General features: G+C 70.4%; 158 protein-coding genes and 4 tRNA genes (1 of these 162 cut by a window edge). 46 read left to right on the top strand and 116 right to left on the bottom strand.

What is annotated here, in order from left to right; all coding sequences use genetic code 11:
- Nucleotides 1–198: hypothetical protein (locus tag FYX01_RS26055; protein WP_190394211.1), on the top strand; the 198-nt coding region annotated here is incomplete at its 5' end.
- Between the two features lie 185 nt (nucleotides 199–383).
- Here FYX01_RS26055 and pcrA read toward each other — a convergent pair.
- Nucleotides 384–2732, bottom strand: coding sequence for a DNA helicase PcrA (gene pcrA, locus FYX01_RS06895; protein WP_150238654.1), 2349 nt, complete (start codon nucleotides 2730–2732; stop codon nucleotides 384–386).
- A gap of 178 nt (nucleotides 2733–2910) precedes the next feature.
- Between pcrA and FYX01_RS06890 the strand changes: the two genes are divergently transcribed.
- Nucleotides 2911–3840, top strand: coding sequence for a nucleoside hydrolase (locus FYX01_RS06890; protein ID WP_150238735.1), 930 nt, complete (start codon nucleotides 2911–2913; stop codon nucleotides 3838–3840).
- Nucleotides 3841–4017: 177 nt separating this feature from the next.
- Here the strand turns inward: FYX01_RS06890 and FYX01_RS06885 are convergent, their stop codons facing one another.
- Nucleotides 4018–4689, bottom strand: a complete 672-nt coding sequence (locus tag FYX01_RS06885) for a response regulator (protein WP_150238652.1) — start codon at nucleotides 4687–4689, stop codon at nucleotides 4018–4020.
- A gap of 219 nt (nucleotides 4690–4908) precedes the next feature.
- Here FYX01_RS06885 and FYX01_RS06880 point away from each other — a divergent pair, with 219 nt between their 5' ends.
- Together FYX01_RS06880 and FYX01_RS06875 are read left to right on the top strand one after the other, a co-directional pair.
- A complete protein-coding gene (locus tag FYX01_RS06880; protein WP_150238650.1) occupies nucleotides 4909–5385 on the top strand; it encodes a DUF2975 domain-containing protein in 477 nt (158 codons plus the stop codon).
- Nucleotides 5385–5606 carry a helix-turn-helix domain-containing protein gene (locus tag FYX01_RS06875; protein ID WP_150238648.1) on the top strand — a complete coding sequence of 74 codons (222 nt, stop codon included), beginning with the start codon at nucleotides 5385–5387 and terminating at the stop codon, nucleotides 5604–5606. Before FYX01_RS06880 ends, FYX01_RS06875 begins: the two co-directional genes overlap by 1 nt.
- A gap of 201 nt (nucleotides 5607–5807) precedes the next feature.
- On the opposite strand, the gene FYX01_RS06870 is transcribed toward FYX01_RS06875, so the two are convergent.
- A complete protein-coding gene (locus FYX01_RS06870) occupies nucleotides 5808–7007 on the bottom strand; it encodes an ATP-binding protein (RefSeq protein WP_150238646.1) in 1200 nt (399 codons plus the stop codon).
- Between the two features lie 235 nt (nucleotides 7008–7242).
- Between FYX01_RS06870 and FYX01_RS06865 the strand changes: the two genes are divergently transcribed.
- Nucleotides 7243–8658 (top strand): PspC domain-containing protein, encoded by a 1416-nt coding sequence (locus tag FYX01_RS06865; protein ID WP_150238644.1) that lies wholly within the window; start codon nucleotides 7243–7245, stop codon nucleotides 8656–8658.
- Nucleotides 8645–8869: a hypothetical protein gene (locus FYX01_RS06860; protein WP_150238643.1), complete on the top strand. Its 225-nt coding sequence runs from the start codon at nucleotides 8645–8647 to the stop codon at nucleotides 8867–8869. Before FYX01_RS06865 ends, FYX01_RS06860 begins: the two co-directional genes overlap by 14 nt.
- A 16-nt stretch (nucleotides 8870–8885) precedes the next feature.
- On the opposite strand, the gene rsmA is transcribed toward FYX01_RS06860, so the two are convergent.
- A complete protein-coding gene (gene rsmA / locus FYX01_RS06855; RefSeq protein ID WP_150238640.1) occupies nucleotides 8886–9773 on the bottom strand; it encodes a 16S rRNA (adenine(1518)-N(6)/adenine(1519)-N(6))-dimethyltransferase RsmA in 888 nt (295 codons plus the stop codon).
- A gap of 147 nt (nucleotides 9774–9920) precedes the next feature.
- On the opposite strand from rsmA, the gene FYX01_RS06850 reads away from it, so the two are divergent.
- The 3 genes from FYX01_RS06850 (at nucleotide 9921) to FYX01_RS06840 (ending at nucleotide 14461) form a co-directional block, all read left to right on the top strand.
- Complete coding sequence (locus tag FYX01_RS06850) at nucleotides 9921–11015, top strand: CaiB/BaiF CoA transferase family protein (protein ID WP_150238638.1); 1095 nt, start codon at nucleotides 9921–9923, stop codon at nucleotides 11013–11015.
- Nucleotides 11016–11182: 167 nt separating this feature from the next.
- On the top strand, nucleotides 11183–13534 hold the full coding sequence (locus FYX01_RS06845; RefSeq protein WP_150238636.1) for a hypothetical protein: 2352 nt from the start codon (nucleotides 11183–11185) through the stop codon (nucleotides 13532–13534).
- A 573-nt stretch (nucleotides 13535–14107) separates the two neighbouring features.
- Nucleotides 14108–14461 (top strand): STAS domain-containing protein, encoded by a 354-nt coding sequence (locus tag FYX01_RS06840; protein WP_150238733.1) that lies wholly within the window; start codon nucleotides 14108–14110, stop codon nucleotides 14459–14461.
- Nucleotides 14462–14608: 147 nt separating this feature from the next.
- Here FYX01_RS06840 and FYX01_RS06835 read toward each other — a convergent pair whose 3' ends face one another.
- Nucleotides 14609–15304 carry a M50 family metallopeptidase gene (locus FYX01_RS06835; protein ID WP_150238634.1) on the bottom strand — a complete coding sequence of 232 codons (696 nt, stop codon included), beginning with the start codon at nucleotides 15302–15304 and terminating at the stop codon, nucleotides 14609–14611.
- A gap of 269 nt (nucleotides 15305–15573) precedes the next feature.
- Between FYX01_RS06835 and FYX01_RS26050 the strand changes: the two genes are divergently transcribed.
- Nucleotides 15574–15912, top strand: coding sequence for a hypothetical protein (locus FYX01_RS26050; RefSeq protein WP_190394210.1), 339 nt, complete (start codon nucleotides 15574–15576; stop codon nucleotides 15910–15912).
- Nucleotides 15913–16146: 234 nt separating this feature from the next.
- Here the strand turns inward: FYX01_RS26050 and FYX01_RS06820 are convergent, their stop codons facing one another.
- From FYX01_RS06820 to ectA, 11 genes are all read right to left on the bottom strand, one after another.
- The gene (locus tag FYX01_RS06820) at nucleotides 16147–16590 is read right to left on the bottom strand and encodes an SRPBCC family protein (RefSeq protein ID WP_150238632.1); all 444 of its coding nucleotides are present in this window, start codon (nucleotides 16588–16590) and stop codon (nucleotides 16147–16149) included.
- Between the two features lie 54 nt (nucleotides 16591–16644).
- Nucleotides 16645–17655, bottom strand: a complete 1011-nt coding sequence (locus tag FYX01_RS06815; protein ID WP_394350438.1) for an NUDIX hydrolase — start codon at nucleotides 17653–17655, stop codon at nucleotides 16645–16647.
- Between the two features lie 5 nt (nucleotides 17656–17660).
- On the bottom strand, nucleotides 17661–19772 hold the full coding sequence (locus FYX01_RS06810) for an RNA degradosome polyphosphate kinase (protein ID WP_150238628.1): 2112 nt from the start codon (nucleotides 19770–19772) through the stop codon (nucleotides 17661–17663).
- Nucleotides 19773–19959: 187 nt separating this feature from the next.
- Entirely contained in the window at nucleotides 19960–20892 is a 933-nt protein-coding gene (locus tag FYX01_RS06805) for a CPBP family intramembrane glutamic endopeptidase (protein WP_190394209.1), read from the bottom strand.
- Between the two features lie 194 nt (nucleotides 20893–21086).
- Nucleotides 21087–21923 carry an ectoine/hydroxyectoine ABC transporter ATP-binding protein EhuA gene (ehuA, locus tag FYX01_RS06800; protein WP_150238626.1) on the bottom strand — a complete coding sequence of 279 codons (837 nt, stop codon included), beginning with the start codon at nucleotides 21921–21923 and terminating at the stop codon, nucleotides 21087–21089.
- Nucleotides 21910–22548: an ectoine/hydroxyectoine ABC transporter permease subunit EhuD gene (gene ehuD, locus FYX01_RS06795; RefSeq protein ID WP_150238623.1), complete on the bottom strand. Its 639-nt coding sequence runs from the start codon at nucleotides 22546–22548 to the stop codon at nucleotides 21910–21912. The genes ehuA and ehuD overlap by 14 nt, the downstream gene beginning before the upstream one ends.
- Nucleotides 22545–23273, bottom strand: coding sequence for an ectoine/hydroxyectoine ABC transporter permease subunit EhuC (ehuC, locus tag FYX01_RS06790; protein ID WP_150238621.1), 729 nt, complete (start codon nucleotides 23271–23273; stop codon nucleotides 22545–22547). Before ehuC ends, ehuD begins: the two co-directional genes overlap by 4 nt.
- A 7-nt stretch (nucleotides 23274–23280) precedes the next feature.
- Nucleotides 23281–24132, bottom strand: a complete 852-nt coding sequence (gene ehuB, locus FYX01_RS06785) for an ectoine/hydroxyectoine ABC transporter substrate-binding protein EhuB (RefSeq protein ID WP_150238727.1) — start codon at nucleotides 24130–24132, stop codon at nucleotides 23281–23283.
- 600 nt (nucleotides 24133–24732) lie between these two features.
- Complete coding sequence (locus FYX01_RS06780; RefSeq protein ID WP_150238619.1) at nucleotides 24733–25140, bottom strand: ectoine synthase; 408 nt, start codon at nucleotides 25138–25140, stop codon at nucleotides 24733–24735.
- Nucleotides 25141–25267: 127 nt separating this feature from the next.
- Entirely contained in the window at nucleotides 25268–26533 is a 1266-nt protein-coding gene (gene ectB, locus FYX01_RS06775; RefSeq protein WP_150238617.1) for a diaminobutyrate--2-oxoglutarate transaminase, read from the bottom strand.
- 87 nt (nucleotides 26534–26620) lie between these two features.
- Nucleotides 26621–27121 carry a diaminobutyrate acetyltransferase gene (gene ectA / locus FYX01_RS06770; protein WP_150238615.1) on the bottom strand — a complete coding sequence of 167 codons (501 nt, stop codon included), beginning with the start codon at nucleotides 27119–27121 and terminating at the stop codon, nucleotides 26621–26623.
- Nucleotides 27122–27961: 840 nt separating this feature from the next.
- Here ectA and FYX01_RS06765 point away from each other — a divergent pair.
- From FYX01_RS06765 to FYX01_RS26040, 3 genes are all read left to right on the top strand, one after another.
- On the top strand, nucleotides 27962–28231 hold the full coding sequence (locus tag FYX01_RS06765) for a WhiB family transcriptional regulator (protein ID WP_150238613.1): 270 nt from the start codon (nucleotides 27962–27964) through the stop codon (nucleotides 28229–28231).
- A 209-nt stretch (nucleotides 28232–28440) separates the two neighbouring features.
- A complete protein-coding gene (locus FYX01_RS26045) occupies nucleotides 28441–29037 on the top strand; it encodes a copper resistance protein (protein ID WP_190394208.1) in 597 nt (198 codons plus the stop codon).
- Nucleotides 29038–29045: 8 nt separating this feature from the next.
- Nucleotides 29046–29735, top strand: a complete 690-nt coding sequence (locus tag FYX01_RS26040) for a copper resistance CopC family protein (protein ID WP_190394207.1) — start codon at nucleotides 29046–29048, stop codon at nucleotides 29733–29735.
- A gap of 261 nt (nucleotides 29736–29996) precedes the next feature.
- Here the strand turns inward: FYX01_RS26040 and FYX01_RS06755 are convergent, their stop codons facing one another.
- Entirely contained in the window at nucleotides 29997–30758 is a 762-nt protein-coding gene (locus FYX01_RS06755) for a PP2C family protein-serine/threonine phosphatase (protein ID WP_150238611.1), read from the bottom strand.
- An 825-nt stretch (nucleotides 30759–31583) separates the two neighbouring features.
- On the opposite strand from FYX01_RS06755, the gene FYX01_RS06750 reads away from it, so the two are divergent.
- Nucleotides 31584–32861 carry a glycosyltransferase gene (locus FYX01_RS06750; RefSeq protein ID WP_150238609.1) on the top strand — a complete coding sequence of 426 codons (1278 nt, stop codon included), beginning with the start codon at nucleotides 31584–31586 and terminating at the stop codon, nucleotides 32859–32861.
- A gap of 128 nt (nucleotides 32862–32989) precedes the next feature.
- Complete coding sequence (locus FYX01_RS06745; protein ID WP_150238607.1) at nucleotides 32990–33964, top strand: anti-sigma factor RsbA family regulatory protein; 975 nt, start codon at nucleotides 32990–32992, stop codon at nucleotides 33962–33964.
- Here FYX01_RS06745 and FYX01_RS06740 read toward each other — a convergent pair.
- Nucleotides 33954–34301 carry an STAS domain-containing protein gene (locus FYX01_RS06740; RefSeq protein ID WP_150238605.1) on the bottom strand — a complete coding sequence of 116 codons (348 nt, stop codon included), beginning with the start codon at nucleotides 34299–34301 and terminating at the stop codon, nucleotides 33954–33956. The genes FYX01_RS06745 and FYX01_RS06740 overlap by 11 nt on opposite strands.
- Nucleotides 34302–34397: 96 nt before the next feature.
- Entirely contained in the window at nucleotides 34398–35168 is a 771-nt protein-coding gene (locus tag FYX01_RS06735) for a GAF and ANTAR domain-containing protein (RefSeq protein ID WP_150238603.1), read from the bottom strand.
- Nucleotides 35169–35279: 111 nt separating this feature from the next.
- On the opposite strand from FYX01_RS06735, the gene FYX01_RS06730 reads away from it, so the two are divergent.
- Nucleotides 35280–36449 (top strand): GAF domain-containing protein, encoded by a 1170-nt coding sequence (locus FYX01_RS06730; protein WP_150238601.1) that lies wholly within the window; start codon nucleotides 35280–35282, stop codon nucleotides 36447–36449.
- 186 nt (nucleotides 36450–36635) lie between these two features.
- On the opposite strand, the gene FYX01_RS06725 is transcribed toward FYX01_RS06730, so the two are convergent.
- Both FYX01_RS06725 and FYX01_RS06720 read right to left on the bottom strand, forming a co-directional pair.
- On the bottom strand, nucleotides 36636–37274 hold the full coding sequence (locus FYX01_RS06725; protein WP_150238600.1) for a response regulator: 639 nt from the start codon (nucleotides 37272–37274) through the stop codon (nucleotides 36636–36638).
- Nucleotides 37275–37280: 6 nt separating this feature from the next.
- Nucleotides 37281–41705, bottom strand: a complete 4425-nt coding sequence (locus FYX01_RS06720) for a HAMP domain-containing protein (protein ID WP_150238598.1) — start codon at nucleotides 41703–41705, stop codon at nucleotides 37281–37283.
- Between the two features lie 419 nt (nucleotides 41706–42124).
- Here FYX01_RS06720 and FYX01_RS06715 point away from each other — a divergent pair, with 419 nt between their 5' ends.
- On the top strand, nucleotides 42125–44293 hold the full coding sequence (locus FYX01_RS06715) for a SpoIIE family protein phosphatase (RefSeq protein WP_150238725.1): 2169 nt from the start codon (nucleotides 42125–42127) through the stop codon (nucleotides 44291–44293).
- 34 nt (nucleotides 44294–44327) lie between these two features.
- Here FYX01_RS06715 and FYX01_RS06710 read toward each other — a convergent pair whose 3' ends face one another.
- Nucleotides 44328–44933: a response regulator transcription factor gene (locus FYX01_RS06710; RefSeq protein ID WP_150238596.1), complete on the bottom strand. Its 606-nt coding sequence runs from the start codon at nucleotides 44931–44933 to the stop codon at nucleotides 44328–44330.
- Nucleotides 44934–45173: 240 nt separating this feature from the next.
- Between FYX01_RS06710 and FYX01_RS06705 the strand changes: the two genes are divergently transcribed.
- Nucleotides 45174–46889: a S1C family serine protease gene (locus tag FYX01_RS06705; protein WP_150238594.1), complete on the top strand. Its 1716-nt coding sequence runs from the start codon at nucleotides 45174–45176 to the stop codon at nucleotides 46887–46889.
- Nucleotides 46890–46983: 94 nt separating this feature from the next.
- Here FYX01_RS06705 and FYX01_RS06700 read toward each other — a convergent pair whose 3' ends face one another.
- From FYX01_RS06700 to FYX01_RS06690, 3 genes are all read right to left on the bottom strand, one after another.
- Nucleotides 46984–48507, bottom strand: a complete 1524-nt coding sequence (locus FYX01_RS06700) for a sensor histidine kinase (RefSeq protein WP_150238593.1) — start codon at nucleotides 48505–48507, stop codon at nucleotides 46984–46986.
- Nucleotides 48504–49202, bottom strand: coding sequence for a response regulator transcription factor (locus tag FYX01_RS06695; protein WP_150238723.1), 699 nt, complete (start codon nucleotides 49200–49202; stop codon nucleotides 48504–48506). Before FYX01_RS06695 ends, FYX01_RS06700 begins: the two co-directional genes overlap by 4 nt.
- Nucleotides 49203–49285: 83 nt before the next feature.
- On the bottom strand, nucleotides 49286–50233 hold the full coding sequence (locus FYX01_RS06690; RefSeq protein WP_150238591.1) for an HpcH/HpaI aldolase/citrate lyase family protein: 948 nt from the start codon (nucleotides 50231–50233) through the stop codon (nucleotides 49286–49288).
- 180 nt (nucleotides 50234–50413) lie between these two features.
- Here FYX01_RS06690 and FYX01_RS06685 point away from each other — a divergent pair, with 180 nt between their 5' ends.
- Nucleotides 50414–52756 (top strand): molybdopterin-dependent oxidoreductase, encoded by a 2343-nt coding sequence (locus FYX01_RS06685; protein WP_150238589.1) that lies wholly within the window; start codon nucleotides 50414–50416, stop codon nucleotides 52754–52756.
- 34 nt (nucleotides 52757–52790) lie between these two features.
- On the opposite strand, the gene FYX01_RS06680 is transcribed toward FYX01_RS06685, so the two are convergent.
- The 4 genes from FYX01_RS06680 to FYX01_RS06665 form a co-directional block, all read right to left on the bottom strand.
- Entirely contained in the window at nucleotides 52791–54986 is a 2196-nt protein-coding gene (locus FYX01_RS06680) for a PrsW family intramembrane metalloprotease (protein WP_150238587.1), read from the bottom strand.
- Nucleotides 54987–55190: 204 nt separating this feature from the next.
- A complete protein-coding gene (locus FYX01_RS06675; protein ID WP_150238585.1) occupies nucleotides 55191–55817 on the bottom strand; it encodes a DUF6518 family protein in 627 nt (208 codons plus the stop codon).
- A 63-nt stretch (nucleotides 55818–55880) separates the two neighbouring features.
- Nucleotides 55881–57176 carry a methyltransferase family protein gene (locus FYX01_RS06670; RefSeq protein ID WP_150238583.1) on the bottom strand — a complete coding sequence of 432 codons (1296 nt, stop codon included), beginning with the start codon at nucleotides 57174–57176 and terminating at the stop codon, nucleotides 55881–55883.
- Nucleotides 57176–58120 carry an SRPBCC family protein gene (locus FYX01_RS06665; RefSeq protein WP_150238581.1) on the bottom strand — a complete coding sequence of 315 codons (945 nt, stop codon included), beginning with the start codon at nucleotides 58118–58120 and terminating at the stop codon, nucleotides 57176–57178. The genes FYX01_RS06670 and FYX01_RS06665 overlap by 1 nt, the downstream gene beginning before the upstream one ends.
- A 91-nt stretch (nucleotides 58121–58211) precedes the next feature.
- Between FYX01_RS06665 and FYX01_RS06660 the strand changes: the two genes are divergently transcribed.
- Together FYX01_RS06660 and FYX01_RS06655 are read left to right on the top strand one after the other, a co-directional pair.
- Nucleotides 58212–58877, top strand: a complete 666-nt coding sequence (locus FYX01_RS06660; RefSeq protein ID WP_150238579.1) for a TetR/AcrR family transcriptional regulator — start codon at nucleotides 58212–58214, stop codon at nucleotides 58875–58877.
- Complete coding sequence (locus FYX01_RS06655) at nucleotides 58874–59362, top strand: NUDIX domain-containing protein (RefSeq protein WP_150238577.1); 489 nt, start codon at nucleotides 58874–58876, stop codon at nucleotides 59360–59362. Before FYX01_RS06660 ends, FYX01_RS06655 begins: the two co-directional genes overlap by 4 nt.
- Nucleotides 59363–59385: 23 nt before the next feature.
- Here the strand turns inward: FYX01_RS06655 and FYX01_RS06650 are convergent, their stop codons facing one another.
- Nucleotides 59386–60324, bottom strand: coding sequence for a hypothetical protein (locus tag FYX01_RS06650; protein WP_150238575.1), 939 nt, complete (start codon nucleotides 60322–60324; stop codon nucleotides 59386–59388).
- Nucleotides 60325–60456: 132 nt separating this feature from the next.
- Nucleotides 60457–61950: an NAD(P)H-hydrate dehydratase gene (locus FYX01_RS06645; protein ID WP_150238573.1), complete on the bottom strand. Its 1494-nt coding sequence runs from the start codon at nucleotides 61948–61950 to the stop codon at nucleotides 60457–60459.
- Nucleotides 61951–62102: 152 nt separating this feature from the next.
- On the opposite strand from FYX01_RS06645, the gene FYX01_RS06640 reads away from it, so the two are divergent.
- Nucleotides 62103–62939, top strand: a complete 837-nt coding sequence (locus FYX01_RS06640) for a peptidoglycan recognition protein family protein (protein ID WP_150238571.1) — start codon at nucleotides 62103–62105, stop codon at nucleotides 62937–62939.
- Between the two features lie 64 nt (nucleotides 62940–63003).
- Here the strand turns inward: FYX01_RS06640 and FYX01_RS06635 are convergent, their stop codons facing one another.
- Nucleotides 63004–63546, bottom strand: coding sequence for a DUF4352 domain-containing protein (locus FYX01_RS06635; protein ID WP_223830332.1), 543 nt, complete (start codon nucleotides 63544–63546; stop codon nucleotides 63004–63006).
- A 555-nt stretch (nucleotides 63547–64101) separates the two neighbouring features.
- On the opposite strand from FYX01_RS06635, the gene FYX01_RS06630 reads away from it, so the two are divergent.
- The 8 genes from FYX01_RS06630 to FYX01_RS06595 all read left to right on the top strand — a co-directional run bounded on the left by FYX01_RS06630 (nucleotide 64102) and on the right by FYX01_RS06595 (nucleotide 69601).
- Entirely contained in the window at nucleotides 64102–64464 is a 363-nt protein-coding gene (locus FYX01_RS06630; RefSeq protein ID WP_150238567.1) for a hypothetical protein, read from the top strand.
- On the top strand, nucleotides 64457–64894 hold the full coding sequence (locus tag FYX01_RS06625) for a hypothetical protein (RefSeq protein ID WP_150238565.1): 438 nt from the start codon (nucleotides 64457–64459) through the stop codon (nucleotides 64892–64894). Before FYX01_RS06630 ends, FYX01_RS06625 begins: the two co-directional genes overlap by 8 nt.
- A 28-nt stretch (nucleotides 64895–64922) precedes the next feature.
- Entirely contained in the window at nucleotides 64923–65774 is an 852-nt protein-coding gene (locus FYX01_RS06620) for a sulfurtransferase (protein WP_150238563.1), read from the top strand.
- A gap of 262 nt (nucleotides 65775–66036) precedes the next feature.
- Nucleotides 66037–66642: a DUF4178 domain-containing protein gene (locus tag FYX01_RS06615; RefSeq protein WP_150238561.1), complete on the top strand. Its 606-nt coding sequence runs from the start codon at nucleotides 66037–66039 to the stop codon at nucleotides 66640–66642.
- 7 nt (nucleotides 66643–66649) lie between these two features.
- Nucleotides 66650–67183: a DUF2617 family protein gene (locus tag FYX01_RS06610; RefSeq protein ID WP_150238559.1), complete on the top strand. Its 534-nt coding sequence runs from the start codon at nucleotides 66650–66652 to the stop codon at nucleotides 67181–67183.
- Nucleotides 67180–67485, top strand: coding sequence for a hypothetical protein (locus tag FYX01_RS06605; protein WP_150238557.1), 306 nt, complete (start codon nucleotides 67180–67182; stop codon nucleotides 67483–67485). The genes FYX01_RS06610 and FYX01_RS06605 overlap by 4 nt, the downstream gene beginning before the upstream one ends.
- 54 nt (nucleotides 67486–67539) lie before the next feature.
- Entirely contained in the window at nucleotides 67540–67968 is a 429-nt protein-coding gene (locus FYX01_RS06600) for a DUF350 domain-containing protein (RefSeq protein WP_150238554.1), read from the top strand.
- 67 nt (nucleotides 67969–68035) lie between these two features.
- Nucleotides 68036–69601, top strand: a complete 1566-nt coding sequence (locus FYX01_RS06595; RefSeq protein ID WP_150238553.1) for a polyamine aminopropyltransferase — start codon at nucleotides 68036–68038, stop codon at nucleotides 69599–69601.
- A gap of 384 nt (nucleotides 69602–69985) precedes the next feature.
- On the opposite strand, the gene FYX01_RS06590 is transcribed toward FYX01_RS06595, so the two are convergent.
- From FYX01_RS06590 to FYX01_RS06565, 6 genes are all read right to left on the bottom strand, one after another.
- The gene (locus FYX01_RS06590; protein WP_150238551.1) at nucleotides 69986–71410 is read right to left on the bottom strand and encodes an NAD(P)/FAD-dependent oxidoreductase; all 1425 of its coding nucleotides are present in this window, start codon (nucleotides 71408–71410) and stop codon (nucleotides 69986–69988) included.
- Between the two features lie 40 nt (nucleotides 71411–71450).
- On the bottom strand, nucleotides 71451–72251 hold the full coding sequence (locus FYX01_RS06585; protein WP_150238721.1) for an ABC transporter permease: 801 nt from the start codon (nucleotides 72249–72251) through the stop codon (nucleotides 71451–71453).
- A 65-nt stretch (nucleotides 72252–72316) separates the two neighbouring features.
- Nucleotides 72317–73171, bottom strand: a complete 855-nt coding sequence (locus tag FYX01_RS06580; RefSeq protein WP_150238549.1) for an ABC transporter permease — start codon at nucleotides 73169–73171, stop codon at nucleotides 72317–72319.
- A gap of 10 nt (nucleotides 73172–73181) precedes the next feature.
- Nucleotides 73182–74447, bottom strand: coding sequence for a polyamine ABC transporter substrate-binding protein (locus tag FYX01_RS06575; RefSeq protein ID WP_190394206.1), 1266 nt, complete (start codon nucleotides 74445–74447; stop codon nucleotides 73182–73184).
- Nucleotides 74448–74642: 195 nt separating this feature from the next.
- Nucleotides 74643–75797 (bottom strand): ABC transporter ATP-binding protein, encoded by a 1155-nt coding sequence (locus tag FYX01_RS06570; protein ID WP_150238547.1) that lies wholly within the window; start codon nucleotides 75795–75797, stop codon nucleotides 74643–74645.
- Between the two features lie 74 nt (nucleotides 75798–75871).
- Nucleotides 75872–77320 carry a gamma-aminobutyraldehyde dehydrogenase gene (locus FYX01_RS06565; protein ID WP_150238545.1) on the bottom strand — a complete coding sequence of 483 codons (1449 nt, stop codon included), beginning with the start codon at nucleotides 77318–77320 and terminating at the stop codon, nucleotides 75872–75874.
- Between the two features lie 232 nt (nucleotides 77321–77552).
- Here FYX01_RS06565 and FYX01_RS06560 point away from each other — a divergent pair, with 232 nt between their 5' ends.
- Entirely contained in the window at nucleotides 77553–78929 is a 1377-nt protein-coding gene (locus tag FYX01_RS06560) for an aspartate aminotransferase family protein (protein WP_150238544.1), read from the top strand.
- Nucleotides 78930–79163: 234 nt separating this feature from the next.
- Here the strand turns inward: FYX01_RS06560 and FYX01_RS06555 are convergent, their stop codons facing one another.
- From FYX01_RS06555 to FYX01_RS06540, 4 genes are all read right to left on the bottom strand, one after another.
- Nucleotides 79164–79568 (bottom strand): flavodoxin family protein, encoded by a 405-nt coding sequence (locus tag FYX01_RS06555; protein WP_223830339.1) that lies wholly within the window; start codon nucleotides 79566–79568, stop codon nucleotides 79164–79166.
- Nucleotides 79457–80281, bottom strand: coding sequence for a methyltransferase family protein (locus FYX01_RS06550; protein ID WP_223830331.1), 825 nt, complete (start codon nucleotides 80279–80281; stop codon nucleotides 79457–79459). Before FYX01_RS06550 ends, FYX01_RS06555 begins: the two co-directional genes overlap by 112 nt.
- A gap of 62 nt (nucleotides 80282–80343) precedes the next feature.
- Nucleotides 80344–81066: a cation diffusion facilitator family transporter gene (locus FYX01_RS06545; protein ID WP_150238540.1), complete on the bottom strand. Its 723-nt coding sequence runs from the start codon at nucleotides 81064–81066 to the stop codon at nucleotides 80344–80346.
- Nucleotides 81066–81401 (bottom strand): ArsR/SmtB family transcription factor, encoded by a 336-nt coding sequence (locus FYX01_RS06540; protein WP_150238538.1) that lies wholly within the window; start codon nucleotides 81399–81401, stop codon nucleotides 81066–81068. Before FYX01_RS06540 ends, FYX01_RS06545 begins: the two co-directional genes overlap by 1 nt.
- A 170-nt stretch (nucleotides 81402–81571) precedes the next feature.
- On the opposite strand from FYX01_RS06540, the gene FYX01_RS06535 reads away from it, so the two are divergent.
- From FYX01_RS06535 to FYX01_RS06525, 3 genes are all read left to right on the top strand, one after another.
- Complete coding sequence (locus FYX01_RS06535; RefSeq protein WP_150238535.1) at nucleotides 81572–82273, top strand: DUF4352 domain-containing protein; 702 nt, start codon at nucleotides 81572–81574, stop codon at nucleotides 82271–82273.
- A 611-nt stretch (nucleotides 82274–82884) separates the two neighbouring features.
- On the top strand, nucleotides 82885–84942 hold the full coding sequence (locus FYX01_RS06530; protein WP_223830330.1) for an acyltransferase family protein: 2058 nt from the start codon (nucleotides 82885–82887) through the stop codon (nucleotides 84940–84942).
- Between the two features lie 215 nt (nucleotides 84943–85157).
- The gene (locus FYX01_RS06525; RefSeq protein ID WP_223830329.1) at nucleotides 85158–86837 is read left to right on the top strand and encodes a stealth conserved region 3 domain-containing protein; all 1680 of its coding nucleotides are present in this window, start codon (nucleotides 85158–85160) and stop codon (nucleotides 86835–86837) included.
- Between the two features lie 96 nt (nucleotides 86838–86933).
- Here the strand turns inward: FYX01_RS06525 and FYX01_RS06520 are convergent, their stop codons facing one another.
- The 9 genes from FYX01_RS06520 to FYX01_RS06480 form a co-directional block, all read right to left on the bottom strand.
- On the bottom strand, nucleotides 86934–88496 hold the full coding sequence (locus FYX01_RS06520) for a phosphodiester glycosidase family protein (protein ID WP_150238533.1): 1563 nt from the start codon (nucleotides 88494–88496) through the stop codon (nucleotides 86934–86936).
- 560 nt (nucleotides 88497–89056) lie between these two features.
- Nucleotides 89057–89821, bottom strand: coding sequence for a crotonase/enoyl-CoA hydratase family protein (locus tag FYX01_RS06515; RefSeq protein ID WP_150238531.1), 765 nt, complete (start codon nucleotides 89819–89821; stop codon nucleotides 89057–89059).
- Between the two features lie 9 nt (nucleotides 89822–89830).
- Entirely contained in the window at nucleotides 89831–90604 is a 774-nt protein-coding gene (locus FYX01_RS06510; RefSeq protein ID WP_150238529.1) for an SDR family NAD(P)-dependent oxidoreductase, read from the bottom strand.
- Nucleotides 90605–90706: 102 nt separating this feature from the next.
- Nucleotides 90707–91249, bottom strand: coding sequence for a hypothetical protein (locus tag FYX01_RS06505; protein ID WP_150238527.1), 543 nt, complete (start codon nucleotides 91247–91249; stop codon nucleotides 90707–90709).
- 222 nt (nucleotides 91250–91471) lie between these two features.
- Nucleotides 91472–92500 carry an ROK family glucokinase gene (locus FYX01_RS06500; RefSeq protein WP_150238525.1) on the bottom strand — a complete coding sequence of 343 codons (1029 nt, stop codon included), beginning with the start codon at nucleotides 92498–92500 and terminating at the stop codon, nucleotides 91472–91474.
- A 175-nt stretch (nucleotides 92501–92675) separates the two neighbouring features.
- A complete protein-coding gene (gene glmM / locus FYX01_RS06495) occupies nucleotides 92676–94016 on the bottom strand; it encodes a phosphoglucosamine mutase (protein ID WP_150238523.1) in 1341 nt (446 codons plus the stop codon).
- A gap of 160 nt (nucleotides 94017–94176) precedes the next feature.
- Nucleotides 94177–94686 (bottom strand): 30S ribosomal protein S9, encoded by a 510-nt coding sequence (gene rpsI / locus FYX01_RS06490; RefSeq protein WP_150238521.1) that lies wholly within the window; start codon nucleotides 94684–94686, stop codon nucleotides 94177–94179.
- A 38-nt stretch (nucleotides 94687–94724) separates the two neighbouring features.
- Nucleotides 94725–95174: a 50S ribosomal protein L13 gene (gene rplM / locus FYX01_RS06485; protein ID WP_150238519.1), complete on the bottom strand. Its 450-nt coding sequence runs from the start codon at nucleotides 95172–95174 to the stop codon at nucleotides 94725–94727.
- A gap of 703 nt (nucleotides 95175–95877) precedes the next feature.
- The gene (locus FYX01_RS06480; RefSeq protein ID WP_150238517.1) at nucleotides 95878–96129 is read right to left on the bottom strand and encodes a hypothetical protein; all 252 of its coding nucleotides are present in this window, start codon (nucleotides 96127–96129) and stop codon (nucleotides 95878–95880) included.
- Nucleotides 96130–96423: 294 nt separating this feature from the next.
- On the opposite strand from FYX01_RS06480, the gene FYX01_RS06475 reads away from it, so the two are divergent.
- Entirely contained in the window at nucleotides 96424–97347 is a 924-nt protein-coding gene (locus FYX01_RS06475; RefSeq protein WP_150238515.1) for a flagellar basal body-associated FliL family protein, read from the top strand.
- Nucleotides 97348–97645: 298 nt separating this feature from the next.
- Here the strand turns inward: FYX01_RS06475 and truA are convergent, their stop codons facing one another.
- From truA to rplJ, 41 genes are all read right to left on the bottom strand, one after another.
- A complete protein-coding gene (gene truA / locus FYX01_RS06470) occupies nucleotides 97646–98479 on the bottom strand; it encodes a tRNA pseudouridine(38-40) synthase TruA (protein WP_150238513.1) in 834 nt (277 codons plus the stop codon).
- Nucleotides 98480–98576: 97 nt separating this feature from the next.
- The gene (gene rplQ, locus FYX01_RS06465) at nucleotides 98577–99119 is read right to left on the bottom strand and encodes a 50S ribosomal protein L17 (protein WP_150238511.1); all 543 of its coding nucleotides are present in this window, start codon (nucleotides 99117–99119) and stop codon (nucleotides 98577–98579) included.
- 70 nt (nucleotides 99120–99189) lie between these two features.
- Nucleotides 99190–100212, bottom strand: coding sequence for a DNA-directed RNA polymerase subunit alpha (locus tag FYX01_RS06460; protein ID WP_150238509.1), 1023 nt, complete (start codon nucleotides 100210–100212; stop codon nucleotides 99190–99192).
- Between the two features lie 182 nt (nucleotides 100213–100394).
- On the bottom strand, nucleotides 100395–100799 hold the full coding sequence (gene rpsK, locus FYX01_RS06455) for a 30S ribosomal protein S11 (RefSeq protein WP_013156138.1): 405 nt from the start codon (nucleotides 100797–100799) through the stop codon (nucleotides 100395–100397).
- 68 nt (nucleotides 100800–100867) lie between these two features.
- The gene (gene rpsM, locus FYX01_RS06450; RefSeq protein WP_150238507.1) at nucleotides 100868–101248 is read right to left on the bottom strand and encodes a 30S ribosomal protein S13; all 381 of its coding nucleotides are present in this window, start codon (nucleotides 101246–101248) and stop codon (nucleotides 100868–100870) included.
- 217 nt (nucleotides 101249–101465) lie between these two features.
- Nucleotides 101466–101579, bottom strand: a complete 114-nt coding sequence (gene rpmJ, locus FYX01_RS06445; protein ID WP_013156136.1) for a 50S ribosomal protein L36 — start codon at nucleotides 101577–101579, stop codon at nucleotides 101466–101468.
- 45 nt (nucleotides 101580–101624) lie between these two features.
- Nucleotides 101625–101846 (bottom strand): translation initiation factor IF-1, encoded by a 222-nt coding sequence (gene infA, locus FYX01_RS06440; RefSeq protein ID WP_013156135.1) that lies wholly within the window; start codon nucleotides 101844–101846, stop codon nucleotides 101625–101627.
- A 322-nt stretch (nucleotides 101847–102168) separates the two neighbouring features.
- Nucleotides 102169–102624, bottom strand: a complete 456-nt coding sequence (locus FYX01_RS06435) for a DUF1707 domain-containing protein (protein ID WP_150238505.1) — start codon at nucleotides 102622–102624, stop codon at nucleotides 102169–102171.
- A gap of 66 nt (nucleotides 102625–102690) precedes the next feature.
- Nucleotides 102691–103515, bottom strand: a complete 825-nt coding sequence (gene map, locus FYX01_RS06430; RefSeq protein WP_150238503.1) for a type I methionyl aminopeptidase — start codon at nucleotides 103513–103515, stop codon at nucleotides 102691–102693.
- A complete protein-coding gene (locus FYX01_RS06425) occupies nucleotides 103515–104177 on the bottom strand; it encodes an adenylate kinase (RefSeq protein WP_190394205.1) in 663 nt (220 codons plus the stop codon). The genes map and FYX01_RS06425 overlap by 1 nt, the downstream gene beginning before the upstream one ends.
- Nucleotides 104178–105491, bottom strand: a complete 1314-nt coding sequence (secY, locus tag FYX01_RS06420; RefSeq protein ID WP_150238501.1) for a preprotein translocase subunit SecY — start codon at nucleotides 105489–105491, stop codon at nucleotides 104178–104180.
- A gap of 282 nt (nucleotides 105492–105773) precedes the next feature.
- Nucleotides 105774–106238 (bottom strand): 50S ribosomal protein L15, encoded by a 465-nt coding sequence (rplO, locus tag FYX01_RS06415; protein ID WP_150238499.1) that lies wholly within the window; start codon nucleotides 106236–106238, stop codon nucleotides 105774–105776.
- A complete protein-coding gene (gene rpmD / locus FYX01_RS06410) occupies nucleotides 106235–106420 on the bottom strand; it encodes a 50S ribosomal protein L30 (protein WP_150238497.1) in 186 nt (61 codons plus the stop codon). The genes rplO and rpmD overlap by 4 nt, the downstream gene beginning before the upstream one ends.
- Nucleotides 106421–106422: 2 nt before the next feature.
- Complete coding sequence (gene rpsE / locus FYX01_RS06405; protein ID WP_150238495.1) at nucleotides 106423–107025, bottom strand: 30S ribosomal protein S5; 603 nt, start codon at nucleotides 107023–107025, stop codon at nucleotides 106423–106425.
- A gap of 49 nt (nucleotides 107026–107074) precedes the next feature.
- Nucleotides 107075–107458, bottom strand: coding sequence for a 50S ribosomal protein L18 (gene rplR, locus FYX01_RS06400; protein WP_150238493.1), 384 nt, complete (start codon nucleotides 107456–107458; stop codon nucleotides 107075–107077).
- Between the two features lie 2 nt (nucleotides 107459–107460).
- Entirely contained in the window at nucleotides 107461–107997 is a 537-nt protein-coding gene (gene rplF, locus FYX01_RS06395) for a 50S ribosomal protein L6 (protein WP_150238491.1), read from the bottom strand.
- Between the two features lie 16 nt (nucleotides 107998–108013).
- Entirely contained in the window at nucleotides 108014–108412 is a 399-nt protein-coding gene (rpsH, locus tag FYX01_RS06390) for a 30S ribosomal protein S8 (protein WP_150238488.1), read from the bottom strand.
- Nucleotides 108413–108687: 275 nt separating this feature from the next.
- Complete coding sequence (locus FYX01_RS06385; protein WP_150238487.1) at nucleotides 108688–108873, bottom strand: type Z 30S ribosomal protein S14; 186 nt, start codon at nucleotides 108871–108873, stop codon at nucleotides 108688–108690.
- Nucleotides 108874–108886: 13 nt separating this feature from the next.
- Complete coding sequence (gene rplE / locus FYX01_RS06380; RefSeq protein ID WP_150238485.1) at nucleotides 108887–109462, bottom strand: 50S ribosomal protein L5; 576 nt, start codon at nucleotides 109460–109462, stop codon at nucleotides 108887–108889.
- Nucleotides 109462–109767, bottom strand: a complete 306-nt coding sequence (rplX, locus tag FYX01_RS06375; RefSeq protein WP_150238483.1) for a 50S ribosomal protein L24 — start codon at nucleotides 109765–109767, stop codon at nucleotides 109462–109464. The genes rplE and rplX overlap by 1 nt, the downstream gene beginning before the upstream one ends.
- 3 nt (nucleotides 109768–109770) lie before the next feature.
- On the bottom strand, nucleotides 109771–110139 hold the full coding sequence (gene rplN, locus FYX01_RS06370; protein WP_017573367.1) for a 50S ribosomal protein L14: 369 nt from the start codon (nucleotides 110137–110139) through the stop codon (nucleotides 109771–109773).
- A gap of 104 nt (nucleotides 110140–110243) precedes the next feature.
- Nucleotides 110244–110516 (bottom strand): 30S ribosomal protein S17, encoded by a 273-nt coding sequence (rpsQ, locus tag FYX01_RS06365; protein ID WP_150238481.1) that lies wholly within the window; start codon nucleotides 110514–110516, stop codon nucleotides 110244–110246.
- Complete coding sequence (gene rpmC, locus FYX01_RS06360) at nucleotides 110513–110767, bottom strand: 50S ribosomal protein L29 (protein ID WP_150238479.1); 255 nt, start codon at nucleotides 110765–110767, stop codon at nucleotides 110513–110515. Before rpmC ends, rpsQ begins: the two co-directional genes overlap by 4 nt.
- Nucleotides 110767–111180: a 50S ribosomal protein L16 gene (gene rplP / locus FYX01_RS06355; RefSeq protein WP_077693169.1), complete on the bottom strand. Its 414-nt coding sequence runs from the start codon at nucleotides 111178–111180 to the stop codon at nucleotides 110767–110769. The genes rpmC and rplP overlap by 1 nt, the downstream gene beginning before the upstream one ends.
- Nucleotides 111181–111182: 2 nt before the next feature.
- Nucleotides 111183–111989 carry a 30S ribosomal protein S3 gene (rpsC, locus tag FYX01_RS06350; protein ID WP_150238476.1) on the bottom strand — a complete coding sequence of 269 codons (807 nt, stop codon included), beginning with the start codon at nucleotides 111987–111989 and terminating at the stop codon, nucleotides 111183–111185.
- Nucleotides 111989–112357, bottom strand: coding sequence for a 50S ribosomal protein L22 (gene rplV, locus FYX01_RS06345; RefSeq protein ID WP_077693167.1), 369 nt, complete (start codon nucleotides 112355–112357; stop codon nucleotides 111989–111991). The genes rpsC and rplV overlap by 1 nt, the downstream gene beginning before the upstream one ends.
- A 72-nt stretch (nucleotides 112358–112429) precedes the next feature.
- Complete coding sequence (gene rpsS / locus FYX01_RS06340) at nucleotides 112430–112708, bottom strand: 30S ribosomal protein S19 (protein WP_073700518.1); 279 nt, start codon at nucleotides 112706–112708, stop codon at nucleotides 112430–112432.
- Between the two features lie 12 nt (nucleotides 112709–112720).
- Entirely contained in the window at nucleotides 112721–113560 is an 840-nt protein-coding gene (gene rplB, locus FYX01_RS06335) for a 50S ribosomal protein L2 (protein ID WP_150238474.1), read from the bottom strand.
- Nucleotides 113561–113617: 57 nt separating this feature from the next.
- Nucleotides 113618–113908, bottom strand: coding sequence for a 50S ribosomal protein L23 (gene rplW / locus FYX01_RS06330; protein WP_077693165.1), 291 nt, complete (start codon nucleotides 113906–113908; stop codon nucleotides 113618–113620).
- Nucleotides 113905–114576: a 50S ribosomal protein L4 gene (rplD, locus tag FYX01_RS06325; RefSeq protein ID WP_150238472.1), complete on the bottom strand. Its 672-nt coding sequence runs from the start codon at nucleotides 114574–114576 to the stop codon at nucleotides 113905–113907. Before rplD ends, rplW begins: the two co-directional genes overlap by 4 nt.
- Before the next feature lie 3 nt (nucleotides 114577–114579).
- Nucleotides 114580–115230 carry a 50S ribosomal protein L3 gene (gene rplC / locus FYX01_RS06320; protein WP_150238471.1) on the bottom strand — a complete coding sequence of 217 codons (651 nt, stop codon included), beginning with the start codon at nucleotides 115228–115230 and terminating at the stop codon, nucleotides 114580–114582.
- A 12-nt stretch (nucleotides 115231–115242) separates the two neighbouring features.
- Nucleotides 115243–115551 carry a 30S ribosomal protein S10 gene (gene rpsJ / locus FYX01_RS06315; protein WP_013156110.1) on the bottom strand — a complete coding sequence of 103 codons (309 nt, stop codon included), beginning with the start codon at nucleotides 115549–115551 and terminating at the stop codon, nucleotides 115243–115245.
- 258 nt (nucleotides 115552–115809) lie between these two features.
- Nucleotides 115810–117003 (bottom strand): elongation factor Tu, encoded by a 1194-nt coding sequence (gene tuf, locus FYX01_RS06310; protein ID WP_150238468.1) that lies wholly within the window; start codon nucleotides 117001–117003, stop codon nucleotides 115810–115812.
- Nucleotides 117004–117084: 81 nt separating this feature from the next.
- The gene (gene fusA / locus FYX01_RS06305; protein WP_150238466.1) at nucleotides 117085–119199 is read right to left on the bottom strand and encodes an elongation factor G; all 2115 of its coding nucleotides are present in this window, start codon (nucleotides 119197–119199) and stop codon (nucleotides 117085–117087) included.
- A 38-nt stretch (nucleotides 119200–119237) separates the two neighbouring features.
- Nucleotides 119238–119708, bottom strand: coding sequence for a 30S ribosomal protein S7 (rpsG, locus tag FYX01_RS06300; RefSeq protein WP_077693160.1), 471 nt, complete (start codon nucleotides 119706–119708; stop codon nucleotides 119238–119240).
- 2 nt (nucleotides 119709–119710) lie between these two features.
- The gene (gene rpsL / locus FYX01_RS06295) at nucleotides 119711–120082 is read right to left on the bottom strand and encodes a 30S ribosomal protein S12 (protein ID WP_040274940.1); all 372 of its coding nucleotides are present in this window, start codon (nucleotides 120080–120082) and stop codon (nucleotides 119711–119713) included.
- 462 nt (nucleotides 120083–120544) lie between these two features.
- On the bottom strand, nucleotides 120545–122809 hold the full coding sequence (locus tag FYX01_RS06290; RefSeq protein ID WP_150238464.1) for a hypothetical protein: 2265 nt from the start codon (nucleotides 122807–122809) through the stop codon (nucleotides 120545–120547).
- Nucleotides 122810–122942: 133 nt separating this feature from the next.
- Complete coding sequence (locus FYX01_RS06285) at nucleotides 122943–126821, bottom strand: DNA-directed RNA polymerase subunit beta' (protein WP_150238462.1); 3879 nt, start codon at nucleotides 126819–126821, stop codon at nucleotides 122943–122945.
- A 34-nt stretch (nucleotides 126822–126855) separates the two neighbouring features.
- On the bottom strand, nucleotides 126856–130323 hold the full coding sequence (gene rpoB / locus FYX01_RS06280) for a DNA-directed RNA polymerase subunit beta (protein ID WP_150238461.1): 3468 nt from the start codon (nucleotides 130321–130323) through the stop codon (nucleotides 126856–126858).
- A gap of 762 nt (nucleotides 130324–131085) precedes the next feature.
- Complete coding sequence (rplL, locus tag FYX01_RS06275) at nucleotides 131086–131469, bottom strand: 50S ribosomal protein L7/L12 (RefSeq protein ID WP_150238459.1); 384 nt, start codon at nucleotides 131467–131469, stop codon at nucleotides 131086–131088.
- A 100-nt stretch (nucleotides 131470–131569) separates the two neighbouring features.
- Nucleotides 131570–132097: a 50S ribosomal protein L10 gene (gene rplJ / locus FYX01_RS06270; RefSeq protein ID WP_150238457.1), complete on the bottom strand. Its 528-nt coding sequence runs from the start codon at nucleotides 132095–132097 to the stop codon at nucleotides 131570–131572.
- Nucleotides 132098–132554: 457 nt separating this feature from the next.
- Between rplJ and FYX01_RS06265 the strand changes: the two genes are divergently transcribed.
- A complete protein-coding gene (locus tag FYX01_RS06265) occupies nucleotides 132555–133394 on the top strand; it encodes an SCO4651 family lipoprotein (RefSeq protein WP_223830328.1) in 840 nt (279 codons plus the stop codon).
- A gap of 184 nt (nucleotides 133395–133578) precedes the next feature.
- On the opposite strand, the gene rplA is transcribed toward FYX01_RS06265, so the two are convergent.
- The 5 genes from rplA to FYX01_RS06240 form a co-directional block, all read right to left on the bottom strand.
- The gene (rplA, locus tag FYX01_RS06260; RefSeq protein WP_150238455.1) at nucleotides 133579–134256 is read right to left on the bottom strand and encodes a 50S ribosomal protein L1; all 678 of its coding nucleotides are present in this window, start codon (nucleotides 134254–134256) and stop codon (nucleotides 133579–133581) included.
- Nucleotides 134257–134376: 120 nt separating this feature from the next.
- Complete coding sequence (gene rplK, locus FYX01_RS06255) at nucleotides 134377–134805, bottom strand: 50S ribosomal protein L11 (protein WP_150238453.1); 429 nt, start codon at nucleotides 134803–134805, stop codon at nucleotides 134377–134379.
- A 295-nt stretch (nucleotides 134806–135100) separates the two neighbouring features.
- Nucleotides 135101–135931 carry a transcription termination/antitermination protein NusG gene (gene nusG, locus FYX01_RS06250; RefSeq protein ID WP_150238451.1) on the bottom strand — a complete coding sequence of 277 codons (831 nt, stop codon included), beginning with the start codon at nucleotides 135929–135931 and terminating at the stop codon, nucleotides 135101–135103.
- A 170-nt stretch (nucleotides 135932–136101) separates the two neighbouring features.
- Nucleotides 136102–136365, bottom strand: coding sequence for a preprotein translocase subunit SecE (gene secE, locus FYX01_RS06245; protein ID WP_150238449.1), 264 nt, complete (start codon nucleotides 136363–136365; stop codon nucleotides 136102–136104).
- A gap of 100 nt (nucleotides 136366–136465) precedes the next feature.
- Nucleotides 136466–136538 (bottom strand) — tRNA-Trp (locus FYX01_RS06240).
- A 217-nt stretch (nucleotides 136539–136755) separates the two neighbouring features.
- On the opposite strand from FYX01_RS06240, the gene FYX01_RS06235 reads away from it, so the two are divergent.
- Together FYX01_RS06235 and FYX01_RS06230 are read left to right on the top strand one after the other, a co-directional pair.
- Nucleotides 136756–137964: a pyridoxal phosphate-dependent aminotransferase gene (locus tag FYX01_RS06235; RefSeq protein WP_150238446.1), complete on the top strand. Its 1209-nt coding sequence runs from the start codon at nucleotides 136756–136758 to the stop codon at nucleotides 137962–137964.
- Nucleotides 137965–138097: 133 nt separating this feature from the next.
- Nucleotides 138098–139138 (top strand): adenosine deaminase, encoded by a 1041-nt coding sequence (locus FYX01_RS06230; RefSeq protein WP_150238445.1) that lies wholly within the window; start codon nucleotides 138098–138100, stop codon nucleotides 139136–139138.
- Nucleotides 139139–139147: 9 nt separating this feature from the next.
- On the opposite strand, the gene FYX01_RS06225 is transcribed toward FYX01_RS06230, so the two are convergent.
- The 17 genes from FYX01_RS06225 to FYX01_RS06145 form a co-directional block, all read right to left on the bottom strand.
- Nucleotides 139148–139741 carry a TMEM165/GDT1 family protein gene (locus FYX01_RS06225; protein ID WP_150238443.1) on the bottom strand — a complete coding sequence of 198 codons (594 nt, stop codon included), beginning with the start codon at nucleotides 139739–139741 and terminating at the stop codon, nucleotides 139148–139150.
- Nucleotides 139742–140053: 312 nt separating this feature from the next.
- Complete coding sequence (locus tag FYX01_RS06220) at nucleotides 140054–141118, bottom strand: UDP-N-acetylmuramate dehydrogenase (protein ID WP_150238441.1); 1065 nt, start codon at nucleotides 141116–141118, stop codon at nucleotides 140054–140056.
- Nucleotides 141119–141121: 3 nt separating this feature from the next.
- Nucleotides 141122–141550 (bottom strand): MaoC family dehydratase, encoded by a 429-nt coding sequence (locus FYX01_RS06215; RefSeq protein ID WP_150238439.1) that lies wholly within the window; start codon nucleotides 141548–141550, stop codon nucleotides 141122–141124.
- The gene (locus FYX01_RS06210; RefSeq protein ID WP_150238437.1) at nucleotides 141547–141996 is read right to left on the bottom strand and encodes a MaoC family dehydratase N-terminal domain-containing protein; all 450 of its coding nucleotides are present in this window, start codon (nucleotides 141994–141996) and stop codon (nucleotides 141547–141549) included. Before FYX01_RS06210 ends, FYX01_RS06215 begins: the two co-directional genes overlap by 4 nt.
- Before the next feature lie 140 nt (nucleotides 141997–142136).
- Complete coding sequence (rpmG, locus tag FYX01_RS06205) at nucleotides 142137–142301, bottom strand: 50S ribosomal protein L33 (protein ID WP_077693140.1); 165 nt, start codon at nucleotides 142299–142301, stop codon at nucleotides 142137–142139.
- A 79-nt stretch (nucleotides 142302–142380) separates the two neighbouring features.
- Nucleotides 142381–142456 (bottom strand) — tRNA-Met (locus FYX01_RS06200).
- A 98-nt stretch (nucleotides 142457–142554) separates the two neighbouring features.
- Nucleotides 142555–142630 (bottom strand) — tRNA-Thr (locus tag FYX01_RS06195).
- A gap of 163 nt (nucleotides 142631–142793) precedes the next feature.
- Nucleotides 142794–144836 carry an AAA family ATPase gene (locus tag FYX01_RS06190; protein ID WP_394350437.1) on the bottom strand — a complete coding sequence of 681 codons (2043 nt, stop codon included), beginning with the start codon at nucleotides 144834–144836 and terminating at the stop codon, nucleotides 142794–142796.
- A 105-nt stretch (nucleotides 144837–144941) separates the two neighbouring features.
- Nucleotides 144942–149681 carry an SbcC/MukB-like Walker B domain-containing protein gene (locus FYX01_RS06185; protein ID WP_150238435.1) on the bottom strand — a complete coding sequence of 1580 codons (4740 nt, stop codon included), beginning with the start codon at nucleotides 149679–149681 and terminating at the stop codon, nucleotides 144942–144944.
- Nucleotides 149623–151014, bottom strand: a complete 1392-nt coding sequence (locus FYX01_RS06180; protein WP_150238433.1) for a TIGR02678 family protein — start codon at nucleotides 151012–151014, stop codon at nucleotides 149623–149625. The genes FYX01_RS06185 and FYX01_RS06180 overlap by 59 nt, the downstream gene beginning before the upstream one ends.
- Nucleotides 151014–152024: a DUF2397 family protein gene (locus FYX01_RS06175; RefSeq protein WP_150238431.1), complete on the bottom strand. Its 1011-nt coding sequence runs from the start codon at nucleotides 152022–152024 to the stop codon at nucleotides 151014–151016. The genes FYX01_RS06180 and FYX01_RS06175 overlap by 1 nt, the downstream gene beginning before the upstream one ends.
- A gap of 201 nt (nucleotides 152025–152225) precedes the next feature.
- Nucleotides 152226–152795 carry a hypothetical protein gene (locus tag FYX01_RS06170; protein ID WP_150238429.1) on the bottom strand — a complete coding sequence of 190 codons (570 nt, stop codon included), beginning with the start codon at nucleotides 152793–152795 and terminating at the stop codon, nucleotides 152226–152228.
- Nucleotides 152796–153063: 268 nt separating this feature from the next.
- A complete protein-coding gene (locus tag FYX01_RS06165; RefSeq protein WP_150238427.1) occupies nucleotides 153064–153327 on the bottom strand; it encodes a hypothetical protein in 264 nt (87 codons plus the stop codon).
- An 8-nt stretch (nucleotides 153328–153335) separates the two neighbouring features.
- A complete protein-coding gene (locus FYX01_RS06160) occupies nucleotides 153336–153590 on the bottom strand; it encodes a hypothetical protein (RefSeq protein WP_150238425.1) in 255 nt (84 codons plus the stop codon).
- A 12-nt stretch (nucleotides 153591–153602) separates the two neighbouring features.
- Nucleotides 153603–153854 carry a hypothetical protein gene (locus FYX01_RS06155; RefSeq protein WP_150238423.1) on the bottom strand — a complete coding sequence of 84 codons (252 nt, stop codon included), beginning with the start codon at nucleotides 153852–153854 and terminating at the stop codon, nucleotides 153603–153605.
- A 56-nt stretch (nucleotides 153855–153910) separates the two neighbouring features.
- On the bottom strand, nucleotides 153911–154162 hold the full coding sequence (locus tag FYX01_RS06150) for a hypothetical protein (protein ID WP_150238421.1): 252 nt from the start codon (nucleotides 154160–154162) through the stop codon (nucleotides 153911–153913).
- 618 nt (nucleotides 154163–154780) lie between these two features.
- A tRNA-Tyr gene (locus FYX01_RS06145) sits at nucleotides 154781–154862 on the bottom strand.
- Between the two features lie 233 nt (nucleotides 154863–155095).
- Here FYX01_RS06145 and FYX01_RS06140 point away from each other — a divergent pair.
- Entirely contained in the window at nucleotides 155096–155593 is a 498-nt protein-coding gene (locus FYX01_RS06140; RefSeq protein WP_150238419.1) for a YajQ family cyclic di-GMP-binding protein, read from the top strand.
- Nucleotides 155594–155643: 50 nt separating this feature from the next.
- Here the strand turns inward: FYX01_RS06140 and FYX01_RS06135 are convergent, their stop codons facing one another.
- Nucleotides 155644–156507 (bottom strand): M48 family metalloprotease, encoded by an 864-nt coding sequence (locus FYX01_RS06135; protein WP_150238417.1) that lies wholly within the window; start codon nucleotides 156505–156507, stop codon nucleotides 155644–155646.
- 540 nt (nucleotides 156508–157047) lie between these two features.
- On the opposite strand from FYX01_RS06135, the gene FYX01_RS06130 reads away from it, so the two are divergent.
- The 6 genes from FYX01_RS06130 (at nucleotide 157048) to FYX01_RS06105 (ending at nucleotide 162394) form a co-directional block, all read left to right on the top strand.
- Complete coding sequence (locus FYX01_RS06130; protein ID WP_150238415.1) at nucleotides 157048–158898, top strand: 2-oxoacid:acceptor oxidoreductase subunit alpha; 1851 nt, start codon at nucleotides 157048–157050, stop codon at nucleotides 158896–158898.
- Complete coding sequence (locus FYX01_RS06125; RefSeq protein ID WP_190394204.1) at nucleotides 158891–160000, top strand: 2-oxoacid:ferredoxin oxidoreductase subunit beta; 1110 nt, start codon at nucleotides 158891–158893, stop codon at nucleotides 159998–160000. Before FYX01_RS06130 ends, FYX01_RS06125 begins: the two co-directional genes overlap by 8 nt.
- 114 nt (nucleotides 160001–160114) lie before the next feature.
- Entirely contained in the window at nucleotides 160115–160780 is a 666-nt protein-coding gene (locus tag FYX01_RS06120) for an SDR family oxidoreductase (protein ID WP_150238413.1), read from the top strand.
- Between the two features lie 177 nt (nucleotides 160781–160957).
- Nucleotides 160958–161488 (top strand): hypothetical protein, encoded by a 531-nt coding sequence (locus tag FYX01_RS06115; protein WP_150238411.1) that lies wholly within the window; start codon nucleotides 160958–160960, stop codon nucleotides 161486–161488.
- 384 nt (nucleotides 161489–161872) lie between these two features.
- Nucleotides 161873–162085: a hypothetical protein gene (locus FYX01_RS06110; protein WP_150238409.1), complete on the top strand. Its 213-nt coding sequence runs from the start codon at nucleotides 161873–161875 to the stop codon at nucleotides 162083–162085.
- 96 nt (nucleotides 162086–162181) lie between these two features.
- The gene (locus FYX01_RS06105) at nucleotides 162182–162394 is read left to right on the top strand and encodes a hypothetical protein (protein ID WP_150238407.1); all 213 of its coding nucleotides are present in this window, start codon (nucleotides 162182–162184) and stop codon (nucleotides 162392–162394) included.
- A gap of 90 nt (nucleotides 162395–162484) precedes the next feature.
- Here the strand turns inward: FYX01_RS06105 and FYX01_RS06100 are convergent, their stop codons facing one another.
- Nucleotides 162485–163021, bottom strand: coding sequence for a GNAT family N-acetyltransferase (locus tag FYX01_RS06100; protein WP_150238405.1), 537 nt, complete (start codon nucleotides 163019–163021; stop codon nucleotides 162485–162487).
- A gap of 148 nt (nucleotides 163022–163169) precedes the next feature.
- Between FYX01_RS06100 and sigJ the strand changes: the two genes are divergently transcribed.
- A protein-coding gene (gene sigJ / locus FYX01_RS06095) for an RNA polymerase sigma factor SigJ (RefSeq protein ID WP_150238403.1) crosses the window boundary here: on the top strand, nucleotides 163170–163629 show its 5' portion. The gene runs 446 nt beyond the window's last position; only the first 460 of its 906 coding nucleotides appear in the window; the start codon lies at nucleotides 163170–163172; its stop codon lies off the right edge, out of view.

Below are 163629 nucleotides of genomic sequence, written 5' to 3'. Positions count from 1 at the left end.
TTTCCGTGGAAGGCGCTGTTGCGTTTCCGCTTTGTTGTGTCTTCACTTTATCAGGTGTTCCGCACCCCGCCAAACCGGCGGTTTGTGGTGTTCCTGATCGGGGTAAAGCCCGTCCGCTTCCGCATTTCTGTGGAAGCGCCTCCCGAAGCCTACCGGCTCAGAGCACTGCTCGAACCAGTCAGTCAGGGGAAGGAGTGAACCGGCCCGTCCGCGGGAATCCGCGTCCGTCTCGCTCGGTCTTCCCCAACTCTACCCCCGCACCGGAGTGCTTGGGACACCTTTGCCGAACCTTGCCGGTGTCGTGGCTTACGCGACCCGCCCCGAACAGGACGGACCACGATGCAACCACCGCACAACCGGCATAAAGCCGACATCGGGGCTGCTCAGAGCTTTTCGATCGGGGCGTACTTGACGAGGAAGTCCTTCTCACCGATGTCCGCGCCGAAGTCGATCCGGGCCTTGGTCTTGTCACCGGCGCCCTCGACCAGCTGTACGCGCCCCATGCCGAAGGAGTCGTGGTTGACCAGGTCTCCCACACTCAGCGTCGGAGCCTCCTTGGCCGCCCTGTTCCCGCCTCGCGAGCGCGGGCCCCCACCGCTGCCGAAGGTGCCACCGAAGCCCCCGCCTCCCCCGAAGCCGCCGCCGATGCTGCGGCTGGGCGGAGCGGCCAGAGTGGACTCGGCGCGGCGCCAGTCCACCAGGGACGAGGGGACCTCGTCCAGGAAGCGGGAGGCCGGGTTGTAGGTCGGGGTCCCCCAGGCGCTGCGCACCGCGGCGCGGCTGACGTACAGCAGCCGCTGGGCCCGGGTCAGGCCCACGTAGGCCAGGCGGCGCTCCTCCTCCAGCTGCGTCTTGTCGCCGAGCGTGCGGGTGTGCGGGAATATCCCGTCCTCCATGCCGGTGAGGAACACCGCGGGGAACTCCAGTCCCTTGGCGGCGTGCAGGGTCATCAGTGTGACCACCCCGCCCTCGTCGTCCGAGTCGGGGATCTGGTCGGTGTCCGCGACCAGGGAGATCCGCTCCAGGAAGTCGACCAGTGTGGGCGCGCCCGGATCGACCGCCCCCGCGGCGCCGTCCCCGTCCTGGTCCTCGTCCGGAGGCTCCTCCTCCAGGAGCGCGGCGAAGGTGTGCTCGAACTCGCGGGCGAGGTCGACGAACTCCTCCAGGTTCTCCACCCGGCTCTCGTCCTGGAGGTCCTTGGACTCGGCCAGCTCGGACAGGTACCCGGTCTTGCTCAGTACCGCCTCGACGGTCTCCGCCGGCGTGCTCCCGGGGGCCGTCTCCGCGAGCTCGTCCATCAGTGCGTTGAAGTTGCGCACCGCCTTGACAGAGCGGGTCGCCATCCCCGGGACCTCGTCCACGCGGCGCAGCGCCCGGGCGAAGGAGACGCGCTCGCGGGCGGCGAACAGTTCCACCGCCTCCTCCGCGCGCGCGCCGATCCCGCGCTTGGGCACGTTGAGGATGCGCCGCAGGCTGACGGTGTCCTCGGGGTTGGCCAGGACGCGCAGGTAGGCGAGGATGTCGCGGATCTCCTTGCGCTCGTAGAAGCGCACGCCGCCGACGATCTTGTACGGCAGCCCGGTCCGGATGAACACGTCCTCGAACACGCGGGACTGGGCGTTGGTCCGGTAGAACACCGCCACCTGGCTGGGCTTGAGTGTCCCGTCCTCGGTGAGCCTGTCGATCTCCCCGGCCACGAACCCGGCCTCGTCGTGCTCGTTGTCGGCCACGTAGCCGGTGATGGCCGGCCCCTCGCCCTGTTCCGACCACAGGCTCTTGGCCGGTCGGCCCTCGTTGCGGTCGATGACCGCGTTGGCCGCGGACAGGATGGTCTGGGTGGAGCGGTAGTTCTGCTCCAGCAGGATGGTGCGCGCCTTGGGGAAGTCGCGCTCGAACTCCAGGATGTTGCGGATGGTGGCGCCGCGGAACGCGTAGATGGACTGGTCCGCGTCGCCGACCACGCACAGCTCGGCGGGCGGCACCACGCTGGTGTCGGAGTCCTCGGCCGCGCCCACCAGCTCGCGGATGAACGCGTACTGGGCGTGGTTGGTGTCCTGGTACTCGTCGACCATGACGTGCCGGAAGCGGCGCCGGTAGTACTCGGCGATGTCCGGGAACATCTGGAACAGGTTGACGGTGAGCATGATGAGGTCGTCGAAGTCCATGGCGCCCGCCTCGTGCAGGCGGCGCTGGTAGAGCTGGTAGGCCTCGGCGAGCTTCTTCTCCTGCTCGTTCTGGGCCTGCCCGGAGAACGTCTCGTAGTCGACCAGTTCGTTCTTGAGGTTGGACACCTGGAAGGAGAAGGACTTGGGCGGGAACCGCTTGGGGTCCAGGTCCATCTCCTTGCACACCAGCTGCATCAGGCGTGCGGAGTCGGCGGAGTCGTAGATGGTGAAGCTGCTCGGGTAGCCGAGCCGGGACGCCTCCCTGCGCAGGATGCGCACACACGCCGAGTGGAAGGTCATGGTCCACATGCTGTTGGCGGCGCGTACGCCCAGCAGCGCCTGGATGCGTTCGCGCATCTCCGCGGCTGCCTTGTTGGTGAAGGTGATGGCGAGGATCTCACCGGGGCGCACGCCGCGTTCGGCCATGAGGTGGGCGATGCGGTGGGTGAGGACACGGGTCTTCCCGGACCCGGCACCCGCCACGATCAGGAGCGGAACACCGCTGTGGGTGACGGCGTCGCGCTGGGGACCGTTCAGACCTTCGAGAAGCTGTTCTTGGGAGGACACGGCATCCAGGTTACGGCCGCCCGGTGACGGCACCGTCCCGTCCACAGGACGGTCCGCCGGGTTGGCCGGGAGCGGGCCGGTTCCACGGTCGAAAACGCCCTGATCGGCGGCTTACGCTGTTTCGGTACGGGTCCCCGTCAGGGGGCCGTCTCGTGTTTCCCTGGGAGTCTCCTTGACCATGCGTGTGTTCGTCGACTGCGATCCGGGAATCGACGACGCCGTCGCGCTCGCCTACCTGGCCGCCCGGCCCGAGGTGGAGATCATCGGCGTCGGAGCGGTGTTCGGCAACAGCGGGGTGGACGTCACGGCGGGCAACGCGCTGCGGCTGCTGGAGCTGTACGGCCGCCCGGACACGCCGGTGGCGGTGGGCGCCGCGCGTCCGCTGGTGCAGCCCCCGCGCCTGGCCGCACACGTGCACGGCGGCAACGGCCTGGGGGAGGTGGAGCTGCCCGAACCCGCGGGCAAGCCGGTCACGGAGACCGCGGCCGAGCTACTGGTGCACCTGGTCCGGGAGAACCCGGGTGAGGTCGACGTGCTGGCGGTGGGCCCGCTGACGAACCTGGCGATCGCCCTGGGCCTGGAGCCGGAGCTGCCCCGGCTGGTGCGTCGCCTGGTGGTGATGGGCGGCGCCGTGCGCGTCCCGGGCAACGTGTCCTCGCACGCCGAGGCCAACATCAGCAACGACCCCGAGGCGGCGGAGGCCGTGTTCGCGGCCGGGTTCGACCTGGACCTGGTGGCGCTGGACATCACCATGAAGACGGTGGCCACCACGGAGTGGCTGGAGGAGCTGAAGACGGTCCCGGGCGAGCGCGCCGAGCGCACGTCGGCGTTCCTGGACTTCTACGCGGACTTCTACGCGGGGCTCTTCGGGGTTCGCCAGTGCGCGATGCACGACCCGTTGGCGGCGGCTGTGCTGGTGGACCCGGACCTGGTGACGGAGGCGTTCGAGGCGCCGCTGCGGGTGGAGCTGACCGGTGCGCTCACCCGGGGGATGACCGTGGCAGACCTGCGCCCGCGCCCCAAGGGCGACGACCGCCGCCCCACGCGCGTGGTCACGGGGGTGGCCGAGGCCGAGTTCCTCGGGCGGATGCTCGACTCGCTGCGCTGAGCGGCCCGGACCAGGTCGAACCAGGGCGACGCGGACCGGGGCGGGTCGTCCACAGGTCCCGGTGGGGGCTGGCGGCGCGCCCCGCCCGGTGGTCCCATGGATATGGGGGGTTCCCGGACCTCCCCGGCCTCGTCGTGCCCGCGGCGCCCGCCCCGGGAGCAGACGGCGCCCGGGGTGTCAGACGAGTCTGCGGGCGGTGGCCCAGCGGCTCAGCTCGTGGCGGTTCGACAGCTGGAGCTTGCGCAGCACCGACGACACGTGGGTCTCCACGGTCTTGACGGAGATGAACAGCTCCTTGGCGACCTCCTTGTACGCGTAGCCGCGCGCGATGTGCCGCAGGACCTCGCGTTCGCGCTGGGTGAGCCGGTCGAGCTCGGGGTCCACCGGCGGTGCGTCGGTGGCGGAGAACGCGTCCAGCACGAATCCGGCCAGGCGCGGGGAGAACACCGCGTCGCCGTCGGCCACCCGCACGATGGCGGCGGCCAGTTCCCTGCCGGAGATGGTCTTGGTGACGTAGCCGCGGGCGCCGCCGCGCACCACGCCGATGACGTCCTCGGCGGCGTCGGAGACCGACAGGGCCAGGAAGCGGATCTGCGGGTGCCGGGGCAGGACGCGGCGCAGCACCTCCACGCCCCCGCCGCCGGGCAGGTGGACGTCCAGGAGGACGAGGTCGGGCTGCTTCTCCCCGATGACGTGCACCGCGCTGTCGACGTCCCCGGCCTCGCCGACGACGTTCACGGCGTCTCCCAGCTCACCGCGCACACCGCTGCGGAACAACCGGTGGTCGTCCACGATCACGACGCGGGGAATCGCGCCACCGTCACTGAAGCCCGTGCTCTCGTCTGCCACACCGTGGACTCTACCCACGTCCGCGGCGACGGGGACACCCGCACGTCCAGGTGTCCGCATCCGGCCGGACCTCCGGTGCCGTTGTCGGCCGGTCCTTCCGGGGCCGGTGCGCGCGGTACCGCGTTCCGTACCGGAGTCCCACCTCTCCAGTGGGCCAACCTCTTGTCATATATATCGAAAGTCGATAGATTCCCATCGTGATTCGATCGAAGGAGAACCATGGGAAAACTGACAGTGCTCGCACTGCGCATCGTGCTCGTGATGCTGTTCGCCGGCTCGGTGTTCCTGCAGGCGGTGATGGTGCCGCTGTTGGCCGTCGACCTCGGTGAGATCGACCCGGACCTAGCGTTCCCGCGCGCCCCGGTGCTCGTGACCGTGGTCCTGGGCATCGTGACGGCCCAGGTCGTCCTGGTCTGCGTGTGGCGGCTGGTGACGATGGTGCGACGCGGAACCGTGTTCTCCCACGCCGCCTTCCGGTACGTGCACATCGTGATCGGCGCGTTCGTGGCGGCCGCCTTCCTGACGTTCGCGCTCGCGGTCGTGCTGGCGCCGGGCGAGGCCGTCCCCCCGGGCATCGTCCTGCTGATATGCGGGATCGTCGTGGCGATCCTGGGGGTCGCGCTCGTCGTGCTCGTGCTGCGGATGCTGCTCGCCCAGGCGGTGCGGATGCAGGCCGAGCTGAAAGAGGTGATCTGATGCCGATCCGCGTCGACATCGACGTGATGTTGGCCAGGCGGAAGATGTCCGTGGGCGAGCTCGCGGACCGCGTCGGGATCACGCCCGCCAACCTGGCGGTGCTCAAGAACGGCCGCGCCAAGGCGGTGCGCTTCACGACGCTCGCCGCGCTCTGCGAGGCGCTCGACTGCCAGCCGGGAGACCTGCTGCGCTGGGAGGCACAGGAGGCCGCGGACCTGTGAGGCCAGAGGCGCACCGGCGACGTCTGCGGTCGGCGCGCCAGGGAGTGTCCTTCAGAGGGCTTCCGGGTCGGCGGGCGGCCGTCCAGGCGATCTCTCGCGAGGCGACGTGCGAGGTTCAGCCTGGTCGTGCTTCACGAGCGCGGAGGCGTAGCGAGAGGCAGCCCGGCGGACGCGGGCCCGGAGCGATGCAGAAGACACGGCCTAAGCCTCCGAGGTACGGGGCATGCGCAGCTGCACCTCGGTGCCCTCCCCCGGGCTGGTGCGGATGCGCGCCGAGCCGCCGTGCCGCTCCATGCGGCCCAGGATGGAGCCGCGCACGCCCATCCGGTCCTCGGGGATGTCGTCCATGTCGAATCCGGTGCCGCGGTCGCGGACGAACACCAGCACCTCCTCCTGGTCGACCTCTCCGAACACGGAGATGTCCTCGGTGCGCGCGTACTTGGAGGCGTTGACCATGGCCTCGCGTGCGGCGCGCAGCATCGCGGTCAGCGCGTCCTCCATGGGGCAGTCGCCCACGCACACCACCTCGATGGGGACGCCGTGCTCCTCCTCGACCTCGGCGGCGACGCGTTCGAGCGCGGGAGAGACGGTGGTGTCGGCGTCGGCGGGACGCTGGTAGAGCCAGCTGCGCAGGGCGCGCTCCTGGACGCGGGCGAGGCGTTGTACCTCGCGGGGGTCCTCGGCCCGGCGCTGGATGAGGGTCAGGGTGTGCAGGACGGAGTCGTGGATGTGGGCGGCCAGTTCGGCCCGCTCGGCGTTGCGGATGCGCTCGCGGCGCTCCTGGTCGCGTTCGCGTATCAGGCCGATGATCCACGGGGCGACGATGAGCGCGATGCCCGCGAGCACGGTGAAGGCGAAGGTCAGGCCCGCGCGGGCGTTCTGGAGTTGCTCCTGGAAGACGAGGAAGCCGATGACGCCGACGACGACGAGCAGGATGCCCGCACCGGCGCGCATGACGCCCTTGGCTCCCGCCCCGCCGACCGTGGAGGTCATCCACTCGTCGCGTTGGGAGGGGTTGGCGTGCTGCCAGAGGATGACGCCGCCGAGGGTGCCGAAGACCACGAACCACAGCAGCGGGTCGAAGACGCCGCCGAAGAGCAGGAACAGCACGCCGAGCCCGACGCCGAGGCCGACGTAGGCGACGACCTGGGACAGGTCGCGGCCCTTGCGGCGGCTGTCCGCCTCGCCGTGTTCCTTCTCCTCGGGGTCGGTGGGGACGAAGAAGTACAGGGCGACGTAGACGGCCACGCCGATGCCGCCCACGGCCAGCGCCATGAGGGCGAGGCGGACGACCACGGGGTCGAGTCCGAGGTGCCGGGCCAGCCCGGCGGCGACACCGCCGAGAAGCCTGCCCTCCACCACGCGGGTGAGCCGCGGGGTGTCCGTGGCTGGTACTGCCACCGCCTGATCACCGCTTTCATCCGTTTTAGTCAGTTTTCGTCCGTGTGGCGCGGGAGGTACCCCAGCCGTGCTCACAGGTCCTGTGGTGTCCAGGATGCCCTCCCCGGACGCGTGCGGGCATCGGGGATGCGCCCCTGGTCCTGTCCCGGCCCCGGTCAGGGTGGCTTCAGGGTCGTCCCGGATGTGCTGGTGGGCGGTTACGGGTGACGATGGGCATACGAGGAAGGTGCGGTGAGTGACCATGACCGAAGACCCGACGCCCGGTCCCGGAGGCGGGGCCTCCTCAGCGTCCGGCGCACCGGGGACCGGGTTCCCCGAGCGCGAGCTGCGCAAGGGGGACGACGACCGGGTCCTCGCCGGTGTGTGCGCCGGCCTGGGCCGGTACACGGGGACCGACCCCGTGGTGTGGCGGACGGCCTTCGTGCTGACCACGTTCGCCGGGGCGGCCGGCCTGCTGCTCTACATCGCCGCGTGGATGCTGATGCGCGACGCCCAGGGCGGCCCGGCGACGTTCGAGCAGATGCTGAACCGGAGCATCCCTCCCCGGGTGGTGCCCAAGCTGCTCGCGGTCGGGCTGGCGGTCGCGACGGCGCTCAGCCTGGTCGGCGGGTTCGGCTGGTCGACGCTGGTACTGGCGGTGCCGCTCGTGCTGGGACTGCTGGCCGCGCGCAGCCGGGGTGTGGACCTGCGGGTCGCGTTCGCAGGGCTGCGCGAGGACCTGGGGTCGAAGGAGCCCCCGCCGACGGCGCCGTCCCCCGGGCCGACGCCGACCTACTACAACCCGGCCCAGCCGTGGGCGTCCGCGCCGCACGGACCGGTGGACCTGGCCGTGGTGGCGGAGCGCTCCTCGGCCGGCGCCCGCGGGGACGAGGACGAGGAGGACGGCGGCGACAGGGCCGGGGGGCTCTCCGGACGCGGTTCCGGGGAGCCGGAACAGGCCTGCCGGAAGGGGGCGCCCCTGGCCTCGCTCGCCCTGTGGACGATCGTGGCCGGTGGCGTGCTGGTCCCCCTCCTCGTGTTCGGCGGGCCGTCCTCGCTGTGGAGCACGCAAACGGTCGACCTGCTGTTCGGGCCGGAGACCGGGGTGTTCTTCCTCGCCGGGGCCCTCGCGGTGATCGGCGTGTACGCGCTGGTGGGTGCCTGGTTCGGCAGTCCGCGGGGACTGATGTCACTGGGGCTGGTGGTCGCGTTGACGCTGGCGCTGGCGTCGGTGACCGATCTGACCCGGATCCGGATCGGAGGTGAGATCTGGCGGCCGACCACGGTGGCCGAGGCCGAGGGCGGTGACCACCGGTTCACCCTCGGTTCGGGGGAGCTGGACCTGACGGGACTGACGGACCTCTCCCCTGGCGGGACCGTCGACGTCTCCCTGCGGGTGGATGTGGGCCACACAAGGCTGGTCCTGCCCGAGGACGCACGCGTCGCCGTGACCTCACGGGTCGGGCTGGGCGTGGTGGACCTCGGCGGGGAGGAACAGGACGACGACATGGTCGGGTACTCCCTGACCTACGACGAGGTCCACGAGCCCGCCGCGGACGCCGCAGTGGAGGGGGGGCGGTCGGAGGACGGCGACGAGGCCGGACCACCGCTGATCAACGTACGCACCGACTCACTGTTCGGTGTTGTGGAGGTGGAGCATGGCGAAGCGTAGGACTGACTGGGGTTCGCTGGTCGCGGGCGTGTTGTTCCTCGGCCTGGCGGTCGCGTTCGTCATGCGTGGCACGGGTGACTGGGAGTTCAACATCGTGTGGGTGCTGCTGGCGCTGGCCCTGGGACTGGGAGCGGCCGGGGTGGCCCGTGCACTCACCCGGCCCCGGGGGGATCGGCAGCCGTCGGACCGCACGTCCGAATCCGGGGGGTGACCCCGAGGAACGGCCGTCACTCCCCCGGTGTCGGACGGTGTTCGGCGATGGCCGCGAACGCCGCCACGTCCAGCGACTCCCCGCGTGCGGAGGGATCGACACCGGCCGCGCGCAGGGCGGCCTCGGCCGCGGGCGCGGAACCGGCCCATCCGGCCAGGGCGGCGCGCAGGGTCTTGCGGCGCTGCGCGAAGGCCGCGTCGATCACCCGGAAGACGTCCTTCCGGCTGGCCTTCGTGTCGGGCTGCGGGCGGCGGATGAGCTCGACCAGGCCGGAGTCGACGTTGGGGGCGGGCCAGAACACGTTCCGGCCGACCGACCCCGCACGGCGCGCCCGGGCGTACCAGGCGACCTTGGCCGAGGGCACGCCGTAGATACGCCCGCCCGGGGCGGCGGTGATCCGGTCGGCGACCTCGGCCTGCACCATGACCAGCACCCGCCGCAGGCCGGGCAGCAGTTCGAGCAGGTGCAGAAGGACCGGCACGGACACGTTGTAGGGCAGGTTGGCCACCAGCGCCGTGGGCTCGGGACCGGGTACCTCGGCGATGCGCATGGCGTCGCCCGGGACGACGGTGAGTCGGTCGGCGAGGTCGGGCGCGTGGTCGGCGACGGTGCTCGGGAGCGCGGCGGCCAGCGCCGGATCGAGCTCGATCGCGGTCACGTGGCGCACGTGCGGAAGCAGTGCCAGGGTGAGCGAGCCGAGCCCCGGTCCGACCTCGACCACGACGTCGGTGTCGGTGACCCCCGCGACCCGGACGATGCGGCGCACGGTGCCGTGGTCGATGACGAAGTTCTGGCCCAGGGTCTTGGTGGGCCGGATTCCGAACCGCTCGGCGAGGGCCCGCACGTCGGCGGGGGTCAACAGGCGGGAGCGGTCGTCGGGCGCGGGTGTCTGTGTCACCCCCACATCCTGCCAGCTCCCGCCCACCGGCCCGCCTCGGGCCGGCTCGGACCGAACACGCCCTGGCGTGGCGGAGCCCCACCCCGCACAATGAACCGAACGCCGTTCTACTCTGTGGTCCGTACACGTCCACCGCCTCCTTGGAGACCGCCCATGGGCCCCCTCAACGGAATCCGCGTCGTCGAGTTCACCGGGATCGGCCCGGCGCCGATGGCCGGGATGCTCCTCGCCGACCTGGGCGCCAGCGTCATCCGCCTCGACCGGCCGGTGGCCGCCGACGCGATGAACACCGGTGCGAGCGGCCCGCACATGAGCGAGGGGCGCACCGTCCTGCCCGCCGACCTCAAGTCCGACGAGGGCCGTGCGCTCGCCCGTGATCTGCTCTCGCGTGCCGACGTACTCCTGGAGGGTTTCCGCCCCGGGGTCATGGAGCGCCTCGGCCTGGGCCCCGACACCTGTCTCGAACTCAACCCGCGCCTGGTCTACGCGCGGGTCACCGGCTGGGGCCAGGACGGCCCGCTGGCCCGCGCCGCCGGACACGACATGAACTACATCTCCGTGAACGGCGCCCTGCACACCATCGGGCGGGCGGACGGCCCGCCGGTTCCCCCGATCAACCTCCTCGGCGACTTCGCCGGGGGCACCATGTTCGCGGTCACCGGCATCCTCAGCGCCCTGGTCGAGCGGCAGTCCTCCGGCCGCGGCCAGGTCGTGGACGCCGCGATGGTGGACGGCAGCGCCCTGCTGATGTCGATGGTGCACGAGGACCGCTCGCGCGGCTCCTGGAACGACGAGCGCGGCACGAACTACCTGGACACCGGCGCCCCCTGGTACGACGTGTACGAGTGCGCGGACGGCCGCCACGTGTCGGTCGGCTGCATCGAGCCCCAGTTCTACGCCGCCTTCCTGGAGGGCGCCGGCCTGGCCGGGGAGGACCTGCCCGACCAGTGGGACCGGTCCGGCTGGCCCCGGCTGCGCGAGCGCTTCGCCGAGGTCCTGCGCACCCGCACCCGTGACGAGTGGGGCGAGGTGTTCGACGGCGTCGACGCGTGTGTGATGCCGGTGCTGTCCCTGGAGGAGGCCCCCGACCACCCGCACGTGCGCGCCCGCGGCTCGCTCGTGCGCGACGGTGACCGGGTGGTTCCCGGACCGGCGCCCCGCTTCGACCGCACCCCGGGCGGGGTGACCCGGGGCCGGAGGCAGCCCGACGCCGACGAGACCCTCCGGGAATGGGGTCTCGACCGCTGACCGGCCCCGGACCCGTACGCGCCCGGGCGTGCGGATCCCCCTACCCGGGGCGGAGAATGGCTAGGGTGAGCGACCGGAACGTGTTCCATGGGCGTCACCCGCCGCACAGCGGGGCAGGGGTCCGCCGAACACGCCCGAGAGGCTGAGCGCGCGACGGGGGGTCCGCCATGCCACGACGGCTCGTCACACCGGGGGCGCGCTGGGGGGCGCGCCTGTGCGCCCTGCTGCTGTCCGCGGCGGTGCTGTCGTGTGCCGCACTCGCCGCGCCCTCCGCGGCCGGCACGCCCTCCGCAGGCGGCGGTTCCGACGTTGCCCGCTCCGACCAGCCCGGTCCCGGATCCCTCACCCGGCGCAGCGGCCCCGTGGTGATCGTGGGGGTGCCGGGCCTGCTGTGGGAGGACGTCACCCCCGCGAACACCCCGACCCTGTGGGAGATGGCCGAGGAGGGCTCCGTCGGCAACATGTCGATCCGCACCGCCACCTCCCGCACCTGCCCCACCGACGGATGGCTGTCGGTGTCGGCCGGGCAGCGCGCCCTGTCCATCCGGGAGCGCTTCACGGTGTGCGAGGCCGCGCCGGAGCCCGAGCGCGACGGCTCGGGCGCGGTCATCCCCGGGTTCGGCTCCTACGTGCGGCAGAACGAGCGGTCCCCCTTCGGCGCGCCCGTGGGCCTGCTCGGGCAGACGGTGCGCGACGCGGGCGGGACCACGCTCGCCGTGGGCCACGGCGCCGCCCTGGGCGTGGCCGACGACTCCGGTCGGGTGGACCACTACGTCGACGGGGTGCGCGACCTGACCACCGAGCGCCTGGATGGGGTCTCCCTGGCCGCGGTGGAACTGGCCGAGCTCACCCGGCTCTACCCGGTCTACCCGGACCCGCTGACGCCCGGCCAGGAGGGCGGGGAGAGGGACGGCGAGGAGGAGCCGGAGGACGGGGAGGACGAGGAACCGCCCGAACCCGATCCCGACGACGTCCCGGAGTGGGAGCGCGACAAGGCGCTGGCCGCGGTGGACCACCGGCTGCGGGCCCTGGAGGGCGTACTGCCGGCCGGCTCGGCCCTGATGGTCGTCGGAGTGTCCATGGACACCGGCCCCTCACAGCTGACGGTGGCCCTGTCCGGCGAGATCACCGAGGACGGGTTCACCGGGGCGGAGTCGTTCCTGGCCTCGGAGTCGACCCGGCGCGCCGGGCTGGTGGTGCTCACCGACACCACGCCGACCCTGCTGACCTCCCTGGGGATGCGGGCGACCGAGCCGACCAGCGGCCGGCCCTGGCACCTGACCGGACGACCGCCGACGACCGACAAGGCGGTGGGTCGGCTGGTGGAGTTCAACACCGCCGCGATCGTGGTGGGCGCCGCCATCCCGGGTTTCTTCAGCGGGCTGGTCGCCTTCCAGCTGCTCATCTACGCGGCGGCCGCCTACGCCCTGCACCGGTACTCGAACCGGCAGCGCGGCAAACGCGCGCGCGTGCTGACCCTGACGCGGATCGTGGCGCTGGCCGGTGCCGCCTTCCCGGTGGCCAGCTACCTGGCCAACCTCGTCCCGTGGTGGACCTCGTCCATACCGCCGCTGGCGCTGCTGGCCTGTGTCCTGTCCGCGGACGCCCTGGTGGTGGCACTGGCCATGGCGGGGCCGTGGCGGCACACGATCCTCGGACCGATGACGGTCGTGGCGGGAACGACCACGGTGGTGCTCTTCCTCGACCTGTGCTTCGGGGCGTACCTGCAGATGAACTCGCCCACGGGCTACTCCCCGATCGTGGCGGGCCGGTTCTACGGGATCGGCAACATCGCCTTCGCCACGTTCGCGACCGGCATGCTGATGGCGGTGGCCGGGATCTCCCACGCACTGATCTCCCGGGGACGGCGCGGCACCGCCGTGGTGACGACCCTGGCCATCGGGTCGGCGACGGTGCTGATCGTCGGCTGGCCGGGGCTGGGCACCGACTTCGGCGGGGTGATCGCGCTGGTTCCGGGCCTGGCGGTGACGACGATGATGATCGCCGGGGTACGCGTCACCCTGTTCCGCCTGGCCGTGGTGGGCGCGACCGCGGTGACGGCGATCGCGCTGCTGGCGTGGCTGGACTACCTGAGGCCTCCACAGGCACGCAGCCACTTCGGGGCGTTCGCGGGCCAGGTGGTCAGCGGCGAGGCGGCCGCGGTGGTGTCCCGCAAGCTCAGCGCGATGCTGGGTACGCTGGGCAACTGGCAGCTGACCCTGTTGGCGGCGTGCGCGCTGGTGTTCCTGTTCGTGGTGCTCCAACGGCCGATCCACTGGCGGTTCGGCGCCCTGCAGGGCGCCTACGAGTACGCGCCGACACTCCGGGCGGGACTGACCGGTTCCCTGCTGACCGCTCTGGTGGGTTTCGCGGTCAACGACTCGGGGGTCGCGATCCCGGCGATCGCGCTGACGGTGGCGGTGCCGTTGACGCTGTCGGCGTGTGTGTGGGCCCTCCAGCGACAGAACGGGGACCGAACTCCAGACCCCGAACCAGCCGAGAACGCCCAGCAGGTGTGATGTACACCTCGCCGAGCACAGGGGGAGCAAAGCGCGCGAGCACGACCTTGCGTCGCTCACGTCACGAAACGGCCACGGCCCTATGGTAAAGTCCGTGGTCGGGCGACCCTCGTAGAGGAGACCCGGCGCCCCGAACGGGTGCCAGGCCGATCGTCCGGAACACTGGAGCGGCCCCGGCATCACCGCTCCGGCCACCGCCCCGAGCCACAGGCGGGAATGCCCGCCCCCGCGGGCGGGTTTGGTCAGTTGCGGAGGGCAGGGAGTGGCCCGACGCGACGTCCACCGGCCCACCGCTGTCCCCGCCGTCTCCGCGGCAGGACAGGGCACGTCCAGGAACTCCCGAGCCAGGTCCGCACGTTCTCCGGACAGCCGTCCTCGTTGTGGGATTCCAGCGGATCCGGGCGAGAAGGGCGTTTCATCCCCGGCCCGGGGCACCACGCAAGGAAATCGATGAACCATCAGCTTGGCCACCGCGGTAACGCGAAGAACGCACCGGTCGGCGCCCGCTCGTGGAGCGGTGCGCGACCGGACGCGCCGACCCGTCGGGCACGTCCCGAATACGCCGGAGTCGCCATGCCCGACCTGACCATCTCCTCCACCCTGCACGACACCGGACGGGTTCTGGTGTTGAACGGGGAGATCGATATGGCCACCGAACACCGCTTCCAGGAGGCGGTGACCGAGGCCCTCACCACCCAGCCCTTCGGCCGCGTGGTCCTGGACTGCTCCGACCTCCGGTTCATCGACTCCAGCGGCCTGCGCGTCCTGATCCGCGCGCACAAGGCGGCCAAGGAGCAGAAGGCGCTCCTGGCGATCGCCTCGCCCATCCAGAGGGTGCTACAGATCCTGCGGGTCACCTCGCTCGACACGCGCATCCCCGTCTTCACGACGGTCTCCGAGGCCCTCACCGCACCGCACTCCGGCTGACGCCGGGCCCGCGGCGCCCGAGGACCACAGCACCTCCGTGGCCGCGGCACAGTGCGTCCACGACGCACCTTCGGGGCGTGCCTCTGACGGCGGCGCCCCCTTTCGCGTGCCCGGGGGTCGCCGTGGCCCCCAGAGGAGTCGTGGCCCTCAGAAGAGCAGCAGCCACACGCCCAGCGCGGTCACCGCGACGTTCACCAGGAGGAAGACCGCCACCCACAGGGCGCCGGGCAGGCCGGTGAGCCGCGCCAACTGGTCGGCGTCGGAGTGCGGCGACGGGTTGCGCCTCCGCTGCGCCTGGAGCTCGAGGACCGGCCGCACGCCCGCGAAGAGCAGGAACCAGATGAACAGGTAGGCGAAGGCCGCCTGGACCTCCGCGGGGGTGAACCAGCTGACTCCGAACACCACTGCGCCGGTCCCCACCACCGACAGCACCCCGTAGATGTTGCGGATCATCAGCAGCATGGCGGCGAGCACGACGATGCTCAGCCACAGCAGGGCGGTGATGCGGTCCGACATCAGCATGAGGATGCCGAGGAGGCCGATGACCGACGGGGCGACGTAGCCCGCGAAGACGGTCAGGACCATACCGACACCGGTCGGCCTGCCCCGGGAGACGGTGACCCCCGAGGTGTCCGAGTGCAGCCGGATACCGGTGAGCTGGCGGCCGCTGAGCAGGGCGACGAGAGCGTGTCCGCCCTCGTGGGCGATGGTGACGACGTTGCGTCCGATCCGCCAGGGCGGACCGAGCACCACCGAGGCCAGGGCCAGGGCGGCCGCGGTGACGATGATCCACCGCTCCGGCTCGGGTTGGACGGACAGTACTTCCCGCCAGACGTCACCCAAGGTTGTTCCCACCGCTGCCCCCGACTCCTGGTTCGACCGGACCGTGCGCGGGTCCCACCGGTTCGCGTCACGGCTGTCGGGAGACGCGCAGAACAGGGACCCTTGCTGAACTTTAGGGCATTCGGGCGAGCACCGCGTTTTCCGCCCGGAGAGGGTCCGGGCTCCGAAACCAATCCGCCCCTCCCGTGTCGATGGACTGGCCAAACGGGACGCGCCGACCTACATTCATCACTGTCAGTTATTAGCAGCTACTGAGAGCAAGGATTATCGTGAAGCGCATCGCTGGACTCGCCCTCATGACCATGGCCGCCGGTGCCGTCATCGGCTCGGCCTCCCCCGCCGTCGCGGGCGAGGAGCACGACGGATACCACGGCCACCACCTCAGCTTCGGCTGGCACGGGTCCGACGACGACAACGGCCACTGGAACGGGTACGGCCACGACCACGACGATGACCACGACCACGACCACGATGACGATGGCAAGGACAACGGCCACCACCACGGCGACGATGGCGAGGAGAACGGCTGGGGCCACGACCACAAGGGCAAGCACAAGGACCACGACGAGGACGAGGACGAGGAAGAGGACGAGGACAACGGCTACTAGTAGCCCGTCCGCTCCGGCCCGCGCCTCCGCCTGAGCCCGGAGGGCCCGGTCCGGAAGGCCCTGGGGACGCCGCCCGCGGAACGGACACGTTCCCGCCGGCCCGCACCGGCGACGCGGGCCTCCCACGCGAGGAGATGCGCGGCGTCCCTCGGCGACATGGACCCGCTCCTGTCACAACAGCGCCGCCCACGGCCCCCGGCCGCGGGCGGCGCCCCTGTCCGCCCCGGGGAACGGTCAGTCCCCGGCGGACTCCGCGACGGCCTTGAGCCGCTCCAGGGTCAGCTCGATGCTCCGCCCGTTCCCGGCCGGCATCCCCATCAGGACGTAGAACGCCGGAAGGCCCCGGGAGTAGTCGAAGGTCTCGGTGACCCGGGTACCTCCCTCCGGCAGTTCCCGCAGCTCGTACCGCCAGCGGTGCGGGCCGAAGTGCCGCCAGGCGATGAGACGGTCCTCCTCGTACTCCACCACGCGGTTGGTGATCCGGTAGCCGACGCCGAACATCTTCATGTCCATACCGAACTCGCTGCCCCGCTCCAGCCGTTCCGGGCCGAAGAGGTTGGCACGCACGGTCCCCGAACCGTCGAGCTCGGAGTGCCGCGCCGGTGCCGCGATGATGTCGAAGATCCGTGTGGCGGGAGCGTCCACCACGACGCTCCGCGCAACCTTGTGTCTGGCCATGACCGCATCATGTCACCCGGTGCGGTGCCCGCGTCAGGCGCCCCGATCCTCCCCTCAGGTACGGACCGCGTGCCGCTCCACCGCCGCCAGCCCGCCGCCCGAGGAGTCCACGTGCACCACCCAGAAGGAGCCCTTCCGCAGCTTCAGCTGCTGGGTGAACGGCGCGTCCAGCTGGGTGAGCGCCTCGGCCATCAGGTGCGGCACCAGTTCGCCGTGCGTACACATCACCGTCCCCCGCCCCTCGGCCAGGATGTGCGCGAACGCCTTCCTGGCGTCCTCCACGCCGTGGGCGGACTCCCCGCCCTCCGGGGAGGGGTCGGTGGAGGCCTGGTGGACCGTGAACGCCCGCTCGGTGCGCGTCGGTGCGTCGAACTCCACCGTGTACGGCAGCACCGACTCGGCGCACCGCGCCGCCGCCGACGTCACCACCCGGAGCCTGCCGTAGGCGCCCAGCAACCGGGACAGGACCAGGGCGTCGGCGCGGCCGGCCTCGTCCAGCGGGCGCAGCAGGTCGTCTCCGCGCCAGGTGTCCTTCTTCCCCGCCGAGAGGTGCCGCAGCAGGATGACGGGGAAGGTGGTGGCGGGCCCGGCCAGGAAGTCGTCGAGCACCTGCACGTCGTGGTCGTAGGTGAGCCGTTCGCGGGCCTCCTCCGCGCGCACCCACTCGACCAGCTCGACCTCCTCGTTGGGCGGGTAGTCGATCCCCGAGCCGGGGTCGGCGGGCGTGGCCGCCCACCACTCGACCTGCTTGGGCCATCCGTCCTTGAGGTAGCGCTGCGGTGGGAGCCTGCGGCCCAGCACGGGGGTCAGGCCGGTCTCCTCCCGGACCTCGCGGACCGCGCCGACGATGGTGTGCTCACTGCTCTTGATCTTGCCCTTGGGCAGGGTCCAGTCTCCGCGGTCGGGCCTGCGGATGAGGACGATCTCGGTGCCGCCCGCGCCCTCGCGCCACAGCAGGGCGCCGGCCGCGCGGATGGGTTCGAGGTAGCCCCCGACCGCCGTCCGGCGCAGGACGTCGCCGCCCACGCCGTTGACGGAGCCCTCGACGTCTCCCTCTTCTCCCATGGTGTTCATCCGCCTTCCATCACCCGCAGGTGTCGATCTCCGCGCAGGCTGTCCTGCAGGTCGACGAGTGGCCGGCCGTCGGAACCGTGGGTGGCGCGGGTCCAGGTTCCGCCGGGCTCCAGTCGCCAGGACGAGGTGGTGTCGGCCATCGCCAGGTCCATGAGGCGCACCAGGCGGCCGCACTGTTCGGGGTCGGCCACGCGCACCAGCGCCTCGACCCGGCGGTCCAGGTTACGGGGCATCAGGTCCGCGCTGCCGATCCACACTCGGGGCCGCCAGCCGCCCGAGAAGACGAAGATGCGTGAGTGCTCAAGGAAGCGGCCGAGGATGCTGCGGACCCGGATGTTCTCGGAGAGCCCGGGGACCCCGGCGCGCAGGACACAGCTGCCGCGTACCCACAGGTCGACGTTCACCCCGGCCTGCGAGGCCCGGTAGAGGGCGTCGATGATCTCCTGGTCGACCAGGGAGTTGACCTTGATGCGGATGCGTGCGGGCTCGCCCTTGCGGCGGTTGTCGATCTCGGCGGCGATCTGTTCGATCAGCCCCTCGCGCAGAGCGGCGGGGGCGACGAGCAGGCGCCGGTAGTGCTTCCTTCGGGAGAACCCGGTGAGGCTGTTGAACAGGTCGTTGACGTCCTCCCCCACCTCGGGGTCGGCGCTGAACAGGCCGAGGTCCTCGTACATGCGGGCGGTACTCGGGTTGTAGTTGCCGGTGCCCACGTGGCAGTAGCGACGCAGCAGCCCGTCGTCGTCCTGGCGGATGACCATGGAGAGCTTGCAGTGGGTCTTGAGACCGACGACGCCGTAGACGACGTGGCAGCCCGCCTCCTCCAGTTTGCGCGCCCACTGGATGTTGTTCTGCTCGTCGAAGCGGGCCTTGATCTCGACCAGGACCACGACCTCTTTTCCCTCGCGTGCGGCCTCGATGAGGGACTCCACGATAGGCGAGTCCCCGCTGGTGCGGTACAGGGTCTGCTTGATCGCCATCACCCGGGGATCGGTGGCGGCCAGGGCCAGGAAGCGCTCGGTCGTGGTGGCGAAGGACTCGTAGGGGTGGTGGACGAGGACCTCGCGCTCGCGGACGGCGGCGAACAGGTCTCCGGGGGCCAGGTCGTGCGGCTCGGCGGGGACCATGGGCGGGTAGCGCAGTTCGGGCCGGTCGGCGTCGGCGATCTGGGACAGCCCGGCGAGGTTGAGCGGTCCGGGGACCGGGTAGATCTCGCCCTCCTCGGCGCCGAGCGCCCGGGTGAGGATGGTGAGCGCACCGTCGCTGATGTCCTGTTCGACCTCCAGGCGCACGAGCGGGCCGAAACGGCGGCGCAGCAGTTCGTCCTCCAGGGAGGTGACGAGGTCGTCGGTCTCGTCCTCGTCGACCTCCAGGTCGGCGTTGCGGGTGACGCGGAACGCGTGGTGCTCCAGGATCCGCATGCCCTCGAAGAGCTGGGGCAGGTGGGCGGCGACGATGTCCTCCACGGGGACGAACCGGCCGCTGCCCCCGCCGCCGGACTCGATGAAGCGGGGCAGGGAGCTGGGTATCTTGACGCGGGCGAACATGCTGCGGCCGTCGCGCGGATCGTGAACGGCGACCGCGAGGTTGAGCGAGCGGCCGGAGACGTAGGGGAAGGGGTGCGCGGAGTCGACCGCGAAGGGGGTCACCAGCGGATAGACCGAACGCCGGAAGTAGCCCCGCAGGTCCTCGCGCTCGTCGGTCTCCAGGTCGCTCCAGCGCACGACGCGGATCCCGACCCCGCGCAGGGCGGGCGCGACGCTGTCCTGGAAGCAGGCGGCCTGGCGGAGCATGAGCTCGTGGGTGAACCGGGAGATGCGTTCGAGCAGCGCGCGGGGGCGGTGCCCGCTGGAGGAGGCGACGGACAGGCCGGTGGCCAGGCGCCGCTTGAGCCCCGCGACGCGGACCATGAAGAACTCGTCCAGGTTGCTGGAGAAGATCGCCAGGAACCGCGCCCGCTCCAGGAGGGGGACGTCCTCGTCCTCGGCGAGTTCGAGGACCCGCTCGTTGAAGCGGAGCCATCCCTCCTCGCGGTCCATGAACCTGTCGGGGGGAAGGACGGGGGACTTGCTGGCGGCACCCTCTGGCGTCGGCGCTGATTCCGTGCTCACAGTGAGCAGACTCCCCCTTTTCCATGACCTCCCGGTGACACCCCCGTGAGGGGAGGACGACCACGACGCGACCGCTGTGGGCCTTTTCTTCGTTCTTCCGGTGGGGCACCCGCGTCGGGCCTCTCCCCGCGTGTACCCGGCAGGCGGAACAGGCGGGTTCCGGGGAGGCCTGACACCGGCCGGGCCCTCAGCCGATACCGATCTGAAGGTCGGGCGGCATGATCATCAGGAACATGCCGACACGCATGAACACCTGGAGCCAGGTGTTGCGGAAGCACGTCCACAGATAGCCGTAGAGCAGGCTGGCCGTGGCGTAGGTCAGCAGGGCGAGTCCGGTGTTGTACACCAGGTCGTTCCCCGGCAGCTGGGAGACCGCGTCGTAGGGCTGGATGACCGCGTAGGTGACCGCGAAGACCACCGAGGTCGCCACGATTCCGCCCCAGCGGCCCATCTGGATCTCCAGTCGGCTCTGCATCATCCCGCGGAAGAAGATCTCCTCGCACACGGCGATCACGGTGAAGGCGAGTACGAAGCCCAGCAGGGAGAAGGACGGTCCCGGCAGCCCGATGTAGGGGATGAGCAGGTAGCCGAGGAGGCCCAGGGCGATCCCCACGGGGATCAGCCCGATCCAGCGCCAGGGTTCGGACACCCTCAGCGCGATCGCGGGCATGTCGGTTCCCTTGCCGTCCACGGTGACCCCTGAGCGGTCCATGAGCAGCAGCGGCAGGGTGAACAGGAACAGGAGTCTGGACACCAGGGAGGCGGACATGGCCAGGTCCGCGCCGATCTGCGCCCCGTAGGCGCGAAAGATCAGGGACAGCGCCGCCATGGACAGCACGAAGCAGACGAGGAGCAGTGCCAGCCAGGCCATCTCGCGGTTGAGGGGGTGGCCCTCCATCGCCCGGACGACCCTGCGGTCCAGCTGCTCGCGGGCGCCGAAGGCCCTGACCCCGGCCCAGGCCAGGATCCCGCCGATCAGCATCGGGGACCAGGAGACCAGGAGGAGGACCGCGGAGTCGCCCAGGACGTCGGCGCGCAGCACGGGGTGCGAGAGCATCGGTACCGCGATGAGCAGGACGGCGAGCAGCGCCCACCAGACGAGTCCCCATCCTCGCACCATGGTCACAAGAGTCCCCCCTGTCTCAGAACTCTCATTCTGCCCAAGGGGAAACTAAAAGCTACTTAATGACTACGGTATGTCGTCACTCGTCTCGGCATGCCCGGTCCGGACATGACTCGCCCGGTCCGGACACGGCTCGGGGCCGCTCCCGGATCCGGGAGCGGCCCCGTGGTGGTCGGCGTGTGCGCCGGGCCTCAGAAGTCGTTGTCCAGGACCGAGCGCAGGAAGGACTTGGTGCGGTCCTCCCGGGGGTCGCCGAAGATCTGCTCCGGCGGGCCCTCCTCGGCGATCCGGCCCTGGTCGAACATGAGCACCCGGTGCGACACGTCCCGCGCGAAGCTCATCTCGTGGGTCACGCACAGCATCGTGATGTCCGTGGTCTCGGCGACCTCGCGCAGCACGTCCAGGACCCCGGCCACCAGTTCCGGGTCCAGGGCGGAGGTGACCTCGTCCAGCAGCAGGATCTCCGGCTGCATGGCCAGCGCGCGGGCGATCGCCACGCGCTGCTGCTGCCCGCCGGAGAGCTGGGTCGGGTGGGCGTCGATCTTCTCGCCGAGCCCGACCAGGTCCAGCAGCTCCTCCGCCCGGGTGTTGGCCTCGTCCTTCGGGGTGCCCAGCACGTGCACGGGCGCCTCGATGATGTTCTGCCGCACGGTCATGTTCGGGAACAGGTTGAACTGCTGGAAGACCATGCCGATGCGCTTGCGGCGCGCGCGCAGGTAACCCTCGCTCGCGTGGACCAGCCCCTGGCCCCGGCGCATGTGGCTGAACGGCTCGCCACCCACCCAGATGACGCCCTCGGTGATCTTCTCCAGGGTCATCAGCAGGCGCAGGATGGTGGTCTTGCCCGAACCGCTCGGGCCGATGAGGGTGACCCGCTCGCCGGGGGCGACGGAGAAGTTCAGGTCGTCGAGCACGGTGAGGTCGCCGAAGCGCTTCACCACGTCGTCGAAGACGATCAGGGACTGGTCCTGGGATCCGTCTCCGACACCCTGGGGTTCTTCGTTCACGGTGGTATCAGACGGCGGCATAGCGTCGCTCCAGTCGTCGGAGAAGGATGGCGGACGGGATGCTCACGAGGAGGAACAGGAATCCCACCACGGTGTAGACCTCGACGACGCGGAAGCTCGCGCTGCCGATCCGCTGGGCCTCGGTGAGCAGCTCGCTCACACCGATCGCGATGAGCAGCGGCGTGTCCTTGAACGTCGCGATGAGGTAGTTGCCCAGGGCGGGGATGACCTTGCGGATGGCCTGCGGCAGCACGATGGCGCCCCAGGTGCGGCGGGCGGGCAGGCTCAGTGCCCGGGCCGCCTCCCACTGCCCCTTGGCCACGCCCTCGATTCCCGAACGGTAGACCTCGGCGGTGTAGGCCGCGTAGTGCACGCCGATGACGAGGATGCCCACGGTCATCGGGCTGATGTGGGCCGGAGTCAGGAGGAAGACGAACACCACCTGGATGACCAGCGGTGTCGTACGGATGAACTCCGTGGCCACGTGCAGGACGGTGCCGAAGAACGGCGCCCTGCGGGCGATGGCGATCAGCAGTCCCAGGACCAGCGCGATCAGGTAGCCGAGGAGGGTGATCTGGACGGTCGTCCCCAGGGCGCCCAGCAGGTCGGGCAGGATCTGGAGGGTCCACTGGAAGTCCCACATCAGATGCCCCCCGCTTGGGTCGTACCGGCCGACGCGGGCTTGAAGGGAAGCCTCATGCCCCCGCCGCGCGGCGGGGTGCGGCCCAGTTTCCGATTGGCACGGCGTTCGAGCAGTCGCATGCCGAAGATGAGGACCTGCGCGATCAGGTAGTAGAGGACGAAGGCGCCGATGAAGGCGATCACCGTCTCACCCGTGGACTCGCGCATGTTCTGCGCGATGGCCGTCAGGTCGGCCACACCGATGAGGTAGACCACCGCGGTGGCCTTCATCAGCTCGATGACGAGGTTGCCGAACGTGGGCAGCATCTGGGCCCACGCCTGGGGCAGCACGACGAGGCGCATCCGCTGGAACCAGGAGAGGTTCAGCGCGACCGTGGCCTCGACTTGTGCCTTGGGCACGGCGTTGATGGACGACCGCACGACCTCGGCTCCGTAGGCCCCCACGTTGAGGCCGAGGGCGAGGATCGCGGCGAACATGTCGTCCAGTCGGAATCCGCTCAGCTGCGGCAGGGCGAACGCCATCCAGAACATCAGCACCAGGGCGGCGATGCCCCGGAACACCTCCACGTAGACCGTGGAGATGGCCCGGGGCAACCAGTGCCTGATCGTCCCCATGATCCCGAAGAACATGGCCAGGACGAAGGCCAGGGCACAGCCGCCGATGGTGAGTTGGATGGTGACCCATGCGCCGTCGAGGTAGAGCGGTAGTCGCTGGATCAGGAAGTCCACTGCGGGTTCATCCCTCGCAGAGTTCGGCGGTGGTCATGTCGTCGGGCAGGTCGGCCTCGGTGAAGCCCCACTCCTCGCCCAGCTCCAGGAGGCGTCCGCTCTCCTTGAACTCGGCGATCACGCGGTTGATCTCCTCCAGCAGCGTGGTGTCCTCCTGCCGGACGCACAGGCCGCCCCAGCCCTTCTCCTCCTGGCCGTCGATCTCGGGGAAGAAGGGCTCGGTGACCTCGAAGGGGCCGCCCCGGTCCTTGAGGAGGTACTCGTGGGACACGCTCAGCATGGACATCGCGGCGACGCGCCCCGCCTCCAGCAGCTCGTAGCCGGCGGTCTGGTTGGGAATGAGCTCCTGCTGGTCCTCGGGCACCTCGAAGTAGTTGGCGTAGGTCTGCTCGACCGAGCCGTTGAGGACCGCGAGCTTGAGGTCGGGGTTGTCGACGAAGTCCGTGAAGTGCTGGATGCCCTCCGGGTTGCCCTCCGCCACCATGAAGGCCTCGGGGGAGGTGGCGGTGGGTTCGCTGAAGGCGACCTGCGCGCAGCGCTCGGGGGTGATGAACATACCGGCGGCGATGACGTCGAAGCGGTTCGCCTTCAGGCCCGGGATCAGTCCGTCCCAGTTCACGGAGGAGGCCTGGATCTCGGGGATGCCCAGCTCCTCGAAGACGGCCTTGGCCACGGCGGGGGACTGCCCGGCGGGGTTGCCGGAGTCGTCGACGAAACCGAAGGGGATCTCGTTGGCGAGGCCGACCGCCACGAAGCCCTGCTCGCGCAGGCGCTCCAGGGTCGAGGTGCCCTCGCTCTCCTCTCCCCCTCCGCCGTCGACCCGGCTGCAGGCGGCGAGGCCGACGGTGGCCAGCCCCACTCCGCCCAGGCGGAGTGCGTCTCGGCGGCCCCAGGTTCCTCGGCTGACAGCTGGTACCTGCTTCTTCACGACTGCTCCTCGAAAGACTTGGGGGAGCGGCGCGCTCGCCCGGCGGGGACGACTGCGCCGCGTGTGCGGATGGTGGAACGCCCGGTGTGGGCGGGTCGCGGCCCGCCGTATCGCGGCTGCGGCCGCCGTCCGGTGCAGGGCACGGCGGCCTGGTACGGGGTTCTCGCCCGAGCATGCTCAGCCTCCCCCAAGCATGCTCCGCAGTAACGAGACCCGATTAGTCCGTTATGCACTGGTTATTCATGTGCAGCCCCCGGGTGATCGGCTCTTCGCCCTGCTCAGGGCGGGTCACCTGTGCTTTGTGACCCTGAGTCCGGCCCCCCGTCACCCTGAGACGCCTCCCCCGTGAACACACCGTGGGCGGGGTCTCGCGACCCCGCCCACGGTGTGTTCGTCCTTCTCGCCTCGCCCGCCCGTCGGAAGGCCCGGACAGGGACGCCCGCGGCGTGATCCCCTGCCGCCCGGACGCTCCGAGGACGGGAACCAACCCCCCGGCGGCTCCCGGTGCGGACCCGGGCCTGAGGCCTGGTCCTAGGCTCCGGCTGTGTCGTCGTCCTCGACGATGAGCGGGTAGACGCCGTTCTCGTCGTGGACCTCACGCCCGGTGACGGGCGGGTTGAACACGCACAGCACGCGGAAGTCCGTCTTGGGACGGACGGTGTGCTTCTCGTGACCGTTGAGGAGGTAGAGGGTGCCCGGGGTGATGATGTGCTTCTCCCCCGTCTCATCGTTGGTCACCTCGGCCTCGCCCTCGATGCAGTGCACGAGTTCGATGTGGTTGGCGTACCACATGCTGGTCTCCGTACCCGCGTACAGGACGGTCTCGTGGAAGGAGAAGCCGACCTTCTCCTTCGCGAGAACGACCCGGCGGCTGCGCCAGGTCTCCGTCTTGATGTCAGCGTCGGTGTCGTTGACATCGTCCAGGCTGCGAACGATCACTGGTGTCTCCTTACGCGCTCTGCGGCGCCTTTCGGTGGTGGTGCGACGCGGCGCGGGGCCGGACGACGTCCCGAGGGTCGCCGTCCGGCCCCGCACCGCGTGGTGTGGAACTCCGCAGAGGAAGTTCCTAGGCGGGCTGTGCCACCTTGACCGCGGCACGGACCGCGTCAGCCATGATGTCAAGGCCCGCCGTGAGCTCCTCCTCGCTCGCCGTCAGCGGCGGCAGGAGTTTGGCGACCTCGTCCTCGGGACCGGAGGTCTCCAGGAGCAGGCCGCGGTCGAAGGACTCGGCGGCGACCTTCTTGGCGATGCCGTCCTGCTCGAAGGCCAGGCCCCGGGCCATGCCGCGGCCGCGCACGTGCGCGCCGAAATCGGCGTGCTCGGCGGCCATCTCGGCCAGGCGCGCGGCGATCATGTCGCCCTTGGCCTTGACCGAGTCGGCGAACGAGGAGTCGCTCCAGTAGCGGCGCAGCGCCTCGGAGCCGGTGACCATGGCCGGGTTGAACCCGCGGAAGGTGCCGTTGTGCTCGCCCGGCTCCCACACGTCCAGCTCGCGCTTGAACAGGGTGAGGGCCATGGGCAGGCCGTAACCGCTGATGGACTTGGACAGGGTGACGATGTCCGGGGTGATCCCGGCTTCCTCGAAGCTGAAGAAGTCCCCGGTACGACCGCAGCCCATCTGGATGTCGTCGACGATCAGCAGGATCTCGTACTCGCGGCACAGCTCCGAGAGGTCGCGCAGCCACTGGGCGCTGGCGGCGTTGATGCCGCCCTCACCCTGGATCGTCTCGACGATGACGGCGGCGGGCTTGTCCAGGCCGCTGCCGCTGTCGTCCAGCAGGCTGCGCAGCCACAGGAAGTCCGGCGTCTTGCCGTCCATGTAGTTGTCGAACGGCATCGTGGCGACGTGGCCCAACGGCACGCCCGCGCCACCGCGCTTCATCGAGTTGCCGGTGACGGCCAGGGCGCCCAGGGTCATGCCGTGGAAGCCGTTGGTGAAGTTGACGATGGTCTCGCGGCCGGTGTACTTGCGGGCCAGCTTCAGCGCGGCCTCGACCGCGTTGTTGCCCGCGGGGCCGGGGAACTGGACCTTGTAGTCCAGGTTCCGGGGTTTGAGGATGATCTCCTCGAAGGTTTTCAGGAACTCGCGTTTGGCCACGCTGTAGGCGTCGAGGCTGTGGACGATCTTGTCGTCGGTCAGGTACTCGATGAGCGGGGTCTTCAGCTCCGGGTTGTTGTGCCCGTAGTTGAGCGAACCCGCTCCTGCGAAGAAGTCCAGGTAGGGCTTGCCGGTCTCGTCGTAGACATGGCTTCCGACGGCCCTGTCGAACACGACCGGCCAGTTCCGGCAGTATCCGCGGACTTCGGACTCCAGGCGCTGGAAGGTATCCATGGTGTGTTCCTTGGTTCCTTTCCCCAGGTTCGTGGGCTCATGGCTTGGACGATGGGGTGGGTGGGTGGATCCGGTGCGGATGGTCGGTCACACTTCCGGCTCGGGATTGAGGGGGCCGATGCGTACGAGGTCCTCGGGATCGTGCGGAGTGTCGTCGTCCGCAGGGAAGTGTTCCCCGCCGAAGAGCGGACTCCACACGGCTTCGGTCCCCCTGTCCCGAGCAAACGAGGCGAACAGGGCTCGGGAGGCGGTGTTGTCGGCGGTGACGGTCGCTTCGAGGTAGCGCAGGCCACGCTCGGTGATCCGGTCGCCGATGAAGTCGAGCATCCGGCGGGCCAGCCGCTGTCCGCGGAACGCGGAGTCCACGGCCACCTGCCAGAGGAAGTACGTGTCGGGACTGTCGGGCCGCACGAAGCCGGTGACGTAGGCCGCGACACGGCCCTCGTCATCGCGGGCGACGACGCTGGTCGCGGCGAAGTCCCGGCACCAGAGCGTGTAGGCGTACGGGGAGTTGACATCCATGCCCGTCTCCCCCGCCAGCCGCCACATGTGCGGTCCGTCCTCCGGGGACGGGTGCGACAGGCGCACGCCTCCACGGCCCGCGGCTCCTGGTGTCTCGGAGCCCGTGGCCCCGGCGTCAGTGCGGTCGCGTGCTTGGAGGTTCGTTCGTTGATGTGGCACGTCGATCGAACTTAGCGAACGAATACCAACGAGATTTCAGGGAGGTTCCACGTAGATGTTTCAACACACTTTCATCGGGTAGGACTCGTTCATTTAACGGCGCTTACATACCCTGACCAGGGCCTTCACCCGAAGCCCCGGAACGGTCCGCCAACGCGTTCAGGCCCTGCCCAGCAGGGGATTTCGCGTCGTGGTCGTGAGCGGATCACGCGGGGCGCCGGCGCGGATCGCACCGCGGCCGTCATATGAGGTCAACAACCCTCAGGGCCAAACATAGGCCCTCAACAGGCAATATTAAGCGTGCGTTAAGTCACATTGATTCGGTGGAAACCTCGCGACATAACACCCCGGGGGCCGCGTCGTACGCCACACGGCACGCTCCGCCCCCCTGGGAGGCCCTCCGCAACGCCGGCGGGCGGGAGGGTCCGGCGGGTCGACACGCCGGGGAACGCCGCCGGTGCGCGTGCGTCGGCGCGCGGCCGCGACGGCGCGGCGGCCACGGCGGCCACGGCGGCCACGGCGGGACACAGTGGATCCGCTACCCGGAACGGTCTTGAGAAATCACGGATTTTCCAGCAGACTTCACGTAGTACTACACAAGGTCGTACTACACTTGGTCGCATCGCTGCGCCGCGACTCCCCGGGCCGACCGTCCGTGGGCGGCGGGGCGGAGGAGTTCCCGACCCCGCCGTGAGAGCACGGTGCGGGTCACCGACCACGGATCACAGCCACGGATCGGAGGCGCCCGTGAACCGCCTGTACCACGAGAGCGAGGACTGGGTCGAGCAGGGAAACTGCCGCTCGTACGACCCGGAGATCTTCTTCCCGGTGAGCAGCACCGGGATCGGGCGCGCCGACACCGAGCAGGCCATCGCCGTCTGCCGCGGCTGCACCGTTCGCCAGGAGTGCCTGCGGTGGGCCCTGCGGGCCGGAGAGGCTCACGGAGTCTGGGGGGGCACCACCCCGGAGCAGCGCCGCTACATGCGGCGCGAGCTGGTTCCGGCCGGCCAGAGCTGATCAGGAGCGCCCCAGGGACCGCCGGTGGCGCGGGGCCGCGTCCGGCGGCCCCCTTCCCCGCCTCCCGCACTCCGTCCGGCCCCGCCCCGGGGGAGACGCCGTGACACGGACGGATGCCGGACCGGTCCGCCGGGCCGGTGCTCGCCGCACGCGGCCACCGGCCCGCTGCTCCCTTGCGGCCCCGTGGGGCACGGCCTAGGTTCTTTCTCGTGCGACCCGCTCACGGCACGCTCCGCCTCCTACGCACGGCACTCCTCGCCGCTGCGTGCACGGGGCTTGCCTGGAGCGGCCACAACGTGTGGGCCGCGTCCCCGGCCTCCCTCGGCGGGTTCGCGGCCGCGACCGCGGTCCTGTTCCCCCTGCTGTGGCACTTCACCCGCACGATGCGCGGCTTCGGCGACATCCTCGTCGTCATGGCCTCCGTCCAGGTCCTCCTGCACCTGATCCTCCAGGGATCGGCCGCACCCCTCCCCGGGATGACCGGCACCGGTGCGGGCCACGCCGGACACGGCCTGTCCGCCCACGCCCTCGGCCTCGCACCGGGCATGCTGTTCGCGCACCTGTGGGCCGCCCTGCTGGCCTCCGCGCTGCTCGCCCACGGCGAGGCGGCCCTGTGGTTCCTGACCGCCCTGCTCCGCCGCGCGCTGCCGTCGCTGCGCGTCCCCGACCTCGCGTTCACCACACCCGTACGGGTCCCGTGCGCCGCCGTCCCGGCGGTGCCCTCCTCCGTCATGCTCTCGGCACACGGCCCCCGCGGCCCTCCCGGACGCCTCCGCGTAAACCGGCCGGACCGCACCGAACTCTGAGAGAAGACATGACCACCGATCACAGCATCCCCGCCCACGACGACGCGGGCCCCTCCCGTGTGCTGCCGCGTGTGGCCGCCGCCCTGCTGGCACCGCTCGCCGCCGCCCTGGTACTGGCCCCCTCCCCCGCCCTGGCCCACGACGCCCTGACCGGCTCCAGCCCCGAGGACGGCCAGACCCTGGACAGCGTCCCCGAGGAGGTCGTGCTGACCTTCAGCAACGCTCCGATGGAGGGCGGCAGCGGCAGTGCCGTCGTCGTCACGGGGCCGGACGAGGAGACCACCTACGAGGAGGGCGAGCCCGCCTTCGACGGCACGGACGTGTCCGTGGGGCTGAGCACGCTGGACCAGGCCGGTGAGTACACGATCGGCTTCCGTGTGGTCTCCTCCGACGGGCACCCGATCCAGGACACCCTGACGTTCTCGGTGACCGAGGAGGCCGTCGCGGCGGCGGCCCCGGAGTCCGTGCCCGAGGAGACCGCGCCCGATGAGGCCGAGGAGGCCGGGACCGAGGAGGAGGCCGCCGGCGAGCCGGCCGAGGAGGCGCCCGCCGACGAGGCCCCGGCCTCGGAGGGGGTGTCGCCCGTCGCCCTGGCGCTGCTGGCCGTCGTCGCCGTCGGCGGTATCGCCGCGGTCGTGCTCGTGGCCGTGCGCATGCGCAAGCGCCCCGGTGCGGGCGGGGGCGCCGACCAGAAGTAGGCGAGGCCCGTCGGCGGCCGGTGACGGCCGAGGGGCCCGTACACCGTTCCCGGGTTCGGAGACGGTGCACGGGCCCCTCCTGTGTGTCCGGCGTCCCGGCGGCGGAGAGCGGGAGGCACGGGAACGGACCGGGAGAACCGGGGCAAGCGTGGGGGAAGGTGTGAGAGCGGTGGAAGCCGTGCAGGGGGCGGGGGGTGTGGAAGTGGTGGGAGGCGTGGGGTGGAGGTGGAGGGAGGGCGCGTTCGTCGAGGGTGGGGAGGGTCAGACGCGGCGGGCCAGCAGAATGCTGATGTTGTCCTTGCCGCCCGCCCCCATGGCGGCCTGCCACAGGGCGTGCACGGCGGCCTCGTCACTGCCCGCCTCGGCGATCATCCGCTCCATCTCCTCGGTCAGGACCAGATCGGACAGGCCGTCGCTGCACATGAGCCAGGCGCTGGGGTCGGCCGCGTCGTCCCGGCCCACGTGCGGAACCATCGTCCCGCCCGAGCTGCCGCCCAGGGACTGGGTGATGAAGTTCGTGGTGACCGGTCGACCGTCCTCGGACGGTGGCAGGGCCGGTGAGTCGTCCTCGGAGAGCTGCCTCAGGCGGCGCCCCTCCAGACGGTAGGTACGGGAGTCGCCGACGTTGAACCAGAAGTTGCCGTCGTTGTTGAGCAGGACGCCCGCGACCGTGGTCCCCATCCCGGAGAACTCGGTGTGCTGCGTGGCATGGTCCTTGATCTCCTCGTCGATGTTGCTCAGTAGCTGGGCGATCTCCTCGACGCCGCCCAGGCGCGGCCCCATCTCGGCCATGCGGTGCACGGCGTGCTCCGAGGCGATCTCTCCCGCGGCCTGGCCGCCGATCCCGTCGGCGACCGCCAGGATGACGGGCTCACCCACCGGGAGCACGCAGCGCACCGGCGAGGTCATGTTCGCACTGGCGACGGTCAGGGCACCCATGACGACGGCGTCCTCGTTGGCGGGACGGATAGCGCCCCGGTGCGTGAGGGCCGTGACAATGACTTCCCCACCAGCGACACCCATACGCCCTTCCTCCCGTTTCATCGGCCGTGGCCGGTTGCCCGGCGTCCAGCGCCAGACCTTGGTCGAGTCCCGTTCAACGTCTGGATCCTGTCACCGTACCGAGCCACCGCCGGACTGGGTCAAAATCCGCGTACATCATGGCGGAAAACACCCGGATACGCAGTTCCCTCCGGGAGTCCCACCGCCAGAAGTGTCGTGGCGGACGGATCCGCGGTGCACGTTGTGCCGCCTGGTGTTCCGGTCCGACAGTAGCGGCGGCGCGGCGGACCCGACAGGGGCCGTGCGCCGACAGGGCGAAGTCGCAGCCCACAGGGAGCGGAACGAGGTTACGGTCTGCACCGAACCCCCTCTTTGGCCGTGGTTCGGGATCGTCCACGCGTTGTCGAGGACGGGACCGTCTGGCAGAATGGTGTCCGTTGGGTGTCTAAGACGCAGACACACACGACCCGCCCCGTGCGCCGTTCTCCGGCTGTCCACGGTGGCTGATGTCTTCCTCGACCGGTCGTTTGGTGTGATCCCCGTGCGTCTGCCCTTCTCTCCCTCCCCCTCGCTCCACCGCCGCCGTATCCGCTACGCGCCCACGGCTCGCAGTGCTGCCGAGCGGCCTCCACCAGCGGGTCGACCCACGGCACCCCGTGCCTCCTCCCCCTGACCACACCTCCCCTCTCAAGCGTCACGTGTCGCGCACCGCTCCCAGGACTCCGAGGAGCCGGCGCACCGACCCCAGTCCCGCCCGGGGGAGATTCCGATTCCCCGCTCCGGAGTCACCTCGGGCCCGCCTACGACGGACACCAGACGAAATCCGTGTCCAAGGAGCGCAGCCCAGTGAAGATCTCCATGATCGCCGAACACGCCAACCCCCTCCCCGCCCACAGGGGGGAGCCAGCCTGCCCCGCGAGCCTGCACGTGTGCGCGCTGTCCCGGCAGCTCGCCAAGCGCGGGCACCGTGTGACGGTCTACGCCCGCCGCAGCGCCCCCGACCAGCCCGACGGCCGTACCCGCATGGCGCGCGGCGTCTCCGTCATCTACCTGGACGCCGGCCCGGCCCAGCCGATGCCCGCCGACAGGCACGCCGAGCACACCGGCGCCTTCGGCACCGCGCTCGCCTCCGCCCTGGACGAGGACACGCCCGACGTCCTGCACGCCATCGGCTGGACCAGCGGTCTGGCCGCCCTGCACGCCCAGGCGCGCAGCGAGAGCGACCAGAGCGACACCCCCCTCATCCAGACCTTCCACTCCCTCAACGCCAGCGAGCAGCGCGGCGGCCTCGCCCACCAGCCCGAGCGCGCCCGCATGGAGACGGTCCTGGCCTCCCGCGCCGACCATGTCCTGGTCAACTCCACCGACCAGCAGGGCGAGCTGGCACGCCTGGGCGTGCCCCGCCACAGCGTGAGCGTGGTGCCCTTCGGCGTGGACCCCGAGCACTTCAGCGTGGAGGGCAGCGCCTCCACCGATCACTGGAACTCCCGGCGCGAGGAGCGCGCACGCCTGGTCTCGGTCACCTCCCTGACCGAGTCCGGCGGCGCCGACCGCCTCGTGGAGGCCATGCTCCGCCTTCCCGAGGCCGAACTGCTGCTCGTCTCCACCGCCGAGGGCCTGGACGTGGCCCTCGACGAGGACGCCCGCCGGATCGAACTCCTCACCAAGGAGGCCGGGGTGAACGACCGCGTCCACCTGACCGGCCCGATCGAGCGCAAGGAGCTTCCCCGCCTGCTGCGGTCGGCGGACGTGTACGTGTCCGCCGCCTCCTACGACCCCTACGGAGGGGCCGTGCTGGAGGCCATGGCCTGCGGCCTGCCCGTGGTGGCCACCGCCACGGGCGCGATTCCCGGGGCCGTCCTGCACCGCACCAGCGGCGTGCTGATGCGCTTCGGCCATCCCGACGAGGTGGCGCGCTCGGTGCGCGCGGTCCTCAACACGCCCACCATGAGCACCGCCTACGGCATCGCCGCGGTGGATCGGGCCCGCTCCCGGTTCACGTGGCAGAGGATCGCCGTCGAGACGGAGCTCGCCTACAAGCGGTCCCACCCGCAGCAGTCCGAGCGCGAGGACGCGGACGAGGACGAGGTGGACGGCCTGCTGCTGTCCGGAACCTCCCGCTGACCCGTGCCCGCCCCCGCCCCGCGCCCGGTCCGATCCCCCGGAGTCCTTCCCGGGGGACGGGACCGGGTACACAGACCACGGCGCTCGGGCGCCGGACGACCGGTCCCGAGCGCGGACACCACGAACCGATGACCTTCGAACACCAGGGCCTGCTCTTCCACCGCGAGCAGCAGTTCCACGAGGTGGCCCAGGAGCGGTTGCGGTCGGCCGTACGCGAGAACGCCCACGCGGTGCTCGCGGTCACCGGAGAGCGAGCCGCGGCACTCACCAGCGCGCTGTCACCGAACGAGCGCGAACGGGTGCGCGTCATCGACCGGGACGGGCTCTACGACGCTCCCGGGCGCACCCTGGCGGCCCTGCACCGCCTGGCGCTCACCCACGAGCCCGTGCCGGTGGTCGTCGTGGCCGAGCCCCCGCTGCCCGCGGCCTCAGGAACGGAGCTACGCGAGTGGCACCGACTGGAGTCGGTGCTGTGCACGGCGCTCGCTCCGCAGCGGATACGGCTGCTGTGCGCCCACGACGCCCGGAGCCTGACCCCCCGGACGCGGTCCGCGGTGCTCGCCACCCACCCGGTGCTCACGGGGCCGCGGGGGGCCCGGAACAACCCCGCCTACCTGGGTACGGCGGCGTTCGGCGCCAGGCCGGTCGCCCCGGAACCGCTTCCGGTCACCGGCCCCGTCCACCGGTTGGAGATCGGGCTGTCCCTGCCGAGGCTGCGCGGTGAGCTGGTGGCGCTCGGCGCGGACGTGGGGTTCCCGTCCGACCGGATCGACAGTCTGGTGGTGGCGGTGAACGAACTTGCCGCCAACGTGCTGGAACACGGCGCCGGCAAGGGCACCGTGCAGGTCTGGCGCGCCCCCGGACGCTGGGTGTGCGACGTGTTCGACGAGCGCGGGGGGCTCTACGACCCACTGGCCGGATACCGTCCGGCCGACGGCGTGCGCCCGCGCGGGTACGGGCTGTGGATCACCCGGCAGACCTGCGACTTCCTGGAGATCAGCGGGAGCGGCGAGGGGTCGCTGGTACGGCTGCACTTCGTGGACCCGGCCCGTGAGGCCTCCTCCGTGGAGGAGGCGGGGACGCGGACCCCGCTCAGACCCTGAGGGAGTCCACCGCGGCGCCGGTGCTCTCCGTGATCGGGATGACCTGGTCGATCCCCGCGATCACGAACAGGCGGTTGACCTGCTGCTGGGGTTCGGCGACCACCAGGCCCACGCCCAGGTCGCGGGCCTGCCGGTAGGCGGTGACGAGCACCCCGATGCAGCGGGAGTCGCAGAAGCCGACCTTGGCGAGGTCGACCACCACGCCCCGGGGCGGATCGGCGGCCAGGACGCCGTCGAGTGCGGCGGCCAGTGCGGGAGAGGTCACCGCGTCCATCTCCCCCACGGGGGTGACGACGACGACGCCATCCTCGCGAAGGATCGAGATGTCTGACGTCACGGTCGTTTCTCCTTGTCGTTCCGGGACGGACCCGAGCCCTCATCATCGCGCTTTTCGATCACGCTCGGGACTCATCGTCCGGTGTCGCCCGGTCGCTCACCGGCCGTCCGTACCGGCGCGGCGCGTCCGCGGCTGCGCTCCGGTGTTCTCCTCCACGAGGTCGCGGGCCACCTCGACCACCCTCTTGCGATTGCGCTGGGCGACCTCGCGCAGCGCGGTGAAGGCGGTGTCCGCGTCGCAGCCCCGGGCGTGCATGATGATGCCCTTGGCCTGGTCGATCACCGTACGCGCCGACATGGCCCGACGCATGTGGGCGGTCTCCCTGGCCGCGTCGGCCTGGCGCCCGGCGCTGTGGAGCGACACGGCGGCGTGTTCGGCGAGCAGGGCCGTCAGGGGCTCGACGACGTCCTCGTCGAAGGCGTCCGCGCGGCCGGAGTGCACCCCGAAGGTGATCACCCGGTCGTCGCCCCCGCCGGGCATCGGGCTGGGCAGGGTGACGGAGGAGCGGTCGCCGCACTGGACCGCCATGCTGGTGTAGCGGGGCCACCGGTGGGGCTCGCGCAGGATGTCGCCCACCCGCACCTGGCGCATCTCGCGGACGGCCTCCACCGTGGGGCCCTGGTCACTGGTGTACTGGTGCTCGAAGGCGGCGGACAGGTCGGCGTGGGAGGCGCCGTAGTCGGTGACGACGTGCCGGGTGGATCCGTCGGGTCCCCCGACCTCGCGCCAGACCACGACGAGCGCGGCCGAGCAGCCGGGCACACCCAGGGCCGTGACCCTGCTCATCTGGTCGAGGGCGCGTTCCAGGGTGGCGCCGTCCTCCTGCCCCAGCGCGCCGATGTCGCGGGCCAGGCGCTCGATCCACACGATTCGGCCTCCTTCCGCGTCCGGGTTCCCGCTAACCGTAACCTTGGGGGATCCGCTGGCGGACATCCGCTAGCTTCGGAAAGAACGCCATCCACGACGGGAGACCTGCGCGTGTCGGAGAACCTCGCGGGGTTGCAGCGTGAGACCACCGCACTGAGCGAACGCGTCGCCGGCCTGCGCAACACGCACGCCATGTATCCCGACGACGCCCGGAGCACCGCGGAGGCCGCCCTGGCCGAACTGGAGTACGCCGAGCGCCTGCTGGGCGACGCCGGTGCCCAGCTGGCGCGGGCCCACTCCCGTCCGGTGCCGCGCCGCCACAACGACGACAGCGACCGGACCCTGCTGCGTGCGATGTTCCAGGAGCTGAGCGTCCCCGTCGTGCTGCTGGACCACGAGGGCTACATCCGGCGGATCAACAACGCCGGGGCCGCCCGGCTGGGCAGCGCGCCGGGCTATCTCACCGGCAAGCCCTTCGCCCACTTCGTGGACCTGCGCAAGCGCGCGGCGATGCAGTCCTGGCTGGCGGCGGTGCTGCGCGGAGACGGCAGCGCCGCGCTGGAGTCGCGGCTGGCACAGCGCGGCTGGGCCGAGGACGTGCACCTGACCCTGACCCGCCTGGAGCTGCCCACCGAGCCCAACCCCCTGGTGCTCGTGGCGATGTCGCCGCCGATGAGCGGCGTCGAGGAGGAGGGCCCCGCCCCGCTGGAGCCGGAGGTGGAGGACCAGGTGGTGGTGCTGGCCGCCCGCAGGCTGGACGTGCTGACCCGGATGACGCGGCTGCTGCTGCGCTCGGCCGGGCCGGGGGGCGCAGGGGAGCCGCTCGCGCTGGCCGATGCCGCCGACCTGCTCGCCGACTCCTACGCCGACTGGGTGATCGTGGACGTGTGCGACCTGCCCACCGGGCCCGACGCGGCCCGGCGCGCCGTGGTCGCCGGCCCCGCCGACGTGTCCGGGGAGCACAGGGAGGCGGTGGCCTCAGCGGCGCCCGGCGCCTCCGACATCCCCGGCGAGGTGCTGGGCCGTGGCCAGTCGCTGCTGTTCCCGCTGATCGAGGACGACGCCGTGCTGGGCCACACCGCGTCGGGGGCACCGCTGCTCGCGATGCTCGGCGCGGGTTCGCTGCTGTCGGTCCCCCTGCGCGGCAGCCGGGGCGTACGGGGTGCGCTCACCCTGATCCGCCGCAGCAACCGGGGCAGCTTCCGCCTGGCCGACCTGGGCCTGATCGAGGAGATCGGCGAGCACATCGGCCTGGCGCTGCCGCCCCGTCCGTCGGTCTGAGCTGTGTCTTCTCTGGGGCTCCGCTCCGTTTCGCCCCGTGTTCGTGCGCCCTGTAGGCGGGAACCCTCGGCACCTTCCGTGCGATGGCTCGTTCCTCGCGATCGCACGTCCGGCACCCCCAGAACCCCGCCGGCGCCCGAACGGCACCCCCGTGGGTCCCGCCCCCGTCCGCCACGGTCCGGGTGGTCACTGGGGGCCGTGCAGGGTGTCCACCAGGGTGGTCAGCCGGGACACCGAGCTGTCCATGCGGCGCACACCGTCCACCAGCGGCTGGTCCACGTCCTGGTAGCCGGCCACGATGTGCTCACGCAGCTGGGTCAGGTCGGCCTGCACCTGACGGGCGCGCTGCGCCAGCTGCTCGGCCAGGACCTTGCCGGGCTCCCCGGTCTCCTGCCCCAGGTCACGCTGGAGGGTGCGGGCCTGCTCGCGCATCTGCGCCTTGAGCTGGTGCAGCTCCACGAACACCTCGACCTTGGAGCGCAGCACCCAGGGGTCGAACGGCTTGAGCAGGAAGTCCACCGCGCGCGAGGCGTAGCCGCGGAAGACCTGGTGCCGGTCGATCTCCTGGGCGGTCAGGAAGATGATCGGCACGTCCTTGGTCTTCTCGCGCTGCTTGATGTGCGCGGCGGTCTCGAAGCCGTCCATTCCCGGCATGACCACGTCGAGCAGGATGACCGCGAAGTCCGTGCCCAGAAGGTGCTTGAGCGCCTCCTCACCCGAGTTGGCCCTGACCAGGTTCTGGTCCAGGGAGGTGAGTGCGGCCTCCAGCGCGATCAGGTTCTCGTCGCGGTCGTCGACGAGAAGGATGTTGGCCTTCTGGGTCACTTCGGGTTACTCCAGGTCCTCGTTCGGGGTGCTGGTGCCAGTGTCCCCGTTCTGGTCGTTGTCGTCTCCGGTGCGCTCGTCCGTCGCGCCATTGTGCCTGTCCGGCGTCGCCTCCGGCGCACCGGCCCCGGCCGATCCGGCGTCGTCGGCCGCGGCACCGGCGATGGTCTCCTCGCGGCCGGCGGTGAGCCAGCGCCGCATGACGTCGAGCAGGTGGTCCAGGTCGACCGGCTTGGTCACGTAGTCCGTGGCCCCCGCCGCGAGGCTGCGCTCGCGGTCCCCCTGCATCGCCTTGGCGGTGAGCGAGATGATCGGCAGATCGGCGAACTGCGGCATCTCCCGGATCCGCTGGGTGGTCTGGTTGCCGTCCAGCTCGGGCATCATCACGTCCATCAGGACGAGCGAGATGTCCTCGTTGGCCTCCAGCATGGAGATTCCGGTGTGCCCGTTGTCAGCGTAGAGGACCTCGAGGCCCTGCGCCTCCAGAGCGCTGGTGAGCGCGAAGACGTTGCGCACGTCGTCGTCGACGATGAGCACGCGCTGACCGCTCAGGATCGCCTGCCGCTCGGGGTCGGTGCGCGGCTCGCCCTCGGCGGCCTCCTCGGGCTCCCCTCCCCCGGCCGCCCCCGGGGAGGTCTCGGGCGTCTTGAGCACCGGGACCGTGGGCAGCGGCTCGTTGGTGATGTCGGTGAGGGCGGCCACGGCGGCGTCGAAGTCCTCGTCCGGCATGGAGAAGTCGTCGTCGAGCGCGGAGGTGTCGGTGTCCGCGCCGCGTCCGGTGCCGAGCATCGGCACCGAGTCCACACCGCCCAGGGACGCGGCCTCCTCGGCCCGCTCCACGGCGTCCTCGGGCAGGCGCACCGGTAGCAGCAGCGTGAAGGTGGAACCCTGGTTGGCCACGCTCTGCACCCGGATCTCGCCGCCCAGCAGGCGGGCGAAGTTCCGGCTGATGGACAGGCCGAGGCCGGTCCCGCCGAAACGCCGGGAAGTGCCGCCGTCGCCCTGGTGGAAGGCCTCGAAGATGACCTGGAGCTTGTCCTCGGCGATCCCTATGCCGGTGTCGGCGACGGTGAAGGCGATGACCTCCTCGTTCTCCACGAACATCTCCAGGTCGGTCTCCTCCAGCGCCCACGCGGGCTCGATGATCAGCCGGACCTCGCCCTGCGGGGTGAACTTGACCGCGTTGGAGAGCAGGTTGCGCAGTATCTGCTGGAGCCGCTGCTCGTCGGTCCACAGCGTGCCGGGGATGTCCGGCGACACGTCCACCGCGAAGGCCAGCCCCTGTTCACCGGTGACCGGGCGGAAGGTGGCCTCGACGTAGTCGACCAGTTGGGCGATGGACACCTCGCTGGGCTGGACCTCGGCGCGACCGGCCTCCACCTTGGACAGGTCGAGGATCTCGTCGATGAGCAGCAGCAGGTCGCTGCCCGCCTTGTGGATGGTCTGGGCGAACTCGACCTGTTTCGGGGACAGGTTCTGCTCGGCGTTGTCGGCGAGCAGGCGGGCCAGGATCAGCAGGCTGTTGAGCGGCGTGCGCAGCTCGTGCGACATGTTCGCCAGGAACTCCGACTTGTACTTGGAGGAGACCTGGAGCTGGTGGGCGCGCTCCTCCAGGGCGTTCCTGGAGCGCTGGATCTGCTGGTTCTGGAGCTCGATCGCCCTGTTCTGGTTGGCGAGCTGGGTCGCCTTCTGGCGGAGCTCGGCGTTCTTGCCGCGCAGCTCCTCCTGCTGGCGCTGGAGCTCGTTGGACCGCTCCCTGAGCTGGCTGGTGAGCTGCTGGGACTGTTCGAGCAGGTCCTCGGTGCGGTTGTTCGCCAGGATGGTGTTGATCGTGGTTCCGAGCAGGGCCACCAGCTGGCGCAGGAAGTTCTTGTGGATCTCGCGGAACTCGTCGTAGGAGGCGAACTCGATGGCGCCCAGCGAGCGCTCCTCGGAGACGATCGGCAGGATGTACAGGTTGCGCGGCGAGGCCTCGCCCAGCCCCGACTCGACCTTGACGTAGCCGGACGGGATGTTGCCGACCTGCTGCTCCACCTGCTGGGCCAGGGCCTCACCGACCAGTCCGACGCCCCTGCGGACGCGGCGCCGCTCCTCGCCGGGGTCGAAGCCGAAGCCCGCGTAGAACAGGAAGTTCTCCTGGTCGTCCTGGTCCTCGGGCAGGTAGCAGGCACCGTGCTGGGCGCCTATGAGCGGCGTCACCTCGGTCATGATGAGGCGGGCCAGCTCCTTGAGGTCGCGGTGTCCCTGGATGTGGCCGGAGATACGGGCCACGTTGGACTTGAGCCAGTCGGCGTCGCGCTGGGTGGCGGTGGTCTCGCGCAGGTTGGACACCATCAGGTTGATGTTGTCCTTGAGCTGTTCCATCTCGCCGCGGGCGTCGACCTGGATGTTGCGGGTCAGGTCGCCCTTGGCGACGGCGTTGGCGACCTCGGCGATCGCCCGCACCTGTGTGGTGAGGTTGCCCGCCAGGCCGTTCACGCTGTCGGTGAGCTGCTTCCACGTGCCCGAGACACCCTCGACCTTGGCCTGTCCGCCCAGCTGGCCCTGGCTACCCACCTCGTGGGCCACACGGGTCACCTCCGTGGCGAACGCCGAGAGCTGGTCCACCATCGTGTTGACCGTCGTCTTGAGCTCCAGGATCTCGCCCTGGGCGTTGACGTCGATCTTCTTGGTGAGGTCACCCGCGGCGACGGCGGTCGTGACCTCGGAGATGTTGCGCACCTGGGTGGTGAGGTTGTGCGACATCGAGTTGACGTTCTCGGTGAGGTCGTTCCAGATACCGGAGACGCCCTTGACGTCGGCACGGCCGCCCAGCTTGCCCTCCGTACCGACCTCACGGGCCACACGCGTGACCTCGTCGGCGAAGGCGGACAACTGGTCCACCATGACGTTGATGGTGTCCTTCAGCTCCAGGATCTCGCCCTTGGCGTTGACCGTGACCTTCTTGGTCAGGTCCCCCGCGGCCACCGCGCGCGTGACCATGGAGATCTGCCGCACCTGGTAGGTCAGGTTGTTGGCCATGGAGTTGACGTTGTCGGTCAGGTCCTTCCAGACCCCGGACACGTCGCGCACGTGGGCCTGTCCGGCCAGCTTGCCCTCGGTACCCACCTCACGGGCCACACGGGTCACCTCGCCGGCGAAGGAGTCCAGCTGGTCCACCATCTTGTTGATGGTGTCCTTCAGGTCGAGCATCTCGCCCTGGGCGTCCACGGTGATCTTCTTGGTGAGGTCACCGGTGGCGACCGCCGTCGTCACCTGGGAGATGTTGCGGACCTGGTAGGTGAGGCTGTTGGCCATGGAGTTGACGTTGTCGGTCAGGTCCTTCCAGATGCCCGACACGCCCTTGACGTTGGCGCGACCGCCCAGCTTGCCCTCCGTACCGACCTCACGCGCCACACGCGTGACCTCGTCGGCGAAGGAGTCGAGCTGGTCGACCATGGTGTTCACGGTGTTCTTCAGGGCGAGCATCTCGCCCTGCACGTCGACCTGGACCTTCTGGGTCAGGTCGCCCCGGGCCACGGCGGTCGTCACCTGGGAGATGTCGCGCACCTGGTTGGTGAGGTTGTCCGCCATGGAGTTGACGTTCTCGGTGAGGTCCTTCCAGATACCCCGCACGCCGCGCACGTTGGCGCGACCGCCGAGCTTGCCCTCGGTACCCACCTCGCGGGCCACCCGGGTGACCTCGTCGGCGAAGGTGGACAGCTGGTCCACCATCGTGTTGACGGTGTCCTTCAGGTCGAGCATCTCGCCCTGCACGTCGACCGTGATCTTGCGGCTCAGGTCACCCCGGGCCACGGCCGTGGTCACCTCGGAGATGTCGCGCATCTGGTCGGTGAGGCGGGAGGACATCTGGTTGACCGACTCGGTGACCTCGCGCCAGGCGCCGGAGACGCCCACGACCTGCGCGGTGCCGCCGAGCTTGCCCTCGGTACCCACCTCGCGGGCCACCCGGGTGACCTCCTCGGTGAAGCCGCTCATCTGGTCGGCCATCCGGTTGACGGTGGTGGCCAGGCGCAGCAGGTCGCCCTTGAGCTCTCCGCGGCGGCCGTCGGTGGAGGCGCGGCGGCTGAGCTGTCCCTCGGCGACCGAGTCGAGGACGCGGGCGACGTCGGTCACGGGTTCGGCGACCTCGTCGAGCAGGACGTTGAGCGCCTGGGCGCTCTCGCCCCAGGCGCCGCGGGAGGGGTTGACGTTGACGCGCTCGTTGAGCCTTCCCTCGTTGCGTACGACGTCACCGACGCGCTGGAGCTCGTCGCTGAGCTGCTCGCTGTGGTCGACCACCTCGTTGAAGACGGAGGCGATCTCCCGCATGGTCCCGCCGCCGCGTTTGCGGAGGCGGACACTGAAGTCGCCGTCGCGCATGCGGTACAGGGCACGCAGAATCTCGTCGAGCTGGTCGTCGGCCGCCAGTTCCTTGACCGCCTCGGGCATCGAACCCCCTCCTCAGCCTGATCTGCCACCTCGACATCCCGTCCGGGCACCCGTCCGGGCGGCCCGGCCGCCGCGTGGGCGGCGGGCCGTGTCCACGGACGGCACGCATGGACGGGGGGCACGCGGCGGTACCGCGTACCCTGGTGACACCCCGTCACGCTACCTGCGTGAAGTACCACCCGAAAGAAGCGGATGTGTCGGTGACTTACACTAACCGGCCGAGCCGACCTGCACAGGTGGGTTCCCGATGTTGTCCTTCCGGAGGCGGCTCCGGGGGGCGGCCCTCTCCTCGTCAGGACTTCCGAATGACGCTTCGGGCGGTACCGCCCGCCACGGCACGCGTATCGTGGCACTGACCATCACCCCCACGCACGCACCCAGTGACGAAGGACACCGACGGCTTGCCAGCACAAGACGCGTTGAAGGTCGCTCGACGAGAGTTCCCTCCCGCCCCGGAGACCGCGGCGGCGGCCCGCGAGTTCGTTCACGACACCCTTCTGTCGTGGGGTGTGCCCGACCCTGCCGACGATGTGATCCTGCTTGTCAGCGAGCTGGTGACCAATGCCGTCATCCACGCGAGGTCATCTCTGGACGTGACCGTGCGCCGGGGCGAGGGGTCGACGGAGGTGATGGTGACCGACTCCGTGCCCGAACGGGCCGTACCGCAGGCGGGACCGCTGTCGGTGGAGGCCTCGGCGTCCCGGGACAACGGGCGCGGCGGCGGCCTGGGGCTGGCCCTGGCGTCGGCGATCGCGTCCAGCTGGGGTGTGAGCTACGGGCGCAACGACAAGGCCGTGTGGTTCCGGATCGAGGACACCACCGAGGAGCACCCGTCACTGGAGTCACCTCCGGTACGTAAGGGCCCCTCTCGTCCCACGCGTCCTGCGCCGTGGTCGGCGCTGGACTCCGCCCTGGGCTCGCGGCTGAGACTGCCGCAGCTGCTGGAGCGCACCGTGGAGTACGCGACCACGGTGCTGGGCGGGGACGCGGCCTACATCACCCTGGCCACGTCCGACGAGACGATGTGGGAGGTGCGCTCCGCGGTCGGGCTGACCCCGGGCGGTGCACCGTGGCGGTCGCTGCGGGTGCGCACCGAGGAGATCTTCCCGTCCGCGGCGCCGGAGCCGAACGCGGTGATCAACGACGACCTGATGATCGCCCGTACCGGCCGGGGGCGGCTGCTGCGCGCGGGGATGCGCTCGCTGGTGACGGCACCGCTGATCGTGGACGGACGGGTCACCGGCCTGCTGGGGGTGGCCTCCAAACGGGCCCGGCACTTCGGACCGGCGGCGGCCAGGCGGCTCCAGGAGGGCGCGGACCTGATCGCGCTGCCGGTGGAGCGCGCACGCCTGGCGGAGGTGGAGCTGAGCAGGCGCGCCTCGCTGAGCTTCCTGGCCGAGGCCAGCGACCTGTTGGCGGGCACCCTGGACGAGCGGATGACGGGCGCCCTGGCGGCGCAGCTGATCACCTCGCGGCTGGGGCGGTGGTGCGCCATCGAGACCATCAACGAGATGGGTGCGTCCCAGCTGATGCACGTGGTGCACAGCGACGAGAACTACAACGACATCCTGCGGGCGCTGCTGACGGGGCTGCCGCCGCACGAGCAGCGGGAGCCGCAGCCGCTGTGGTCCCCGGCCGAGCTGGCCAAGGAGGGACTGGACGAGCAGCTGATCCGGGAGCTGGCGAGCGGCCCGGCGATCAGCATCCCGCTGGTGGCGCACGGGCGCGCGCTGGGCCGGATGACGATCGGCAAGAACGAGTCGGACGACTTCACCCGCGACGAGGTCGACGTCGCCGACGACCTGAGCCGCCGGGTGGCCTCGGCCATGGAGAACGCGCGTCTGCACGAGAAGCAGTCCGCGATGAGCGACGCCCTGCAGCGCAGCCTCCTTCCCGCGAAGGAGAAGGAGCCCGTGATCCCGAACGTGGACCACGCGGTGTTCTACCGTCCGGCGGACGAGCGGAACGTGGTCGGCGGGGACTTCTACGACGTGTTCGCGGCGAACGGGCGGTGGTGCTTCGCGATCGGCGACGTGTGCGGGACGGGTCCGGAGGCGGCGGCCGTGACCGGCCTGGCACGGCACACGCTGCGGGCGCTGGCCAAGGAGGGGTTCGCGCCGTCGCACATCATGCAGCGGCTGAACATGGCGATCCTGGACGAGAACACCTCCACCCGGTTCCTGACGATGCTGTACGGGGAGATGATCCCGGCCACGGACGGCGGGGGCGGGATGCGGCTGCGGATGGTCTCCGCCGGGCACCCGCTGCCGATGCGGCTGAACCAGAAGGGCGAGGTGGCGTCGTTCGCTGCGTCCCAGCCGCTGCTGGGCGCGTTCGAGGACGTGGGGTTCACGACCGAGAACGTGGACATCCGCCCGGGCGAGGTGATGCTGGCGGTGACCGACGGCGTGACCGAGCGGCGCAACAACGGCGACATGCTCGGCGACGAGGGGCTGACGGAGATCTTCTCCGGCTGCGCCGGGCTGACCGCCCAGGCGGTGATCAGCCGTATCGACCGGGAGCTGGAGGAGTACGCCCCTGGCGGGCGCAGTGACGACACCGCGATGCTGGTGCTGCGCTTCCTCTGATGGGCCGGCCGGAGGGCCCGCGCCCCGGAGGGCTTCAGAGCCAGCCCATGTCCTGGGCCGTGCGGATGGCGGACATCCGGTTGTCGGCGCCGGTCTTGCCGATGGCGTTGGAGAGGTAGTTGCGCACGGTGCCCTCGGTCAGGTGGAGGGCGGCCGCGATCCGGGTCACGGTGGCGCCGTCGGAGGCGGCGCGCAGCACCTCGGTCTCACGGTCGGTGAGGGGGCTCTCGCCTCCGGCCATGGCGGCGGCGGCGAGGTCGGTGTCGATGTAGCGGCCGCCCTCGTGGACACGGCGGACGGCTCCGGCGAGCTGGTCGACGGGGGCGTCCTTGGCCAGGAAGCCGCGCGCGCCGGCGGAGAGGGCGCGGCGCAGGTAACCGGGACGGCCGAAGCTGGTGAGGATGACGACGCCGCAGTCGGGGGCGCTCCTCCCGAGCTGGGCGGCGACCTCCAGGCCTGTGGCTCCGGGCATCTCGATGTCCAGGACGGCGACGGCGGCGCCGTACCGCAGGACGGCGTCGGCCACCTCGTCGCCACGCCCGACCTCGGCGACGATCTCCAGGTCCTCCTCCAGGCCGAGGAGGGCGGCGATGGCCCCTCGGACCAGGTGTTCGTCATCAGCAAGAACGATTTTGATCAAGGTCGGCTCTTCTCCGGCGTCTCGCTTGAGAGTCAGCGCGGTATCGTTTCGGACATTGCAGTGCATACAGTGCCTACGGAAGCCCGCACCGGAGGAACGGACCGATGGAGCCCGGGCCCGATCCAACAGTGCGCAAAGGGGACTCGAAACCCTGGTGTATCGGGCTCTCACCCTGTTCTAACCCATGCGCCGCATGATGGATCCCGTCACTGAACATCGTCCCGCCAGTCGGAGGATGCGTTGAACGCCAACGAACCGAGTGCAGGTACCGAGCCCGGTGCGGCGTCCGGGAGCCAGCATCCCGCCGGGCCCGCTGACCAGCCGGTGGCCTCCAACCCGTATGAGGAGTACTCCTCCACCGGCGATGGGGCCCGAACCCGCGACGGGGAGCCCGAGGAGGCCGGGCCCCAGCCGCCCGCCGACGCTCCCGGGGCCCCGCGGTCCGGTGAGCGGACCGGACCCCAGCGGTCCGGGGAACAGCCGGAGTTCCGACGTGCGGAGCCCGCCCCGGGAACCGGCCCCGGCTTCTCGCCGTCCGGGCACCCGCCGCGGTGGGCCACCGGGCCCAACGACCCGGAGCGGTCCTCCTACACCTTCCCGCCGCACGGGCCCGGCGGCCAGACCGGCGGCCAGTACGACCAGTTCGCCGCCCAGCACGGCGGCCACACCCCTCCGGGGCAGGGCGGCGGCCCCCACGGGCCGGGCGCCCCCGGCGAGCACCACCAGGGGCAGTACCCCTACGGTGGCGGCGGCGCGTTCGGGACGGGCGGTCACGGCGGGTACGGCGGGTACGGCGGCCATGGCGGCCAGCCTCCGTTCGGCGGTCCGCCGCACGGCTCGGCGCACGGGCCCGAGAGGAGGCGCGGTCCCGCCGGCATCATCGCCATCGCCGCGATCACCGCCCTGATCACGAGCCTGCTCGTGGGGCCGGCGACGGCCCTGGGCACCGCCTATCTGCTCCCCAACGGCCTGAGCGGACCGGTCAGCTCGCTCAGCGGGGAGCCGGAGGGCACGCAGACCCAGGGCGCCGTCGGCGAGGTCGCCGACACGATCCTGCCGAGTGTGGTGTCCATCCAGACGCCCACCGGCGGCGGCAGCGGTGTGATCATCTCCTCCGACGGCCAGATCCTGACCAACGCGCACGTGGCGGAGGCCGCCCAGAGCGGTCCGATGGAGGTGCTGTTCAACGACGGGACCTCCGCGCGCGCCGAGATCCTGGGCTCGGACCCGGTCTCCGACATCGCGGTGCTCAAGGCGGAGGGGCGCAACGATCTCCAACCGGCCGAACTCGGCGACTCCGAGGAGGTCGGGGTGGGCGCCCAGGTGGTCGCGATCGGCTCCCCGCTGGGCCTGACGGGCACGGTGACCACGGGTGTGGTCAGCGCGCTGAACCGGCCGGTGAACACCGGCACGGCCGAGAGCGCCAACGGACAGACCTCCACGGTGATCAGCGCGATCCAGACGGACGCGGCGATCAACCCCGGCAACTCCGGCGGTCCGCTGGTGAACATGAACGGCGAGGTGATCGGCATCAACACCGCGATCGCGGGCATCTCGCAGGACAGCGGTTCGGTGGGCCTGGGCTTCGCCATCCCGATCAACCAGGTGCGCCCGATCGCTGAGCAGCTCATCGAGGACGGCACCGCGAGCTACCCGGCCATCGAGGCGACCATCACCAACTCGCCTGTGGGCGGTGCCGAGATCGTGGACGTGACCAGCGGCGGCGCGGCCGCCGAGGCCGGTGTCCAGACCGGTGACGTGGTGGTGTCCGTGGACGGCGAGGAGGTGTCCACGCCGGACGAGCTGATCGCGCAGATCCGGGTCCGCCAGCCCGGCGATGAGGTGACGCTCGGGGTGCTGCCCGGCGGCACCGGCCCCGAGGAGGAGGTCACGGTGGCACTCGGGGAGCAGAGCTCCGACGCGGCCCAGACCGAGACCGGGAACGAGGGGGACTGAGCGGGCGCCGTCACCGGTTCTCCCGCCTAGGGGCGGTCCCGGACCCGAGGGTCCGGGACCGCCCCTCCCTCCGTTTCGGGGCCGCGGCCGGGGCTCACCCCGTACCCGTCGGCCCCTCCCCGTCCGACGGCGTGAACACGGGCAGTTGGAAGCCGATGACGGCGCCGCCGCCCTCACGGTTACGGGCGAAGACCCGGCCGCCGTGGGCGTGCGCGATCTCCCTGACCATGGACAGTCCGAGTCCGGAGCCGGGCAGGCCGCGGGCGACGGTGGCGCGGTAGAAGCGTTCGAAGACGTGGTCGAGCTCGGCCGGGGCGATGCCGGGTCCCCGGTCCATGACCTCCACGGCCCCGCCGCGCACCCGGATCTCGATGGGCGCGGTTCCCTCGGGGTCGAACTTGGCGGAGTTCTCGACCGGGTTGGCGACGGCGCGCTCCAGGGAGCCGGGACGGCCCCACACGACGCTGTCGTCGGCGTCCACGACGATGTCCCGTCCGGTGCGGCGGTGGGTGCGCCTGGCGACCCTCTCCGCGACCTCGGCCAGGGAGACGGCGCTCATCGGCTCGTCCTCGTGGTCCCCGGTGGCCAGGCCGACCAGCTCGTTGACCAGGGCGGTCAGCTCGCGTGTCTCGCCGCGCAGGTCCTCGATGAGGCTGTCGCGCGCGTCCGGGCTGAGCCGGTCCACCCTGCCGAGCACCTGCACGTTGGTGTACAGGCTGGTCAGCGGGGTGCGGAGTTCGTGTGCCGCGTCCTGGACGAGGCGGCGCTGATCGTCCTTGGAACGGGCGAGGCGGGCGAGCATGGCGTTGAACGCGCTGCTGAGGCGGCCGACCTCGTCCCGTCCGGCCTCCTCCAGGCCCTCCCGGCCCTCGCCGCTGCGTCCGGAGTCGACCGGATCGAGCCGGCCGGTGGAGCTGACGTACTCGGCCGCGTCGGTGAGGCGCACCAGACGGCCGGTGGTGCGGTGGCCCACCAGCCAGCCCACGGCGGCCGCGCACAGGGCGACGAACAGGCCCACCCACAGGATCTGGGTGGCGAGCCGGTCGAGCATCAGCTCGGTGGGTGAGAGCGCCTGCAGGAGTTGGAGGGCCCCGCTCCCGTCTCCGGCCGAGACCGTGGCCAGCCGGTACTGCTGGCCGTCGATGGTCTGCTCGCGCATCTCGACGATCCCGGGTCCGTCCTCCGCCGCGATCTCCAGGTCCCGTTCCGAGGGCTGGAAGAAGATGACCTCGGACGGGTCGGCGACGGTGACCGTCCTGCTGCCGTCGGGGCCGAGGAACTGCAGCTGGAGGTTGTGTCCGGACAGGAGCGGCCCTGACCCGGAGGGGGCGCCTCCCTGGTCGTGGAGGCTGACGAGTTTGTCGGACAGGTCGGCGACGGTGTTCTCGAACTCCCTCTCGACGTCGGCGCGGATGAGCGCGGCGGCGGTGGTGTAGGCGAGGGCGCCGACCAGGGTGATGACGACGGTGGCGACCAGCGCGAAGATCACCGCGAAACGGGTGCCCAGCCGCCAGTCGCGCGGGCGCACCAGCACGCCCCGCCACCACGGGCCGGTACCGCGGCCGGACGGATCGGCGTGACCGGACGGTCCGGTGTGGCCGGGGTACACGGGGGTCATCCCTGCGGGCGGAGCGTGTAGCCGACTCCGCGCACGGTCTGGATGAGCGGTGGCCCCCCGTCCTCCAGCTTCCGGCGCAGGTAGCTGATGTAGACGGCGAGGTTCTTGGACTCGGGACCGAAGTCGTAGCCCCAGATGCGGTCGTAGATGGTGGAGTGGTCCAGCACGATCCCGGCGTTGCGGACCAGGAGTTCGAGGAGGTCGAACTCGGTCTTGGACAGCTCGACCTCGCGCCCGCCGCGCCAGACCCGGCGGGCGCGCGGGTCCAGGCGCAGCTCGCCGACCCGCAGCGGCCCCTCGTCGTCGGCGTCCTCGGAAGCGGGCGCCGCGCGACGCAGCAGGGCGCGCAGCCGGGCGAGGAGTTCGTCGAGCTCGAAGGGCTTGGCGAGGTAGTCGTCGGCCCCGGCGTCGAGCCCGGCCACCCGGTCGGGCGTCTCCACGCGCGCGGTGAGCATGAGGATGGGTGTGCGGTCGTGCTCGGCGCGCAGCACCCGGGCCACGCCGAGCCCGTCCACGCCCGGCATCATCACGTCGAGGACGAGCAGGTCGACGGGTTCGGCGTGCACGGCGGCCAGGGCCTGGACCCCGTCCGGGACCGTCCGTACCTCGTAGCCCTCCAGTTGGAGCGCGCGTTGCAGTGAGTCCCTGATCGCGCGGTCGTCGTCGGCGACCAGGACCGTGGCGGTGGCTTCCATGGCGCTCATGGTTCCGTATCAGGGTGAGAAAGCGGTAAGAGACCGGCGGCGTGCGCGTCGGATCCGCGCCGGTCGGGCGCCGGTCAGGCGCCGGGATCGAACTCGCGGGTGCGCCTGAGCCCGGCCGCACGGCCCTTGCCCGCGACCACGAGCGCCATCTTGCGGGAGGCCTCGTCGAGCATCTCCCCGCCGAGCATGACGGCGCCGCGCCGGTCCACGGTGGTGGCGTGCGCGTAGGCGTCCAGGATCAGCTCGGCGTGGTCGTAGTCCTCCTGGGTGGGCGCGAACACCTCGTTGGCGGCCTCCACCTGGAGCGGGTGCAGGACCCACTTGCCGTCGAAGCCGAGGGCGGCGGTGCGCGCGGCGGACCGGCGGAAGGCGTCCACGTCGCGGATCTGGAGGTAGGGGCCGTCGATGGCCTGCAGGCCGTTGGCGCGGGCGGCCGTGAGGATGCGCATGAGCACGTAGTGGTAGGCGTCACCGGTGTCGTAGCCGGGCGGCTGCTCGCCGACGACCAGGCTCTTCATGTTGAGGGAGGCCATGAAGTCGGCGGGCCCGTAGACGAGGGCCTCCAGGCGGGGCGAGGCGGCGGCGATCTCGTGGACGGCGACCAGGCCGCGGGCGTCCTCGATCTGCGCCTCGATGCCGATCCGGCCGACCCGCAGCCCGGCGGCACGCTCGATCTGGGTGAGGAGGGTGTCGAGCCACTGCACGTCACGGGCACCGGTGACCTTGGGCAGGACCAGGGCGTCGAGTTCGGCCCCGGCGCCCTCGACGACGGCGATGACGTCACGGTAGGCCCACTCCGTGGTGACGTCGTTCACCCGGACCGTGCGGACCCTGTCGCCCCAGCCGCCGTCGTTGAGGGCCCGGACCACGGTCCTGCGGGCGTCCCCCTTCTCCAGGGGCGCGACCGCGTCCTCCAGGTCGAGGAAGAAGGCGTCCACGTCCAGTCCCCGGGCCTTGTCCACGAACCGGGGGTTGGACCCCGGTACCGCGAGCACCGATCGCCGTGACCTGAGTTCACCCATCGCCGTTGTCCCCCGCTCCGCTCGACCACGTGTGTGGTTGTGCCTGGATGACTGTGGTTGTGCGGCTGCCGCCGGACCGTGGCCGGGCCGCCGCCGCGCGGACCATCATCGCACCGGGTGGTGCATAAAGTGGGACTCGGGCCCCGGCGGGGCCCGAGGAACACCAGGAGGTACACCAGCATGTCCGCCACGTCGTCGCATCCGACCAGCGCCCACTGGGGCAGCTACCAGGTGCTCGTCAGGGATGACCGCGTGGTCGGGGTGAGCCCGGACCCGGACGACCCGGCGTCCTCCCCGGTGATCGCCAACACCCCCGCCGCCCAGCACCACGCCTCGCGGGTGGCGCGCCCGGCGGTGCGGCGGCGCTGGCTGGAGCACGGCCCGGGCCCGGACCCGCTCCGGGGCGACCCGGACGACGCCTACGTCGAGGTGGAGTGGTCCACGGCCCTGGACCTGCTCGCCGGGGAGCTGGACCGGGTGCGCCGCGCCCACGGGAACGCGGCGGTCTACGGAGGCTCCTACGGATGGGGCAGCGCGGGGCGGATCCACCACGCGCAGAGCCAGCTGCACCGGTTCCTCAACACGATCGGGGGGTACACGCGGTCCCGCGCGACCTACAGCCACGGCGCCGTGGAGGTGCTCTTCCCCAGGATCATCGGCACCCCGGCGGCGAACCGGCTGCTGCACCGGGCCCCGGCGTGGACGCGGATCCGCGAGCACACCGACCTCCTGGTCACCTTCGGCGGGCTGCGCGTGTCCAACACGTGGACGTCGTCGGGGGGCCGGGCGGTCCAGACCGCGGCTCCGGCGATACGCGACGCCTCCGGGTCCGGAGTGGAGTTCGTGTCGGTGTCACCGCTGCTGGACGACACCCCCGACGACGTGAGGGCCGAGTGGGTCTCCATCGTCCCGGGCACCGACACCGCGGTGATGCTGGCGCTGATGCACGTGCTGTTCACCGAGGGCCTGGCCGACACGGGGTTCCTGGACCGGTACACGGTCGGCGCGGACGTGTTGCGCGCCTACGTGATGGGCGAGCGCGACGAGAGGGGTGTCCCGGGCGGGACCGAGCGCTCCCCGGAGTGGGCCGAGCGGATCAGCGGGGTCGCGGCCGGCGAACTGCGGTCACTGGCCCGGCGGATGGCCGGGCGGCGCACCCTGGTCAACGTGGGGTGGTCGGTGCAGCGCGCCCGGTACGGCGAGCAGCCGCTGTGGGCGGGGCTGGCCCTGGCGTGCTGCCTGGGGCAGGTGGGACTGCCGGGAGGCGGTTTCGCGTCCGGCTACGGGTCCATGGGCAACTACGGCGGCGGGGCGACGCCCCTGGGGCTGCCGAGGATGCCTCAGGGCGGCAACCCGGTGGACTCGTTCATCCCGGTGGCGCGGGTGGCCGACATGCTGCTGGACCCGGGCGGCCGCTACGACCACGACGGTGAGGAGCGCCGCTACCCGGACGTGCGGCTGGTGTACTGGGCGGGCGGCAACCCGTTCCACCACCACCAGGACCTGGCGCGTCTGACCAGGGCCTTCGGTCGGCCGGAGACCGTGGTGGTACACGAGACGCACTGGACGGCGACGGCGCGGCACGCCGACATCGTCATCCCGTCCACGACGGTGCTGGAACGCGACGACATGGCGGCGAGCCAGGGCGACCTGAGCGTGCGGGCGATGCCGCGCGCGGTGTCGCCGCACGGGCAGGCGCGCGACGAGTACGACACCTACACCGACCTGGCCGAGCGGCTCGGTGTGCGGGAGGAGTTCACCGAGGGCCGGACCAGCGGTGAGTGGACTCGGGTCGTCTACGAGCGCTGGCGCTCGCTGGTGGCGCGGCACGGCCTGGAGGTACCCCGGTTCGAGGAGTTCTGGGAGCGCGGGCGGGTGGAGATGCCCGGCCGTGTGGAGGACGAGGCCCTGCTCGGCGAGTTCCGCGCGGATCCGGAGGGGAGTCCCCTCCGGACGCCGAGCGGGCGGATCGAGCTGTTCTCGGAGACCATCGCGTCGTTCGGCTATGAGGACTGCCCCGGGCACCCGGTGTGGCTGCCGGGTCCGGCGGTGACCGGTGGTGCGGACGGGGAGGCCGAGGGCTTCCCGTTGGTGCTGGTGGCGAACCAGCCGAGCGGACGCCTGCACAGCCAGCAGGACATGGGCGCGCACAGCATGTCGCAGAAGGTCGGGGGGCGTTCGCCGCTGCGGATGCGCCCGGAGGACGCGCGAGCGTGTGGCGTGGCAGACGGGGATGTGGTGCGGGTGTCGAGCGCTCGGGGTTCGTGCCTGGCGGGCGTGGTGGTGAGCGAGGCGCTGCGGCCGGGTGTGGTGCAGTTGTCGACCGGTGCCTGGTACGACCCCTCCGTGGAAGGCGTGACGTGCGCGCACGGGAACCCGAACGCGCTGACGGAGGACGTGGGGACGTCCGCGCTGAGCCAGGGGTGCACGGGTCAGCTGACGCGGGTGCGGGTGGAGCCGTTCGACGGCGGGGTGCCGCCGGTGCGCGCGTTCGATCCGCCGAGGGGCGTCACCGCAGGCTGAGGTCCGCCGGAGGCGGCCCGGGCCGACGGACGGATCAGCGGGTCAGGAGCCGGTCCACGCGCCGGGGCAGGAGCAGTCCCACCAGGCCGAGGACCGCGTACCCCGCCTGGCCGGGGGCGAGCATCCCCAGGATCGCGCCGGTGTTCGCCGTGGGCGCGCGCAGGAACTCGCGCATACGCGGGTGGGCGTACGGCACACCGTTGCCGGACAGCAGCAGGGTGAGCACCGCGGCCACGACCGCGGCGGCCCAGGCCGACTCGACGGCGGTCAGCCCGCCCAACCACCCCTGGATCCGGTCCAGCGCCACGAACGCGTAGGCGGTCCGCTCGTTCCCGTCCGGGCCGAGCGGGGCAGCCGGCGCGGTGACAGCGGCGTACACCCCGGCGGCGTACATCGCCGCCACCGCCCCGGTGACCCCGCCGGTGGCCGCCAGCCCCAGCCGCCGGGCCAACTCGCGCGACTGCCGGGTGAGTTCCTCCTGCGAGGGATGGTGGCGCCGGGGCCGGCCCGCGGACCGGGCCTCGCCCATCGCGTTCCCCCGCCGCAGGCGCAGGAACCGCCAGGTGTCGCAGAGCACTCCGGGCCCGCGCCGCGCGGCGATGGTCGCGACGGCGAGTTCGTGGACGATCGTGGACAACGTGGTGGCCAGGGTGACCGGCAGGTCCACCCAGGACAGCGCCATCCGGCGGAACAGCGGCGCGATGTCGGCGGGCACACGTACGCGCATGGCCACGGAGCGGCCCCGCGCCCAGCGGCGCAGGCGCGCCAGCGGCGGCTGCCCGGGCAGCGGCGGCGTGGACTCGGCCGCGGTCGCGATCATCCGGTGGTCCATGGCGACCGCGCACAACAGCAGCAGCACCAGCAGCCACGGCGTGAGGACCCCGCCTCCGAGAAGTCCGTGTACGAGGTCGGAGGCCGGGTGGAGCGCGGCGTTGGCCAGCCGCGCGTTGAGGTTCAGGTGTTCGAGGAACGCCAGGATCAGCGCGACCGGCGGCAGCAGCCGCACCCAGGCCCCGTAGCGCCGGCCCACGACCGCCAGGCCGAGTGCCGCCCCGACCAGGCCGGTGGTGACGGCGTGTCCGGAGAAGACCGCCAGCACGGTACCCGCCGGGTCGGTGACGGTACTTCCGCCGGGCAGGAACAGGCCGCCGTCGGCGGAGAGGTCCGGGCCGCCCAGGGACACCTCGGTGAGCAGGCGTTCGGCGAGCTGGAACCCGGCCCCGGATGCGGCGGCCAGCAGCAGGAAGTCGACGGCGGCCAGACGGCGCAGCCGTCGGCGGGCCGCCAGGGCCAGGAACAGCAGCGGGAGGAGCTTGCCGATCTCCTCCACGGACACGGCGACGTAGGTGTAGCCGAGGACGCCGTAGGGGTCGGTGCCCAGCAGCCGGACCACGGCGGCCTCGGAGAGGGCGAGGGGCCACAGCAGGAGCGCGCCGAAGGCGGCCACCCGCAGCAGGGCGGCGAAGGAGACGGTGCGCGAGCGCGCCAGCCAGGCCAGCTGGAGCAGCAGCACGAAGGCGGCGGCCAGGGCGGGCAGCGCGGCCTCCAGGCCGGGGACGGCCAGGGGTGCCACGAGCAGGGCCACCACCATGAGCCACCCCCAGGCGCCGCGCAGGGCGCGCAGGGACCGGACCGCGCGCGGGGAGCGCCGACGGGCCCGGTCGACGCCCCGGACCAGGCGCTCGGCCAGGTCCGGGCCCGGCCCCCGGGGTCCACGTGCGTGACGGGCCCCGGTCCCGGCGCAGTCGTAGAGCTGGGCGGCCCGGGTGAGGACGGAACCGCCCTCGGCACGGGCACGCGCGCCGAAGTGCGCCCGGGCCTGGGGGATGTCCGCCCCGACGAGTTCGCGGACGAAGTCGGCGGGCCCGGCGGCGACGGTGAGCTCGTCCGCGGTGACCAGGACGGCGGCGGAGAAGTCCTCGACGCAGACGAGGAAGTCGGTGGGCACGGGGCCCCAGCCGCGGACGAGGTCGATGAGGGTGTCGGTGTCGAGGGGGACCTCGGTGACGGGGTCGTAGGAGAACTCGGGCCGGGTGCGGCAGACCAGGAGCCGGTCGACGCCCATGGCCCGGCCGGCGGCGACGACCGCGCGGACGAGGTTGCGGTCCCGCGGCACGAGGAAGGGGGTGGTGACCTTGCCGTCGGCCCTGATCCAGTGGGGGTCGAACTCGGTCGCCCCGGCACAGACGCGCAGCACGAGGTCCCGCGCGAGCATGGCCTGTTCTTCCATCACATTCCTCGTGCCTTACGGGGGGGGGCGAAGACGCGGGGCCCGTCCTGTCACCTTTCCGGACGAGTCGGCCCCGACCGAGCATAACGGTGGGGCGTCCGGACGGGGAGGGCACCGTGGAGCCCGCGGCCCGGGGCCGGGGGCGGCGGCGCGTTCGCCGGCCGAGGAAGCGAGCGGGTACCGCGGGAACAGGTCGGCGCGGTGTCAGAACCACCACGTCAACGGGTTCCCGGAGTAGACGGCGACGAAGGCGGTGGCCGTCACCGCGGTGACGGCCACCGCCGTCAGGACCGGGCGGGCCCCGGGAAAGCGCAGCAGGCAGGCCCACACCAGGAGGGCGCCCCCTCCGGTGACCGAGAGCGCCCAGTAGACGGGCGAGGTCGTCTCCAGGATGTACAGGAACCCGTACACGCCCTCGCCTATGAGCACACCGCACAGAACGCCCACGCCCCAGGGCGCGAACGCGCCCCGGCGCCGCAGGGACTCGGCGCCCAGCCCCAGAACGGGACCCGCGGTGACGGCGGCCGTCAGCCAGAAGAGCGTAATGCCGGCCGAGGCGGAGTAGCCGCGCAGGACGGAGGCGAGGTCGTAGCCGAGCACCATGGCCGCCAGTGCCAGGACCCCGACGGCCGCGCCGACCCACCGCCGCGTCGCCAGGAGGGCCAGCAGGAACGCCGCGGCGCTCCAGGAGCCGCTGGAGTTGGCCAGCGATTTCAGGGCGAACGGAAGCCATCCCTGGGCGAACGATGTCAGCGCGCCGATCACCAGACCGCCGAGGGCGGCGATGGCCAGGGGCACCAAGGGGGAGGCCGTCTTCGTGGTCGTGTCCATGGCAGCGCTAACGCGGCCGGGCGGCCCGCCGGTTCGTGGTGCGTCCGGGGAACGCGTCCGCCCTCACACCTCGGCGTCGCGTGCGGGCGCCTCCTCCCGCCGCTCCCCGTCCTCGGCCGGTTCCCGGGACGGGCGGGGACCGGCACCGAAGGCGTCGGCGCACAGCTGCGCGAAGTGCCGCGGTCCGGGCAGGTCGAGCGCCCAGCCGACGAGCGCCCACCCCAGGTGGAGGTGTTCGAGCGCCCGGGCCAGCGCGGACACCCCGCTCCAGCGGACCCCGCCGGGGACCTCGTAGGTCAGGCGGTACAGCACCTCGGGATGCTCCGCCGCCGGCCTCAGCTCCAGCGCCGCGGGCGCGCGGGCGGCGAGCCAGCCGCCCAGGCCCCGGCACATGTCGCAGTCCGACGCCACGTACAGGGTCCCCGGCGTCCGGCCGGGCCACGGACGCCACCGGGGCAGCCAGGAGCGCACACCCGAACGGTAGGCCTCCCAGTCCCGCCCGAACGCCTCCCGCAGCCGGCCTCCCTCGTGCCACCCGGCGAACCCGGCACCGTAGGCGAACGCGACCAGCGCACCGGCCAGCGGCCACGGATTCCCCGTCACCGGGGGCAGGACCAGGTAGACGGCGACGATCGTGGCCTGCATCGGGTTGCGCAGATAGGCGTAGGGACCACTGGTGACCAGACGGGACGGCGGATCGAAGGGCAGCGGGGTGCCGTCGCCCACCCGGGCGAACTCGCGGGCCGCCGCCAGGCCCGGCAGGCACACCAGCGCGAGGACCTGTGCGGCCGCGAAGGCCGTGCCCGGTCCGGGCCGGACGTCCAGGGCGGCCAGCGGCAGGACGACCATGAGCCCGAACGCGAGCGCGGCCTGCGCCCACACCCGGGCGTGGACCAACTGACCGGCGCGGGTCCAGTAGGCCAGCAGCAGTGCGGGGATCAGGCACAGCGCGGAACCGGCGAACTCGCCGAGCAGCCACCGGGGGCCCAGCACCACGACGGGCTCGGCGAGCGGCATGACGATGACGTCCACCCACACGAGCAGGCCGGCGAGCAGCGGGACCGGCAGGAGGCGCAGCATCAGCGCGGGCAGGGGGCCCCACATCAGCGCCCAGGCGAGCAGCAGGTCGACGGGCATACCGAGCCACACGGCGCCCTCGGCGTGGAAGGACCACCAGCCCGCGTGCGACGCGTACAGGTTGAGCGGGATGAGCGTGAGCAGGGCCCACGCCCCCGCGACGAGCATCGCCGCGATCTCGCGCTGTCGGGGCGCGCGCCACAGGCACAGCCCGATCACGGGCAGCACCGGGGCGAACAGGCCGGCACCGCGGACCAGGGCCGCGGGGGTCTCCGGGCCCATCAGGAGTCTCCGAGCGCTGCGATGCCGAAGGTCGCGGCGAGGTACTCGGCGGCCAGACTGGTGGCGTAGGACTGGATCGGACCGAAGTACCACGACGGCTCGTAGGTGCGCTCGTAGGCGATGGACCAGGTCAGCCGGGTTCCGGAGTCCTCGGCCCGCCACACGGCCTCGGCGCGGCGCATGTCCATCCAGTTCGCGAAGGCGGTGTCCTCGACCACCTCGAACACCACCCGGCCGCCGTCCCCGCGGATCTCGCTCTCCACGATTCTCAGCTCCATGTGGCGCGGGGTGGGCTCGGCGCCGAACCGCAGCGTGCGGCGCGGGGTGAAGCGGACGAACCGGGTGTCGCCGACCTCCAGGCCCTCCCCGGACGCCGAGACGGGTCGCGGAAAGGGGACGGCGCGGAGGAAGAGCGCGTCGGGGGCCTCGTACCCGGGTGGGGCGGCCAGGGCCGCGGTGACGTTCTCCGCCGGGGCGGAGACCATGGCGTGGCCCTTCCCCGTGTCGGCTCTGGGCAGCAGGGAGACTCCGGCGACGCCCTCCAGGGCGAGCACGAAGAGCAGCGGCACAGAGAGCAGGGCGTGCTGGGAGCGGTCGCCCCCTCCGAGGACCAGCGTCGCCACCCAGGTGACCAGGGCGACGACCCCGTAGATCAGCGGCGCGGCGATGACCAGGCACACCAGCCCCTCACCGAGCAGGGGTCCGGCCAGGGCCAGGCAGACGGTGGTGCCGGCCATGGCGACGCCGACGGCGCTCCTGGCCCGCACGGTGAACACCACGAGCAGGGCGATCGTCGCGGGCAGGCCGACGTAGAACAGGGCGGTCTGGTCCAGACCGCCCCAGTGGTGGATCCGGACGGCCAGCAGGGCGGCGAAGGCGGCCAGGACCAGCACGGCGAGCAGCCAGCGCGCTCGTGAGGGAGAGGGGGTGTCGTTTCGGGGCACGGGGGGACTCCTTCAGTATGCGATTAAAACGCCTGATTTAATCACTTGATTAAACCGTATGATGAAAGCCTTCCCGAGAGCAAGGAGGGTCATGGCCAGGAGCGGCGGAGGACGGCGCACGGGCGAGGAGACCAAGGAGCGGCTACTCGCCGCCGCCAGTGAGGTGCTGCGCGAGGAGGGGTACGCCGGGGCGTCGGCACGGGCCATCGCCACTCGCGCGGAGGCCAACTCGGCGCTGGTCTTCTACCACTTCGGCGGGGTAGACCAGCTGCTGCTGGCCGCGCTGGACCGCTCCAGCGCCGAACGCATGGCCATGTACCGGGAGGTCGCCGCACGTGCGGACACCCTGGAGGAGCTGGTGGAGGCGGCCATGCGGATCTACCGGACCGACCTGGAGCGCGGCTACATCACCGAGTTCTCCGAACTGGTGGCCGCCGCCGTCACCAAGCCGGAGCTGCGTGAGGAGATCCGGGCCCGTTCCGAGCCGTGGATCGCCTTCATCGAGCACGAGTGGAACCGGGTACTGGGCGGGTCCGCACTGGGCAGACTGCTCCCCGCCCGCGAGGTGGCCTACGGGGCGATCACGTTCTACCTCGGCGTGAACCTGTTCTCGGTGCTCGACGAGGACCACTCGCGCACCGAGGCGGTCTTCGGCCTGGCCGCGGGGCTGGCCCCCCGGGCGAAGCTGCTCACCCTGCGCCTGCCCCGCCGGGGCAGGAACGTAGGCTGGCCCCCGGACGAGGAGGAGGGCGCATGAGCAGCGGTATCACGGTGGCTCCGGGGATCGGGTTCCCGGACACCTCCGACGGGCGGACCCACGTGGCGGGCGCGGTCATCGCCGACGACCGGGGCAGGGTCTTCACCCAGCGCCGGTCCCCCACCCGGAAGGTGTTCCCGCACTGCTGGGACATCGTCGGCGGGCACGTCGAGCGCGGTGAGGGCATGCTCGAAGGGCTGGCGCGCGAGGTCGAGGAGGAGACCGGCTGGAGGCTGACCGACGTGCTGGCCGAGCTGTTCCGGCTGGACTGGGACCCCGGGGACGGGGTGACCCGGCACGAGGTGGACTACCTGGTGCGGGTGGAGGGCGACCTGGACGCGCCGCGCCTGGAGCCGGGCAAGCACACCGAGTTCCTGTGGGTGGACGACTCCCTGGTGCACCGGCTGCGTGACGAGCGCGATCCGGGCGACTACTTCATCACCGACATCGTGCAGCGCGGCATCGACGCCTCCCGCCCCCGCTGAACGGCCGAAGGCGCGCCCGGTCGTCAGAGGTCCGCAGCGACCATGTGGAAGGCGAAGGCCATCCACACCATGCCGACTCCCATGGCGCTTCCAGTACGCACCACCACCTGGCGCCTCATCTCCTGGGGAAGGGTCGCGAGCCCCTCGGGCAGGTCCGGCCGTACCTGCTCCACGAAACGGATGACGCGTTCCGCTCGGCGCCGGTCGGCCCCACCGCTGGTCCACCTGCCGGTCCGGGAGCCGAGCAGGGAGAAGGCCGGGTACTCACCGCCGTCGTCGGTGTGGACGCGCAACCCGTACTCGGAGCTGACCCGCACGACGCGCTCCACCGGAATGGCCGCAAGACGGCCCTCGCCCCGTGTGAGGACGTGGGTCCCCTCCAGCCGCACGTACATGAACAGGCTCCGGCCGAGCACCCAGGCACCTGCCACGGGCAGGGCGATGGACGCCAGGAGGAGCCCCGTGAACAGGAGCGCCTGCCGGAGGAACCCCTCCTCCGGGAACTCGACCGCGCCGAGCCGATGGGTGAGCGCGAGCAGGGGCAGGGTCAGGAGCACTCCGCCGAGCACGCCCCACCCGCTGCGCAGCACCACCACGGGCGGGCGGGGAAGGGCCGCGTTCCGCGGATCGGGCCTGCCGTTGGGACCGAGGCCCCGCCGGTGGAAGTCCAGGGGTTTCCGGGACCGGTGAACACCGACCAGTCCCGGTATGGCCATGGACAACCACACGCTGGAATGCGCCAACACGAGGGACACCGTGCCGGCCGCACCGAAACCGGCCCAGAAGCGGACCAGCGACCAGGGCATGACGGATGCCGTGAGGGCGTCGCGCACCAGCATGGGCAGGTTCGCCCCGACTCCGACACGGCGTTCGCGCGCGATGAGCCGGACTTCTAAGCAGAAGGCGGTGAGGAAGCCGAGCACGGCGACGGTCAGGAGGACGGCGGTGGCGGCGGTGCTCATGCGGCACCGGGCATGTCCGCGAGGTGCATGGGGGCGCCCGTCTGGCTGGGAGGGGCGAACAGCATGCCACACCCCGTCCCCGTGGCGGGGCACCGGGACCGCACGGCGCACGTCACCGCACGCCACCGCACGTCAGACGGCCTCGTGGACCTCCTGGATCGCGAGAGGCAGTGCGTCCAGCAGGTCGGACGCGCTGATCGGCGCGCCGTTCCGGGCGAGCGTGGCGGCGCGTCCGTGCACGTAGGCACCGCACATCGCGGCCTCGCGAGCGGGCAGTCCGGCGGCCAGGAACGCGCCGACCGCCCCCGACAACACGTCACCGGACCCCGCCGTGGCCAGCAGCGGCGTACCCGTCGGGTTGACGACCACGGGCGCGCCCGGGTGCGCGATCACCGTGGTCGATCCCTTGAGCAGGACGGTGCACCCGAAGCGGTCGCGGGCTCGGGCCGCGTGCTCCAGGCGGCGCGCCTCCACGTCGCCCCTGTCCACCTCCAGCAGCCGGGCGAGCTCCCCGGCGTGCGGGGTGAGCAGTGTGTGCGCCGTCCGCTCGCCGACCAGTTCGGCCAGCGGTGCGCCCCCGTCCCCCGTGAGCAGGGTGAGCCCGTCGGCGTCGACGAGGACGGGCAGGTCGCTGTCCAGGACCGCGTGGAGTTCGTCGGAGTTGGCCGGGTGCGTACCGCGTCCGGAGCCGATGACGACGGCGGAGGCCCGCCCGGGTGACAGGTCGGTGCTGCTCTGCGGGTCGAGGAGGCCGACGACGGTCTCCGGCCAGTGGGAGAGCACCTGGTCGACGACGCTCGATCCGCCCCCGTAGCGGACCATCCCGACCCCGGTACGCAGCGCTCCCCCGACGCACAGGACGGCGGCGCCCCGGTACCGGTCGGAGCCCGCGCGGACGACGAGCACGCCCCTGCGGTACTTGTCGGTCTCGGCGCCGTGGACCGGCAGGAGCGAGGCGATGTCCACAGGCTGTGGACGGATCAGGTCGGGTCCGGGCAGTTCGGGCGCCAGACCGATGTCCACGAAGTGGATCCGGCCCGCGCGCTCAGCGCCCGGATCGACGAACAGACCGGGCTTGTGGGTGCCGAAGGTGACGGTGACGTCGGCGCGGACCGCGTGCCCGGAGACCTCTCCGGTGTCGGCGTCCACGCCGCTGGGCAGGTCGACCGCGACCACGGGGGCGGGCGCGTTCGCGGCGAGCAGGGCCAGGGTGGCGTGCGGCTCGCGCAGTCCCCCGCGCCCGCCGATACCGAGGAGCCCGTCGACGATGAGGTCGGCGTCGAACAGGTCGGTCTCGTCGGTCACGGCGTCGGTGAACCACCGGGTCCGGCCACCCGCCGCCCGGAGGGCGACGGCGCCGTCCTGGTGGAGGCCCCTCCCCGCGAGCAGGGCGTGCACGGACGCTCCCCGGGCGGCGAGTCTGGCGCCCGCGTACAGGGCGTCGCCGCCGTTGTCGCCGCCGCCGACCAGGAGGACGACGCGCGCCCCGTACACGCGGGGCAGGAGCCGGGCGCACTCCGCGGCGAGCCCGGCCGCGGCCCTGCGCATGAGGGTTCCGTCGGGGACGCGTGCCATGAGCGCGGACTCGGCCTCGCGGACGGCGCTGACGGTGTGTGCGGAGCGCACGGGTTACCTCCCGGGGGTGGATCGGCCCCCATCGTGCCGCAGTCGGAGCCGGACGGGGCGGATCCGCCACACCATGGGGCCAAGGCAGGGAACTTCCACTGGATTCTGTCGGTTCGCCACTCTCCGGAGCGGCTCCTTGACACAATGGGGTCATGCCTCGACCGAGCAAGTACGTGTTCCGGTCCGACCTCGGCTGGCCGGCGTGCCGGGCCACCTACGCCAATCCCAGATCAGGGCTGGTCATCCACTACGACAGCGTCGACCAGGGGCTCGCCGGAAAGGACCACTCGGCCTGCCTCACCTACTGGCGCAACACCCGCGCGTTCCACATGGGCCCCTCCCGTGGATGGACGTGTATCGGATATTCCTTTATGTCCTGTGCGCACGGATATGTCCTGGAAGGCCGGGGTCTGTACAAGACCCAGGCCGCACAGCCGGGCGGCAACACCACCCACTACTCGGTAACGCTGGCCACCGGCCCGACCGACCCCATCACGCCCGAGCAGATCGACGCCGTCCGCGAACTCCGGCGGTGGCTGACGGAGCCTGGCATCTCCGCCTCCGGCACGGTACTCGGCCACCGCGACTTCGTCCCCACGTCCTGCCCCGGCGACAGGGCCTACGCCCTCGTCCGGAACGGCACATTCGAACGGCCCCCCGGTGAGACCACGGAGGTACACGACATGCTCGGACTGCGCATCGGCAGCAGGGGAGAGGCGGTCAAGCTTCTCCAGCTCAGGATCGGGAGGGCGGGCTTCGGTGACGCCCTGGGCGGGACCGGGGCCGACTCCGTCTACGGCCCCGCCACCGCCGAGGGCGTACGGCTGTGCCGCGAGTACGTCGGCAGCCGGGCGCTGGCCGGGTACGGCGACGAGATGACCGCCCACGCGGTCGACCAGGTCGAGGCCGCCGTCACCAAGCGCGCCCTGGAGAGGACCGAGATCTCCGGCGCCGTCCTGGACGGCGACCACGCGCCGCCCGAGGGCTGAGGCCCCGTACACGCGGAGGCGCCCGGCCGCGAACCGCCCACGGCCGGGCGCCCCCGCGTTCCGGCTACTCGACCACGGCCACGATCGGCTCCTCCATTCCGAAGCTCGGGTCGTACCGGACCTCGGTGACCACGACCTCGCCCACCACGGCGATCTGCCCGGCGACGCTGGAGCCGGGTGTGAGGCTGGTGACCTCGAACTGCTCGATGTCGGCGAGGATGGCCTCTCCCCAGTCGTTTCGCTCGGTGCCGTCGGCGAGTACCGCGGTGAAGTACAGCGAGCTGACGTTGAGGTCCTCGTCGCCGTTGTTGGTGAGCTCGATGTCCAGCACCGTGTAGACGGTGTCGTCGAAGGCACTGCCCGTGGTGCCCGCCGCGGAGGCGGTCATGCTGACGCCCTGTCCGGCCGCGGGCTCGTCCTCGGTGATGCCCTCCGGGGCGGTCTCCTCCGGGGTGAACTCCTCCTCGGTGGCGTAGGGCGCCGGGGAGGCCGACGTACTGTCGCCGCTCACGGACAACGAGGCGATGGCCACGATGACGACGATCGCGATGACCAGGAGTCCGAGGCAGCCGCCGACGCCGATACCGACCTTGGCACCGGTGGACATCCCCTTCTTCGGGGGCGGGCCGTAGGGCGACGGACCGTAGGGGGGCTGTCCCCCGGGCGGGCCGTGGGGAGGCTGTCCGCCAGGGGGCATGCCGTAGGGGGGCTGCCCGCCTGGAGGGGGTCCGGGAGGACCGCCGTAGGGAGGCTGCCCGCCGGTCGGACCGCCATAGGGCGGCTGCCCGCCGGTGAAGTCTCCGTAGGGGGGCTGTCCACCGGGAGGAGGTCCGGGAGGACCGCCGTAGGGAGGCGGCTGTGGGCCGGAGGGATCTTGGGGATAGGACACGCGTGTGCTCCGGTTCTCGTACACGATGGCGTAGGGGATGTGCCGCGGGCCTGAACCGTGCACCGGCTGGAACACGTGCGGCTGGGAGGACCATATCCGACACGGATCCGCCCTGGTCATGCCCACCCCACGCCGGATCTGTCCGGAACCGGCCGTTCTCGACCACTCGCGCCCGTGGCCCGCCAGGGCCGGAACGAAGTGGTGACCACCGGGTACTACGCTGTGTCGTAGAAACCGCCGGCACGGGCGGAGGGACGGGCGAGCGGAGGCGGCGTGGTCGACTGGCTGACCATGACGATTCAGGTGGCGTCACTGGCGATGGCCGGATGGTGCCTCGTCTCGACCTTCCGGGACCAGCCCATGGTGGTCCCCCACCTCGTCGGCATGGGCCTTCTGTGGCTCCTCGTCCTCGGGCAGGTGGGCGCCGTCATCGTCACCGTGGCCGACGGCGACCGGCCCGCCGAGACGGCCATGTTCGTGTCCTACCTGGCCACCGTGGCGCTACTGCCGCCCGCGTGCGCCGTGTGGGGCTTCATGGAGCGCAGCAGGTGGGGTCCGGCCGTGATCGCCTTCGCGTGCCTGGTCCTGCCCGTCCTGTTCGTCCGGCTCGAACAGCTCTGGAACCCCGTTGTCTGAGACCGCCGCGTCCACCGACAGGACCCTGCGCACCGGCCCCGGACGGCTCCTCGTCGCCGTGTACGGGCTGTTCGCGCTCGCCGCCACCGCGAGGGGCGGCTACCAACTGGCCACGAAGTTCGGCGAGGCGCCCCTGGCCTACACCCTGTCGCTGCTCGCCGGGGTGGTCTACCTGGTCGCGGCGGTCGGTCTGGCCCGGGCCGGACGCACCTCGCGCGTGGTCGCCCTCGTCTCGTGCGGTGTCGAGTTGGTCGGGGTGCTCGTGGTGGGCGCGACCAGCATGGTCCTGCCCGGGGTGTTCCCCGACGACACGGTGTGGTCGAACTTCGGCGGCGGCTACCTGTTCGTTCCGCTGGTGCTACCGGTCGTGGGTCTGTGGTGGATCCTGCGCGTCCATCGCATGGAAAGGGGCCGACCGGACACGCCGTGACCAGCGGTCCGGTACTAGGCTGTGGCCCATGTCCGAACCCTTGTTCCTTCCGGTGGCCGTGTCGGCCGACTGGCTCCGCGAACACCGGGACCAGGTCGTCCTCGTCGACTCCCGGTGGTACCTCGACGGCCGCTCCGGCCGCGACGCCCACCGCGCCGGCCATCCGCCCGGCGCGGTCTTCACCGACCTGGACGCCGATCTCGCCGCGCCGGCCGGCCCCGGGGACGGCCGCCACCCGCTGCCCGACCCGGCCGACTTCGCGGACGCGCTCGGCCGTCTCGGCATCGGCGACGACGCCTCCGTGGTCGTCTACGACGACGCCGGCGGTTCGGTCGCCGCCCGCCTCGTGTGGATGCTGCGCGTCCTCGGCACCCCGGCGGCGTTCCTGGACGGGGGCGTCCAGGCGTGGAACGGGGAGACGGAGGGGGGCGACGTCACACCCGAGCCCGCCCACCGCACTCCGGTGCCCTGGCCCGAGGACCGGGTCGTGCACACCGACAGCGTCCGGGCCCGGACCGGCGACCCGGCACACCTGCTGGTCGACGCCCGTACCCGCGGCCGCTACACCGGCGAGCGGCCCGCTCCCGTCGACGCCCGCCCCGGTCACGTGCCGGGCGCCCGCAGCGCGGAGTGGGTCGGAAACCTCGACGGTGACGGGTTCCTGGCCGCCCCTGAAATCCTGCGTGAACGCTTCGCCGCCCTCGGCGCCGACTCCGCGGACACCATCACCGCCTACTGCGGGTCCGGGGTCACCGCCTGCCACGACCTGCTCGCCCTGGAGCACGCCGGATACCCCGGCGCCCGCCTGTACCCGGGTTCGTGGAGCCGCTGGGGAGGTGACGACACCCTCCCGGTGGAGACCGGCGATCCCCACGCGTGAACCCCGGGCCTGAGCCCTCGGCGCGAACCTCCGACGCGAGCCTGCCCGACCCCGAATCCGGATGTCCGCAAAAACCGCCGCGGACGGTCTTTCCCTGACTGGATCCGGCATGATTCGACCTGGTTTGGACCGTTTTGGAACCTCGTTTCCATGATCGGCGTCAAACCGTCAGTAGGCTGGTTCGACCTCGGGGAACAAGCACGGGCGAGGACCGCGCCACCCCTCTGATCCGCCCTCACGCTCCGTCGCGAAACGAGGAACATTGTCCGTCGTACTTGTGCTGCTGCTCATCACCGTCATCGTCGCCGTCGTGGTCGGCGTCGTGCTCTACACGCGGCGCTCCGGGAACCGGGCCTCCGGCCCCAAGGTCCCCGCGCCGCCGCAGGATCCCTTCGCCAACAAGGGTGACGACACCTCGGGCGACCCGCGCACCCTCAAGGCGGGCGACATGATCGACTGGGGCACCGAGCGCACCTGGATCCGCGGCACCCTGCGCCTGTCCGAGGGCGGCTCCACCTGGTCGGAGCACTTCCTGGAGGTCGAGGACGGCAAGCGCTGGATCTCCGTGGAGGAGGACCCAGACGTGGAGCTGGCCCTGTGGACCGGCCGCCCCGACCTGGAGATCATCCCCCAGGGCAGGTCCGTCGAGGTGGAGGGCGTCGTCTACCGGCTTCAGGAGAAGGGCACCGGCTCCTACCGCTCCGAGGGCACCACCGGGCTCAAGGCCCAGGGCGGAGTCGACTACGCCGACTTCGAGTCCGACGACGGCAGGCTGCTGTCCTTCGAGCGCTTCGACCACGGCCGCTGGGAGGCCAGCACCGGGACCAAGATCGCTCTGGGAACCTTCACGATCTTCCCGGGGAGCTGATCGAGACGTGCTCGCGAGCATCAGCGCCCCCTTCGTCGACACCAGTGCCGCCGACCTGGTCTGGACCCTGGACCACCCGCTGGTCGCCCCTCTGGCCACCCGCGCCGTCCGGGCGCGGGGCACCCGGGTCGAACTGCGCGTGCTCGGCGCCTCCCACCAGGTGGTCGTCACGCCGGAGCGGACGGGGGCGCCCCTGGTGGAGACCGTGGCCTGCCTGCCCGGCCTGCCCGGTGGCCTGCCGGGCAACGTCGAGCGCCCCGACCTGGACTGGTACCGTTTCGACTCGCTCGTGGAATCCCTTTCGCGCAATGAACTGGCCCTCCGGGTGGAACGGCTCCACCACGAGGTGGCGGATTCCCCCGGCGGCCTCCTCGTCGCCTTTCCGGGTGATCCCCTGGCGGTCACCGCGCTGCACCTGGCCCCCGACCGCGGAGGACCGCTCCGCTGGCGCACCTGGCACGCCTATCCGCAGAGCGGCGAGCTGGTGACGACCACATCGACCGTGACCACGCCCCCCACCCCGGAGAGAACCGCACCATGAAGGCATACGAGGCACCCCAGAACAACAACAGGAACGTCATAGTCACGGTGGCCGTCATCTGCGGCGGCATCCTGCTTCTGCTGATCCTGCTCAGTGCCTGCAGCGGCAACAACAACAACTACTGCCCGGACGACGACGTCGTCGCGATCGAGGGCTACGACGATGACGACTGCGAAGGCTCCAACTCCTCCGGCGGAGGAGGGTTCTTCTTCATCGGCGGAGGAGGAGGCAGCGGCAGCAGCAGCCACAACGACAGCAGCGGAAGCAGCTACCGTGGCGGCGGCAGCGGGTTCGGCAAGTAGCCCGCGCCCGCTCCCGGCCCTCGGACACGAATCCCCCTACCAGCGGACAGGACCATGAACGTTATTCTCTTCAACTCCCTCGCAGCCCTCGCCTACGGCGGCGTGGGCATCGCCATCCTCGTGGTGGGCTACCTGCTCACCGACATCCTCACCCCCGGTAAGCTGCACAAGCTGATCTGGGAGGACCGCAACCGCAACGCCGTGCTGCTCGTGTCCGCCAACACCCTGGGCTCGGCCATCGTCGTCACCTCGGCGATCCTCTCCAGTGACTCCGAGATCGGCCTGGGAGCGGGACTGCTCTCGACCGCCGTCTACGGACTGATCGGCCTGGGCGTCATGGCGCTGTCGTTCCTGCTGATCGACCTCCTCATCCCCGCCAAGATCTCCCAGATGATCAGTGACGACGAGCCGCACCCGGCCACCTGGGTGAGCGCCTCCGCGCACGTGGCGATCGGCCTGGTCATCGCCGCGGCCCTCACCTGACTCCCTCCGCGCTTCCCAACGGCCCCCTGACCCCGGCCACCAGCACCATCCGACGAAGGCACCCGTGTTGACTGCGAACGACGTCCGCCCCCGGTCCCGCCTCCCGGTTTCGGCCAGGGCGGCCCGTTTCTTCGTACTGCTGGCGGTGTTCGTCTGTGCCGCCTGCGGCCTGGTGTACGAACTGGCGCTCGTCGCCATCGGCAGCTACCTGTTGGGCAACACCATCACCCAGGCCTCCGTGGTCCTGTCCGTGATGGTGTTCGCCATGGGTGTGGGCTCGCTGATGTCCAAGCGCTTCCAGCAGCACCCGGCCGTGGCCTTCGCGGCCATCGAGGGGCTGCTCTCGCTCGTCGGCGGACTGTCGGTGCTGCTGCTGTACGGGGCCTTCGCCTGGTTCTCGGCCTACCAGCCCGCGCTGGTGCTGCTGGCGTTCGTCATCGGCCTGCTCATCGGCATGGAGATCCCGCTGCTGATGACGCTGATCCAGCGCATCCGCAGGCAGGACGCCTCCGACGCGGTCGCCGACCTGTTCGCCGCCGACTACGTGGGCGGGTTGATCGGCGGCCTCGCGTTCCCCTTCCTGCTGCTGCCGCTGCTGGGCCTGCCCAAGGGCGCGCTGGTGGTGGGCGCGCTGAACGCCGTGATCGGTGTGGCCGTGGTGCTGTGGCTGTTCCGCTCGGAGCTGTCCCGGCGCGCCTACGCGGGCCTGGGCCTCGGCCTGGCCCTCATCATCACGCTGCTCGGCCTGGCCTACGTCTACGCCGACCAGTTCGAGGTGGACGCCCGCCAGGCCCTGTACCGGGACCCGATCGTGCACGCCGAGCGCTCCGAGTACCAGGAGATCGTGCTCACCCGGTCCCTCGACGGTGAGGACGTCCGCCTGTTCCTCAACGGGAGCCTGCAGTTCTCCACACTGGACGAGTACCGCTACCACGAGTCGCTGATCCACCCCGCGATGGCGGGCCCGCACGAGGACGTCCTGGTGCTGGGCGGGGGCGACGGCCTGGCCCTGCGCGAGATCCTCGCCTACGACGACGTGGCTTCGGCGACCCTCGTGGACCTGGACCCGGCCGTGGTCGAACTGGCCTCCACCAACCCGGTGATCAGCGACCTCAACGAGCACTCCTTCGAGGACCCGCGCCTGGATGTCGTCAACACCGACGCCTTCCAGTGGCTCCGTGACAACCACGAGCGGTTCGACGTGATCATCGCCGACCTGCCGGACGGCACCGACGTCGGCACCGCCAAGCTCTACACCGTGGAGTTCTACTCGCTCCTGCGCCACGCCCTGTCCGACCAGGGCCGCGTGGTGGTGCAGGCCGGCTCACCCTTCTTCGCCCCGGACGCCTACTGGGGCGTGGGCCGCACCCTGGAGAACGCCGGGCTGGCCGCCACCCCGTACAACGTGGACGTGCCGTCCTTCGGCAACTGGGGTTTCTACCTCGCCACCACGGACGAGGAGCCCGAACTGCGCGTTCCCGACGGCGCACCGCCCCTGCGCTTCCTCGACGAACCCCTGCTGGCCGCCGCCCAGGTCTTCCCCAAGGACCGCCGCGAGGACGACGTGGAGGAGTCGACCCTCATGCACCCCCGGGTGATGGACTACCACCAGGGGGCCTGGCGGGGCTACTGAGGTCCAGCCCCGCCCGCCGCCCTGTTCGCCACCGCCGGGGAAGAGCACCGCGCGGCCTGAGGACTTGGGCCGGTGGGCGGCCGCGCGGTGGGCCTGGAACGGGAGTGCTGTTCGGTGTCGGGGACGGTGGCGACGGCAGGGCGGCGAGGAGACGGCGATCCGCGGGCGGGGACGCACGTGCGACCACCCGGGATCTCCTCCTGGCCCGCCCCATCCTGACCCGGCGCCCCGGACGCGGCGGGGACGCCACGCCGTCCCCGCCGCGTCCCCTGCCAAGCCGTTACCCAGGCTTTTCCGCCCTTTTCTGACCTTCCGCGCTCCTGCCCGTCTCCGGCGGGACGTGCCCACCGCCGCGGAGGCGTCAGCGCCGCGGACGTCCCGTCGTCAGCTGTCGAAGCCCAGTCCCACCGCGTCCAGGCCACGCAGCCACAGGTTGCGGCGGCCCCCGTCGCGGTCGGCGGCGGCGGTGGCGCGCAGGGTCAGGTCGATGCCCAGCGAGCGGACCGGCTCGGGCGGGAAGGGCAGCGGCTTCTCGCGGACCATGCGCAACCGGGTGCGCTCGGTGTCCAGGCCGTCGAGGCGGTCCAGCATCACCTGCGCGCCGAAGCGGGTCGCGCCCACGCCCAGCCCCGTGTATCCGGCGGCGTAGGCCAGGCGGCCTCCGTACCCGGTGCCGAAGAAGGCGGAGAACCGGCTGCACGTGTCGATGACCCCGCCCCAGCTGTGGGTGAACCGCACGTCCGCCAGCTGGGGGAAGGTCTCGAAGAAGTGCCCGGCGAGCCTGCGGAAGGTCTCCGGGCGCTGGTCGAACTCCGGACGCACCTTCCCGCCGTAGTGGTGCACGATGTCGTAGCCGCCCCACAGGATGCGGTGGTCCGAGGTCAGCCGGTAGTAGTGGAAGAGGTTCGCGGCGTCGGAGACCCCCTGGCGGCCCTCCCAGCCCAGGGACGCCATCTGCTCGTCGGTGAGCGGCTCGGTCATCAGCGCGTAGTCGTAGACGGGGGCCAGGTAGTGCTTGAGCCGGCGCAGGGGACCGGGGAAGGCACCGGTTCCCCAGGCCACCCTGGGCGCGTGCAGAGCGCCGCCGCCCGTCTCCAGGCGAAGGCCCGTCGGCACGGAGCGGATCGCGCGCACGGGCGTGTGCTCGAAGATCCGCACGCCGAGCCGCTGGCAGGCGGCGCGCAGGCCCCACGCGAGCTTGGCCGGATGGACCATGGCGACGCCGTCGGGCTCGTACAGTGCCCCCACGTAGGTGGGCGAGTCGATCTCCCGCCGGGTGCGCTCGGCGTCCCACACGTGCGAGGTGTAGCCCAGTGCGGCCATCCTCTCGGCGGACTCGGCGAACCCCTCGGCCTGCCAGGGCTCGGTGGCGGCCAGGACCTCGCCGGTGCGTTCGAACCCGCAGTCGATCCCGTACCTGGCCACCGCCTCCTCGATACCGTCGAGGTTGGCGCGGCCCTGGCGTTCGAGCTCGTCGATCTCCTCGGGCCAGCGCTCGGCGCCGTTGTCGTAGCCGTGGGTGAGGCTGGCGGCGCAGAACCCGCCGTTGCGCCCGGAGGCCGCCCACCCCGCGGTGCGGGCCTCCACCAGCACCACGTCGCGGCCGGGGTCGCGCTCCTTGGCGATGAGCGCGGTCCACAGTCCGCTGAAACCGGCGCCGACCACCACCAGGTCGGCGAACACGTCACCGGCCAGGGACGGCGCGGGTTCGGGGGCGTCGTGCCCCGGGACGTCGGGGTCGAGCCAGAAGACCCGGGGGCGGGTGTCCGCCAGGGCCCTCGCCACCCGCTGGGTCGCTCCGTCGGTCATGAGTGTCACTTCCGTTCGTGGTGGGGCGCCGGTGCCGGGTTCAGTCCTTGGCCGTGGCCCGGCGCCGGGCCATGGCGATGTTGACCACGGCCAGGAGCAGCCCGACCGCGAACAGCAGGGTGCCCATGACGTTGACCTGGGGCGGGATGCCCACGCGGGTGGCGCCCCAGATCCACAGCGGGAAGGTGGTGACGTCGCCGCTGACGAACGAGGTGATGATGTAGTCGTCGATGGACAGGGCGAAGGCCAGCAGCCCTCCCGCCATGATGGCGGGGAACAGCATGGGCAGGGTGACCAGGCGGAACGTGTCCCACGGACCGGCGCCGAGGTCACGGGCGGCCTCCTCCAGGCGCGGGTCCAGGGTGATGACGCGGGCCCGCACGGTGATGGCGACGAAGGACACGCAGAACATCACGTGCGCGATGACGGTCGTCCAGTAGCCGGTGGTCACGTTCATCATCAGGAAGGTGGACAGCAGCGCGGCGCCGAGCACCACCTCGGGCGCGCTGATCGCCGCGAACATCACCAGGTTGGTGAGCTGCTTGCCCCGGAAGTCGAACCGGCCCAGGGCCAGCCCGAGCAGGGTGCCCAGTCCGCCGGCGATGACCATCGACAGCAGCGCGATGCTCACCGAGTTGAGCATCGCCTCGTTGAGCTCGGTGTGGGCGAACGCGTTCTGGTACCACCTCAGGGTGAAGCCCTGCCAGGTGATGTTGTGCCGCCCCGCCGGGTCGTTGAAGCTGAACACGATCATGAAGACGATGGGCGCGAACAGCCAGGCCAACACGGCCCAGGTGTGGTAGCGGCCCCAGTCGATCCGGCGGCGCGCGCGACCGCGCACGGCCGCCGGAGCGGTCCCGCCTCCGGTCCCGCTCCCGGTGGCGCCCTGACTGTGGACGTCGATGCTCACGCGTGCACCTCCATGACCCGCTCGGTGCCCAGTGCCCGCGCGTAGCTGAAGATCCCGACCAGCAGCAGTCCCATGAGGACGAAGGTGATCGAGGCGGCGATCGGATAGTTGTTGTTGACCAGGTACTGGGTCTGGACGACGTTGCCGATCATCGTGTTGTGCGTCCCTCCGAGCACGGAGGCGTTGACGTAGTCGGCGCTGGTGGGGATGAAGGTCATCAGCACACCGGCGAACACCCCGGGCAGGGACACCGGCAGGATCACCCGCGCGAAGGCCTGGAAGCGGCCGGCGTACAGGTCGTGCGCGGCCTCCACCAGGTGCGGGTCCATGCGCTCCAGGACCGCGTAGATCGGCAGGACCATGAACGGCAGGAAGTTGTAGGCCAGACCGAGGATCACCGCGAGCGCGGAGTTGAGGACGGCGAAGCCCTCCGGGAGCAGTCCGAGGTCCTTGAGCGGGCCGAGCACCACGCCGTTGTCGGAGAGGAAGAACCGCCAGGAGATGGTGCGCAGCACGAACGAGACGAAGAACGGCAGCAGGATCAGCAGCAGGTAGGTGGACTTGTGGGCCCCGCCGCGGAAGGCGATCCAGTACGCCATCGGATAGCCCAGGGCAATGCACACGAGGGTGGCGCAGGCGCCGTAGAACAGGGAGCGCAGGATCTGCTCCCAGTAGGTGCTGACGGCGGTGGCGTAGTTGCCCACCTCGAAGGTCTGCTGGAAACCGGTGACCACGTTGCCCGTGGTCAGCGACAGGGACAGCATCCCGCCGATGGGCACCACGAAGAACAGCGCCAGCCAGGCCCATGCCGGAAGCACCAGCACGTAGGGCGTGAACTTTCGGTTGCTCATGGTCTCGGGCTCAGCTCTGTGTGACTGCCTGGAACAGGGAGGAGAACTCCCCCTGCTGGTCGGGCTCCAGCGCCACGTAGTTGTGGAGCTTCTGGTAGTCGCCCTCGCCGGGGAAGACGAGAGCGCTCTCCGACATCTCGCGCAGGGCCTCGGCGCGCTCGTCCTCCTCCTCGGTGTCGGCCCACTCGGCCATGGTCCCCTGCGCCCGCGGGACCGGGGAGATGTAGCCGATGTACTCGGTGAGGCCGGTGGCGATCTCCGGCTCGTAGAGGAAGTTCATCAGCTCGACGGCGTCGACCGGGGCCTGGGTGGTGTACGGGATCATCAGGTTGTCGGTCCACAGGGTGGCGCCCTCGTCGGGGATGACGAACTTGAGGTTCGTGCCCGCCTCGGCGTTCTGCTGGTAGATGTCGCCGGACCAGGCCATGGTCATCCACAGGTCACCGGTGGTGAGCGGCTGGATGTAGTCCTGCTCGTAGTAGGCGCGCACCACGCCGGAGTCGCGCTGCTCGCGGAGCTTGTCGGCGGCGGCCTCCCAGTCCTCCCGGGTGGAGTCGGCGGGGGTGACGCCGTTGGCGAGCAGGCCGAAGATCGCGATCTCCTGCGGGTCGGCGAACATGCCGACCTTTCCCTCGAACGCCGGATCCCACAGGTCCTGCAGGCTGGTGATCTCCCGGTCGACGAACTCGGGGTTGTAGGCGATGCCGGTGATGCCCGAGGCGTAGGGGACGGTGTACTCGTTGCCGGGGTCGTAGGAGGCGTTCTTGTAGACCTCGTCCGCGTACTCGGCGAAGGCGGGGAGCCTGGTGTGGTCCAGCCGCACCAGGTAGCCGAGTTCGATGAGCTTGGCGAGCTCGAAGCCGTTGGTCAGGACCATCAGGTCGTAGCCGATGTCGTCGCCGTTGGCGAGCTTGGGCTGGATCTGCCCGAAGAACGACGCGGCCTCGTGCACGTCCTCCTTGTAGTCGACCCTGATGCCGGTGGCCTCGGTGAACTGCTGGATCTGGGTGCGCTCGGAGTCCATGTACAGCGGCCAGTTGGCCCAGCGCAGGTTGCCCGTGCGCTCCTTGTCCGCCCAGAAGTCCTCGTCCGCGGCGGGGTCGCGCTGCTGGCCCCCGACGCCGCAGGCGGACAGGGCGAGCGCGGCCGCGGTGGCGCCGCCCGCCTGGAGGGTGCGACGGCGGGTGATACCGGGGAGCGCCAGGGGGCTGCGACGGGCCCGGGTGAGCCCGCGCAGGAGGGCGGGGTCCAGTGGGGGGCGCGGTCGGTTGTTCATGTCGTCGTTCCCTACTTCGGTTCTTCGGGGGCCGTCGTCGCGGTGGCGGAGCGGACGGGGCCGTGGGTCCGGGGCGGGGGGCCGGCACCTCCTGTGCTCGGAGGTACTGGAAGTGGCTGGTGTGCTTGCTGGTGCTGCTGTGTCTGTTGGGACTAGTGACGGGTGCTCTGCGGGATCGGAGGTGTGCGGGCGGGGTCAGGACGGGAGCGCGTAGGAGTGCTCGGGCCGCCAGGACAGCCACACCCGCTCGCCCCGCGCGGCGACCAGGGTGGAGCCCGACGCGTTCTGCTGGTAGACCGTGATCTCCTCACCGCCGCCGATGTCCACCTGGTAGTGGGTGGCGGCACCCATGTACACGGTCTCGGCGACCGTGCCGGGGACGCGGCTGACCTCGCCCTCGGGCTGGTCGGTCCCGATACGGACCTTCTCCGGACGGACGGTCAGGTGGATGTGGGAGCCGGTGGTGACCGTCCCGGGAAGTTCGGCGGCCAGGGCGGTGGCGCCGTCGGCGACCTCCACCTTCCACAGGTCTCCCGTGGCGGCTCGGACCACGCCGCGGACGAGGTTGCTGGTGCCGATGAAGTCGGCGACGAACCTGGTGGCGGGACGCTCGTAGATCTCGGCCGGCACGCCGAGTTGCTCGACCACGCCGTTGTTCATCACGGCGATGCGGTCGGACATGGTCAGCGCCTCGCCCTGGTCGTGGGTGACGTAGACGAAGGTGATGCCGACCTCGCGCTGGATGCGCTTGAGCTCGACCTGCATGGACTGGCGGAGCTTGAGGTCGAGTGCGCCGAGCGGCTCGTCCAGGAGCAGGGCGGAGGGCTCGTTGACGAGCGCGCGGGCCAGGGCGACGCGCTGCTGCTGGCCGCCGGACAGCTGTGACGGGCGGTGCCTGGCGCGGTGCCCGAGCTCGACCAGGTCGAGTATCCGGCCGACCCGGCGGGTGACCTCGGCCTTGGGGACCCTCTTGCGCCTCAGCCCGAACGCGACGTTGTCGGCCACGCTCATGTGCGGGAAGAGAGCGTAGCTCTGGAAGACCATGTTGACGTCGCGGTGGTTGGCGGCCACACCGGTGACGTCGCGGCCGTCGAGGCGGACGACGCCCTCGGTGGGGTCCTCGAACCCGGCGATCACGCGCATGGTGGTGGTCTTGCCGCAGCCGGACGGTCCGAGAAGTGAGAAGAACTCCCCGCGTTCGATCTCCAGGTCGACGCCGTCGACCGCGCGCACCGTCTCGGAACCGGCCCGGAAGGACTTGACCACTCCGGCCAGGCTGATCGCGGGCCCCGCGGCCGGAGCGGCGCCGGCTTCGGGCGCCTCGGGTTGGGTGGTGCTGGTGGGAGCCATGGTGGGGTGATTCCTGTCAGTCTCGTTCTTGCCGCGGGCTCGCGACGGGGCTCGGGGCGGCCCGGCGGGAGGGGTCAGTCGCCGATGTAGCTCATGACGTGCTTGACGCGGGTGTACTCGTCGAAGGAGTACATCGACAGGTCCTTGCCGTAGCCGGAGTGCTTGAAGCCGCCGTGCGGCATCTCCGCGGTGATCGGAATATGGGTGTTGATCCACACGCAGCCGAAGTCCAGACGGCGCGAGACCCGCAGGGCACGGGCGTGGTCGCGGGTCCACACGCTGGAAGCCAAACCGTACTCGACGGCGTTCGCCCAGTTCACAGCGGTGTCCTCGTCGGTGAAGCGCTGCACGGTGATGACTGGTCCGAAGATCTCGTCGGTGACCATCTCGTCGCCCTGGCGCAGGTTCGAGACCACGGTCGGCGCGTAGAAGAAGCCCTCGTCGCCGACCCGGGAACCTCCGGCGAGGACCTCGGCGTGGTCGGGGGCGCGGTCCAGGAAGCCGCTCACCCGGGCCAGCTGGTCGGCGTTGTTGACCGGGCCGTAGGCGGCGTCGGGGTTGCTGGGCGGGGCGGTGACGGTGCCGCGCGCCTGTTCGGCGAGGGCGGCGGCGAGGTCGTCGTGGATCCCCGGTGCGGCCAGCACGCGCGTGGCGGCGGTGCAGTCCTGCCCCGCGTTGAAGTACCCGGCCTCGGCGATCCCGGCGGCGGCGCGCTCGACGTCGGCGTCGTCGAAGACCACCACCGGCGCCTTGCCCCCCAGTTCCAGGTGCAGGCGCTTGAGGTCCCTGGACCCGGCCCGGGCGACCTCGTACCCGGCCCGGGTGGAGCCGGTGAGGGAGATCAGCCGCGGCACGGGGTGGTCCACCAGGGCGCGGCCGGTGCCGCGGTCCCCGGCGACGACGTTGAACACGCCGGGCGGGAGGAACTCGGCGGCGATCTCGGCCAGCAGCAGCGTGGAGACCGGGGTGGTGTCGGAGGGCTTGAGGACGATGGTGTTGCCCGCGGCCAGGGCGGGGCCGATCTTCCAGGCCGCCATGGCCATGGGGTAGTTCCACGGGGTGATCTGGCCGACGACGCCCAGCGGCTCCCGGCGGGTCCAGGAGGTGTGGTCGGCGAGGTACTCGCCCGCCGCGCGCCCCTCCAGGTTGCGGGCGGCGCCCGCGAAGAAGCGCAGCGCGTCCAGGACCTGGCCGATCTCCTCGGTCCGGGTGAGGCCGACCGGCTTGCCGCAGTTGCGGACCTCGGCGGCGACCAGTTCGTCGGCGCGCTCCTCCACCCTGTCGGCGAACTTGTTGAGGGCGATCTGCCGTTCGGCGGGTGTCTGGTCGCGCCATCCGGAGTCGAAGGCGCGCTGGGCCGCCACGAAGGCGTTGTCGACGTCCTCCGCCGTGGACACCGGGGCCGTGGCGAAGACCTTTCCGGTGGCCGGGTCGACGAGGTCGCCGCGGATCCCGTCCACGGTGTCGACGTACTCGCCGTCGACGAAGTTGCGGAGGTGGTCGGGTCCGGGCTCCTGGGTCACTGCGGCTCCCTGCGGTCGGGTGCGTTCTCGGCGCACATGGGCTGTGATCCGTCACACTGCCACCAGCGGTCCATGACTTCAAGGGATTCCGTTGTAAAGTTTCTGTTTCTCAACGGATACTTGACAGAGCAGCCATAGATGCCACTATTTCTATTGAGTGGGTTCTGTTGAGACCCCCGGGTCGACCGACCTCCACGGTCCCCGCACCACCCAGCGATCTTGGGAGAACCAAGTGGCAGCGCACCTGAGCCCGGAGCAACTCCAGCGGGCCGCCAAGGACCATCTGTGGATGCACTTCACGGAGATGGCCGCCTACGACGACGCCGACGTCCCCGTCATCACCCGGGGCGAGGGCGTCCACGTCTACGACGCCGACGGGAACAGGTACCTGGACGGCCTGTCCGGGCTGTTCGTCTCGCAGGTGGGCCACGGCCGGTCCGAGATCGCCGACGCCATCGCCGCGCAGGCGCGCGAACTGGCCTACTTCCCGATCTGGACCTACGCGCACCCCAGGGCCGTCGAGCTGGCCGACCGCCTCGCGGACCTGGCGCCGGGCGACCTCAACCGGGTCTTCTTCACCACGAGCGGCTCCGAGGCGGTCGAGTCGGCCTGGAAGCTGGCCCGCCAGTACTTCAAGGCGATCGGGGAACCCACCCGGCACAAGGTGATCAGCAGGAGGCTCGCCTACCACGGGACCAGCATGGGCGCCCTGTCGATCACGGGTCTGCAGGCGATCAAGACCCCGTTCGAACCGCTGGTGCCCAGCACGGTCCAGGTGCCGAACACGAACTTCTACCGCGCTCCCCGGCACGGCGACGACCCGGAGGCCTTCGGCCGCTGGGCCGCCGACCAGATCGAGGAGGCCATCGTCCAGAGCGGCCCCGAGACCGTCGCCGCCGTCTACGTCGAGCCCGTCCAGAACTCCGGCGGCTGCTTCCCGCCGCCGCCCGGGTACCTGCGGCGGGTGCGCGAGATCTGCGACCGCCACGGTGTCCTGATGGTCTCCGACGAGGTGATCTGCGCCTTCGGCCGCCTCGGCGAGTACTTCGGGGCGACCAGGTACGGCTACCTGCCCGACATGATCACCTTCGCCAAGGGCGCCACCAGCGGATACGTGCCGCTCGGCGGGCTCATCGCGCGCGAGAGGCTCATGGAGCCCTTCAAGGAGAAGGGGGCCGCCTTCCTGCACGGCGTCACCTTCGCCGGGCACCCGGTGGCGGCGGCCGCGGCGCTGGCCAACCTCGACCTGTTCGAGAGCGAGGGCATCCTCGACAACGTCCGGGAGAACGCGCCCGTCTTCCGCGCGGCCCTGGAGAGGCTCCTGGACCTGCCGATCGTCGGCGACGTGCGCGGCGACGGGTTCTTCTACGGGATCGAGCTGGTCAAGGACAAGGAGACCAAGGAGACCTTCACCGAGGAGGAGTCCCACCGGCTGCTCAAGGGCTTCCTGTCCGGAGCGCTCTTCGACGCCGGGCTCATCTGCCGCGCCGACGACCGCGGTGAGCCGGTCGTGCAGCTGTCCCCGCCGCTGACCTGCGGCCCGGAGCAGTTCGACGAGATCGAGCGCATCCTGCGCAAGGTCCTCACCGAGGCCTGGGACCAGCTCTGACCCAGCCTGCCCCGTCCCCGGTGCGCGCCCCCGCCCCCTCCGGCGGGGGCGCCGCCGTCTCCGGGCCGGGGCTCAGGAGACGGCTCCGGCCGTCCACCGGAAGGCGCCCGGGCGTCGGGTGCCGTTGGTCGGGGCGGTGGTGGTGTTCATGGGATCTCCGGTCCGAAGTGCGGTGTGCCTCGTGGAGATCCTCCGACCTCGATATTACTTTAGGTCAATGCGGAGTGGCGGGCATCACGCCCGCTCCAGCGCGGCCAGGGCGGTGACGGCGCCCAGCTCCCAGCAGGCCTCCCGGGCCCCGGCGTCCGGGCGGCCGGTCACCGTGACCGGCGGCCGGTGACGCTCCCACCCGATGCCCTTGGTGACGGACTCGACCGCCCGGACCGCGCCGGAGGTGTCGCTGTCCCCGTGCACGTACAGGGAGTACGGCAGCCCCTCGGTCGTTCCCTGTGCGGGGTAGAAGACCGTGTCGAAGAAGACCTTGAGCGCGCCCGACATGTAGCCGATGTTGGCGGGGGTTCCCAGGATCAGGGCGTCGGCGCCGAACAGGTCGCTGGCCGTGGCCGACAGCGCGGCCTCGGCCCGCACCTCCACCCCCTCGATGTCGTCGGTACGGGCGCCGTCGAGCACCGCGCCCAGCAGCTCCTGGGTGGCGGGCGAGACCGTGTGGTGAACGATGAGCAGTCGTGCCATGTCCCCACACTAGGAGCCGGAGGCGCGGTGACCGCCGTCCCCCACACGGTTCCCGGGTCCGGCAGGCGGCCCAGGCCCGGCAGGAACCGGCCGGTGCGCGCGGCGTAGTCCTCGTAGACCCGGCCGTGGGTACGGAGCAGGTGGGGCTCCTCGACGGCACGGACCTGCGTCTGGACCGCCACGGCGAAGACGGCGAGCGCCGCGGCCGAGGGCACCGCGGGCACGGCCGCGACCAGGCCGGCCAACAACAGGCCCATGGCGGTGAAGACGGGATTGCGCACCAGGGCGAAGACGCCGCCGGTGACCAGGCCGGTGCGCTCGTCCGGGTCCACACCCACCCGCCAGGAGGCGCCCATGGCCGCCTGAGAGGCCAGTACCAACACCAGTCCCACCACCATCAGGACGATGCCGCCCCAGCCGACGGGGACCGGCGCCGCCAGCGGCGCGAACGGGGCACCGGCCAGAACGGCCGCCGGAGCGACCGGCCCCAGCAGCACGGCCACGACGAAGAGCACCGCACCCCACCAGGCGGGGGTGAGGCGGTCGGTGCCGGGACGGCGGAAGCCGGTGTCGCCGGTGCGCAGCCACGACAGCAGGCTGCGCAGCCCGAAGGCCAGCAGCAGGCCCAGCAGGTAGAGGGACAGGGCGGCGGTGGCCACGGGAGTCTCCGATCAGGAAAAACCCCGGCCCCGGCGGACGCCGGGACCGGGACGGGAGCGGATCAGGAACAGCAGGAGCAGTCGGAGCCACAGGCGCACCCCTCGGTGGGGTCGCTGGCGGCCTCGGGAGCGGTCAGGGCGATCCCGGCCGGGGCACAGCAGGCGTCCCCGCGCCAGGCCTCCAGCCCCTCGCGGACGGCGACGACGGCGATGACCAGCGCCACCAGCGGGTCGGCCCAGGCCCACCCGAACAGGGCGTTGGCGCCCAGCCCGACCAGCAGTGCGGCCGACAGGTAGGCGCACAGCAGTGTCTGCTTGGAGTCGGCCACCGCGGTGGCCGAGCCCAGCCCGCGGCCCGCACGGCGCTGGGCCAGCGACAGGAAGGGCATGATCACCATCGACAGGGCGGCCAGCGCGATCCCGACCGTGGAGGGAGCGGCATCGGCGCCACCGACCAGGGAGCGCAGGGCCTCGACCGTGACGTAGGCGGCCAGGGCGAAGAAGGAGACCGCGATGACGCGCAGCGCCCTCCTCTCACGGGACTGGCGCACGTCGGGGTCGCGGGCGGAGAACTGCCAGGCGACCGCGAGGGCGGAGGAGACCTCGATGAGCGAGTCCAGACCGAAACCGATCAGGGCGGTGGAGGAGGCCAGAGTGCCCGCGGTGAGGGCGACGACGGCCTCGACCAGGTTGTAGGCGATGGTGGCGGCCACCAGCAGGCGCACACGCCGTGTCAGGACGGCGCGGCGCGCCTCGCTCAGCGGCGGGGCGAGCGGACGGGACATCAGCAGCAGCCCTCCTCTTCGGCGTCGACGCAGGTGGCGTCGGTCTCCACGGCCAACACGGCGCTGCGCAGGTCGTCCAGGGCATGGCCCATGCGGGCGTCGGCCAGCTCGTAGCGGACCCGCCGCCCCACGGGCACGGCCACGACCAGGCCGCAGTCGCGCAGACAGGCCAGGTGGTTGGACAGGCGGGTACGGCTGATGTCCAGGGTCTCGGCCAGATCGGCGGGGTGGGCGGGACTCTCGCGCAGGGCCAGCAGGACCCGGCAGCGGATGGGGTCGGCCAGGGCCCTGCCGAAGCGGGCCAGGGCGTCGATGTCGGTGGCGAGAGTGAACATGCCCCCAAGATACACAGAATCGTGGATTCAGGAAAGCATGTACCGAATGTGGTCCCGCACGGCCGCGGACGGGACCGTGTGGTGAACAGTGGGCGGCGAGAGCACTTCCCTCACACTGGAGACCGGAGGCACACCGACCGCCGCCGCCCGCGCAGAAAGCCAGACCCGCCATGAGCCAGCCGCCCGATCCGCACGGACCGCACCGCCACGGGCCCGACTCCGGTGACCAGCCGCCCATGGGGCCGCCTCCCCCCGGCCTCGGTCCTCCCGGACCGCACGGACCCGCGGGTCCGCCCGGCTTCCCGCCCCCGCAGGACCCCCGGGGCCCGGAGAGCACATCCCCCTGGCTGTTCGTCAGCCTGGGCTGCGGCGGCCTGTTCGTCGTCGGCGTCGTCCTGGTCCTGCTCATCGTCTTCGTCCTCGACGACCGCGGCGAGGACACCGGCGGCGCCGGGGGCACGGGGGGCGGCACGGACACGCCGACCACCACGGACACACCCGGCGTGAACGAGACCGTCGAGCACGACGGCATACTCCTCACGGTCACCGGCACCGAGGTCACCGACGAGATCGACGACCACCGCCCCCTCGGCGAGTACCTCATCGTGCACATCGACGTCGCCGACGCGGGCGTCGGCGAGTTCTGGCGCGACGAGCAGCACGTCTACACCTCCTCCGGTGAGCGGATCGAGGAGGACTACGGCGCCACCCTCGAACTCCAGAGCCCCATCTGGCAGGACCTGCCCGCCGACGGCTCCCCGGTGGGCGTCAGCATCGCCTTCGACGTGGAGTCCGCCGCCGACGTCTCCCACATCGGCCTGAGCTCGCGCTTCCGGGGCGGCAACGAGGTCGAGGTCGACCTCGGCGACTGACGCCGGACGGCGGGTGCGCCCACGGGACGGATCCGAACACCACCGAATTCTTCACCGTTCCTCACCAGAAAAGAAAAGAGGAGAAACCAAACCGTTCCCAATATGGCCGGCCCCCGGACCCGAATCACCCCGGCAAGACGCTCAGAGCAGCCGATGAATCCACGCTTGAAAAGGAAGCGCAGGCGGTCGAGCGCAGCGGCTGGTCCCGGACTCCCCGACCGCCTTGAGCCCGGCCAGGTGCACGACGGAGTCGACACCGTGGACACCCACAGGAGTGCCGACACAGAACCTCGGGCCGGCCGGGGTCCGGGCCCGGCGTCGCGGACATGACACGCGACTCGACGCACCAGCTCCGCGAAGAGGTGCGAGCACTGCACCGGCACCGGACCGGAGCACCGCCCCACCGCACACGGAGTCATCCAGTGGCATGCGCCACTCCCAGGCCGTGGTTCGCCGTCTGGAAGAACCAAATCAGCATATTTTCCGCTCCGGAACCACAACGAAGCCCACGACCCGCCAAAGGCCGAGGTCACGCGAAGGCACAATGAGGTCATCCGGACGCCTCCTCCCCGTCCCGCCCCCTTCATCTCTCCTTGACCAGGAATCCCTCTGTGCTTATCTCCAAGTCCTTGTCCCGGGCTCCCCAGGACCGGACGGCCTCTCCGGGCAAGGTGCCGGTCAAGCACCAACACCGGCTCGAGATCGAAGGTCTGCGGGGGGTAGCGGTCCTCCTGGTCGCCGTCTACCACATCTGGTTCGGCACCGTGTCCGGCGGCGTCGACGTCTTCTTCGTCCTCACCGGGTTCCTCATCACCGGTTCGCTCGTGCGCACAGTGGAGCGAGAGGGTTTCATCGACCCCCTCGCGTTCCTGGCCCGCCTGGCCAAGCGCCTCTTTCCCACCGCAGCGGTCGTCATGGCGGCGGTGCTGGTGGGCGCCGCGCTGTTCCTACCCAGGTCCCGGTGGACGGAGGTCGTCGCGGACACGGTGGCCTCGGCCCTGTACTTCCAGAACTGGCACCTGGCGCTCAACTCCGTCGACTACCTCGCCCAGAACAACGGCGCCAGCCCTCTCCAGCACTTCTGGTCGCTGGCCGTCCAGGGGCAGTTCTACCTCCTGTGGCTGATCCTGGTGACGTCTGCGGCGCTGATCGCGCGCCGGGGCCTCCTGCCCCTACGTGCCACGGTCCTGCTCTGCTGCTCCACCGTGTTCGTGACGTCCTTGTCGTACTCGGTGTACCTCACCTTCGGCACCCCCGAATGGGCCTACTTCGACACCGGGACCCGCCTGTGGGAACTGGCCCTGGGCGGTGTACTCGCCATGGCCGTCCCTCATCTGAGGTTTCCCCGTGCCCTCAGGTTCCTGATGGGATGGTCGGGCCTGATCGCCTTGGTGCTGTGCGGTCTCCTCGCACCGACCGAACTGCCCTTCCCGGGGTTCATCGCCCTATGGCCCACCCTCGCGGCGGTAGTGATGATCCTGGCCGGGACCACGGACTACCGTGTCGGCGCCGACCGCCTGCTCACATGGCGCCCACTGACCAGGGTGGGTGGCATGGCGTACGCCCTGTTCCTGTGGCACTGGCCGATACTCATCTTCTATCTGGAGGTCACCGAGCGCGTCCGGCCGAGCTTCAGCGGAGGGATCTGCGTCCTGGCGCTCTGCCTCGTTCTGGCGTGGGTCACCGACCGCCTGGTCGAGACGGTTGTCACCCGTACCACCAAGCGGTCCTCCACTTCGCTCGGCTCTTTCGCCCTCGCCTCCGCCCTCCTCGCGCCCGTGCTGGTGGCAGCGTTGGGCTGGCAGTACCAGCTGGACCACCAGGCCCGCGTCCTGGAGGCTCAGAGCCAGAACAGCGCGCTGTATCCGGGCGCGGCGGTCCTCGCGGACCCCTCCCTGGCCGAGGGGCTCCCGACGCTCCCGGTCTACCCTCCGACCGACAACGCCCGCGAGTCCACGGTCGTCGAGACCGACGACTGCAACGTGGGTGTGCAGGGGAGCGAACCGATCATCTGCACGTTCGGCTCCGAGGACGCCGAGCACACGATCGCGCTTGTCGGGAGTTCTCATTCGAGGCACTGGTTCCAGGCCCTTGAGGAGATCTCCCGCGAACACGACTGGCGCCTGGTCACCATCCTCAAGAGCTCCTGCCACTTCAGTGCTGAGCCGCAGATGCTGAGGGGGGAGCCGTTCACCGCCTGCATCGAGTGGAATGCCGATGCCTACGCGTGGATGGAGACCGATCGCCCCGACACGGTATTCACCATGGCGACCCGCAGCGATCCCCACGGCGACGGCGCGGAACGGATCCCGGACGGCTTCCAGGAGCGGTGGCACCAGCTCGATGAACTGGGCATCCAGGTGGTCGCGCTGAGGGATACGCCCCGGCTGGGCTTCGACGCGCCCGAGTGCGTGGACCGCAACGGCCGCGACACCTGCACGGCGAGGGCGGACTATTCCCTGGCCGCCGTGTCGCCCATCGATGCCGTCAAGGGCGAGCACCCGAACGTCACGTTCCTGGATCTGAACGACTACCTGTGCCCGTCCGGAGTCTGCGACTCAGTCATCGGCAACACGCTCGCCTACCACGATGACAACCACTTCACCGCGCACTTCTCCAGGTCGATGTCCCTGCTTCTGGAACCGCTCCTGGTCGACGCGATCTCCTGACCGTCGTCCTCCCGGGTAATGGCGGGCCACCCTGCGGGTGTCCCAAACCATACGTTTCTAACGCAATGGTTGCCGTAAGGTGTACAGGATGCTTCCACGAGGAACCCTGGAAGCCGGCCCGCCCCCAGGCGCCCTCTCGTTCTCCATAGCAGGCCTCGCGCGCGAGCCAGGACACACCGGCCGACGCGCACCGCAGATGCCCGAAAGAGTAACCCATGGCAAACCCGAGCAACCTCTCCCTGAGGATCAGGACCGCCGCGAGAAGACGCATCCCCGCCCCCATCAGGACGAGGCTCCTGCGTGCCACAGCGGAGAAGCATCTGCGGAACCGCCCCGACCTCCGCATCTCGGTCTATCAGCAGAAATCGGTGCTCGCCAGGCTGTGGGAGGGCCCCTTCAGCGTCGCGTCCCTGACCGCCTCCCAGGTGGAGAGGTTCACCACTCTGCTCAGGAATGAGGGCGTCGACTACTTCATCTCCCGCTCGAACCACCCGTACCACCACTCGATCGGGGTGGGGGCCGACCAGCGGGACAAGGTTCTGAGGATTATCGAGTCCTCCTACGTCGACCACGGCTTCTACATCAAGCAGCGGAGGAGTTATCTGCTCCTCACCGAGGGCCTTCTCGAGAAGAACCGCGAATCCGACGTCCTGCGCCTCGGGGAGTACGTGGTCGGCGAGCGAGGTACCGCCGTCACGGGACCGGCACACGGTTTCAGCATCGAGTTCTGGCAGGAGGGCTCCACGCTCCTGGCCTCGCCCGGCCACGGGGAGGAACGGCTCAAGGAGCTGCGGGTGGTCACCCCCGAGGAGACCCTGCGCGAGTCCCTCGTCGGACCACAGCTCAACCCGGTGAGCGAAGTCCTCCCCCCCGAGGCCCGGAAGCCTGCCACGACCACCATCGGTGACGCCACCCATCCGACCCTGGAGGCGTTCACCTGGGATCTCGCCACGGACATCAGCTTCCCCATCGATGTCGTCTACACCTGGGTCGATGGCGATGACCCCCGATGGTCGGCCAAGCGCGCCGAGCACATGGGGGTGGCCGCGCCGCTGAACCCCGACTCCGCGTCGGCGTCGCGTTACACCAGCCGTGACGAACTGCGCTATTCGCTGCGCTCCTTGGAGATGTTCGCGCCCTTCGTCCGCAATATCTACATCGTGACGGACGAGCAGTGCCCGGAGTGGTTGCGCTCAGACCATCCTCGCGTGCGTGTCGTGGATCACAAGGAGATCTTCAGCGATCCCTCCCTGCTGCCCGTTTTCAACTCCCACGCGATCGAGTCACAGCTCCACCACATCGAGGGTTTGTCGGAGCACTACCTCTACCTCAACGACGACGTGCTCTTCGGGCGCCCCCTCTCCGCGGCCAAGTTCTTCCACCCCAACGGGATCGCCAGGCTCAACCCCTCGACCTACCGGTTCGGGCTGAGCCCGGTGAGTCTCGCCGACCAGCCCGTGGACGCCGCCGCAAAACGTAACAGCGCTCTGATCAGGGAGAAGTTCGGCAAGCTGCCGACCACCAAGTTCAAGCACACTCCTATCGCGCAGCGCCGCTCCGTCCTCCACGAACTGGAGGAGGAGTTCCCGGATGTCTTCGCCAAGACCGCCGCGTCCCGCTTCCGCCATCCGGACGACTACGCGATCCCGTCCTCCCTGCACAACTACTACGCGATGCTCACCGGTCGCGCGGTGTTCGGGAGCCTGCGGTACACCTATCTGAACCTGGCCAACCTCGCCGCCGTCAGGGAGCGCACGCACGAACTCCTGACCCACCACAACTACGACTCCCTGTGCGTCAACGACACCACCCCGCCTGACGACGACACCAGCGCGCGTCACATCGATCAGTTCTTCAGGGACTTCCTTCCCTTCAAAAGCAGTTTCGAGAGGTAGACCGAGACGGAGGGCGCCGGGTTCCGGGGCCCGTGGCCTTTTTCGTGCCCGGTACCGCAGCCGGACCTCCGGTGCGGTACCGGGCCGGGCCGCCCCTCATCCGGCACGCACGACGATGGCGTCCCCGACCTTCCGTTCGCCCTCGCCGGGGACACCGACGAGCACGGGCTCGCCGTCGAGCACCATGCTGACCGAACCCCCGCCGTCCAGGGCCACCGCCTCCACCGCGCCGAGGTCCCGGATGAGTTCGGCGATCCCGTCGATCCCGAAGCCGTCGCTCTCCCCCGGTGTCCTTCCCGAGGCGCCGAGCAGGAGCAGGCGGTCGTGGGCGTCCACTCCGATGGCCATGCGCGGGTTGTCCCTCAGTACCCACCCGTAGGCGAACCGGGGGTCGTGGGGGTGGACCAGGCCGCTGGCCTCGGCGTCGATGCTCACCCTTCCGCCGCTCAACAGCCGCGGACCGGCGTTGACGATACTCGTGGTCGGCCCGACGGACAGCTCCTGACCGTCGGCGCCGATGACCTGGACGTCAACGCCGAAGCTCGCACCGACCCGGGCGTGCTCCTCCAGCCACAGGGCCTCCTCGCCCTTGCCCTGGAGCGCGTATCCCCCCGACGGGACCCTGGTGCCCGGGGTGCCGAGTGAGACGACCTTGCCCGTCGCGTCCACCACCGCCTCGGTTCCGTCCGTCTCGGGGGTGGAACCCCTGAAGGCGTCCGTGAACAACACGAGTTCGGAGTCCAGCAGGCAGGTCACGTCGTGCAGGGGCACAAGGGTCGGCCGATCGGGGTCGACACAGTTGCGCCGGACGCCGGGCACACGGTTGACCCCGTCCGTCTGGTGGACGAGCCCTCCCACGGAGACCGTGACCTTCGTGGAGATCTCCACGAAGGAGGGGGACAGACCGTCCCCCTCCATCACCACCGCGGCCCTGCCGTCGGTCGCCTCGCTCTCCAGCCTTCCACCGTAGACGCCGGCACCGGCCGGCGTCCCGGGCACGCCGTCCTCCTCGTTCATAACGAAGAATCCCCCGTTGACCGCGAGAAGGGCCCCCTCCTCACCCGCCATCTCCGAGACCGTACTCGCGGAGTCGATCCCGCTCCCGTACGTGGCGTACGCGTGTCCGCCGAACTCGGCCGGGTCTATGACGGCCAGGGCGACCCTCGCCTGCTGGTAGTCCTCGTAGGGCTCGGCGCCCGCCCACTCCACCGACGGATACCAGCCCTCGGCCGCCAGCACCCCGGCACCGGCGTCGGCTGCCGACCTGCTCGGGTAACGCTCCTCCAGGAGGACCTTCCATCCGAGCACCTGCCCCGCCTGGGCGAAGACCTCGGGCCAGAGGATCTCGGTCACCACGGCAGGGCTTCCCCGCTCGATGAGCTCCGAGGCGAGTCCGTCCGCCTCGGCACGTGACCGGAACCAGTCCTGCCCGGCTGTCACCGACACGGACCAACCGGGCTGCTCTCCACTGACGACCTCCCCCTCGTAGACGAGGAGGCCCGGTGCTACCTCCCGGACGTCCCAGTCCTCGGGCACGTCGGAGACCTCCGCCGCCGATATGCCGGATGCCGCCCGGGCTTCGAGGGGGACCGAGGAACCGCCCTGGCCCGTACAGGCGGTGGACGCGAGAACCAGTGCGAGGAACCCGGCTGCAGACATTCTGTGAGGATTCGGCACAGCACCTCCCTACGGGGCGGGCGAGGGGGCGGGGAGGCCGCCGGCCTGGAGGGAGGCGCGCTTCCCGAGCCACGGAAGGCAAGCAGTATCCCCCGCGATGATGACGGGCAAAGGGATGGCGGAAAGACCGAAGAAAAACCCGGGGAAACTCCCCGGGCAGGACTACGGTCACAGGAATATCATAAGGAAAAATGAACATACATCATTTGCGTCCAAAATAAAAGGACACGCCCGAAGCTACGATAAAACACAGATTCCATTTCTCCTCGGTAACACGCGCCATCCCGGTTGGAAGTTCACGGAGAACCGCCGAAAAGGGCTCGCGCCAGCAGCGGTCCGTGTAGCGCACGAGCGGCGGCCGTCCCGGGGGGGGCGGCCGCCGCTCGTGCGCTACACGGGGTGGGGGCCCCACGCCCCACCACACGGGGGCGCGCAAATCGGCGCACGCCGCGGCCCCCCCCCCCCCGGGGCCCGGTCCCCCCCCGCGCGCGGCCCCGCCGGGGGGGGGCCCCCCCCCGCTCGCCCGCTACACGGGGTGGGGGCTACTCGCCCCTCCACACGGGGGCGCGCTTCTCGGCGAAGGCCGCCGCGCCCTCCATGGCGTCCTGGCTGACGAACACCGGGCCCGCCAGCTCGTTCTGCCTCTCCCACATCCGCTCGGCGGACCAGTCGTCCGAGGAGGTGATGACCTCCTTGGACACACGCACCGCGAGCGGGCCGTTGGCGGTGATCCGCGCGGCCAGCTCCCTGGCGCCCTCCAGGGCGCCGCCGGTGGCGGTGACGTGGTTGACCAGGCCGAGCTCGGCCAGGCGCGGGGCGCCGACGAAGTCGCCGGTCAGGGCGAACTCCATGGCGATGTTGCGCGGGATGCGGTGGTGCAGGCGCAGCAGGCCGCCCGCACCGGCGACCAGGCCGCGCTTGACCTCGGGGATGCCGAACCTGGCGTCCTCCGCCGCCACGACCAGGTCGCAGGCGAGCACCGCCTCGAACCCGCCCGCGAGGGCGTAACCCTCCACGGCGGCGATCAGCGGCTTCCTCGGCCCGCGCTCGGCGAATCCGCCGAACCCGCGCCCCTCCACGATCGGGACCTCGCCCTTCATGAAGGCCTTGAGGTCCATCCCGGCGCAGAAGGTGCCGCCCGCGCCGGTGATGACGCCGACGCTCAGGTCCTTGCGCGAGTCCAGGTCGTCCAGGGCCTCGGCGACCTGGGCGGCGACCGCGGCGTTGACCGCGTTCTTGGCCTTGGGCCGGTTGATGGTGATGACGGCGACGCCGTCCTCGGCCGTGTAGAGAACCTCGTCGGACACGGTGTCTCCCTACTTCGGCGGCATACGGAGGGCGCCGTCGATACGGACGACCTCACCGTTGACGTAGCTGATCTCCACCAGGGCGCGGGCCAGCCTGCCGAACTCCTCGGCGGTACCGAGGCGCTTGGGGAAGGGCACCGGCGCGGCCAGGCGCTTCTTGAACTCCTCCGACTCGGGGCCCTCACCATAGATGGGGGTCTCCAGGATGCCGGGGGCGATGGTGTTGACCGTGATGCCGACGGCCGCGAGATCACGGGCCGCCGGGAGGGTCATGCCGATGACGCCGCCCTTGGAGGAGGAGTAGGCGATCTGGCCGATCTGGCCCTCGATGCCCGCGAGCGAGGCGGTGTTGACGATCGCGCCGCGCTCACCGTCCTCGTTGAGCGGCTCGGTCTTGGCGATCTCGGCCGCGGACAGGCGCAGCACGTTGAAGGTGCCGATGAGGTTGACCTGGATGACCTTCTGGTAGCTGTCCAGGTCGTGCGGGTTGCCGCCGCGGTCGACGGTGCGGGTCGCCCAGCCGATGCCGGCGCAGGAGACGGCCACGCGGAAGGGCTTGCCGGTGTCGGCGGCGGCCTGGACCGCGGCCTTGACCTGGTCCTCCTGGGAGACGTCGGTGGCGACGAAGACACCGCCGATCTCCTTGGCGATGGCCTCACCGCGCTCGGCGTTGAGGTCGGCGATGACGACGGTCGCGCCCGCAGCGGCGAGTTCCTTGGCGGTGGCCTCACCCAGGCCACTCGCGCCGCCCGAGACGAGGGCGGAGATTCCGTTCAGATCCATGGGACGAACTCTACAGAGGATGAGGAACGCAGACTAGAACCGGGTTCGGTTAACTGCCGGCAGCCCCGTCCGAACGGGGACTCCGCCTCGGACGCGGACCCGCTACCAGGGCCACCAGGGAACGGGGTCGGGTTCGTCGGTCGGCTCCTCGTCCTCCTCCGGTGACGGGTCGCCGGACCGCTCGGGTTCGGGGGCGGGTTCGGGAGCGGGCTCGGGAGCGGGCTCCTCCGGAGCGGGTTCGGGGGCGGGTTCCGGCTGCTCCTGTGCGTCGGGGGCGCCGTCCTCCTCCGGGCTCTCCTCCGCTTCCTCCCCCTCCTCGTCCGACGGGGACGGCGAGGGCTCGGGGCTCGCGGAGGGCGGGGCGGACGGTGAGGAGTCGGGGCCCGGGCTCGCGGAGAACGTGGCGGACAGCGTCGGGGAGGGCTCCGCGGCCGGACCCCCGGCATGGTGGCCGCCCTGTTCGACACCGGTCCCGGGCTCCGGGCGGGAGGGGGCCTGGAACGCCAGGAGGGCGACCAGGACTCCGCTCATCACGAAGACGCCCACCACACAGGCCAGGGCGGCCATGAGCAGGCGGTGGCGGCGCCGCTCCAGGCGGCGGGCCTCGCTTCGGCTGAGTCGCGGCGGATGAGGGGTGCGGGTCATCGCGTGCGGCTTCTCTTCGGGGGGGATCTGGTGGGCGGGGGCACGGACCGGACAGTGGTCCGCGGGTGGCTCTCGGTAGTCCGGTCACCCTACAAAAGCGCGCGTGTACCCGCACGTCGCAGACCACCGCCGGGGCACCGGCACGGACACGGAGGAGGGCGCGCCCCGGGGAGGCACCGCATCAACCGGGTCGCCCCTGCGCGTAGCGCGGGGCGCGGTCACCTACTCCCTGCCGAAACGCCCCAGACGGCGTTGTCTGCGCCGCTGGTGCCACCGGGGCAACGCCTCCCGGGCCAGGTCCGCGGCGCCGATCAGACCGGCCTCGTTGCCCAGGTCGGCCGCGACCACCCGGGCCTCCGGCCGGTAGCCCCGGCCGGTCAGGTTCCGCTCGAAGGCCGTTCGAGCGGGATCCAGCAGCAGCTCGCCCGACTCCGACACGCCGCCGCCGACGATGAACAGCTCCGGGTCGAACGCGGCGGCCAGGTTGGCCAGGCCCGACCCCAACCACTCCCCCGCGTCGCGCATCAGCTCCACGCACGCCCGGTCGCCCTTGCGCGCCAGCTCGCTGACCAGCGGACCGGTGATCTGCCGGACGTCGCCGCCCACCGCCTGGTACAGCGCTCCCGCCACGGGCGACTCCGAGACCACCAGCTCGCGCGCGTCCCGGATCAGTGCGTTCCCGCTGGCGTACTGCTCCCAGCAGCCCCTGTTCCCGCACTCACACCGGTGGCCGCCCGGCACCACCGTCATGTGTCCGAACTCCCCGGCCAGCCCGTAGCGGCCCCGGCGCAGACGTCCGTCCAGTACGACCGCGCCGCCGATGCCCGTCCCCAGGTTCACCACCACGACGTTGTCCACGCCCTGGCCCGCCCCGGCGCGCACCTCGGCCCAGGCGGAGGCGTTCGCGTCGTTCTCCACCACCACGGGCAGCCCCAGCCGCAGCGACAGGGCGTCGCGCAGCGGTTCCCTGCGCCAGGACAGGTGCGGGGCGAACAGCACGTTCGCCCGCCGCTCGTCGACGAACCCGGCGGCTCCCACACCCACGGCGCGCACCCGGAACTCCGCGCGCAGTTCCTCCACCACCGAGACGATCGTGTCCTCCACCACCGCCGGACTCTTGCTGCGCTCGGGGGTCTCCGTGCGCAGCCGCGCCAGGATGCGCCCGCCCGGCGTCACCACACCGGCGGCCACCTTCGTCCCGCCGATGTCCACGCCGATCGTCAGGGCGTGTCCGTACCGCGCTTCCGCCATCGTGACCCCTCCGACGATCGATGACCCGCGACCATACGGATCAGCCACACATGAGAACGCGCACCCGGTCGGCTTCGTGCCCGGGCCCGCGTGGGGGAGGAGAGGGGGCTCCGCGCCGCGGGCTCTCCGCCGAGGCGGTGGAGAGCGGCGGGCCGAGCCCCGAGGAGGCCACCGCCTACCCCAGGGCGGAGCGCACCACGGAGGCCAGGCGCTCGGCCACCGCGGTGGCCTGCTCCTGTTCCGGCGCCTCGACCATGACCCTGACCTTGGGCTCGGTGCCGCTGGGCCGGATGAGCACCCGGCCGGTCTCACCCAGCTCCTCCTCGGCCGCGCGCACGGCCGCGGCGAGTTCCTCGGACTCCCTGACCCGGGACCTGTCCACGTCCTTGACGTTGATGAGCACCTGCGGCAGGCGGGTCATCACCTTGGCCAGCTCGGCCAGGCCCTGCCGGCGGTGGGCCATGGCGGACAGCAGGTGCAGGGCGGTCAGCACGCCGTCGCCGGTGGTGGCGTGGTCCAGCAGGATCACGTGCCCGGACTGCTCGCCGCCGAGGCCGAACCCGCCGCGCTTCATCTCCTCCAGCACGTACCGGTCGCCCACCGCGGTCTCGACCACGGTGATGCCCGACCGCTCCATCGCCAGCTTCAGGCCCAGGTTGGACATGACCGTCACCACGAGCGTGTCCTCGGCGAGCCTCCCCGCGTCCTTGGCCTCGGTGGCCAGGATCGCCAGGATCTGGTCGCCGTCCACCACGCGGCCCTCGGCGTCCACGGCCAGACAGCGGTCGGCGTCGCCGTCGTTGGCGATACCGGCGTCCGCTCCGTGCAGACGCACCGCCTCCTGGAGTGCCTCCAGGTGGGTGGAGCCGCAGCCCTCGTTGATGTTGTACCCGTCGGGCCGGTCGCCGATCACGACGACCTCCGCGCCCGCTCGGCGCAGCGCCTCGGGAGCGACCAGGCAGGAGGCACCGTTGGCGCAGTCCACCACGACCTTGAGGCCCTTGAGGCCGTGGGGCACCGAGGCGAGCACGTGCTCGACGTAGCGCTCGACGCCGTCGTGGGCGTCGACGACCCGGCCCACACCCTCGCCCACGACGGGGGAGGTGGGCACACCGAGCATGCCCTCGATCTCCTCCTCCAGGGCGTCCTCCAGCTTCTGGCCGCCCCTCCCGAAGAACTTGATGCCGTTGTCCGGAGCCGGATTGTGGCTGGCGGAGAGCATCACGCCGAAGTCGGCGTCCAGTTCGCCGGTGAGATGGGCCACGGCCGGGGTGGGCAGCACGCCGACGCGCACCACGTCCACACCGGTGCTGGCCAGCCCGGCGACCACGGCGGACTCCAGGAACTCGCCTGAGGCACGCGGGTCGCGGCCGACGACGGCCCTGGGACGGGCCCCGCCGTCACCGCCGCGGGCCAGGACACGCGCCGCGGCGGTGGACAGCTCCAGCGCGAGGGCGGCGGTCAGGTCCCGACCGGCGACACCGCGTACACCATCTGTTCCGAACAGCTGAGCCACAGGCGGACAGCCCCTTTCGAAGACGGCGCCGAGTCGTGGCGCCGGTGAGATTCTGCGTGGCACGGGGCCACCGGGAAGACGAAGGGCCCGCACCCCGTCCCCGAGAACGGGAACGGCGTACGGGCCGAAGCTCAGCCGAGCGGGTGCCGGCGCATGAGCACTAGCGCTTGGAGAACTGGGGAGCCTTGCGCGCCTTCTTGAGACCGGCCTTCTTCCGCTCCACCTCACGGGAGTCACGGGTCAGGAATCCGGCCTTCTTGAGGGTCGGGCGGTTGTTCTCCGGGTCCAGGGAGGCCAGCGCACGGGCGATGCCGTGGCGCAGGGCGCCGGCCTGGCCGCTGGTGCCGCCGCCGTCCAGGCGGGCGAAGACGTCGTAGGCGTCCTCGAACCCGAGGGAGACGAGCGGGTCCTTGATGGTCTGCTGGTGGACCTTGTCCGGGAAGTAGGTCTCAAGCGGCTTGCCGTTGACCTTCCACTCGCCCGCACCGGGGGCGATGCGGACGCGGGCGATGGCCTGCTTGCGGCGGCCGGTGCCGGCGCTGGGGCCGGACGCGGTGGGGACGTATGCGGCGACGTTCTCGTCGGACTCGCTGGTGTACTCGGAGGGGAACTCCTCCGGGTTGTCAACGTACTCCTGCTCGACGTTCTCGATGCCGGTGGGCTCGACCACGGTTCTCCTCGTGCTCTCTGTAAAAAGTCTGCGAACGCCTAGGCGGGCTGCTCGATCTTGTTGATTTCGAACGGAACCGGCTGCTGGGCCTGGTGCGGGTGCTCGGAACCGGCGTACACCTTGAGCTTCTTGGCCATCTGACGACCGAGGGAACCCTTGGGCAGCATGCCCTTGATGGCCTTCTCGATGGCCCGCTCGGGGTTCTTCTCCAGCAGGTCGGCGTAGGCGATGGAGCGCAGACCGCCCGGGTAGCCGGAGTGCCGGTAGGCGCGCTTCTGCTCCAGCTTCTTGCCGGTCAGGGCGACCTTGTCGGCGTTCACGACGATCACGAAGTCGCCGGTGTCGATGTGGGGCGCGTAGTACGGCTTGTGCTTGCCCCGAAGCAGCGTGGCAACCTGGCTCGCCATACGCCCGAGCACGAGATCGGTAGCGTCGACAACGTGCCACTGACGCTGGACATCGTTTGGTTTGGGGCTGTATGTGCGCACGATCGTTTGCCTTCGCTCTTCAGTCGGCTGCCCCATCCCGTCGCAGGGAAGGGGGACTCGTAATACACACCCGCGGTTGCGGGGTGCTTGGCCGGATGTCCCATGCCATGCCACACGGGACCCTCCGAATGGTGAGTGCGCAGACGATGGTGCGTGGATCGGCGCCCGACTTCGGATGGTTCGGGGCCCACGGCAACTCAACGCACAACGACGGAATATCCTACCTTGCCACCATAGCGCAGGTCAAAGCCAGCGGCGGGGCGGACCGGCAGGACCGCGCTCGGCGGCTTACGGCACAAGCACGGGGTCACATCCGTGACCTCTCCGTCTTTTATTATGCCCGTTGCCGGGAGTGCTTCGTCCTGCTTCCGCCCCCGCGTTGGTTACGCTTACACCCAAAAGGCTGGTCTGCGCCCGCAAGGACGGGCGCCGACGCGAATCTTGGAGATGCCCGTCACGGTCGCCGACACCTCGGGAAACCAGCACGGACGCCATAGCGCGGACCAGGCCACGGACCTCGGTGCGCCGCGGTCCAGTCCCACCCCCAGAGCCTCCGGAGACTCCCATCAGTACCTATCCGAACCAGCCACAGTACGGACCCGACGGGTACCCCGTCGGGCCGGAGGCCGGTGACGGCCAGGACCTGCTCGGATCAGCGCCCTCCCCACCTGAGGGCCAGCATTCCACATCGGGACCACAGCAGTCACACGGCGCGCCCGTGTCCGGCCAGCCTCCCCTGCCACCACAGCCCTTCCCGTCCCACGCGCCGCCCAGCGGACCGCAGACGCCGCCCAGCGGCCCTCAACCGCCACAGCACCACCCGGGCGGTCCAGGCTTCCCCGGCGGCCCCCGGCAGGGGTTCCCCGGCGGCCAGAGCGGCCCTCAGCCGCCACAGCACCTCCCGGGCGGCCCAGGCCTCCCCACGGGCCAGAGCGGCCCCCAGGCGCCACCACACGCTCCCAGCGGACCGCAGGTACCGCAGTCTCCCCCTCCGGGAGCACACGGCTTCCCCGGCACGTCGCAGGCGCCGTCGGGAGGCTTCCCCCCGGGTATGGGCCCCCAGCCCCCCAGCATGCCCCCGGGACAGCCCGGGCGGCCCCTTCCGCCCGGTGCCCTCCCCCGCGGTCAGAACGTCCCTCCCGGCGCCCCTCCTCCGCAGGGCGTCCAGGGCCGTCCCGGCATGCCGCCCGGCCCGCAGGGCCCGGGACAACCGCCGTACGGCGCCCCCGGCACGCAGCCCGGCCCGGGTGTGCCCCCCGGCGCGCCCCCGACCGCCCAGCAGGCCTACCAGGCACCGCCCGCCGGCCCCCCGGCGGGCGCCCGTGACGAACCCTTCCCCGCGGACGCCATGGGCGCCACGCAGCACATCAACGCCGTCCCCGCCGCGTCCGGCCGCGGAGACGACCGCCCCATGTTCCGGGACGAGGTCCCCAACGACGTCGGCGTCGACACCGCGCAGTTCGACATCCAGTCGATGAGCGAATACGACGGGTACGACGACTACGGCGACAGCGGTGCGGACCCGCGTGCCCGGGGACGCCTCGCCCTGATGGTCGGCGGGTTCGCCCTGCTGCTGGTCATCGCGGGCGGCGGCGCGTTCTTCCTCGCCAGCGGCGGTGGCTCCGGGGGCGCGGACGCCGCGACCGTGGCGAACGAGGCCGACGACCCGGGCGCGCTCGACGCGGAGTCCCTCTTCCCCGAGACCATGGACGTCGAGGGCCAGGGCACGTTCGCCCGCGTGGCCGTGGACGACGCCGAGGACTGCGCCGCCGGTACCCACGGTGACTACGGCCAGGTGCTCACCGAGAACGACTGCCGCCAGATGGTGCGCGCCTCCTACCTCAGTGAGGACGAGGGCCACGCGGTGACCATCGGCGTCGCGGCCATGTCCACCAGCGAGGACGCGTCCGCCGCGCTGGACGCCCAGGACCTCGTGGGCGCGCAGTGGTTCGCCGGGCTCCCCGGCGAGGAGGGCACCCCCGCGGAACGCCTCGGCCACTCCGGCGGCTACGGCAGCAGCGGCCAGTGGGGCCGCTACCTGCTCTTCTCCCTCTCGGCCAACAGCGACGGCACCGAGGAGGGCGGGGAGAGCGAGTCCGCCACCGAGCTGCGCACCATCAGCGAGGGCTTCTTCGACCAGACCCACACCCGCCTCGACGAGAACCGCGGCTGACCCGGTAGAACGGCGCGAGGGGCACCCGGATTGAACTGCTCCCCGGAAGTCGGACTGGGAAATCCAGTTCCATCCACCGGGGAGCAGCCCCGTGTACTGCACGAGTTCGTTGTCGCAGCAGCAGCGAGAACAAGCCCCGGCCCTGTTCGAGGCAGGACACGGCAGGAAGGCCGCGCCACCCGGTTGGGCGTGTCCCCGTGGCAGGAGCACCGCCAAGCGCGGTGGTCCTGTCCCCTACCGGTGCTGTCGGCGGTCGGGAGCGCGCTGGGAGCAAGACCCTCCGGTCCCGGTCACAGCGCTAGTGCCCCCGGCAGGGCAGCTCCCGCACCCGGCGGGTCACCGAGGCGCGCTCGGCCAGCTCCCCGTCGGGCGGGTAGCGCACCTCCTCCAGGCTCAGCCCCTGCGGCCCCACCACGTGCACCGACGAGTCCCGCTCACCGGCGCCGAGCACCCTGCCCGGCCAGTCCACGTCCCGGCGCCCGTCCCCCACCGCCAGGAGCGCGCCCACGAGCGCGCGCACCATGTTGTGGCAGAACGCGTCCGCCTGGACCGTGCCGTGCAGCAGGTACCGGTCCACCCGCGTCCACTCCAGGCGCAGCAGCGCCCGGACGGTCGTCGCGCCCTCGCGCTTCCTGCAGAACGCCGCGAAGTCGTGCTCGCCCAGCAGACGCCGCGCCGCCTCGTTCATCCGGTCCGCGTCCAGAGGGCTCCGGTGCCACAGCACGTCCCTCCGCAGCAGGGGGTCCACCCCGTAGGGCGCGTCACCCACCCGGTACAGGTACCGCCGGAACAGCGGCGAGAACCGGGCGTCGAACCCCGGCGGCGCCAACCGGGCCGCGTTCACCCGCACGTCCTTGGGCAGCACGCCGGCCAGGCGGCGGAGCACCCGCTCCTCCTCCTTCTCCCATGTGCTCACCGGGATGTCGGCCTGCGCCACCTGCCCGCGCGCGTGCACACCGGCGTCCGTGCGCCCCGCACACGTCAGCGACACCTTCGGCAACCGCAGCACCCGCGCCAGCGCCGCCTCCAGCTCCCCCTGCACCGTGCGCCGGCCCGGCTGGGCCGCCCATCCGCTGAAGTCCGTGCCGTCGTAGGCCACGTCCATCCGCACCCGCACCGTCGTCTCGTCCATGCCACCATCTCCGCGTCCGGAAAAGACGAGTGCCCGACCCCCACGGGATCGGGCACTCGTTGGGCAACGCGCACGGGGACCACCCGTGCCTCGCTCCCTACTTGTCGTCAGCCGGCTTCTCGCCCTCGGCCTGGGCGGTCTCGTCGGCCTCGGCGGTCTGGCCGGAGGTGGTGCCCTCGGCGGGCTGGTCGCCCGCCTCTTCGGCCACGACGGTCTCGTCGGCCTGGGCGGTCTCCACCGTCTCGGGCTCGGAAGCCGGAGCGGACGGAGCCGCGGGGGCGCTCAGCGCCTCGACCAGCTCGATGACGGCCATCGGGGCGTTGTCACCCTTGCGCGGACCGATCTTGGTGATCCGGGTGTAGCCACCGGGGCGGTTCTCGTAGCGCGGGCCGATCTCGGTGAACAGCTCGTGCACGACGGCCTTGTCCGTGATCTTGGTCAGGGCCTGGCGGCGGGCGTGCAGGTCACCGCGCTTGCCGAGAGAGATCAGCTTCTCCGCGTACGGGCGCAGGCGCTTGGCCTTGGCCTCGGTCGTGCGGATACGGCCGTGCTGGAACAGCGAGGTGGCGAGGTTCGCCAGGATGTGCCGCTCGTGAGCGGGCCCGGAACCCAGACGGGCGCCCTTGGTAGGCGTGGGCATGGTGTCGTTCTCCTAGTGACGCGGTCCACGGCCGCACTCGGCCGGGGACCATGTGGGCGACGAAGGTCGGTTAGTACTGCTCCGTCTCGACGAAGGACTCACCCTCGTCGTCGTCGGAGCCGTAGGAGTCGGCCGCCGTGCTGGGGTCGAATCCGGGCGGGGAGTCCTTCAGGGACAGGCCCATGTCGATGAGCTTCTGCTTGACCTCGTCGATGGACTTGGCACCGAAGTTGCGGATGTCCAACAGGTCCTGCTCGGAGCGGGCAACCAGCTCACCAACGCTGTGGATGCCCTCACGCTTGAGGCAGTTGTAGGACCGGACCGTGAGGTTGAGGTCCTCGATCGGCAGAGCCAGGTCCGCCGCCAGTGCGGCGTCCGTCGGCGACGGGCCCATGTCGATGCCCTCGGCGTCGACGTTGAGCTCACGCGCCAGGCCGAACAGCTCGACCAGGGTCTTGCCCGCGCTGGCGACCGCGTCACGGGGACGGATGGCCGGCTTGGTCTCGATGTCGACGATCAGGCGGTCGAAGTCGGTGCGCTGCTCGACACGGGTGGCCTCGACCTTGTAGGTCACACGCAGGACCGGGGAGTAGATGGAGTCGATCGGGATACGACCGATCTCCTGTCCGGACTGCTTGTTCTGCGTGGCCGAGACGTAGCCGCGGCCGCGCTCGACCGTCAGCTCCATCTCCAGCTTGCCCTTGCCGTTGAGCGTGGCGATGTGGAGTTCGGGGTTGTGCACCTCGACTCCGGCCGGAGGAGCGATGTCCGCGGCGGTCACCACGCCGGGGCCCTGCTTGCGAAGGTACATCAGCACCGGCTCGTCGTGCTCGGAGCTGACGACCAGGCCCTTGAGGTTGAGGATCATCTCGGTGACGTCCTCCTTGACACCGGGCACGGTGGTGAACTCGTGCTCGACGCCCTCGATGCGGAGGCTGGTGACGGCCGCACCGGGGATGGAGGACAGCAGGGTACGCCGGAGCGAGTTACCGATGGTGTAGCCGAAACCCGGCTCCAGCGGCTCGATGACAAACCTCGAGCGCAGGTCCGAGGCGACTTCCTCGGTGAGCGTGGGACGCTGTGCGATCAACATGGTCCGTGTCTTCCCTTCCACATGGCCGCCCGCTATTTGACGGCCACCGGCTGGACACCGCGGCAGCGGTGTCCACTACTCGGATTCCTACCCCGCCCGCGCGGTCCCCACCAGGGGTCCACGCGGGATCAAGCGCGGCGCGGCGCCCGCGCGGATAGGACCGCGGGCGCCGGCTGCCGGGATCAGACCCGGCGGCGCTTGGGCGGACGGCAGCCGTTGTGCGGAACCGGGGTGACGTCCTGGATGGAGCCGACCTCCAGGCCGGTCGCCTGAAGCGAGCGGATGGCGGTCTCCCGGCCCGAACCCGGGCCCTTCACGAAGACGTCCACCTTGCGGACGCCGTGCTCCTGGGCGCGGCGGGCAGCGGCCTCGGCGGCCATCTGCGCGGCGTAGGGGGTCGACTTACGCGAACCCTTGAAGCCCACCTGTCCGGAGCTGGCCCACGAGATCACGGCACCGGTCGGATCGGTGATGCTCACGATCGTGTTGTTGAACGTGCTCTTGATGTGAGCGTGTCCGTGGACAATGTTCTTCTTTTCCTTGCGGCGCACCTTGCGCGCGGCACCCTGACGGCCCTTAGGCGGCATGAGCGAAACTCCCAGAGATCATCGGTCCGTGTCGTTCCGGACGCGGTCATTAGTCCAGTCCGAGCGGACTACTTCTTACCGGCCTTCTTCTTACCGGCCACGGTCTTCTTCTTGCCCTTGCGGGTGCGCGCGTTGGTCTGCGTGCGCTGACCGCGGACCGGGAGTCCACGGCGGTGGCGAATGCCCTGGTAACTACCGATCTCCATCTTGCGGCGGATGTCGCCCTGCACCTCACGGCGCAGGTCACCCTCGACCTGGTAGTTGGCGCCGATCCAGTCGCGCAGCTGGACCAAGTCCTCCTCGGACAACTGGTGAACGCGCGTGTCGCCGTCGACGCCGGTGCTCTTCAGGGTTTCCAGCGCACGGGTGCGCCCGATCCCGAAGATGTACGTGAGAGCGATCTCCACCCGCTTGTCGCGGGGAAGGTCAACACCTTCGATACGTGCCATGTGGGCGAGACTCCTAATTGCCCTATGCGGAGGTCTGGCCCGTTCCACCCTCTCGTCGCCCAATCGACGAGGCCCCGGCCTCCGACCGGGGGTACTTCCCGCGCCTTCGGCGCCGGGAGTCGGAACAGGTTTTCGTTGTTTCGTGCGTCCGGTGCGGGGCGGTTACGCCCACCGGGCCGCTCGCGGTACGTGAAGCCGCGACCAGCGAACCAGGGTTCTAGCCCTGGCGCTGCTTGTGACGCGGGTCCGAGCAAATGACCATGATCCGGCCGTTACGGCGAATCACGCGGCACTTCGCGCAGATCTTCTTCACGCTCGGCTTGACCTTCATGGTGACTCCGAACTCATCCCTCGCGGGCACGCGGCCCGCGACGGGCTACTTGTAGCGGTAAACGATGCGCCCGCGCGTGAGGTCGTACGGGCTCAGCTCCACGACGACACGGTCGTCGGGGAGAATACGGATGTAGTTCATCCGCATCTTGCCGCTGATATGGGCAAGGACCTGGTGCCCGTTGTCGAGCTCTACCTTGAACATAGCGTTGGGTAGGGACTCGACAACGGAACCCTCGATCTCGATGGCGCCGTCTTTCTTGGCCATGTCCTCCACGCCTCGCTCATCGATTGGTTGATACAGGACAACCCGACGCGACCCCAGTGGCCTCGCATGACGCGACGGCCCCGGTAACGGCGGATGCCGTCACCGACGCCAGGACACACTGGAAGTTCGGGCCAACTGCAAGAGCGTGCGTCGATGAGAAGACGCGGCACAAAGAAGGCAGACTGACCCAACAGCCCGCGTATGGGCAATGACAGTCTATCCCCTCGGGGCAAGTACTCCTAACCGCCGCGAGCAGAGCACTCTACACCGCGCGTCCCCGAAGGGAAACGACCGCGCCGGATTCGGGCCCGAAAACGGACGCCTACTCCTCGCCGGAGGAGTTCCTCCGGCCGGGCAGAACCCCCATGGTCACCACACCCATCACGATCCCCCAAGGACCCATCACCCACAGGAACCACGGGTAGTCGTGGTCGGTGGTGAGGAACAGGATCAGCCAGATCACGAAGCACAGGACGTTGACCCCGAGGTACAGCGCCCACGGCACCATCAGGGCCGGATCGCGCAGGCTGATCGGGGGCGCCACCGCGAACTCCTCCTGCCGGGACGCCGCTCCCCGGACGTCGGCGAGGTCGCGCTCGGGCAGGTCCCCCGTGACCGTGGCCAGCTCTCCCGCGGTCCTGGCCTTGTAGACACGGCCGAGGCGGTCGGTGAACTCCTCGTGGTCCAGCCGCCCCTGGGCGAAGTGCTCCTGCAGTAGCTGAGCGACGCGGTCGCGTTCCACGTCGGACGTTCGTATCGACGGCACCGGGTCGGACACTGCGCGCACCTCGCATCTTCGCCCGAAGGCGGCCCTGCCCCGCGCTCCGCGCGTGGGACGAGGCCCCTACCAGGTCGGCTGGACGAACCCCATGTCAGCGATTTTATCGCGGTTGGACTCTCGCGCGGTCAGGACGACGGGGCCGTCCGCGGTCACCGCGACCGTGTGCTCGAAGTGCGCGGCCCGCCCGCCGTCCCGCGTCACCACGGTCCAGCCGTCGTCGAGCTGGATCACGTCGTGACGGCCCAGGGTGGTCATCGGCTCGATCGCCAGGCACATGCCCTCGACCAGCTTCATGCCCTTGCCGCGCTTGCCGTAGTTGAGCACGTGCGGGTCCATGTGCATCTCGGTGCCGATGCCGTGGCCGCCGTACTCGCGGACGTTGCCGTAGCCGCCGTTGCGGGAGATGTGGCCGCCGATCGCGTGGCCGATGTCACCCAGGGTCCTGCCCGGACGCAGCTCGGCGATCCCCCGCCACATGGACTCCTCGCAGACCTCCATCATCCGCAGGTCCTCCGGGCGGCCCTCGCCCACGGCGACCGTGATCGCCGAGTCGCCGTGCCAGCCCTCCAGGATGGCCCCGCAGTCGATGGAGACGATGTCGTCCTCGGACAGCACGCGCTCCGCGCTGGGGATGCCGTGGACGACCTCCTCGTTCACCGAGGCGCAGATGGATCCCGGGAAGCCGTGGTAGCCCTTGAAGGAGGGGACGGCGTCCGCGTCGCGGATGACCTTCTCCGCCACGGCGTCCAGTTCCAGGGTGGACACTCCGGGCCGCACCGCGGCCCGGAGGGTGTCCAGGGCGCGGGCCACGATCTGGCCCGCCGCCCTCATCATGGCGATCTGCTCCGGCGTCTTGATCTGCACGTCCGGTTCGGCCCTACGGAACATCAGGAGTCGGCCCCGGTCTTCCCCTCGATGGCGGCCTTGGCGCGGGTCGTCACCTCCGCCACGGAACCCGTGGCGGCGATGGTGGCCAGCAGGCCCTCGGCCTCGTAGAACTCCACCAGCGGAGCGGTCTGCTCCCGGTAGACCTCCAGGCGGTGCCTGATGGTCCCCTCGCGGTCGTCCTCACGCTGGTACAGCTCGGCGCCCTCGTTGTCGCACCGGCCCTCCGCCTTCGGAGGGTCGTACTCGACGTGGTACACCCGGCCGCACTCGGGGCACGAGCGGCGGCCCGAGAGGCGTTTGACGACCTCCTCCTCGTCGACCCTCAGCTCCAGGACGACGTCCAGGCCGGTGCCCAGGTCGGCCAGCATGGTCCTGAGCGTCCCGGCCTGCGCAACGTTGCGCGGGAACCCGTCGAGCAGGAAGCCCGCGGCCGCGTCGTCCTGCGCCAGCCGGTCCTTGACCATGGCGTTGGTGATCTCGTCGGGGACGAGGTCACCGCGGTCCATGTACTCCTTGGCCTTCTTGCCAAGCTCAGTGCCGCCGCTGACGTTGGCCCGGAAGATGTCGCCGGTGGACACCTTGGGAATCGACAACTCGGACGCGAGGATCTGGGCCTGGGTGCCCTTGCCGGCCCCAGGCGGCCCCACCAATACTGCTCGCATTTATCGCAGAAAACCTTCGTAGTTCCTCTGCTGGAGGTGACTCTCGATCTGCTTCACCGTGTCCAGCCCGACACCGACCATGATCAGGATGCTCGTCCCGCCGAACGGGAAGTTCGCGTTGGCCCCGGTGGCGCCGAGCGCGACCATCGGCAGGAGAGCGATCACACCCAGGTACAGAGATCCGGGGGTCGTCAGCCTCGTCAACACGTAGTCGAGGTACTCGGCCGTCGGACGCCCTGGTCGGATACCCGGGATGAACCCACCGTACTTCTTCATGTTGTCGGCGACCTCAGTGGGGTTGAAGGTAATCGCCACGTAGAAGAACGCGAAGCCGATGATCATGGCGAAGAACGTCGCCATGTACACGGGGTGGGTGCCGGTGAGGAAGTACGTCTGGACGAAGGTCACCACGGGGTTGGTGGAGTCCTGGCCCAGCAGGCCCACGACCAGCTGGGGCAGGTACAGCAGCGAGGAGGCGAAGATCACGGGGATGATGCCCGCCTGGTTGACCTTCAGCGGGATGTAGGTCGAGCTGCCGCCGTACATGCGCCGGCCGACCATGCGCTTGGCGTACTGCACCGGGATACGGCGCTGGGCCTGCTCGATGAAGACCACGGCGGTGATGAGCACCAGGCCCGCGATGCAGATGATCGCGAAGACCCAGACGGAGCGCTCCTGGTACAGGCCCAGGATCGAGGAGGGGAACATCGCGATGACCTGGGTGAAGATCAGCAGCGACATGCCGTTGCCCACGCCCCGCTCGGTGATGAGTTCGCCGAACCACATGATGATGGCGGTTCCGGCGGTCATCGTGAAGACGATGGTCACCAGGGTGATGATGTCCTGGTTGGGCATGTAGGAGTCGACCTGGATGGCTCCCTGGAACAGGGCGCCCGTCCTGGCCATGGCGACGATGCTGGTGGCCTGCAGGACCGCGAGCATCAGAGTCAGGTAGCGGGTGTACTGGGTGATCTTGCTCTGCCCGGACTGTCCCTCCTTCTTGAGGGCCTCCAGGCGGGGGATCACCACCGTCAGCAGGTTGATGATGATGCTCGCGGTGATGTACGGCATGACCCCGAGCGCGAACACCGCAAGTTGCAGTAGCGCGCCGCCGCTGAACAGGTTCACGAGCGCGTACACGCCCGACGTGTCGGAGGCGGTGATCGTCTCCATCTGATCCCGGATCGCCGCGGAGTTGATACCCGGAGCGGGGATCACCGACCCCAGACGGAAGATCGTCAGGATGAACAGTGTGAACAGCAGCTTGTTGCGCAGGTCGGGCGTGCGGAATGCACGAACGAACGCACCTAGCACGTCTCCTCCTGCGCGGCTTCGGCGGCGGAACGGGTTCCAGACATCGCGGCCGATCCTGAATCGTCGTAGAACGTCAGCTCCGGGCGGTCGCCCGTTGCTCGGAAGTACTCACATTACGTCAAGTGATGAACTCAAACAGATGGCACTGTAACAGTGATCACTCGACAGTTGAGTTCATGAGACATAACGATCACCGCTCACAACGCGCGGGGGCGCCCGCCGGTAGGTCCCTCACGGGCCTGCCGGGCGAGCGCCCCCAGTCGCACATGGCGGGGAAGTCCCCTACAGCTCGGTGACGGAGCCACCGGCGGCGGTGATCTTCTCCTTGGCCGAGGAGGAGAACGCGTTCGCGCTCACCTGCACGGCGGAGGTGATCTCACCGGTGCCCAGCACCTTGACGAGCTGGTTCTTGCGAACCGCGCCCTTGGCGACCAGGTCGGCGACGGTGACCTCTCCACCCTCGGGGTAGAGCTCACTCAGCTTGTCAAGGTTGACGACCTGGTAGTTCGTCTTGAACCGTGCGTTGCTGAAGCCCTTGAGCTTGGGCACCCGGCGGATGAGGGGCATCTGCCCGCCCTCGAAGCCGGGGCGCACGGTGTTGCGAGCCTTGGTGCCCTTGGTGCCTCGACCCGCGGTCTTGCCCTTGGACGCCTCGCCGCGACCCTTGCGGATCTTGGCCTTGTTGGAGCCCGGGGCGGGACGCAGGTGGTGCAGCTTGAGCAGCTCGTCGGGGTTGTAGTCACTCATACGGCAACCTCCTCGACAGAGACGAGGTGCGCGACGATGGTGATCTGCCCGCGAACCTCGGGGCGGTCCTCACGGACTGTGGACTTGCCGATCCGCCCCAGGCCGAGCGACTGCAGAGCAGCGTGCTGCTTCTCCTTGCCGCCGATCTTGGAACGGGTCTGCGTGATCTTGAGCTTGGCCATGGTCAGGCTCCTGCCTTCGCCTCAGCGCGAGCACGCAGCATGGCGGCCGGGGCGACGTCCTCGATCGGCAGGCCACGGCGCGCGGCGATCTCCTCGGGCTGGTTGATGCCCTTCAGAGCCGCCACGGTGGCGTGCACGATGTTCAACGGGTTGGACGAGCCGAGCGACTTGCTCAGTACGTCGTGGATGCCGGCGCACTCCAGCACGGCGCGCACCGGACCACCGGCGATAACACCGGTACCCGGAGCGGCCGGACGGAGCAGGACGACGCCGGCAGCGTCCTCGCCCTGGACCCGGTGCACGATCGTGCCCTGGATGCGGGGGACGCGGAAGAAGTTCTTCTTCGCCTCCTCGACACCCTTGGCGATCGCGGACGGGACCTCCTTGGCCTTGCCGTAACCGACACCGACCATGCCGTTGCCGTCTCCGACGACGACCAGGGCGGTGAAGGAGAAGCGACGGCCGCCCTTGACGACCTTCGCGACCCGGTTGATGGTCACGACCTTCTCGATGTAGGAGACACCCTTGTCTGCGGCGCCGCCGCGGCGATCGTCACGGCGATCACGCCGCTCGCCACCGGCGCCGCGCCGCGGTGCTGCAGCCATCAGTGGTTCCTCTTCTCGTGGTTGATCTTGGCCGTTGCAGAGGTCATCGCTAGAACTCCAGTCCGCCCTCGCGCGCCGCTTCGGCGAGCTTGGCGATACGTCCGGCGTACTGGTTTCCACCGCGGTCGAAGACGACGGTGGAGATGCCAGCGGCCTTGGCGCGCTCAGCGATGAGCTGGCCGACCTTGGCAGACTTGTCGGACTTGGTGCCCTCGGTGGCACGCAGGTCGGCCTCGACGCTGGAGGCGGCGACCAGGGTGTGGCCCTTGGTGTCGTCGATGACCTGCGCGACGATGTGCTTGGAGGAACGGAACACAGCCAGGCGGGGACGCACGGCGGTGCCGACGACCTTCTTGCGCACGCGGAACTGGCGGCGCGTACGGGAAGTGGCGCGCTTGGAGGTCCGCTTACGGCTGCTCACGGTGATACCCATGCCTACTTACCAGCCTTTCCGGCCTTGCGGCGGATGTGCTCACCCTGGTACCGCACGCCCTTGGCCTTGTACGGGTCAGGCTTGCGCAGACCGCGGATGTTCGCGGCGACCTGTCCCACCAGCTGCTTGTCGATGCCCTCGACGTGGAGGATCGTCGGCTTCTCCACCCGGAAGCTGATGCCCTCCGGGGGCTCCACCACGACCGGGTGGCTGTAGCCCAGAGAGAACTCCAGGTTGGCGCCACGGGCCTGGACGCGGTAACCCACACCGTGGATCTCCAGCGTCTTGGTGTAGCCCTTGGAGACACCCTCGACCAGGTTGGCGACGAGCGCACGGGTCAGACCGTGCAGCGAGCGGTTCTCCGGCTTGTCGTCGGGACGCAACACCGTGAGCACCCCGTCCTCCAGAGAGGCGGTGATCGGCTCGGCGATGGTGTGCTTCAGTTCGCCCTTCGGCCCCTTGACAGTGACGTCTTGCCCGTTAATCGTGACTTCGACGCCCTTGGGGACTGAGAGCGGCAGTCGACCGATTCGCGACATGCTTCAATCTCTCCCTCTACCAGACGTAGGCGAGGACTTCGCCGCCCACGCCACGCTTCTTGGCCTGCTTGTCAGTCATCAGGCCACCGGACGTCGAAATGATCGCCACACCGAGGCCACCCAGCACCCGCGGCAGGTTCTCCTTCTTGGCGTACACCCGCAGACCGGGCTTGGAGACCCGGCGGATGCCCGCGATAGAACGCTCCCGGGTGGGGCCGTACTTCAGGTCCAGGACGAGGTTCTTGCCCACGGGGGCCTCCTCTGTCCGCCATCCCTGAATGAAGCCCTCCTGCTGGAGGATCTCGGCGATGTGCGCCTTGATCTTGGAATACGGCATGGTCACGGTGTCGTGATAAGCCGAATTCGCGTTGCGCAGACGTGTGAGCATGTCTGCGATCGGGTCGGTCATCGTCATGGCCGACTGGCCCTTCCTCACTGCGGTTTCCGAGTGCGGGCCTTCCCAGGACCTGCCCTTCCACGGGTTTCATCCCGCGAAGGTGCACAAACGGACCTACAGCGTGGTCGTGGGCACCGCGGTCCTCCTCGGGACTGCCGTGCCCTGATGGTTGGATGTTGCGGGACCGTGCCGCCTGGTGCGGTCACGATCACTTCTGCGAACCACCAAGCGATGGTGCTTCCGGGGGCCGACTCCGCGCTCGATACCGAGCGCCTGGCCGGCCCCGCCGGAAACTACCAGCTCGACTTGGTGATACCGGGCAGCTCGCCCCGGTGCGCCATCTCGCGGAAGCAGATACGGCACAGGCCGAACTTCCGGAAGACGGCGCGCGGGCGGCCGCACCGTGAGCATCGAGTATACGCGCGAACGGCGAACTTCTGCTTCCGCTGCGACTTGGCGATCAGGGACTTCTTGGCCATATGTGCTTACCCCTCAGGCTTCCTTGAACGGGAAACCGAGCCGCTTGAGCAGGCTGCGGCCCTGGTCGTCGGTCGTGGCCGTGGTGACGACCGTGATGTCCATCCCACGCTGCCGGTCGACCTTGTCCGGGTCCACCTCGTGGAACATGACCTGCTCGGTGAGCCCGAAGGTGTAGTTGCCGTTCCCGTCGAACTGCTTCGGGGAAAGGCCACGGAAGTCCCGGATGCGGGGCAGGGCCAGCGAGAGCAGCCGGTCGAGGAACTCCCACATCCGGTCGCCGCGCAGCGTGACGCTGGCGCCGATCGGCTGACCCTCGCGCAGCTTGAACTGCGCGATGGAGTTCTTGGCCCGGTTGATCCTCGGCTTCTGTCCGGTGATCGCCGAGAGGTCGGCGACCGCGCCCTGGATCAGCTTCGCGTCACGAGCCGCGTCGCCCACACCCATGTTGACCACGATCTTCGTCAGACCGGGGACCTGCATGATGTTGGCGATGTCGTGCTCCTCCTTGAGGGCAGCGACGATCTCGTTGCGGTACTTCTCCTTGAGCCGCGGCATCGGAGGGGCCGTGATGTCGTTGGTAACCGTCATCAGATGTCCTTACCGGTGCGGCGGGAGACCCGAACCTTGGTTCCGTCTTCCTCGAAGCGATAGCCGACCCGAGAGGCCTTGCCGTCCTCCGCGAGCGCTACGTTGCTCACGTGGATCGGGGCCTCCTTGGTGACGACCTCACCCTGCTGGCCGCCCGCCGGGTTGGCCTTCCTGTGCTTCTTGACCAGGTTGACGCCCTCGACGATGACACGGTCTTCCTTCGGCATGGCCTTGACGACCTTGCCGGTGGCACCCTTGTCCTTGCCGGCGAGGACGATGACCTCGTCGCCAGATTTGATCTTCATCGCTTAGAGCACCTCCGGCGCCAGCGAAATGATGCGCATGTACTTCTTGTCACGCAGCTCACGGCCGACAGGGCCGAAGATGCGGGTGCCTCGCGGGTCCCCACCGTCCTTGATGAGCACGGCAGCGTTCTCATCGAAGCGGATGTAGGAGCCGTCGGGCCGGCGGCGCTCCTTGGCGGTGCGCACGACAACGGCCTTGACGACGTCGCCCTTCTTGACTCCAGCGCCAGGCAGGGCGTCCTTCACCGTGGCGACGATGGTGTCGCCGATCCCGGCGTAGCGCCGACCCGAGCCACCGAGAACACGGATGGTAAGGATCTCCTTGGCACCCGTATTGTCGGCGACCTTGAGTCGCGACTCCTGCTGAATCACGTCTGCTCCTGATGTGATGCGTGCGGTCCACTGCCGCACGGCTAGGTGGTCTCACCCCTCGCGCCGGCGGCCGACAACGGATGTCGGCCGCCGACAGGCTGGGGTTACTTAGCCTTCTCCAGGATCTCCACGACGCGCCAACGCTTCGTCGCGGAGAGCGGCCGGGTCTCCATCAGTTGGACCCGGTCGCCGACGCCACAGGAGTTCGCCTCGTCGTGCGCCTTGTACTTGGACGTCCGGCGGATGACCTTGCCGTACCGGGCGTGCGTGATGCGGTCCTCGACCTCGACAACGACGGTCTTGTCCATCTTGTCGCTGACGACGTAGCCCTCGCGCACCTTGCGGTAGTTGCGGGTCGCGGTCTGGTTCTCACTCATTCGGCTGCTTCCTTCGACTCCTGCGCCGACTCACCAGACAGCGGGGCGATGCCCAGCTCGTGCTCCCGCATGACCGTGTAGATCCGCGAGATCTCGCGCTTGACGGTACGCAGACGGCTGTGGTTGTCGAGCTGGCCGGTGGCGGCCTGGAAGCGGAGGTTGAAAAGCTCTTCCTTGGCTTCCTTGAGCTTGGAGACCAGGTCCTCGACGGACTGGTCGCGAAGCTCATGGGCAGTCACGGACTTAGCCATCACTCCCCCTCCCGCGTAATAAACTTGCACTTCATCGGGAGCTTGTGCATCGCACGGCGCATCGCCTCCTTGGCGATGGCCTCGGGCACGCCCGACAGCTCGAACATCACGCGACCGGGCTTGACCGGCGCGACCCACCACTCGGGCGAGCCCTTACCGGAGCCCATGCGGACCTCGGCGGGCTTCTTGGTCAGCGGGCGGTCCGGGAAGATGTTGATCCACACCTTGCCGCCACGCTTGATGTGACGCGTCATGGCGATACGAGCGGACTCGATCTGGCGGTTCGTCACGTAGGCCGACTCCAGGGCCTGGATGCCGAACTCGCCGAAGTTGAGCGTCGTGCCACCCTTGGCCTTGCCGCGCAGATCCGGGTGGTGCTGCTTGCGGTACTTGACCTTACGAGGAATAAGCACTGTCAGCTCCCCTCGGTCTTCGCGGGCTCGGCCGGAGCCTTCGCCTCGGTGTTCTGCTGCTGTCCACCACCGGCGGCACCGCCACGACGACGGCGCTGCGGACGCTCGCGGCGCTGACCGCCGCCACCGCCGCCACCGCCGGCGGAACGCTGCGCGGCCTGGGCCGCCTCGCGCTCGGCACGGGTCGCGGGCGCGTCACCCTTGTAGATCCACACCTTCACGCCGATGCGTCCGAACGTCGTACGGGCCTCGAAGAAGCCGTAGTCGATGTCGGCGCGCAGCGTGTGCAGCGGGACGCGACCCTCGCGGTAGAACTCCGAGCGGGACATCTCAGCCCCGCCCAGACGGCCACCGCACTGGATACGGATGCCCTTGGCACCGCTCTTCATCGCGGTCTGCATGGCCTTGCGCATCGCGCGGCGGAACGCCACGCGGCTGCTCAGCTGCTCGGCGACGCCCTGGGCGACGAGCTGGGCGTCGATCTCGGGGTTCTTCACCTCGAAGACGTTCAGCTGGACCTGCTTGCCGGTCAGCTTCTCCAGGTCCGTCCTGATGCGGTCGGCCTCCACACCGCGGCGGCCGATGACGATGCCCGGCCGGGCGGTGTAGACGTCGACACGGACGCGGTCACGGGTGCGCTCGATCTCCACCTTGGAGATACCAGCGCGCTCCATACCACGGGTCAGCATCCGACGGATCGCGACGTCTTCCTTGACGTAGTCCTTGTAGGACTTGTCGGCGTACCAACGGCTCTTGAAGTCGGTGGTGATGCCGAGGCGGAACCCGTGCGGGTTTACCTTCTGCCCCACTATCGGGTCCTTTCCTTCGTCTTGGACGAGGCGCCCGAGCGCTCAGCGACGACCACGGTGATGTGGCTCGTACGCTTGGTCACCCGGAAGGCGCGGCCGAAGCCTCGCGGACGAATGCGCTTCAGGGTCGGACCCTCGTCCACCCACGCGCCCTCGACCACCAGCGTCTCGCGGTCCAGCTTGTCATTGTGCTCGGCGTTGGCGACGGCACTAGCCAGTACCTTGCCAACGGGCTCGCTCGCCGACTGGGGCGCGAACCGGAGCACCGCCTGTGCCTCGTCAGCGGGCAACCCGCGAATAAGGTCCACCACCCGGCGGGCCTTCCGGGGCGTAACACGGACGAACCGTGCCTGTGCCCTCGTTCCCATCGCTTTTCCCTCGCTCACGGAAATTTATCTCCACTCACCGTGGAGAAATGGTTCTTTATCCTGCTGCAACCGCTAACGGCGGCTACGGCGGTCTTCCTTGACGTGGCTACGGAAAGTACGCGTGGGAGCGAACTCACCGAGCTTGTGGCCGACCATCGACTCCGACACGAACACGGGGACGTGCTTGCGGCCATCGTGGACGGCGATCGTGTGACCGATCATCTCCGGAACGATCATGGACCGCCGGGACCACGTCTTGATGACGTTCTTGGTCCCCTTCTCGTTCTGCGTTTCCACCTTCTTGATCAGGTGGTCGTCGACGAAGGGACCCTTCTTAAGGCTACGTGGCATCAGACGTGCTCCTTACCGCTTCTTCTTACCGCTACGCCGACGCCGCACGATCAGCTTGTCGCTGGGCTTGTTCTTGGACCGGGTCCGGCCTTCCTTCTGACCCCAGGGGCTGACCGGGTGACGGCCGCCCGAGGTCTTGCCCTCGCCACCACCGTGCGGGTGGTCGACCGGGTTCATCACGACACCGCGGACGGTCGGGCGCTTGCCCTTCCAACGGGAGCGGCCGGCCTTGCCCCAGTTGATGTTGGACTGCTCGGCGTTGCCGACCTGGCCGACGGTCGCACGGCAGGTGACCTCGACCATGCGCATCTCGCCGGAGGGCATACGCAGCGTGGCGTAGCGGCCCTCCTTGGCCAGGAGCTGGATCTGCGAACCAGCGGAGCGGCCCAGCTTGGCACCGTTACCCGGCTTCAGTTCGACCGCGTGCACGAACGTACCCGTGGGGATGTTGCGCAGCGGGAGGCAGTTGCCGGGCTTGATGTCGGACTGCGGACCGTTCTCGATCCGGTCGCCCTGCTTGAGGCCGGCGGGCGCCAGGATGTAGCGCTTCTCACCGTCCACGTAGTGGAGCAGGGCGATACGGGCGGTGCGGTTCGGGTCGTACTCGATGTGAGCGACCTTGGCCGGAACGCCGTCCTTGTCGTGGCGGCGGAAGTCGATCACGCGGTAGGCCCGCTTGTGACCGCCACCCTGGTGGCGGGCGGTGATACGGCCGTGGCCGTTACGCCCGCCCTTGGAGTGAAGCGGACGCACCAGGGACTTCTCCGGCTCCGAGCGCGTGATCTCGACGAAGTCGCTCACGCTGGAACCGCGACGACCCGGCGTCGTCGGCTTGTACTTACGAATGCCCATCTTCTTCGCGCATTCCTTTACGTATTGCTTGGTGTGTAGCGGTCAGACCCGGAAAGGTCAGACACCGAAGATGTCGATCCGGTCGCCCTCGGCGACGCTGACGATCGCGCGCTTGGTGTCGGGACGCTTCCCGTAACCGAAGCGGGTGCGCTTGCGCTTACCCTTGCGGTTGATCGTGTTCACGCTCGTGACCTTCACCTCGAAGATCTTCTCGATCGCGATCTTGATCTGGGTCTTGTTGGCGTCCGGGCTGACGATGAACGTGTACTTGTTCTCGTCCATGAGCCCGTAGCTCTTCTCGGAGATCACCGGCTCGACGATGATGTCCCGGTGGTCGGCGATCCTCACTGGTCGTCCTCCTCGGACTGCGCGGCCTTGGAGGCACCGGCCGCGTGGGCCAGGAACTCGGCGTAGCCCGCCTCGGTGAAGACCACGTCGTCCGAGTAGAGGACGTCGTAGGTGTTCACCTGGTCCGCGTCGAGGATGTGCACCTCTTCGAGGTTGCGCAGGGCGCGCCGGTTGTGCTCGTCGTCGCGGGCCAGGACCACCAGGACCTTGTCGGACTCGGTGACCTGACGCAGCGCCTTCAGAGCGTTCTGCGTGAGCTTGCTCTCCACGCCCTCGGCCACGAACTGGCTGACGACGTGGATGCGGCCGTGGCGCGCCCGGTCCGAGAGGGCACCGCGCAGGGCGGCGGCCTTCATCTTCTTCGGGGTGCGCTGGCCGTAGTCGCGTGGCTGGGGTCCGTGGACCGTGCCGCCGCCGGTGTACTGCGGGGCGCGGATGGAACCCTGGCGGGCCCGGCCGGTGCCCTTCTGCCGGTAGGGCTTCTTGCCACCGCCGCGAACCTCGCCGCGGGTCTTGGTGGCGTGGGTGCCCTGGCGGCCAGCGGCGAGCTGGGCGTTCACGACCTGGTGGATCAGCGGAATGCTGATCTGCTGGGCGAAGACGCTCTCCGGCAGCTCAACGCTGCCCTTGGCGCCGCCCTCGGGGTTCTTGACCTCGATCTCGGCCATGGCTTACTTGTCCCCCTTCACAGCGGTGCGGACGAGCACCAGACCGCCGTTGGGACCGGGGACGGCACCCTTGACCAGGATGAGTCCCTTCTCCGTGTCCACGGAGTGAACGGTCAGGTTCTGGACGGTCTTGCGCACGTTGCCCATGCGACCGGCCATCCGCATGCCCTTGAAAACGCGGCCGGGTGTGGCGCAGCCGCCGATGGAGCCGGGTGAGCGGTGCTTGCGCTGCGTACCGTGCGAGGCGGAGAGACCACGGAAACCGTGGCGCTTCATCACACCGGCGAAGCCCTTGCCCTTGCTCTTGCCCGTAACGTCGACCGTCTGGCCGCTCTCGAAGCTGTCCGCGGCGACCTCCTGGCCGAGCGTGTACTCGGAGGCGTCCGTGGTGCGGACCTCGACGTAGTGCCGGCGCGGGGTCAGATCATGCTTGCGCAGGTAGTCGCCGAGCGGCTTGTTTACCTTGCGCGGGTTGATCTGCCCGTAGCCGATTTGGACAGCCGAGTAGCCATCGGTGTCCGGAGTCCGGATGCGGCTCACGACGCACGGACCGGCCTTCAGAACCGTCACGGGCACCATACGTCCCGCGTCGTCGAAGACCTGGGTCATGCCGAGCTTTTCGCCCAGAACTCCCTTGATCTGCTTGGTGGCCATGTCTGTGCGTCCTTAAAGCTTGATCTCGATGTCAACGCCGGCCGGGAGGTCGAGCCGCATAAGCGAGTCCACCGTCTTCGGCGTGGGGTCGATGATGTCGATCAGCCGCTTGTGGGTGCGCATCTCGAAATGCTCGCGCGAGTCCTTGTACTTGTGCGGCGATCGGATGACGCAGTAAACGTTTTTCTCCGTCGGCAGCGGCACCGGGCCCGCGACCTGTGCGCCGGTTCGCGTCACAGTTTCGACGATCTTGCGCGCCGAGCTGTCGATGACCTCGTGGTCATAGGCCTTTAGCCGAATGCGGATCTTCTGTCCCGCCATATGGCCTGTTCGTCCTTCGCTTCAGTGTCTGCAACGGTGAACTGTCCGGTCACAGACGCCCAGGCCCGGCAGAAGTCCGCCGTGTAGCCGTGAGCCCCTATTTCCTTGAGAAACCGCAACAGGGATTGCCCCTGCGGTGCGTCACCGCCACAGAGCCCGATGACGTCTTGTGTGTGGCGGGCGGGCCACCGGTGGGGGCGGCCCCGCCCGCCACGCCCGGGACGGCTCCGTACGGAGCCGTCACCCGGCGTGTGTGTACTACTTGTTGATCTTCGTGACGCGACCGGCGCCCACGGTCCGGCCACCCTCGCGGATGGCGAACTTCAGGCCCTCTTCCATCGCGACCGGCTGGATCAGCTGGACGGACATCTCGGTGTTGTCACCGGGCATGACCATCTCAGTGCCCTCCGGCAGCGTCACGACGCCGGTGACGTCCGTGGTGCGGAAGTAGAACTGCGGGCGGTAGTTGTTGAAGAACGGCGTGTGGCGGCCACCCTCGTCCTTGGACAGGATGACGACCTGGGCCTCGAACTCGGTGTGCGGGGTGGTCGTGCCGGGCTTGATGATGACCTGGCCGCGCTCGACGTCCTCGCGCTTGGTGCCACGCAGGAGCAGACCGACGTTGTCGCCGGCCTGGCCCTGGTCGAGCAGCTTACGGAACATCTCGACACCGGTGACCGTGGTGGTCTGCTTGTCTTCCTTGATGCCCACGATGTCAACGGTCTCGTTGACGTTGATGACACCGCGCTCGATGCGACCGGTGACGACGGTGCCGCGACCGGTGATCGAGAAGACGTCCTCGATCGGCATCAGGAAGGGCTTGTCGGTGTCACGCTCGGGCTCGGGAATGAAGCTGTCCACGGTGCCCATGAGCTGCAGGATGGAGTCGGTCCACTGCTGCTCGCCCTCGAGCGCCTTCAGAGCCGAGACCTTGGTGACGGGAACGTCGTCACCGGGGAACTCGTACTCGCTGAGGAGCTCACGGACCTCGAGCTCGACGAGCTCGAAGATCTCGTCGTCGTCGACCATGTCGGCCTTGTTCAGGGCGACGACGATCGCGGGGACGCCGACCTGGCGGGCCAGGAGCACGTGCTCCTTGGTCTGCGGCATCGGGCCGTCGGTGGCGGCCACGACCAGGATGGCGCCGTCCATCTGCGCCGCACCGGTGATCATGTTCTTCACGTAGTCGGCGTGGCCGGGGCAGTCGACGTGAGCGTAGTGACGCTCCTCGGTCTGGTACTCGACGTGAGCGACGGAGATGGTGATGCCGCGCTCGCGCTCCTCAGGAGCGTTGTCGATGTCCTCGAACGGGGTGAACGGGTTCAGCTCCGGGTACGCGTCGTGCAGCACCTTGGTGATGGCTGCGGTCAGCGTGGTCTTGCCGTGGTCAATGTGACCGATGGTGCCGATGTTGACGTGCGGCTTAGTCCGCTCGAACTTTTCCTTCGCCACTGGAAGTCTCCTAGACGTACAGAGCTATCTGGGTCCTCCCCCGGCGCGTGACCGGGGATCGGATTGGTTACGTGTCCGCGACTACTCGCCGCGGACCTTCGCCACAATTTCTTGGGCGACAGCGGACGGAACCTCCGCGTAGGAGTCGAACACCATCGAGTAGTTGGCTCGACCCTGCGTACGGCTGCGCAGGTCACCCACGTAGCCGAACATTTCCGAGAGGGGCACCTGGGCCTTGACGAGACGGACGCCGGAACGCTCGTCCATGGACTGAATCTGTCCACGGCGGGAGTTCAGGTCACCGATGACGTCGCCCATGTACTCCTCGGGAGTGGTGACCTCGACGGCCATGACCGGCTCCAGGAGAGTCGGCTTGGCCAGCTTGACGGCCTCCTTGAAGGCCATCGAACCGGCGGTCTTGAACGCCATCTCGGAGGAGTCGACCTCGTGGTACTGGCCGTCCTGCAGCGTCACCTTGATGCCGACGAGCGGGTAGTGCGCGAGCACGCCCAGCTCAGCGGCCTCCTGGCAGCCGGTGTCGACCGACGGGATGTACTCCCGGGGGATGCGGCCACCGGTGACTGCGTTGACGAACTCGTAGCCCGAGGCGTCGCCGTCCTCGCCCTTGAGGGGCTCAAGGTCGATCTTGACCTTGGCGAACTGGCCCGATCCACCGGTCTGCTTCTTGTGGACGTAGGTGTGCCCCTCGACCTTCTTGCGAATGGTCTCGCGGTAGGCCACCTGGGGCTTGCCGATGTTCGCCTCGACCTTGAAGTCGTCGCGCATGCGGTTGACGAGGACCTCGAGGTGCAGCTCGCCCATACCGGAGATCACGGTCTGGCCGGTCTGCTCGTCCGTGGCGACCTGGAACGAGGGGTCCTCGTCCGCGAGACGCTGGATCGCGATGCCCAGCTTCTCCTGGTCGCTCTTGGTCTTGGGCTCGATGGCCACCTCGATGACCGGAGCCGGGAAGGTCATGGACTCCAGGACCACCGGGCTGGACGGGTCGCACAGGGTCTCACCGGTCGTGGTGTCCTTCAGACCCATGACGGCGATGATGTCGCCCGCGCCGACCTCGGCGATCTCCTCACGCTTGTTGGAGTGCATGCGGTAGATCTTGCCGATGCGCTCCTTGCGGCCCTTGAGGCTGTTCAGCACCTGGGTGCCGGCCTTCATGACGCCCGAGTAGATACGCACGTAGGTGAGCTTGCCCAGGTGCGGGTCGCTCATGATCTTGAAGACCAGCCCGGAGAACGGCTCGTCGTTGCTCGGCTTGCGGACGAGCTTGGTCTCCTCGGTCTCGTCCTTGGGGTCGTAGCCCTCGACGGACTCGACGTCCATGGGCGAGGGGAGGTAGGCGATGACCGCGTCGAGCAGGGGCTGCACGCCCTTGTTCTTGAACGCGGTGCCGCACAGCACCGGGACGGCCGTACCGGAGATGGTCGCGCGGCGGATCGCGGGGACGAGCTGCTCCGGAGTGGGCTCCTGGCCCTCCAGGTACATCTCCATGATCTCGTCGTCGGCCTCGGCCAGCGTCTCGATGAACTGCTCGCGAGCCTCGCGGGCGGCGTCGACGTGGCTCTCGGGGATGTCGACGGTGTCGTACATCTCGCCGAGCGCGGCCTCCGCGTTCCAGACGTAGGCCTTCATCAGCACCAGGTCGATGACGCCCTTGAAGTCGCTCTCGGCACCGATGTTGAGCTGGATCGGCATGGCGTTGGCGCCGAGGCGCTCACGGAACATGTCGACACAGCGCTGGAACTCGGCGCCGATCTTGTCCATCTTGTTGACGAAGCAGATGCGCGGAACGCCGTAGCGGTCAGCCTGGCGCCAGACCTGCTCCGACTGGGGCTCGACGCCTTCCTTGGCGTCGAAGACCGCGACAGCACCGTCGAGAACACGCAGCGAACGCTCGACCTCGACCGTGAAGTCGACGTGGCCGGGCGTGTCGATGATGTTGATGGTGTGGTCGTCCCAGTGGGTGGTGGTAGCAGCCGAGGTAATGGTGATACCCCGCTCCTGCTCCTCCTTCATCCAGTCCATCGTGGCGGCGCCGTCGTGGACCTCACCCACCTTGTGGGTGACACCGGTGTAGTAGAGGATCCGCTCAGTCGTCGTGGTCTTACCCGCGTCGATGTGAGCCATGATCCCGATGTTGCGGACCTTGGCCAGGTCAAGAACAGTCTTAGCAGCCATGAGGCTCGTCGTCCCTCGGTCTTTTTCGTTCCGCCGCTTTACCAGCGGTAGTGCGCGAAGGCCTTGTTCGACTCGGCCATCTTGTGCGTGTCCTCACGCTTCTTGACGGCCGCGCCGAGACCGTTGCTGGCGTCGACCAGCTCGTTCATGAGGCGCTCGGTCATGGTCTTCTCGCGGCGCTTGCGCGCGAAGGAGACCAGCCAGCGCAGGGCCAGCGTGGTGGACCGGGAGGCGCGGACCTCGACCGGCACCTGGTAGGTCGCGCCACCGACACGGCGGCTGCGGACCTCCAGCGCGGGCTTGACGTTGTCCAGCCCTCGCTTGAGAACGACGAGCGGGTCCTGGCCGGTCTTCTCGCGGGCACCCTCCAGGGCGTCGTAGACGACGCTCTGGGCGATGGAGCGCTTGCCGTCGAGCAGCACCTTGTTGATCAGTGCGGTGACGAGCGGCGAGCCGTAGACCGGGTCGGTGATGAGCTGGCGCTTCGGCGCCGGGCCCTTGCGCGGCATACTTACTTCTCCTTCTTGGCGCCGTAGCGGCTACGCGCCTGCTTGCGGTTGCGAACACCCTGGGTGTCGAGCGAACCGCGGACAATTCGGTAGCGGACACCCGGCAGGTCCTTCACACGGCCACCGCGCACGAGCACGATGCTGTGCTCCTGGAGGTTGTGGCCGATGCCGGGGATGTAGGCCGTGACCTCGATACCGCTGCTCAGCCTCACTCGGGCGACCTTGCGCAGAGCGGAGTTCGGCTTCTTCGGCGTAGTGGTGTAGACACGCGTGCACACACCACGACGCTGCGGACTCCCCTTCAGCGCCGGGGTCTTGTTCTTTGCGACCTTGTCCTGTCGGCCCTTACGGACCAGCTGCTGGATGGTGGGCACCGCGTCTCCGTCTTCCTCGTGACCTACGCCGGTTCTCGTAGCCGATATCGCTATTGACCTGCTGGATTTCCCGAACATCCCCGACCCACGATGTCGGGCGTGTCGCATTCGTTCCCGCGCATGGCGAAAAGGCGTTCACATCCGGCACGGGGCCGATCATGGGAGGGGGCTCACATGCGCCGCGCACCGTAGGCCCGCATCTGCTGGGACCGGGGCGCCGCACACGCACGTGTGACCCGTCGACTCACGGGCACAATCACACAGGTTACCGTTTGCCGGCATGGCGGTCAAAACGGTGTGCGACACGGCGAGAACCGTGGAACCGGTCTCGCACAGCCGTGGGTCATGACCAGTCTACGCGGTCCCGGGATTGCTTCGTACCCGATTTCCCCCGGGAAACAGCCGAAGGCGAACCGGCCGCCTTCCTGAGGACTCATTGTCGCCGAAAGGCGGCCGTTCGCGCTACAGGATCAGCCAGAGGGCGACGGAGATCACCGTCACCAGGATGCCGAGCACGGCGAAGACCGTGCCCGCAGTGATCAGACCGAGCCCGTCCAACTGCCCGCGGGACTCGCGGATCTGCTTCTTCGCCTTGGGACCGGTGACCAGCAGCGCCGCGAGGGCCGCGGCCAGGCCCACGCCCGGGAGCAGCGAGGCCACGCCCAGCCACAGGGTGAGGACCGCTCCCCGCTCGGTGTCGGCCAGGAAGTCGATGTTGTCGTAGCCGGGGTACGGGTCGCCGGGATCGCCGCCCAGGGGGCTGTCCTCGAAACCGGGGAAGTCCCCGGCGATGGGGTCCCTGCGCCGCCTCCGGCCCGCCGGAACCTCGGACATGCCGTAGTCCGCCGGGGTGAAGCCGTCGTCGTACTCCGGCTCCTCCGTCCCCTCCGCCCCGCCGTCGTACCCGGGCTCCTCGGGTCCGTCGTCGTACGCGGGCCCGTCCGGGACCGCCTCGTACGCGGGCCCGTCCGGCGTCGCGTCGTACCCGTATTCGCCCGGCGCCGCGTCGTACCCGTACTCGTCCGGACCGTCGTCGTACCCGTCCTCCCGGACCCGGCCGTACCCGGGCTCCCGGTGGTCCTCCCAGTCGCCGGCGTCGAACATCCGGGTCGCGTCGTCCGGCTCCTCGTCCCTGGACCGGGCACGCGTCTGCATGTCGGCGATCGCGGCCAGGGGGTCGTCCGACGCGGGAACCGCCGCGGAGAGTTCGCCGGTGTCGGGTTCTCCCCAGCCGGAGGTCCCGGACTGCCCCGCGGTGGACTCACGGCGTCGCTGCCCGGCCTCCCGGACCGCGTCCGGAAGCCGGGAATCGTCACGGCCGAACACCCAGGTGTTGCCGGCCCCCGAGCCCGGAGCCGGGGGCGAGAGCTCGTCCCCGTGCCTGTCGGTCCACGACTCGTTGGCACCCGACCCGGCCCAGCCGTCGCTCTCCCGGGGGGGCGTCCACGAGTCAAGGCCGTGGGTGCCCGCTGCGGACGCGTCGGCCCCCCAGGAGTCCGCGCCCAGCTCGTCGGCGTCCCAGGGTCGTCCCCGCGGCCCGCCGTCCCCGAGGGGATCGTCGGCGTCCCAAGATCGGCCGCCGGGCTCGCCGGCTCCGCCGGCGGGATTGTCGGCGCTCCAGGTGGGGGAACCGAGCTCGTCGCCGTCCCACGGCTGTCCGCCTGCGGGGGCCTCAGCACCCCGCTCGCCGAAGCCACGTGTGGTGTCGACGTTCGCGGACGCGTCCCAGGCGGGGGGACCGAGCTCGTCGGCGGTGTCCCCGGCCCAGGCGGGGGAAGCCTGTTCCCGGGCGGTGCTCCAGGGCTGGTCGTCGGTCGGTCCGGCACCGGAGGGGTCCGCGGCCCCGTGCGTGGAGGACGGCGCGTCCCAGGCGGTGTCACGACCGCCCGGTCCGGGACCGGGCGCGTCCTCCTCCACTCCCCGGTCGGCGTCCCACGGCTGGCCGACGGGGACACCGGTACCCGAGGACCAGGTGTCCGCGCCGGGCTCGTCGGCTCCACCGACGGGAGCGTCGCCGGCGCCCCAGGCGGGGGAGCCCAGCTCGTCGCCGTCCCACGGCTGCCCGCCTGCGGTGTTCCACGGGGTGGAGCCGTCCGGAGCGTCGCCGTCCCGGGGCCGTCCGCCGACGGCCCCGTCACCGGGAGCCACGGCGGGGGCGTCTCCGTCCCAGGCGCGCGTGCCCCCGTCCCACGGTTGGTCGAGGGGCACGGAAGCGTCCCAGGCGGAGGCCCCGGAGTCCGTGTCGTGTTCGTCGAAGTCCGTCTGAGCGGTGTCGGCTCCTCGGGAGTGGTCCCAGGCTCCCGGGGCGGGAAACTCCTGGTTCTGCGGACCTTCGGGCCAGGAATCGGCCCGGCCGCCCTCGGCGGGGTCCTCGGGGAGGGGAACCCGTGCGCTGGCCGCCACGCTCGGCAGGTTCGGCTCCTCAGGATCCTCCGACTCTCCCGGGATCCTGGTCAACGGCTGGTAGGCCGACGCCCCGGCTCCCGGGTAGGAGATGCCGTTGGAGGGCGGAGGGCCGCCCAGCGCCTCCGGATACGGCTCCACCAGAGCCGGTCGGGACGAACTCAGCCCCGTGTACCCCCCGCTGTCGGGAAAGACCGTCCCCTCGGTCTCCTCGCCTTCGAGCGGATCCTCGTACTCCGACTGTGTGAGATAGCGGTTCTCGCTCGGCTTGAACCACGAGTCCTCCGCACCGGAGTTCCGACGCTCGCCCCCGTTATCAGTCACCTGTGCCTCTTCCGCCAGCGCAGTAGCGCGATCTCCCGTCCGCGTCAGCGGACCCTCCACGCGGCGACGGCGGCGGTACCACCCCCTGGAGGGGGGTGGCGTCCCGCCGCCGTCAGCTCAGCAAACCACTCTCTTACCTGTTGTACGGCCCGAAGTCGTACTCCTCCAGCGGGACGGCCTCGCCCGAGCCCTGACCGAAGGTGTACTCGCTCGGCTCCTCGTACCCGGAGACCGAGTACATCGAGGCCTTGGCCTCCTCGGTCGGCTCCACCCGGACGTTGCGGTACTGCGGAATGCCGGTACCGGCCGGGATGAGCTTACCGATGATGACGTTCTCCTTGAGGCCGAGCAGAGGATCGCTCTTGCCGTGGATCGCGTTCTCGGTGAGCACCCGGGTGGTCTCCTGGAAGGAGGCCGCGGACAGCCAGGACTCCGTGGCCAGCGAGGCCTTGGTGATACCCAGCAGCACCGGGCGCCCGGCCGCGGGCTGGCCGCCCTCGGACACGACGCGGCGGTTGATCCGCTCGAACTTCACCCGCTCGACCATCTCACCGGGCAGCAGCTCGGTGTCGCCGGACTCCAGGATGTTCACCCGCTTGAGCATCTGGCGGACGATGATCTCGATGTGCTTGTCGTGGATGGACACACCCTGCGACTTGTACACCTCCTGGACCTCCGACACCAGGTGCTGCTGCACCGCGCGCGGACCCTGGATGCGCAGGATCTCGTGCGGGTTGATCGCACCCTGGATCAGCTGCTGACCGACCTTGACGTGGTCGCCGTCGGTGACCAGCAGCTGGGCACGCATCGGGACCGGGTAGGCGATCTCGTCCGTGCCGTCGTCGGGGATGACGACGATCTTGCGGCTCTTCTCGGTGTCGTCGATCCGGACCCGGCCCTCCATCTCGGAGATCGGGGCCACACCCTTGGGGACGCGGGCCTCGAAGAGCTCCTGGACACGGGGCAGACCGTGGGTGATGTCCTGACCCGCGGAACCGCCCATGTGGAAGGTACGCATGGTCAGCTGGGTACCGGGCTCACCGATGGACTGGGCCGCGATGATGCCGATCGCCTCACCGACGTCCACCGGCTTGCCGGTCGCCATGGAGCGGCCGTAGCAGGTGGTGCAGACACCGATCTTCGCCTCACAGGTCAGCGACGAGCGGATGCGGACGCGGGTGAGCCCGGCCTGGACCAGTTCGTCGATGTTCTGCTCGGAGGTGTCGGTCAGCGCGGGCAGGACGACGTTGCCGTCGGCGTCCAGCGCGTCCTCGGAGAGGGTGCGGCCGAAACCGGTGTTCTCCACGTTGTGCCTGCGCACCACGACGCCGGCCGCGTTCTTCTCGCCGATCTCGTGCCAGATGGAGCGGTCGGTACCGCAGTCGATCTCGCGGACGATGACGTCCTGCGCGACGTCCACCAGACGACGGGTCAGGTAACCCGAGTCGGCGGTACGCAGGGCGGTGTCGGCCAGACCCTTGCGCTGGCCGTGCGTGGAGATGAAGTACTCCAGCACGGACAGGCCCTCACGGTAGGAGGACTTGATCGGACGCGGGATCGTCTCACCCTTGGTGTTGGAGACCAGGCCACGGATACCCGCGATCTGGCGCACCTGCATCGGGTTACCGCGGGCGCCCGACTGGACCATCATCCACACCGGGTTGTCGGCGGGGAAGTTGTCCTCCATGTTCTGGGCGACCTCGGTGGTGGCCTGGGTCCACACCTCGGTGAGCTCCTGGCGGCGCTCGTCGTCGGTGATCAGGCCGCGGTCGTACTCCCGCTGGATCTTGTCGGCCTTGCGCTCGTACCCCTCCAGGATCTCGGCCTTGCGCGGAGGCGCGACGACGTCCTCGATGCCGATGGTCAGGCCGGACCGGGTGGCCCAGCGGTAGCCGGCGTCCTTGAGGGCGTCCAGGGTCGTGGCGACCTGGACCTTCGGGTAGTTCTCGGCGAGGTCGTTGACCAGGGCCGAGACCTGCTTCTTGCCCACCTGGAAGTTGACGTACGGATAGTCGACCGGGGTGGTCTCGTTGAACAGGTACCGGCCCAGGGTGGTCTCCAGCAGGTAGTCGTCACCCTGCTGCCAGCCCTCCGGCGGCGTCCAGTCCTTCGGCGCCGGGGCGCCGTCGGCGATCCGCAGGTTGATCCTCGCCTGCAGGTGGAGGTCACCCAGGTCGTAGGCCATGAGCGCCTCGGACGGGGAGAGGAACGAGCGCCCCTCGCCCCGGGCGCCGGCCTTCTCCGTCGTCAGGTAGTACAGACCGATGATCATGTCCTGGGTGGGCATGGTCACGGGCTTGCCGTCGGACGGCTTGAGGATGTTGTTGGTCGCCAGCATCAGCAGTCGCGCCTCGGCCTGGGCCTCGGCGGACAGCGGCAGGTGCACGGCCATCTGGTCACCGTCGAAGTCGGCGTTGAACGCCGTGCACACGAGCGGGTGGATCTGGATGGCCTTGCCCTCGACGAGCTGCGGCTCGAAGGCCTGGATGCCCAGGCGGTGCAGCGTCGGAGCGCGGTTCAGCATCACCGGGTGCTCGGTGATGACCTCTTCGAGGACGTCCCACACCACGGGGCGGGACCGCTCCACCATGCGCTTGGCGCTCTTGATGTTCTGCGCGTGGTTCAGGTCGACCAGGCGCTTCATCACGAACGGCTTGAACAGCTCCAGCGCCATCTGCTTGGGCAGACCGCACTGGTGCAGCTTCAGCTGCGGGCCGACGACGATGACCGAACGGCCGGAGTAGTCGACGCGCTTACCGAGCAGGTTCTGGCGGAAGCGGCCCTGCTTGCCCTTGAGCATGTCGGACAGCGACTTGAGCGGGCGGTTGCCGGGACCGGTGACCGGGCGGCCGCGGCGGCCGTTGTCGAACAGTGCGTCGACGGCCTCCTGCAGCATCCGCTTCTCGTTGTTGACGATGATCTCGGGCGCGCCGAGGTCGAGCAGCCGCTTGAGGCGGTTGTTGCGGTTGATGACACGGCGGTACAGGTCGTTGAGGTCGGAGGTCGCGAAGCGGCCACCGTCCAGCTGCACCATGGGACGCAGGTCCGGCGGAATGACCGGGATGCAGTCCAGCACCATGCCCATGGGGCTGTTGGTGGTGTTGAGGAACGCCGAGACGACCTTGAGCCGCTTCAGGGCGCGGGCCTTCTTCTGGCCCTTGCCGGTGCGGATGGTCTCGCGGAGCTTCTCGGCCTCGGCGTCCAGCTCGAAGTTGGCGAGCCGGTCCTGGATGGCCTGGGCGCCCATGCCGCCGCGGAAGTACTTCCCGAAGCGGTCCCGCATCTCGCGGTAGAGCATCTCGTCGCCCTCGAGGTCCTGGACCTTGAGGTTCTTGAACCGGTTCCAGACCTCGTCGAGGCGGTCGATCTCCCGCTGGGCGCGGTCGCGGAGCTGGCGCATCTCGCGCTCGGCGCCCTCGCGCACCTTGCGGCGGGCGTCGCCCTTGGCGCCCTGCTCCTCGAGCTCGGCCAGGTCGGCCTCGAGCTTGCGGTGCCGCTCCTCGACGGTGGAGTCGCGGCGCTGCTCCAGGTGCTGCTTCTCCACCGAGATCCGCGCCTCCAGGGACTGGAGGTCGCGCTCACGGGCCTCGGTGTCCACCCACGTGACCATGTAGGCGGCGAAGTAGATGATCTTCTCGAGATCCTTCGGCGCGAGGTCGAGCAGGTAGCCCAGGCGGGAGGGCACACCCTTGAAGTACCAGATGTGCGTGACGGGAGCGGCCAGCTCGATGTGGCCCATCCGCTCACGGCGCACCTTGGCGCGGGTCACCTCGACGCCGCAGCGCTCACAGATGATGCCCTTGAAGCGGACGCGCTTGTACTTGCCGCAGTAGCACTCCCAGTCCCGGGTCGGGCCGAAGATCTTCTCGCAGAAGAGGCCGTCCTTCTCGGGCTTGAGGGTGCGGTAGTTGATGGTTTCTGGCTTCTTGACCTCGCCGTGCGACCACTGGCGGATGTCGTCGGCCGTGGCGAGACCGATGCGCAGCTCGTCGAAGAAGTTGACGTCGAGCACTTAATTCGTCCCCTGCTCTCGAAGAATGCGGAAGTTAGACCTCTTCGACACTGCTCGGCTCGCGCCTACCCAGGTCGATTCCCAGTTCTTCCGCGGCGCGGAAGACGTCCTCGTCGCTGTCCCGCATCTCGATGGACATACCGTCACTGGACAGCACCTCCACGTTCAGACAGAGCGACTGCATCTCCTTGATGAGCACCTTGAAGGACTCAGGGATGCCCGGCTCGGGGATGTTCTCGCCCTTGACGATGGCCTCGTAGACCTTGACCCGGCCCACCACGTCGTCGGACTTGATGGTGAGCAGCTCCTGGAGTGCGTAGGCGGCGCCGTAGGCCTCCAGCGCCCACACCTCCATCTCACCGAAGCGCTGACCGCCGAACTGCGCCTTGCCGCCCAGCGGCTGCTGGGTGATCATGGAGTACGGGCCGGTGGAGCGCGCGTGGATCTTGTCGTCCACGAGGTGGTGGAGCTTGAGGATGTACTTGTAGCCGACGGAGATCGGCTCGGCGAACGGCTCACCGGTGCGGCCGTCGAACAGGAGCGCCTTGCCGTCGGAGTTGATCAGGCGGTTGCCGTCCGCGTTGGGACGCACCGACTGGATCAGACCGCTGAGCTCGTCACCGCGCAGGCCGTCGAAGACCGGCGTCGCCACACGGGAGCCCGGCGGCACCTCCGTCGCGCCGATGGCGTCGAGCGACTTCTGCCACTCCTCCTCGGCTCCCTCGACCAGCCAGCCGTTCTTGGCCAGCCAGCCCAGGTGGACCTCCAGTACCTGGCCGACGTTCATACGGCCGGGAACACCCAGCGGGTTGAGGATGATGTCGACCGGGGTGCCGTCCTCCAGGAAGGGCATGTCCTCCTGGGGCAGGATCTTGGAGATGACGCCCTTGTTGCCGTGGCGTCCGGCGAGCTTGTCGCCGTCCGTGATCTTGCGCTTCTGGGCCACGTAGACGCGGACCATCTCGTTGACGCCCGGGGCGAGCTCGTCGCCCTCCTCGCGGCTGAACACGCGGACGCCGATGACCTTGCCGGTCTCGCCGTGCGGCACCTTGAGCGAGGTGTCACGGACCTCGCGCGCCTTCTCACCGAAGATCGCGCGCAGCAGGCGCTCCTCCGGGGTCAGCTCGGTCTCGCCCTTGGGCGTGACCTTGCCGACGAGGATGTCGCCGTCGACGACCTCGGCGCCGATGCGGATGATGCCCCGGTCGTCCAGGTCGGCGAGGACCTCCTCGCTGACGTTGGGGATCTCCCGGGTGATCTCCTCCGGGCCCAGCTTGGTGTCACGGGCGTCGACCTCGTGCTCCTCGATGTGGATCGAGGACAGGACGTCGTCCTGCACCAGGCGCTGGGAGAGGATGATCGCGTCCTCGTAGTTGTGGCCCTCCCAGGACATGTACGCCACGAGCAGGTTCTTGCCCAGCGACATCTCGCCCTGGTCCGTGGAGGGACCGTCGGCGAGGACCTGCTTGGCCTCGACCCGCTGGCCCTCGGCCACGATCGGACGCTGGTTGAAGCAGGTGCCCTGGTTGGAGCGCTGGAACTTGCCCATCCGGTACGTCTTGCGGGTGCCGTCGTCGGCCATCACGGTGACGTAGTCGGCGGTGACGTCCTCGACGACACCGGCCTTCTCGTTGAGGACGACCTCACCGGCGTCGGTCGCGGCGCGGTACTCCATACCGGTGCCGACGAACGGCGACTCGGCGCGCAGCAGCGGCACCGCCTGGCGCTGCATGTTGGAGCCCATGAGCGCGCGGTTGGCGTCGTCGTGCTCCAGGAACGGGATCATGGCGGTGGCGACCGACACCATCTGGCGCGGCGACACGTCCATGTAGTCGACCTCGTCGGTGCTGACCTGCTCGAACTCCCCGCCCTTGCGGCGCACGAGCACGCCCGCCTCGGCGAAACTGCCGTCCGGGTTGGTCGGCGTGTTGGCCTGGGCGATGACGAAGCGGTCCTCCTCGTCCGCGGTGAGGTAGTCCACCTCCTCGCTGACCTTGCCGTCGATGACCCGGCGGTACGGGGTCTCGATGAAACCGAAGGAGTTGACCCGGCCGTAGGCGGCGAGCGAGCCGATCAGGCCGATGTTCGGGCCTTCCGGGGTCTCGATCGGGCACATGCGGCCGTAGTGGGAGGGGTGCACGTCACGGACCTCGAAGCCCGCGCGCTCACGGGACAGACCGCCCGGGCCCAGCGCCGAGAGGCGGCGCTTGTTGGTCAGGCCCGCGAGCGGGTTGGTCTGGTCCATGAACTGCGACATCTGCGAGGTGCCGAAGAACTCCTTGATGGAGGCCACGACGGGGCGGATGTTGATCAGGGTCTGCGGCGTGATCGCCTCGACGTCCTGGGTCGTCATCCGCTCGCGCACGACGCGCTCCATGCGGGCCAGGCCCAGGCGGACCTGGTTCTGGATGAGCTCGCCGACGGTGCGCACACGGCGGTTGCCGAAGTGGTCGATGTCGTCGGTCTCGATCGGGCGGAGGCCGTGGACGGTCTCCTTCTCCACCTCGCCCGCGTGCAGGCGGACCATGTAGTCGATCGTGGCGACGATGTCCTCTTCGGTCAGCGTGCCCTGCGTGTAGTCGGCGTCGAGGCCGAGCTTCTTGTTGATCTTGTAGCGGCCGACCTTGGCGAGGTCGTAGCGCTTGGGGTTGAAGTACAGGTTCTCCAGCAGCGCCTGGGCCGACTCCTTCGTGGGCGGCTCCCCCGGGCGCAGCTTGCGGTAGATGTCCAGCAGGGCGTCGTCGGTGCCCGCGGTCGGATCCTTCTCCAGGGTGTTGCGGATCGACTCGTACTGGCCGAAACGCTCCAGGATCTGGTCCGTCGTCCAGCCCAGCGCCTTGAGCAGGACGGTGACGCCCTGCTTGCGCTTGCGGTCGATGCGGACGCCGACGAAGTCGCGCTTGTCGACCTCGAACTCCAGCCAGGCACCCCGGGACGGGATGACCTTGCAGCCGAAGAGGTCCTTGTCCGAGGTCTTGTCGATCGACTTGTCGAAGTACACGCCCGGTGAGCGAACCAGCTGGGACACGACGACGCGCTCGGTGCCGTTGATGATGAAGGTGCCCTTGACGGTCATGAGCGGGAAGTCGCCCATGAACACCGTCTGGCTCTTGATCTCACCGGTGTCGTTGTTGATGAACTCCGCCGTGACGAACATCGGGGCGGAGTAGGTCATGTCCTTGTCCTTGCACTCCTCTTCGGAGTACTTGGGCGGCTCGAACCGGTGGTCGCGGAACGACAGGGACATCGTGCCCGAGAAGTCCTCGATCGGGCTGATCTCCTCGAAGATCTCTTCGAGACCGGACTGCTCCGGAACGTCCTTGCGGCCAGCGTTTCGGGCTGTTTCAACCCGGGTCTTCCACTTCTCGTTGCCCAGCAGCCAGTCGAACGACGCGGTCTGAAGGGCGAGGAGGTCGGGAACCTCCAGTGGCTCCTGGATACGGGCGAAGGAAACGCGGTGCGGACCAAGGGCGTTAGCGGAGGCGTTGCGCGAGGCTGCCAACAGGGGTCCTTCCGAAGGCTTGTGGCGGTTGAAGCGCGCACGCCAGACGATCCGTCGCGAGAAGGACCGCCGCAACACGGTTGAGACGGTCACATCGTGCGGGAGTGGGCCACCGTATGTTCCGGAAATGGAGTAGGCGGCAGCCGTTCACCGGCACAGGGATCACCAAAGGGCAGCGCAAAAGAGCAGTGTAGCCGAACACCACACCGCTGTCCACTCACGGTCCACAGCGCCACTCACGACACCGGCAGGATGGCCCGTGGAGGGCGATCCGTCAACCCCAACCAGGTGCTTCTCACCTCGAACCTGACTCGCCGGGACGATCCGGGACCGTCTTGGTGGACTGGTGCGCCTGCCCTGGCCCGGGGGTGGAAGCCAACGACATCCGAAGGATTCCCCCGCCGTGAGCGGGTAAACACTTCCTCAGGGCCTCACCAGGATCCTGGGACGGGAGGTTACCGCGTCCGGAGGACAGTTCGCACACGCGCCCCTCACCCGGGTCCGCCCAGCTTCGCACACGCGTCGGGAGGAGCGGTGGCGGACACGGCGCGCGGCGCCCGGCGAGCGCGCACGGCCCTCCCGCAGGTCACCGGGGCGGCGGGCCGCCCCGGAAGGACCGGGCGCGGGGGCCGGGCCGCGAAGGACAGGACCACCGGGCGCCGTTCCGCGAAAGGCCCCGGAAAACACGAAGGCGGCCGCCCCTCCCGGAGGGGAGGGACGGCCGCGCAGCGCAGGCAGCGGGCCTCTGCGGCCCGCGGGGTACTACTTGAGGGTGACGGTGGCGCCGGCGCCCTCGAGGGCGGCCTTGGCCTTGTCAGCGTTCTCCTTGCTGACACCCTCCAGCAGAGCCTTCGGGGCGTTGTCGACCAGGTCCTTGGCCTCCTTGAGGCCCAGGCTCGTGAGGCCGCGGACCTCCTTGATGACCTGGATCTTCTTGTCGCCAGCGGCCTCGAGAACGACGTCGAACTCGCTCTGCTCCTCCTCGGCCTCGGCCTCGGCGCCACCGGTGGGGGCGACGGCCACGGCGGCGGGGGCGGCGGCGGTGACGTCGAACTTGTCCTCGAAGGACTTGACGAACTCGGAGAGCTCGAGAAGGGTCATCTCCTCGAACGCGGCGAGCAGGTCGTCGTTGCTGAGCTTCGCCATGATGCGATCTCTCTTTCTCTACGGACACGCGCGCCTGTCGTCGGCTTCACGTGCGGGCCAGTGGCCGGGCACCCTCGGTACCCGCCGGGTTCGGAAATGTTCAGGCGGCTTCTTCGGAGCGCTTGTCCGCCAGGGCCTGTGCGAGACGCACAGTCTTGGAGGGCAGCGCCTGGAAGACGGCGGCGGCCTGGCCCTGCTTGGCCTTGAGCACACCGGCCAGCTTCGCGAGGAGAACCTCGCGGGACTCCAGATCGGCCAGCTTGGTGACGTCCTCGGCGCTCATCGACTTGCCGTCGATGACGCCGCCCTTGATCACCAGGGGCGAGTTCGCCTTCGCGAAGTCACGCAGACCCTTGGCGGCCTCGACCACGTCGCCGTGGACGAAGGCGATGGCGGACGGCCCCTCGAGCAGGTCCTTGACCTGCTCGTCGAGTCCGGCCTCCGTGATCGCGATCTTGGTCAGCGTGTTCTTGACGATGCGAAAACGCGCACTCTGGCCGAGGCTGCGACGCAGTTCGCTGATCTGCGCGACAGTGAGCCCCCGGTATTGGGTCAGCACAGCGCCGTTCGAATCGCGGAGCTCCTCCACGATCTCGGCGACCGCGGCTGCCTTGTCCGGCCTCGCCATGGGACTCCTTCCAACAGTGAACGCTGGTTGACTCCCAAGGATCCGTGCGATCGGCGTCAGCACGAGAAAAGGCCCCGAGCGCCAGGCGCACGGGGCACGACCGCGTTCTGCTGGGCACGCGGGGCGCGCCCGGAACGGGAAGCTGCTTGTGACACCTGCGCGGGCGCCCATCGCGGATGGGTCCTTGGGCCACCCGTTCGGGTGGCGACCAGCGGTCTTCGGCAATAACTCATCCTACTGCACATGTGGGGGCGCCCGGCCACCCGCGTCGTGCCGGACGGGTGATCGCGCTCACCCCGCGAGGGGCACGGAACCGCACCGAAGGACCCTACGTCGCGGTAACAACCCCCGCGCACCGGAACCGAACGTCCGTTCCCCGTGGCAGCATGAGACGACCGGGCACCCCGCTTCCAGACGTGCCCGTCCCCTCCCCCGATCCGAGAAAGCAAGATCTTCCGTGAAGACCCGCATGCCGGCCCTGTTCACCGCCTGCACCCTGGCCCTGCTCCTCGCCGCCTGTGGCGGCGGCGCTCCCGAGGAGGAGATCGCCGGCGAGGCCGCCGAGGCGACCGAGGACGGCGGCGACGGCATCCTCGACCTGGTCACCAAGCTCGGCGAGAGCTTCCGGGACGTCGACAACTACACCCTCGACATGGAGATGGTCGCCTTCGCCGAGAGCGGCGAAACGGAGATGACCATGACCTACGAGGTCATGGACGACCCCCAGGCCGCCCACGTCACCGCCGTCATGCCCTTCATGGGTGAGACGATCCTGGAGTTGACCGAGCTGAGCGGGGAGACCACCGACCTGACCGCGGAGGAGCTCGGGACGTCCATCCTCATCGTCCCGGCCGAGGGTGAGACCCTCATGTCCAACCACAACGGCTTCCAGGAGGCCGACACACCGTGGGTCCGCGGCGTGCAGGACACCGAGATGCTCGCCTCGAACGACGTGTTCGACACCGGCCACTTCCCCCGCATCGCCGAGGCGGTCGCCGGGATCGCACAGATCGAGGAGACCGGCACCGAGGAGGTCAGCGGGGTCGGGACCACCCTGGTCGAGGGCACGCTGACCGAGGAGGACGTCGAGGCCCTGGAACCGGAGCAGAAGGACGCCGTCGACGAGCTCATGGGCGGCATCGAGGGAACCGTCGAGGTGTCCGCCTGGATCGCCGACAACGGCTTCCCGATGCGCATGGAGTTCTCCGACGACGCGGCCGACGTCTCGATGGTCTTCTCCGACCTGGGTGAGACCTCCTTCGAGATCCCGGGCGAGGACGAGATCACCGACCTGTAGGCGTTCCTCCTCCCCACACGCACGAACCGGTCCCCGAGTCCGGCGGACTCGGGGACCGTTCCCCTCCGTACGGCCGCCGCGGGGCCGCGCCACGGTCCGGGGAGCCCGGAACACGAAGAGCGGCCCCCGCCGTCCTCTCCGGGACAGCGGGGGCCGCTCTCGTCTGCGCGGGCGGCCGCGAAGGCTAAGCCTCGAGCGGGATGCTCGGGCCCATGGACGTGGTGACCACGGCCTTCTTGATGTAGCGGCCCTTGGCGGCGGACGGCTTGATGCGGTTCACCTCGTCGATCGCGGCCTGGTAGTTCTCCACGAGCTGCTGCTCGCCGAAGGAGGCCTTGCCGATGATGAAGTGCAGGTTCCCGTGGCGGTCCACGCGGAACTCGATCTTGCCGCCCTTGATGTCGGCGACGGCCTTGGCCACGTCGGGGGTGACGGTGCCGGTCTTCGGGTTCGGCATCAGGCCACGCGGACCGAGGACGCGGCCGAGGCGGCCGACCTTGCCCATGAGGTCCGGGGTGGCGACGACGGCGTCGAAGTCGGTGAAGCCCTTCGAGACCTTCTCGATCATCTCGTCGTCGCCGATGATGTCGGCGCCCGCGGCGACAGCCTGCTCGGCACGCTCACCGGTCGCGAAGACCAGGACCCGGGCGGTCTTACCGGTGCCGTGCGGCAGGTTCACGGTGCCGCGGACCATCTGGTCGGCCTTGCGCGGGTCGACGCCCAGGCGCAGGGCGACCTCGACGGTCGCGTCGAACTTGGCGGTGGAGGTCTCCTGGGCGAGCTTCACGGCCTCGGCGGGGCTGTAGAGCTTGTCCCGGTCCACCAGCTGGCTGGCTTTGCGGTGGTTCTTGCTGCGCTTCACGCGGTTCTCCTAGGGAACTTGTGGTCACGGGGCCAGCGCCTGGCCCTGCCACTGCGGTTCTTGGGCGTCGAGCGTCCCCGGTCGCTCCGGCCCCGATCGGACCGGTGCCACCGTACGGGGCTACTTGACCTCGATGCCCATCGAGCGGGCGGTGCCGGTGACGATCTTGGCGGCGGCCTCGATGTCGTCGGTGTTGAGGTCGGGCAGCTTGGTCTGCGCGATTTCGCGAACCTGCTCGGCGGTGATGGAACCGGCCGTGGTGCGGCCCGGGTCGGTGGCGGCCTTGTCCATCCCGGCGGCCTTCAGGATCAGCTTGGGCGCCGGAGGCGTCTTGGTGACGAAGCTGAAGGAACGGTCCTCGTAGATGGAGATCTCCACGGGGATGACGTTGCCGCGCTGGGCCTCCGTGGCAGCGTTGTACTGCTTGCAGAAGTCCATGATGTTGACGCCGTGCGGGCCGAGAGCGGTACCGACGGGCGGCGCCGGGGTGGCCTGACCAGCGGGGAGCTGCACCTTGACGAGTGCGGCCAGTTTCTTCTTCGGAGGCATATCGGGTCCTTTGCCTGATCTGCGTTGTGTGCTGGCCCCTGGCCTCCCTGACGGCGCCGCGCGGCCGCGAGGGACCAGGGCACCGCTGCCGAAGGAGGCACGACCCCGCGCGTGGTGGCACGGGGACGCGGCCCGCCGGGGCCGGGCGGGCCGGGATGCGGCCCGCCGGGGCGGGACACGCGAGTGGGTCCGCCACGGGAGCGGACCCACTAAGTCTATGCGGCCCGGTCGGGTACCCTGACATGCGCTCCGCGCCGGCAGGGACACGCACCCGGGCCTCGGGTGCCGGGCGGGGTCAGATCTTGGCGACCTGGCTGAACGAGAGCTCGACCGGGGTCTCGCGGCCGAAGATCGACACCAGCACCTTGAGCTTCTGGGTGTCGGCGTTGATCTCGCTGACCGTCGCGGGCAGGGTCGCGAACGGACCCTCCATGACCGTGACGGACTCGCCGACCTCGTAGGCCACGTCGGCGCGGGTCTCGCCGCCGCCGCCCCTGGCCTGCTGCGCCTGCGCCGGCTCCTCCTCCGGCTCGGGCGCGAGGAGCTTGGCCACCTCGGTCAGGCTCAGCGGGGCGGGCTTGTTGGACAGGCCCACGAAACCGGTGACGCCCGGGGTGTTGCGGATGGCCGACCAGGACTCGTCGGTCAGCTCCATGCGGACGAGCACGTAGCCGGGCAGGACCTTCTCGGTGACCTGCTGGCGCTTGCCGCTCTTGACCTCGGTGACCTCGTGCTCGGGCACCTCGACCTGGAAGATGTGCTCCTCCATGTTGAGGGACTGGGTACGGCTCTCGACGTTGGCCTTGACCCGCTTCTCGTAACCCGCGTAGGTGTGTACGACGTACCAGTCGCCGGGCAGCAGGACCAGTTCGTTCTTGAACTCCTCGACCGGGTCCAGGCGGGGGGCCTCCTCGGCCTCCGCGCTCTCCTCGTCGGCGTTCTCCTCGGCCTCGCCGGTTTCCTCGGCCTCGTCAGCGTCGGTGTCGCCGGTCGGCTCCGGGCTGTCGGTGTCGACCTCGCCGGCCGCGTCCTCCGGCAGATCGCCCGCCAGGCCGGTCTCTTCCGCCGACGACTGATCCGGCTCCTCTTCGGGGAAGGCGTCAGAGGTCAGTGGGGACTCGGACACGGCTGCTCTTTCTCTCGTCGGATTCGCTCTGCGGGGACGACGCACGCGAGGCAGCGCCATGCATCGGACCCGGTCATGCCAGCTTACGGTCTCTCCGGGCGAGCCGAGACCAACGCGCGGACGAGAACGCTCCACCCGGGTCGTCCGGGAGGAGCGGCCGTGGGAGGGCGTCAGCCCTGGGGAGCGCCCTGCGGAGCGCCGAACGTGCCGTACAGCCAGGTGACGGCCTCGCCGAAGCCCCAGTCGAGAAGGGAGACGTAGCCCAGGACGATCAGCACGAAGACGAGGACCACGATGGTGTAGGTCACCAGCTCACGGCGCGTGGGCCAGCGAACCTTGCGCAGCTCGCCGACGACCTGCTTGGTGAACGTCACCGGACCGGTACGACGCTTGGGCTCCCTGTCGGGCTTGGCGTCGGCGTCAGTCTGAGTCACCTGGGGTCCTTAGGGTCGCGGGCTGCTGGATTTCCCCGTGTTTTCCTTTACCCGCGTGGTGCGGCGCCCGTGAGGCCGCCGCACCGCGCGAGCGGATGTGCAGGGCAGGAGGGACTCGAACCCCCAACCGCCGGTTTTGGAGACCGGTGCTCTGCCAATTGAGCCACTGCCCTTAGCGGAAACTGCGATCCCACCATAGCCGGTCCCGGCGCGCTACGCACACCGTGTGTCGGATAACACCCGAACCGCGACCGGTTGGCGCGACGAGTCTATGCGCTCACCGGCCCACGACCAAACCGTTTGTCCTCCTGAGTGGGGGAACGGGGGCTTCGTCCCCTCCACCACCCGCCTTCCCGCCCCGGCCGGGGAGCCACATGACAACATGGGGCCATGACTGATCGACCCCGTATCTCCGCACGTATCAGCGCCATCTCCGAGTCCGCCACCCTCGCCGTGGACGCCAAGGCCAAGGCCATGAAGGCGGAGGGCCGCCCCGTCATCGGCTTCGGTGCGGGGGAGCCCGACTTTCCGACCCCCGACTACATCGTCGAGGCCGCCGTCCAGGCCGCCCGCGAGCCCCGGTTCCACCGCTACACCCCGGCAGGCGGCCTCCCCGAGCTGAAGAAGGCCATCGTCGAGAAGACCCGGCGCGACTCCGGCTACGAGGTGGAGCCCTCCCAGGTCCTGGTGACCAACGGCGGCAAGCAGGCCATCTACGAGGCCTTCGCGGCCATGCTGGACCCGGGCGACGAGGTCATCGTCATCGCCCCGTACTGGACCACCTACCCCGAGTCCATCAAGCTCGCGGGCGGCGTCCCGGTCTACGTGGTCACCGACGAGAGCACCGGTTACCTGGCCGGCGTGGAGCAGCTGGAGGCGGCGCTCAGCGAGCGCACCAAGGTCCTGGTGTTCGTCTCCCCGTCCAACCCGACCGGCGCCGTGTACCCGCGCGAGCAGGTCCGGGAGATCGGCCGGTGGGCGAACGAGCACGGCCTGTGGGTGCTGACCGACGAGATCTACGAGCACCTGGTGTACGGGGACACGGAGTTCTCCTCGCTGCCCGTGGAGGTGCCCGAGATCGCCGACCGCACCGTCGTCGTCAACGGCGTGGCCAAGACCTACGCCATGACCGGCTGGCGCGTGGGGTGGATCCTGGGCCCCAAGGACCTCGTCAAGGCCGCGAGCAACCTCCAGTCGCACGCCACCTCCAACGTCGCCAACGTCTCACAGGCCGCCGCCCTGGCCGCGCTCTCCGGAGACCTGGAGGCTGTGGCGAGGATGCGTGAGGCCTTCGACCGCCGCCGCAGGACGATCGTGCGCATGCTCAACGAGATCGACGGCGTGGTCTGCCCCGAGCCGCAGGGCGCCTTCTACGCCTACCCGTCCGTCAAGGGCGTGCTGGGCAAGGAGATCCGCGGCAGGACGCCGCAGACCTCCACCGAGCTGGCCGAGCTCATCCTGGAGGAGGCCGAGGTCGCCGTGGTGCCCGGCGAGGCCTTCGGCACCCCCGGCTACCTGCGCCTGTCCTACGCGCTCAGCGACGAGGACCTCGCAGAGGGCGTGAGCCGCGTCCAGAAGCTGCTGGCCGAGGCCAGGTAGCACGTCGTCCCGAGCGCGCCCCGGCACCGCACCGCATCGTGCCGGGGCGCGTTCGCGCGTTCGGCCCCGGTCCACGCGGACGGAGTCCGCCGTCCCGGCACCACTGGTGCTCTTCATACGGCAGGCTTGCGTCATGGAGACACCGACCAGCGCCCGCCGGTTGGACCGGCTGCCCAAGGCCCATCTGCACCTGCACTTCACCGGATCGATGCGCCACTCCACCCTGGTGGAGATGGCCCGGGAGAACGGGGTCCACCTTCCCCAGGCCCTGGCCAGGGAGTGGCCCCCCAAGCTCCGCGCCACCGACGAGCGCGGCTGGTTCCGCTTCCAGCGCCTCTACGACATCGCCCGGTCGGTGCTGCGCAGGCCCGAGGACATGTACCGGCTGCTGCGCGAGGCGGCCGAGGACGAGCGCGCCGCGGGATCCGCGTGGCTGGAGATCCAGGTCGACCCGAGCGGCTACGCGTCGCGCTTCGACGGGCTCACCGCCACCCTGGAGTTGATCCTGGACGCCGCCCGCTCCGCGGAACGCGAGACGGGGGTGGCCATCGGACTGATGGTGGCCGCCAACCGCACCAGACATCCGCTGGACGCCAAGGTCCTGGCCCGGCTGGCCCGCCAGTACGCGGGCAGGGGCGTGGTGTCGTTCGGTCTGAACAACGACGAGCGGCGGGGCCGGGCCCTGGAGTTCGAGGGCGCGTTCCGGATCGCGCGCCGCGCCGGGCTGCTGTCCGCGCCGCACGGCGGGGAGCTCCAGGGGCCGCGCAGCATACGCGAGTGCCTGGACGATCTGCTGGCCGACCGGGTGGGGCACGGGGTGCGCGCCGTGGAGGACCCCCACCTGGTGGAGCGGATCGCCACCCAGGGGGTGACGTTGGAGATCTGCCCGACCTCCAACGTGGGTCTGGGGGTCTTCGACGAACTGGAGCACCTGCCGCTGCGCAGGCTCTTCGACGCCGGGGTGCCGATCGCACTGGGAACCGACGACCCGCTGCTGTTCGGTCCGCGCCTGGTGGAGCAGTACCGGATAGCCCGCGAGGTGTTCGGGTTCACCGATCCGGAACTGGCCGAGCTGGCGCGGATGTCCGTCCGCGGCTCGGGCGCGCCGGAGTCCCTGCGCAAGGAGCTGCTGTCCGGGGTGGACGCGTGGCTGGCCGAGGAGCCCCGCGAGTAGCCTCCGCCGTCAGGTGAGGAGCATCCAGGCGCCCTGGCCGAGCATGGCCGCGCCCGCGACGAAGAACAGGGCGGCGGCGCCGATCTGGATGGCGCGCTCGGGCAGCTTCTTGCCGAGGACCGCGCCCAGGGCGATGGCGATGGCGTCGGCCGCGACCATGCCGATGGTGGAGCCGATCCACACGGGCAGCCAGTGGTACTGGGTGCCGACGGTGATGGTGGCGAGCATCGTCTTGTCACCGAGCTCGGCGACGAGGAAGACGAGGAGGACGGTCGCGAACGCGGAGCGGATGCGCCGGGAGGCGGCGCGCTCCTCGTCCTTGTCGGTCATCTCGTCGCCGTGCAGGGTCCACAGGCCGAAGAACACGAACGCGACACCGGCGGCGAGGGTGAGCCAGTCGGTGGGCAGCGCGGCGCCCAGGACCTCGGCCAGCAGAACGCTCCCGGCGTGCACGGCGGCGGTGGCCGCGGTGATGCCGAGGATGACGGTGAGGGTCCGGTAACGGGTGGCCAGGGACATCGCCACGAGTTGGGTTTTGTCTCCCATTTCGGCGATGAAGATGGCGAGGGCACTGAATGTCAGGCCCGTGATAAACCCTGTCACGCTTTCCCTTCCGTCCGAGGCGGCCTGGGCGGAAGGAGGCTGCGGACGCCACTTCAACCCGGTCTTGTCCGGGTCAAAGGTCTCGTCCGCACCTGGTCAGGCCCTGTGGCCCGGTCGGGCTCGTACGACCGGGCCGCGGCGGCCAGGATGTCGATCGTACGCATTGGGGACTACTCCCCTTCGACGCGTTCGACTTTATGGGACAACAGAAGGGGAATGCAATTCATGGCTTTACTGAATTCTTTTATCAGCCAGCCCTGAAAAAGAAGTTGGCCGCGCCCAACTCACAGGTCGGGCGCGGCCGGAAAGAGGTCAGAGTGCGACGCCGACCATCACCGGCTCGTTGACGAGGAGAACCCCGAAGGACTCCTCCACACCCGCGCGCACCTCGCGTGCCAGGTCCAGCAGGTCCTCGGTGGTGGCCCCGCCGGGGTTGGTCAGCGCCAGGGTGTGCTTGCCGGAGATGCGGGCGGGCCCGCTCCCGTACCCCCTGCCGAACCCGGCCCGGTCGATCAGCCAGGCCGCGGACAGCTTGACGTTTCCCAGACCGTCGGGGTGGCCGGGCACCTCCACGTCGGCGCCCAGGCGGGCGGCGGCCCGCTCACGCACGGCCGCGAACTCCTCGGCGGTGACCACCGGGTTGGTGAAGAACGACCCCGCGCTGCGCGTGTCCGGGTCATCGGGGTCCAGGACCATGCCCTTGCCCCTGCGCAGCCCCAGGACGGTCTTCCGCGCCCGCTCCAGCGGCACGCGGGACCCCGCCTCGGTGCCCAGGGTGCGGGCCACCTCGGCGTAGGCGATCGGGCGGCTGAGCTTGGAGCGGTGCAGGGCGAAGGTCACCTCGCACACCACGTGGCGGTCGTCGCCCTTGAAGACGCTGTCGCGGTAGGTGAAGCCGCACTCGGCGTTGGTCATCCGGCGGCGCTCGCCGGTGCGCCGGTCGTGGACGAGCACCTCGCGGATGGTCTGGCTGACGTCCTGGCCGTAGGCGCCCACGTTCTGGATGGGGGTGGAGCCGACCCGGCCGGGGATACCCGACAGGAACTCCACACCGCTCAGGCCCTCGGCGACGGTCCGCTCCACCAGCGGGTCCCACTCCACGCCCGCGTCGGCGCGTACCAGCACGACGGCCTCACCCGTCTCGTCGGTGCCCGCCTCCTCGAAGGAGACCTCCCGCGAGTCCACCAGGACCACGGTCCCGGGGAACCCGGCGTCGGAGACCACGAGGTTGCTGCCGCCGCCCAGGACGAGGACGGGTCCACCGGCGGCGTCGGCCGTGGCCACCGCGTCGACCAGCTCCTCGGTGGTGGCGGTCGCACGGAACTCCCTGGCCGGCCCGCCCAGGCGCAGGGTCGTGTACTCGGAGAGTGTGGTCACGGTCTACCTCGCCAGGCGCACGGTGGCCTTGGACTGCGCCAGGACCTTGGCGCCGCCGGAACGGGCGGTCAGCAGAACGCCGACGGTGCCGTCGTCGTTCTTGGCCCTGACCTTGCCCCCGACCGTGATCTCGGCGCCCTCGTCGTCGTCCGGGACCACCACGGGCGCGGAGAAGCGCACCGAGTAGTCGACGACGCAGCCCGGGTCGCCCGCCCAGTCCGTGAGCACCCGTGCGGCCTCGGCCATGGTGAACATGCCGTGCGCGATCACGTCGGGCAGGCCCACGGACTTGGCGAAGCGCTCGTTCCAGTGGATGGGGTTGAAGTCGCCCGAGGCTCCCGCGTAGCGGACCAGGTCCAGGCGGCGGACCGGGAAGGTCCGCTCGGGCAGTTCGGTGCCGACCTCGACGTCGGCGTGGCGCAGCCTGCTCATTCCTCTCCTCCCCGCACGACGAGCATCATCGTGGCGGTGACCACGTGCTCGCCGTCGGCGTCGTCGGCCACGGTCTCCAGGGTGAGCAGTTCGTTGCCGCCGAGGGACTTGATGCCCGTGATGCGGGTGACACTGCTGAGGAGGTCGCCGGCGTGCAGCGGACGGCTGTAGCGGAAGCCCTGGTCGCCGTGCACGACCCGGGAGAAGTCCACTCCCAGCTCGGGGTCGGCGATGGCCTGGGCCGAGCCCGCCATGCCGAGGATCACCGGGAAGGTGGGCGGGGCGATCACGTCGGGGTACCCGGCGGCCCGGGCCGAGGCCGGATCGACGTAGACCGGGTTCGGGTCGTTGACCGCCTCGGCGAACTCCCGGATCTTGCCCCGGGTCACCTCGTAGGCCTCCGGCGCGGGGTACTCCCGGCCGAGGTAGTCAGGGTTGATCGCCACGCTCTCTCCTGTCGTGAAGGGGCCCGGAGACGCGAACGGCCCGGTGAGCGGATCGCTCACCGGGCCGGAAGTTCACGGGAACTGCCTCTGCGCCGTCGCACTCAGAGACGATCGCGCTCGAAGGGGCGCGCGTCGGAGACCTAGCGGGTCTCGCGGTGCTCGTTGTGCTTGCGGCAGTTCGGGCAGAACTTCTTGATCGCGAGACGGTCGGGGGTGTTCCGACGGTTCTTGCGGGTGATGTAGTTACGGTGCTTGCACTCCTGGCAGGCCAGGGTGATCTTCGGCCTCACATCTGTGGCAGCCACTTCGGAGTGCCTTTCTCGCTGGAAACAGTACTGAACGCCCGCGACGACCCCTGAGCCATGAGCCCCAGGGGTCAGCGGGTGGTAGCGGGGGCCGGACTTGAACCGACGACACAGCGATTATGAGCCGCTTGCTCTACCGACTGAGCTACCCCGCCCCGATCAACAGGAACGGCCCCGTAGGGGGCGTTCCCGGTTCAGGCCGGCAGATCCTCCGCCGGCCACCCACCTGAGTGGACCGGACCTCGTCAAGTGGTGGAGCCCCTTTACGGAATCGAACCGTAGACCTTCTCCTTACCATGGAGACGCTCTGCCGACTGAGCTAAAGGGGCGCGCTGCTGGGGCCTTCTCTTCGTCCGCCCCGGGGGCGTTACCCCCTTGCGCTGGTCATGACTATACAGGGATTCGGGGGTGCTCTGCCAAATCGGACGCCCCGCGCCCGCCCCCTGGTGGAGAAATCCCTGTTCACAGGCGCTTTCACCGCAGCGATGTGACTCAGACCGCTCCGTCGGAGACCCACACGTTGGACATGGCGTCCCGGTTGATCGTGCGGATGTCCGCCGGCAGGCCCAGCCTGCGCAGGGCGTCGGACAGGCGGGTGTCGTGGGTGAACACGATCAGCTGCCGGTGCCTGCCCACCTCGGCCAGCACCGAGGAGAGGCCCTCCACGGTCTCGGTGTCCATCGCCTGGACCGGGTCGTCCAGCACCAGGAAGCCGAACGGGTTGCCCTCCACCAGCGTGCGCGGCAGGCAGATGGACAGCGCCAGGGCCTGGAACTCGCCCTGGCTCAGCAGCCCGGGCGCGCTGGTCTGGTCCTCGACACCGTCGACCGCCACGTCCACCTCGACCCTGCGGCGGGCGCCGCGGCCGGTCAGCCGCATGCCCTGGAGGTCGATGTGGCGCTCCTGGCGCAGCCGGTACCAGACCTGCTCGGCCTGCGTGGCGACCGGGCCCAGCCGCTCCGCCCTCAGGACCCGCGCCTGCTCCGACAGCCAGTTCAGCGCGGCCTCGGCCGCGTTCAGGGTGTCCCGCGCCGCGATGGCGTCCTGGGCGTCGTCCAGCCAGCCCGAGAGCTGCCCGGCCAGCTCCGCCCAGCCGCCCGTGGGGTCCTCCAGGCGCTCGCTGGCGTCGCGGCGGGCGCTCACCGCGGCCGCCCGCAGCTTGCGGCCGACCACCTCGATGTGCTCGGCCAGCTCTCCCAGGTCGGTGATGTCCGCGCCGGACTCCCACAGCGCCCACACCTGGCCCAGCTCGCTCTCCGGCGGCAGCCAGCCCGGCGCCGGCGACATCAGGAAGCGGGCCTGGTCCCTGGCCGCCTCGGCGCGCTCGTAGGCGGCCGAGACGACGGCCGCCTGCGGTCGCAGTGCCCGCAGCTGGGCGTTGGCCCGGCGCGTCCAGTCGGCTCCCAGGGGCGCGGAGCACGTGGGGCACTCGGTGTCCGTGGGATGGCGCTGGTGGTGTTCGAGGGCCTGTTCCAGGAGCCGGACCACCCCGTGGGCGCGGTCGCCCTTGCTGCCCGCGGCCATGGCGAGCTCCATGGCCGCGCCCCGCAGCTCGTTGACCACGTCGGACATCACCACCCGCTCGGGCACCGCCAGCCGCCGCAGGCGGCGCAGGACCATCTGCAGGTCGGGGTCGCTGGGCCCGTCGTCGGCGGCGATCCTGCGCAGGGCGTCCATGTCGAAGTAGGAGGACGTCAGGAGGCGTACGGCCTGCGCGGCCCGGGGGTCGTCGGACTCCCGGAGCGCGTCGAGCAGGTGGCGCAGCTCCCGCGAGGGCCGGTCGCGGCGCTTGACGAGGCCGTCGCACACCTTGGCCAGGCGGCGCTCGGCCTCCGCCAGGCCGCTCAGCCCCAGTAGGGAGGTCAGCGTGTCGTACAGCTCCGCGGAGCGCCCGCTCACCGTGCGGCCGAGCTCGTCGTAGGACAGGAAGGGCCGGTAGCGCACGAGGTTCTCGCCCCACTCCAGCGTCCGGAGCGACGAGACCTCCCCGCCCGGGTGGACGACCTCGCCCCGCGCGGAGCGGACGCTCTCGCCCGTCCATCTGCGGCTGATCCGGGTGGACCCCGCGTCCCCGGCGATACGGATGTCCACGGACGCCTCGGTGCGCTCGTCGTAGTGCAGGTTGCGCCAGCCGTCGCGCCAGCCGGTGGGCATGGCGTCCCACCGGGGGTTGCGCCCGGTGAGGGCGGCCTCGGCGGCCTCGGCGAAGCTCGACTTGCCCGATCCGTTGCGGCCCACGATCACCGTGAGGCCGGGACCGGCCCCGAAGGTGAGCTCGGCCGGACGGCCGATGCCCCGGAAGCCCTGGACCCTGATGCCCGTCAGATAGGCCCGGCGGATCCTGCTCGTGGTCACCGTCTCCGGCTCCGGCTCGGGCACCTGCTCGCCCTTCAGGCGGGCCGCGAGCGCGTCCTCGCCCCACAGGCCGGCGGTGACCCAGGAACGGACCTCGCGGGGGAGCCCGGAGCGCGCCAGAGCGTCCAGGAGTGCCCTCCCCCCCTCGAACGTCTCGGGTACCCGAGTCACCTTCGCCACCCCGCTCCTGTGTCGTTCCTGCACAAGCAGACTAGGACAGGCCGGGAGGAAGCGCTCGCCGAACACCCGCCCCTCCCCCGGTCGGGCTCCCCACTCCGGAGTCCTCTACACACCGACGAGGCGTCTCCTGCTCCCGTCCCATGTGAAGTGCAGGGTCGCGATACCCGGCACGTTCGGGTCCCTCAGGCACTCGTAGATGTTCAGGCTCGGCACGCTGGCGAAGCACCCCCACACCCGTTCCGACGTCAGGACGAAGTCCAGGTCCAGCTCCACCAGCAGGCCGAGCAGGCGCCCGTGCGTGGGCTCGTCGACCTTGGCGAAGGCGTCGTCGAGCAGGATCAGCCTCGGCGCCCACGGAACGCGCGCGGCCAGGGCGTCGAAGTGCGCGGCGGCGGCGGCGAACAGCACCAGGTAGGCCACCACCCGCTGTTCGCCCTGGCTGAGCGCCGTACGGTGTCCCAGGCGCCGCTCGTCGCCCGCGGCGTCGGTCACGTACACGGTGAACGTGAACCAGGACCGGTAGTCCAGCGCGGCGCGCAGCTGTGCGCCGCCCGTGGCGGTGGGGTCCAGGCGGCGGATCGCCTCGATGCAGCGCCGCAGCGCGTCCCGCAGCCGCGTGGTCTCCACACGGGTACGCTCCTCGGCGGGCGTGGCCAGGAGCGGCACGACCGCCTCCACGTCCGCGCCCGCGTCGGGGGCCAGCCGCCAGTCCAGGCGCACGCCGAGCCCGGCCGAGGTGGTGACGTCCTTGAGGACGTCGTTCATCGTCGCGATGAGGGCCCGTGCCTCGTCGATCTGGCGGGTCAGGTGGCCGGCCAGCTCGCCCAGGAGGTGCCGCTCGAAGGCCTCCTCCTCGGCGACCGCGACGGTCTCCTCGGCCCCGGCGACGGCGGTCGCGACCCGTTCGGCGTAGGCGGTGACGTCGTGGGCGCCCTCCGCGTCGTGCACGGTGAGGCGTTTGATGCCCCGGGGCTCGCTCATCTCGGTGCGGATCTGTGCCCAGCCCGTCGACGCGAGCAGGCGGTCAAGGTCCTCACGACTGCTCAGGACGGCGCTGTCGTCGACCTCCGCCCCGGCCTCCGGGACGGTGAGTCCCTCCTCCACCTGGTCGACGAAGGCCTCCAGCAGGGCGAGGCGGGTGTCCGGGGCGGGAGGGGTCGCCTCGCCACGGGCGGCGAGGTAGGCGTCCAGAGGAGCGTCCTGTCCGGCGCGGGGTCCCAGACCGGCGGCGCTCAGCAGCACCGTGTCGGGAACGTCGGTGCCGTCCGCGTCCTCCGTGGTGACCGCCGAGACCAGCCCGTCCCCCGCCGCGAGCGCGCGGCGTACCTGCTCGCCCCTCTCCCGCGTCGCCACGGTCAGGCGCGTCTCGGCGCTGATCCGCTCGTCGCGGGCCCGCTGGGCGCCGCGTTCGAGTTCGGGCAGCCGCTGGACGACCTCCTCGGCCCTGGCCCTCACCTGCTCGCGCGCGGAGTCGAGCTGTTCGGGGGCCACGCTCCGCGCCCGGTCGCCGAGCTCGATCTGGCGGCGGACGGTGATCATGTCGTCGATGGCCGCGGCGCGGGCGTCCTCGGCCAGCACCCGGTCGGCCCGCGCGGCCCGCCACGCGCCGACGTGGGTCTCGTGGTCGGCCAGTGCCCAGGCCAGGACGTCCAGGTCCCGTAGAGCCGAGGCGATGAGCACGCGCAGGTGGTCGAGGGCGCGCAGGGCGCTGTCCAGCTCGGCGCGCGTGGTGGGCAGGTCCTGCTCCCACGAGGAGCCCTCCGCCTCCCCGGCGCCGCCCACCGCGGCGGAGGCGCGCAGCCTCGCACGGACGTCGAGCAGCTCGGACCGGCAGGAGTCCGCGGTGGCGCGCGCCACGTCGTGCGCGCGGCGGGCGGCGGCCACGTCCTCGCGGGCGACCTCCAGCGTGGCCCAGGCGCGGATCAGGGGGGACGGGTCGGGCAGGCCGCGGGAGACCTCCATGAGCTCGGCGTAGGAGTGCTCGACCGCCCAGCGGCGTTCGCCCGCCTCGGCGAGCAGGGCCTCGGCGATCGCCATCCGGCGGTCGGTGTTGGCCGACTTCCGGTCACGGGCGCGCTTGCGGGCGGCCTCGCCGATGTACTCGGGTTCGCTCTTGTGGTGGGCACCGGAGGCGACGCCCAGGCGCCAGCTCCCGGAGAGGGACACGGCGCTGGTCAGGACGACGGCGCCCTGGCTGTCGCGGCGGTGCCTGGGCTCGGTGTCCGGGGAGCCGTGGCCGTCCCGGCGGTGCCTGGCGTCGTTGTCGGCCTCCTCGCCCCGGGCCCGTTCCATCTCCGCGTCCGAGTACAGCGCCACGGAGGACAGCAGGGCCCGCAGGCCGTCCTGGTCGACGGCGCGGCCGGGTCCGGAGCCGGGGAGTGCGGCCGGAACGAGGACGTCGAGCAGCGTCCGTCCCCTGAACGGCCTCGACAGCGCCGGGGCCGGTACCGGGGAGACCATCAGGTCCCGCGTCGTCGGGTCGTGGAGGGTGCCGTCGGCGCGCACCCACCCGGCCAGCAGCCCGCTGGCCTCCAGCGCCGCCTCCAGCCCGGCCTGCTCGCGTGTGCTGAGCCCCTCCGCGAAGTCGACGGCCGCGTACAGCGGGACGCCGTCCCCGGCGGGTCGCGAGTGGGTGGCCCAGCCCGGGCGCTCGGGGGCGTGCTCGGTGTTCCCCGTCCTCCGGTCCGCCAGTTCGGCGAGTTCGTCGGAGAGCTGGCCCTCCTCCCCCACCGCCACGTCCCGGCGTGACCGCAGCTCCTCCAGCAGGGGGTCCACGGCCGCGTACGCGAGGCGGGCGACCGTGGCGGGCACGTCCGGGTCCAGGACGCGCAGGGAGTCGTTGATGGGCAGTTCGACGCTGCCCTCCAACTCGTGGATGGCCTCGCCCAGGGCGTGCGCGTGGCTGGAGTCCCGCAGCCGCGCGGCCCACTCCCGGACGCCCTCCGCGTAGGCGGCGCTCTCCCGCCGTACCCCGCCGACGGCCTCCCGCTCACGTGTGTGGGCCTGTTCGAGTGCGGCGTCGGCGGCCTCGGCCTCGCTCGTGAGGGCGACCATGCGGCGGTCGGCCTCGGCCTCGGCGGCCGTGAGCCCGGTCAGGCGGACGACCAGGTCGGTCCGGTCGGCGGCGCGCCCGGCGGCCCCCGTGAGCCGGTCGTGGAGGCGTCCCAGTCGGTCGCGCAGGCCGTCCAGGTCGACGCCCTCCACGGGTTCGCGTTCGACGGCCTGTTCCAGCCCCCGCAGGTCCACCCGCGTGGTGCTCTCGCGCGGCGCGTGGACGGTGAGGGCCGGGTCCGGGACGGCGCCGAGGACACCGGGGTCGATCCCCGCGGCCGTGGCCGCGTGCGAGGCCTCGGCGTGGGTCTGGCGCAGCACGTCCAGTGCGCGCTCGACCGTGTCGGAGTCCTCGCCCAACCGTTCGACGGCGTGCCGTTCCACCCGTTCGGCGTGCTCGGCGGCGACCCAGGCGGCCTCGGCCGCACGGATGTAGGCGCCCACGGCGGCGTCGTAGGCGCGGCGCTCGTTGCCGGTGGCAGCGGCGGCGGCGCCGTCCTGTGCGGTGGCGAGGGTCCCGTCGTCGGCCCTGGCGGTGTCGCGGGTGCGGCGGGCCTGGTCGCGCTCCTCGGAGATCCGGCTCTCCGCGGTGACGAGGCCGTCGAGTTCGACGCGCAGCCGCTCGGTCTCCTCCGTGCGGTGCGCGGCGGCGTCGATCTGTTCGCGTACCTCGGCGACCCGCGCGCGCAGTGCGTGGACCAGATAGCCCCGGTAGTCCTCCAGGAAGGCGGTGACGCCCGCCCGGGCCTCGGCGAGGGCGTCCTTGTCGGAGCGGGCCTGCTCCAGGTCGGCGATGTTGCGGGCGACCTCGTCCAGGACGGACTCGTCCATGGGCGGCAGCGCCTCGGACAGGACCCCGACGAGCTCACCTGCCTCCAGGCGGTCGCCGATGGTGGGGCGGCGCAGCCGGTAGAGCAGGTGGATGAGGTTGCGGTAGCGGACGGAGTCGTCGATGCCGAACAGGTCGCGCATCACCCGGGCGCGGTAGGGGATGGCGCTGGTGAAGCAGTTGTCGGTGCCGATCTCCGAGCGGAGGCGGTCCACGGGCTTGGGACGGCCGTCGGTGACCAGGTCGAGGTCGTGGCCGACCCTGCGCTCGGTGACGAAGAACACGCAGCGCGGGTCGGAGTCGCCCACCGCCATGATGGCGGCGCCCAGGGTCAGGTGGCTGGGCGGGGCGCCGGGGCCTCGGGGCTCCTCCCGGTGCGCGCCGTGCTCCGCGTCGGCCGCGGCGCTCGCGGCGAGCAGCGCGGAGGCGCTCCGGGGGCCCGTGCCGGTCCGGGCCGCGGCGTCGAGTCCGCGTTCACCTCGCTCGGTGGTGAACTCCACCCAGAGGTAGCCGAGCCTGGTGGCGGGACCGGTGTCCCCCTCCTCCCCGGCCGCCTCCTCCCCGGCCCCGGCGCCCTCCCCGGCCTCGGGGCCGCCGAGCAGGTCGGGACCGGTCTCCTCGGTGTCGGGGAGGCGGCCCGCGCGGGAGCCCTCGGCCATCAGCCAGCGCAGGCTGGTCCTGTTCGTCCCGGTGGTGTCCAGTCGGCGCACGTCCCCGTCCAGCAGGAACGGGAGCAGCATCTCCAGGGCCTTGGACTTGCCCGCGCCGTTGCGGCCGCGCAGCAGCAGCCGCCCCTCCGCGAAGTCCAGGAGGTGGTCGTCGTACTGCCAGACGTTGCGGATGCCCGCGCGTTCGAGGCGGTAGCGGGGGACGCCGCGGGAGGCACGGGGCCCGTCGGCAGAGGCTTCAGTCGGAACCGCCACCGCTTCCGCCCCCGGGGCCTGGCTGGTCTCCTGTGTCACCACTGGACGCGCTCACCTTCTCGTTCGCCACCGCTTGCAGCACGGACGCCACCCGGCTCAGATCGCCCTGGGGATCGACGGGGGCTTCGGACACGTGGACGTCACCGGAACCACGTGTCGTGTCGGGTCGTGTCCGGCCGTGTTGGCCATTGTCCTGGATCGGCGGGACGTACTCGTCCGTTTCGGTCCCGTAGCGGGCGGCCGCCGCGGTGAGCCGCCACCGTCCGGGGCCGCCGCGCAGCAGCCCGAGGCCCGACAGCAGGGCCAGCACCCGCTCACGGAGCCGTGCGGGACCGGGCACCTCGGGTCCGGCGGTACGGACCCACTCGGCCCGCGCGGGGGCGTCCGCGCCGCAGAGGGCCCCCAGGGCGGTGTCCATCTCACGCTCCGGAACGGAGACGGAGGTGGCGGGCTGACCGGGATGAAGGCGGCCGGAGAGGTGCCGGACCAGGGACAGGGCCACCTGGCCGACCGGGTCGTCGGAGGGGAAGGCGGGGTGGGCCCCGGCCTCGTCTGGCATCACGAGGGCGACGCCCTCGGCACGGATCTCGGTGTCGCAGCCGAGCAGGTTGCCGAGCGCGGCGGCGGCCCGCCACTGGTGCGCGGCGAGGCGGCCGCGCTGCCGGTCGGGAAGCTCCTCGCGGTAGACGACGGCGGTCTCGACGAGGAGGCGGCGCAGGGAGGTCTCGCCCTGCTGGTCGCCGTCGGGGTCGGTGTCGGAGGCGGCCGCGAGGAAGGAGTCCGGGTCGTCGTCGGCGCGGGGCAGGTGGGCGGCGACGGAGCGAAGGATCTGCGTGCGCGGGAGCAGGTGCGGATCGGCCGCGGGATCGGCCTGGTGGTCGGCGATGGCGCCGGAGGTCTCGGTGAGGGCTCCGAGCCCGGCCAGGTGCCGCAGAGCCGCGCAGAAGGCGCGGCGCTCGCCGAGGCTCCGCCCCGGATCGGCGTCGACCCCGGCCTCGTGCGCGGCGGAGCGGACCTGGCCGGCCAGCCGTCGGACCGTGGTGGGGCCGTGCTCCTCGACCAGGACGGCCAGGGCCAGGGCGAGGTAGGTGTACGTGCGCGGGGTGAAGGGCGCCCCGGTCGTACGCGTGAAGGGCCGCGCGGTCCCCGGAGCCAGGCCCCTCTTGACCAGGCGGGCGTGGTCGGCGGCGACGGTCAGCCGGTAGCCGAGCACGCGTTGGAACCTCTGGACGAGCCACTCGGCGTGGGAGCGCACGAGGGGGAACTCCGCCGGGTGGGTGCGCTCGGTGAGCAGGGGGTGCGCCAGCAGGGCGCGGGCCGCGGCCTGGCGTTCGCCGATGAGCGCGGCGTCCTCGCTGTAGGTGTTCGTCTCCATCACCCCCACGATCGGGTCCAGGACCGGTTCGCGGACAGGTCGAGTGGACCCGTGGTCTCGGCGTCCGGGTCCGGTCCAGGGAGGTTACCGGTGGGTTCGGGTTCTTCGGCAGGGGTTTCGGGGAAACCTTCGGGATTCGGTTCCCCGGCGTCCGGCCCGGAGGGTTCCCCCTGGTCAGCCGGATACACCCGAGTGGGTGGAAGCTCCGGGGTCTCCGGGACCTCCGAGCGGAGCGGGTACGTGAGGGACTCGGGAGGGGACGGGTCCGTGGAGGCCTCTTCCGGGGCGGAGGGGCCGGTCGCCTCCGGTGCGTCCTCCTCCGGTGCGTCGTCCAAGGGGCCGTCACCGGCGCTTCCGGCAGCCTCCTCGACGGTGTGCTGTTCGTAGGCGGTGACGCACAGGCGCAGCCCCTCCAGGGTCAGATCGCCGCCCTCGCCCTGGATGGTGACCTCGGCGCCCGGAGCGGTGATGACGTGCAGGCGCAGCGCGAACTCCAGGTCCCCGGCCGACGTGGACCGCCGGCTGGCGTCACCGGAACCGAGCGCCGCGGTGAGGAGTTCCATGAGGACCTCCATCCCCGCCCCGGACAGGTCCAGGCGGGCGCGGTGGCCGGTGGGCTCGGTGAGCAGGGCGCGGATCTGCGCGGCGCCGGCGCGACGCCAGTGCGCGGAGGACTCGGCCGCGTCGCGCAGGCGGGCCTGCTGGGCGCGGTGGTCGCGGACCGGCTCGGGCAGCCGGGTGCCGGGGCGCTCGATGACGGTGCTGCGGTCGGGGTCGGCCTGCCACCAACTGGTGGTGGCGGCGACACCCTCGTCCACGCGTCCCTCCAGGTGGAGGGCGGGGGGCAGGGCGTAGACGGCGGTGGCGAGGGCGTCGGCCCTTCCTGGATCCGCCTCCTCGAACCAGGTGGCCAGGCGCAGCAGTGCGGCGCGGCCGTGCCGCGGCGCCGGTCGCCCCCCGGTGCCCTGTGCGTCGTCCGCGCGGTTGTCCGTCCGCTGGTTGAGTCCCACAACTCAGCAGACTAGAGACCTCCCGGGCACGCCACGCCCGTTTCGGCACCGCCTGGCCCCGCCGAGAGGGCCGCGACACCCGCTCTGATCAGGCATTATGTTCTTTTGAGGAACTTTGGCATGATTCTGCGAAGCCACAACGGAGGTGAAGCTCACCATCGCCGGACACGGCCGCCTCCGGACCCGTCGCCGCGCCGGAACCTACTCGGAGGCCGGTACCGCCAGGCGCCCGCCGTCGGCCTCCTCCATCGCCTGACGTACCTCCTCCGACATGTCGTCGTCGTAGTCGGTGATCGTGTAGGTGGAGAAATAGGTGGCGCCGCCGGTCTCCACCGGATCCCCCAGCTCGACCTCGACGTCGTAGGGGTCGTCCTGGCAGCCCGCGTCCATGCACCAGGTCCCCAGCAGTTCCCCCTCGCCGCGAGCGGCCTCGTCCGACCACTCCTGCCAGTCCATGTCGGAGAAGGTGGTGAACTCCGTGGCGACGTAGTCGGTGGGACGCCGGTCGGCGAACCCGTTCTCGTCGCCGTACCGGTTGAAGACGTAGGACCCCTGGCCCTCTCCTCCGGCGCCCTCGTCTCCCGGGCTGGCCTGGTCCTCCGGGCTGGCCGCGTCCCCCGGGCTGCTGGTCGCCGTCGGGTCGCCGCCCTCCTCCTGCGGGCTCTGCTCGGCCTCGGGAGCGCCCTCGGGCACATCGGGCGTGGCCACCTGCTCGCCGCAGGCGGTGACCGCCAGCAGTAGTGCCGCTCCGGTCAGGATCGTGCGCCTCATCTGGCCTCTCTCCTCCTCTTTCGGTCCCTCTCGGACCACCGGGCCCCTGTGGTCCGTGGCCTCACACCCTGGATCCCGAATCCGCCTACCCGCGCCTCGTGACCCCATGTGTCCGGCGGAACGGCGGGCCCAGAGCCGCGTCGAGGCCCCCCGGCAGGGTGCCGGGGGGCCTCGACGGACCATGTGTTCCGTTACCGCGGGGCCGAGGTCCCCACCACCCGGGGGTGGTCGGTCACCGTGGCCGTTGTCGTCGACCTCGTGGCCGTCCCTAGTGGTCGCCGTGGCTCGCGTTGGTCCACGCGGGCCCGTTGACGCAGTCGCCGGTCGTCTGCGGCGACAGGATCGGCACGTTGACCGCTCCCAGACCGACGGACAGCTCGGTGTTGCAGAGCTGGATCGGGACCAACTGCAGGTTCTGGTTGAACTGCTGGTCCCCACCGTGCGACGAGCCTGCGGAGGCGGGCGAGGCGGCGAGCATCGCGCCCAGGGCGACACCGGCGATCGCGGCGGCCGCCGTGAACTTGCGCAGCATGCCGTCCCCTAGTCGATGTTGGTGCTGATCGGGCCGTTGACGCAGTCGCCCGTGGTCTGCGGCGACAGGACCGGCACGTTGACCGCGGCCAGGATGCCCACGACGATCTCCGAGTTGCACAGCTGGACCGGAACGGCCTGCAGGTTCTGGTTGTACTGCTGGTCGCCGCCGTGCGTCGAGCCGGCGGAGGCCGGCGTGGCGGCCAGGATGGTGCCCAGGGCGATCCCGGCGACAGCCGTGGCAGTGGTGAACTTGCGCAGCATGTCAGGGATCTCCTAGTCGATGTTGGTGCTGATCGGGCCGTTGACGCAGTCGCCCGTGGTCTGCGGCGACAGGACCGGCACGTTGACCGCGACCAGGCCGACGACGATCTCCGAGTTGCACAGCTGGACCGGAACGGCCTGCAGGTTCTGGTTGTACTGCTGGTCGCCGCCGTGCGTCGAGCCGGCGGAGGCCGGGGAACCGGAGAGAACGACACCGAAAGCGGCACCAGCGACGAGGCCGGCAACACCGAGCTTACGCAGCATTGAATTACCCTTCGAAAAAGTTTGAGATATTGTCTCGGTCGGACGGATTGCCGGAACTAGCTGATGTTGGTGCCGACAGGGCCGTTCACGCAGTCACCGGTGGTCTGCGGCGACAGGATCGGGATGTTGACCGCGACCAGGCCGACGGTGGCCTCCAGGTTGCAGGACTGGATCGGAACCAGCTGCAGGTTCTGGTTGAACTGCTGGTCCCCACCGTGAGAACCACTAGCGTGAGCGGGAGCCCCCATGAGGAGAGCGCCCATCGCGGCACCGGCGACCAGGCCAGCAGCGGCCATCTTCTTGATCATGTTTCCCCCGAGAATCGGATACGAGGATTGACAGAAAAAGACGCAGGCGCTTCTTGCACCTGTGTCGCGGTGGACTGGGGCAATCATCATCCGCCCCCCGGTTTTTGTCAACGCCGAAACCCGGAAAGCAGTTTGTCCATATTGTCGCAAGAACTCTTTTCGCGTCGACCGCGAATAGATATATTGAGTCTCTTTTCGCACGATCCGCGCAAAGGACTGACTTCCGCCCAGGCCGGGGCCTGAACGGCGAAGCGGACACACCATCCGCTATCCGCGCAGCTGCGGCAGGCCCCCACCCCCGGACCACCCGCAGGAAGGGCGAATCCGCAGCTCAGCACCCATGGGGATGCGCACCCCTCCCCCGGCCGTCCGCCACCGGGCAGAAAAAACTGCGTTACCAGCCCGTGTCCCGAACGCGACGGAGACGCGATCGGCCGAATCGCGGAAGCCGCCAGTTCCGGGACCAGAACACGGTCCCGCTCCTCGTCGGCCCTCGTCGGCCGACACGGATGTGACCCATGTCTCCTCACCCCGGGGCGCCCGGATCCCGCTCCGCGGGCACCCCCGAACACGAAGAGGCCCCGGCACCTGATGGTGCCGGGGCCTCGTTCCCCACTGTGGCAGGTCAAGGATTCGAACCTTGGAAGGCTAAGCCGACGGATTTACAGTCCGCTCCCATTGGCCACTCGGGCAACCTGCCTGGGCTGCGGCGACGTGTTCGTCGCGGCGCACCACCGAGAATAGCGGATGATCCGCCCGAACCTGAAATCGGTTCTCCGGGCGCGCCCCCAACAGGCACTTCGGCAGCCTGAGCAGGGCGCGGCTAAGCTCTGGAGTCCTGCCCGCACCGGGGGTCCGGCGCGGGCCGACGAGACCCACGCGGGCGTCCCCGGGCGTCCGCGACCCATGATGACTAGCGGGGTGTGAGCGAACGTGGCCGCCGATTCCAGTTTCGACGTCGTGTCCAAACTCGACCGTCAGGAGGTCGACAACGCCCTGAACCAGACCGGCAAGGAGTTGGCCCAGCGGTTCGACTTCAAGGGCACCGGTACCACCATCGCCTGGCAGGGCGATGACGGGATCGAGATCAAGGGCAACTCCGAGGAGCGGGTCAACGCCGCCCTGGAGGTCTTCAAGGAGAAGCTGATCAAGCGCAAGCTCTCCCTGAAGATCCTTGACCCCGCCGACGAGCCCCGCCCCTCCGGCAAGGAGTACCGCCTTCCCGTCGGCCTCAAGGAGGGCATCACCTCCGAGGACGCCAAGAAGATCTCCAAGCTGATCCGCGACGAGGGACCCAAGGGCGTCAAGGCCCAGATCCAGGGAGACGAGCTGCGCGTCAGCGCCAAGAAGAAGGACGACCTCCAGTCGGTCCAGAACCTCATCAAGGAGAAGGACCTCGACCTGGCCATCCAGTTCGTCAACTACCGGTAGCGACGACGGCGACGGCCGCCCGCCTCCTCGGTGGGCGGCCGTCGCCGTGCCTATCCGCCCATGTCCCACTCACGGCGCAGGAGCCGCAGCCTCCGGACGCGCTCGGTGGTCGGCGGGTGGGCGGCGAAGAGGCGGCCCACACCGCACGGGAACGGGTTGGTGGTCATCAGGTGCGCCGACGCCAGCAGGCTGCGCTCCCGGGGCAGCGGGTACCGGTACGCGCCCGCCTCCAGCTTGCCCAGCGCGGCGGCCAGCCCCTCCGGGTCCCCGGTCATCCTCGCGGCCTGCTCGTCGGCCCGGAACTCGCGTCGGCGCCCCACTCCGAAGTGGACGACCAACGCCGCGAGGGGCGCCAGCAGCGCCACCATCAGCCCCCCCAGCAGGTTGGGCATGTCGGTCTCCTCCGACTCCCCGAGCGGGAGGAGGAACGCGACCATCGACATGGCCGTGATGACCGCGGTCAGGGTGGTCGCCACCGAGCTGATCAGGGTGTCGTGGGCGCGGATGTGCGCCAGTTCGTGGGCGATCACTCCGCGCAGCTCGCGCTCGTCCAGGGTGCGCAGCAGCCCCGTGGTGCAGCACACGGCGGCGCGGCGCGGGCTGCCGCCGGTGGCGAAGGCGTTGGGCGAGCGCACGGGCGACAGGTACAGCTTCGGCATCGGCTGCCTGGCCGCGGTGGCCAGCTCCCGGACGATCCGGTACAGCTCGGGCTGCTCGATCTCGCTGACCGGCCGGGCCCGCATCGCGCGCAGCGCCAGGGACTCACCGAAGAGGTAGACCAGCACCCCGGCGCACACCACCAGGGTCGCGGAGAACTGGGCGCCCTTCTCGGCGCCGCACAGCCAGCCGACCGTGACGACGAGTACCGCGGCACCGACGAACAGGCCGATCGCACGGGCCACGTTGACGTGCACGCCGCCACCTCCTCGTTCAGCCGACCCCGGATGCGTATACATGGTGACAAACGTGCGGGTCTGCATCCCGCGTTCCCCGTGTGACCAGCCGTCGGTCACATCCCTGGTTCCCGGCTCCCCCACGCCCCGCTCCACCCGCCGGTTCCTTCCCCACCTCCCGGCACTTCCGTCCCCGCCTCCCGGGCGAACCGCCCGTGTGAGAATCGCCACCCGGCCGCCGCCCCGGCGCCCCCGACGACCTATAGTGCGAGCGTGGCTCTCATCACTCCGCCTACCAGGCCGTCGGGACTCCGTCCCCTCGGCCCGGTGAGCGGATGGCCGTGTCGTTGAAGGCTGGCTCCTTCGCGGCCCGGCCGTCGCGGCACGACCACACCGCGCGGGACCGGGTTGGCGCATCCGGCGATCGCGAGGGCCGCGAACGCTGTCCCCACGTCCCCGAACCAGACACCCGTCCGCGACGGTACGGTCCGGTCGGGGGCTGACACCCGAGCGCCGCCGCCCGTCACGACCGGCGGCTCACCAAGGAGGTCGTCGATCTCAGTGGCCAAACAGATCGAACAGCTCGACCGCGTCGTCATCCGCTTCGCCGGTGACTCCGGCGACGGCATGCAGCTGACCGGTGACCGCTTCACACAGGAGACGGCGTCGTTCGGCAACGACCTGTCGACCCTGCCGAACTTCCCCGCGGAGATCCGCGCGCCCGCCGGGACGCTCCCGGGGGTGTCCAGCTTCCAGCTGCACTTCGCCGACCACGACATCATGACTCCGGGCGACGCGCCGGACGTGCTGGTGGCGATGAACCCCGCCGCCCTCAAGGTCAACCTGGGCGACCTGCCCCGGGGCGCCACCGTGATCGTCAACACCGACGAGTTCACCAAGCGCAGCCTGGCCAAGGTGGGGTACACGGTCGACCCGCTCACGGACGGGACCCTGGACTCGTTCAAGGTGAGCGCGGTGCCCCTGACCTCCATGACGGTGGAGGCGCTGGCCGGCACGGACGTCTCCAAGAAGGACGCGCAACGGGCGAAGAACATGTTCGCCCTGGGGCTGCTGTCGTGGATGTACAACCGGCCGACCGAGGGGACGACCTCGTTCCTGAAGTCGAAGTTCTCCGCCAAGCCCGACATCCTCGCCGCGAACCTGAGCGCGTTCCAGGCCGGGTGGAACTTCGGTGAGACCACCGAGGACTTCGCGGTCTCCTACGAGATCAAACCCGCCAGGCTCCCGGCGGGCACCTACCGCAACATCACCGGCAACCTGGCCACCGCCTACGGTCTGATCGCCGGGTCCAAGCGGTCGGGGCTGCCCCTGTTCCTGGGCTCGTACCCGATCACCCCGGCCTCGGACATCCTGCACGAGCTGTCCAGGCACAAGCAGTTCGGTGTGCGCACGTTCCAGGCCGAGGACGAGATCTCCGGTGTGGGCGCCGCCCTGGGCGCGTCCTTCGGCGGGTCCCTGGGGGTCACCACCACCTCCGGCCCGGGCATGGTGCTCAAACAGGAGACCGTGGGGCTGGCGGTGATGACCGAGCTGCCGCTGGTGGTCATCGACGTGCAGCGCGCCGGACCGAGTACCGGCATGCCGACCAAGACCGAGCAGACCGACCTGCTCATGGCCCTGTACGGGCGCAACGGCGAGTCCCCGGTGCCGGTGGTGGCGCCCTCCTCGCCCGCCAACTGCTTCGACGCCGCGCTGGAGGCGGTCCGGATCGCGGTGCGCTACCGCACGCCGGTGGTCGTGCTCTCCGACGGGTACCTGGCCAACGGGTCGGAGCCCTGGCGGCTGCCGGAGGTGTCCGACCTGCCGGAGATCGATCCGGGGTTCGCGACCGGACCGAACGGGGCGGAGGGGGACTTCCTCCCCTACCTGCGCGACGAGGAGACGCTCGCCCGCCCGTGGGCGGTGCCGGGCACGGCCGGTCTGGAGCACCGGATCGGCGGCATCGAGAAGCACGCGCAGAGCGGTGACATCTCCTACACGCCCGCCAACCACGACCTGATGGTGCGCACGCGCCAGGGCAAGATCGAGGCGATCGCCCGGGACATCCCCGAACTGGAGGTGGACGATCCCGGCGGAGAGGCCGACGTCCTGGTGCTGGGCTGGGGCGGCACCTACGGCTCGATCACCGCGGCGGTGCGCCGCGTGCGCCGTGCGGGCGGCCGGGTGGCGCAGGCGCACCTGCGGCACCTGAACCCGTTCCCGGCCAACCTCGGCGAGGTGCTGCACCGCTACGAGCGGGTGGTGGTCCCCGAGATCAACCTGGGCCAGCTGTCACTGCTGCTGCGAGGCAGGTTCCTGGTCGACGTCATCGGTTACAACAAGGTCCGCGGCCTGCCGTTCAAGGCCGAGGAGCTCGCGGACGTGCTGCAGGAGGTCATCGACCGTGACTGAGAACGCGACGGGGCACGGCCCCGGCCAGGACGGCCACGTCCACGGCGGCCCGGAGGACGGGGCCGGCGCTCCGGGAGGCCTGCGCCTGGTTCCCAGGAGTGACACCGCGTACAGGATGAAGGACTTCAAGTCCGGCCAGGACGTGCGCTGGTGCCCGGGCTGCGGCGACTACGCGATCCTGGCCGCCTTCCAGTCCTTCCTGCCCGAACTGGGCGTACCGCGCGAGAACATCGTGATGGTGTCGGGGATCGGCTGCTCCTCCCGCTTCCCCTACTACCTGAGCACGTACGGCATGCACTCGATCCACGGGCGCGCACCGGCGATCGCGACCGGGCTGGCCGCCAGCCGCCCGGACCTGTCGGTGTGGGTGGTGACCGGTGACGGCGACGGGCTGTCCATCGGCGGCAACCACCTCATCCACGCGCTGCGCCGCAACGTCAACATCAACATCCTGCTGTTCAACAACAGGATCTACGGGCTGACCAAGGGCCAGTACTCCCCCACCTCCGAGGCCGGGAAGATCACCAAGTCCTCGCCGGTGGGCTCGCTGGACCACCCGTTCAACCCCGTGTCGCTGGCACTGGGCGCGGAGGCCTCGTTCGTGGCCCGCACGGTCGACTCCGACCGCAAACACCTCACCTCGGTGCTGCGGGCGGCGGCCGACCATCCGGGCGCCTCGTTCGTGGAGATCTACCAGAACTGCCCGATCTTCAACGACGACGCGTTCGAGCCGTTGAAGGACCCCGCGGCGCGCGACGCCCGCCTGCTGCGCATGGAGCACGGTGAGCCGCTGCGGCTGGGCTCCGACCGGGGCGTGGTCGCCGGGGAGTTCGGCGGCCTGGAGGTCGTGGACGTGGACTCGGTGGGCGAGGACCGGCTGATCCGGCACGACGCGCACCGGGAGGACCCGGGGTACGCGTTCGCGCTGTCGCGCCTGGACCTCCCGGCGTTCGAGCACGTGCCGGTCGGTGTGTTCAGGGACGTGCGCCGTCCCACCTACGACGACCTGATGAACGAGCAGGTCGCCGACGCCCGCGCCGAGCGCGGCGACGGTGAGCTGGCCGCCCTGCTGGGCAGCGGGGACACCTGGACCGTCGAGTAGTACCGGAGCCGGGCTCCGCACCGGGCCGAGAGGCCGTGCGCGGAGCCCGGAGCGCTCCGCCCGTCGCCGGGGTCGCGCCCCGGTCCCCGGGTTCCGAGGGCATACGCTTCTCCCATGCGTATCGTCATCGCCGGGGGACACGGGAAGATCGCGCTGCGACTGGCCAGGCAGCTGGCCGACCGCGGTGACGAGCCCGTCGCCCTCATCCGTAACCCCGACCACTCCCGGGACGTGGTCGCCGCCGGTGCCGAGCCGGCCGTGATCGACCTGGAGAAGGCCACCGTCACCGAGCTGGCCGAGAAGGTCATGAACGCCGACGGCGTCGTGTTCGCCGCGGGCGCGGGCCCGGGCAGCGACGCGGCCCGCAAGGAGACCGTGGACCACAAGGCGGCCGTGCTGACCGCCGACGCCGCCTCGCTGGCGGGTGTGCGCCGTCTCGTGCAGGTGTCGGCCATCAACGTGGACGAGCCGGTGCCGGAGGGCACCGGCGAGGTGTGGGCGGCCTACGTGGAGGCCAAGCGCGCCGCGGACGCCGACCTGCGCGAACGCGGGCTGGAGCTGGACTGGACGATCCTGCGTCCCGGGCGGCTGACGGACGATCCGGGCACCGGAAGGGTGGCGCTGGGCTCCGACGTCGAGCGCGACTCCGTGACCCGTGAGGACGTGGCCTCGGTGATCGTCGCCCTTCTGGACGAACCGGGAACGGTCGGGAAGGTTCTCAACCTGGTGAACGGAGAGACGCCCGTCGTCGAGGCCGTCCGCGCCGCCGCCTCCTCCTGACCGTCCGCCGGTGGCCTCCCGGCAGGTGGCCGTTCGGGTTCTGTGGCCAGATGTGCCCGCAGGGGGCATCATGGTTGCGGAGCCCGGCGGGAGTCCCGCCACGGTGGACGCGGATGACCGGGTAGCAGCCCGACGGGTACGGCAAGCTCCACGCAGAGCAGATGGGTACGGTTATTCATGAGCGTCACGCAGGTCGTGAGGGACAGCACGGTCGTCGAGCATGCCAAGGTCGCCGCGCAGCAGAAGCGTCGGATGTTCGTCATCCAGTTAGAGGTGAACGCCTACGACGAGCCCTCCAGCAAACTGCGTCCCGGGCTGACCCGCATCCTGGAGGGGATCGAGGAGGCCGGCTGGCGCCTGGACCTGATCACCCCGGGCGAGGAGGGCGACAAGCCCGCCCGCCTGTTCATCTTCCGTCCGGACCCGGACGGCAGGCAGGACGGGGCCGCGGAGAGGGCCCAGACGTACCCGCAGGAGCCCTCCGGCCAGCAGCAGCCCCACCAGCACTATCCGACGGGTGCGCAGCCGCAGGACCCGTACGCCGGCTACGGCCAGCAGCCCGGCTACGGCCAGCAGTACCCGGGATACGACCAGCAGCAGTACCCCGGGTACGGCCAGCAGCCCGGCTACGGGCAGCAGCCGGGGTACGGGCAGCACCCCGGCTACGGGCAGCAGTACCCGGGATACGGGCAGCAGCAGGGCTGGTAGGCCCGGGCCGGACTCCGCGTGTCGGGCACCCGCTCGCCACGGGGACGCGGTCCGGGCGCCGGGCGAGGACTCCTTCCCCGCAGAACCGCCGAGGCGCAGGGCCCGCATGGTGCACCACCATGCGGGTCCTTTTGTGTGTCTGATGTCAGATACTCACCGTTTCCGATGCATTCGCCAGAAACGGCTTCTCGCCATGCTTTCGGTTCAGTAACGCGATGACGCTTCGAAGCGACGACATGTCCGTCATGTCACCCACGAAGCCGAGGAAAACCTGAGGAAACTCTGGATCCTTCCCCGAAAGTACTCCAAGCGCGCGGTTAATTACGCTAAGTTATTTACGGCGGCTACAGCCAGCCCGTTTTGAACTTCCGAAAGGCAAGAAGAATGTCCCGTATCGCCAAGGTTTCCGGATTCGTCCTCGCCACCGGCCTCGCCTTCGGTGCCATGACCGGCACCGCCGCCGCGGACAACAACGCCGAGATCCAGAACATCACGATCCCGATCTGCCTGGACGTGCTCGCGGCCTCCGGCGCCAGCGGCGGTGACTGCAACGTGGTGAGCTGGGACTCCACGAACGGCATCGCCGTCCACGACTAGGACCGGCCCCGCTCACGTATCCAGCCTGTCACCACGGGACCTGCCAGGTCCCTACAGCATCAACGATCGCACCACGAACCGAAAAGGACCAACACCATGAAGCGCTTCGCCTCCTTCTCCGGCCTCGTCCTCGCCACCGGCCTCGCCCTCGGCGCCATGGCCGGCCCCGCCGCCGCGGACAACAACTCCGAGATCCAGAACGTCACCGTGCCGATCTGCGCCGAGGTTCTCGCCTTCTCCGGCCTGGGCGGCGGCGACTGCAACGTGGTCTCCAAGGACGTCACCTCCGGCATCGTCGCCATGGACTAGTCCGTCCCTCGGGCGCGCGAACGTCGTGGGGACGCGGGGCACGGCACGGCCGCGCCCCGCGTCCTCGTTCGTGCCGGGGCCTCCCGGCGTTCAGTACGCGCAGGGCCGGAGCTCCACACCCTCCACCGGGTCGGTGGCCAGCCGGGCGTGCGCGCCCGTGTCGAACCGCTCGTCGCCGTAGCGGAGCTTCTGCCGTTCGATCCCCTCCGGCCGGAACCCGGACCGGCGCGCCACCAGGCACGAACCCGGGTTGTTCATGCGGTGGCCCAGCTCCAGCCGGAACAGGTCCAGCCCGGCGAAGGCGAACTCGCAGACCAGCAGCGCCCCGGCCGTGGCCACGCCCCTCCCCCGCGCCTCGGCCAGGGTCCAGTACGACACCCACCCGGTGTCGAGGCGCCTACTGGTCACGTCCACCTGGACGTGGCCCAGCACCGGCCCGTCCCCCTCGACCACCGCGAACCCGAACGCCGAACCCTCCCGCGCCAGGAACCGCTGCCGGACGATCCACTCGCGGGCCTGGTCCGAGGTGGTCGGCACCGTCGGCGCCTGCCAGGCCAGCTCCGGTTCGGCGAACGCCTCCAGCAGCCGGTCGGTGTCTCCCGGCCCCCACTCCCGCAGTCGGTACACGCCGGCCCCTCTCGCTCGTCCGCACTCCGACCGCGCCACGCTATCCGCTGCCGGTCCCGTGGTCGGACCCCGGCGGTCCCGGCCCGGCGGCGGCGGAACGTGTCGGTGAGCGTGTCACACACGGACCGGGGTGATACGTCTTCCTGTCATGACGACCGATGTCTTCGAAGAACACCGCTCCCTCCTGACCGGTGTCGCCTACCGCGTCCTGGGCACCGCATCCGACGCCGAGGACGTCGTGCAGGAGGCGTGGCTGCGCTGGTCCACCGTCGACTCCGGCTCCGTCGACGAGCCTCGCGCCTACCTGGTCACCGTCGTCTCCCGGCTCGCCATCGACCGGCTGCGCAGCGCCCGCGTCCGGCGCGAGACCTACGTGGGCGCATGGCTGCCCGAGCCGGTCAGCGACATCCCCGGCGGAGCCGAGCGCGCCGAGCTGGCGGACTCGGTCGAGTTCGCGCTCCTGGTGGTCCTGGAGACGCTCAGTCCGCTGGAGCGCGCGGTGTTCGTGCTGCGCGAGGCCTTCCAGACGCCCTACGCCGAGATCGGCGAGGCCATCGGCAGGGAGGAGGCCGCCGTCCGGCAGCTGGCACGGCGGGCCCGCGAGCACG

The sequence above is a fragment of the Nocardiopsis quinghaiensis genome, assembly GCF_008638365.1.
Taxonomy (GTDB): domain Bacteria; phylum Actinomycetota; class Actinomycetes; order Streptosporangiales; family Streptosporangiaceae; genus Nocardiopsis; species Nocardiopsis quinghaiensis.
Note: the sequence above shows the minus strand (reverse complement) of the source record. Positions and strands in the feature narration are given on the sequence as shown.

Coding starts and splice junctions, on each gene's coding strand:
- rpsG (WP_077693160.1), bottom strand. CDS start 119,708: ATGCCGCGCAAGGGCCCGGCGCCGAAGCGCCAGCTCATCACCGACCCG.
- FYX01_RS06755 (WP_150238611.1), bottom strand. CDS start 30,758: ATGGGTGTCGCTGGTGGGGAAGTCATTGTCACGGCCCTCACGCACCGG.
- rpsQ (WP_150238481.1), bottom strand. CDS start 110,516: ATGAGTGAGAACCAGACCGCGACCCGCAACTACCGCAAGGTGCGCGAG.
- FYX01_RS06180 (WP_150238433.1), bottom strand. CDS start 151,014: ATGGAGACGAACACCTACAGCGAGGACGCCGCGCTCATCGGCGAACGC.
- rpsE (WP_150238495.1), bottom strand. CDS start 107,025: ATGGCTGCAGCACCGCGGCGCGGCGCCGGTGGCGAGCGGCGTGATCGC.
- FYX01_RS06105 (WP_150238407.1), top strand. CDS start 162,182: ATGAAGCGCTTCGCCTCCTTCTCCGGCCTCGTCCTCGCCACCGGCCTC.
- rpmC (WP_150238479.1), bottom strand. CDS start 110,767: ATGGCTAAGTCCGTGACTGCCCATGAGCTTCGCGACCAGTCCGTCGAG.
- rplF (WP_150238491.1), bottom strand. CDS start 107,997: ATGTCGCGAATCGGTCGACTGCCGCTCTCAGTCCCCAAGGGCGTCGAA.
- FYX01_RS06820 (WP_150238632.1), bottom strand. CDS start 16,590: ATGGCCAGACACAAGGTTGCGCGGAGCGTCGTGGTGGACGCTCCCGCC.
- fusA (WP_150238466.1), bottom strand. CDS start 119,199: ATGGCTGCTAAGACTGTTCTTGACCTGGCCAAGGTCCGCAACATCGGG.
- FYX01_RS06685 (WP_150238589.1), top strand. CDS start 50,414: ATGTCCGCCACGTCGTCGCATCCGACCAGCGCCCACTGGGGCAGCTAC.
- FYX01_RS06505 (WP_150238527.1), bottom strand. CDS start 91,249: ATGACCCGCACCCCTCATCCGCCGCGACTCAGCCGAAGCGAGGCCCGC.
- FYX01_RS06815 (WP_394350438.1), bottom strand. CDS start 17,655: ATGGGAGAAGAGGGAGACGTCGAGGGCTCCGTCAACGGCGTGGGCGGC.
- rpmD (WP_150238497.1), bottom strand. CDS start 106,420: ATGGCCAAGCTCAAGATCACGCAGACCCGTTCCAAGATCGGCGGCAAG.
- FYX01_RS06805 (WP_190394209.1), bottom strand. CDS start 20,892: ATGGTGCGAGGATGGGGACTCGTCTGGTGGGCGCTGCTCGCCGTCCTG.
- rpsJ (WP_013156110.1), bottom strand. CDS start 115,551: ATGGCGGGACAGAAGATCCGCATTCGGCTAAAGGCCTATGACCACGAG.
- FYX01_RS06500 (WP_150238525.1), bottom strand. CDS start 92,500: ATGGCGGAAGCGCGGTACGGACACGCCCTGACGATCGGCGTGGACATC.
- FYX01_RS06640 (WP_150238571.1), top strand. CDS start 62,103: ATGCCTCGACCGAGCAAGTACGTGTTCCGGTCCGACCTCGGCTGGCCG.
- FYX01_RS06170 (WP_150238429.1), bottom strand. CDS start 152,795: ATGAGGCGCACGATCCTGACCGGAGCGGCACTACTGCTGGCGGTCACC.
- FYX01_RS06675 (WP_150238585.1), bottom strand. CDS start 55,817: ATGGACACGACCACGAAGACGGCCTCCCCCTTGGTGCCCCTGGCCATC.
- FYX01_RS06545 (WP_150238540.1), bottom strand. CDS start 81,066: ATGTCCCGTCCGCTCGCCCCGCCGCTGAGCGAGGCGCGCCGCGCCGTC.
- rplR (WP_150238493.1), bottom strand. CDS start 107,458: ATGGGTATCACCGTGAGCAGCCGTAAGCGGACCTCCAAGCGCGCCACT.
- FYX01_RS06890 (WP_150238735.1), top strand. CDS start 2,911: ATGCGTGTGTTCGTCGACTGCGATCCGGGAATCGACGACGCCGTCGCG.
- rpsS (WP_073700518.1), bottom strand. CDS start 112,708: ATGCCACGTAGCCTTAAGAAGGGTCCCTTCGTCGACGACCACCTGATC.
- map (WP_150238503.1), bottom strand. CDS start 103,515: ATGTTCCGTAGGGCCGAACCGGACGTGCAGATCAAGACGCCGGAGCAG.
- FYX01_RS06580 (WP_150238549.1), bottom strand. CDS start 73,171: ATGAGCAACCGAAAGTTCACGCCCTACGTGCTGGTGCTTCCGGCATGG.
- rplC (WP_150238471.1), bottom strand. CDS start 115,230: ATGGCCACCAAGCAGATCAAGGGAGTTCTGGGCGAAAAGCTCGGCATG.
- truA (WP_150238513.1), bottom strand. CDS start 98,479: ATGGACGAGACGACGGTGCGGGTGCGGATGGACGTGGCCTACGACGGC.
- rplJ (WP_150238457.1), bottom strand. CDS start 132,097: ATGGCGAGGCCGGACAAGGCAGCCGCGGTCGCCGAGATCGTGGAGGAG.
- FYX01_RS06540 (WP_150238538.1), bottom strand. CDS start 81,401: ATGTTCACTCTCGCCACCGACATCGACGCCCTGGCCCGCTTCGGCAGG.
- FYX01_RS06575 (WP_190394206.1), bottom strand. CDS start 74,447: ATGAACAACCGACCGCGCCCCCCACTGGACCCCGCCCTCCTGCGCGGG.
- FYX01_RS06620 (WP_150238563.1), top strand. CDS start 64,923: ATGTCCGAACCCTTGTTCCTTCCGGTGGCCGTGTCGGCCGACTGGCTC.
- FYX01_RS06460 (WP_150238509.1), bottom strand. CDS start 100,212: ATGTTGATCGCACAGCGTCCCACGCTCACCGAGGAAGTCGCCTCGGAC.
- FYX01_RS06120 (WP_150238413.1), top strand. CDS start 160,115: ATGCGTATCGTCATCGCCGGGGGACACGGGAAGATCGCGCTGCGACTG.
- rpsK (WP_013156138.1), bottom strand. CDS start 100,799: ATGCCGCCTAAGGGCCGTCAGGGTGCCGCGCGCAAGGTGCGCCGCAAG.
- FYX01_RS26040 (WP_190394207.1), top strand. CDS start 29,046: ATGACCACCGATCACAGCATCCCCGCCCACGACGACGCGGGCCCCTCC.
- FYX01_RS06115 (WP_150238411.1), top strand. CDS start 160,958: ATGAGCGTCACGCAGGTCGTGAGGGACAGCACGGTCGTCGAGCATGCC.
- FYX01_RS06880 (WP_150238650.1), top strand. CDS start 4,909: ATGGGAAAACTGACAGTGCTCGCACTGCGCATCGTGCTCGTGATGCTG.
- rplQ (WP_150238511.1), bottom strand. CDS start 99,119: ATGCCCACGCCTACCAAGGGCGCCCGTCTGGGTTCCGGGCCCGCTCAC.
- FYX01_RS06160 (WP_150238425.1), bottom strand. CDS start 153,590: ATGCTGCGCAAGTTCACCACTGCCACGGCTGTCGCCGGGATCGCCCTG.
- FYX01_RS06690 (WP_150238591.1), bottom strand. CDS start 50,233: ATGGGTGAACTCAGGTCACGGCGATCGGTGCTCGCGGTACCGGGGTCC.
- FYX01_RS06520 (WP_150238533.1), bottom strand. CDS start 88,496: ATGTCTGCAGCCGGGTTCCTCGCACTGGTTCTCGCGTCCACCGCCTGT.
- rpsM (WP_150238507.1), bottom strand. CDS start 101,248: ATGGCACGTATCGAAGGTGTTGACCTTCCCCGCGACAAGCGGGTGGAG.
- FYX01_RS06700 (WP_150238593.1), bottom strand. CDS start 48,507: ATGACCCCCGTGTACCCCGGCCACACCGGACCGTCCGGTCACGCCGAT.
- ectB (WP_150238617.1), bottom strand. CDS start 26,533: ATGGATACCTTCCAGCGCCTGGAGTCCGAAGTCCGCGGATACTGCCGG.
- FYX01_RS06695 (WP_150238723.1), bottom strand. CDS start 49,202: ATGGAAGCCACCGCCACGGTCCTGGTCGCCGACGACGACCGCGCGATC.
- rpmJ (WP_013156136.1), bottom strand. CDS start 101,579: ATGAAGGTCAAGCCGAGCGTGAAGAAGATCTGCGCGAAGTGCCGCGTG.
- rplL (WP_150238459.1), bottom strand. CDS start 131,469: ATGGCGAAGCTCAGCAACGACGACCTGCTCGCCGCGTTCGAGGAGATG.
- FYX01_RS06535 (WP_150238535.1), top strand. CDS start 81,572: ATGAGCCAGCCGCCCGATCCGCACGGACCGCACCGCCACGGGCCCGAC.
- rplK (WP_150238453.1), bottom strand. CDS start 134,805: ATGCCTCCGAAGAAGAAACTGGCCGCACTCGTCAAGGTGCAGCTCCCC.
- FYX01_RS06655 (WP_150238577.1), top strand. CDS start 58,874: ATGAGCAGCGGTATCACGGTGGCTCCGGGGATCGGGTTCCCGGACACC.
- FYX01_RS06570 (WP_150238547.1), bottom strand. CDS start 75,797: ATGGCTCCCACCAGCACCACCCAACCCGAGGCGCCCGAAGCCGGCGCC.
- FYX01_RS06600 (WP_150238554.1), top strand. CDS start 67,540: ATGAACGTTATTCTCTTCAACTCCCTCGCAGCCCTCGCCTACGGCGGC.
- FYX01_RS06235 (WP_150238446.1), top strand. CDS start 136,756: ATGACTGATCGACCCCGTATCTCCGCACGTATCAGCGCCATCTCCGAG.
- FYX01_RS06720 (WP_150238598.1), bottom strand. CDS start 41,705: ATGCCCGAGGCGGTCAAGGAACTGGCGGCCGACGACCAGCTCGACGAG.
- ehuA (WP_150238626.1), bottom strand. CDS start 21,923: ATGCCGCCGTCTGATACCACCGTGAACGAAGAACCCCAGGGTGTCGGA.
- FYX01_RS06155 (WP_150238423.1), bottom strand. CDS start 153,854: ATGCTGCGTAAGCTCGGTGTTGCCGGCCTCGTCGCTGGTGCCGCTTTC.
- FYX01_RS06385 (WP_150238487.1), bottom strand. CDS start 108,873: ATGGCCAAGAAGTCCCTGATCGCCAAGTCGCAGCGGAAGCAGAAGTTC.
- FYX01_RS06670 (WP_150238583.1), bottom strand. CDS start 57,176: ATGGGCCCGGAGACCCCCGCGGCCCTGGTCCGCGGTGCCGGCCTGTTC.
- rplX (WP_150238483.1), bottom strand. CDS start 109,767: ATGAAGATCAAATCTGGCGACGAGGTCATCGTCCTCGCCGGCAAGGAC.
- FYX01_RS06635 (WP_223830332.1), bottom strand. CDS start 63,546: ATGTCCACCGGTGCCAAGGTCGGTATCGGCGTCGGCGGCTGCCTCGGA.
- rplE (WP_150238485.1), bottom strand. CDS start 109,462: ATGACGGTTACCAACGACATCACGGCCCCTCCGATGCCGCGGCTCAAG.
- FYX01_RS06590 (WP_150238551.1), bottom strand. CDS start 71,410: ATGACCGACGGAGCGACCCAGCGGGTGGCGAGGGCCCTGGCGGACACC.
- rplO (WP_150238499.1), bottom strand. CDS start 106,238: ATGAGTGACTACAACCCCGACGAGCTGCTCAAGCTGCACCACCTGCGT.
- FYX01_RS06745 (WP_150238607.1), top strand. CDS start 32,990: ATGACCTTCGAACACCAGGGCCTGCTCTTCCACCGCGAGCAGCAGTTC.
- rpsH (WP_150238488.1), bottom strand. CDS start 108,412: ATGACGATGACCGACCCGATCGCAGACATGCTCACACGTCTGCGCAAC.
- rplB (WP_150238474.1), bottom strand. CDS start 113,560: ATGGGCATTCGTAAGTACAAGCCGACGACGCCGGGTCGTCGCGGTTCC.
- rplV (WP_077693167.1), bottom strand. CDS start 112,357: ATGGGAACGAGGGCACAGGCACGGTTCGTCCGTGTTACGCCCCGGAAG.
- FYX01_RS06680 (WP_150238587.1), bottom strand. CDS start 54,986: ATGGAAGAACAGGCCATGCTCGCGCGGGACCTCGTGCTGCGCGTCTGT.
- FYX01_RS06215 (WP_150238439.1), bottom strand. CDS start 141,550: ATGAGCAGGCTGCGCCACGCCGACGTCGAGGTCGGCACCGAACTGCCC.
- FYX01_RS06525 (WP_223830329.1), top strand. CDS start 85,158: ATGGCAAACCCGAGCAACCTCTCCCTGAGGATCAGGACCGCCGCGAGA.
- FYX01_RS06860 (WP_150238643.1), top strand. CDS start 8,645: ATGGCGAAGCGTAGGACTGACTGGGGTTCGCTGGTCGCGGGCGTGTTG.
- FYX01_RS06510 (WP_150238529.1), bottom strand. CDS start 90,604: ATGGATCTGAACGGAATCTCCGCCCTCGTCTCGGGCGGCGCGAGTGGC.
- FYX01_RS06850 (WP_150238638.1), top strand. CDS start 9,921: ATGGGCCCCCTCAACGGAATCCGCGTCGTCGAGTTCACCGGGATCGGC.
- FYX01_RS06875 (WP_150238648.1), top strand. CDS start 5,385: ATGCCGATCCGCGTCGACATCGACGTGATGTTGGCCAGGCGGAAGATG.
- FYX01_RS06840 (WP_150238733.1), top strand. CDS start 14,108: ATGCCCGACCTGACCATCTCCTCCACCCTGCACGACACCGGACGGGTT.
- FYX01_RS06110 (WP_150238409.1), top strand. CDS start 161,873: ATGTCCCGTATCGCCAAGGTTTCCGGATTCGTCCTCGCCACCGGCCTC.
- FYX01_RS06845 (WP_150238636.1), top strand. CDS start 11,183: ATGCCACGACGGCTCGTCACACCGGGGGCGCGCTGGGGGGCGCGCCTG.
- FYX01_RS06425 (WP_190394205.1), bottom strand. CDS start 104,177: ATGCGAGCAGTATTGGTGGGGCCGCCTGGGGCCGGCAAGGGCACCCAG.
- rplD (WP_150238472.1), bottom strand. CDS start 114,576: ATGGCCGAGATCGAGGTCAAGAACCCCGAGGGCGGCGCCAAGGGCAGC.
- FYX01_RS06660 (WP_150238579.1), top strand. CDS start 58,212: ATGGCCAGGAGCGGCGGAGGACGGCGCACGGGCGAGGAGACCAAGGAG.
- infA (WP_013156135.1), bottom strand. CDS start 101,846: ATGGCCAAGAAAGACGGCGCCATCGAGATCGAGGGTTCCGTTGTCGAG.
- FYX01_RS06605 (WP_150238557.1), top strand. CDS start 67,180: ATGAAGGCATACGAGGCACCCCAGAACAACAACAGGAACGTCATAGTC.
- FYX01_RS06150 (WP_150238421.1), bottom strand. CDS start 154,162: ATGATCAAGAAGATGGCCGCTGCTGGCCTGGTCGCCGGTGCCGCGATG.
- FYX01_RS06230 (WP_150238445.1), top strand. CDS start 138,098: ATGGAGACACCGACCAGCGCCCGCCGGTTGGACCGGCTGCCCAAGGCC.
- FYX01_RS06650 (WP_150238575.1), bottom strand. CDS start 60,324: ATGAGCACCGCCGCCACCGCCGTCCTCCTGACCGTCGCCGTGCTCGGC.
- FYX01_RS06165 (WP_150238427.1), bottom strand. CDS start 153,327: ATGCTGCGCAAGTTCACGGCGGCCGCCGCGATCGCCGGTGTCGCCCTG.